175 protein-coding genes and 1 tRNA gene are annotated in these 197,053 nt (G+C 46.8%); 65 read left to right on the forward strand and 111 right to left on the reverse strand.

All coding sequences use genetic code 11. From position 1 onward, the window contains the following. The first annotated feature begins 188 nt into the window (after nucleotides 1–188). Entirely contained in the window at nucleotides 189–527 is a 339-nt protein-coding gene (locus F8C67_RS07390; RefSeq protein ID WP_151667195.1) for a GIY-YIG nuclease family protein, read from the forward strand. A 156-nt stretch (nucleotides 528–683) separates the two neighbouring features. On the opposite strand, the gene F8C67_RS07395 is transcribed toward F8C67_RS07390, so the two are convergent. The 6 genes from F8C67_RS07395 to F8C67_RS07420 all read right to left on the reverse strand — a co-directional run bounded on the left by F8C67_RS07395 (nucleotide 684) and on the right by F8C67_RS07420 (nucleotide 4,978). After that, nucleotides 684–1,037, reverse strand: a complete 354-nt coding sequence (locus F8C67_RS07395) for a hypothetical protein (RefSeq protein ID WP_151667196.1) — start codon at nucleotides 1,035–1,037, stop codon at nucleotides 684–686. 123 nt (nucleotides 1,038–1,160) lie between these two features. Further along, on the reverse strand, nucleotides 1,161–1,784 hold the full coding sequence (locus F8C67_RS07400) for a hypothetical protein (protein WP_151667197.1): 624 nt from the start codon (nucleotides 1,782–1,784) through the stop codon (nucleotides 1,161–1,163). Between the two features lie 386 nt (nucleotides 1,785–2,170). After that, the gene (locus F8C67_RS07405; protein ID WP_151667198.1) at nucleotides 2,171–2,956 is read right to left on the reverse strand and encodes a toxin-antitoxin system YwqK family antitoxin; all 786 of its coding nucleotides are present in this window, start codon (nucleotides 2,954–2,956) and stop codon (nucleotides 2,171–2,173) included. Between the two features lie 10 nt (nucleotides 2,957–2,966). Then, nucleotides 2,967–3,503 carry a hypothetical protein gene (locus tag F8C67_RS07410; RefSeq protein ID WP_151667199.1) on the reverse strand — a complete coding sequence of 179 codons (537 nt, stop codon included), beginning with the start codon at nucleotides 3,501–3,503 and terminating at the stop codon, nucleotides 2,967–2,969. Nucleotides 3,504–3,691: 188 nt separating this feature from the next. After that, complete coding sequence (locus tag F8C67_RS07415; RefSeq protein ID WP_151667200.1) at nucleotides 3,692–4,237, reverse strand: RHS repeat domain-containing protein; 546 nt, start codon at nucleotides 4,235–4,237, stop codon at nucleotides 3,692–3,694. Nucleotides 4,238–4,687: 450 nt separating this feature from the next. Then, nucleotides 4,688–4,978 carry a hypothetical protein gene (locus F8C67_RS07420; protein ID WP_151667201.1) on the reverse strand — a complete coding sequence of 97 codons (291 nt, stop codon included), beginning with the start codon at nucleotides 4,976–4,978 and terminating at the stop codon, nucleotides 4,688–4,690. 253 nt (nucleotides 4,979–5,231) lie between these two features. On the opposite strand from F8C67_RS07420, the gene F8C67_RS07425 reads away from it, so the two are divergent. After that, nucleotides 5,232–7,178, forward strand: coding sequence for a T9SS type A sorting domain-containing protein (locus tag F8C67_RS07425; protein ID WP_170266394.1), 1,947 nt, complete (start codon nucleotides 5,232–5,234; stop codon nucleotides 7,176–7,178). A gap of 9 nt (nucleotides 7,179–7,187) precedes the next feature. Next, entirely contained in the window at nucleotides 7,188–7,577 is a 390-nt protein-coding gene (locus tag F8C67_RS07430; RefSeq protein ID WP_151667203.1) for an acyl-CoA thioesterase, read from the forward strand. A gap of 121 nt (nucleotides 7,578–7,698) precedes the next feature. On the opposite strand, the gene F8C67_RS07435 is transcribed toward F8C67_RS07430, so the two are convergent. From F8C67_RS07435 to F8C67_RS07445, 3 genes are read right to left on the reverse strand one after another with little or no spacing between them, the layout of a single operon-like run. Beyond that, nucleotides 7,699–8,148, reverse strand: coding sequence for a cold-shock protein (locus F8C67_RS07435; RefSeq protein WP_151667204.1), 450 nt, complete (start codon nucleotides 8,146–8,148; stop codon nucleotides 7,699–7,701). 21 nt (nucleotides 8,149–8,169) lie between these two features. Next, nucleotides 8,170–9,360, reverse strand: coding sequence for a DEAD/DEAH box helicase (locus F8C67_RS07440; protein ID WP_151667205.1), 1,191 nt, complete (start codon nucleotides 9,358–9,360; stop codon nucleotides 8,170–8,172). Further along, the gene (locus F8C67_RS07445; protein WP_151667206.1) at nucleotides 9,353–9,637 is read right to left on the reverse strand and encodes a hypothetical protein; all 285 of its coding nucleotides are present in this window, start codon (nucleotides 9,635–9,637) and stop codon (nucleotides 9,353–9,355) included. Before F8C67_RS07445 ends, F8C67_RS07440 begins: the two co-directional genes overlap by 8 nt. Nucleotides 9,638–10,410: 773 nt before the next feature. On the opposite strand from F8C67_RS07445, the gene F8C67_RS07450 reads away from it, so the two are divergent. Together F8C67_RS07450 and F8C67_RS07455 are read left to right on the forward strand one after the other, a co-directional pair. Beyond that, nucleotides 10,411–11,460: an endo-1,4-beta-xylanase gene (locus F8C67_RS07450; RefSeq protein ID WP_151667207.1), complete on the forward strand. Its 1,050-nt coding sequence runs from the start codon at nucleotides 10,411–10,413 to the stop codon at nucleotides 11,458–11,460. A 1-nt stretch (nucleotide 11,461) separates the two neighbouring features. After that, nucleotides 11,462–11,902: a hypothetical protein gene (locus tag F8C67_RS07455; protein ID WP_151667208.1), complete on the forward strand. Its 441-nt coding sequence runs from the start codon at nucleotides 11,462–11,464 to the stop codon at nucleotides 11,900–11,902. Nucleotides 11,903–11,904: 2 nt separating this feature from the next. Here F8C67_RS07455 and F8C67_RS07460 read toward each other — a convergent pair whose 3' ends face one another. Next, a complete protein-coding gene (locus tag F8C67_RS07460; protein WP_151667209.1) occupies nucleotides 11,905–12,603 on the reverse strand; it encodes a carbon-nitrogen hydrolase family protein in 699 nt (232 codons plus the stop codon). Nucleotides 12,604–12,707: 104 nt separating this feature from the next. On the opposite strand from F8C67_RS07460, the gene F8C67_RS07465 reads away from it, so the two are divergent. Further along, nucleotides 12,708–13,556: a class I SAM-dependent methyltransferase gene (locus tag F8C67_RS07465; protein ID WP_151667210.1), complete on the forward strand. Its 849-nt coding sequence runs from the start codon at nucleotides 12,708–12,710 to the stop codon at nucleotides 13,554–13,556. A gap of 41 nt (nucleotides 13,557–13,597) precedes the next feature. On the opposite strand, the gene F8C67_RS07470 is transcribed toward F8C67_RS07465, so the two are convergent. From F8C67_RS07470 to F8C67_RS07480, 3 genes are all read right to left on the reverse strand, one after another. Beyond that, complete coding sequence (locus tag F8C67_RS07470; RefSeq protein ID WP_151667211.1) at nucleotides 13,598–14,530, reverse strand: hypothetical protein; 933 nt, start codon at nucleotides 14,528–14,530, stop codon at nucleotides 13,598–13,600. Between the two features lie 15 nt (nucleotides 14,531–14,545). Further along, complete coding sequence (locus F8C67_RS07475) at nucleotides 14,546–15,676, reverse strand: DUF6588 family protein (protein ID WP_151667212.1); 1,131 nt, start codon at nucleotides 15,674–15,676, stop codon at nucleotides 14,546–14,548. Between the two features lie 216 nt (nucleotides 15,677–15,892). Continuing rightward, nucleotides 15,893–17,983: a M48 family metallopeptidase gene (locus tag F8C67_RS07480; RefSeq protein ID WP_151667213.1), complete on the reverse strand. Its 2,091-nt coding sequence runs from the start codon at nucleotides 17,981–17,983 to the stop codon at nucleotides 15,893–15,895. 156 nt (nucleotides 17,984–18,139) lie between these two features. On the opposite strand from F8C67_RS07480, the gene F8C67_RS07485 reads away from it, so the two are divergent. The 5 genes from F8C67_RS07485 (at nucleotide 18,140) to F8C67_RS07505 (ending at nucleotide 24,165) form a co-directional block, all read left to right on the forward strand. Further along, nucleotides 18,140–20,170, forward strand: a complete 2,031-nt coding sequence (locus F8C67_RS07485) for a S41 family peptidase (RefSeq protein ID WP_151667214.1) — start codon at nucleotides 18,140–18,142, stop codon at nucleotides 20,168–20,170. Nucleotides 20,171–20,172: 2 nt separating this feature from the next. After that, nucleotides 20,173–21,201 carry an LIC11966 family surface protein gene (locus F8C67_RS07490; protein ID WP_151667215.1) on the forward strand — a complete coding sequence of 343 codons (1,029 nt, stop codon included), beginning with the start codon at nucleotides 20,173–20,175 and terminating at the stop codon, nucleotides 21,199–21,201. Then, nucleotides 21,191–22,174 (forward strand): energy transducer TonB, encoded by a 984-nt coding sequence (locus tag F8C67_RS07495; RefSeq protein ID WP_151667216.1) that lies wholly within the window; start codon nucleotides 21,191–21,193, stop codon nucleotides 22,172–22,174. The genes F8C67_RS07490 and F8C67_RS07495 overlap by 11 nt, the downstream gene beginning before the upstream one ends. 70 nt (nucleotides 22,175–22,244) lie before the next feature. Next, nucleotides 22,245–23,093 (forward strand): energy transducer TonB, encoded by an 849-nt coding sequence (locus F8C67_RS07500; protein ID WP_170266395.1) that lies wholly within the window; start codon nucleotides 22,245–22,247, stop codon nucleotides 23,091–23,093. A 97-nt stretch (nucleotides 23,094–23,190) separates the two neighbouring features. Next, nucleotides 23,191–24,165, forward strand: a complete 975-nt coding sequence (locus tag F8C67_RS07505; protein ID WP_151667218.1) for an energy transducer TonB — start codon at nucleotides 23,191–23,193, stop codon at nucleotides 24,163–24,165. A 2-nt stretch (nucleotides 24,166–24,167) separates the two neighbouring features. Here the strand turns inward: F8C67_RS07505 and F8C67_RS07510 are convergent, their stop codons facing one another. Together F8C67_RS07510 and F8C67_RS07515 are read right to left on the reverse strand one after the other, a co-directional pair. Then, nucleotides 24,168–24,656 (reverse strand): hypothetical protein, encoded by a 489-nt coding sequence (locus F8C67_RS07510; RefSeq protein WP_151667219.1) that lies wholly within the window; start codon nucleotides 24,654–24,656, stop codon nucleotides 24,168–24,170. Beyond that, on the reverse strand, nucleotides 24,649–25,521 hold the full coding sequence (locus F8C67_RS07515) for a hypothetical protein (protein WP_151667220.1): 873 nt from the start codon (nucleotides 25,519–25,521) through the stop codon (nucleotides 24,649–24,651). The genes F8C67_RS07510 and F8C67_RS07515 overlap by 8 nt, the downstream gene beginning before the upstream one ends. 145 nt (nucleotides 25,522–25,666) lie before the next feature. On the opposite strand from F8C67_RS07515, the gene F8C67_RS07520 reads away from it, so the two are divergent. Beyond that, nucleotides 25,667–26,674, forward strand: a complete 1,008-nt coding sequence (locus tag F8C67_RS07520) for a hypothetical protein (RefSeq protein WP_151667221.1) — start codon at nucleotides 25,667–25,669, stop codon at nucleotides 26,672–26,674. Between the two features lie 43 nt (nucleotides 26,675–26,717). Here F8C67_RS07520 and F8C67_RS07525 read toward each other — a convergent pair whose 3' ends face one another. Both F8C67_RS07525 and F8C67_RS07530 read right to left on the reverse strand, forming a co-directional pair. Continuing rightward, on the reverse strand, nucleotides 26,718–27,917 hold the full coding sequence (locus F8C67_RS07525) for a hypothetical protein (protein ID WP_151667222.1): 1,200 nt from the start codon (nucleotides 27,915–27,917) through the stop codon (nucleotides 26,718–26,720). A 79-nt stretch (nucleotides 27,918–27,996) separates the two neighbouring features. Continuing rightward, complete coding sequence (locus F8C67_RS07530) at nucleotides 27,997–30,258, reverse strand: T9SS type A sorting domain-containing protein (RefSeq protein WP_170266396.1); 2,262 nt, start codon at nucleotides 30,256–30,258, stop codon at nucleotides 27,997–27,999. A 553-nt stretch (nucleotides 30,259–30,811) separates the two neighbouring features. Between F8C67_RS07530 and F8C67_RS14300 the strand changes: the two genes are divergently transcribed. Together F8C67_RS14300 and F8C67_RS07535 are read left to right on the forward strand one after the other, a co-directional pair. Next, the gene (locus F8C67_RS14300) at nucleotides 30,812–30,970 is read left to right on the forward strand and encodes a hypothetical protein (RefSeq protein WP_170266397.1); all 159 of its coding nucleotides are present in this window, start codon (nucleotides 30,812–30,814) and stop codon (nucleotides 30,968–30,970) included. 81 nt (nucleotides 30,971–31,051) lie between these two features. After that, nucleotides 31,052–31,444 (forward strand): acyl-CoA thioesterase, encoded by a 393-nt coding sequence (locus tag F8C67_RS07535; protein WP_151667224.1) that lies wholly within the window; start codon nucleotides 31,052–31,054, stop codon nucleotides 31,442–31,444. Between the two features lie 693 nt (nucleotides 31,445–32,137). Here the strand turns inward: F8C67_RS07535 and F8C67_RS07540 are convergent. Further along, entirely contained in the window at nucleotides 32,138–32,635 is a 498-nt protein-coding gene (locus F8C67_RS07540; protein WP_223277532.1) for a DUF4399 domain-containing protein, read from the reverse strand. A 9-nt stretch (nucleotides 32,636–32,644) separates the two neighbouring features. Then, nucleotides 32,645–33,151 carry a biotin/lipoyl-containing protein gene (locus tag F8C67_RS07545; RefSeq protein WP_151667225.1) on the reverse strand — a complete coding sequence of 169 codons (507 nt, stop codon included), beginning with the start codon at nucleotides 33,149–33,151 and terminating at the stop codon, nucleotides 32,645–32,647. Nucleotides 33,152–33,192: 41 nt separating this feature from the next. Between F8C67_RS07545 and F8C67_RS07550 the strand changes: the two genes are divergently transcribed. Together F8C67_RS07550 and rseP are read left to right on the forward strand one after the other, a co-directional pair. Next, nucleotides 33,193–35,697, forward strand: coding sequence for a M1 family metallopeptidase (locus tag F8C67_RS07550; protein WP_151667226.1), 2,505 nt, complete (start codon nucleotides 33,193–33,195; stop codon nucleotides 35,695–35,697). Nucleotides 35,698–35,736: 39 nt separating this feature from the next. Beyond that, nucleotides 35,737–37,065, forward strand: coding sequence for an RIP metalloprotease RseP (gene rseP, locus F8C67_RS07555; RefSeq protein ID WP_151667227.1), 1,329 nt, complete (start codon nucleotides 35,737–35,739; stop codon nucleotides 37,063–37,065). 13 nt (nucleotides 37,066–37,078) lie between these two features. On the opposite strand, the gene F8C67_RS07560 is transcribed toward rseP, so the two are convergent. The 5 genes from F8C67_RS07560 to F8C67_RS07580 form a co-directional block, all read right to left on the reverse strand. After that, nucleotides 37,079–39,262: a response regulator gene (locus F8C67_RS07560; protein ID WP_151667228.1), complete on the reverse strand. Its 2,184-nt coding sequence runs from the start codon at nucleotides 39,260–39,262 to the stop codon at nucleotides 37,079–37,081. Between the two features lie 78 nt (nucleotides 39,263–39,340). Continuing rightward, nucleotides 39,341–39,811, reverse strand: coding sequence for a hypothetical protein (locus tag F8C67_RS07565; protein ID WP_151667229.1), 471 nt, complete (start codon nucleotides 39,809–39,811; stop codon nucleotides 39,341–39,343). 131 nt (nucleotides 39,812–39,942) lie between these two features. Further along, nucleotides 39,943–41,067: a hypothetical protein gene (locus tag F8C67_RS07570; RefSeq protein WP_151667230.1), complete on the reverse strand. Its 1,125-nt coding sequence runs from the start codon at nucleotides 41,065–41,067 to the stop codon at nucleotides 39,943–39,945. Beyond that, the gene (locus F8C67_RS07575) at nucleotides 41,064–42,443 is read right to left on the reverse strand and encodes an outer membrane beta-barrel protein (RefSeq protein WP_151667231.1); all 1,380 of its coding nucleotides are present in this window, start codon (nucleotides 42,441–42,443) and stop codon (nucleotides 41,064–41,066) included. Before F8C67_RS07575 ends, F8C67_RS07570 begins: the two co-directional genes overlap by 4 nt. Beyond that, on the reverse strand, nucleotides 42,440–43,003 hold the full coding sequence (locus tag F8C67_RS07580; RefSeq protein WP_151667232.1) for an RNA polymerase sigma factor: 564 nt from the start codon (nucleotides 43,001–43,003) through the stop codon (nucleotides 42,440–42,442). Before F8C67_RS07580 ends, F8C67_RS07575 begins: the two co-directional genes overlap by 4 nt. 296 nt (nucleotides 43,004–43,299) lie before the next feature. Between F8C67_RS07580 and F8C67_RS07585 the strand changes: the two genes are divergently transcribed. Further along, nucleotides 43,300–44,019, forward strand: coding sequence for a YwaF family protein (locus F8C67_RS07585; RefSeq protein ID WP_170266398.1), 720 nt, complete (start codon nucleotides 43,300–43,302; stop codon nucleotides 44,017–44,019). On the opposite strand, the gene F8C67_RS07590 is transcribed toward F8C67_RS07585, so the two are convergent. Beyond that, nucleotides 44,011–44,832: a ZIP family metal transporter gene (locus F8C67_RS07590; protein ID WP_151667234.1), complete on the reverse strand. Its 822-nt coding sequence runs from the start codon at nucleotides 44,830–44,832 to the stop codon at nucleotides 44,011–44,013. The genes F8C67_RS07585 and F8C67_RS07590 overlap by 9 nt on opposite strands. Nucleotide 44,833: 1 nt before the next feature. Continuing rightward, complete coding sequence (locus F8C67_RS07595; RefSeq protein ID WP_151667235.1) at nucleotides 44,834–45,502, reverse strand: metal-dependent transcriptional regulator; 669 nt, start codon at nucleotides 45,500–45,502, stop codon at nucleotides 44,834–44,836. Nucleotides 45,503–45,583: 81 nt separating this feature from the next. On the opposite strand from F8C67_RS07595, the gene F8C67_RS07600 reads away from it, so the two are divergent. Further along, on the forward strand, nucleotides 45,584–47,929 hold the full coding sequence (locus F8C67_RS07600; protein WP_151667236.1) for a TonB-dependent receptor plug domain-containing protein: 2,346 nt from the start codon (nucleotides 45,584–45,586) through the stop codon (nucleotides 47,927–47,929). Here the strand turns inward: F8C67_RS07600 and F8C67_RS07605 are convergent. Continuing rightward, a complete protein-coding gene (locus F8C67_RS07605) occupies nucleotides 47,926–59,889 on the reverse strand; it encodes a T9SS type B sorting domain-containing protein (protein ID WP_151667237.1) in 11,964 nt (3,987 codons plus the stop codon). The genes F8C67_RS07600 and F8C67_RS07605 overlap by 4 nt on opposite strands. Before the next feature lie 182 nt (nucleotides 59,890–60,071). On the opposite strand from F8C67_RS07605, the gene F8C67_RS07610 reads away from it, so the two are divergent. After that, the gene (locus tag F8C67_RS07610) at nucleotides 60,072–61,238 is read left to right on the forward strand and encodes a hypothetical protein (RefSeq protein ID WP_151667238.1); all 1,167 of its coding nucleotides are present in this window, start codon (nucleotides 60,072–60,074) and stop codon (nucleotides 61,236–61,238) included. Between the two features lie 3 nt (nucleotides 61,239–61,241). Here F8C67_RS07610 and F8C67_RS07615 read toward each other — a convergent pair whose 3' ends face one another. Genes F8C67_RS07615 through F8C67_RS07625 form a run of 3 tightly spaced genes read right to left on the reverse strand, consistent with a single transcriptional unit; the run spans nucleotide 61,242 to nucleotide 64,212 of the window. Further along, nucleotides 61,242–62,708: a glycosyltransferase family 2 protein gene (locus tag F8C67_RS07615; RefSeq protein WP_223277533.1), complete on the reverse strand. Its 1,467-nt coding sequence runs from the start codon at nucleotides 62,706–62,708 to the stop codon at nucleotides 61,242–61,244. Beyond that, nucleotides 62,695–63,810: a hypothetical protein gene (locus F8C67_RS07620; protein WP_151667239.1), complete on the reverse strand. Its 1,116-nt coding sequence runs from the start codon at nucleotides 63,808–63,810 to the stop codon at nucleotides 62,695–62,697. The genes F8C67_RS07615 and F8C67_RS07620 overlap by 14 nt, the downstream gene beginning before the upstream one ends. A 33-nt stretch (nucleotides 63,811–63,843) precedes the next feature. Continuing rightward, a complete protein-coding gene (locus tag F8C67_RS07625) occupies nucleotides 63,844–64,212 on the reverse strand; it encodes a response regulator transcription factor (protein ID WP_151667240.1) in 369 nt (122 codons plus the stop codon). Between the two features lie 255 nt (nucleotides 64,213–64,467). On the opposite strand from F8C67_RS07625, the gene F8C67_RS07630 reads away from it, so the two are divergent. The 5 genes from F8C67_RS07630 (at nucleotide 64,468) to F8C67_RS07650 (ending at nucleotide 80,192) form a co-directional block, all read left to right on the forward strand. Continuing rightward, nucleotides 64,468–66,768 carry a hypothetical protein gene (locus F8C67_RS07630; RefSeq protein ID WP_151667241.1) on the forward strand — a complete coding sequence of 767 codons (2,301 nt, stop codon included), beginning with the start codon at nucleotides 64,468–64,470 and terminating at the stop codon, nucleotides 66,766–66,768. Between the two features lie 112 nt (nucleotides 66,769–66,880). Beyond that, nucleotides 66,881–68,167, forward strand: a complete 1,287-nt coding sequence (locus F8C67_RS07635) for a hypothetical protein (RefSeq protein WP_151667242.1) — start codon at nucleotides 66,881–66,883, stop codon at nucleotides 68,165–68,167. Continuing rightward, entirely contained in the window at nucleotides 68,164–68,913 is a 750-nt protein-coding gene (locus F8C67_RS07640) for a hypothetical protein (protein ID WP_151667243.1), read from the forward strand. The genes F8C67_RS07635 and F8C67_RS07640 overlap by 4 nt, the downstream gene beginning before the upstream one ends. Before the next feature lie 25 nt (nucleotides 68,914–68,938). Next, a complete protein-coding gene (locus tag F8C67_RS07645; protein WP_151667244.1) occupies nucleotides 68,939–70,642 on the forward strand; it encodes an autotransporter outer membrane beta-barrel domain-containing protein in 1,704 nt (567 codons plus the stop codon). Between the two features lie 187 nt (nucleotides 70,643–70,829). Continuing rightward, nucleotides 70,830–80,192, forward strand: a complete 9,363-nt coding sequence (locus tag F8C67_RS07650; protein ID WP_170266399.1) for a beta strand repeat-containing protein — start codon at nucleotides 70,830–70,832, stop codon at nucleotides 80,190–80,192. 5 nt (nucleotides 80,193–80,197) lie between these two features. Here the strand turns inward: F8C67_RS07650 and F8C67_RS07655 are convergent, their stop codons facing one another. The 9 genes from F8C67_RS07655 to F8C67_RS07695 all read right to left on the reverse strand — a co-directional run bounded on the left by F8C67_RS07655 (nucleotide 80,198) and on the right by F8C67_RS07695 (nucleotide 87,033). Beyond that, nucleotides 80,198–80,566 (reverse strand): RNA-binding S4 domain-containing protein, encoded by a 369-nt coding sequence (locus tag F8C67_RS07655; protein WP_151667246.1) that lies wholly within the window; start codon nucleotides 80,564–80,566, stop codon nucleotides 80,198–80,200. Next, nucleotides 80,556–81,209: an alpha/beta hydrolase gene (locus F8C67_RS07660; RefSeq protein WP_170266400.1), complete on the reverse strand. Its 654-nt coding sequence runs from the start codon at nucleotides 81,207–81,209 to the stop codon at nucleotides 80,556–80,558. The genes F8C67_RS07655 and F8C67_RS07660 overlap by 11 nt, the downstream gene beginning before the upstream one ends. A 20-nt stretch (nucleotides 81,210–81,229) precedes the next feature. After that, nucleotides 81,230–82,003, reverse strand: a complete 774-nt coding sequence (locus F8C67_RS07665; RefSeq protein ID WP_407675835.1) for an enoyl-CoA hydratase/isomerase family protein — start codon at nucleotides 82,001–82,003, stop codon at nucleotides 81,230–81,232. A gap of 22 nt (nucleotides 82,004–82,025) precedes the next feature. After that, a complete protein-coding gene (locus tag F8C67_RS07670; RefSeq protein ID WP_151667249.1) occupies nucleotides 82,026–82,715 on the reverse strand; it encodes an SIMPL domain-containing protein in 690 nt (229 codons plus the stop codon). Then, the gene (locus F8C67_RS07675; RefSeq protein ID WP_170266401.1) at nucleotides 82,712–84,103 is read right to left on the reverse strand and encodes a sensor histidine kinase; all 1,392 of its coding nucleotides are present in this window, start codon (nucleotides 84,101–84,103) and stop codon (nucleotides 82,712–82,714) included. Before F8C67_RS07675 ends, F8C67_RS07670 begins: the two co-directional genes overlap by 4 nt. 89 nt (nucleotides 84,104–84,192) lie before the next feature. Next, nucleotides 84,193–84,825: a response regulator transcription factor gene (locus F8C67_RS07680; protein ID WP_170266402.1), complete on the reverse strand. Its 633-nt coding sequence runs from the start codon at nucleotides 84,823–84,825 to the stop codon at nucleotides 84,193–84,195. Then, the gene (locus tag F8C67_RS07685; RefSeq protein WP_151667252.1) at nucleotides 84,818–85,588 is read right to left on the reverse strand and encodes a sensor histidine kinase; all 771 of its coding nucleotides are present in this window, start codon (nucleotides 85,586–85,588) and stop codon (nucleotides 84,818–84,820) included. The genes F8C67_RS07680 and F8C67_RS07685 overlap by 8 nt, the downstream gene beginning before the upstream one ends. Continuing rightward, nucleotides 85,561–86,208, reverse strand: coding sequence for a hypothetical protein (locus tag F8C67_RS07690; RefSeq protein ID WP_151667253.1), 648 nt, complete (start codon nucleotides 86,206–86,208; stop codon nucleotides 85,561–85,563). Before F8C67_RS07690 ends, F8C67_RS07685 begins: the two co-directional genes overlap by 28 nt. Beyond that, entirely contained in the window at nucleotides 86,209–87,033 is an 825-nt protein-coding gene (locus tag F8C67_RS07695; protein WP_151667254.1) for a hypothetical protein, read from the reverse strand. It lies immediately after the preceding gene. A 178-nt stretch (nucleotides 87,034–87,211) separates the two neighbouring features. Here F8C67_RS07695 and F8C67_RS07700 point away from each other — a divergent pair, with 178 nt between their 5' ends. Continuing rightward, complete coding sequence (locus F8C67_RS07700) at nucleotides 87,212–87,586, forward strand: hypothetical protein (RefSeq protein WP_151667255.1); 375 nt, start codon at nucleotides 87,212–87,214, stop codon at nucleotides 87,584–87,586. Nucleotides 87,587–87,748: 162 nt separating this feature from the next. Here F8C67_RS07700 and atpG read toward each other — a convergent pair whose 3' ends face one another. From atpG to porW, 10 genes are all read right to left on the reverse strand, one after another. Beyond that, nucleotides 87,749–88,612 (reverse strand): ATP synthase F1 subunit gamma, encoded by an 864-nt coding sequence (atpG, locus tag F8C67_RS07705; protein ID WP_151667256.1) that lies wholly within the window; start codon nucleotides 88,610–88,612, stop codon nucleotides 87,749–87,751. A gap of 56 nt (nucleotides 88,613–88,668) precedes the next feature. Beyond that, nucleotides 88,669–90,249, reverse strand: coding sequence for a F0F1 ATP synthase subunit alpha (gene atpA / locus F8C67_RS07710; protein WP_151667257.1), 1,581 nt, complete (start codon nucleotides 90,247–90,249; stop codon nucleotides 88,669–88,671). Nucleotides 90,250–90,279: 30 nt separating this feature from the next. Next, nucleotides 90,280–90,837, reverse strand: coding sequence for an ATP synthase F1 subunit delta (gene atpH / locus F8C67_RS07715; RefSeq protein WP_151667258.1), 558 nt, complete (start codon nucleotides 90,835–90,837; stop codon nucleotides 90,280–90,282). Nucleotides 90,838–90,847: 10 nt separating this feature from the next. Next, on the reverse strand, nucleotides 90,848–91,342 hold the full coding sequence (locus F8C67_RS07720; protein ID WP_151667259.1) for a F0F1 ATP synthase subunit B: 495 nt from the start codon (nucleotides 91,340–91,342) through the stop codon (nucleotides 90,848–90,850). Nucleotides 91,343–91,448: 106 nt separating this feature from the next. After that, nucleotides 91,449–91,655 (reverse strand): ATP synthase F0 subunit C, encoded by a 207-nt coding sequence (atpE, locus tag F8C67_RS07725; protein ID WP_151667260.1) that lies wholly within the window; start codon nucleotides 91,653–91,655, stop codon nucleotides 91,449–91,451. A 38-nt stretch (nucleotides 91,656–91,693) separates the two neighbouring features. Beyond that, entirely contained in the window at nucleotides 91,694–92,908 is a 1,215-nt protein-coding gene (gene atpB, locus F8C67_RS07730) for a F0F1 ATP synthase subunit A (RefSeq protein ID WP_151667261.1), read from the reverse strand. Between the two features lie 283 nt (nucleotides 92,909–93,191). Continuing rightward, nucleotides 93,192–93,560, reverse strand: coding sequence for a hypothetical protein (locus F8C67_RS07735; RefSeq protein WP_151667262.1), 369 nt, complete (start codon nucleotides 93,558–93,560; stop codon nucleotides 93,192–93,194). Between the two features lie 16 nt (nucleotides 93,561–93,576). Further along, nucleotides 93,577–93,762, reverse strand: a complete 186-nt coding sequence (locus tag F8C67_RS07740) for an AtpZ/AtpI family protein (protein WP_223277534.1) — start codon at nucleotides 93,760–93,762, stop codon at nucleotides 93,577–93,579. A 7-nt stretch (nucleotides 93,763–93,769) separates the two neighbouring features. After that, a complete protein-coding gene (locus F8C67_RS07745; RefSeq protein WP_151667264.1) occupies nucleotides 93,770–94,186 on the reverse strand; it encodes a bactofilin family protein in 417 nt (138 codons plus the stop codon). Beyond that, nucleotides 94,183–96,786 carry a type IX secretion system periplasmic lipoprotein PorW/SprE gene (gene porW / locus F8C67_RS07750; RefSeq protein ID WP_151667265.1) on the reverse strand — a complete coding sequence of 868 codons (2,604 nt, stop codon included), beginning with the start codon at nucleotides 96,784–96,786 and terminating at the stop codon, nucleotides 94,183–94,185. Before porW ends, F8C67_RS07745 begins: the two co-directional genes overlap by 4 nt. Before the next feature lie 160 nt (nucleotides 96,787–96,946). Here porW and F8C67_RS07755 point away from each other — a divergent pair, with 160 nt between their 5' ends. Further along, nucleotides 96,947–97,801 (forward strand): M23 family metallopeptidase, encoded by an 855-nt coding sequence (locus tag F8C67_RS07755; RefSeq protein ID WP_151667266.1) that lies wholly within the window; start codon nucleotides 96,947–96,949, stop codon nucleotides 97,799–97,801. On the opposite strand, the gene rnhA is transcribed toward F8C67_RS07755, so the two are convergent. Both rnhA and purN read right to left on the reverse strand, forming a co-directional pair. Next, nucleotides 97,798–98,268, reverse strand: coding sequence for a ribonuclease HI (gene rnhA, locus F8C67_RS07760; protein ID WP_151667267.1), 471 nt, complete (start codon nucleotides 98,266–98,268; stop codon nucleotides 97,798–97,800). The two genes, F8C67_RS07755 and rnhA, sit on opposite strands and share 4 nt — an antisense overlap. Beyond that, complete coding sequence (purN, locus tag F8C67_RS07765; RefSeq protein ID WP_151667268.1) at nucleotides 98,268–98,831, reverse strand: phosphoribosylglycinamide formyltransferase; 564 nt, start codon at nucleotides 98,829–98,831, stop codon at nucleotides 98,268–98,270. Before purN ends, rnhA begins: the two co-directional genes overlap by 1 nt. Nucleotides 98,832–98,941: 110 nt before the next feature. On the opposite strand from purN, the gene F8C67_RS07770 reads away from it, so the two are divergent. From F8C67_RS07770 to F8C67_RS07795, 6 genes are read left to right on the forward strand one after another with little or no spacing between them, the layout of a single operon-like run. Continuing rightward, complete coding sequence (locus F8C67_RS07770) at nucleotides 98,942–99,178, forward strand: acyl carrier protein (protein ID WP_151667269.1); 237 nt, start codon at nucleotides 98,942–98,944, stop codon at nucleotides 99,176–99,178. A 10-nt stretch (nucleotides 99,179–99,188) separates the two neighbouring features. Next, nucleotides 99,189–100,442, forward strand: a complete 1,254-nt coding sequence (fabF, locus tag F8C67_RS07775; protein ID WP_151667270.1) for a beta-ketoacyl-ACP synthase II — start codon at nucleotides 99,189–99,191, stop codon at nucleotides 100,440–100,442. Nucleotides 100,443–100,448: 6 nt separating this feature from the next. Then, a complete protein-coding gene (gene rnc, locus F8C67_RS07780) occupies nucleotides 100,449–101,192 on the forward strand; it encodes a ribonuclease III (RefSeq protein ID WP_151667271.1) in 744 nt (247 codons plus the stop codon). Then, entirely contained in the window at nucleotides 101,189–101,677 is a 489-nt protein-coding gene (locus tag F8C67_RS07785) for an IPExxxVDY family protein (protein ID WP_151667272.1), read from the forward strand. The genes rnc and F8C67_RS07785 overlap by 4 nt, the downstream gene beginning before the upstream one ends. Further along, nucleotides 101,677–103,092: a pyruvate kinase gene (pyk, locus tag F8C67_RS07790; protein ID WP_151667273.1), complete on the forward strand. Its 1,416-nt coding sequence runs from the start codon at nucleotides 101,677–101,679 to the stop codon at nucleotides 103,090–103,092. The genes F8C67_RS07785 and pyk overlap by 1 nt, the downstream gene beginning before the upstream one ends. A gap of 5 nt (nucleotides 103,093–103,097) precedes the next feature. Continuing rightward, entirely contained in the window at nucleotides 103,098–103,337 is a 240-nt protein-coding gene (locus tag F8C67_RS07795) for a 4a-hydroxytetrahydrobiopterin dehydratase (protein WP_151667274.1), read from the forward strand. 162 nt (nucleotides 103,338–103,499) lie between these two features. On the opposite strand, the gene pheS is transcribed toward F8C67_RS07795, so the two are convergent. Further along, a complete protein-coding gene (pheS, locus tag F8C67_RS07800) occupies nucleotides 103,500–104,519 on the reverse strand; it encodes a phenylalanine--tRNA ligase subunit alpha (RefSeq protein ID WP_151667275.1) in 1,020 nt (339 codons plus the stop codon). Nucleotides 104,520–104,591: 72 nt separating this feature from the next. Between pheS and F8C67_RS07805 the strand changes: the two genes are divergently transcribed. Continuing rightward, nucleotides 104,592–104,960 (forward strand): hypothetical protein, encoded by a 369-nt coding sequence (locus F8C67_RS07805; protein WP_151667276.1) that lies wholly within the window; start codon nucleotides 104,592–104,594, stop codon nucleotides 104,958–104,960. A 12-nt stretch (nucleotides 104,961–104,972) separates the two neighbouring features. Continuing rightward, nucleotides 104,973–105,347 (forward strand): hypothetical protein, encoded by a 375-nt coding sequence (locus F8C67_RS07810; protein ID WP_151667277.1) that lies wholly within the window; start codon nucleotides 104,973–104,975, stop codon nucleotides 105,345–105,347. A gap of 4 nt (nucleotides 105,348–105,351) precedes the next feature. Here the strand turns inward: F8C67_RS07810 and F8C67_RS07815 are convergent, their stop codons facing one another. Beyond that, complete coding sequence (locus F8C67_RS07815; protein WP_151667364.1) at nucleotides 105,352–105,699, reverse strand: hypothetical protein; 348 nt, start codon at nucleotides 105,697–105,699, stop codon at nucleotides 105,352–105,354. A 36-nt stretch (nucleotides 105,700–105,735) separates the two neighbouring features. Here F8C67_RS07815 and F8C67_RS07820 point away from each other — a divergent pair, with 36 nt between their 5' ends. Next, complete coding sequence (locus F8C67_RS07820; protein WP_151667278.1) at nucleotides 105,736–106,266, forward strand: CvpA family protein; 531 nt, start codon at nucleotides 105,736–105,738, stop codon at nucleotides 106,264–106,266. On the opposite strand, the gene F8C67_RS07825 is transcribed toward F8C67_RS07820, so the two are convergent. Further along, a complete protein-coding gene (locus tag F8C67_RS07825; RefSeq protein ID WP_151667279.1) occupies nucleotides 106,237–107,427 on the reverse strand; it encodes a phosphoglycerate kinase in 1,191 nt (396 codons plus the stop codon). The genes F8C67_RS07820 and F8C67_RS07825 overlap by 30 nt on opposite strands. Nucleotides 107,428–107,505: 78 nt before the next feature. Between F8C67_RS07825 and F8C67_RS07830 the strand changes: the two genes are divergently transcribed. Continuing rightward, nucleotides 107,506–108,636, forward strand: a complete 1,131-nt coding sequence (locus F8C67_RS07830; RefSeq protein ID WP_151667280.1) for a DNA polymerase III subunit — start codon at nucleotides 107,506–107,508, stop codon at nucleotides 108,634–108,636. A 93-nt stretch (nucleotides 108,637–108,729) separates the two neighbouring features. Here F8C67_RS07830 and F8C67_RS07835 read toward each other — a convergent pair whose 3' ends face one another. The 4 genes from F8C67_RS07835 to F8C67_RS07850 are packed head-to-tail and all read right to left on the reverse strand — an operon-like array spanning nucleotide 108,730 to nucleotide 115,185. Next, nucleotides 108,730–109,623, reverse strand: coding sequence for a class I SAM-dependent methyltransferase (locus F8C67_RS07835; protein WP_223277535.1), 894 nt, complete (start codon nucleotides 109,621–109,623; stop codon nucleotides 108,730–108,732). A 19-nt stretch (nucleotides 109,624–109,642) separates the two neighbouring features. Beyond that, nucleotides 109,643–111,511: a tRNA uridine-5-carboxymethylaminomethyl(34) synthesis enzyme MnmG gene (gene mnmG, locus F8C67_RS07840; protein WP_151667366.1), complete on the reverse strand. Its 1,869-nt coding sequence runs from the start codon at nucleotides 111,509–111,511 to the stop codon at nucleotides 109,643–109,645. A 21-nt stretch (nucleotides 111,512–111,532) separates the two neighbouring features. Then, complete coding sequence (gene ybeY / locus F8C67_RS07845) at nucleotides 111,533–111,949, reverse strand: rRNA maturation RNase YbeY (RefSeq protein ID WP_151667281.1); 417 nt, start codon at nucleotides 111,947–111,949, stop codon at nucleotides 111,533–111,535. Continuing rightward, a complete protein-coding gene (locus F8C67_RS07850; RefSeq protein ID WP_151667282.1) occupies nucleotides 111,946–115,185 on the reverse strand; it encodes a DUF4175 family protein in 3,240 nt (1,079 codons plus the stop codon). The genes ybeY and F8C67_RS07850 overlap by 4 nt, the downstream gene beginning before the upstream one ends. A gap of 52 nt (nucleotides 115,186–115,237) precedes the next feature. Here F8C67_RS07850 and F8C67_RS07855 point away from each other — a divergent pair, with 52 nt between their 5' ends. The 3 genes from F8C67_RS07855 to F8C67_RS07865 are packed head-to-tail and all read left to right on the forward strand — an operon-like array spanning nucleotide 115,238 to nucleotide 118,710. Then, a complete protein-coding gene (locus tag F8C67_RS07855; protein WP_151667283.1) occupies nucleotides 115,238–117,247 on the forward strand; it encodes an ATP-binding protein in 2,010 nt (669 codons plus the stop codon). A 3-nt stretch (nucleotides 117,248–117,250) separates the two neighbouring features. After that, on the forward strand, nucleotides 117,251–117,874 hold the full coding sequence (locus tag F8C67_RS07860) for a response regulator transcription factor (RefSeq protein ID WP_151667284.1): 624 nt from the start codon (nucleotides 117,251–117,253) through the stop codon (nucleotides 117,872–117,874). Further along, the gene (locus tag F8C67_RS07865) at nucleotides 117,871–118,710 is read left to right on the forward strand and encodes a hypothetical protein (protein ID WP_151667285.1); all 840 of its coding nucleotides are present in this window, start codon (nucleotides 117,871–117,873) and stop codon (nucleotides 118,708–118,710) included. The genes F8C67_RS07860 and F8C67_RS07865 overlap by 4 nt, the downstream gene beginning before the upstream one ends. Here the strand turns inward: F8C67_RS07865 and rpiB are convergent. After that, the gene (gene rpiB / locus F8C67_RS07870; protein ID WP_151667286.1) at nucleotides 118,707–119,135 is read right to left on the reverse strand and encodes a ribose 5-phosphate isomerase B; all 429 of its coding nucleotides are present in this window, start codon (nucleotides 119,133–119,135) and stop codon (nucleotides 118,707–118,709) included. The two genes, F8C67_RS07865 and rpiB, sit on opposite strands and share 4 nt — an antisense overlap. 345 nt (nucleotides 119,136–119,480) lie before the next feature. Here rpiB and F8C67_RS07875 point away from each other — a divergent pair, with 345 nt between their 5' ends. Genes F8C67_RS07875 through F8C67_RS07885 form a run of 3 tightly spaced genes read left to right on the forward strand, consistent with a single transcriptional unit; the run spans nucleotide 119,481 to nucleotide 122,662 of the window. Beyond that, a complete protein-coding gene (locus F8C67_RS07875) occupies nucleotides 119,481–121,085 on the forward strand; it encodes a toxin-antitoxin system YwqK family antitoxin (protein ID WP_151667287.1) in 1,605 nt (534 codons plus the stop codon). Further along, on the forward strand, nucleotides 121,027–121,629 hold the full coding sequence (locus tag F8C67_RS07880; RefSeq protein ID WP_223277536.1) for an NUDIX domain-containing protein: 603 nt from the start codon (nucleotides 121,027–121,029) through the stop codon (nucleotides 121,627–121,629). Before F8C67_RS07875 ends, F8C67_RS07880 begins: the two co-directional genes overlap by 59 nt. Further along, nucleotides 121,619–122,662: an NAD-dependent epimerase/dehydratase family protein gene (locus F8C67_RS07885; protein ID WP_223277537.1), complete on the forward strand. Its 1,044-nt coding sequence runs from the start codon at nucleotides 121,619–121,621 to the stop codon at nucleotides 122,660–122,662. The genes F8C67_RS07880 and F8C67_RS07885 overlap by 11 nt, the downstream gene beginning before the upstream one ends. Here the strand turns inward: F8C67_RS07885 and F8C67_RS07890 are convergent. Then, nucleotides 122,659–123,642 carry a GSCFA domain-containing protein gene (locus tag F8C67_RS07890; RefSeq protein WP_170266404.1) on the reverse strand — a complete coding sequence of 328 codons (984 nt, stop codon included), beginning with the start codon at nucleotides 123,640–123,642 and terminating at the stop codon, nucleotides 122,659–122,661. The two genes, F8C67_RS07885 and F8C67_RS07890, sit on opposite strands and share 4 nt — an antisense overlap. A gap of 455 nt (nucleotides 123,643–124,097) precedes the next feature. Between F8C67_RS07890 and F8C67_RS07895 the strand changes: the two genes are divergently transcribed. After that, nucleotides 124,098–124,943, forward strand: coding sequence for a cation diffusion facilitator family transporter (locus F8C67_RS07895; RefSeq protein ID WP_151667290.1), 846 nt, complete (start codon nucleotides 124,098–124,100; stop codon nucleotides 124,941–124,943). Here the strand turns inward: F8C67_RS07895 and F8C67_RS07900 are convergent. The 4 genes from F8C67_RS07900 to amaB all read right to left on the reverse strand — a co-directional run bounded on the left by F8C67_RS07900 (nucleotide 124,940) and on the right by amaB (nucleotide 128,724). Next, nucleotides 124,940–125,518 (reverse strand): NAD(P)H-dependent oxidoreductase, encoded by a 579-nt coding sequence (locus F8C67_RS07900; protein WP_151667291.1) that lies wholly within the window; start codon nucleotides 125,516–125,518, stop codon nucleotides 124,940–124,942. The genes F8C67_RS07895 and F8C67_RS07900 overlap by 4 nt on opposite strands. Continuing rightward, on the reverse strand, nucleotides 125,518–125,847 hold the full coding sequence (locus F8C67_RS07905; RefSeq protein WP_151667292.1) for a hypothetical protein: 330 nt from the start codon (nucleotides 125,845–125,847) through the stop codon (nucleotides 125,518–125,520). Before F8C67_RS07905 ends, F8C67_RS07900 begins: the two co-directional genes overlap by 1 nt. A 56-nt stretch (nucleotides 125,848–125,903) precedes the next feature. Then, nucleotides 125,904–126,485 carry a Crp/Fnr family transcriptional regulator gene (locus F8C67_RS07910; RefSeq protein ID WP_151667293.1) on the reverse strand — a complete coding sequence of 194 codons (582 nt, stop codon included), beginning with the start codon at nucleotides 126,483–126,485 and terminating at the stop codon, nucleotides 125,904–125,906. A gap of 715 nt (nucleotides 126,486–127,200) precedes the next feature. Continuing rightward, nucleotides 127,201–128,724 carry an L-piperidine-6-carboxylate dehydrogenase gene (gene amaB, locus F8C67_RS07915; protein ID WP_223277538.1) on the reverse strand — a complete coding sequence of 508 codons (1,524 nt, stop codon included), beginning with the start codon at nucleotides 128,722–128,724 and terminating at the stop codon, nucleotides 127,201–127,203. A gap of 84 nt (nucleotides 128,725–128,808) precedes the next feature. On the opposite strand from amaB, the gene F8C67_RS07920 reads away from it, so the two are divergent. Next, nucleotides 128,809–129,189, forward strand: coding sequence for a hypothetical protein (locus F8C67_RS07920; protein WP_151667295.1), 381 nt, complete (start codon nucleotides 128,809–128,811; stop codon nucleotides 129,187–129,189). Here F8C67_RS07920 and F8C67_RS07925 read toward each other — a convergent pair. Both F8C67_RS07925 and F8C67_RS07930 read right to left on the reverse strand, forming a co-directional pair. Continuing rightward, entirely contained in the window at nucleotides 129,173–131,101 is a 1,929-nt protein-coding gene (locus tag F8C67_RS07925) for a DUF4139 domain-containing protein (RefSeq protein ID WP_151667296.1), read from the reverse strand. The two genes, F8C67_RS07920 and F8C67_RS07925, sit on opposite strands and share 17 nt — an antisense overlap. A 19-nt stretch (nucleotides 131,102–131,120) precedes the next feature. Continuing rightward, complete coding sequence (locus tag F8C67_RS07930; RefSeq protein WP_170266405.1) at nucleotides 131,121–133,127, reverse strand: mucoidy inhibitor MuiA family protein; 2,007 nt, start codon at nucleotides 133,125–133,127, stop codon at nucleotides 131,121–131,123. A 44-nt stretch (nucleotides 133,128–133,171) separates the two neighbouring features. On the opposite strand from F8C67_RS07930, the gene F8C67_RS07935 reads away from it, so the two are divergent. After that, the gene (locus F8C67_RS07935; RefSeq protein WP_151667298.1) at nucleotides 133,172–133,561 is read left to right on the forward strand and encodes a (deoxy)nucleoside triphosphate pyrophosphohydrolase; all 390 of its coding nucleotides are present in this window, start codon (nucleotides 133,172–133,174) and stop codon (nucleotides 133,559–133,561) included. On the opposite strand, the gene F8C67_RS07940 is transcribed toward F8C67_RS07935, so the two are convergent. From F8C67_RS07940 to gltX, 7 genes are all read right to left on the reverse strand, one after another. Beyond that, nucleotides 133,545–133,886, reverse strand: coding sequence for a TM2 domain-containing protein (locus F8C67_RS07940; RefSeq protein WP_151667299.1), 342 nt, complete (start codon nucleotides 133,884–133,886; stop codon nucleotides 133,545–133,547). The two genes, F8C67_RS07935 and F8C67_RS07940, sit on opposite strands and share 17 nt — an antisense overlap. Beyond that, nucleotides 133,867–134,160, reverse strand: coding sequence for a DUF2752 domain-containing protein (locus tag F8C67_RS14470; RefSeq protein WP_151667300.1), 294 nt, complete (start codon nucleotides 134,158–134,160; stop codon nucleotides 133,867–133,869). The genes F8C67_RS07940 and F8C67_RS14470 overlap by 20 nt, the downstream gene beginning before the upstream one ends. Before the next feature lie 33 nt (nucleotides 134,161–134,193). Then, nucleotides 134,194–134,799 (reverse strand): GNAT family N-acetyltransferase, encoded by a 606-nt coding sequence (locus F8C67_RS07950; RefSeq protein ID WP_151667301.1) that lies wholly within the window; start codon nucleotides 134,797–134,799, stop codon nucleotides 134,194–134,196. 67 nt (nucleotides 134,800–134,866) lie between these two features. Further along, nucleotides 134,867–135,568, reverse strand: coding sequence for a hypothetical protein (locus F8C67_RS07955; RefSeq protein WP_151667302.1), 702 nt, complete (start codon nucleotides 135,566–135,568; stop codon nucleotides 134,867–134,869). Nucleotides 135,569–136,070: 502 nt separating this feature from the next. After that, nucleotides 136,071–136,141 (reverse strand) — tRNA-Cys (locus F8C67_RS07960). 43 nt (nucleotides 136,142–136,184) lie between these two features. After that, the gene (gene folB / locus F8C67_RS07965) at nucleotides 136,185–136,547 is read right to left on the reverse strand and encodes a dihydroneopterin aldolase (protein WP_151667303.1); all 363 of its coding nucleotides are present in this window, start codon (nucleotides 136,545–136,547) and stop codon (nucleotides 136,185–136,187) included. 3 nt (nucleotides 136,548–136,550) lie between these two features. Next, on the reverse strand, nucleotides 136,551–138,077 hold the full coding sequence (gene gltX / locus F8C67_RS07970) for a glutamate--tRNA ligase (protein WP_151667304.1): 1,527 nt from the start codon (nucleotides 138,075–138,077) through the stop codon (nucleotides 136,551–136,553). Between the two features lie 269 nt (nucleotides 138,078–138,346). On the opposite strand from gltX, the gene F8C67_RS07975 reads away from it, so the two are divergent. Further along, nucleotides 138,347–138,718 (forward strand): GxxExxY protein, encoded by a 372-nt coding sequence (locus tag F8C67_RS07975; RefSeq protein ID WP_151667305.1) that lies wholly within the window; start codon nucleotides 138,347–138,349, stop codon nucleotides 138,716–138,718. A 67-nt stretch (nucleotides 138,719–138,785) separates the two neighbouring features. Here F8C67_RS07975 and F8C67_RS07980 read toward each other — a convergent pair whose 3' ends face one another. The 6 genes from F8C67_RS07980 to F8C67_RS08005 form a co-directional block, all read right to left on the reverse strand. Beyond that, complete coding sequence (locus F8C67_RS07980; RefSeq protein ID WP_151667306.1) at nucleotides 138,786–140,153, reverse strand: M28 family peptidase; 1,368 nt, start codon at nucleotides 140,151–140,153, stop codon at nucleotides 138,786–138,788. 8 nt (nucleotides 140,154–140,161) lie between these two features. Then, nucleotides 140,162–141,571, reverse strand: coding sequence for a DUF819 family protein (locus tag F8C67_RS07985; protein WP_151667307.1), 1,410 nt, complete (start codon nucleotides 141,569–141,571; stop codon nucleotides 140,162–140,164). Between the two features lie 60 nt (nucleotides 141,572–141,631). Continuing rightward, nucleotides 141,632–142,402: a sulfite exporter TauE/SafE family protein gene (locus F8C67_RS07990; RefSeq protein ID WP_151667308.1), complete on the reverse strand. Its 771-nt coding sequence runs from the start codon at nucleotides 142,400–142,402 to the stop codon at nucleotides 141,632–141,634. Between the two features lie 74 nt (nucleotides 142,403–142,476). Further along, a complete protein-coding gene (locus F8C67_RS07995; RefSeq protein ID WP_151667309.1) occupies nucleotides 142,477–142,740 on the reverse strand; it encodes an antitoxin Xre/MbcA/ParS toxin-binding domain-containing protein in 264 nt (87 codons plus the stop codon). 237 nt (nucleotides 142,741–142,977) lie between these two features. Beyond that, nucleotides 142,978–145,086, reverse strand: a complete 2,109-nt coding sequence (locus F8C67_RS08000; protein WP_151667310.1) for an endonuclease MutS2 — start codon at nucleotides 145,084–145,086, stop codon at nucleotides 142,978–142,980. 37 nt (nucleotides 145,087–145,123) lie between these two features. Continuing rightward, nucleotides 145,124–145,849 carry an acyl-[acyl-carrier-protein] thioesterase gene (locus tag F8C67_RS08005; protein ID WP_151667311.1) on the reverse strand — a complete coding sequence of 242 codons (726 nt, stop codon included), beginning with the start codon at nucleotides 145,847–145,849 and terminating at the stop codon, nucleotides 145,124–145,126. A gap of 49 nt (nucleotides 145,850–145,898) precedes the next feature. On the opposite strand from F8C67_RS08005, the gene F8C67_RS08010 reads away from it, so the two are divergent. Continuing rightward, complete coding sequence (locus F8C67_RS08010) at nucleotides 145,899–147,671, forward strand: ATP-binding protein (RefSeq protein WP_151667312.1); 1,773 nt, start codon at nucleotides 145,899–145,901, stop codon at nucleotides 147,669–147,671. A 36-nt stretch (nucleotides 147,672–147,707) separates the two neighbouring features. Here the strand turns inward: F8C67_RS08010 and lysS are convergent, their stop codons facing one another. Beyond that, a complete protein-coding gene (gene lysS / locus F8C67_RS08015) occupies nucleotides 147,708–149,429 on the reverse strand; it encodes a lysine--tRNA ligase (protein ID WP_151667313.1) in 1,722 nt (573 codons plus the stop codon). 489 nt (nucleotides 149,430–149,918) lie between these two features. On the opposite strand from lysS, the gene katG reads away from it, so the two are divergent. Then, a complete protein-coding gene (gene katG, locus F8C67_RS08020) occupies nucleotides 149,919–152,201 on the forward strand; it encodes a catalase/peroxidase HPI (RefSeq protein ID WP_151667314.1) in 2,283 nt (760 codons plus the stop codon). 50 nt (nucleotides 152,202–152,251) lie between these two features. On the opposite strand, the gene F8C67_RS08025 is transcribed toward katG, so the two are convergent. Further along, nucleotides 152,252–152,662 (reverse strand): DUF6265 family protein, encoded by a 411-nt coding sequence (locus F8C67_RS08025; protein ID WP_151667315.1) that lies wholly within the window; start codon nucleotides 152,660–152,662, stop codon nucleotides 152,252–152,254. A gap of 87 nt (nucleotides 152,663–152,749) precedes the next feature. Between F8C67_RS08025 and F8C67_RS08030 the strand changes: the two genes are divergently transcribed. Then, complete coding sequence (locus tag F8C67_RS08030) at nucleotides 152,750–153,232, forward strand: ribonuclease H-like YkuK family protein (RefSeq protein ID WP_151667316.1); 483 nt, start codon at nucleotides 152,750–152,752, stop codon at nucleotides 153,230–153,232. 3 nt (nucleotides 153,233–153,235) lie between these two features. Here F8C67_RS08030 and F8C67_RS08035 read toward each other — a convergent pair whose 3' ends face one another. From F8C67_RS08035 to F8C67_RS08045, 3 genes are read right to left on the reverse strand one after another with little or no spacing between them, the layout of a single operon-like run. Then, nucleotides 153,236–153,910: a DUF2461 domain-containing protein gene (locus tag F8C67_RS08035; RefSeq protein WP_151667317.1), complete on the reverse strand. Its 675-nt coding sequence runs from the start codon at nucleotides 153,908–153,910 to the stop codon at nucleotides 153,236–153,238. Nucleotides 153,911–153,969: 59 nt separating this feature from the next. Continuing rightward, entirely contained in the window at nucleotides 153,970–154,440 is a 471-nt protein-coding gene (locus F8C67_RS08040; RefSeq protein ID WP_170266406.1) for a hypothetical protein, read from the reverse strand. A gap of 60 nt (nucleotides 154,441–154,500) precedes the next feature. Beyond that, nucleotides 154,501–155,490: a hypothetical protein gene (locus F8C67_RS08045; RefSeq protein ID WP_151667319.1), complete on the reverse strand. Its 990-nt coding sequence runs from the start codon at nucleotides 155,488–155,490 to the stop codon at nucleotides 154,501–154,503. A 106-nt stretch (nucleotides 155,491–155,596) separates the two neighbouring features. On the opposite strand from F8C67_RS08045, the gene F8C67_RS08050 reads away from it, so the two are divergent. After that, nucleotides 155,597–157,681, forward strand: a complete 2,085-nt coding sequence (locus tag F8C67_RS08050; protein WP_151667320.1) for an alpha-ketoacid dehydrogenase subunit alpha/beta — start codon at nucleotides 155,597–155,599, stop codon at nucleotides 157,679–157,681. A 397-nt stretch (nucleotides 157,682–158,078) separates the two neighbouring features. Then, nucleotides 158,079–158,744: an NAD-dependent epimerase/dehydratase family protein gene (locus F8C67_RS08055; RefSeq protein ID WP_151667321.1), complete on the forward strand. Its 666-nt coding sequence runs from the start codon at nucleotides 158,079–158,081 to the stop codon at nucleotides 158,742–158,744. On the opposite strand, the gene F8C67_RS08060 is transcribed toward F8C67_RS08055, so the two are convergent. Further along, complete coding sequence (locus F8C67_RS08060; protein WP_151667322.1) at nucleotides 158,745–159,725, reverse strand: hypothetical protein; 981 nt, start codon at nucleotides 159,723–159,725, stop codon at nucleotides 158,745–158,747. Between the two features lie 551 nt (nucleotides 159,726–160,276). Between F8C67_RS08060 and F8C67_RS08065 the strand changes: the two genes are divergently transcribed. Continuing rightward, on the forward strand, nucleotides 160,277–160,663 hold the full coding sequence (locus F8C67_RS08065; RefSeq protein WP_151667323.1) for a hypothetical protein: 387 nt from the start codon (nucleotides 160,277–160,279) through the stop codon (nucleotides 160,661–160,663). A 6-nt stretch (nucleotides 160,664–160,669) separates the two neighbouring features. Here F8C67_RS08065 and F8C67_RS08070 read toward each other — a convergent pair whose 3' ends face one another. The 8 genes from F8C67_RS08070 to F8C67_RS08105 form a co-directional block, all read right to left on the reverse strand. Next, on the reverse strand, nucleotides 160,670–161,569 hold the full coding sequence (locus F8C67_RS08070; protein ID WP_151667324.1) for a DUF3078 domain-containing protein: 900 nt from the start codon (nucleotides 161,567–161,569) through the stop codon (nucleotides 160,670–160,672). 124 nt (nucleotides 161,570–161,693) lie between these two features. After that, nucleotides 161,694–162,467 (reverse strand): enoyl-CoA hydratase/isomerase family protein, encoded by a 774-nt coding sequence (locus F8C67_RS08075; protein WP_151667325.1) that lies wholly within the window; start codon nucleotides 162,465–162,467, stop codon nucleotides 161,694–161,696. 11 nt (nucleotides 162,468–162,478) lie between these two features. After that, a complete protein-coding gene (locus F8C67_RS08080) occupies nucleotides 162,479–162,805 on the reverse strand; it encodes an antibiotic biosynthesis monooxygenase family protein (protein ID WP_151667326.1) in 327 nt (108 codons plus the stop codon). 387 nt (nucleotides 162,806–163,192) lie between these two features. After that, nucleotides 163,193–163,642, reverse strand: coding sequence for an IS200/IS605 family transposase (tnpA, locus tag F8C67_RS08085; protein ID WP_151667327.1), 450 nt, complete (start codon nucleotides 163,640–163,642; stop codon nucleotides 163,193–163,195). A 508-nt stretch (nucleotides 163,643–164,150) separates the two neighbouring features. Further along, complete coding sequence (paaZ, locus tag F8C67_RS08090; protein ID WP_317132316.1) at nucleotides 164,151–166,205, reverse strand: phenylacetic acid degradation bifunctional protein PaaZ; 2,055 nt, start codon at nucleotides 166,203–166,205, stop codon at nucleotides 164,151–164,153. A gap of 67 nt (nucleotides 166,206–166,272) precedes the next feature. Next, nucleotides 166,273–166,896 (reverse strand): hypothetical protein, encoded by a 624-nt coding sequence (locus F8C67_RS08095; RefSeq protein ID WP_151667329.1) that lies wholly within the window; start codon nucleotides 166,894–166,896, stop codon nucleotides 166,273–166,275. A gap of 9 nt (nucleotides 166,897–166,905) precedes the next feature. Then, nucleotides 166,906–168,246, reverse strand: coding sequence for a hypothetical protein (locus tag F8C67_RS08100; protein WP_151667330.1), 1,341 nt, complete (start codon nucleotides 168,244–168,246; stop codon nucleotides 166,906–166,908). After that, nucleotides 168,243–168,701: a hypothetical protein gene (locus tag F8C67_RS08105; RefSeq protein ID WP_151667331.1), complete on the reverse strand. Its 459-nt coding sequence runs from the start codon at nucleotides 168,699–168,701 to the stop codon at nucleotides 168,243–168,245. The genes F8C67_RS08100 and F8C67_RS08105 overlap by 4 nt, the downstream gene beginning before the upstream one ends. Before the next feature lie 27 nt (nucleotides 168,702–168,728). Between F8C67_RS08105 and F8C67_RS08110 the strand changes: the two genes are divergently transcribed. Next, nucleotides 168,729–169,364 carry an alpha-ketoglutarate-dependent dioxygenase AlkB family protein gene (locus F8C67_RS08110; RefSeq protein WP_151667332.1) on the forward strand — a complete coding sequence of 212 codons (636 nt, stop codon included), beginning with the start codon at nucleotides 168,729–168,731 and terminating at the stop codon, nucleotides 169,362–169,364. Here F8C67_RS08110 and F8C67_RS08115 read toward each other — a convergent pair. Then, nucleotides 169,330–170,154, reverse strand: a complete 825-nt coding sequence (locus tag F8C67_RS08115; RefSeq protein WP_151667333.1) for a hypothetical protein — start codon at nucleotides 170,152–170,154, stop codon at nucleotides 169,330–169,332. The two genes, F8C67_RS08110 and F8C67_RS08115, sit on opposite strands and share 35 nt — an antisense overlap. 520 nt (nucleotides 170,155–170,674) lie before the next feature. Between F8C67_RS08115 and F8C67_RS08120 the strand changes: the two genes are divergently transcribed. The 6 genes from F8C67_RS08120 (at nucleotide 170,675) to F8C67_RS08145 (ending at nucleotide 174,777) form a co-directional block, all read left to right on the forward strand. Further along, nucleotides 170,675–171,184: a hypothetical protein gene (locus F8C67_RS08120; RefSeq protein WP_151667334.1), complete on the forward strand. Its 510-nt coding sequence runs from the start codon at nucleotides 170,675–170,677 to the stop codon at nucleotides 171,182–171,184. Continuing rightward, nucleotides 171,177–171,977 (forward strand): hypothetical protein, encoded by an 801-nt coding sequence (locus F8C67_RS08125; RefSeq protein WP_151667335.1) that lies wholly within the window; start codon nucleotides 171,177–171,179, stop codon nucleotides 171,975–171,977. Before F8C67_RS08120 ends, F8C67_RS08125 begins: the two co-directional genes overlap by 8 nt. Nucleotides 171,978–172,045: 68 nt before the next feature. Beyond that, complete coding sequence (locus F8C67_RS08130) at nucleotides 172,046–172,810, forward strand: hypothetical protein (RefSeq protein ID WP_151667336.1); 765 nt, start codon at nucleotides 172,046–172,048, stop codon at nucleotides 172,808–172,810. Between the two features lie 81 nt (nucleotides 172,811–172,891). Continuing rightward, nucleotides 172,892–173,656, forward strand: coding sequence for a hypothetical protein (locus F8C67_RS08135; RefSeq protein ID WP_151667337.1), 765 nt, complete (start codon nucleotides 172,892–172,894; stop codon nucleotides 173,654–173,656). A gap of 295 nt (nucleotides 173,657–173,951) precedes the next feature. Then, nucleotides 173,952–174,473, forward strand: a complete 522-nt coding sequence (locus F8C67_RS08140; protein ID WP_151667338.1) for a hypothetical protein — start codon at nucleotides 173,952–173,954, stop codon at nucleotides 174,471–174,473. Between the two features lie 58 nt (nucleotides 174,474–174,531). Further along, nucleotides 174,532–174,777 (forward strand): addiction module protein, encoded by a 246-nt coding sequence (locus F8C67_RS08145; RefSeq protein WP_170266407.1) that lies wholly within the window; start codon nucleotides 174,532–174,534, stop codon nucleotides 174,775–174,777. 274 nt (nucleotides 174,778–175,051) lie between these two features. Here the strand turns inward: F8C67_RS08145 and F8C67_RS08155 are convergent, their stop codons facing one another. From F8C67_RS08155 to F8C67_RS08220, 14 genes are all read right to left on the reverse strand, one after another. Further along, nucleotides 175,052–175,555, reverse strand: a complete 504-nt coding sequence (locus F8C67_RS08155; protein ID WP_151667341.1) for a hypothetical protein — start codon at nucleotides 175,553–175,555, stop codon at nucleotides 175,052–175,054. Nucleotides 175,556–175,620: 65 nt separating this feature from the next. Beyond that, a complete protein-coding gene (locus tag F8C67_RS08160; RefSeq protein WP_151667342.1) occupies nucleotides 175,621–176,307 on the reverse strand; it encodes a hypothetical protein in 687 nt (228 codons plus the stop codon). A gap of 24 nt (nucleotides 176,308–176,331) precedes the next feature. Beyond that, complete coding sequence (locus tag F8C67_RS08165; protein ID WP_151667343.1) at nucleotides 176,332–176,757, reverse strand: YciI family protein; 426 nt, start codon at nucleotides 176,755–176,757, stop codon at nucleotides 176,332–176,334. Beyond that, complete coding sequence (locus tag F8C67_RS08170; RefSeq protein WP_151667344.1) at nucleotides 176,757–178,874, reverse strand: prolyl oligopeptidase family serine peptidase; 2,118 nt, start codon at nucleotides 178,872–178,874, stop codon at nucleotides 176,757–176,759. The genes F8C67_RS08165 and F8C67_RS08170 overlap by 1 nt, the downstream gene beginning before the upstream one ends. Nucleotides 178,875–178,952: 78 nt before the next feature. Beyond that, a complete protein-coding gene (locus F8C67_RS08175; protein WP_151667345.1) occupies nucleotides 178,953–180,476 on the reverse strand; it encodes a T9SS type A sorting domain-containing protein in 1,524 nt (507 codons plus the stop codon). A 94-nt stretch (nucleotides 180,477–180,570) separates the two neighbouring features. Further along, nucleotides 180,571–181,158, reverse strand: coding sequence for an acyltransferase (locus F8C67_RS08180; protein WP_151667346.1), 588 nt, complete (start codon nucleotides 181,156–181,158; stop codon nucleotides 180,571–180,573). Next, nucleotides 181,159–181,758, reverse strand: coding sequence for a DUF1801 domain-containing protein (locus F8C67_RS08185; protein ID WP_151667347.1), 600 nt, complete (start codon nucleotides 181,756–181,758; stop codon nucleotides 181,159–181,161). A 3-nt stretch (nucleotides 181,759–181,761) separates the two neighbouring features. Further along, the gene (gene pcaF / locus F8C67_RS08190) at nucleotides 181,762–182,973 is read right to left on the reverse strand and encodes a 3-oxoadipyl-CoA thiolase (protein ID WP_151667348.1); all 1,212 of its coding nucleotides are present in this window, start codon (nucleotides 182,971–182,973) and stop codon (nucleotides 181,762–181,764) included. A gap of 21 nt (nucleotides 182,974–182,994) precedes the next feature. Continuing rightward, complete coding sequence (locus tag F8C67_RS08195) at nucleotides 182,995–183,930, reverse strand: sensor histidine kinase (RefSeq protein WP_151667349.1); 936 nt, start codon at nucleotides 183,928–183,930, stop codon at nucleotides 182,995–182,997. Continuing rightward, entirely contained in the window at nucleotides 183,897–184,334 is a 438-nt protein-coding gene (paaI, locus tag F8C67_RS08200) for a hydroxyphenylacetyl-CoA thioesterase PaaI (protein ID WP_151667350.1), read from the reverse strand. Before paaI ends, F8C67_RS08195 begins: the two co-directional genes overlap by 34 nt. After that, a complete protein-coding gene (locus tag F8C67_RS08205) occupies nucleotides 184,327–184,830 on the reverse strand; it encodes a hypothetical protein (RefSeq protein WP_151667351.1) in 504 nt (167 codons plus the stop codon). Before F8C67_RS08205 ends, paaI begins: the two co-directional genes overlap by 8 nt. Before the next feature lie 11 nt (nucleotides 184,831–184,841). After that, nucleotides 184,842–185,999 (reverse strand): 3-hydroxyacyl-CoA dehydrogenase NAD-binding domain-containing protein, encoded by a 1,158-nt coding sequence (locus F8C67_RS08210; RefSeq protein WP_189660810.1) that lies wholly within the window; start codon nucleotides 185,997–185,999, stop codon nucleotides 184,842–184,844. 5 nt (nucleotides 186,000–186,004) lie between these two features. After that, nucleotides 186,005–186,778: an enoyl-CoA hydratase-related protein gene (locus F8C67_RS08215; RefSeq protein ID WP_151667352.1), complete on the reverse strand. Its 774-nt coding sequence runs from the start codon at nucleotides 186,776–186,778 to the stop codon at nucleotides 186,005–186,007. A gap of 70 nt (nucleotides 186,779–186,848) precedes the next feature. Then, nucleotides 186,849–187,538: a hypothetical protein gene (locus F8C67_RS08220; protein ID WP_151667353.1), complete on the reverse strand. Its 690-nt coding sequence runs from the start codon at nucleotides 187,536–187,538 to the stop codon at nucleotides 186,849–186,851. 98 nt (nucleotides 187,539–187,636) lie between these two features. On the opposite strand from F8C67_RS08220, the gene paaD reads away from it, so the two are divergent. Together paaD and F8C67_RS08230 are read left to right on the forward strand one after the other, a co-directional pair. Next, the gene (paaD, locus tag F8C67_RS08225; protein ID WP_151667354.1) at nucleotides 187,637–188,122 is read left to right on the forward strand and encodes a 1,2-phenylacetyl-CoA epoxidase subunit PaaD; all 486 of its coding nucleotides are present in this window, start codon (nucleotides 187,637–187,639) and stop codon (nucleotides 188,120–188,122) included. A 159-nt stretch (nucleotides 188,123–188,281) separates the two neighbouring features. Beyond that, complete coding sequence (locus F8C67_RS08230; protein ID WP_151667355.1) at nucleotides 188,282–189,676, forward strand: hypothetical protein; 1,395 nt, start codon at nucleotides 188,282–188,284, stop codon at nucleotides 189,674–189,676. Here F8C67_RS08230 and paaC read toward each other — a convergent pair whose 3' ends face one another. The 3 genes from paaC to paaA are packed head-to-tail and all read right to left on the reverse strand — an operon-like array spanning nucleotide 189,677 to nucleotide 191,716. Next, the gene (gene paaC, locus F8C67_RS08235; RefSeq protein ID WP_151667356.1) at nucleotides 189,677–190,432 is read right to left on the reverse strand and encodes a 1,2-phenylacetyl-CoA epoxidase subunit PaaC; all 756 of its coding nucleotides are present in this window, start codon (nucleotides 190,430–190,432) and stop codon (nucleotides 189,677–189,679) included. It lies immediately after the preceding gene. 24 nt (nucleotides 190,433–190,456) lie between these two features. Next, a complete protein-coding gene (paaB, locus tag F8C67_RS08240; protein ID WP_151667357.1) occupies nucleotides 190,457–190,747 on the reverse strand; it encodes a 1,2-phenylacetyl-CoA epoxidase subunit PaaB in 291 nt (96 codons plus the stop codon). Nucleotides 190,748–190,762: 15 nt separating this feature from the next. Continuing rightward, the gene (gene paaA, locus F8C67_RS08245) at nucleotides 190,763–191,716 is read right to left on the reverse strand and encodes a 1,2-phenylacetyl-CoA epoxidase subunit PaaA (protein ID WP_151667358.1); all 954 of its coding nucleotides are present in this window, start codon (nucleotides 191,714–191,716) and stop codon (nucleotides 190,763–190,765) included. Between the two features lie 224 nt (nucleotides 191,717–191,940). On the opposite strand from paaA, the gene paaE reads away from it, so the two are divergent. The 4 genes from paaE to F8C67_RS14305 all read left to right on the forward strand — a co-directional run bounded on the left by paaE (nucleotide 191,941) and on the right by F8C67_RS14305 (nucleotide 196,451). Continuing rightward, a complete protein-coding gene (gene paaE / locus F8C67_RS08250) occupies nucleotides 191,941–193,083 on the forward strand; it encodes a 1,2-phenylacetyl-CoA epoxidase subunit PaaE (RefSeq protein ID WP_151667359.1) in 1,143 nt (380 codons plus the stop codon). 291 nt (nucleotides 193,084–193,374) lie between these two features. Next, nucleotides 193,375–195,942, forward strand: a complete 2,568-nt coding sequence (locus F8C67_RS08255) for a hypothetical protein (protein WP_151667360.1) — start codon at nucleotides 193,375–193,377, stop codon at nucleotides 195,940–195,942. A 22-nt stretch (nucleotides 195,943–195,964) separates the two neighbouring features. Continuing rightward, a complete protein-coding gene (locus tag F8C67_RS08260) occupies nucleotides 195,965–196,138 on the forward strand; it encodes a PID-CTERM protein-sorting domain-containing protein (protein WP_223277539.1) in 174 nt (57 codons plus the stop codon). A 136-nt stretch (nucleotides 196,139–196,274) separates the two neighbouring features. Then, nucleotides 196,275–196,451 carry a PID-CTERM protein-sorting domain-containing protein gene (locus tag F8C67_RS14305; RefSeq protein ID WP_170266408.1) on the forward strand — a complete coding sequence of 59 codons (177 nt, stop codon included), beginning with the start codon at nucleotides 196,275–196,277 and terminating at the stop codon, nucleotides 196,449–196,451. Nucleotides 196,452–197,053 lie beyond the last annotated feature (602 nt).

Raw genomic sequence — 197,053 nt, forward strand, 5'->3', positions numbered from 1 at the left:
TATACCCTTAGCTCAATTCCCCGCATAGGCGGGACAGGGGTTAGAGTCCCGCAAGTGCGGGATTAATCGGAAGATCACCCGACGCGAAGCTATCCAGAAGGAGGAGCAACAAAAGCTTGTCGAATGCCGGGCTTTTTGCATTTCACCTGGTGAGATTCCACCTTAAGCACTTTTCCCTTCATACATTCATGGAAAACCAAACCATGTATTACATCTACATTCTTTACTCTCAATCTTCCGACAAGTACTATGTTGGCTACACGCACAATTATCAGCAGCGGTTACACCAGCACAACAACTCTGAAAGGACGACCTACACGTCCAAACATCGACCATGGATTTTAGCGGTTGTTTTTGAGTGCTCAGAAGACCGGAATGAAGCCGTTCGGATTGAACGCTGGATAAAGCGACAGAAAAACAGATCGCTTATTGAGAAGATGATTCAAGGTGTAGAGTTGACAGGTGTTTTAGCTGGGTTAGTTAGAGTCAGCGTGCCTGTCCCAACTGCACAGAGGTGGTCCGTGTAAAACCGGGAAGAGTCCCGTACGCACGGGATTGGTTCGAGCCCTCGTTGAACTTGCAAAATCCCGATACGGAGCTATTGGGAACTACTAGAAAACACATGCATACCCAAGAAAGTGGGTTCCTACAGTTAGTTCGGATCTCATTACTCTCTCCCTTCACTATTCTCTCGCCCTGAAAGTCCAACTCAGATTCTCGCAGTTATGCTCAAAATACCACGCGAGCCATTTTCTTTTCTCTGACAAAAAGATATTCATGTTTGGATACTCGATCGAATAGTTCATTACTACACCTATATCAACATCCGTGTACACTGAAAGCGAATCTAGAGACTCCAAAAACTCAACACTGCTAATTTTTTGCCCTCTTGAATTTGCCACTCCTAAAGTGTAGGACTCTACATTATCAATATTATTGAAAAAATGAACCCTGAACTCCTCATTCTCAACACATCCCATTTCACTATCAGGCAGCAAAAAATTGCTGCTTATCAAGAGAAGTACTTCAATTATCATGTTTTGTCTTTCAAAATATTTTCACCGATTAGTTGTAATCTCTCCAGCTCGACTATAGCCATTTATTTATGCTGGAAGTAGAAGGATGGGCTTGAAGCCTTCAATTTTGGAGAAGCCGACCTATCAATCAACAGCAAATGTCCTACTCAACACCTTCCCATTATACTTCCAAGAGAGATACAGGCCATCAGAATTAAAATATGCCGTATCAATAGCTAATTTCATTGGCCTATGATTAATATCAAATTCGACATCTATCACATCCTCACTTCCATCTTTCAGATCTAATACGTCGGCTAGCTGATCAGCAGATTCACCTTGATATACTAAACGTTCTTGCTTTTTATCAAGTAACAGGGGAGAGTGATAGAATTGACCAGAATTGACGTTTCTATCGAATTTAACTACATAAGCATACGTACACGCCGAACCGCAGCTGCCCAAAACAATGAATGAATTTCCAATTAGTGTCCCTTCTAGTTTTTGGTGCATCAACAAGGGCAATGTATCAACACCTTCATTCACAAAACTTCCTGCTAATCCCCAAAGTAAAGTAGTCACGAGCTTAGAAGAATCCGATTTAGTCAAAACCAATGTATCATTTTGGTTATAGATAGTATCAAAATATTCACTTCCTCCAATTTGAGATTGTCCTCGCGGAGTGTCTCCATCCCTATTTTGAGTCCCACTACTGCTACATCCGATTACTTCAAAAAGCACTATCAATAATAAGATTGGGTATTTCATTTGCCTTCCAGTTCATCTGATAAACTGAAATCAGAAAAGTATCCAATATTCCATCCACCTTGAGCGGATAATATGATTGATGACATAAAGAATAAAACAAGACATGCTCTATTCATAACTCTAAGGTTCAAATATTAATGCATTCATTTCATGCCAAACTTGCCTTTCTTGATGACCTGTGTATTGATGTCCTTATCTCGCCTTTGAGCTTCTGTCCTCACACGCACCCTCTCCGTTTAAAGTTCTAAGCTAGAAGAATGACCTATCAATCACTAGTTGAGTCTGAATTGTACTGACGGGTTACATGGAAATGATCAAACTCTAACTTATTTTTAGAATCGTTGTGTCCGAGTTCTTTGAAGACGTACATGCTAAATCAATACGAACTATTCATCTTTCCAACTATGCTCTTCTGGGGGTCGAGTGGAATAGTCGACTGTTTTAAGTAAGTTAGAATCTTTGGTATAGTGGTACCAAATTCCAATTCGAGATTGTTCATTTCCACTGTCAAACTGACCCTTCACAGCTAATACGCCGTTCTTGTGATAGCGACGGTACTCTCCAGCGTAATTAAATACGTTTCTGACTTGATAGGCCTCCTTGAGAGTGCCATCAGAGTAATATGTATATACCCAATGAATACTATCTCCATAAACCGTGTCATTTCTTATGACAAGTCCATCCTTGGACCATTCTCGGAAAGAAACGATGCTCTCCTGGTCTATCATTCCAGTTATGTCTAACTGTTGATTAGTAACGATCTGGGATTCAGGCCATCCGTTTACATGAAGGTTATATGACCAAGAGCTGTCATTTCTCTGGATATCGTATCCTAAAATCCTCGCATCTTCAGTAATCTGAATAATCACACGCTCATCCAGCTCATTCACATACTCTATTCTCATCGGAATTTGCATGGAGCAATTCCATTGAAGCTCCCTTTTAAATCGTACAGGATTCCTCTGAAAAACAAGTTCTGAGTATTCATTCAACCCTGGATCATATAAATCCAGAACTATTGAATCTTCTTCGGTGAGACGATAGTAAGTCTTATCACTGCCCTTTAATGGTGTCCAATTTGATTCTCTAAATTGCTCGCAAACATTTGAACTCTGAGCACTGAGTACATTGATCATCAGCATAAACACCACGAGAATTGCACACTTATTCATAATAGATAAATTAGTTCTGACCTCTGTCTATAAACCTCCAACTTTCCTGTTGCTCAAATTTAAAAGGTTCATCAACATCATTAACAGGTGTAATATTCATTTCTGGCACTTCAATTGCCGGCACAAGTACTCGAATCCTATTTCTGAAAACGGTAATAATATCCAGAGTCCAGTTCCCATTGTTAAGAATTGTAGTCTGAAAAAATACACCAGCGATTGTCGCATTATTCCGAAAAGTTCTCATATTAAAATTGTCTGTAACACTCCCATCTTGGGCACTACTGTAAAGCCAAGTAATACTTTGAATTTGAATATTTCCCCTCGACCTAATAGTCGCTGTTTGATTGAAAGTTGAATTGGTGCCGCCGCGCACCGGGGTTGTCATTATATCGGAAGTGGGCCGCGTACTATTCACACGAGTTGGACCTAACCATGTTTGTTGTGAAGCCGATACTCGTGTAGCACTAGTCGTTGTTCCGGTTTCAACCTCGTCAATTTCAACATTTACAATTACGTCTTCTGTAATTCTCTTAATTCTAGTTCGCATATAGTGCCCGCCCCCAGGTTGCGTTGCATCCCGCTTAAACCAATAATAATATCCCTCTTCACCGCCAGGGCGATCCCACTATCGATAGTCATTATGCTCAATACGGTTCTTTTGACCCATAATTATCCTCCTTCCGTTAGGGTTGTCGAGCCTCTCATGATGATAGTTTCCAGTAGCCAGTGTGCTATTCACTCCATGTTCTGGAAAGTTATATTCATTGTCATCCCACCATATTTCTGGAGCCCCCCCCCTTCTGGACCAGATTCCCTGCTCAAATCACTCAACCCCGTAGGATCCACAAACATCACCGGATTGTTCCTCACGTAGTTATATGGCGTTAACCATTCACGTAGGTGGGAAAGTGGATCCGCTGACAACCACATACTCGCCTTCGGATCGTAGAAGCGCGCTCCCATGTACACGAGGCCTGTTTCCGGGTCGTGTTCTGCGGCCGTAAACTTGTACGGGTTACTATACCCATCGTTGTTTTGATGCTGAGCGACCACCATTTCACCAAACGGCAAGTAGAAGTAATGCTCGTATGGCATGCCTAAGAGGTCGGTCACGAACTCCGTACTGCCCAAGTGATCTGCATGATACCAAAAGATGTTCGGGAATAATTCACATCCCGCGCTAAGAGGTTCATTCTCATACTGTTCATCAATACAACGACAGAACTCTGAATTAAAGAAGGTTCTACCTGATGGCAAGCAAGCGTGTCGTTCCGTTGACACTTCATGCACGCATCTTGTGTGGAAAGGCTCCCTAAGACCGTCTGGAATCCCGATTTAACTCAGACTTCCTCTTCACTCCTAGATCTTGGCAACTTCAGAGTCCTACCTTAAATCAATAGTTATGACTAACAATTTACTGAGTTGTGTCCGGATTGTGATGATGGGTTACAAACTCACCCTCGGCCAACACTTGGTATAGACTATCCAGCTCCGTGCTCTGACCTAAAGCAGGAGAAGGGTTGAAACTGCACAGCAGCACAAGCGGGAACGCTAAGGTCCAGAATATCGCAGAGGACCTCATTGGCAAGAGTGATTAGTAGTAGACACAAGGTACATAATTGTACCCACCCAAAATTATGGCCTACAGCAACACAATGTGTTGATTGAGCGTGGACAAAGCGTGGACAAGCTCAAAAATAAATCACCCCGCGATAGGTCAGCTTTCAGGGTTTAAGCGGAAATTACAGGTGTCTTTACCGACATCTGCACCGAGCAACGTATGCCAAAATCAGCCTCTTCGCCATCGTACTCATCGAGCATGAGTTCTAGGGTGCGCAGCTCCGACTTCAATTCACGAATACGTGTTTCGAGGTGATGCGTTTTCTGTTCAGAACCCGTCTCGAGCGTGGAAATCTTTTCATTCAAGAATCGGATTTTTTCAGATACGAGGGCCATCAATAACTCGGAAGCGTCCTCAGAGCTGTAGGTACTGTCGATCAGTCGAAATTGATAATTCTTCATGGGTATGGGTTCTTAAGTGAAAAAACGACTGTTGATTTAGGATTGGAAATGGAGACATTCTCATTTTCAACACCTTAACAACACGACAAAGTAACGGGATGTGATTGATATAATTTTATTTATAGTTTTAATACAATGCATATAAATAGATATATGATTGATGCTATTGGGTGTGTTCAGTATGCTATCGCTCGGCAGGCATCAGTTGGGTGATAGTTCCTATCTTCACCGAATAAGTATTCAGTCTTTCACTATGCGAATATTCTCTCTCTTTATACTTGCCATCGCATCTTCTTTTTCATTGCGCGCACAAAACCCTGCTTGGCAAACTGAACGAATACAAGCGCCAAACCCTGTTTTCTCGGAAGGGTATGGTGTCTCGATGGCCACCGATGGCAAATACTTGGTTGTTGGATCGCCAATGACCACGTTCAATGGAGGTTCATCTAATTCCATACAACGCACTGGCTCTGTCTTTATTTACGAGAGAGTTGGCTCTAGCTGGGTATATACTGCAGAGTTATTTGCCACCCTCAAGGGGGTGCATGACAGATTTGGCTATTCGGTGGCGATTGACAACGGTATAATCGCGGTCGGCGCCTACTTACAAGATGAAAATGCAACAGGTGGAGCACGAGTGATTTCGTCCGGTTCAGTTCATATTTTCGTGCGTGATTCATCTGGTGCTTGGATTGAAACCCAGGTTGTTCAGCCCAACGCTCGTAACGTTTCTGACGAATTCGGTAGATCCGTTGATTTGAGCGATGGTCAACTCGTAGTAGGAGCCCTAACAAGCCTTGATCTGAACGGGCAAAACCTTCTCAACAATGCGGGTTCGGCATATATCTTCGAGCTTGATACTATTTCTGGCCTATTTGTGGAGAAGCAAATCTTGAACCCTTCAGTGCGCAAAGAAACGGCCTTGTTCGGTTGGAGCGTTAGCATTGAAAAAGGTCATATTATCGTTGGGGCACCAAATGAATCTATTCCTGCTTTAAATCTCCAGAATGTGGGAGCGGCATATTTGTTCTCTGAAAACCGCTTTGGCGAATATGTTGAGGTACTTCGTGTTACCGATGCAAATCCAAACAATGGAGAGTTTTTAGGTGAATCTGTAGCTATAACTGGCAGGTTCATGGCTATAGGTCATTCAAGAGAAACGCTCGATTCTTTGGGGCAGAACCCACTTGGCGGTGCAGGTGCCGTTCACGTTTATGAACGGGCACCAAACGGCACATGGAACTTTTTACAGAAACTTACTCCAGCAGACCGTCAAAATGGAGATACTTTTGGTAGGTCGGTTGCCATTTCAGATAATTTCATGGTTGTGGGAGCGATATATGAGGACCATGACACTTCTGGGCTAAATCACATAAACAACTCTGGTTCAACATACTTATATCGACGTAACAATTCTGGACGATGGTCTCTAATCCAGAAACTCACAGCTGGCGCAAATCGTCAGCAATCTTCCCTATTCGGACAATCGGTCGCAATCTATGACTCACTCATAACTAGCTCGACTCAGGAAGACCATTCTGGAGTTCAAGGTGCAGGAGCTGTTTATTCCTTTTCAAAATGCTCAAGCCTGACGTACGATTCGGTATCAGCTTGTGGGCCTTATACCTGGATTGATGGCGTCACCTATTTTGAGAGCAATCCGCAAGCCACGGTCATTGTCTCATCTTCCTCAGGATGTGATTCCGTAGTGAGGCTCGTTTTCCAACAGCTATCAGACACTGCCGTTCTTGTTACTGACCCCAGCTTAATGGCCCTCGACTCCTCGGCTTCATCTTACCAATGGTTGGCGTGCGATAGTGGGTTTGCAACAATCCCGGGCGCCAACCAAAGCGTATTTACTCCAGTCGCGAATGGTTCATATGCCCTAGCGATAACGACCAATGGCTGCACGGATACCTCAGAGTGTTTTGAAGTCCAAACGGTATCCATTCGCGAAGAACAGCCCAACACTTTCATATATCCAAATCCATCTAGCGGCAAAATAAATCTCGCTCCATCCCTCCAAATTGAGAGCGTAACCATAATTGACATGTCGGGCAGAGTGGTTATACCAGCTCATAAACCAAATGGATCAGTTCTCAATCTGAGTCATTTAGCTGAAGGAGTGTATTTCGTGATAATTCAGGAACAAAACGGAAACTACTTTGTAGAAAACGTGTCAATATCAAAGACCAATTGATTATCAAATATGTCAACACGAGAAGCCAAAATCGCCCAATCGGAAACCAGAATTTTTAAAGCCGTATTTCCGAATACGACCAACCATTACGACACGCTCTTTGGAGGGACTGCTATGCAGCTGATGGACGAGGTGGCCTTCATCACAGCCACGCGATTTAGCCGTCAGCGTATGGTTACAGTAAGCAGCGATCGAATAGATTTCACCAAGCCAATTCCGGCAGCAACGATCGTTGAGCTCGTGGGCAAAGTGACATACTTGGGCAATACAAGCTTGAAGGTGAGGGTGGACATCTTCGTGGAGCAGATGTACTCCGACGAACGAGAGAAGGCGGTGAGTGGTGAGTTCACATTTGTGGCCTTGGACGAGAATAAGAAGCCGGTGAGGATACTGGAGTGAGATATGGCAGGGGAGTTGTACCTAGACAGCTCCCACTACCTCACTCTCAAGTTTTATCAGTTTTTCAGCTGATTGGTGCAGAAACAGTTAGAAGTGTTTTCGCACTATAAAAGGTGTCGGCCTATCGCTTCACAGCAACATTTACGGCCGTTGGACCCTTAGGTCCCTTTTCGATTTCGAAAGTCACAAGGTTCCCCTCAATGATGGTTTCTGTGGTGTTGTTCACGTGAACGAAGATGCTTTCCTGACTCACTTTGTCCTTGATGAAACCATATCCTTTGCCATCGTTGAAGAATGTTACAACGCCTGAACGCTCCGTTGCCAATTCCTCTTCATCCATGCGGTCTTCCTTCTTTGGAGTTCCAATGATGATGTCCTCGGCCTTTGTTTTTTCCGCTGGTGGCGGTGGAGTGTCAGAGAAGTTTCCAAACTTATCTACGTACGTGAAGTTGTCGCCAGTGCTATCGCTATTCGCTTGTCTTTCTGCTTTGCGTTTAGCCTTAGCCTCCTTCTTTTGCAACTTCTTCTTCTCTCTTTCTTTCTTGTTATAGGTTTCCTGTGATCTTCCCATAAATTACTTTCAATGCTGGTTTTAATTAATAAAAGTATAAGCCTTACCATTTTTACCGGCTCTACCTGTTCTTCCGATTCTGTGAATGTAACTGTCGATACTAGCGGGCAGTTGGTAGTTGATGACGTGCGTTACATCAGACACGTCAAGCCCCCTTGCCGCTACATCGGTAGCTACCAAAATTTGTATCCCGCCTTTGCTAAATTTCTTCAGCGCGTTTTGGCGGTAGTTCTGTGACTTGTTTCCGTGAATCTCATCAGATGAAAATCCGGATTGAGTGAGTTTCTTGTTTACTCTGCTCACCCATCGTTTTGTTTCGGCAAAGACGAGCACCTTATCAAACCCTGGCTGGGCCAAGAGTTCTTTCAGCATACCAAACTTGTCTTGGCCCTCAGCCACCTTGATGATTTCTTGATCAATGTGCTTACCGGTGGTTTCGCCATTGCTCACCTTCACCTCAATTGGATTTCTAAGCAATTGATCAATTAAGCCCTTTTGCTTGTGGTCAACTGTAGCCGAAAACAACAAGGTCTGCTTTCTTTTCTGCATAGACACTGTAATGCGCTGCACATCTTTATTGAATCCCATGTCGAGCATGCGGTCAAACTCATCGAGAATCAAAATATCAAAGTCGCTAAATCGAAGTGCCTTGCGCTGACTCAAATCCAAAAGTCGGCCCGGCGTACCAATCACCACATGACTGCTTCTTCTGAGTGTTTGGAGATCGCGGTTGATATTCGTTCCGCCAATGAAGCACTGGCTGTAAAGTCTAAGTCCGGCAGTCAAGCTCTTAAACTCCTCATCAATTTGAACGGCTAGCTCTCTGGTTGGGGCTAAAACGAGGACTTGAAACTTCTCCTTTCCGGAGAGCAATCGGTTGATTAGTGGAATCAAAAAGGCGCCAGTCTTACCCGTGCCGGTTTGCGCCACTCCCATGAGGTCACGTCCTTTGAGCAACGGCTCAATGGTTTTATCTTGAATCTCGGTAGGCTTCTCAAATCCTTTCTTTGCGATAGCTCGCAATAGGCGTCCATCTAAAGGCATTTCCGCGAAGCTTCGGCCTGATTCGTATACCTTGGCCTCGGGTCGCTCTGTGGCCTTCTGTGTAAGCTGATTTACATTAATCGAGCTCTTCTTCCCCTTTGAGGGTCTCTGTTGTTTTGTATTTCTCGATCTGCTTTTAACGGCAGGTCGTTTAGTATTTCTAGTCATAATAGATTCTACGTTGAAGCGCCATAAAAAATGAAACAGGCGCAAGTGCTTCTGCAGACATCCGCTTTCTGCTGACCTCAGGAATCAAATTGAATTGAGTTCCGAATGTGAGAGGTGTAAATGGTTGTTGATTTGCAGCGCTCCATTCTGGGGCTGCTGGCAGATGTGATTCCTTGATGTTAAAGACAATATTCCAGCTAAATAAACTTCGATACTTAGCTAAATCTGTGCGAAGGGAATGATGCTTAACAATAATCCCGCTAAGGATGGAAGCCACAAAGGTAGGCTTATTTATTGGAAGGAGAATTAAAAACGCCTGATTTATAATAGCTTACCGATAACGGACTCGGTTTCAGAGGCGAAGATTTAGGCAATCCCACGTTCGAGATCTGGAGTCAACATGAGAATCTAGAGAATTGGGAATTGGAGGTTCCGACTGCAAGGAGGAATCCAGAGAGGCGAAGCAGATTCGGGACAGGGTTGGAGGGCAAGAGGGTTAGAGGGTTGGATGGTCGGACTAGTGGACTGATGTGCTGACTGCAAGGAGGAATCCCGAGAGGCGAAGCTGATTCGGGAGAGGCAGGGGCTCGGGTTGAGGTGATTGATTAGGAGTTTTGGTTGGGGGAGCTTGGTTGGGGGAGCTTGGCTAAGGGGGTCTTCGATTGGCGTGACTTCGATTGGCGTGGCTTCGCTATTGATGTCTTGGTTTGATTGTTTTGTTTTGGATGAGGCGCTCGCCCCCTGGGGACAGCGCCCGCTGCCCCACCATCAAGTTCCGATAATTCCACCACCCGAGTCGTGAGTTAAACGTTTACTTACGTTTTCAAACGGGTTCCCAAAATGAGCGTCTGAGATTTAAAAATTCCATGTCAATTTCACGAACTTGAGACCGGGGAGAGGGGTAACGCCCCTTAGGAGAGAGAGACGGCCCGTTTACCGCGAACCCCATCCATCCTACACCTCCTTCCAACGCCCTCCAACGCCTCCTCCACCGCCCCCTTCAATTTCAAGACAAAGAATAAGCTTAACTTCAATGCACAGCTACACTCGATGTCACTCAAAAAACTCATACTCCTTCCCGCTTCCCTTTTAGCGCTTGCATGCTCCAAAGGAAACGTCGAACCATGCGACCTCTCCAGTGGTCGGCTTTATCAAAAAGTGAATTTCCCCGTCGGCGTTGCTGTCGAACCTGAAGCACTCTACAACCTCCCTCCCTATTCCAACATCGTCCAGGGTCAATACAACAGCATCACTGCCGAAACCATCATGAAGCCCGAGCACCTGCACCCCTTTGAAGGAGTCTACTTCTGGGGAGAGGCCGATAGCCTCGCACGATATTGCGAAGCGAACAACAAACGCCTCCACGGGCACACCCTCATTTGGCATCAACAGCTTCCACAATGGATCATCAATTTTGAAGGTGATCGTGCCGCCTGGGATGCGCTCTTAAAAGACCATGTTCAAACCATTGTCACCCATTTTCGGGGTCAAGTATCGGGTTGGGACGTCGTAAATGAGGCGTTCAACGACGACGGAACCATGCGAAGCACCGTTTGGCATGAGCATCTCGGATCGTCCTACATCGAAAAGGCCTTTCGGTATGCCCGCGAAGCGGATCCCGATGCCAAACTCTTTTACAACGACTATTCCCTCGCCCTCAATCCGAAAAAGCGGCGTGCGGTAATGACGTTACTGACCGACCTTCGCGCTAAAGGCGTGCCCATCGATGGTATCGGCATGCAGGGTCATATTTTCATCGGCTTTCCGGAAGTGTCGGAATTCGTAAACACAATGAACGAAATCTGGAGGTCCGGATTCAGCGTCCACGTGTCCGAACTAGACGTTTCCATGAATCCCTTCGGACGCGAAATGCCTCAAGCATCTGAGACCGATTTAAATCGCCAGGCTAACGTGATTCTCCAGATCTTTCAAGCCTATCGACAAGTCCCATCGCAATTCCAATACGGTATTACCTTCTGGGGCGTAGGCGATGCCGATTCCTGGATTCGAAGCTACTTCGCCAGGGATGACTATCCGCTGATGTTCGACGATCAATACCGCGCGAAACCAGCCTATTGCAAACTCCTAGAACACTTGTAACATGAAGCACAAAGCTGTCCTATTCGCCGTGTCATTCCTTCTCGCTTCGCATTTCACTTTTGCGCAGGTGGCCGTAGCCTATTACCCTTTCCAATCGGAAATATCCATTAGTACAGACACCGAAAACACCGTGTGGGGAGACCTCAGAATTCAGGCGAATACCTTTTTTGCGCATATGAACTTGGAACCCTCCGTAATGGTAAACGTAAGTCGGCAAACCCATGTAAACTACTACCTGGGAGCTGGTGTTAACCTGAATTTTTTCAATCCATTGAGCGACCTTCCCCTCATCAACGGATATGCATTTGATGTTGGAGCTCGAATCAAGCCATTCACTTCCTATCCAGGCGTACAATTGATCTTTGAAATCGCCCCATACGTGAATTACGCGTTCGACAGTGGGCTGCTAAATGCGCGATTGGGGATTGGGTATCAATTCTGATACTAGAGTTCGTAAACCAATAGACCTTCCTCGTTTTCTCCCAAACTCGCCACAAGAGTCCCGTCTGCTGTCCAAACTCCAGATTGACCCGCGTTGACGAAATTATCTGCAGGTCCAACCGCATTGGCCATTAGCACAACCATGCCATACTTCACGGCAATTTCTGGGTAATGCAGATTGGCCTTCTTCACTCCTCCTGCGGGTTTAGCCACACTTGCCGTGTAAACATCTGGTGCATGCAATGCAACCTCATCCGCGTGCCTGTGCAATGTTGATTCGTAGCAAATAGCAGGCGCGAATTTGCGCTCACCTATCTTGAATACGGTTTGAGATTCACCTTTGACAAAAAAAGGAAGCTCATCGTCATGAAGGTAGCGTTTGGAATAAATCGTTGAAGGTTTTCGTTGATGGTAGACCACCATACTAATCTGAACGCCGCGACTCGTTTTCAGGGGGAGACCAACAGCAATGTTCATGTTGAATTGATCGCTGGCCTGCTGGAATACGTTGAGTTTCGAGTTTGGCAATGTAAATGCCAGCTCTCCGGCTAAAGACGGCTCGTATCCCGTAATTGATAACTCGGGAAAGACAATGAGTTTGCATCCACTTTCAGCAGCTTTGCCAATGTAATCCATGTGCTTGTTGATGTTCGCATCAACTGCTCCTGCTTCAGATTGAATTTGGGCTAAGGCAATTTTCATTGGGTTTAAGATAGTGAAGTTGAAGCCGGTTGAGCATGCGTGCGTAAGGCAATGATTTGACACTTTGCCCTATCTTCACGCAAACAAATCAACGCCCCCTTTGAATGTCGTTTTCCAACGAAGATGTCGCCGAATACTACAACGTTGCTCATACTCAATATGAATTGGGTTGGAAACTAAAGGAATCCCATTCGATGCACTATGGGTATTGGGACGAAACAACGCGAAGTTTTACTGAAGCGCTTCACAATACAACAGTCGTAATGGCTGAAAAAGGAGGCATTAAGGCGAGCCACAGAGTTCTAGACGCAGGTTGTGGCGTGGGCGGCCCCGCCATGCAAATTCACGAGATGACCAAAGCGAAGGTTACCGGAATTACCATAACAGAACGTCAGGTGCACATAGCCACAAAAGAGGCCAAGCGGCGGGGTGTTTCTGAGGAGGTCGATTTCCATGAAATGGACTTTTGTGCGACCTCTTTCGAGGATGAATCTTTCGATGTAGTGATTACATGTGAAAGCCTATGTTACACTCCCGACATGCCGACCTTCCTAAAAGAAATGAGGAGGATACTAAAGCCTGGAGGACGCGTAGTGATCTCTACCTACTTCTTGACCGACAACCCCTTAGCGCTGAACAACCCGATCATAGAAAAGTGGAAAGAAACATGGGCAATGACAACCATCGTGACGGATGGGTCATTCACGGCTGACGCTGAAGAATTGGGCTTTAAGATCATCAGCTTTGAAGATTACACGGACCAAATTATGCGAAGCGCGAAGCGCATGTACCGCGGCGGATTATTCTCTTATCCTCTGTTTGAATTGAACAACCTGCTCCACCCTAAGATGAAGCGTTTCTCGAAAATCAACCACCGAAGTGGCCTTTATCAATACCGCGGGTTGAAGAAAAACTTGTGGCGACACAAGCTTGTGGTGGTTGAGAAGAAATAAAAAATCCCGCCGAAGCGGGATTTAATTCTTTGCTAAGAATACTATTGCGGTTGAATCACAAAGTTCGCTGTTCTGCCATCATTTGTAACTGTGCCCGAAATTTCATTGAATGAAGAGTTAGTCACGATAAACTCTACGTTTGTGATACCATCAACATAACCTTCTGCATGTAAGATGATCTTGATCTCTCCTGGGTTTGAATGATTCTCGGGATTCTCTGCGGTTACCGAATATCTGAAGAAAAGTGCGCCGTAAGGACTAAACCTATTCTCGTCTTCTTGATCACAATACTTCTGACCAGGATTGTAAACCACTCTGCTATCCTTGGAGAACGTATATTTGTTGTCTGCAAAGCATTCCCAATCTGGATCAGCTGTCAAGTCTTGTCCCTGATCATCAGTCAAGCTAGTGATCAACCAAGCTTTGGCTTTAACAGAAAAGTCCTCTGAAGTGTAGCCAGGAAATTGATACGTTCCGCTGGCAAAGTCTCTCAAATCATCAAGAACAAGGTGCAAAAAGGTCGGTGGAGTGGTGCAGCCTGACACTGCTACGGAGTCATAATTTGTGGTTAGAAAGTATGTTTTCAATTCACTATCGTCCTGTTCTGGGCAACTGAGTTCTTCGTCGCTAGAAGACACATCTACTAGACCAGCTCCGGTCCTTGCATCAGACCACCCATTGAGCAATCTAACCTCTGTAGTACGTCCACCTCTCATATCAATACCAAGAGAGTCATTATCGCGGTTTGGCTGCAGCTCATGAACCTCCATTGGCGCATTCGCACCCTGAGAGTTACGGTAAAACTCATAGTCATTCGCGTATCGAGATGGATAAAGAAGGATGATTGCCTCTGGTGTACTCTTAACCCATGAGGTATACGAACCCGGACATCCCTCCTCATCACAGGAACAGTTCGTTACGAAAACGCCAAACAATGTAAATAGAGCCAAAACTCTTGTTAGTGTAATTTTCATGATTGACAGTGTATTTTAGAAATAGAAGTTGAAACCAGTTGTGATAAACTCATTTCCCGTATTGGCATACGAAAAATTGAATCTGAACCATCCCTTGCCAATGGTAGTAGAGGCTCCCCAGAACAGTTCTGTGTTCGTTCTTTCGAAGTCTGCAAAATCCTCAAGCGTAAGGTCCGTATCCGGATTAGTACCGCTTTTGTCACGTAACGTCGCTTCAATTGAGCCTACAGAATTCATGGAATAGGTGTTAGACAAATACCCACCAAAAGCAGTGATCTCAATCCATGAGAACGTCTTACTTACAAAGAGGCGCGAGCCATATGTACTCAAAGCATAATCTAGCCCCTCTAAGTCTGCATTGGCAATCACCTCGTAATCATCGCTGAAGTCTGTTGAGATTTCAGATTCAAGATCACCCACAAATGCTCCACGAACGCTTGCCGTAAGTTGGGAGTACGCTCCGTCCACGGAGATATGCCATCCACGACTGTGGAGATAAGGAATCCATGTGGTAATCTCGTGCTTCAACGATACCCCAAAGGCATAGTCGTTTGATACGGTCACCTCGTCCGTAACGGCACTAGCAACTAGTCCAAATCTTGGCATGATATACCCTCGGACTTCCGTTCCATATCCGACGCCATATCCCAAAGAAACCGCAGCGCTAGGAACCGCACCAGCAAATTGATTCAGCCCGGCTGGAGTCTCCAGAATGAACTCTACAGTCGAACCGTCTTCAGGATTTACCACCTCATCTCCCGTATTTGGATCAAGAAAGACGAATCGGATGGTCGCATCGCCTGAGTTAAAGAAGGTCGGAATTTCCGCTCCTTGAAAGCTCAGGTTATCATTGTTGAACAACGGGTGAGATGGATCATTCACCTTGTGCGTGGGCCAAACAGTGCTCAATCCCGCTAGCATACCTACACTAAATTCGCCGGTGTCCATGACCTCCGCGGTGGATTGCAGGTTGTAGAAGAAGGATTGGTTCAAGTTCTGGTTAACATCGTACGTGTATTCTTCAATAAACGAGTTGTAAAAACCAGGGAGCTCTTCAAGTTGATAGAAGATCTGTTGGAAATTTGAATGCTGCGCAGACAACGCCACGGAGCATAGCAATCCCACAGAGAGGAGTTGGGTTTTCATAGGTCTAGGTCTTTAGATACACGAATGTACATCAAGAATCCATGCTGTGCGCATTTTCCTACACGTTGGACACTCAAAATGTTGTGAACGGTAGGGAAAGTGTTGTGAATGACATAAGCCGACCCCGTTATCAAAGCATTATGTCCACTTCGGCGCTCAAGTGGCCCTCCTCTAAAACCGTGCTGAATCCAGAATTATCAACCCTAGTGAAGGCTGCTATACCGCTTCGACGCTTTGATTGGAACGCAAACGAATTTCATCCATGTAGTTCAGCAACTTTCGCTTCTTTACTTCATACAATTCGATTGAAACGGGCATGAAGTCATTTAGAATCATGTACAACCTTCTCAAGTTTTCCTCATTGTATGATCTGCCATTGAAAAACGACCATTTCTTCTCTACAAACTCATTGAAATCCTTCCAGATCTCTTCAGATATATTTGGCAATAACTCCTTCGCTTCTAACAACTTAGACACCTCTTTCTTAAACTTGAGCTCTACCGGACGGTATGCGCGAAATCCTGCCTCAATTTGATACGGCTCTAACTGCTGTGTGGAGAATTCTAGCGACTTAAACATCTTATTAGTGAGCTCCGAACTAACGTCTAGCTCATGGTTCATATTGACGACAGAATTCCACAATTCGCCAAAATGACCACTCTCCTTCATATGTTGAAGTTCCCAATTCGCGAATGACTTGTACATTCTGGATTCGTGCTCCGAAAGTTGCTCTTTGTTTCCACGAAGCTCATCGCTCAATTTTGAAGCTAACGCCGAAGCCTCCTTCCATTTGTACTTCCTGCCGTCGTACTCAAAAGTGCTGATTCCTGTTTTCGACTTATCAGATAGCTGAATAAGCAAATCTTTGTCCTGTTCCAAAAACATGGTTTCAAAGGCCAGCTTATGTATTTCTGGATTGAAAAGCTCTTTCCATTCTAAACTATCGGAAGTAGGAACTATTGTCTCGGCGTCTGGCAACCACCGAGGTTCTCGATATCCGAAATAAGCCTGAAACACCTCGGGGTATCTGGTGCTTTTAATATCACTTTGTATCCCATCTAAGTACTTTTCTGTCTCTACCTCGTCGACCTTCTCTGTCTTGTAGACATCTTCAAAAACCCTTTTTGTGAATCTCACTTCGAGCTCTTCGGGATCGCGTAGAATTACTCTTGCAATAGGAGATTCTAAGTCTTCAATGTCAGCGGCCGTTTTCTCGATATTTTCAACCCTGCTACTTAGGTCAGGATGAGTTGCCCACTGCTCACCAAATTTCAACTTAGTTCCATTGAAGACGTTCGACGCTGCGAGTGAAGGTTGCGGTAGATCTCCGACAATTTCAACATTGTTGTATTCTGCCAACAGACGCATTACGCCAAATTGAACATCGAATACATTTCGTGGGAGCTCTTTTGTTTTGTGGAAGAATTTCTGATGATGGCCAAAACACATCTGAAGTGCACTATCCGCCATAGATAATCGAACAAGTGGACGAATCATTGGCTTCGCGCCTACCAGCTTAGCTCCGATAGTATCGGCTTGAAACTCCATTTCTCGAGACAGTGCGTAGTTCCGCTTATTCATCAAATCATAAAGCGCAATTTGAGTCTTCTGTGTGAGTCCAACTATCCAAATAGCAAACATTGAAAAGAGACTACTGACAATGCTAAAGCTAGCCCAACTTGACACCGCATTTTTGAACCTTTCATTTGGCTGAAGCACTCCCACAACAATCATATTCAAGTTGTACACATAGCTACCAACTCGCATCGAGTTTTGCGAAAAGTGTCCAAACTCATGGGCTAAGATGCCCTTCAATTCATCTACAGTAACCGCTCTCAACAACGGCAGCCCAATGATGAGGTTACGCTTGGTAGGAACAAACATGCTCCAAAAGCTGGAGTTAAACATTACGGCAGCGTTCACCGCCGGTGTCAAGTATACCTTATTCGGTTTATCTGTTCCAACGGCTTCCGCCACCTCGTATATTAACTTGAACAGCTCTGGCTGTGTGTGCTCAGTAATCTCCTCTTTAATCGATTTATCCTCTTCTTTCTTTCTAAAAAATGCACCTACAAGAACACCAAGCACAATTAGGCCGACCGAGATAACCGAAACTCCAACAACCAACCCGATAATTGATGGAGCAGCCACGATAATCATTATCCCCGCATATGCCGCCCCGATTGCTAGCATCACCGCCGCCAATAATGTGAGCAAGTACACAAGTATGTAAATGGTGATACCAATGGCGGCTCTTTTCGCCTGTTTTTTAAAGTGAGGTGTTAGCTCGAGGGTAGCTGCAATCATGAGAGAGTACTGAAATAAAAACTGAATCGCTTAGCGCTTTGGTTTCAAATCTAACAATTCTTATTTCAGGTATTTCATTCTGACAACAGGGCCTTCACGCTTTGCCCTATTTCCTTTCTTTTAATACCTTTCCAACCGTAAAGAAATCTCGTCCTAATGCTACCTCGCTTCGCCTCTCTGAAGATTCTGTTTTTCAGTGCGCTATCCGTCCTTTCGACCCTTGGGTTTAGCCAGGCGTTGTCTACCTGTGATAAAGCGGATCTCATTCTTCAGATGGCCAGCGATTTTCACGTGAATCCTCGCCCCGTAGATTCCACACTTTCGAGATTGACCTTCAACTCCTTCATGGAGTCTATTAATAGTCGCGAAAGCTTTCTAACCGCAGAAGATGTTGCCCAACTCAACAAGTATAAGTTTACCGCCGCACTCAATGGAGACGAAGGGTGCAAACTGATTCAAGACGCTTCTACCATTTACGCTAACCGCCTTGCCGCACTCAAAAATCTTTTGGGAGAATTGGGGGAAGCTGAGCTAGACTTCACCACCGACGAATCGTTCAACTACCCCACTTCGGTAATGTCGGAAGAGGAGTGGACCTCCTACTGGAAGAAAACCTTTCAAATTCGCGTGCTTTTCACGGCCTTCGCTCAGCGCGATTCGGGCTCTACCGAAACGCCTTCTAAAGCTGAATTCGGCGCCTATCAAAAGAAGGTAAGTGAAAGCGTAATCTGCCGCATGGAAGACGATGTGAACCACTTCGAGAATATCGAATCGTACATCGCCAACAAGTACCTCAACGCGCTAAGTCAAGCTTTCGACCCACATACAAGTTTCTTCACGCAAGAGTCGATGAAAGAGTTCGAAATGAGTCTTTCTAGAGATGCAAAGTCCTACGGGCTCAACGTGTACCGAAATTCGAATGGCGACATCGAAGTGTACGACATCATTCCCGGAAGCCCTGCTTGGCGGAGCAACGAAATCAATATTGGAGACATCATCGTTAAGGTTGAATCTTCCAACGAGTCGTTCGACGATTTCTCCTGCCTCCCTATGTCGGAGGTCAACCGAATCATCGAAACCGGGAGCTCCGAAAGTGGGACATTCACCTTCCGCAAACCTAGCGGCGAGGAGATTGAAGTCTTCCTCCGCAAGGAAGTCGTGGAAGTGAAAGAAAACACCGTCCAAACTTTTATCCTAGACGGCGACGCTAAAATCGGGTACATCTACCTACCGTCATTCTACATGGGCGGAGCAGATTCCTATAGCCCAGAAGGCTGCGCGCGCGATGTAAGTCTATCCCTAATCCGACTCAAACGAGAAGGTATCGATGGACTCATTTTCGATTTGCGAAACAACGGTGGAGGCTCCATGTACGAGGCCCTGAGAATGGCCGGGATTTTTGTTGACTACGGTGCCTTGTCTATCGAATCGGCCGGCGAACCTCCGTATCAAACTCTCAAGGATATGGATCGAGGTATCATCTTCGACAAACCCATGGTGGTAATGGTGAATACGTTCAGCGCTTCCGCCTCCGAATTGTTTGCCGCCGCTCTTCAAGATCGAAATCGAGCCATCATCGTTGGAAGTCAAACCTACGGCAAGGCAACCATACAACAAGTGTTGCCCCTGCTCGATTACCGCAATGGCGACACTACCATTGTGCCCGATAATTTCATCAAGCTTACCCTTGGCGCCTTCTATCGCGTTACGGGAGAAAGTCACCAAGCGGTTGGAATTACACCTGACATTCTTCTCCCTGAATTCGACGACTATTCGGAGTACCGCGAAGATCATTATGCATCGGTGTTAGACTGCCCAACCATAAATAAGAAAACCTACTACTTCCCGTCAGACCCTCTTCCAATCGCAAGGCTGAAAGAGCTCAGCGAAGGCAGACTAAGGGCTAGTGCAGACTGGCAACAAGTGGGTAACCACGATGAGGAAGAAAACACTTCGGTTCCTTTGGGTTATGCACAATTTGTAGCGCTGTTCGAGGAAGTCGAGTCACTCGAAATACCATTCAAAGACCTTTCAGACAACCTCCCTTATTCCATCGATATCCCCGATTTTGTTTTGGAGATCAATCAGGAAGAAAATGAAAGAATAAAAGAGAACCTTTCGGAAGATCCGCACATTGCAGAGAGCTTCCTCATTCTAAACGATTACCTACAACTAATTTCTCAATAGCAATGAAAATTCGTTTCGCTCTGGCCGTGGTATTCATGGCGGCAAGTACGCTCCTAAGTGCACAACCAAACGAGGCTGTTCGGTACATGGAAAAAGTGGGCAACAGCATCGGTCACCTTAAAAATGAAACGTGGGGATACCTTCGTGCCGCAACTCAAGGTCGAAGTGCTCGCACACAAGAACGAAGACGTCAGGCGCTTATCAGAGAACTCGATGACGTGTACAAGGAAATCGAAGCCATAGGTCCGTTTAATGGCGACGACACTTACCAAAAAGAAGTGTTGAACTACCTCAGCCTCACATCCATTGTGATGAAGGAAGATTTCGCACAAATCATGGACCTTGAGGCCATAGCAGAACAGTCGTACGACGATATGGAGGCCTACATGATGGCCAACGAAATCGCGAATGCGAAGATGGACAGTGCCTTTCAAATCTACAAAGCGGGACACGAGGCCTTCGCACGTCAGAACAACATCAACCTCATCGAAGGCGAAGGTGATTCACGTGATCAAGCCATCGCCAAGGCGAGCGCAGCGCTATCTTACTACAACGAAATCTTCCTCATCTTCTTCCGTGCCAATGTGCAGGAAAATTATGCTCTAGAAGCGCTTAACCGAGATGATATCATCAGCCTAGAGCAGAACACTCAGGCTTTGGTGGCTGCGGCAGACAAGGGCCTTGCGGCGCTAGACACCATGCCGCGTTTCAACCGAGATCCTAAGTTGATTAACGCAGCACGCAGACTACTCGAGTTCTACAAGAAGGAAGGTGAAGAAACCTTCCCGGCCATGGTGGATTTCTACGTGAAGAAAGACCGTTTCGATCGCCTCAACGAATCCATTCAAGCCAAAGATCGCAGCGATCTAACTCAAGAGGAAATCGACGAATACAACGCGGCACTTGAGGATTTCAATGATATGGTTCCGGTGTTCAACGAGCTCAACGAAGAGTCAAATGAAGAGCGCGTGGAGCGCTACGAAGACTGGGAAGAAAGAGTAGAGGAATTCTTCGAAAATCATGCTGAATAATTTGCGAAGCTACATTCTCACCATCGCGCTAAGTGTATTGAGTTTGGTCGGCTATTCGACCAATCCAGAAGACTGTCTAACGTTATCCGACTACCTCGAAATTCAATTCCGAGGCACACCCGAAACACAGTTCGACAGGTCGGCTTTAGAGGCGAGCGTTGGATCAATCGGCAAGAGAAGGTTCAGGTCCTCATTTGCAGATACTATCATCTCGTATGTTCCGGTTTCTTGGACCATCACAACGGATGACAACGATCAGGATTTTGTAGTTCAAACTTCACCTACCCTGGGAATAATCGTAGAGATATCTTCGAAAGACAATCCTTGTATTCATGAGCTGATAAAAGACCTTGAGAGCAGGGATATTGAGCCGGTAGAAGGCGTGGCCGTCAGCTATCGCGAAACGGACGACGGTGGTGCCAAGCCGAATGTAATGAGCGAGATAGAGCTTTATGAAATCGAAGAGCAATACGTGGAAGTTTACCACAAGGAGGATGAAACTCAGCTTTTGATTTATTCCAAGTCTCGGTACAATGCCGTTTTTGGCGAGGAGAGAAATCGCACCTACCCTGAAATAGAAGAAGTGGTAAACTTTGCGGACACGTATGATTTCTACGGAGTGGAATCCTACCCGCGTTTCCCTGGATGTGATCAAAAAAGTCAAGACGAGAACTATTACTGCTTTGAGTACAACGTTCGAAAGGTAATTGGTGCCAATTTTGACTTCCCAGAAGATGCCGTACGCGAAAGTCGCGGTGGCGTGGTTTACATCCAATTCATCATTGAATACGACGGTTCGATATCGGAAATCACGGTCATTCGATCCTCTGGACATGATGATATAGACCAAGCGGGTATCGATGCGGCAAGACACTTGCCAAAAATGACACCTGCGAAAGTTAATGGTCAACCCGTGCGTATGTCTTACGTTGTTCCAATTAACGCACGAATTTCAAGTAATGATGAAGACTAAAAGCCTTATTGTTTTATCGGCACTATGCACTTTGATCGCGTCGTGCTCTGGCTCAAAAGGTGTGGCGTCGATGCCCCCAACAGAATACATTACGTTGTCTGAAGTGAAGACTATACTTGACCAAGGCACGCTTGAGAATGTGAATCCGAAGTGGGAGTTCTCGCTAATCTCGAATCAAATGCATGCTCCCCATATTCGTGGGCGTAGTGGATATGAAGACTCATCAAAACTTGGGAGCCTTTGGGCGTTGTACGTACCTGGACTTTACTACAATGTTGAGGTATTTAACAACCCAACTCACGGTAAAGTGGTAGATCTTTTTCTCACCAACCCACAAGGTGACAAGCTGATGAGCGAGATCAAAAACGCTACAGATAGCGTCTTCGAAGTGAGCGTAGCAGGTATGGATAGTGCCGAGGTTGTACCCGTCTATCAACTTGGAGAAGTGTGTGCCGTCATTAAAGATGGAAGGGCGTACTTCTACGATAAAACAGCCTACACACAATTCGTAGAACACGAAACCATTGCCATAGACCGCTTGAAAGAAGGTCCACCGATTGAGTATAGTTCTCGAGACAACTTCCGTTCACCTTCGTTACCAGAATGTCAATTTGAGTCCGATTCTCTAAACTATTTGTGCTTTGAAAGACAGATGAAGAACACTGTAGCTAGTAACTTCACCTTCCCCAATTTTGAGTACATATTTGGAGGCGGTGGAAAAGTCGTTGTGTCCTTTGTAATTTCCAAGAGTGGCGATATAACTGCCTTGCACATTAAAGAAACATCTGGAAGCGATATTATTGACGGTGAGGCCATTCGAGTTGTAAACGACTTGGACCTCAACATTGGTCCCGCAACCTTAGATGGCGAACCTGTGAATACGATTTATGATGTTCCAATAAGAGCCAAATTTCAGTAGCACTTTACGTCACATTAACGTCATACAGCAGTCATTCCTAGAACGCCCTCGCTCCATAACATGATTCTCCTGATCCTAGGGCACAAAATTTTAATTCATGCGTACTCTCTCTCTAGTACTTTTCACTTTTGGCATTCTCGCCTTCTCTAGCGCCAATGCCCAAAACGATTCTTGCATTTCGTTAAGCGACCTTATCAAGTTTGCTGAAACCGGTCATATCGAAGACGTATACCTCACCCGATACATCAACGAGGTTTCCGATGAAATGTGGAAAATCATCCCAGAAACACCATGGATGAAAGGCCAATTAGAGGTCCGCGGTTCGCTGTACCGCATCCACATGACCGACCGGTACAAAAACGTGCATATCTATACGCATGAAACCATCGGTCGCGTAATCCAAATGGACCTCAACTCCAGTTGCGCACCTCAGCTGCTTCAAGCCATTCAAGCTTCATCAGATTCAATAAAACACGAGGTGAAAACCCTCGAGCGACCTGAGCAAAGGAGCGATCGCATTGTGGAGACCGAAATCAAGTACTATCACTTTTGGATCGGCGAATTCTTGTTCGAGTATATCTACGATTCGCATATGCCCAAGTTGTACGTTTACAATGCGGAAGAATACGCCAAGCTTCGAAGTGCAGGCGAAGGTGAAGGATTCTTTCCGAGCGGATACTACAACTCGAGGTTAAAAGCAGCCACCGAAATTCAAGCTGAAAACTCAGACCGAGAATATGCCTATCCGTATTACGATGATTGCCGAGGCGATACAGAGGAGGAACGATTCCGCTGTTTCCAAAACAAAATCATGACTCAAATTGGGGAGGAGTTCGAGTTTCCTGTTAGGGCAAGACTTGAAGGACGTGGTGGACGTATATGGGTCAGTTTTGTCATCAATCTGGAAGGAGACATCACCGATTTTTCAATTGAAAGATCAAGCGGCCACGATGACATTGATGCAGAGGCCGTACGAGTAGTTTCTAAGCTCATGCGACTCAATCCAGGAATGTGGAATGGCAAACCATACATGATGCGGTATACCGTTCCAATTAACGCACGATTGAGGTAATCTCACTCCGTAACCTCCTTCAACATCACATCCCATACCCGCTCTTCTTCTTCACCGAACTTCTTTACTATTTGAGCAAGTACCAGGTAAAAGATGAATGGCGGATCACTGTTCACCGTGGAGATCTTTGCCAAGTAGCCATCCGCATCTTCTAGCTTGAAACGAATGGGTTCACCGTCGGTAGACTCGGCTTGAGAGGTTCTTTGGAGGATGTCTCCCGTGTCCACAGAATCTCCTTCTTCAACATAAAAAATGTTGTTCGTTCCGCGCTGTATGTACGATTGATTGCTCGACCTCCCCGAATTCGAGATGAACAACTTGCCCAGATCAAAAAGGCTTCGTGCCTTCTGACGACCCTGATTGATAAACGCCGTACTATCAGCTTCCGTCAGCTCGCTTCGATTGAACCGGCTCTCCATAGTGCTGTAGCTCTGTCCTGACGCCATAACGGTCGCAAGACTGAACAGCACGCACATCACTATCTTATTCATCCTCATCTGTATTTTGTGTAAACCGCAAGCGGTAAATTTTTTCGTCTTTGTACACGATATCCTGTATGTCCAAATTCCTCAACTGATTAATCGGCAACGTCAACCTGTAAATGAATTCCTCCCGGTTCAACAACTCAATGCCACTCAGCTCGGGGTGACTTTGAAAGATCTTCGCATCGGGGTGAATTGCCGATAACAACTGTGCTCTACGCTTCTCGAAGTCTTCCGTAATTGAACGTGAGAAGAAATTGAGCATTAAGGCATAATCATCTGGAAAGAGCGTGACGGTGAGCGTGTCTTTGTTCGACACAATTCCAACCTTCTTCTCCTTGTAATACGCCCCATCAACAACCACACTATCCGCCTCTATCCTACCTTTTGAATATTGAAGGCGCTTGCCCACAGTGCTGGTGAATGTCAAACTGTTCGCATCTACGGGCTCTTGCGTATACGCATCGATGAACGTGAGTACTGGAGTTGAATCACGATTTCCAAGCCACATGGAAACTCCAATTGCGGCTGCAATTACTCCGCCGAAAACGGCTAGCCATGGTCCAAAGCGAGATCTTTTCACCTCGGCTGGAGCTTCAAAAATGAAAGCATCCCAGTTCTTAAAGCCAGCATACTCGCTGAGTAAATTGAGAACGTCGATTCTCGGCAACTTGTCATTCGTGTTTTTGAGGTGAGTGTAGAACCACTTTTCACTCACACTACTCTTGCAACACGCTTCGAGGTCAACCCGAAAATCTTGAATATCGGCAACACTCCAATCCGCGAATTCCTTCCTTATGGAAAGTCTTTCCTCGGCTTTATTTCTAACGGCTTCCTTGAGCCGTTCAAAGTGCTGGATGTATTCCTCTGACATTCGCTGACAAATCTATTCGGAAGATAGAATATTCGATTGTAAAGCTCTTGTAAAGCAGTTGCAATCGATTGACAAGCCTGTTACAGCGCGTTTTTTCGTCATCTCGATTCCTTTGGCACCAGTAACATGTAAAAACCGAATCATCATGCGTACCAAAAGAATAATCGCAATAGCAATTGCAACACTCCCACTCTTCGCAGTGGCACAAGTAAGAGGAAATTACGACTATCGCAGTTCTTCAAATCAACAATTCAGACAAACAACTGTGCTCCCCACAACGAGCGGCATAGCAAGTCTACAACCGCTCGACATCCATCACTTCACTGTAAAGGGAATGATGAATTTAGAAGCCGATTCCTATCTCGCCATCTTCACCATCACACAGATGGGCACCACACAAGGTGAAACTGAAGCACTCGTTCGTGCAAAAACCGACAGTATCAAACAAGCACTGGTCGCCGAGGGGATAGATGTTGAAACCTACATCGACATGATCTCCTTCGTACCGCTTTACGAAGTTCAGGTGACCAAGAAAATCTTCTCCGAAGACACTTACAATGAAGTTCCAAAGGGCTTCGAACTCAAAAAGAACCTCCATTTCCGATACACTGATCCAGAAGTTCTCGAGCGCCTTGTGGCACTTTGCGCTGAGCAAGAAATCTATGATCTCGTTAGGGTGGATTACCACATCGAAGACATCGAGAAAAAGAAGGCCGAAATGATCGCAAAGGCAGAAACACTTTTGATGGCCGAAATGAACCGTCACAAGCGACTAATGGGCGTTGATTTCGCCGAGTTCAACGTACAAATGGCCGACGGATTCCGCAGTACGTATCCTATTGAGCGCTATCAAACGTATACGGCTTACTGCAGCAGCGCACTAAATGTTCGCGCCGAAAACGGAACGGTGGTTCAGCACGACAAAACCACATCAGAATTCTACATGCCCATTGCCAACAAGGGCTACGACTTCGTGATGAATGCATCCATTCTCGAGCCGGTCGTTCAACTCGAGTATGAGATTGTACTTCGATACACTCCTAAACCTGAAGAGCAGGTTGTTCAGCCTCAGGTGATGACTGAGACTGAAATCCAGCGAGAAGTGTTACTAATCACTGCTAACGGTGAAGTGATTGATTTGGAGTTGGATTGAGGTTGAAAGGTCGGGTCTTGCTAGGGGGTGAGGCCCGACTTTCTCATACTTTCGCCTTGGATGACATTCCGATGACCGCCAAGTAAATCAGCAAAGGCACCATGGGCACCATAAACCTCGAGGCGTTTATCGGTCCCGTTATACCAACCACATAGGCGACAATGACAAACGCCCAAATAACGTGCTCTTGCTTCCTGTGCCGCCATGCCCCAATCAAGGCTAACAGCGCTCTCACTCCATTGATGAGTGCAATGGGGATAAGCACCAGTATGGTCACAGGATTTAAGCTCCTCAGGTATCCCAACACACCGCCCTCGCGATGGGCGAAACCTTCCTCAATAGTAGTTGGGAGAAGAAACTGAAGATCGAACCTGCCTGGGTCGATTACACCGCGGATTGCGCCTACCGTATGAAACATCAGGTAACTAAACGGGGCTGATTTTACATCCGAATAGAAGGACTGGTTATAGACTTCGACCTTCTCCGCATAAGGCACATTCTCTGTCGCCTTCTTAATGGAATCATTCACCTCTGCAGCATACTCTGCCCCGAATCGATAAACATCAAATTGATACTTGTTGTAATGCAGGGCATTGATGTGCTGAATACTCGAAAACTCGAAGGCACCCGTACGGTGTTTGTTCCAGCTCATGTACCCAAGGCTGAGCGCGAAGGGAATCAGCATAAAGGCGAACCAACCTCGGTATGTGCGCATGAAAAAGGCTACGAGGCACAGTATGATTGGCAAGAACAAAAAGACCGGCTTAATGAAGGGCAGGAGCGTCAGAAGTAAGACCGCATTCCACATCTTCCGCTTCTGAATCGATTCAAACAAAAACCACAATGCGGTCATGGATAGCACTTCGGCCATGACTTTATCTGCATAGAGAAAGACGTTCAAACTGAAAAAAGTAAGAAGCAAAACGAGTCGCCATTGGCGCTTAGTGAGCTCCTTCAAGTTTAAGAAGCGCACGAGCCTCCAAAAGACGAGAATGACCAATAGATTTTGAAGAAGAACCGCTCCCCAAACTCCAGTGACCTTTAAGACAAACGGGTAAAGAGGGGGGCGCTTAGAAAGCGCAACTGGATCTTGAATCTGTTTCCAGAGATTGTCTGCCTTGAAAAGATATTCCTCGCTATCCACCAACATTACATCCCCAAAAAACAGTGTAACGGCGGCCGAGAGCACTAGTAGGGTTAACACCAGAGCGAGGTAAACTTGCTGACGAGAAAACCGATTCATCACCACAAAATACGGGAATAAAAAAACCACGCTGCCCTAGGTGGTAGGCAACGTGGCTTAAAGCAGAGTCTAACGATTGTTATCTGATAACAACGTTAACGTTACGCTGAGCATGTTCATTGCTCAAGCTCAAAATGTACATGCCTGTTTGAATGGCAGATACATCAATTCTGTTGGTTTCGGTAGTTCCGTGCGCAAGCACTCTACCATTCATGTCGATAATCTTGTATTCGAGTTCACCTTCAACCCCGTCAATCTGAATGAAGTCTTCAGCCGGCTGAGGATAAATGAGCACGCTTTCAAGTTCGTTTTCGTCGATTCCCACTTCAAAGGTTCCTTTAAAGATGAAAGGAACAATGTCGCCACTTGTGCTCATAGCCCCACGCGTAGTGGTAGTACTTGAAACAACAGAGAGGTTGTTAATTGAATATGGCATTGATTGCGCCTCGAGCAATGGAAGTTCAAGTGCTCCACTGTCGATCACTAGTGTAAGCTTAGGATTGGCAGAAGACTGAATCAAGTAAGCCACCTGTGGCAAATCAAAACTCACGGCTTCGTCGCCAGCTTGCACTCCATTTACGGTTTGAGTTAGTCCTGTTCCATCTGCCACGATGAGGCGAACTCCTCCAGTTTTGCCACTCATCGTAGCGCCTGGAATCACAATTTCTTCTACTGCAAGGGTAGCGTCATGTCCACCGATTGTGATATCCATAGAGTAGATCGACTGGTCGTCGAACACTGTGAAGTCATCGCCCGAAAGCGGGTTGTCGATAAGGTACACTCCGCTAGCAGAATCTGTTGCTACAACAATCGAGTCGGAGATGGTAAGGCATCCACCCTTTTGACCAACGATGTGGTACACCCCAGAATTTGAGATTGTAACGATGGTGGAATTGAATGAGAATGGCACGTAACCGTAAAGGAAAGCGTGGTTGTCAAAACTGCTCACGTTCGTCAACTCAATTTGATTTGGTTGAGGCTGACTTCCTAGAGGCTTGACTGGGGCATTCACTTCTACGGTATACTCGGCAACTAGGTTTCCATCAACGTGACATGTATAGGTTGTAGTTGCGCTAGGAGAAGCAATTGTGACAGCTGTGTTCGTGCTGGACAACCCCGTTGCAGGAGCCCAAGCGTATGTGCTGCCAGAAGTTGGTGCTTGTAGGGCAACTACGCCACCCGTGCAGATTCCGAAAGTGTCTACATCAATGCTCGATACATTAACTTCAAATTGAAGTGAGTTAACGCCATTGCGCGGGCAGTTATCATCCGTAATATACACGGCAAACTGATAGGTTCCAGCTGCACCTTGAGGCACAACCCATAGGAACTCAGTATTGTTTGTTAGAGTGCTTACCAACCCTGATTGAGGAGCAAGTGGACTGAGTAGTGCATTCCCTGGCAGTGAACCTCCGCCTCTTAATTCAGCTGTGATTTGCTGAGGAGTCATGTTCGGGTTCATGTCGCTATCTGTGGCCTGAATTCGGAAATAAATCGAATCGCCCGGTAGTCCATTTGTTGAGTAGAGGATTGAGTCTTGTGTTGACCATCCTGACGCATTTGTAAGTGCAATGTTAGGATTGCTGTTCGTGGAGCCCGGAGCTGTGCTGGTCACTATTCTGATATCCGCTTGAACTACCGAAGTAGTCTGTCCATTCGCATCAGTTCCTGTAACATCAAAACCTGCAATGTACGCTCCTTGGGTGGTGGTTCCTACATAGAAAGTATTACCGATGAGCACATCATTTGGACTTGTCGGGTTGGAAATGCTATACCCTGTGTTGAAGGTTACACCCGTGGCTGCATTTACAAGTGGTTCAGCCATGCTTAGGCTTGTTGACAATCCCTCTGGGTTAATTACGGGGAGGAAAAGTCTCTTTCCGTTTTCGTCGTAATGATTGTACAAATCAAAACGAGGGGAGCTCAAATTAGCTCCGGCCGCATGTAGAACAGATTCAATATAAAGATTGCCTGAACCGCTTACGTTATCTGTGATGGGGCGACAACACTCATCGTATGCAACTACCAGGTTTGAACCGGCGGTTACGTTCATAGTGATATTAGTCGCTTTGTAGATATACACCTCGTAGCCATCCATAGCACCGCAACCTGCTGGAAACTTGTTGAAAGTTTGCATTGCTGCAGAAACGGATGTACTGCCTACATCTATAGTAACATTGGCAGGCATAGAGATTCCAGAGGGGTCTCTGATAAGCTCTACATAAACATCATACTGATTGTTGCCTAGGGCGTCCCAGTAAATCTGGCCGCCTTTGATGTGTGTCCCGTAAGATGAAAGGGAAACAAGTGCAACTACTAGCGAGAGTAGCAATTTTTTCATGGTCATAGAGAATTTTGAGAAATGTAAAAGAACTGCACACGAGAGTTAAAACCTATACAGACTGAGTATACGCTTAACGGCAAAATGAGAGAGAGGGCCTTTTACCGATTTCCCGAAACAGAGAGTCCCGCTCATTGGCGGGACTCTGCTCCGATTAATCGGAAGGCTAAATACTCATTACTACTGAAACTATTACGTGGCGAATACGGGAGAGGGGGCCAAGCGAAAGAAAAAAGTTTGGCAACAGGTCGATCCGACAATGAGGGGCATCAACGCAAAAAGGGGGGCGAACTATCCATTCCGTCACCCTAAAAGTCTAGATCAAAAGCCCTTATAAAAACTTAGACACCCGGTTAGAATGATATTCGATCAATTGTACTCTAGCTCTGGAATGACATGGATTCTGGCATGAGTTCTTCCGGCATTAAGCTTCAAACTTATCAACACCTGTTAATAACTTTTTACCCTAAATACCCTGTTTTACAGCTAGTTAACAAAACCAAGCAGCACGGTTTACGTTAGGTGTGTAGTATTGTATCAAAATAAACGCACCATGATTGTAGCAGAAGAAACACAGCTGAATCATTTCATCACACGCCGCATGCTTCGCTATTGCAAAGAAGTAGGATTCAACTACTACGAGTCGGCACAAGCCATGCACCTATCGCCCGGCGAAAGAGAGCGGTATGAAACCGAGTGGCTCGAAAACTAGGGTCTATCTCAACATCGAACTGACTTATATCATTCGCACAGGGTTGGCGAGTGAAGTACCTTTGTATCAAAGCAAAGGAACATGAGATTTCACACCAGAAAATGGATCAAACCCGAAGACCTCAACCCGAACGGGACGCTCTTCGGTGGTAGCCTCCTCCGCTGGATCGACGAAGAGGCGGCTATCTATGCCCACATTCAACTCGACAATGTCCGCGTAGTCACGAAGTACATTTCCGAAATAAACTTCATATCCTCCGCCGTACAAGGCGATATTATCGAGCTTGGTATCATCGCAACCGACTTCGGCAAAACGTCAATCACCCTCGCTGTTGAGGTGCGAAACAAGCTCACACAAAAGACCATCCTCAAAATCGATAAAATGGTCTTCGTAAACCTAAACGAAGAGGGTGTGCCTACGCCGCATGGGAAGACGGAGATAGAGAGGGTGGTGGATAGGATTCAGGATAAATAAGTTCGCCTCCGGCGAAAAGTCAGCCATAGGCTGAAAGGTCGCTAATCGCGACAAGGCTCGCTCCGCTCGCAAGATAGCGTACGGAAATAAAGCCGATCTATAAATCTAAAGAGCCCAACAGGAATACTGCTGGGCTCTTTTAGTTATGCTACTGTCGGAAACCGACATTCTTTATTGCGAAGAAATCCTTACTACGAAGTAGTCTTGTTGCAAAGCAACCTTGCCACGCAGTGGCCTTGCTGCATCGTAGCCTTATTGCGAAGCAATCCTTACTACGAAGTAGTCTTGTTGCAAAGCAACCTTGCCACGCAGTGGCCTTGCTGCCCCGCAGCCTTATTGCGAAGCAATCCTTACTACGAAGTGGTCTTGTTGCTAAGCAACCTTAGCCACGCAGTGGCCTTGCTGCCCCGCAGCCTTATTGCGAAGCAATCCTTACTACGAAGTAGTCTTGTTGCAAAGCAACCTTGCCACGCAGTGGCCTTGCTGCCCCGCAGCCTTATTGCGAAGCAATCCTTACTACGAAGTAGTCTTGTTGCAAAGCAACCTTGCCACGCAATAGCCTTACTGCCCCGCAGCCTTATTGCGAAGCAATTCTTACTACGAAGTAGTCTTGTTGCAAAGCAACCTTGCCACGCAGTGGCCTTGCTGCCCCGCAGCCTTATTGCGAAGCAATTCTCATCGCCTCCGGCGATCCTACTCCACAATCACCTCCACCGTCGCACTCATCTCCTCACCATAGCTCTGGTGAAGACCGTTTGCGAACTGCATAGTAAGTGTGTATGCTCCTGGCTCTAGTTCGAGGTCGGTTTCCGTTTGGCCACCACCGTAGTGGATGTGCTGCTCGTCGGCCGGAACTACATCTCCCTTAGAAATGTGACCCTTGTTGATGATGATGTGATGGTGACCCGTACCCACAACTAGTTCTCCAGCTGGGTTGACAGTCATTCCCTCCACACCCATCTCTACGTGGAGTGGAGAAGAAACGGTAGATCCGTCTTCAATATTTACAAAGTATACACGCGCACCCTCTGGAACTGCCAAGTTCTCATCTTCTGGCATAGTGATCTCTTCCTCCTCCTGTGACATTTCTGTCTCCATTTCAGGAGCAGTAGTATCGTCCGACTTACTCTCAGAGTTGCAAGCGGTAAATACCAAAATGGATGATGCAAATAGAAGTTTCGTGATTTTCATAGTGCAGTGTTATTCGAATGAAATTAGAATTTGATTTTTCTCAACGGCTTGTCCCTTCTCGACCGAAATGCCCTTGATTTTTCCTGCTGTTGGCGACTTCAAAACGTTTTCCATTTTCATGGCCTCAAGAACCAACAATGGATCACCTTCCTCTATCTCGTCTCCAATCGAAACGCGAATATCAAGTACCAAACCCGGCATCGGCGCCTTAACCTCGCCAACTTTCTGTACCAAAGCGTCGCTCAATCCCATCTTGTCAAGAAGGATGTCAATGTCATCCTGCATCGAAAGGGTATGCGATATGCCGTTCACATTGATAACAGCCGTTTTGTCGGTTTTGTTGAATTCGTGAATCTCCACTTCGTAGGATCCATCGCCGTAGCGGACGTTAAATCGGTTCGAATCTTGACGAACCACATCGAGTGAATATTCCTGGTCATTGACCTTACCTTCTGACGGATTGTGAGCATTTGGCTCTACCGTATAGGTTTTATCGTTGGATTGAATCTTCAGCATGCCTCAAAATTACTTATTTTTCGCGGCTCTATACGCGTCTTATGAAGAACTTCATCTATACCGGAATCGCCCTTGGCCTTTCCATTTTCACAATAGCTCAAACTGAGACTCCACAAGAGTCCTCCGAGCCTGAATTTGCCACTCGCCCACTGTACCGCGAATCCGCGGCCAGAACTACCGATGTGGTTCATACCGAGTTAAAAGTGTCCTTCGATTGGGATCACGCCTACCTCAATGGCGAAGCAATACTTACCCTCAAGCCCTATTTCTTTGAGCTCGACACGTTCGTACTCGACGCTCAAGGCATGGATATTCACGAAGTGAAGTACGTTTCCGAAGGTCGAAACCAAGATCTCAAATACGAATACGACGGCTGGAAGCTGCGCATCGCTACGGGAAAAACGCTCACGCGAAACGACCAAATGAAGGTACTCATCAAGTACACCTCCAAGCCAGATGAGCTCACTGTAGAAGGCGGAAACGCAATCAGCGAAGCAAAGGGTCTGTACTTCATCAACCCACAAGACCACCCTCGCGGATGGATGCGCCAAGTGTGGACACAAGGCGAGCCCGAAAGTAACTCAGCTTGGTTCCCAACGGTGGACGAACCCAACGAGCGCATGACCCACGAGATTGCTATTACAGTTCCAAGCGCTTATCAAACCATCTCTAACGGTCGCCTTGATTTCAAAACCCGAAATTCCGACGGTACCCGCACAGATTTCTGGCTGATGGATCAACCCCACGCCCCTTACCTAGTGATGATGGCCGTAGGCGAGTTCAAAGCACAATCGGACGAGTGGAACGGCATTCCCGTTAATTATTGGGTGGAACCAGAGTATGAAGGCGTGGCCAGACAAGTGTATCCAAACACGGTCGAGATGCTCGAGTTCTTTTCCGAGCGCCTCGGAACACCTTACCCTTGGCAGAAGTACGATCAAGTTACCGTTCGCGAATACGTGAGTGGGGCCATGGAGAATACCACTGGGGTAATCTTCGGCGATTTCATGTACGGCGACAGCCTTTCTTGGGCCGACGGCACAGGTGAGGACGTTGTGAGTCACGAGATGTTCCACCACTGGTTTGGCGACCTCGTAACCTGCGAAAGCTGGGCAAACCTGCCTCTCAACGAATCTTTTGCAACCTACGGTGAAATCCTTTGGAAGGAATACAAGTATGGAGCCGACGAGGCCGAGTGGCACGCTTATGCCGACCTTCGCGCTTACTTGTCAGAATACAGCCGAGGGAAGAGTGTCGATATGATCCGATACGACTACAACTCAGTACTCGGAATGTTTGACCGCCACTCCTACTCAAAGGGTGGGAGAATTCTATTGATGCTTCGACACATTCTTGGCGACGACGCATTCTTCGAGGGGCTTCGTGTGTACTTGGAAGACAACGCTTATTCCGCGGTTGAGATTCACAACCTTCGACTCGCCATGGAGAAAGTGTCTGGTCAAGACCTCAACTGGTTCTTCAACCAATGGTTCTTGGCAAGCGGACATCCAATTTTGAAAGTAGAGCATGAATTCCGCCGCGAATCAGGTGAATATGTGGTGAAGGTTACCCAAACTCAAGACCTTAGCACTACTCCTCTTTACCGCCTACCAGTGCGAATCGATGTGTATTCTAGCATTGGAACAGACAGTTACAATGTGGTAGTAGATGCGGAATATCAAGAGTTCACTTTCGAGGTACTCTCCAAGCCATTCCTCGTTCATTTTGATGCCGATCAATACTTGTTGGCAGAGATTGAAGAGCAGAAGCCAACGGATTTCTTACTTCATCAACTCGCGCATGGTCCGCATATGATGGACCGCTACGAAGCGATAACAAAGATTGTGGGTGAAGACGCCAAGGGCGTGCGCAAGGGAATGATTCTGCGTATTGGAATGCAGGACGATTTTCACGCCATTCGCCGATATGCTTTGAATAAAGTAGAAGACCTTCCAGAAGGTGAGCTCGCCGGTATTAAGGAAACCGTTCAGTCAATGATGGACGACGAAGACCCATCGGTTCGTGCCGACGCATACGAGGTGTGGTACAACGTTTACGGTGAAGGCGATGCTGCATTTTACCGAGATCGAATGTTGAACGAAACCTCTTATGCCGCCAAGGCAGGAGCGTTTGGCGTGTGGAAACAACTCGATAGAGCTGCCGCTGAATCTTTCGCAGTTGAAAACGCCATACGTACGCGAGGAAGCCTTTCAAGTGCACTTATTCGAACCATCCTTGAAGATGAATCCGGAGTTGAGGCTTCGAAAGTGGCGAAGATGATTGAAAACGCAGGCGCCGAATGGCAGTCGACGATTCACATTTCACTTCCTAAATATTTATCGCGCTTGAACGAATCCGATCGCAAAAGCGTTTTGGAGCAGGTCGATGCCGTGGCACCGTATTTGGGTGAGGCAGCATCGTACTACAACTACGGAATTAGAGTAGCAAAATATCAACTAAAACAAGCATTGGACAACGGCGAAATGACTCAAGAAGAATACGATAGTCGTAATTCTGTCTTGGAATCACTTGAGACCATCGAATAGTCTCGTAGTTTTGTCGTCCATAGAAAGAAATACTCCCCTATGCTCATTCAATTAGCTCAGTTTCTCGCTGGACTTTCATTGTTGATTGTCCTTCACGAATTGGGACACTTCATACCGGCCAAGTTATTCAAGACGAGAGTAGAGAAATTCTACCTCTTCTTCGATTATAAATTCTCTCTCCTCAAGAAGAAAGTTGGTGGAACTACTTACGGAATCGGCTGGATTCCGCTCGGTGGGTACGTCAAGATTTCTGGAATGGTAGACGAGAGTATGGACACCGAAGGGTTGTCGAAAGACCCTGAACCGTGGGAATTTAGAGCCAAGCCAGGATGGCAACGCTTGATTATCCTCACGGGTGGTGTGATTGTAAACTTCATCCTAGCCATCGTGATTTACGCAGGCATGATGAATTACTACGGAGAGTCTTACCTTCCTACGGAGAACATCAAATACGGACTGGAAGTATCTGAAAGCTTAGAAAATGCGGGCTTCCAGAATGGAGACAGAATCCTATCTATTGGCGGGGAGAAGATGGAACGCTATTCAGACCTCAAGCTCTCGCTCTTGGTAGGTTTGGATGAAGAAATTCTAATCGACCGTAACGGCCAGGAGGTTTCACTCACCATGACGGACACGACGATTGGTGAAATCATCGAAAGTGGAGGGCATTCAGTAACCTATCGCGTTCCCTTTGTGGTTGATACCGTTCTTGCTGATGGTCCAGCTGCGGCTGCAGGCTTCATGAATAATGACAGCATTGTGGCTGTTAACAATGAGTCGATTGTATTCTTTGATCAATTCAAACAAGCACTTAAGGAAAGCACGAACGATACGGTGCAGGTTGGCTTGTATCGAAATGGTGAATACATGACGTTGGCGGTTGTGCCAGACAGTTCGAAGATGATTCAGCTTGGTCCGAATCGAAACCCCTACAAGTACTTCAACATGGTAGACACCACTTACTCGGGTTGGTCGGCAGTTGAAGCGGGTTGGAACAAAGCGACGCGTCAGCTTGGCTTCTACATTAAACAGTTCAAGATTATTTTCTCACCAAACACGGGTGCAGTTAAAGAGATCGGTGGCTTCCGTACGATGATGAATCAATATGAAGAAAACAACTGGAACTGGGAGCGTTTCTGGGGCGTTACAGCCTTTATCAGCATCATGCTGGGCTTCCTTAACATCTTGCCAATTCCGGCGCTAGATGGAGGTCACGTGTTGTTTACTTTGATTGAAATGGCCACTGGCAAGAAGCCGAGCATCAAGTTCTTGGAAATCGCTCAGACGATTGGTTTCTTCCTCTTGGTTGCGCTTCTGATATACGCCAACCTGAACGACTTCAACGTTTGGGACGTCTTTAGAGATTAAGTCCTAGAAAAGTTTAAGCCTTCGCAAGCCATCTTTCAAGGGTGGCTTGCAGTTCGGCTTTCCGAACCGGTTTGCTCAGGTAATCGTCCATTCCATTATCTAACGCGTGCTCTTTATCCCCCTTCATCGTATTGGCGGTGAGGGCGATAATTGGGGTTTTCACATTTCGCTTTCGGAGTTCTACCGTGGCTTCTATTCCGTCTAATACAGGCATTTGCATGTCCATAAAGATGAGATCGTACGAAGCGGCATCAACCTTCTCGAGGGCGTCCTGCCCATTGACAGCCACTTCTATTTTATACCCAAGGCTTTTGAAGAGCATCGTAGCAATCGCTTGATTCATGGTGTTGTCTTCAACCATAAGAATTCTGGCTGCAGAATACTCAACCTCTGGATTGCTGGAGGTTTCCAACTGAATCTGCTTCTCCTTTCTCTGCTCCAGTGCACGACGAATCGTGTTGCGTAGCAATCTATGTCTCACAGGTTTCATTAGGCAATCGAACGCTAGCGCCTGGGCTTCTATCTCCTTAGTGGAAACGGTGATGTCCGATGAAAGCAAGATCGTGTCATATTCAAATGAATACGTGCGTTGCTTGAGTGCCTTCAAGAAATCCATTCCATTGAATTTGGGCATTTGATAGTCGAGAAGAATCAAGCGAGGCCGCAAGTCTTCTATGACTTCAAGTGCGCTAAGGCCAGAATTTACCGTGGTCACATTCGCATTCCAACTGGAAAGAAGTGAGTTTAGGACGAATAGATTGGTCTTGTTATCATCTATCACCAGGCAATCTAAACCCTGGAGGTCAATCGACTTTTCGCGTTCGTATTGAGCGAGGGCTCCTTTGAATGGAATTTGAAAAGTGAAAATTGACCCGGGGTTATCAGGATCGGAAACATGAGGGTTTGGGCTCTGAGCTCGAATGGATCCACCCATCAGCTCCACTAACAAGCGCGAGATGGTTGTGCCGAGACCTGTTCCACCAAACTTTCTCGTTGTGCTTCCATCTTCTTGGGTGAAGCTTTCAAAGATCAGCTCGAGATTCTCAGGCGAAATTCCTATTCCAGAATCTTCAATCGAGAACTCTATGCAAATGCGACCCTCTTCATCGGTACGCTTGTGCTGAACGTTGATAAATACCTGACCCTTCTCCGTAAATTTCACGGCGTTCCCAATGAGATTGATAAGGATTTGGGACACCCTCAAAGAGTCGCCATGCAGACTCATTGGAAGGGAGTCGTCTACCAAATAAATCAACTCCAGATCTTTGTCGGCAGCAAGGAATCGCTGCTGCTCTACAACGTCTTCTATGAGGTCTAGCAATACAAAGTCATGCTCATTGATTTCGAGCTTGCCGGCCTCAATTTTGGATAGATCTAAGATGTCATTAATGAGCTCTAGCAGAATATTTCCGGACCCTGCGATGATCTTCACGAGATCCTTCTGTTGGGCATCAAGTGTGCTTACGTCCAGGAGTTCTGTGGCGCCAATAATTCCATTCATCGGGGTGCGAATCTCGTGACTCATGTTCGCCAAGAATTCAGACTTAGACCTTGTGGCTTCTTCGGCTTGAACGAGTGCTTCTGAGAGCTCTCTTTTTTGCGACTTTACCGTTTCGATATTCGTCTCCGTTTCTCTGGTGAAAACGAAGAACATGAAGAAGATGGTTCCGATAACCAGCAAATCGTTCACCAATTGAACGTAGGATAAATACTCCTCTGGTAGTGGAAATACCGCGTCGTGGGACTTGATCCAAAAATCAACCGCGATGTAAATGGGAATGGAAATAAGGGATAAGGTCCACTTCAAAACAGGCCGATGTTCCCCGCTGAAGAAGATGAGTGACATTCCAATTCCGGGGAAGATGTAATACTGAAAATGCGATTCTACTCCGAAGAGTACGGGAAGTGTGATTAAGACGAGGTAAGAGAAAAGCAGGTAGACTACCCTGGAAGAAGTTGTAAAGCCGAGACTATTCAGAATGAAGGGTAAGGGCAAAATGAGCCCAACAACAACCGCTATATAAGCTAGTATTCGAGTTTCTTCGAGAGAGAAAAACAGATAGACAAAGACGAGGGAAGCGACACCAATTCCAAGGACAGACAAGCTGTTGACAATCCTTGTGATTTGCGTGATATGTGCGGATGAACGGGGAGTTACCCCAGCATCGATGAGCTTGGAAAGCAATCGGGTTCTCAATGGTGTGGCCTAGAGGTGAATTCACGTCTAAGTTACGCAACCACTGTTTCCTACACATTCAATATTGTAGGAACATTCCTAATTTCTGCGGACGCGTCGCTCTGTGATCTCCGTGGTGAGGTCAATCGCAAGCCTCACGTTATGGAAGTAATCATACCCACCGATGGCTTCTCCGTCATACTCATACCCACCGAACGAGTAGGTGAGGTAAAATCGATAGTAGCGATACGTGATTGAACCGCTATACGTATAGCCGGTTTCTTTATCTAAATCGTCCATGATGAGCATACTTGCTCCTCCTCCGATGTACCAGCCGTGGTGATTGCCCCAGGAGGTGTAAACAGGGAATCCAAGGTCCATTCCCATGGAAAAGAACTCATCGCTGAAACCCAATTCGTAGTTCATCATGAGCGCATCCCATGTGTAATACCCGAATCCTATTCCGTAAGATTCAAAGGTTGGAGAATAAGCGCCAGATATGCCGTACTGGGCTGATGAAGTGTAGGAAAACAAGCCGAGAAGAGCAATCCAGAGGAACTTGAGTTTCATGAGATGGGTAGGTAGGTTGTTGACTATAAAGTTAGGCAACTCACCGGAAACCTGCTCGGAAAAAAGAAAACCACGCCTTGAAGGGGGCGTGGTTGACTCGTGTTTTAGTTGATGTGCGCTACGCTAGTCCGTCATGGGTCCTTCGTAGCAACGGCAATGACGAAGTCTGCATCTTCTATGCGCATTTCGTCTCCGCTCGCGTCCTTGAGGAGAAATGAGCCGGTCAATCTGACCTTCTTCGTTGGACGACCGTCTAGGTCGTTTTCGTAATCGTTGATTTCTTCAATTTCAACCACACCTGGTGTTTCGTGAAGGGTGGTAGAATATACTCTTCCAGATTCTGTAGTGTAGGCAACCTCTAGTGTGTGAAACTGCTCAATATCTTCGGTGAAGTTTGGTTCTACACTGTAATTGAAGTCGACCTGACAAGGATCTGGACCACCTGGAGTTAGTGTGAGTGTTCGGATCATTCCCGTACCCGCTCCGCTGTTGTGCTGGAAGCTAGCTTCTACTTGAACGTCTTCTACACCATTGATGTTGATGAACTTCTCTTGGCCTTTACCCACGCTATTTCCGCGGATCTTCCAGTTTACCTCATTGAGCTTCATGTACTCGTTGTTCGGAATGAATACACGGTAACGAGTGTCGGTCACCGATTCAATCATGAAATAGGTGATCTCATCTGGAAATCTTGTGTCAATTACACGTGTTGTATGCGCTTCACAAGCAGAGGCATAAACTGTAGTAAGTGTGGTGTACGGCTGCGTAGTTCTGCGCGTAGTGTCCCATTCAAATACTGGGTTAATGTCCGTTGTGTGTGCACCGAATTGGAAGCTCCAAATGAAGCTCGAGTAAATCTCGTTGGAGAAAGTCGGTAGTACGGAAATAAGTACTTCGTCTTGATCTTCCGTTCTTCCTACCGTGGCTTGCAGATTCATCTGGCCCACACGTAGTGTACTGTCCACAGCTGTGGCCGAACCCGTGTTATCACCTCTGAATCGCACTGTCCACCCTGAGCGATCCGCCCCGGTAGAATTCATCAACCTACCTTCATAATGAGGCACTCCAGACGATTGGTTGTAATCCGTGTACATGTAGTACCCGTCCACACCAGCGGCATAATTCTTTTCGTCACCATCTACCAAAGCGTTCGCATAGAACACAGGAACTTCATCCATAGGAGGTAAAGGTGCGTCCTTGCGGCAACCTACTGCAATGACGAATATTGATATACTGAGTAATCCTATCTTTTTCATAGTCCAAGCATATAACGCGTTCCTACGCGGAGTTGAACCTGTCTATTCATTCCCGAATTCGGTCCGTCGAATCCATCTAACAATCCTACTGTTCCGTAAGCTGTAATTCTCCAGCGTTCGGTGAGTCGGTAGGCGTATCCAAATCTGAGACCTGCATCCACTGGGGCACTTCCAGATTCGGTGGTAAGCGCATTGTATGTGGTTACGGTTGCGGGCTCGAGTCCGTTTTCAACTACTGAGGTTGTAGTTCCAACTTCCAAAACGCGTATGCCTGCATACCCTCCAAACTCAATTTCGTGATCGCCAAGTGCATAAACTGCGGTAATAGGCAATTCGATGTATCCAAGTCGGCTACTTGTGAATTCACGTGACACTGTTCTTCTGCCGAAGCTGTACGATGTGAAATCGTCCGCTTTACTTTGTCCGTAACTAGCTCTGTGGCTGTAGAATACACCTGAGCGAACCATCCAATTTTCGGCGAAAGCAAGTTCCACCGGAATACCTCCGTAGAACGAAGGAACGGTACTGTAGTTGCCATTGCTCATTGAACTCATGTTGAGTCCACCTTCAAGTCCGAACGACCAGCGCATTACGCGGTGACGCGGACGTTGAACGATTGGGCTTTGGTCGTCTTCGGCTGCCATGGCCACCTCTTCTCCGGCTTCATCAGCGGTTTCTGTCACATCAGAAGAAGTGTTTGCAGCAACAACCTCTTTGGTAGTAACTGCTTCTTCAGAATTGTCCTCGGACAGATCCGGTGTTGTTTCTGCTACGCCGAGGTTGCTTTCGTTTCCAAGAGTGGAAGCAACTTCTGTGTTTGATGTATTCTGCACAGTGGATACTTGAGCCACTTGGGATTGAGATACAGCGACACTTTGCGTTGTGGTCTGCGAAACTTCGGTTTGCGTGAAGCTTGAATTATTAGCCGTGTTATTCGAGGTGTTGTTCGCTGAAGCAACATTGGTGGAAGGAGCCACCAGATTCTCATCTGGCTGTGGTTCGTTATAGCCAGAGCGTGGTTGAGGCTCAACAATTTCTGAATCGTCGAAAGCAACAGCTGCAGGATCCGCTTGCGGGAGCTCTGCGTTGTCAGCTTCGTTTTCGATTGTAGGGATAGTCGTTTCCGATTGTGAAGGCCATGCAATGGCGTTTGGCGCGATGGTATCGGAAGGCGAATTCACAACGGAGAACGCTGTAAATCCGAGAATAGCGGCAACCGACGCGGCGGTAGACCATCCAATGATGGCTCTACGGCGGCGGCGCTTTTCGCCGGCTATGATAAGACGCTCCGCGCCTTCCCAAGCCGCAGGATTAAACTCAACGGTTCGTTCGTTGAATTTTTTCCGGAATAATATTTCTAATTCCTTCTCCGTCATAACATGATGCTCGCCACTTTACTGACGAATCCTTTCAACTTTTTTTTCAACGTTTTCCGAGCTGTGCTTAGGTGCCATTTTGAGGTTCCTTCGCTGATGCCCAGCATCTCACCGATTTCTTTGTGGTTGTATCCGTCAACTACATACAGGTTGAAAACCTTCTGACTAACGGGTGGCAACTCACGAATCATAATCTCCAACTCTTCTGCATCAAACTGTCGGTCTGCTTCATTGAAGTCCATCGACGATACGGGTACATGCCCCTCTAGTTGATCGAAGAAAGCGTGACGATCTCTGTTCTTCTTGCGAAATTCATCAATTACCGTGTTGATGGTAATTCTTCGGATCCACGCTTCGAATGGAGTATCGTCGCTGTATTTATCTAATCTGGTTAGAATCTTGTAGAAGGCGAGATTGAGAAGCTCTTCTGCATTCTCTTTGTTCTTTTCGTAACGAAGGCAAACTCCCATCAAGATTCCATAACAGTCGCGGTACAGCTCAAACTGGGCCGCTCTCTCGTGCTTTCTGCACCTTGCTATGAGATCCTTGTTAATTTGCATTTCATTCAAAAAAGAAAATCCGGAGATCCAATGTACGTAATCGACACAGATCTCCGGATCATCGAACAATCCACCTACTGAACAACTAACCTAATTTTTGTTCTTTTTGTAAGGTCACGGAGACGCTTTCTAATTGTATAGACGCACACTCCGTAAAAAGGGTTGGGGGACTCGAAAAAAATTTCATAATCCACTTTCCTTTCACTTATAACTACGAGTGAAACGGCAGTTTGGTGCGCTGGAATGGAAATAATTTTTTCTTGTCGTATTTTAGGAGGAAACCTAAACTAACCTTCTTGGACCACCACATCGTAGAAATAGGAACCGGTGATTGGTATCAAGGCTGGGGCATCTTACTCATCCTTTGCCTTTCGGTTTTGTACCTACTCCCCCGCCTTGGCCGAAAGGGAATGCGCAGCGCTGAAAAAGTCTGGGCCCTACTGCTTTTCCTGAGCTGGGGACTCGAGCAAGTGGTGCTCATTCGAACGGGCAATTGGGATGCCACTTGGGCCCTTCCACTTCAACTTTGTTCGTTAAGCGGGATGCTCACCATCTTCACACTGATCACACGCAATAAGTGGACGTATTTATTCGTGCTTTTTTGGGGCATCAGCGGAGGCCTTCATTCATTCCTAACTCCAGAAATGACGTTGGGCGGACAAGGGGTCCTTTTCTTCACCTACATTTTTTGGCATTCATCCATCATTGCAATGCCGCTTTACTTCTTCTTTCAACACAAATGGGGAATACCAAGAAATGCCTTCCTCATTGTTTGGGGATGGACGCACTTTGTGTGGTTGGCCGTGGGTATACTCGATTACACTATCGGTGCCAATTACATGTATGTGATGGAGCCGCCTTTAGTGGATAACCCCTTTGTACAAGGCGCATTCCCGTACCACCTCATAGGGTTTGAAATAGCGGGTATTCTGCACTTTGGATTAACACATCTCGTGTTCAGGAAGCTGCAAAAGATAAAGTCGATCGGCGAATCGCCTATCTGGTTATCAGCCTAGCGAAACATCCAATATCATCATCACCAAGAAGCCACCAATAAAGCCTAGGGTGGATATGTCGGTGTACTTGTCCCGCTGACTTTCTGGAACGACTTCCTCAATAACCACGAAGATCATCGCACCTGCAGCGAATGCCAGCGCGTATGGCAAAATAGGCTCCATATAGAATACAGCCAACGCGCCCACTACACCTGCAACAGGCTCTACAATGGCCGAAAGCTGACCGTACCAAAAGCTCTTGCGGTTGGACACCCCTTGACGTTTTAACGGCATCGAAACGGCAATGCCCTCTGGAAAGTTTTGCAAGCCAATACCAATGGCCAAAGCGATTGCAGCACCAATCTCCGCACCCGGAACGCCCGCAGCCGCAGCGCCAAAGGCAACACCTACGGCCAATCCTTCAGGAATATTGTGTAGCGTGATAGCCAACACGAGCAGCGTCGTTCTATGCCAGTTGGTCTGTGGCCCTTCGCTTTCTTCCTTTTTAAAATTGATATGCAAGTGAGGAACAAATCGGTCTAGCGCAAACAAGAATAGCGCCCCAACACCAAAACCTATAGCTGGTGCCAACCAAGGTGAATCTCCGCGGTCTTCACTCATTTCAATCGCCGGGGCTAGCAAGCTCCAAAAGCTGGCAGCAATCATAACGCCACCGGTGAATCCGAGCATGCCATCGAGCCACTTCCTGCTCGCCGTTTTAAAGAAGAACACCGTAGCCGCACCCAAGGCGGTTAGCACCCATGTAAACGTTGTGGCAAGTAAGGCTTGAATTACGCCCGACTGACTCAAAAACCAATCTTGTATTGCCTCCATATTAGTTGAGTTTTTCTGTAACAAGCAGCTGTGAAACTACACCTTGAGGGAGAAGTTGTTCATTCCCATCCTCTCGCTGTACCAACATGCTCTGATCAAAATCTATATGCTCCACCACGCGCAGATGCGTGCCGAGCTCTAACTTCATTCTGTTTAAAAACTGTAGAAATGCGACGGACGAGTCACTTACCCCGGTCACGATGATCTCATCACCCGGACCAAAGCTCTGGAGCAACCTGCGCTCACGTTCCGGAAAGGATCCGTCTCTAGATGGTATTGGGTCGCCATGAGGGTCGAACTTTGGGTTGCCCAAAAAGGAATCCAACCGATCGGTCAACTCAGTCGATCGTATGTGCTCCAACTGCTCCGCCAAATCGTGAACCTCATCCCAATTGAATCCAAGCTTGTCTACCAAGAACGATTCCCACAAACGGTGTTTGCGGATCACTCTTACGGCTACTTCGCGACCTTCATCACTCAGCTTCACACCCTGGTACTTGATATAATCCACCAATCCCTTCTCCGAAAGTCGGCGAATCATATCCGTTACGCTCGAAGCTTTCGTCTCCAAGCGCTCGGCAATCTTATTCGTGCTCACTCCCTTTCCCGACTTCGTCGAAAGGCTCCATATGGCCTTTAGGTAGTTCTCTTCTGTGTAGGTTGTCTCCATGTTTCGAGCGACAAAGATATATAATTATTGATGTCGAAATATATTTTTAGACTAATCTAAAAATTGAACTATCTTTGCGGCATGAGAAACGTTGGACTACTGCTGTTCATTCTATTATTCAGCTCGTTAGCGCACGCACAAGTCGCCACTAAGGTTACCGTTGTGCTCGACAATCAACCCCTTCCGGGTGTCGAACTCACGTGCGGAGAAGCAAAGGCCGCCACCAATGTAGAGGGCGAAGCCACGCTCATGCTTCAACAAGCCGACACCCTCCATGTAAAAGCGTTTGGCATTCACCCTGTTTCCATTTACTTGAAACCCGGCGACGATATCACCATCGAAGCCGAAGCGCAAAACACGCGTCAATTTCTTGACCAGGTGGTCGTAACTACAACACGCAAACACCTCGATCGAAGAGAATCACCCATCGCTGTACAAGTGATGAACCGAGAGCTTTTACAGGCAACTCAGAGTATCAGTGTAGCTGAGGGACTCAACTTTCGTCCAGGTTTACGCATGGAATACAATTGCCAAAACTGTGGATTCTCACAGGTGAGATTAAACGGTTTGGATGGGCCATACACACAGGTTCTGATTGATGGTCGACCTATATTCTCTGCACTTTCTGGAGTATACGGTTTGGAGCAACTCCCCTCCTCGATGATTGAGCGCGTAGAGGTTGTGCGTGGAGGCGGCTCGAGCATGTATGGAGCGAATGCGATTGCCGGGACAATCAACCTGATCACTCGCGAACCTTTGGCTGACGAATGGGAAGTGAAAGCCCAAACCACCTTGAATGGCGGCGTTGCCCCAGATTATATTGTTCAAGGTCACTCGTCTTGGGTTACAGAAAAGTCAGGCGTACAGGTTTGGACATCCCTGCGCAGTCGAGAGCCGTTCAATGCCAACCCCGATGATTTGTACGACCGTAACGGCGATGGCATAGCTGAAACTAAAGACGACTTCTCCGAAATCACGAAACTGCGTTCTGCTTCTGTAGGAGGTCGTTATTGGTACCGCCCCAACTCACGTGAGCGCTACCAAATCGAAGGTCGGGGTCTTTATGAATTTCGCCGTGGCGGCAACCGATTCGACTACGAACCCCACGAGGCGGATATTGCGGAGCAACTCATTCACCGTGTTGGTGGATTTAACGGTCAATATGAATGGATTAGCAGCGATGGTTTGAGTTACTTGACGGTATATGGGGCGGCCAACTTCACCCAACGCGATAGCTACTACGGAGCGGGCGGAAATAGTCCGGATCCTGCGGAACGTGAACGCGCGCTACTCTACTATGGAGATACGCGAGATCAAATCGTCAATGCCGGAGCCTTTTATGGGTGGGGCTTAAACGAGCACCATACGCTTCTGGCGGGAATCGATTATCAATACAACCACGTAAACGATATCATGCCGGGGTACAACCGAAATATAGATCAAGCGGTATCCACACCGGCGGTTTATGCCCAGTGGCAATGGAAAATCAACGATAAATGGACATCCCAAGTAGGTGCCCGATATGACCGTCCTACCATTCAAAGCGTGAATGCGTTCGCAGGTGAGCCGGCATACGTAGGCACCGACTCGTACGATGCAATTAACCCGCGCTTCAGTCTACTGTATAAGGTGTCTTCTCACATGCGTGTACGTGGTAGTGTGGCAACAGGCTTCCGTGCACCTCAGGCGTTTGACGAAGACCTGCACATTTCTACTTTGGGTGGGGCGGCTAGAATCGTTCAACTCGACCCCAATCTCGATGTGGAAAGGTCCATCAGTTACAACTTGGGTGTGGAATGGGATTACCACCTCAACAGATGGGAAGGAAGAATCAGTATTGATGGATTCTACACGGACTTGATGAATCCGTTCGTGAATCAACCATTCACGGGAGCTATAGTAGACAATGGGGATACCATAGCCATTTTGGACACCAAGGTGAATGATCCAAATGGCGCTACGGTAGCTGGGGCAAATATTGAAACCGAATGGGCTCAAACCAACTGGACACTTCAACTAGGCTGGACACTCCAAATGGCGACATATGCCGAAGCGAGAGAGTGGTATGAGGGGTGGGCGTCCAATCGCATCCTAAGAGCACCTCAGAACTATGGATATGCTATTGTGGCTTATATACCCAATGAGCGATGGAGAGTGGACATGTCCACCACCGTAACTGGGTCAATGGTCACTCCAAACGAACGATTGGGCATACTGGTTGAGACCCCTTGGTTCGTCGATGGAAATTTATCGGTGCAGCGCACGTGGGAAATAAAAAACGCCCACCTCACATTGGAGGCAGGCGTGTATAATGTTCTCGATATGTATCAATCCGACGTCGAGATTGGCTGGGAAAGAGATGCTAGCTACTTCTACGGGCCTATTCGCCCTCGAAGCTATTACCTCAGCCTTACTTACGGGCTCTAGTGGATGACCACTACGTGTCCTCGTTTCTCGACGTTATCCGACACAAATTCCCATACGTAGACGTCCTCTTTACAAAGCGATCCATCGTCTCTGCGTCCGTTCCAGAATTCATTAAACGGATCGTGCGAGCTGAACACTAGGTTCCCCCAGCGGTCAAAGATTTGGAACCTTGAAGGGCCGATACATTCGCTACCGAAGATGGCGTACTTCTCGTTGATTCTATCTTCATTCGGTGTAAACGCATTTGGAATGTGGAGGTAATCACCTTCCTGATCGACACCCATGTAGATGTAGAATGTGCTATCGCAACCCAAGGCATCTGAAATGGTCACTTCGTGTGAGCCCGGAGTGATGTCACTCGCAATACCCGTAAATGGTTCACCGTCGAAATAGTAGTAGTACGGCGGTGTTCCACCCTGACTGTTGAGCTCTACATATCCATCGGCAGAGTTCGGACAAGTTGCAAACTCCACGTAGATGTCTGTTTCTATCGGATCATTTTCTACAACCTCGATGGTATCTTGAATAATACATCCGTTGCCATCAACCACCGTGTAAGGATAAACTCCTACTGGCAGACTGGTAATATGCTGACCAGATTGGCCGTGGTTCCAGCTCACGCTGTACGGTGGAGTTCCACCAAATGGTGTTACGTCGATTTCACCCGAGTTCGTTCCGCCGCAGTTCACCATCACCACGTTTGCGTTTACGCCGAGGTCTTCATTCGGACCAATAATGTCCACACTATCCGTCTTATAACAACCGTTGGCATCGTAGATTTCTACGCCATATCGGCCTACGGGTAGATTGAAGATCGTATCGGCGGTTGACCCGTCGAACCACACAACGGTGTACGGTGCGGCACCACCCGAAATCTGTACTCTGGCAACACCATCGGCTTCACCATAACAACGCACTGGGTTCAACATTCCTGCTGCTGCGTTGAGTCCGGCATTTGGCTCTAGCACCGTTGCGTCAAAAGTTCCCACACAACCGTTGGCGTCTGTTACGGTAAGCGTATAAAGTCCAGCAAATAGTCCTTGAATGGTGTCTGACGCAGAGCCGTTGCTCCATGAAAGTTGATAAGGCGGTGTTCCACCTGTTACTTGCGAACTGATGATCCCTGCCGCGTCGCCTTTACACATCACATGTTGAAGGACGTTGAGGTTCGCAGAAATATCAGACTGTGGTTGAGAGATAATCACACTTGTGCTATCTACACACCCATTGGCGTCGGTTACGAGTGCAACGTATGATCCGGCACTCAAGTTAGCAATGGTGTCATTAGAAGAGCCATTCGACCAAGAGATGCTGTATGGAGCCGTACCGCCCGAAATGGCGACGAAAGCTTGACCATCATTTCCATCGTAACACGATACATTCTGAATGAATCCTACGCTTGCGCTCAATGACGATGCAGGCTCCGTGATGTCGAATACAACCGTATCTGAACATCCATTCGCATCTGTTACGGTAGCAATGTATTGTCCTGCAACAAGATTGTTAATCGAGTTACCAGTTGCGCCACTATTCCAAGAAACATTGTAAGGTCCAACTCCACCTGAAACCGAAATGCTGGCAAAGCCATCCATCCCACCGTTACACATCACGTTGCCACGACCCGTTTTCGCAATATTGATCGGTGTAGGCTCCGCAATACTTACCGATAGCGTTGCTGTACACCCGCTTGCGTCAGTTACGGTTAAAGTGTATGTACCCGCTGTTAGGTTCGCGAGGTTCTGCGTTGTAGCTCCGTTGCTCCAGCTATACGAATATGGTGTTGTGCCACCTGAAACAGTTGTCTGAACCGCCCCATCGTTTCCTCCATTACAAGATACGTCTACCGTGCTCGCTGCGGCCACGGTCATTCCCGATGAAGGCTGAGTAATCACAACCTGCGATTGGTCAGTACAACCGTTGGCATCGGTTACCGTAACTGTGTAAGTGCCGGCAACTACGTTGTTGATCACAGAGGTGCTTGCCCCGTTGCTCCAACTGTATGTGTATGGTCCTGTGCCGCCTGACGCAGAAACACTGGCCGATCCTGTAGCAGTGCCAAAGCAATTGACATGGCTAAGTACACCTGCGCTTGCACTCAGTGGCGTTGCAGGCTGTGTAATGTTGACAGACGTGCTTGCGATACAACCGTTGGCATCCGTAACGGTAACTGTATAGCTACCTGCGGTTACATTGCTCATGTTGGCCGTTGTTGCTCCATTGCTCCAGCTATACGTATAAGGTGACGTTCCGCCTGTAACATTTGCTGTTGCCGAACCATCGGTTCCTCCAAAGCAGTTCACATTAGAGTTTACTGTTGCTGAAACAGACAAGCCACTAGCCGGTTGTGTAATCACAACGGTTTGAGAGGTCATACATCCGTTTGCATCAACAATGGTAACCGAGTACGATCCAGCAGGAAGGTTTGAAATAGTATCCGTTGTTTGTCCGGTAACCCAGGTAACTGTGTACGGGGCCGTGCCTCCAGAGTATGTGACATATGCTTCACCCGTTGCGCCGCCAAAACAGTCAACGTGACTGAGAATAGTCACCGCGCTGCTCAAGGCTACCGCCGGTTCTGTGATGGTGACTGACGCATTTGCTGTACAGCCATTGGCATCCGTAACCGTTACGGTGTACGTACCCCCAGCCACATTGTTGATGGTAGCGGTTGAAGCGCCATTGCTCCAGCTATAGGTATACGGACCTGTGCCACCAGATGCGCCTGCAGAGGCGGTGCCGTTGGCCGCTCCATTACAAGTTACATTGCTTGAGCTCAAGATTGCCACGGCGACTGCAGTGGCCGGCTCGGTGATAACAACGTTCGTGTTTGTAGAACATCCGTTAATATCTGTTACAGTAACCGTGTAAGTACCCGCTGCAACATTGTTCAAGCTGGCGCCTGTAGTTCCGTTGCTCCAGCTATAGGTATACGGAGCAGTGCCGCCGCTTGCGCTTGCTGTGGCAGACCCATTTGACCCACCAAAGCAGCTTACATGATTGTTGATTGAAGCCGATATTCCGATTGCACTAGCCGGCTGAGTAATGGTAACCGACTCCGTAGTTGAACATCCGTTTGCATCTGTAATTGTTGCGGTATAAGTACCTGCAACTACATTTGAAAGGGTATCATTTCCTGAACCGTTGCTCCAACTCACCGAGTATGGCGCCGTACCTCCGGTAACTGATACATAGGCTTCACCATTGTTTCCGCCAAAGCAGTTCACATTTGAAATCACGGAACTCGTGCTTGTCAATGCCGAAGCTGGCTGAGTAATGACAACCGTAGTAGTAGCCGTACATCCATTCGCATCTGTAACTGTTGCCGTGTAAGAGCCAGCGGCAAGGTTAGCAATGATGGCTGTAGTTGCCCCATTACTCCAAGAAATGGAATACGGAGCTGTGCCGCCGGTAATGTCAATTTCAGCTGAACCAGTTGTATTGCCAAAGCAATCTACATCAGCACTGTTCAAAAGGGTAACCGCAAGTGCGGCTGATGGCTGCGTGATTGTCACACTGGCCGTATCTGTACATCCGTTGGCATCCGTTATCGTTACGGAATACGTTCCAACAATCAAACCAGAAATGTTCGCAGAAGTAGCTCCATTGCTCCAACTGTACGCATACGGAGCAACGCCCCCAGTCGCGCTTGCCTGAGCCGAACCGGTTGAGTTTCCAAAGCAGTCTACGTTGGATACAACAACAGCACTTGCGCTGATAGCACTAGATGGCTCTGTGATTGTCACCGATTCATTTGTAGTACATCCATTCGCATCCGTAATGGTGACGGTGTACGTGCCCGCAGTCAAGTTGCCAATAGTATCGGTTGTGGCACCGTTCGACCAGCTCACAGCATATGGAGCTGTGCCGCCAGTATAAGTAATGAATGCCCGGCCATCGTTTCCTCCGAAGCAGCTTACATTGCTTAGCACGACGCTTGTACTTGAAAGCGCAGCTGCCGGTTGTGTAATGGTAATCGAGAGGGTATCTGTACAACCGTTTGCATCGGTCACAGTAACACTGTACGTTCCTGCTGTGATGTTAGCATTCAATGCTGTGTTAACCCCATTGCTCCAGGCAATGGTATATGGAGCCGTGCCACCTACAATCGTAATTTCTGCCGATCCAGTTGCGTTGCCAAAGCAATCCACATTCTGGCTACTCAATAAGCTCACCGCAAGAGCAGATGCTGGTTGAGTGATGATTACACTAGAAGTATCTGTACATCCATTTGCATCCGTTACCGTCACAGTGTAGGTTCCAGCAATCAAGCCAGTAGCGCTAGCCGCAGTTGCTCCATTACTCCAGCTGTAGGTGTATGGTGCTGTTCCGCCCGTAGCACTCGCTTGGGCCGATCCAGTTGCTGAACCGAAGCAATCCACATTTGATTGCACAACAGCACTTGCACTTAATGCCGATGCTGGTTCGGTTATCACTACTGTATCCTGTCGCGTACAACCGTTCGCATCCGTGATGGTTACGGTGTACATTCCAGCCGTTAGGCCGCTAATGGTATCTGTAGCCGCACCGTTGCTCCAATTCACCACATAAGGAGAAGTGCCTCCAGAGTATGCAACGGAAGCCTGACCGTCGTTTCCACCAAAGCAATTCACATCGCTGATTACAGATGCGAGAACTCCAACGGAACTCGAAGGCTGTGTAATGACTATGCTTGAAGTATCCGAACATCCATTTGCATCTGTTACAGTGACGGTGTACGTTCCCGCAGCAAGGCCTGTAGCTATTGCCGTGGATTGGCCATCACTCCATGCGTATGTGTATGGAGCCGTTCCACCGGTTGCGCTCGCCGTACCAGATCCCGTATTGGTTCCAAAACAAAGAACATTAGAAGTGACCGTTGCCGAAGCGCTCAATGCGCTTGCAGGCTGGGTGATAGTTACTCCAACTGTTACTTGGCATCCGTTACTATCGGTAACCATTACCGTATAACTCCCCGCAGCAAGACCAGTAGCTGTATCACCAGACGCGCCGTTACTCCATGCATAGGTGTAAGGTGCATCACCGCCGGTAGCGGTTGCGACCGCAACGCCATCAGTGCCTCCAAAACAATTGACAGCACTAAACTCAACAGCGGTAAGACTTAACACAGAAGAGGGTTGAGTGATTACCACAGAAAGGCTATCCTGACAACCATTGTCATCGGTTACCGTCACCGTGTATGTTCCCGCCGGAAGACCAGAAGCCAAGGCAACAGATGTTCCGTGATCCCAATCGAAGCTATACGGCGGAGTACCACCTGTAGCACTGGCAAGTGCAGATCCGTCAGACCCTCCCAAACAACGAACGTTGTTGAGCACATCAATTGAAACGGTCACTGAAGAATCAGGCTGTGTCATTGTCACGTGAGCCGTGTCTGTACAACCATTCGCATCGGTTACAGTAACGATATAAAGTCCGGTATCAAGGCCAGTGGCAGTGATCCCCGCCTGGCCGTTGCTCCAAGAATAGCTATATGGTGGTGTACCTCCAGTAGCTGTTGCTGTAGCGTATCCATCAGATCCGCCGAAACAGTTCACTGGGAAGAGCACACTTGCCGAAGCATCTACAGAACTTGATGGTTCAGTAATGGTCACTTGGGCAGTATCCATACAACCTTGGGCATCAGTTACAATGACGGAGTGAGTTCCGGCAGCCAGATTATTTGCTGTGGCTGTAGTTTGACCATCAGACCACAAATAGGTGTACGGTGAAGTGCCGCCTTGCGCAAATACATTTGCACTACCATCAGCACCACCTAGGCAGCTCACATTGTTAATCACTGTCGGTGTGAGAATGATATCCTGAGGTGGCGATTGAATATTCACGTTCGTAGTAGCCTCGCAACCAAGTGCGTCGGTTACCACAACAGTATGATTTCCAGCAGCAAGACCAGTTGCTGTATCTGTGGTTTGGCCATCACTCCATTGGTAGGTAAATGGAGCAACACCATTGGTTACCGTTACATAGGCGGCCCCGTCAGCACCACCGTAACAACTCGTTGTAGCATACGCGGTAGCTGCGGCCATGATATCTGTGGCAGGCTCAGTAATAACGACAGAAACAAGATCCTGACAACCCATTGAGTCTGTAACAAGCACAGCGTAATTTCCAGCTACTAGCCCGGTTGCTGTATCGCCTGTTTGACCATCACTCCACGCATAGGTATATGGCGCTGTACCACCCGTAGCATTGGCCCAAGCAATACCATCAGAACCACCAAAACAAGTAACGTTTGCTACGACCGTTCCTCCCGCCGTAACCGGCGCAGTAGGTTGGGTAATAAAGACTCTAGCGGTATCTGTACAACCGTTCGCGTCGGTTGCTGTAACCACGTACCATTGAGAACTCAAGGTCGTCGTATTCGCGCCGGTCACACCGTTACTCCACGTGAATGTATAAGGTGGAGTTCCACCCGTTGCCGATGCCGAAGCAGTTCCATCATTTCCTCCGAAACAAGAAACAGGAGCGGTCATACTTGCGGATGCATTAACTGCACTTGCAGGTTGTGTGATCGTAACTGTGGCACTATCTACGCATCCATTGGCATCTGTCACAACAACGGTGTGTGATCCTGCCCAAAGTCCTGTTGCCGTTCTGGTGGTTTGTCCATTACCCCACAAATAGGTGTAAGGGGAAGTGCCACCTGTAGCGGAAGCTCGAGCTGAAGCGCTTGAGTCGCCCAAGCACAACACTTGCGACAGAACAGTCGCCGATGCAGAAACAGCCGTCGCCGGTTCTGTTATGGTAATAGTAGCCGTAGTAACACAAGCATTCGCATCGGTTACTGTAACCGTGTGTGTTCCAGCGGCAAGTGCTATCGCGGTATCGTTCAACTCGCCATTCGACCAGCTATAAGTGTACGGCGGTGTGCCGCCAGAGCCCGTCGCATATGCGGAACCATCAGATCCCCCAAGGCAAGAAACACTTGAGATCCCAGCTGTTGTAGCCGAAACTTGAGTAGGTTGAGTCAGCGTCACATCCGCTGTGGTCTGACATCCCAAGCTATCGGTGATTGTAACGGTATATGTTCCAACGGCTAAACCGGTAATAGTGTCGTTCGATGAACCCGTGCTCCAACTGTAGGTATACGGAGCCCATCCGCCAGATGCGGTGGCGTAAGCCGTCCCATCCGAACTTCCGAAACACGTAATAGTCAGCGCATCAATAGCCGTTGCAGAAAGCGGAGTTGCCGGTTCTGTTACGGTTACATCGATAGAATCCTGACATCCATTGGCGTCGGTTATAACTACAGTATATGTTCCTGCAGCCAAGCCTGTTGCAGAGTCTCCAGTTTGACCATTACTCCATGCAAACGTGTACGGCGAAGTACCACCGTTTCCATTTACCGCTGCCCAGCCATCGGCATCGCCAACGCAGGAAACGGCCCAAACCTGAGAAATACTCACGCTAACAGCAGAAGCCGGTTCGGTTATCACAACCGTAACAGTGTCGGTACAACCAAGGCTGTCCGTTACAGTAACGAGGTGCGAACCTGCACTCAAGCCCGTTGCAGTAGAGGAGGTCTGACCATTTGCCCAGAGGTATGTATACGGTGCAGTTCCTCCAGAGCCAATAGCTGTAGCCTGACCATCGGAACCTCCAAAACATGAAACTGGATTGTCCATCGTAGCGCTCACGTCTACCGCAGTAGCAGGCTGTGTGATTGTAACTGAATCTAGAACAGAGCAACCGTTAGCATCAGTTACTGTAACTGTATGATTTCCGGCCGACAAGCCTGTTGCAGTTGCCGTAGTTTGGCCATTAGCCCATAGGTATGTAAATGGAGGAGTTCCTCCAGATCCTGCAGCTGTTGCAGAACCATCTGCGCCACCAAAGCAGCTAACATTTGCCACAACAGTTGTTGATGTTGCGATAGAATCTGGCTCACCAACGACTACCGAGCTTGAGCTTGTACAGCCGTTTGAATCGACCACAAATACCGTGTAAGTTCCAGCGGAAACCCCTGTAAGGGTGTCGCCAGTATATCCTGTGCTCCACGAAATGGTATACGGGGCAGTCCCCCCAGTGGCGGTTCCATAGAGAATTCCATCGGCTCCATTATAACAAGAGATGGTTCCAATAACCGCAGCCGTCACATCTAGGTCAGCTGCTGGAGGTGGAACATCCAACGTGTCCATCAAAATACAGCCATTCGAATCTGTAATCGTAACAGCGATCAATCCTCCACCTAGACCAGAGATTGTGTCATTCGTAGTACCGTCTCCCCACACAAACGAGTACGGAGGAGTGCCACCAGACACTGTGATGTATCCTGATCCATTAGACACGCCACACGTAGGCGCAGTAATCAAGGTAGATGTTGAAGAAAGTGCACTTGCCGGCTGCGCTATGGTCACAAAAGCTGAATCTTGACAACCATTGGCATCGGTCATTATAACATGATAGTTTCCAGGAATTAAGCCTGAAGCAGTCTGCCCAGTCTGACCGTCGCTCCACAAGTATGTATACGGAGAAACCCCTCCTGATCCGTTCGCAGTAGCAGTACCATCAGCTCCACCAAAACAGTTGACGTCCGTTTTTGTGATAATGGCCGCAAGCGGCATAGAAGGCGTAGTGATTTCGATGGAATCCGTTTGAACACAACCGCGGTTGTCTGTTACGGTTACCCAATAAGTACCAGGGGATAACATGTTAATAGATGAAGTCGTTGCCCCTGTATTCCACAAATACGAGTATGGCGCTTCTCCCCCAGAAGGAGCAGAACTAGCAGATCCATCAGAAAGACCGAAACATGTAATCATGCTTCCGGTGACATTCAACAAAAGTGAATCTGGCTCTGTAACCACTACTGTATTTGTATCGGTACAGCCCATACTGTCAGTTACCGTAACTATGTAGCTACCAGCGGAAATGCCGGTGATAGTATCACCCGTCATTCCATTGCTCCACGCATAAGTGTATGGTGGAACACCACCAGAAGCAGAAGCGTACGCGGTTCCATCGCTGGCGCCGTTACACGTGATTGTTGTTCCATCTGCCGCACCTACAAGTAGTTCGAAAGCTGGCTCGAAAATGTTCACCAGCGATGTATCTGTACATCCGTTGGCATCGGTCACGGTGAGAATGTAATTACCACCAGCAAGACCCGTGATATTCGGACCCGTCATGCCGTTGCTCCAAGAATAGGTGTACGGCGGCGTGCCGCCTGAAGCTGTTGCATTCGCTGATCCATTCACATCACCTCGACAAGTAACACCAACGGTGCTTGAGGTTCCAGCAATCAAAGCTGAAGCAGGCTGTGTGATTGTTAAGCTCACCGAATCCTGGCAACCATTAGCGTCGGTTACCACAACTGTGTGTGTACCAGCCGATAGGTTGGTTGGATTAGCAGTAGCTTGACCAGACGTCCATGCATACGTATAAGGAGTCGTCCCCCCTGTTACGGTGATGGTTGCTTCGCCCGTGCTGTCTCCAAAGCAAAGCACATTGGCATCAACAACACCAGAAACATTAAGGGCGGTTGGCTCGGTCAATGTGAATACTGCAGTATCCTGACAACCATTGGCGTCAGTGATTGTGGCAGTGTAGGTTCCAGCGGTTAACCCAGAAATGGTGTCTGTTGAAGCGCCGTTAGACCAAGAGATTGTATAAGGAGATGTGCCTCCAGTGATACCAACATATCCAGATCCATTTGAATCGCCAAAGCAGAGGATGGTTTGAAGAATACTAGCCGTAGCCACCAACTCTGCGCTCGGCTCCGCAATTGTTACGGTTGCAGAATCCTGACAACCGTTGGCGTCGGTTACCACCACGGTATATGTTCCTCCACTTACACCCGTGATTGCGGTATCAATTACCCCATTGCTCCATTCATAGTCATATGGAGGAGTTCCGCCGGTAGCGTTTGCAGTTGCACTTCCATCAGCATCGCCAAAGCAAAGCACATCTGTGGAATCCGTAATGGCAACTGTCAACGAAGCGGTTGGTTGCGTAATGTTGATGGTTGCACTATCTGAACAGCCACGGCTATCCGTAACTACAACAGAATACGAACCGGCAGGTCCAGTGATTGAGCTTGTTGTATCACCTGTATTCCACACATAAGAATATGGAAGTGTTCCGCCTGAAACAGCAACAGAAGCTACCCCATCATTTCCACCGAAGCACGAAACGGGCGCATCCATAGCTATGCTGAGGGTAAGTGCACTGTCTGGTTGAGTCATCACAAGCGCAAGTGTATCCGTACAACCAACACTGTCGGTTACGATAACCGTATGGCTTCCAGCGGTCAAGCCAGTTGCAGTATCGTTGGTTTCACCATTGCTCCACAAGTAAGTGTAGGGTGATCTTCCTCCGGTTGCTACCACAACGCCCACACCGTCTGCCCCACCAAAGCAGGAAATAGGTGCTTCAAGAATAGTGAGTCCCCCAACAGGCTGAGCCGGTTGAGTTAAGGTTGTTGTCAACGAATCGGTACACCCGTTCGCGTCTGTAACAACTACGGAATACGTACCAGCTACAAGGTTGTTACGGAGACTATCTGTATTACCGTCATCCCATAACACCGAGTATGGCGGCGTTCCACCCGTTATCAAAATGTCTAGTGATCCAATACTGTCGCCAAAGCACAAAATTTCATTCTGATTCTGAATCGCAACAGCTATTGGTGAACTCGGTTGAGTCAAGTTTACGACTATAGAGTCTGTACACCCGTTGGCGTCTGTAACATAATAGGTATACGTTCCCGCGCCAATGTTTGAGAGTGTGTCTTGCAATGCGCCGTTTGACCACGACGTAGTATAAGGTGGAGTTCCTCCGGTGACGAACCCACCGAGTGTCCCGTTTAAGTCACCAAAACATTGAATACTGTCTATTATATCGACGTTGGCGACTAAGGAGTCGGGTTCGGTGACCGTTACTTGAACGGTATCCGTACAACCGCCGCCGCTGGTTACGTAAATTTCATACGTCCCAGCGCCAAGGTTGTAAACCGTGTCGCTTGTTGCACCGGTAGACCATAAGTAGGTGACGGGTGGCGAACCTCCCCAAACGTCAACCCACGCCCAGCCGTCGGTATCGCCGTGACAAGAAACCTGAGCGCCTTGTTGAGCGATTGCCCAACCACACCCACCAAAGGTGAACGAAGGAGTGCTGTCGGTAATAGCAATGAAGATGCTGTCTCCATCGCTGAATAGGTTATCATTGACACCACCGATATCCGAAGCAGAACCACCTAGCGCCGAGTTAGGCGAGGTGGCCGTTGCAAAAATCATTCGAATGGAATCTGTAGGACTCACCCCTAAACTGTCGTAGGGAATGTAGAAGTCTATAAATATTGGGTCAGAAAGAGGACAGTTCGTGTACCCGGCATGACTTCGTTGAGAGTGCGACGCGCCTGGGTAAGAAGAAAGTGTTGTTCCGGTTGTAGTACCATCAACATCCATGATAGAAACCAAGCCCCCGGCATTTGTGCCATAAATAACTTCAAGTTCAAAACCTGGGTTTCCTGCAACTGCATTTGGGTCGGCCCCTGCGCCTGTAAAACCCATTTTGTTATCGGTATCAATAAGGAAACTGAATCCGTAGGCCCCTGTAACATTCCGAGCAATTCGAATCCGATACATCAAAAATTCATCGCCGTTGCCTGGCATTGCATCTGGATCTCCGAGATACCAATATCCGGCACTCATAGGATAACCAGGGTTGTCTACAATTTCAGACTTACCGCAATCGTTACCCCCTTGCAAATCTGCAGGAGGCTCTGCGGTGAGGTGAAACATCGGAATCATTGGGTACTCAAAATCGAACGATTCATCGATAACCACAGAGGTATCAATGGCACCACCCGAAGCGGAAATCCACCCGTCTGAATTCGGATCAAGTATGGTACCGGAAGATGGGTCGTAAATCCAACCAATCTGTCCAAAGGCCATTACATGAACCAATGTCAGAGCTAGAAGCCATACGCGCCGTTTGCAGGGAAGCGAGTAAAGGCTTTTCATGACGATATGATTTTAGGTCTCATCTGGTCGTCGTCAGCACTACTAAGAATGTAGTTTGAACGAACTTTTCAAATCTACATGCCTCGGTCTCATTGTGTTGTATTCCGTTTCCGACATTCTATTCTGACTGTTTGAGGATAAAGCGCTCCAGTTAACTAACTTGCAGATATCATCTACGAGGTATGGCTGGAACTGGATCTTCAAACCGCACGAAATATCACATCCGAAAAGGTGTACTATTCGCCATTTTACTTCTACCACTTTGGAGCTATTTGTATTGGTTGGCCTCTCCCAACACCACGCTCAAAGTGGTCATGCTCGATAAAACAGCTCAGGATTTTAGCAACATAGAACACCGTGCCTTCACGTGGGTATTAAACCACGAACGGTACACGAAGCCTGACGGCTCACAATACTCTAAAAGACTCGATTATCTTGGCTACTTCCCTAAGCCGACAAATCTATTGGATTCTAAGGACTTACACGGCTTCTCTCAAGCTCAGATAGACAGCATTTCAGACTATGTAGACGTAGGCTATTTCATCGATACCTATGGGTCTTATTATCAAGACTGGCGCGACCGAATGAGAGACATACCTCGCACAGGCTTGATATACGGTGGGTTTGAGGGCGAAGATGCTTCTTTAATGGAGTCGCTCATGGACAAGAAGAAACTTGTGCTTGCAGAGTTTAGCATCTTCGGATCACCCACCCCTAAGCCTGTTAGAGAAAGAACAGAAAACTTGCTAGGCGTGTATTTTTCGGGCTGGGTAGGGCGCTATTGGCAACAACTTGACACGATTGTGAGTGACGAGGTGCCTCGTTGGATACCTAGACTGTACCAAGAACAATATGGTGTTGAATACGACTTTAGTGGTCCAGGCATTGGCTTTTTTCATGAATCAGGTCGCCTGCTATTGCTTTCAGAAGACGAGTTGAACCACATCGTTCCGATAATGGAAACGAATCCCGACGTGGCCGAAAAGTATGGCCTCGACGAATACCTGAGGTATCCATTCTGGTTTGAAATATGCACCATGAACTCGTCGGTAGAGTCCATCGCCCACTTCAGAATACATCCTAATGAAAGAGGAAAGGAGTTGATGGATAGTCTCGATTTACCCGTGACCTTCCCTGCGGTTTTAGTGCATCCAGATTGGAAAACCATATACATGGCTGGAGACTTCACCGACAACCCTGTGGGTATTACGAGTAGCGTATTTGCTGGCGTTCAGCACGTCAAGCCATTTATGTACGACAATCAAAATCCAGAAGATCGAAAGAAGTTCTTCTGGGAATGGTATCGACCATTCATCACCGGAATTCTAGCCGAAAACTTTCAGGAATAGGGGCTAGCTTTTCTTTGCATCTGGATTCGCAGGTTGTTGGAACCCGACGCGCTTCATTGCTCCCCACTGTTTCTTTCCTTCGAAGAAATAATCCCAATTTCCTCGTACAGCCGACCACATCACAAAAGGATGGAAGACAAAAGGCTCAATGAAGGCCATCAAGATGAGCTTGCGGAAATCCTTGTTGCGCTTGTACCTGAAGAAAGTAAGGTCTTCCATGAAAAGCGTGTACATCGATATGGTGATGGAGAATAAGTAAACCATGGCTGACAGCAGCACGAAGAACTCAATGTTAATCATCCCCAAAATCACATAAATGAAAAGGAACACAATGCCTATAAACTCAACAACCGGCGCAAACCACTCGAAGAAAACCCAATACGGGAAACTCAGCAAGCCAATTTTACCATAACTCGGGTTGAGAAACAGCTTTTTATGGAGAAGCACCGTTTCAATGGTGCCTCGAGTCCATCGATTGCGTTGGCGATGAAGCACCTTCCAACTTTCCGGAACTTCTGTCCAACACAGTGGATCCGGAATAAACTCAACCTTGTACTTGATACCATGTTCGCGAGCATACCGGCGCATCCGTACGACTAACTCCATGTCCTCCCCTACTGTGGCGGCGTAATATCCTCCAGATTTCATCACTAGCTCGCGATCAAATACGCCAAGAGCTCCCGAAATAAGTAGAAGGCCATCTAGATACCCCCAGGCCATTCTTCCTAAAAGAAAAGCACGGAGGTACTCCAAGGTCTGAAAGCGACCAATCATCGTTTTGGGAAGGCGAACCTCTTTGATGGAGCCCCCTTCGACCACACAGTTGTTCGCTATTCGAATGACTCCACCCGTGGCGATAATTCGCGTATCCGTTTCCTCCAAGAAAGGCTTCATCAACTTTTGGAGACAATCCCGTTCGAGGATACAATCCACATCGATGTTCATCACGTAGGGAGACTGGGCAACATTCAACCCGGCATTCAGGGCATCTGCCTTACCACCGTTCTCCTTGTCCACAACCAGTAACTTCTTGAATGCGGGATTCTTAGACCGGTATACCTGACGTATTCGTTTACACTCTAGGCTTCCCGTAGGCTGAAAAGGAATGGGTTCGAGATCGTAGTTGTCGATACACTGTTGTAGTGTTGAATCTTTACTTCCATCATTGACCACAACAACTTGAAATCTAGGGTATTTCAAGGATAAAAGTGATCGAATATTCTCTACAATTGTGGCTTCTTCATTGTAGGCTGGGGCAAGGACAGAAACGGGAGGCGCAACGGAGCTTTTTAAGAGTAAGTCGTATTTGGCGTACTTATTCCGCTGAATGTAAATGCGCGCTTGGAGATTGGAAAATACTGCCAGGAAGGTATAGGACAACATGACCAAGATGGTGAAGACGAAGATTCCTCCATATAGAATGAAGAAAACCCAGTCGGCGAAATTCAAATCAGTATCAAGCTGCTCCATACAAGACTTGGTCAATTATAACGTGTCGGTCTTCCGGCACCGTAGCTTTCAATTCAACCATATACCCCTCACCCGCCGTGGCCTCGAGTGCTTTTGCGGCTGCAAGGCTCACATCGAAATCGCCAAAAACAAGTTGTGAAATGAGAAAACTTCTGTGCTTTCCTTCGATATCCAAATCGGCAATTGCCTCAATAATTTCAATCTGAACTGATTTAGATTCCACTTCAAAACGGTGCAGAAGGTTGGAAATCATCTGGGAATCTCCAAGTTCGCTGACTGCTTGAACACACAGTCGACGAATCTCGGTATTCTTATGTCCTATGAGATCTGGCACGTTGAGGATAATTTCAAACCAGCTCATCTTTATGGCTATTCTCAGGGTTAGCTCTGTGAGTGATTCATTCGGCGACCCCATCCAGTCGAGAATATTTGGCTTAACTGGGTCGCCAAGTTTCGCGCATTGCTCCATCAACCTCAATTGCTGCCACTTGGAAATGGGGCTAGTCAATTCGCCTATAGATGAAAGTGCGCGCCGGCCACCTAGAACTATGGCCGCAAACTGAGCTTCGTCACGAACTAGTCGCTTGTCGTGATCGATATATTGAACCACTTCAAAAAGGTACCGGCGAATTCTAAATTCAGAGAGCGCGCTCAATGCTTTTACCTTTTGATGCCAGGGTCCATTCTTGAGTAATTCGAGCGTCATTCTTGGAAGATCTAGGTCTTTATAAATCTTCTCAATTCTCTCGGCACTTTCCCCTTCTAGTTGTTGATGTAACTCAATAAGATAATCTGAAACTTTCGCATAGCTGTGAAAGTCGTACATGCTCACATTGAGCTCATTGCGCAAGTAAGCCAGCTGGGCATTCCATTCCTTGTCTCCTTCCTCCACCTCATAAATGAGCGCCAAAATAATAGGCTCAATTTCAGCGAGTAGGGCTTTGGCTTTTCTATCCGCTTTCGACTTCCTCTTTCTGAGTCTCAAAACGATGAAAAACAAAACCGCACTGAGGACCAGGAGGCCGAAGGAAAACGTAAAAACGATTTGAAAACGAACGTCCTTTGCTGCGAACTGATTCCACAATTCCGAAAAGGTGTTCATGCGCCGGGGGTTAGGTTAGTGCCCCGAAAGATATTAAGATTTCAATAGCTTCTTAACTCGAAGGACCAACTCTTTCGGATTGAAAGGTTTCGTCATAAAATCATCTGCACCAAGATCAAAGGCATCCACCACGGTGTCCTCCGTCTTCAGCCCTGTAAGCAACAAGACTTTCATGGAGGCGTCTTTCTCCTTGACAATTTTAAGAAGCTCAATACCGCTGAGCCCAGGCATCATTACATCACTGATAATCAAGTCGTAAGTCTGTTCGCCTTGCAACTTCTCAATAGCCTCTTCTCCGCTTGTAGCGGTTACAACTACTAGGCCTTCTTTCTGCAATTTAAATTCGACTGCCTTGAGCAAAATTGGCTCATCGTCTACCAGTAAAATCTTGGCCGAACTCATTCCGTGATTTCTCTTTTGGTCGTGGTCAAAAACGAAGGTACTGCTTTGACAGAAAACCCCCTCATTTTGGCCAATCTTTACTTCACACCCCTATGGGGTGTATCCTCACAGCCCAAATCAATGCCAACCATAGGGGGTATAGTGTCATTCATCGAGAAAAGGCTACCATTCATCGAAAACGCCCATGAACATTGGGTTTCAGCGAGGTTTTAGAGCGAAATTTGTCTCCAGAGAGACCTGAAATTAATTCACGCTATGAGACTTAAGAATTTTTACCTCGCGCTAACGATGCTCACGACCGCTTTCGCTTTCGGTCAGAACAACGACATCGTGGTAACTATCCAAAACCAAAACCAGGATAGCACCAATTTCACATTTGACATTTATGCTAGCACCACTTCTGGTACAACTTACCTAGGTGATGCCGACATCGTAATGTCTACCGCAGCAGCTAAGTGGAGCTCACTTGCCGTTGCTCATTCGAATGTTGATCCTAAGATTGGAAACTTCTCGTCTTCAATTATTAGTGGCGACATCGTCATTAACATCGGTGGCAATCTTAGCGCTACAGGTGTTTCAGACTTTCCGGACCTCACCACCACTCCAAAGAGAATTGCTTCAATTACACTTACCGATGTAAGCGACTTCTCAGCTACCGCTGATTTGGCGTTTGTAACATCTGGTAGCCCAAAGACTTTGATTTACGAAGTATACCAGTCTGGTAGCCGTCTTCGTCAACGTAAAATCAACGCACCAACTCTTCAAGCTCCAGCCGCTGGTGTTGCACCAGCTTCTGCTGTAACCAACTTTGTGGCTGACCTTTCTACGGTTGGTCAGGCTGGTTTGACTTGGGACGCAGCAACCGACAGTGTATTGATTATCGCACGTGAAGGTTCTGCAGTTGCAACTGGCCCAATCAACACCGTTGGTTTCAACGCAAACAATGCATTTGGTGACGGAGACCAAATCAATGTGACTTCGAGCCGCGAGTATGTAGTAGGTAAGTATGACGGATCTGCAACATCAGCTACAATTACTGGTCTCGCATCAGGAACAACCTACCACTTCGCTATCTATAAGTTCTCTGGCGGAAACGGTAGAACAGAAGCTTACAGCGCTGCTGCTACAGCTACAGGTGTTGGACTTAACGCCGAGCCTACTATCGCAGCTTCTGGCATCGACTTCAATAACATTACTCCAACTGCATTCGACATCTCTTGGACTCAAGGTGATGGTGACAGCGTACTCGTTGTACTACGTGTAGTTGACTCTGCACAAGTTCTTCCAACAGACGGACAAGGATATACAGCTAGCACAGACTTCTCTAATCCTTCTGACAGCACAGGTAACGGAAACTACGTTCTCGTGTACGCAGCAAACACTGGTTCACTTTCAGTAAGCGGTCTAACTGCCGGACTAGAGTACGCGGTTGAGATCTACGAATTCAACGGATCAGGTTCTTCTGCAAACTACTTAACTAGCAGCTTTGCTTCTGCTACTCAGTACAGCCAATTCGGCGAGCCTTCTACAGCCTTCGCTGGTGTAACTGTAAATGCAGTTACAGCTAACGGAATCCAAGTGACTTGGACTGACCCTTCAGAGGCGGACAACCAATGGATTGTTGTAGCTCGCTTGAGCACAGATGCAGCAACTGCTCCTGGAGCGGGTGACGACTACGCGGCTGACACAGCGTTCGGTTCTGGTGAAGCTATCGGTAACGGATTCGTAGTCTACAATGGCGACGGATCTGAAGGTTCTGTAACTATTGGCAACCTCGACCAGAATGAAACTTACGCGTTCGACGTTTACGCATACACAGGTTCTACAGCTTCAGACAGCGCAGTACTTAACTACTCTGACGCGGTTGACGGAAACGGTTCTGCCGTGACTTGGATGGAAGCTTCGGTAATCGTTCTTCTTGAAGGTCCATATGACGGAACGGATATGGGATCTGTAAACATCACAGTACCATCAAGCCAGCCATACAACCAAGCACCTTGGAACTACGCTGGAACAGAGACAAACGGTTCACTTCCTGCGAACGTAGTTGACTGGGTTCTTCTAGAGCTTCGCACATCTGCTAGCGGTTCTGAGAACGCTTCAACAGTTGCCTTCACTCAAGCAGCACTTCTTCTTGACGACGGTACTATCGTAGCGGCTGACGGTTCTTCAACTCCAATCTTCGAATTGAGCTCAGAAGACGACTACTACATCGCAGTACGCCACCGTAATCACTTGGCGGTTAGCTCAGACACTGTTCTTAGCGACGGTGGTAAGAGCGCCTTCACGTACAACTTCAGCACTGCTGGAGCTAACGGAACAGAGGGTATGTACGACTACAACGGCGATGGTTCACTTTACGTGATGTACGCTGGATGGGTTGACCCAACTACCGATGCAACAATTAACGCTGGTGACTACAGCGCGGTTTACACAGATCGCAACAACACTAGCGCTACTTACGACTTCACTGATGCTAACATGGACGGTCTAGTTGATTCTGCCGACCGAGCAGCAGTGTTCAACAACAGAGATTACGCGGAGCAACTTCCGTAAGTGAAATATGAACCAGGGTCTCGGGACAACCAACCTGAGACCCCGGTTTTTCTTCGAGAGACCTAAGACCTACAACCTGTACTACCCACTAATTGAAAAGTTAATAGCGATAATGAAATTTCGTCTATACATACTTCTTCTCCTTACTTCCCTCGCCGGCTGGGCTCAGTCGACGGACAGGGTAGACGTGGGTGTGCAGAATTATCAAGAGCATCCAAGCGGGTCTGTTTCTTTTGACCTTACGCTCGAATGTACTCTAGGAGACACTGTGTTCATCGGATTCTCTGATATCGTGTTCAGTGCGGATTGGACTCAGTTCGCAAATCCTACGTACACAGTAACTTCACTTGGAAACGCAACGAGCCGTTCTGGCAACACGAACCTTTCTACAGGTTGGATTCGCCGCGGTATCCAAAACAACGAAGATGTTCTGATCTACACTTTAGATCCGAAGTTCATCGAGTATCAGTATCAGTTCAACGACAACGTAATCGCGTTGAAGAAGAACGTAGTTGTGCCTTTGGTTCACATTGAAATCGCAGGATACACCGGTGTAGCTGATCCAACACTAGCTTTTGTGGAAACTGGTGAGTCGAATGAGAACATCACAAACATGTACGGTTTCTCAACACGCACACCGAAGTTCGAAACTGAAGCCGTAGACCTACGATTCAGCGATTTCCCTTCATTGGGGTCACCACGTTTGGATCTTACCATCATGTTGGAAGGCCCATATAATTCTTCAACAGGTGAAATGAGCACCGACTTGAATAGCCAGGGCTTACTTCCACTGAACAACCCATACTCTGGAGCGCCTTGGAACTACACTGGCGGAGATAGTGTAACCTCTATCCCTAACGCTGATGTAGTGGACTGGGTACTCGTAGAAATTCGTGAATCAAATGCAGCAAACAATGCGAACTCTTCTTCTGTGATTGGAACGCGTGCAGCATTTGTTTTGAAAGATGGAAGCGTCGTTGATATGGACGGATCTTCTTATCTTGAATTCGACAACGTAGAGTTTGACCCAAGTAAGCGTCAATTTGCGGTAGTTTACCACAGAAACCACTTGGCCATCATGTGTGCAGACTCCCTCGATTATGTAGACACCAATCCTTCTGAACCAAGATGGGAGTGTGACATGACCGATGGCCTACATGAAATCTTCGGTGGAAACAATGGTGCGAAGCTTAGTGGAGGGACTGTAGCTATGATGATGGCTGGTGATGGTTCAAGTGATGGAAATATCCAGAACACAGATAAATTAACGACTTGGTTGCCTTTCAACGGAACTAGTGGTTACCTTTATGCTGACTTCAATTTGAATGGCCAAGTTCAAAATGATGACTCTGAATTACTTTGGTACGACAACAACGGTAAATCATCGCAAGTACCATGAGACCTGTAAACATTAAAATACTAGCGATAATCTTCGCAATAGGCATAGGTTTAAATCTGAATGCCCAAGAACAACTTGATTTTCAAATTTCAAGTTCAACAGTGACGTCGGGATCCCCAGACACTTTAGAAGTAACTGTTCAAATACGAGCTTCTGTAGGCTCATCTTGCCTTCGTACATCACAACTTTATTTCAATTACAACTCTGATGCGTTCGGCACAAACGTAATTGACAATGAGAAAATCAGAATTGAGAAAGGGTCACTCATCGAAGATGTATCGTTCATGAGTAATCCTATTGAAATATACTCTATAGACACTGCCGATAATACTACGTCAAGATTAGCGGTCACCATTACATCAACTCAACAATCAACGAATTGTGGAGATGACCTCTTTTTTAGTGGTTCTGGAGTGAATGCTCACGCCACAGTAACCTCTACTTGGTCAGATTTGATTATCCTACATATCCCAATTTCTAACGCAGCGGAATTACCGAAAATCGATTGGCAGTCTAGTTTAAGTAGTGGCCAGCAATTCTTTCAAACTACTTCTGCGAGTCCCGAGCAAAGTTCATTACCTGACTCTTTTTTCTTGGATGCTAAAGTATACCCTCTTCAAGACTACGACATCATCTGGAACGGATCATCTTGGACTGGTGGATCGGGTGGTAGCGGAGAGCCAAACTCTGCCGATGCGGCACTTAACCTTCTTGTTGAAACTGGAACCCTCCCCTATTTCGGGTAATGCCTCAGTCCAAAACTTGATTATTTTGAACGAAGGCGTTCTTGATCTCGGTGGTAATACACTTACGATTACTGGTGATATCATTGGCTCGGTGAGTGGCTTCTTACGTAATGGAACTGTTCAATTCGCCGGAAGTTCCGCTCAAACCATTACCGGAACAACGAGTTGGGATGATATTCAAATTAACAACGCCAATGGCGTTACGATTGAAAACGATACACAAAGCGTTTACGGTGTAGTAACTCTGACCGACGGAGCGCTTTCAACTAATGATGCACTTAAACTGAGAGCAACCGACACGAGCTATGCTCAAATCGAGCCAGGTAGTGGTTCCCTTTCTGGCAATGTGACGTACGAGATGTATATATCTCAAGCGGGATGGCATAACATTGCATCACCTATCGCGAGTATGACCCTCGCCGATTTGGAAGACGATATCATCATCAACTATGATGGAAATGCCGCTGGTGTTTCAGCTTACTATTGGAATGCTGGTAGCGGAGATTTCGTTGCAGCTACCGCCAACACAGACAATTTTACTGGTGGATGGAATGTGTTTATCAACAACAACTTCATTGCGTCAGGAAAAGGTGTTAACAATGACGGTAACCTTCCAGTAATTCTTGATCTTACAGGGGTTCCCAACGATGGTTCTCAAAACATAACTCTAGATTACGCTGCTATTCCTGCGTGGAGCGGATTCTCTACATCTCAAGGCGGAGCTGCTACAGATACGGCTGGATGGAATTTGATAGCCAATCCATATCCTTCAAACCTAGATTGGAACCAAGTCAACAAAGACATTCCAGGCACTATTAATGGATACTATTACATATGGGACCCAGGAGCGGGAAGTTATGTTTACCACAATGGTTCAACAGGGTCAGGAGGAAGAACAGCTACTATTGCTCCAATGCAGGCAGTTTGGGTCAAACTTGATGAGTCTGATGCTACATCCTCAACAGCCTTCGATTTTGCAAACGCTGATCGTACGGTAAGCAATCCTGCTGCGCATCTTAAAATATTTGAGCAAATTGAATTGGGTCTGTCCGAAGCCTCGGAGCTTTCTGATGTGACTTATGCTGTTCGTGATCAAGGCGGCTACTCTTTGGACTATGACTCCAGAGGAGATGCGATTAAGCAGTTGAACCCAGGAAAGGCCAACATTTATTTCTTCACTAATGACAGCCTGCCTGTTGCAATTAACACAATCGACCAAAGCTACAGCGGAGACTCCCTTATGATTGGAGTTCAAGGTGAGAACGGCGTTGTATATGAAGTTGATTTGCGTCAAAACAGCTTCCCTCAGGACTTTAAAGTAGAGTTGTTCGATAGAAAGACAGGAACGATTACTGACCTGAAATCATCGAGCTATACATTCACGAATGACACCGCATTCTCTGAACACCGCTTCAACCTTTACGCCGTTTCTAAGACCGTTGGTATCGAAGAGCCGGGAGATGGTGGTGCTGGAGGTCAAACCGCATTTGGTGTGGTTACCCGTGGTGAATCGATAATCGTAGATCTTTCTTCCTCTCAATTGCCGCCTGAAGTCGACATTGATGTCGTAGATATTTCAGGCAGAATTATTTACGAAAAATCAGGTATTGATTCCAATGGCGAATTCGAATTTAGTTTCGACACCGGACTTAATCAGGCTTACATCTACGTCGTTAGAGTAAAGAACCCTGAGACTGGTGAGATGTGGACTGAGAAGATTTTCTACTAGCCGCAACCTACCGGCATAGGTCTAACTTTCTCATTCTCTGCGAACTATAGCGGACTCGCTCAAGGTATAGAGAGTTTTGACCAAGCCGTATTCAATCATAAGGACGACCATTCGTCTGGCATTTGCCGTTGTTGCTTTGCTCCCATTGAGTGCGGAAGCGCAATTCGCCAATGGATATGAATACCGAATGCCCATCACAATCGACGAGTCCGTCGTCCCAGATGGCTCGGCGCTGTCAGACTTCACATTTCTCCTGGACGTAACATCCACGAACCTTACCGCAGCCAGCGGAAAGGTGACGAATGCATCTGGTTTTGACATTCTAATCACCGACGAAAGTGGGTCAGCTCTCGATTTTGAATTGATTTCATACACCTCGGGAACAGGTCAATACCAGGCGTGGGTTGAGATACCTACATTCGAGGATGCGGTCAACACCACCCTCTACATCTACTACGGAAACAGCTCTGTATCAGCTGATCAATCGTCTTCTGGAACTTGGTCGAACGGTTATGTGATTGTAGACCACATGGAAGCCAGTGGTGCCGCAAACGCAGTGGGTAACGGTATCAGCCCGTCCTCCGATAATACCTCAAGCGCCACGGGTCAAATAGGTGGTGCGCGCAGTTTCGACGGTGCCGGAGACATCGTCGTGTATCCGGACAACAATGCATTAGACCTCACCAACGACTTTACCATTACTGCGTGGGTCAATTCCACCAATGGGGCAAGCCAGCCAGATCTTATCACTAAGGGTGGATACCAAAGTGCATACTCGACCTGGATCAATTCGGATGATCTAGTCCTGCACACAGATGCCGATGACCTGCAATCTGCTACGAATAGTTTCGCTGGTAGTACATGGGAGTACTGTGCGTTTGTGTGGAATTCAGCTTCAGGGCGATTTATTTACCTAGACGGAACTCAAATAGCCACCGACGGCACAACGACAAACGCCACAACGACCACAAGCACCCTCACGTTTTCCACACTCGACTACGACTATGCGGGTCTCCTTGATGAAGTGCGAATTATTGATGCTGTTCGATCTGCAGAATGGATTCAAACCGAGTACAACAACCAAAATAACCCAACCAATTTCGCCAGCCTCGGTACTGAAGAGTGCGGAGGACTAACTTATTATACCTACCAAAGCGGAAACTTTACCACCGCAAATGTGTGGACTACTGACCCTTCCGGAACAACATTGCAAAATGCGGCGGTTCCTGACGAGTGTGACAATGTGGTAATCCTTTCTGGCCGCACAGTGACAAGTACAGCGAATAATATCGAAGTGGTCTCCCTAACCATCAATGGGGGTGCCACCTTCGATATCGGCACATCAACAGGTCATGATCTCGGGAACGTCTCCGGCACAGGCACCTTGATTTCACGAACGACTTCATTCCCTTCCGGTGACTTCACGTCGTTCGGTTCTGCTTCAGGTGGTACGCTCCAGCTCATTGACGCAGGCACCGGCAACTTCCCCATTGGAAGTGGAACTTGGAATGAAGTAGACCTCATTTCAACAAATGCCACCGTCGATATTATTTCACTGGCGTCCGACGTAACCATCCTCGGCGACCTGGATATCAGCCAAACCTCTGGTTCTGTAGAATTCAGGTTCGGAAACAACACAACTGATAGAACCTTGGTGGTTGAAGGTGATGTAAACGTAGGTTCTGGAACCAGCATGACCGTAGGAAGCTTTGATGCCTTCCACGAATTCGAACTTCAGGGAAGTCTAACCGCCGATGGGGACATTGACTTCTCGAATAGCGCTCAATACAGCACGGCTAGTTCTGGTGCAGTCAACCTGACGTTCACTGGCTTGTCAGATGAGGTCCTCACTGGCTCAGGGTCACAATTGGACTTGTATCGATTAATCGTTTACAAAGGAACCGACATAACCTATGAGGTAGCCGTTGACCATTCCGCGTTGGCAATGTATGGCCCAACAAATCAAGCCAATGGTTCTACGAGCTCACCTTTTTCTGTAGAAAATCCAGAAATCAACAAAGCTATTTGGGTTCGAGCAGGAACTCTTAGGCTTCAATCTGGTGTTTCTATTCCCGCGCTCACTGAAGGTGGAAACGACTATTTCATCCCTCTCGCTGGTCAACTTTGGATTGACGGCGCCGATGTCGCCAGCACATCACTAACCGGCAGCTCGGGTAATACAGGTCTTACGGTAATTGGAACGTTTAAGATTTCCGGTGGAACCTGGAGTGGTAATAAAAGTGCTGGTATTGTATATCGTGGGACAAGCACCGTGATTATCGAAGGAGGAGTAGTAAACATAAGTCAGTACAGACCCTCAGGAACGGTCATTGGTTCAGCAAATACAAGCTCTTATACACAGTCAGGTGGAGTATTCATTTGTAGAGGCGAAAATGGACAAGCCGGTGAGGTTGGAGTTGGTAATGGAATTTTTGATCTGAACTTCAGCACATCTGGCTACAATCAATCGGGCGGCACCATTGAAATTAGAGACGTAGCTTCTTCCGGCACAGGTGGAGGTGTTCTCATTGGGGTCGACGCAGCAAACGCTAGTGCAACTGGAGGTAGAATTGTTGTGAATCTACCTGGTGGGACAAGCGGATACGTGAGCTCCACAGTTCCGCTTACATCGCTCTACACAGAAAGAGAGTCTGGAACAGGCGATGCTACCGTATTCGTGGACGGCAATACCATAATTACAGATTCTCTTGTTGTCGGAACAAACAGTGTTTTTGATGGTCAAGCCAATGATATTACCATTCGCGGTAACGTAGAAGTAATCGGAACCCTAACCCCTGGAACAGGCACGTGGAAAGCCGACGATACAGGGTCCAGAACTTGGACCTTGGGTGGAACTATCAATGATTTCCAAAATCTCGATGTTGAGCTTACCGGTTCTGATTCACTTGTAATTTCAGGCCCTTCTGACATTACTGTGAGCAACGAATTGTCGGTGACTTCGGGTATTCTCAATAATGGAACTACGCGTATTGATGTAAACGGCTCTTTTAACAACAGCGGCATTGTACGTGGATCTGAAGCCGTACGCTTTAATTCGGGTACATCGTTCACTTGGGGAGGATCTGGATCCGGCATCGTCAAGCAAATTGAAATTGGTGGAACAACTAGCTCTTCATCAACCGTTACGCTATCATCAAATCAAATAGTAAGTGAATCATTAACCTTTATCACTGGTGACATAAACACCAGTAGAACGGTTGATCTCGCTTCCTTTAACCTCAGCCTTCCCAATAGCAGCGCCATCGTAGGTGCGGGTACAAACGGCACCGGCTACAGCGGTTTTTCCACAGGGGAGCTAGCCTCTAATGGCGGTTTGTCTATTGACGTCAACGCAACTTCTACAACGTTCCCAATGGTGGCGAACGCTGCATACGCGCCGGCTACACTCACATTAAGTAGCGCGCCGAGCTCTTATGGAACGGTAACTGTTATTCCGGTTGACGCTGAACACCCAAATGTGACGCAAACCAGCCAGAGTCTGACGTACTATTTCAAGGTGACCTCAGGAATAGCTCTTGGCTCCAGCACGGGTACTTGGGAGTTCACATACAACCAATCCGATGTTGTAGGAACCGAAGGAGACTATGCCACTGGAAAGTTCACGGGGCTTTCTTGGTTGAAAGATGGAACCGGGTCAATCAATACGTCAAACAATACCATCGACTTCGGAGGAAGTACTTACAACTCTGACATTGCTGGCGATTACACGGCCGGGAACACCAACTCTGCGGATCCATTTGGCGCCGTAGATATTTACTACTCCCGTCAAAACGGTGCCTGGAGCGCAACATCTTCTTGGTCTTTAACTGGACACAATGTGGATAACCAACCTTCGCAACAGCCACAGTCGAACTCCATTGTAGTAATTGGAGACAACGACAGTATTTGGACGACGGCTAATAACGAAGAGTCAGGTTCCCTTACTATTGAAGAAGGTTCCTCACTGGACATTCAAGCCAACACAGGGCATGATTTCGGAATTGTTACCGGTACGGGATCTTTACGCATAAGGCAAGTCAATCTCCCAAGTGGCGACCTATCAGGTTTCCTTGGAGCATCCGGCGGTACTGTTGTAATTTATGTGAGTGGGTCTGACCAAACCTTTACCGGCCACAATATCTCTTGTAGGAGGATGAAATGGGTGCTTCAGACAGGACACCGCGTTACCCTAAGGGATGCAACATTTGACGTACTAGAAGACCTAACTTGCATCAGTCTAGGAAACAATACAGAGGACTACCGCATAGAGCAAGTTCAACTCGACGTTGGAGGAAATATCAATGTCATTAGTGGCGATTTTAGATTCAGAAACTCCCGCGGAGTTACGAATATGACCGTTGGCGAGGACTTCTATGTTGGATCCAACGCTCGAATTCAAATCAACCAAAACACGGATAGAGTCCATACCCTAGAAATTGGAGACTCGCTGGTTATTGACGGTGGTTTTGATACCTACCTAAATGCCAGTAGGTATGTTGACATGACCTTCAACGGCACTGGAGTCTCGGCAATTACGGGTTCTGGCACAACTCAAATTCTGAATATTCAAGTTGACAAAGGTTCGGATACCACGTCACAATTGTGGTTCTCACATACAGGAACATTTAATATCGAAGCATCTAGCTGGTTGGCCTTATCCAATGGACTCTTCGTTTACGATAGAAACGATACACGTACAGTAAGTTCAGCCACAAGCACGTTTACCATTCCTGCAACAGCTGGTATTCGAATGGCCGCATCAGGTGGCACCTTAAACATTATTGATGCCGATGATGACGCTGCCGATTTAATACTATCCGGATATATCGGCTGCTCCGACGGAACACTGAATATTGGTTCGAATGCGGATGATGCAGGTAACGACATATCGTTCACCACAAGCGGAAACCCAGTACTAGACGTCAACGGTGGAACCTTCAACGTGAATGGTCAGGTTCGTCGCGATTTAGCAACATCCCTTGGCGCTGTCCAAGTTTCAGTAACCGATGGAGGAACACTGACAATCCGAGGCAAAAATGCCTCCGACACCAGAGGGAAGCTCGAAATATTAAATTCTGGCTCACTTACAATGGATGCTTCCTCGGAAATTGTATTTGAAAGAGGTGGCGCGGGTTCGACAATTGCCGACCTGTATATCGAGTCTGGTTTGACCACATTGAGTGGAGGTACGATTACCTTTAATACGGCTTCAGGCGTTTCGACCGCCGAAGAGACTTTTACCATAAACTCGGCTGATGCTTTATATAATCTGCAAGCAACAGGTTCGGCCGGCGATATTGCTACCCTACAACTAAAATCAAGAGGATTAACCCTGTCAGGAGACCTTACAACAAGTAATGCAAACTCTGCATTCGACGCGAATGAATTCGACGTGTCTATGGCCGGAAACTTAACGCTTAACGGTAGTGGAGATTGGACAGGCTCAACGCTTACGGTCACCTCATCAACAGATTTCACGGGCGATGCCACCACCACAAACGCCTTCGAGAACGTCGTTATCTCTGGATCTGCTTCATTGAATTTCCTATCAGGCAGCGATGCAACAGCCTCTGGCACGCTCAACATCAACTCCCTTGGTTCTATTGATTTAGGAACGAGCTTCTTCCAAGTAGAAGGAAACGCTACTGTCAACGGCGACGTAACCTCAGATGCCGCCTCAGCATCCAATGGTCTTGTCCTCGCAGGCTCCTCTGCTCAAAACCTTTTTGGTTCTGGAACCATTGACAATTTGATTATCAACAACGCAGCTGGAGTAAATACGCTAAGCGACATCAGCGTCAATCGCCAGCTTGAACTCACTTCTGGCGTGCTGTTCCTAGCGGCAAATGCGCTTACGCTGAGTGAGGATGTGGCTATGACAGGATCCTTCTCTGCATCCAACATGATCGCTACCAACGGGGTGCTTACCGACGAAGGCGTGTACTACTCTATTTCGGCAGGCGCAAAGTCATTCCTACTTCCAATCGGCTCTAACGGCAAGTACACCCCGGCTTCCTACGATTTTACAAGCCTCAGTGCATCTGGCCAACTTCAGGTCGTTCCGGTAGACATCTTGCACCCATCAACCACGGATACGGCGGAAACTCAGCTCGACTACTATTGGTTTGTTCAGACCAGTGGCTTGGGGAGCTACACGGTTTCACATCAGTATCAATATGACAATTTAGATGTGAATGGAATCGAGTCATCGTGGGTTGCAGGCTATTTCGATTTGGTGAACTGGACGCCTTCAGGTGGAATTGCAAACGCCATTGACCCTACGAATGACAGCATTACAATCTGGAGTGTAGATTATCTCGACGGAGAATTCACAGCAGGTGAAGCCGACGAGTTTGGAGAAGCACCTATCTTCTATTCCAGAACTGGAAGCGGTGTTTACGATTGGGATGATCCAAACAGTTGGTCGAACGATTCCCACCTCGGCGTAGCCGCAGCCACGGCTCCAACCGGTGCTGCAAAAATTGTGATTGCCTCAGGCGATTCTATTACGACAAACGGCGACCTCAGAATTTGCCAAAGTGTGCAAAACAACGGTGTACTTAACGTCGGCACAACCATTGGCCACAACTTTGGAAGATTCAACGGATCGGGCAAGCTAATACTCGATGTTGCACCGTCCAACGTGTATATTTCCCCAGCGGGAATCTTCGTTGGCTTTGCATCTGACACGGGAGGAACTTGGGTGTACACCGGCAGCGTGAATGCAGATATCCTCAACGGTCTCAATTCATACAAGAATCTTCAGTTTGAAGGAACCTCTACAAAAGACCTCGGTTCACAAAACCTTACCATTTATGGTGACTTGAATATCTATGGAGGTAATGTAACCAACACCTCAAATATCGACTTAGAGATTCGAGGAAATTGGACAAACACTTCTGGTGCTGCCGCTTATACATCAGGAAGTGAAACCATCACGTTCACCGGAACAGCTACTAGCGAGGTTTCGGGAAGCACGAGCTTCAACAATGTTGTTGTCAACAAGACAAGTGGTGCTGATTCGCTCGAAATCACCAATGGAACGACCACCATTTCAGGCAGCTTTAGCCAAACCAGCGGTGCACTTTCTTTAAATGGAGGCAATATTGATCTTGGTGGGAACATCACCAACGGTACCTGGTATGGAACAGATGTATCAAGCGTTACTATTAGCGGAACCGGCTCGATTTCCTCCCCTGTTACTTTTGGTATGGGAGGTCAAAGTTTGAATAATTTCACCATCACAAGGGCTCAAGCCATCAGCCTAAATTCAGACTTAGACGTAGCGGGAACGCTCACATTGGGAACGGAAGACTTGAGCTTGACCAGTAGCACACTTACCATTAACAATGCGATTGCGGGCACACCGACATCCCTACAAACGACCAACGCTACTACTTTGGAAGTTCACGGAACTGGCTCTGGAATTCAAATTCCAACTTCTGTTTCCGCATTGAAAATTCTTGAACTTGACAACCCGAATGGCCTTTCTCTATCTTCTGCCTTGAATGTTAATGATTCTATTCGTGCATTGAACGGCGCGCTTAACGCGGCAGGTAATGATTTATCTATTGGCGCTAACGGCTGGGTTGTTCGTGGAGATGGTTCCTACACCGAATCCGTAAACTATGCTGGAAACGGAAATATCCTTTGGATTAACTCTACCTCGATTACCTCAGGTGGGGAAGTTCCGACTTCTAGAAACACGGTTCAAACGGCGAGCGTCAACGGCTCTGCTTCTGTAGCTCTGGGCTCGGATCTTGTTGTAAACTCGTCGCTCGTTCTCAATCAAAACCTCAGCCTAGGGTCGGATTCACTTTCGCTCTACGGAACCATTACTGGAAGTGGAGAACTAGCATCGTCTGGAAGCGGCAGTCTTGCTCTGCACGGTTCGGGAGCGATTTCGTTACCAGCCTTCACAACTGGACAACAAAGTCTCGCGTCTTTGGTCGTTCAAAGAACCGGCACCCACACGCTGCAATCCAATCTAGAAGTAATTGCGGATCTAGATTTGCTCCGCGGACACATAGAAGTGGATGCAAACAACTTGTCTTTGGGCAGTGCAATAGCGATTTCGAACGCATCTAACGCATCTTTCTTGTCAACGGGCTCCACTGGTTCCGTAGTGATTCAAACGCCTTCTACTGGCGCGTATACAGCGCCGTTGGGTGACCTCACTACGGATTTGGAGTACTCTCCAATTGAAATTCGACTCACGGGAGGAAATCTAGTGAGCACTTCAACCCTTGCCACACAATGTGTGGACGCTATCGCCACCGAATGCCCAGGAGCTACAGACTATCTCACCAGATATTGGAACGTGGTTTCAACGGATGTGACAGATGCAGAAGGCTCAGTGCGCATGTGGTACACGGATGATGATATTGTAGGGACAGAGGCCAACATTCTCGGAAAGCGTTTCGATGGAACGAACTGTGTAAACGGCGACTCTGCCATTCTCGACAGTAACATCGTTTCTGTTTTCATTGATGGTTTTGGGGAATTTAGTGGCCGAGAAATTGATATCGCTACAGAACCAACAACCGCCGCAACAAGTTTCAGCGTCACCAACGTCTCTACACTCAACTTCGATGTAGATTGGACAAATGGCGACGGTCAAGAAAGACTTGTGATTGCTCGAGAAGGTGCACCTGTATCATTCGAGCCAGAAGACAATGTGTTCTACACTTTCAATACTGAATTTGGAGCCTCCACGCCGCTTAACGGAACCGAATATGCAGTGTACAAAGGAAGCGGAGCTGACTTTACGGTTACAGGTCTTTCACCGAACCGCACCTATTACTTTGAAATCTTTGAGTTCAACAAGCTAGACACCTTGTCTGAAAACTATCTGGTTTCTTCGAGTCTCACCGGGGATCAAAACACGGCTATCGAAATGGACTTGACCGTCTTTCTCGAAGGCCCCCTTGATTCTGTTTCTGGAGAAATGTCTACTACCCTCCAAAGCTCGGCACTGATTCCAACTTCTCAACCTTTTGGCTCATTCTATGCTGGCTCTGAATCCGTTGGTAGTGTTCCTGCCGATGTCACCGATTGGGTCTACGTACAAATTTTTGATGCCGAAAGCCCATCTGATGCCATTGCCATCAACTCGGTTCACGAAGGCGCTTACTTCTTGAAAAAAACAGGAGGGGTTGTCGGATTGGATGGCACCAGCAGTCCAGAAATTCTGCCAACCGAGAGCGGTCATTTACGCGTGCTCATTCGCACTAGAAATCACCTCAACCTCATTTCGGCCGATACATTGAGTCCATCTTCAAACATACACACTCTTGACACACGCATTAATGGGGGCGTTAGTACATCGCCAACCAATGTGATAGCCGGATGGCATACCATTCCAGCGGGAGTAATTGAAAACACTACACCAAATAGCATAGATATGGCCGACGCTGTGGAGGTTTGGATGCAACGCAATGCATTAAACGTCTACCAAATAGGCGATGTGACGATGGATGGAGAAGTGAATGCAGACGACCGTTCGAAGGTGTTTGAGAACATTGGGAAGGACTTCTCAGTACCCGAGTAGAACTACTACGATTCACCTCTCAGCCTATCCAAATCTCTTCGCTCCCTTTTCGTCGGACGTCCCGTACCGCGATCCCGCTGTAAACTTCGCGCCATGCGCAAAAACTCTTGCTTGTCAATCTCGTCCGCGGGTGTTGTTTCTTCCAACAAATCCGGAACAAGCTTTGCGCCTACTCTAGACTTAGGTATATCAAGCACCTTAAAACTTCGCGAGTATCCATGATACTTCACCGTGAACTCATCTCCGGGCTTCAATTCACGAGATGCCTTGACTGGTTCGTCGTCAATCAACACACGTTCATTCTTTACCTCATTTGAGGCAAGGGAACGCGTCTTAAACAGACGCACACACCACAGGTATTTGTCAATTCTCATGATCTATAATCTCCTTCAAAAGAGCAGGTTCAATACTGTGCCCTCCACTATATCTGTGGAGCTTTGGTACAATGTCGAATTCCGCAAGCTGACCTAGAACCTCCTGAATTTTGTGCTCTGGAGCAAATTCATCGGTATCGCCAAAGGCTGTATCAAATCTCAGGTTTGTAAAGGCCTCCTTTTTCAACGCATAATCTATATCGGGAGGAAAGGATCCCGCCCAACAAATGAGATGGTCGATAGACTTACCCGCCCGGTGATCTACCCAGCGGCAAGCGGCTGATACTCCTTGTGAAAAGCCAACAAGCGTAACATGCTCTACGTTCGGGTTCTTCTCGAGTTCGCGAGCTAATACCGCATCTAGATGTGCGGCTTGATCGGCAATATCGTCGAGCCGAGCCTCCTTGGTCATCCACGAAGCTCCTACTCTTCCACTTGTACCGTCAAGATAGAATCGGTGCAAGCCTTCTGGAGCGACAATTCTGCGCTCTGCGTTTTCAAGGTCCGTAAACTTCCTCAAGAAAAATGCAGGAAGCTGACCATACCCGTGAAGGGCAATGATCAGCTTCTTAATATGTGGCCCAGCTTTTCCGAGTGAGAATACTCTGGACGTTTTTTCTACTGTAAACTTCTCCTCCTGCAAACCTTGGGAGTGTGAAATGATTACTTGAACTCTGGCTTTCTCTTTTCCAAGAACGCCGTTGTTCCCTCTTTGAATTCATCCGTTCCGAAGGCCTCGCCAAAGGCGGTGATTTCGGCTTCGAACCCATCAACTCCTTCTGCAAAACCTGCATTTACAGCCGAGATAGCTGCAGCAATGGCAACTCCACTGTTTCTAGCTATTTTTCCGGCGATCTCCGAACACTTCGTCATCAGTTCGTCGGCAGATGTCACATGGTTCACAAGCCCCCATTTGAGGCCGTCATTTGCGTCAATCATTCCAGCCGTGGTAATCATCTCCATTGCCTTGCCTTTGCCAACGAGCTGCGCTAGACGCTGTGTGCCTCCGTAACCAGGAATTACGCCCAACGTAACCTCCGGCAATCCCATGCTAGCATTGTCGGATGCCACACGCATGTGACAACTCATGGCCAATTCTAAACCTCCACCAAGAGCAAAGCCGTTTACAGCGGCAATTACTGGCTTGCGGAGGTTTTCAATAAGGTTAAAAAGAGATTCGTGACCGCGACGAGCGAGGTCCTTACCCTCCTCAACGGAATAATTCGCAAACTCCTTAATATCGGCACCAGCAACAAACGACTTTTCGCCTGATCCGGTCAATATAATTGCGCGCACAGAGTCGTCGCCTTCAAGCGATTTCATAGTCTCGCTAAGTGTTGCAATGGTTTCCCCGTTTAAGGCATTAAGCTGCTTTGGACGGTTGATGGTAACGGTTGCAATTTTTCCCTCTTTGGATACGAGCACTAATTCCTCCATGATATATCGTGTTAGATTGTTCTTATTCTGCGGGCGCTAAGATCGCAAAACGAACTTGGACCTCCATCTGAATGGTTTGTTTTCCTGGCGCTACAGTTGGTCCACTGGAATTGCCTGCAGCTTCATACCGCACGTTTGCCAGCATTCCGCCAATGGCATAACCACCATCTGGCTCTATGTACATTTCAGCTGTACCGAGCCCGACACCCAATGCGGCTGCAATTTCTTCCGCCTTTCTTTTCGCCACCATAATAGCTTCGATGCGCATTTCATTCTTTACCTCTTGCGCCTTCGAGTAAACGAACTGAACCCCGCCGATGTTCTCTACGCCGAGGTCAATCAATTTTGACATAACCTCTGGGTATTTGTCGAAGTCTTTCAACGTAACTTTTAAGAATTGAGAAGCTCGAAACCCAAGGCGAATCTGTTCACCATTTCGGTATTCATTCTTTTCACTCACTTGAATGTGTTGCGTTTCAACCTCACAGATATCTTCCAATCCTTCTAGGTAAGCCAGAATAGCTTCCGCCTTTTTCTCGGTGCCCTCAAAGGCCGTTTTCACATCATTCTCTAAAGTGGTAATCCCAAAAGAGATGAGCATTTCGTCTGGTTCAACCTCTCGGCTAACTGTTCCTGTTACTGTAATTCCCTCTGCTTGTGCGAAGGTCAGCGCACTCATAAGCGCGAGACCAAAAGTTGCTAATGCTTTCATTCTGTTTCTTTTATTGATTTAGGTAATCGAACGTGGAAAGTGGTGCCTTCGTCTACTACAGATGTAAAGGTTATTTCACCTTTGAAGCCATTGACGATGTTCTTCACCATCGCCAAGCCCAAACCCATTCCCGTAGTTTTTGTGGTAAAGCTTGGCTCGAAAACTTTCTCCCTTCTAGACTCGGGAATCCCCACACCATTGTCCTTCACGAAGATTTCAATCCGGTCTGAATCAAGCTCGATGTATCCAACTGTTATTTGAGGCTTTCGATTCTCGGGCATGGCCTGCTCGGCATTCAAAATCAGGTTGTTGAGCACGCGTGTGAGTTGATCTTTATCGCCTTCAATGGTGATTTCCTCTTCTGGCAGGTTGAGTACCACTACTTCGTGCGCTGCGTTGATGCGCTCTAGGAAGGCCTTCACATCAATCTTCTCCTTCTTCATCTCTGGCATACTTGCAAAGCGCGAGAATGCCGTGGCAATATTGCTTAGCGCATCGATTTGGGCAATCATGCTTTCAGTGAACTCCTGAAGCCTTTGTGGATCGCTCACCTCTAGCTTGCGCTCTAGCATTTGCACGGAAAGACGCATAGGGGTAAGCGGGTTCTTGATTTCGTGAGCCACCTGCTTGGCCATTTCCTTCCAGGCGGTTTCACGTTCGCTTTGTGCAAGCTTGATGGCGTAATCTTCAAGCTCTTTCATCATCTTGTTGTACTCGTCTACCAGCGCGCCAATTTCGTCGTTACTCCTCCATTGTATGGGCTCGTTGTTCCTGCCCAGTTTCACCTCTCGCATCTTCTTCGTAATCGCAATTAGCGAATGAGTGATGTAGTTGGATAAGAAGTAGGCGAGCAATACAGCCGCCAGGAAGAGTATGATGTACAGTCCGATAAGGGTCTCAAGAAACTCTAAGTCTTGCTCCGGAATATTATTGGGCTCGAAATAAGGTAGATTGAGAATGGCGAGAGGTTCGCCAGAAGTGGTGTAGAGAATACTATAAATCAACAGTACATCCGTCGTGTCAGACGATGGAAGGATGAAGCGTCGCTCGCCCTCTACGATTCTCGAAAGTATCTCACGTGGGACGCTCTCAGGAAGAATCTCCACATCGAAGAGCTGCGAATTATTGGTGATGAGAAGCTTTCCCTCGGGGCTAAAGAAGTTGATGTCGAGATTGTGCACATCCGACAATTCACAAATCTTATCGGAGAACAGTGAAGAAAGACTATCGGTATGCTGCTTTTCCGGATGGCTCGCCAAGAAGTACTGAATATTGCTTTCAATGGCGTACTCCTTGCGCTTGAGTCGCTCCTGGTGGTATTCCTCGTTCTCCTCTTCAAAATGATAAAGAGAAATGAGTCCCGTGAGCACGAAACTCACGAAGATCATGAAGGTGAGAGAGATGAATATTCGGGCCCGCAGTGTGGGTTTAAAAAATGTCATGCGTAAAGATGGGCAAAAATCGTGCTAGGGCAATATTACCAAATCCCCTTCCGCTCCATCGCATACTTGACCAGCCCTACCGTATTCTTTACACCCGTTTTTTCAAGCAGCTGTTTTCTGTACGTTTCTACAGTACGTGGACTTAAAAACAACTCCTCCGCGATTTCAGGCGTGGTCTTCTCCTCGCAAATGAGCTTGAGAACCTGTTTCTCTCTTTCGCTGAATTCCGGTGGGCTGCTTTCATCTGGATTCATTCGATGGAGTAAGGCTTTAGAAGCTTCGAGGGTTAGGTACCTCCCCTCTTTGGCGACTTGAACTATGGCCTTCACCATTTCGTCGGAGGAGGAATCCTTGAGCAAATACGCTCCCGCTCCGTGCGATAGAAAATGAAGAAGATGCTCTTCGTGTGCATACATGGTGAGCATGATCACGCCTATCTCTGGGAAGTTCTTTCGCATTTCCGCCAGCGTTTCAGCACCATCTAGCTCGGGCATCTCTACATCCAAGAGCACAATGTCGGGCTTGTCTATCGGCAAGCGCTCTAACAGGACCTTTCCGTTGGGGGCCTCGCACACGACATCCATGTTATCCTGCCCTTCCAACATCATTCGTATTCCGTTTCGAAACAACTGATGATCGTCTGCTATGGCTACCTTAATCTTATCCATGAAGCGTTGCATTGGCGGTTACTGGGGCTGAGACTTGGGCGCTAAATCCCTGATTCGGACCTGTTCGATAGCTGAAGTTCCCACCAATTACTTGAGCTCTACTTGCCATGTTCAAAAGTCCGACGTTCTTCTTTACATTCTGAGGGTCGAATCCCTTTCCATTGTCGTGGAAAGCGAGTTGCGCTTCTCCCTCATCTTCTGTGAAAGTAAAACTGATTTGAGACGCTTCGCTGTGCTTGAGTGAATTATTGAGAAGCTCTTGAGCAATCCTGTAAAGGACCAACTCTGTTTTCGATTCGAAACGTTCCGTTGGCGAAAGCCAATCCAATTCCACGTTTAATGTTCCCTGGTTGGCATGGTTCACCAATTCTTGTAGGGCGGATTTCAGTCCAAAATCTGCAAGAGTTGGCGGCATGAGGTCGTTTACAATTCTACGGAGACTTTGAAGGCTCGAACTCAACACTTCATTCACAGAATCTCCTCCTTCGAGAGTATTCAGTTGAAGCTTTGCAGTGCTAATGCTCGCTCCGAGGTCGTCATGGAGGTCGGCCGCAATCCGTTTCTGCGTAATCTCGATGGCCTCGTGTGCAGAAGAAAGCAAGTCCTTTTGATGCTCAATTTCAATGTCGCGAAGCTGCGACTTATGTTTCCACAATCTGCGCTGATAATTGACCACAAACACAATCACCAGCGCAACGAGAACGAGCACTATTAAAGATGAAGTGAGGAACAGGTTCAGTATTTCGCGGTCGGTGTCCGACATAATAAGGCCACGGTTAGGAGGGAATAAAATATCACATTTAACCCAGTATGAATGTACCAAACGGCTGAAAACAGTTCCATGGACTGTTCAGCTAAGTAATCGGTGTACGCGAAAATGAGCATGTTGGCGCTGAAGTAAATGAGCATGGCTGAGCTAATCCAAAAGTTCGCGGATTTAAAGAGATTGATAAACTCTTCAGACTTCATTACGGAAAGGAAATACAACACGCTCAGCCCAATAAGCACCCCTGATTCTACCGGCCTCAGAACACTCGGGAATTCAAAAATCGATTCCCAGTCCAGTAGTTTCAACAGAAGTGCTGCTACGAACGCACCGCTCAATGTCAGCTGCCTTGCTGGGGTGAGAACATTGGGAAGAATTGCGGAGAACAAGTAGGTCACCAAAAAGAACTCCATGCCAATGTACACATGGTACAAGGGCATGTTGTTCTTAACTCCTGAAATGAACAGTAGTGCCGAAACCAGTTCGATTATGCAGTTGGCCCAAATCACAATGCTCAGTCGGATCTTAACACTATTCCCGTACCGTTCAAACCGGAATACCGAGATGGTAGAGGGAACTAGGGCTATAAGAAGTCCTATCCACGTTACGAGATACACCTACTCTGCTGTATAGAAACTCACAGGAGGACAGAATTTAGGGCACGGGCTAGAGAAATCCATATGCGAATTATCCGCATACGTCCCTTGGTCATTCAGGCTTGTTACCACGAGATTGAAGGTAATCCATCCTTCTGCTCCATCGTTCACTTCGGGGTGTTCATACATCGTATCATCCGGCATCACGGTGTGCATCCCTAGATAGATGCCGAGTGTGCTTCCTCCATCTGTAAAGGCAGTGTTAAACGCATCGCGTGTGAACGTGTAGGCTTCCACATTTAGCATGGAAGGCATCTTGGTTTGAACGGATGTGAGGTAGGTTTGCCACGTGTTGTAGTACGCTGCTGCCGCATCTGGAGATATAAGGCCGCTGCCTTGCAAAGGCTGAATCATCAAGATTCCATTTTCATTAAAAGCGGTGTCGTTGCACGTTGAGCTCGCCACATTCGTGAACATCAAGAACGGCGTATAGATCCCTGTTTCATTGTCCTGCGAAGCACCGAAGTACACCCGAACCGCATTGCAATCGGTACAGCGACTTGTGAATTCGCTCATCAGGGTAGAATCGACCGAATACATGGTCACACTTTGGTTGAGCTTAATGCCATTGGCATCCGTGTATCCATGAGTGGAAGCAAAATTGGAGTATTCTGTCATCCATTCTTCGAATACATCACGACTCACCTTTTGGTCGGTGATATTGCATGAAGCGTTTGTGGTTTCATGCTTCGGAGTATCTACTACGTCGGTGTTTTCCGAGTTATTTGAGGAATTGCACGAAAGAGTGACTGCCGCGCATACGGCTAGCAAGAGGGGAAGTTTCATAAGGTGGTTGTTTGATTTACAGCAAGGTACACTTTTCTCCAAGGACTTCCTTCCGTAAAACTACGGAGGGTCTTTCCGTAGAAATACGGAGTGCGTTTGGGGGAAACGACTGAGCTAAAGGGTTGGCGGTGTGCGGACTTTTGTCCTGTAAGCATTTGTAACCCTTAAATCACAGATCATGACAACTGCCATCCAAACACTTCCAACCGCATCAGAAATTGTTAAGCAACTTACCGTAGAGTCAAAGACAGCCTTCCAATCTTTCGTGTACTTATATGCAGCGCGCTGCGCGAACATTGAAAAGGCAAAAGTTTCAGAATGGTTGCAAAATCACGGCGCTTTCAACGAGAGCATCATGGCTAAGGATGTTCCTTGCAACGACATTACCTGTTTGAACTTCATTGTGGAGAACTTAGAGCGTCATTTCCAGACCCAGGAGGAACGCGAAGTATTCTATCAAGAACTAATCGATTTTCTTCATTCTGCCTGCACTTCTTGCTCATTGCGTAAGATGTTCCTCTCTAGCTTCAGAAAACTCTTTAGAGCCGCTTAATTGCGCGGATTAGCCTACCCGCTCATCGACAATTAAGGGTTATCAGTCTCGCGGAGTATCGAGACACGGCCCGGGGCGAGGTGAGCGGGTAGTATCTAAAAAGAAAAACCCCGACGTCTTTCGACATCGGGGCATTCTTGAACATGTGTTCGAAACTTGCTATCAACCATTCAGCGCTTCTGCACCACCAACAATCTCGAGGATTTCGTTGGTAATGGCAGCCTGACGGGCTTTGTTGTAGTCCAGCGTGAGCTGATTCTTCAAGTCGTTTGCGTTGTCTGTTGCCTTGTGCATTGCCGTCATGCGTGCACCGTGCTCAGACGCATTACTATCGAGTAGCGCTTTGAATACCTGAATCTTCAAGGAAGTAGGAATCAAGTCGCTCAAGATTTCTTCTTTAGAAGGCTCGTAGATATAGTCGCCACCAGCTGCTCCCTCTTCAGAAACAGTAGGAACTACAGGCAAGAACTGTTCGCGGGTTGCGATTTGAATTGCTGCGTTTCTAAAGTGGTTGTAAACGATCTCTACGCGATCCCAAGTACCGTTGAGGAATCCTTCCATCGCTTCTTCTGCGATTTCAGCAGCACCTTCGAAGTGAAGGTCGCCCCAGATTGCGTTGTTCTCAGAGTGAATCATTGGGGTTTTGCGGAAGGCGTCGTATGCCTTCTTACCCACGGCCTTGATGTGAATGTTCACGTTCTGGCCTTCGTACTCACTAATGATGGTCTTCGCCTTCTTAACGATGCTCGAGTTGAACGCACCACACAAACCTCTGTTTGAGTTCACGAGGATCAAAAGAACGTTCTTCACTTCGCGCTCTTCCGCGTAAACGTTTTCTGAAGCTTCGAGTGTTGCGCTTACATTGGATAGAATGTCTTTCAACTTGTTGGCGTAAGGGCGCATCTGGGTGATGCCATCCTGGGCCTTTTTCAGCTTCGCTGCAGAAACCATCTTCATGGCAGAAGTGATTTGCATCGTAGAGCCGATGGAGACAATTCTATTACGTAATTCTTTCAGGTTCGCCATGGAACGAGTATTAAGTCCTCCTGACGCAGCGTTTGCTGGTCAGGAGGAATCACATATTATCCTTCGTAGTTTGGAAGCACTTCGCGAGCACCCGCTTCAATAGCCTTGCTCTCTGCGTCTGTCCACTTGCCTGCTGCAATAGCCTGCAATGCGTCACCGTGCTTGCTCTCCATGTACTCGAGGAATGCAACCTCGAATTCACGTACTCTGTCAACCGGAACTTTGTTGATCATACCTTTCGTACCGAGGTAGATGATAGCTACCTGCTTCTCTACTGAAAGTGGAGAGTTAACCGATTGCTTGAGGATTTCAACGTTACGGCGACCCTTGTTGATCACGGCCATGGTAGCCGCATCGAGGTCAGAACCGAACTTTGCGAATGCCTCTAGCTCGCGGAACTGAGCTTGGTCAAGCTTCAAAGTACCCGATACTTTCTTCATTGGCTTAATCTGAGCTGAACCACCTACACGTGATACAGAGATACCTACGTTAATCGCTGGACGAACGCCAGAGTTAAAGAGGTCAGACTCCAAGAAGATCTGTCCGTCAGTAATCGAAATCACGTTAGTTGGAATGTACGCAGAAACGTCACCCGCCTGTGTTTCGATGATTGGAAGTGCAGTCAATGAACCGCCACCTTTTACTTTGCCTTTCAAAGACTCAGGAAGGTCGTTCATTTGAGATGCGATAGTGTCATCAGCAATCACCTTTGCAGCGCGCTCGAGGAGACGGCTGTGAAGGTAGAATACGTCACCTGGGTATGCCTCACGTCCTGGAGGACGACGAAGAAGTAGAGATACCTCACGGTAAGCAACCGCCTGCTTCGAAAGGTCATCATAGATGATCAAAGCTGGGCGACCTGTATCGCGGAAGTACTCACCAATCGCAGCACCTGCAAATGGAGCGTAGAACTGCATTGGAGCAGGATCAGATGCGTTAGAAGCAACGATAGTAGTGTAGGCCATCGCACCCTTCTCTTCGAGGGTCTTAGCGATACCTGCAACGGTAGAACCTTTCTGACCTACAGCAACGTAGATACAGTAAACTGGCTCACCTTTATCGTAGAATTCCTTTTGGTTAAGGATGGTGTCAATGGCAACGGTAGTCTTACCAGTCTGGCGGTCACCAATGATAAGCTCACGCTGACCACGACCGATTGGAATCATCGCGTCGATTGACTTAATACCTGTTTGAAGTGGTTCGTTTACCGGCTGACGGTAAATTACACCTGGAGCTTTACGCTCGAGTGGCATTTGGAAAGTTTCACCTTCCAATGGGCCTTTACCGTCGATTGGGTTACCTAGGGTATCCACAACGCGACCGAGCATTCCTTCACCTACGTTGATAGAGGCGATTTTGCCGGTACGCTTAACGGTTGAACCTTCTTTGATGCCTTCAGCAGCACCGAGGAGTACGATACCTACGTTATCTTCCTCGAGGTTGAGGACGATACCTTGAAGACCATTTTCGAACTCAACGAGTTCACCTGCTTGGGCGTTTTGTAGACCAAACGCACGGGCGATACCGTCACCAACTTGAAGGATGGTGCCAACCTCTTGCATTTCGGTTTCGGAACTGAATCCGGAGAGTTGCTTGCGCAGGATTGCTGAAATTTCAGCGGGCTTTACTTCTGCCATGATTGACTTGCTTAAAGGGTTCTGCGCGGATCAGTAATCCGCCACGTACAGATTGTCTTTGTATTGTTGTTTCAATTCGTGAAGCTGTCCAGCCACACTTGTATCAATTTGCTTGTCGCCAACGCGAAGAACGAAACCACCGATGATTTCGGCGTTTACTTTCTCTTCAAGCTCTACCTCGTTACCGGTCATTTCCTTCACCAATAGTGTGAACTTGTTGCGAAGTTCAGCGCTAAGCGGAGTTGAAGATGTCACAGTAGCGTGGGTGATTCCCTTCACTTTGAGGTATCCGGTGTGGAAGCTATCGATCACCTCAGCGGTGATGCCTTCACGACCATGATCCACCAAAAGTGCGAGGAACATATTCGTTGTATTTGATAACGAGCTTTCGAAGATGGCCTTCAAGACCTGTACCTTTTGGTGAGGCTTGATAACCGGGCTCGCTAGCAAGTTGCGGAACTCACGGCTCTCGCGGATAGATGCCTTCACGTCATTCAAGTCCTGCTGGACGCGATCGAGCTCATTGCGCTCAACAGCGAGGTCCAATAGGGCCTTGGCATAACGATGGGCTGCTCTAGCGTTACTCATCAGTTGCCGATTAGTTCAATTTAACGTCGTCTACCAAGCGCTCAACCATTTCGGTTTGTGCACTGGCGTCTTTCAATTCAGCGCGAAGAACCTTTTCAGCCATCTCGATTGAAAGGCTAGCTACTTGATTCTTCAACTCTGTGATGGCAGCCATTTTCTCATGCGCGATCTGCTCTTTCGCAGCGGCGATGATTTTGTCTGCTTCACTAGAAGCTGCTTCTTTCGCTTCAGCGATAGTCTTCTCTTTCATGGTACGAGCCTCCTTCAAGATGTTGTCGCGCTCTTCGCGAGCACGCTTGAGAAGGTTCTCGTTGTCTGCCTGAAGATTCTTCATCTCGTCGCGAGCGCGTTCTGCACTCTTAAGCGCATCTTCAATAGCAGATTCACGTGTTTTAACGGCTCCCAAGATTGGCTTCCACGCGAACTTCGCGAGCAAGAAAATCAAGAGGAAGAAAACCAATGAGGTCCAGAAAATCAGACCAAGGCCAGGAGTTACTAAGTCCATCTAAATTGCGTATTAAAACGTTTGTCGTTGTCTAAAAACCAAGGTCCGCAGCCAACCGCTGCGTGACCTTGATTATTTGATTGCGCTTGTTGAGCTAAGGAATTCCTTACAGACCCAACAAACCTACTACGATACCGAATAGACCAGCACCCTCGATAAGAGCGGCTGCGATAATCATAGCAGTTTGAATCTTACCAGAAGCTTCAGGCTGACGTGCAATTGCGTCCATTGCCTGGCCACCGATACGACCGATACCAAGACCTACACCGATAACTGCGAGTCCGGCTCCGATTGCTGCAATACTACCTCCCATAATTGAAATGGATTATAAATGATTAAACAACGAAATTCTTAATGATGCTCTTCCACAGCCGCCCCAATGAAGAGCGCAGTTAGAAGTGCAAAAATGTATGCCTGTAGTGCGGCTACCAACAACTCCAATGTGCTAATGAACAACGTCAATGGAACTGAAAGCGCTGATACCGCTACTGAATTCAAAATGAAGATCAAGCCAATCAAACTCAATACGAGAATGTGACCCGCCGTGATGTTCGCGAAAAGACGAAGCATCAATGCGAATGGCTTAGTGAATACACCAACGAATTCCACGATAGCCAAAATCGGACGAACCGCATACGGTACTCCTGGCATCCAGAAAATGTGCATCCAATAGTCCTTCTTACCGTTGAAGTTCACAACGAAGAAAGTGAAGAGGGCCAATACCATAGTAACTGCGATGTTACCAGTAAGGTTAGCCGACCCAGGGAAGAATGGAATCAAACCAAGAAGGTTAGAGAACCAAATAAAGAAGAACAATGTGAGAAGGAACGGAACGAAGCGCTCGTAGTGCTTCTCGCCAATGTTGTCCTTAGCAATGTCGTCACGTACAAACACAACCAATGGCTCCATGAATGAAGCGAGTCCCTTTGGAGCTACCGCACCGTTCTTCTTGTAGAATCGTGCTGTGGATCCAAAAACAACAAGCAATAGGAATGCAACCAATAGAAGGGTGAATACGTTCTTCGTGATTGAAAGGTCAAGCGGCATAGCATTCGTCGGGTGACCATCATGCTCCTCGTAATACGCTCCATGTGCGTTCGCCTCTTCGCTCGCGTGGTAAATCTTACCGTGAACGTTGATGAAACGCTGACCACCAACTTCGGCTACGTGTGAACCTGTTTCGTCGTGGTGGAATGCGCTAGACATGAACATCACTAACCCGTCTTCTGTATAGAGAATAACCGGAAGTGGAATGCTCACTGCGTGAACGTGACCGTGCTCGTCTTCCGTGTCCCATAGGTGGAAAGAGTGGCTGTCCGCGATGTGGTGCATGATCATCTCATTGATGTCAAATGCCTCCTCTTCGCCATGCGCTGCTTCCTCGCCGTGGGCATCACCCTCAGCGTGAGCGGCATGTGCGTCATGCGCATGCTCATCAGCTACATGTTGAACCGTGTCTTCGTGAGAAGTCGTCGCGTGTTCGTGTTCCGAACCATTCGCAAAGGCTGTGCTTCCGTATCCTAGGAAAGACAGCGTAAGTGTCAGTAATACAGACTTTTGTTGCATGTGTCTAGTGCTCTATAAGGCCGCTCAAAAATCGGTGCAAATGTAGAGATAAATCCTATAAACCAAAGGTTATAAACAATGATTTTTCGATTGTTGATAAGTCTTTTTGAGGCGGGGGTGCAAAGGGAATACCTGAATAGGGGATTCTCAAGGAGATACCGCGCGTAACAACCCTATCTGAAGGGTCGATAAGCGCATCCTTTAAAATTCGTAATCTGTAAAGCCAGATGTCTTTCTCGCCGCAGATTGAAGCTCCCGCTTGCAGCAAGGGTGTGGTCGTAGTCTACTTGCTTCTCAGCAACTTAAACACCCAGTACAATTCAATCGCGAAGTACAAGAAATACGGTACCATGAAATGAATCGCATACAAGCGAGCGTCATCTCCAGCATTGAGAATGAATGGAATCAAGAAGACAAGAGAGATCAGCATCTTCATCGGGCTGCCCGCGATAAAGGCCAAACCCATCTTGCGCTCGTCATATCCTTTCACAAAATTCAACATGGCGAAAAGTCCGGCCGTAAGCACAAAGAGCAGGGCATAAAGCCAAAGGAAAGTGAAGCCGATCTTTTCTTCGTTGTAAATGATCCATGCGTGCGCTGCCCCTAAGAGCAAGCTGAACACAGCGGTAGATATGATTGCTTTCTTTAACACGGTGTGGAGGGGTTGATCACTCGTCTTGATTCAGCTTCGTAACCTCCTTGTAAACGAGGTATAAGCCGGCAAACACGCCAAACAGACTAAGTGAAATGGTAAGTATTGGTTTCAGGTCCCAAAGTTCGTCGAGCTTCACCCCACCGTATACACACACGGCAATGGTCACACCCATCTGAATCCCCATGCTGCTAAAACGCATGTAGGGATTAAGCGGTCTCTTTGGATTCTTTTGATTCTTCTCCTGAGTCATTCTTGCGCTCCATCTTGCGAACTACGGCGCCCATGTTGCACGTTCCCGATAGCTCTGCTCCAGGTTCAACGGAAAGCTTACCTGTTACAACATCTCCTTGCACAACAGCTGTGGCTGTCATGGTGAGGAGTTCTTTTACCTCAGCTTTACCCTTCAATAGGCCGGAAACTGTGGCGTTAGAACAAACCACTTCTCCTTCTACCTTTCCTTTCTCTCCAATAACAAGTTTGCCTGTAACCTGAATGTTTCCTTTCACCACTCCATCGATACGGATGTCGCCATTCGACTTTACATCGCCCTCGATTTCAGTACCGATAAGGATACGGTTACTCGCTTGTGCTTGCTCTGGATTCTTCTTTGCTGATGTGATCATCTTCCTGTGATTTGCTCGTAAAACGTCAAATATTCATCTACATCCTTCACTCTATAGAAGGTTTGATAATTCGCGTCACTGATTGCAAATATCCGCATAATCTCCGAGGAATAAAGCGGAGTGAAGCTAGGGTGCTTTAATAACCTATCCGTATACGTGAGTGCATCTTCTTGCTGGATGAAGCCACTAATCACAATGAGCTGACGGTCCCTATCCAAGAATATATTCTGAACCTGGAGGTTTTGGAAACGATTAAAATTCTTGTTGTAATCGCTAATCTCGTTGCGCATTTGGGTCATTCCGCCCGTGCCATTTGGAACTATGAGCAGTACTCTATGTGGTGTTTTTGGATCTATGGAATATGGCCCTTGTACCGCTTCTGTTTGGGCGGTTGACGAATTGTCGATATACATCAACAGTTCATTCGCTCGCTCGGCTTCTACCGTTCCGGAATAGGTTTCAGACACGTGCTTGAGCTGCGATTCGTAAGCCTCAGGCCCATCCGTCTTCGCCATGCTCAATGCCAATAGCAAATCAAACTTAGGCGCCAGCGGTGTGGCCAGGTAGGTGCTCAACCCTTCCTGAGCGGTTCGCTTCGCAGCAGAATAGTTTCCACCCAAGTAATGGTTGTACGAGGTCTTGTAGGCTGCGTTGGCCGCCTTCAACTCCGCATTCTCTTCCGGACTTTGTCCATTCAATTGTGCCGCGAATGTGCTAGACGGGTGTTGATTTTGTAGCCTTTGTGCGTATTCCTGGGCTTTTGCTTCCTCCCCTTTGTTTTTGAAAATGAGGTACAAGGCGTATAGCGCACGTGCATTGTGCTTGCCTTCAGGATACCTGCGCAAAAGGGTTTCGTAGGTCTTTATCGCCTCTTGCTCATCCTTGATTTCATCCTTGTAGATGCCGGCCATTCTCAAGAGTGCATCTTGGTTCTCCTCATGCATAGCAGCAATGGTGGCTTCATCCTTAGGAATCTGAGCCAAGTAGGCTTCTACATTGTATCGCTCCTCTCCAACAGGCCCCGTTTCTCCGCGCCCGCCGTCGTTTTCTTCTCCTTCTTCAGACTCTTCTTCGCCACTGTTGTTGGTCACTGCGGCAATATTGGCGGAAGCCGACCGTCGCCAGTTGTCCTTCAGCTCTCGTCTGCCCCAATACTGTTGGAAGTCTCGAACACCCGAAGTTCTCGTCGTTTGATTGTAAAAATACCAGCCCCCGCCAGAGATGCCTGCCGTTGGGCCACTCCCTTGAGCGTTTAATTCAGCCGCCAAGGCTTGATTTAGTGCACGGTTTCTCTCCTGCTCCGCTTTGCGTTCTTCTTCCTCTTTAAGGCGAGCGATGTAGTCTTCAAAAAGTGAACGTTGTTGCGATGGGCTCATGCCTGCCAATCGAATTAAGCTGTCGTTCAGCTCAACGATGCGAATCTCTTTTACCAAGTTGCCTAGGCTCTCGCGAAAGCGCTCAACTTTCTCGTATCGTTTGTTGGACGGCGACATGGATTGATATGCCGAGTCGTAATAGGCTTGTGCCTTTACGTAAGACTTGAAGGTAAAATTGATATCCGCAAGCTCGGCGTACGACAGCCCTTTCTGGTCTTGGTTCACGATACTTGCGCGGATTGACAGCTTCAAGCTCTCCTCCGCCAATAAGAAGTCCTCCGACTCCAAAGCGAGGAGCGCCTTTACGTAATAGATTCGGTCGCGGTATTCTTCATTCTTTGAATCCTCGGCCAAATCGTCGAGATCCTCATACACCTCAAATACATTGCCCTGGTAAATGTCGAAGTTGAGCGCGCTCGACAACACGGCGTTCAAGTAGAACTCGTAATTGTCGGGATGGGCGCTCGCCACCTCACCAAAAGCTTCACTGGCTTCGTGGCGCAGTTCAAGCTTTTCGTAAACCTGACCGAGAATGTACTGCCAGCGAACGCGGTATTTCTTTTCTGGTCGGGCATCAATCGCCTCTTGCAGAAGTGTTGCGGCAGCCGTCCAATTTTTCTTTGAAATCTCCAGCTCGGCCATTGAGGCGGAAACATGAGGAATATACCGGTCGCGCAAATCGCGGTTATTCTGAACCATCTCGAAGTTGTTGCGCGCGGCAAACTCACTTCCAATTCGCGTATTTGTTCTCCCCGCCCAGATGTAGGCTTCCAGAGCTTGGTCCGATTTCTCGTAACGCTGGATTACGTAGTTGAAGCCTTCTAGTGCCTTGAAATAATCTTGCTTAAAGAAGTAGGCCTTCGCCAACAAGAGGTAAGCATCAATCACATAGGGGTTCTTTTGCTCGCCCCCGATACTCATACTGTGCTCTTTTACCACTTTAACGGACTTCTCAATCGCGCGGTCCATTTGCGGAACAACTGCTTGTGCTTGTTCTGGGGAACCGAAAGGGTAAACTGCCAACATCTCGTCGTAGTTGTCAATATGACCGTTTTCGAGTGTTGTGAATCCTTGTAAAAAAGCCTGTTCACCGTTAAACAGCGGGTTGTACTTCGCGGTCATTCGATGGTAGGTCCGACTGAAGAAGTTATCCTTGGTACGGCTGCACGAAGTGCTTACCCCGACGAGAACGACGAGGGAGAGAGATAACTTCAGTATGCGCATACCATTTCCTTTCACGGTGTGATGAACAACAAAAGCGCAAAATTATTTTAATTATTCCGAGGGATTTGTGCATTTCTCCTACTATTTCCCTTCAAGGCCTCGCTCGTGGTCCAATTTGGTTTTAGATATTTGCCTTTCCATCCCGCAAGGAAAGACCTGAATGAGTAAGGAAGAAAAGCGCAAAGCGCGGATTGAAAAATACCGAAACAAGTATCGTTTAGTGATTCTGAACGACGACACGTTCGAGGAAAAAGTTTCCTTGAAGTTGAGTCGTTTGAACGTGATACTCGTCTCTTCGGTTACCGCTGTCCTACTTATCATCCTCACGATTCTCCTCATTGCTTTTACTCCTTTGAGAGAATACATTCCTGGCTACGCCTCTACCGAAGTAAAGCTTCAAATTCACAAACAGCGGGTTCAAATTGATTCATTGACACAAGTCGTTGGTGTTTACGACCAGTATTACAACAACTTCATCCGAATTGCGAATGGTGATACCCTTGCAGGAACGGAACTGCCAGACACCAACGTGGCGGCTCACCCTTCGGAATTGGAAGCGGACATATCGCCGGCTGACTCGTCACTCAGAGAGTTAGTGGATGAAGAAGACCGATTCAACCTACGTGCTGGCGACGCTGATATCGCCACATTTACGTTCTACGCTCCGGTGAAAGGTTTGATCAGTGGAGAATTCGATCCGCAATCAGATCACCTGGCGGTTGATGTGGTCGCGCCGAAGAACACGGCCATCAAAGCGTGCTTGGACGGAGTCGTTGTGATTTCGGACTGGACGGTAGAAACGGGTCATGTAATCATTGTTCAACACAGCGATAACCTGATATCCGTTTACAAGCACAATTCTGCCTTGCTAAAAGCGCAGGGAGATGTGGTTCAAAGTGGTGAAGCCATTGCCATTATCGGAAACTCGGGAGAGCAAAGTACTGGTCCGCACTTGCACTTCGAGTTGTGGCACAATGGAATTCCGGTGAATCCAGTCAATTACATTTCCTTCTAGAAAAGGCCTTTCTCTTGGGCCTCAAACCCTTGATCGATGGCTGTCGGCGAGGCAAGTGCGGCATCCGTAGCCAGCTTGTCGCACCGTTCGTTCCATTTGTGGTTGTTGTGTCCTTTTACCCATTGAAACCTGACGTTCTGCTGGCGTAAAAGTGGCAGCATTCTTCTCCATAGGTCAGGATTCTTCACTTTCGCAAAACCTTTACGTTCCCAATTTTGCAACCAGCCTTTGGTGACAGCATCTACGACATACTTGGAGTCGGAGACTACTTGAACATCCAGGCCCGTTTTTTTGAGTGCTTCAAGCCCGACGATTACGGCGAGGAGCTCCATTCGGTTGTTGGTCGTTCTTCGGTAGCCCTTCGATATCTCCTTCATTTTATTTCCGGAGATAAGCACTACGCCAAATCCGCCTGGGCCTGGGTTGCCTCGCGAGGAACCGTCGGTATAAATGTATACTGGGAGCATTAAGAAAGGAGCTTTTCGATCACTTCTGGGTAGTGCTTGTGTTCGAGCACCTGCACTTTTTTCTGAACCTCTTCGGGTGAATCAGAAGGGCTCACTTGCACACTAGCCTGGAAGATTGGAGCACCTTCATCGTAGTGTTCGGTCACATAATGAATGGTGATTCCCGATTCTGAATCTCCGGATTCAACGACTGCCTTGTGCACATTCATACCGTACATGCCTTTGCCTCCGTGTTTGGGAAGTAGGGCGGGGTGAATATTGATGATTCTGTTTGGAAAAGCTTTCACCCAAGACTCGGGAATGAGTTTTAGGTATCCGGCGAGAACGATCAGATCTGGGTTTAGATCTACGAGCATTCCGAGGACAGAGCCGTTTTTTACGGCGGATGGACTGAACTGAACGGTGGGGAGTCCGAGACGTTTTCCGCGTTCGAGGACCCCGGCGAGGGGATTATTTGTGAAGAATGCAGAAACTTCTACATCTTTTGAATTTTTAAAATAATCTACAATCTGTTCGGCGTTAGAGCCTGAACCAGAGGCGAAAATGACTATCTTACGTGACATAATTACTGAGTAAAATGCGCCGCAAAGATAGCTTTGCCCTTCGGCTTATTGGCTGAATTGGGATTTTATCCTTTCTTTGCAGGCTGAATAAATCCTAAACTCTCACAACCATGTCAGACATTGCAGCAAGAGTGAAAGCAATCATCGTAGACAAGTTGGGCGTCGACGAGAACGAAGTAACAACTGAAGCGTCTTTCACTAATGATTTGGGTGCAGATTCACTCGATACCGTGGAATTGATCATGGAATTCGAAAAAGAATTTGACATTCAAATCCCTGATGACCAGGCGGAAAACATTGCCACGGTAGGACAAGCTGTCGCTTACATCGAAGAAGCAAAATCGTAAATCACTTCCTATGGAGCTGAAACGAGTTGTAGTCACTGGAATTGGTGCATTGACACCAATCGGGAACACCGCAGGTGAATTTTGGAAAAACTTGGTAGCTGGCACTCCTGGTGCTGCACCGATTACTCTTTTTGACCCTGAAAAGTTTAAGACTCGTTTTGCTTGTGAAGTGAAGAACTTCGTGGCAACGGACTTCATCGATCGCAAAGAAGCGCGAAAGATGGACCGTTTTTCTCATTTTGGGCTGGTGGTCGCTGATGAAGCGATCGCCGACGCCCGACTTGAGGATGGGAGTATCGATCACGACCGCGTAGGTGTGATTTGGGGTTCTGGAATTGGTGGATTAGACACTTTCCTCCAGGAGTCTAAAAGCTACGCAGCCGGCGATGGCACCCCTCGCTTTAATCCGTTCTTCATTCCGAAAATGATTGCCGATATCACCGGTGGTCATATTTCGATGAAGTACAATTTCCGCGGCCCGAACTTCACGACTGTATCTGCTTGTGCATCGGCCACCAATGCGTTGATTGACGCCTACACATACATTCGCCTAGGAAAGGCGGATGTGATTGTAGCCGGTGGTTCAGAAGCTGCCGTTACCGAAGCTGGTATCGGTGGATTCAACGCCATGCACGCACTTTCAACCAGAAACGACGATCCTCAAACCGCGTCACGTCCATTCGACAAAGACCGCGACGGATTCGTCATGGGTGAAGGTGGAGCAGCTATTGTTCTCGAAGAATACGAGCACGCGGTTAAACGCGGAGCCACGATTTATGCTGAATTCGCTGGTGGCGGCCTATCTGCCGATGCACACCATCTTACCGCTCCACATCCAGAAGGTCTAGGAGCAAAGAATGTGATGCGTTACGCACTCGATGATGCCAACATGAAGGCAGATGAACTCGACTATGTAAACGTTCACGGAACCTCTACTCCTCTTGGAGATATTGCGGAAACACTCGCAATCAAAGAAGTTTTCGGTGAGCATGCTTACAAGTTGAACATCAGCTCAACAAAGTCCATGACGGGCCACCTTCTCGGTGCCGCAGGGGCCGTTGAAGCCATCGCAAGCATCCTCGCCGTGCGCGACGGAATTGTTCCTCCTACGATCAACCACTTTACGGACGATCCTGGGCTGGACAATGACCTCAACTTCACTTTTGAAAAGGCTCAAAAACGTGAGGTTCGAGCAGCGCTGAGCAACACATTTGGTTTTGGTGGACACAATGCGTCAGTGATCTTCAAGAAATTTGAAGGCTAAACGCGCATGAGCGGTTTTCTAAATCGCCTTCTTCCCAAATCAAGGAAAGCTCGTCCGAAAAAGGACGAATTCTACCATCGTATTGCACAACTTACTGGAGTAGAACCGAAAGATATTTCGTTGTACAAGTTGGCCATGCGCCATAGTTCCGCTTCAAAGCGGTCCGACGGCTCCACTTGGTCCAACAACGAACGTCTGGAGTTTCTTGGTGACGCTATCCTGGGAGCCGTGGTTGCAAAGTGGCTTTACGAGCTCTATCCAGCCGAGAATGAAGGCTTTCTAACGAGTATGCGAGCTAAAGTTGTGAGTCGAAAGAACCTCAACAAACTCGCGAGCCAACTCAATTTGGCCCCGCTTGTTGTGAGTCGATTGGACGCAAAAAAGCCGGCAAGATCTCTTTTGGGGGATGTGCTCGAAGCCCTGATAGGAGCGGTATATCTCGACAAAGGCATGGAGGCAGCTGAGCGGTTTATCGAAACGAAAATCATTCTCGATAAATCCGAATTCGACAACCTCAAAGACCAAGTCGTAAGCCACAAAAGCGCATTCATTGAACACGCCCAAGCGCAAAGAATTCATCATGAATTCAAACTAGAGGAACGTTGGGGTAAAAACCATAGCCTTAACTTTAGGGTTGGATTATATCTCGAGGGAAAGAAGATATCAGAGGGCGTCGGCACGAGTAAAAAACGAGCCGAAGAAAGCGCCGCCAAGGAGGCCTGTCAAGAACTGCAGATTATAAAGAAATGAAACCCGGAAAGGTGTTCACATTAGAGGATGAAGATTTCGAGAGCAACGCTCCTTCCCTCTATTGGACAATTTCCGCTTCTATTTCCGATCATAAGCTCGCTTACCGCATCAATCAGACGCTACAGTTCAACCTTGGTCGGGCAAAACACGATCACGTTTCTACAAGCAAGGGTATCCACTTTGTGCATACCACCTATTCTTGGCAAGACTTCAACCTGGATATCGACTGGTTTCTACTCGCGAACAAAGGCGTACACTTACAGGTTGAGAACACGCTGTTCCCTCAAACCTTGCAGACAACCATACTGCCGGCTAGTAAGAAGATTGATTATATTCTGATGGTTCAAGACGAGCTGTCGAAAGATGAAATAAAGGCTATTTCAGCCGCTTTAAAGAGCATTCCAGGTGTTCTTCGGGCGACAGAGTATATGCCAGCTGAAAACGAGCGAAAATCGCTCGAAATAGAACTTGAAAACACCTATTGATGAACAGAGCCAAAATTGTTGCTACACTCGGTCCAGCCTCGGCTAAGAAGGACACCATGCTCGCCATGGTCCACGCCGGTGTCAACGTGTTCCGAATCAATTTCTCCCACGGAGATCACGCAACTCATCGCAAAACGATTCAACTGATTCGTGAGCTCAATGAAGAATACGATTTAAACATCGCTACACTTGCCGATTTACAAGGCCCTAAACTGCGCATTGGCGAAGTTGAAGAAGGAGCCATTGTAAACGTGGGCGACACTGTAACCTTTACGACGAAAGAAACGAAGGGAACAGCCCAAAAAGTGTTCATGACCTACGAGCAATTCCCTCAGGATGTGCAAGTTGGTGAGCGAATTCTACTTGACGACGGCAAGTTGTTGATGACTGTTAGCAAAACTAACGGCGTTGACGAAGTTCAGGCGCAGGTAGTGCAAGGTGGTCCGCTTAAAAGTAAAAAAGGGGTAAACCTTCCAAACACGAAGATTTCCCTTCCGTGCCTTACAGAAAAAGACCTTGCCGACCTCAAGGTGGCTCTAGATGAGAACGTTGAGTGGATAGGGTTAAGCTTTGTGCGTAACGCAGAAGACGTAACCGAACTCAAAAGGCTCATCCAAAAATCTGGAAAGACTGCTTTTGTAATCAGTAAGATTGAAAAGCCAGAAGCAGTGATGGACATCGACCGCATTCTAGAGGAAACGGACGGCGTAATGGTGGCTCGTGGTGATCTAGGTGTCGAAGTTCCTATGCAATCTGTGCCGTTGATTCAAAAAATGATTGTTGAAAAGGCACTCATGCACAGTAAGCCCGTGATTATCGCCACTCAAATGATGGAGTCGATGATCGAAAACATGTCTCCAACGAGAGCCGAGGTGAACGATGTGGCGAACTCGGTACTTGACGGAGCCGATGCAGTGATGCTTAGTGGTGAAACTTCCGTGGGTAAACACCCTGTGGCGGTAGTTGAGGCGATGAGTCGCATTATTTCGCATGTTGAAGAAACAGCGGAAATTACTGCACCTGAGCATCCTCCGGTTGAGAGAAACGGCCGCTTCATTACGGATAGCATTTGTTACCACGCTTCCAAAGTCGCTGACAGCGTGAGCGCTAGCTCGATCATGACCATGACTTTCAGTGGGTATACTGCCTTCAAGATCAGTTCCCACCGCCCTAAATCAAATGTTTTTGTGTTTACGGCTAACCGCTCGATTCTCAATACTTTAAGTCTCATCTGGGGTGTGCACGGATTCTTCTACGACAAAATGGAGAGTACGGACAACACCTTCCATGAGATTAAAGAGCTCATTCGTCAGAAGAAATTGATGAAAAAGGGTGAATTAATGGTGAAAATTGCCTCCATGCCAATTGAGGAACACGGATTCACCAACATGTTGAAGATTGCAGAAATGGACTAAATGCCATGTCGCACTTCCTTAAAGTAAAAGATCAACTAGTGGCCGAATTTGAGTTCAATGAATTCAATTCGGCCATTCGTTTTGTCAACCAGATCGCCGAGTTGGCAGAGCGTGAGCATCACCACCCAGACATAGACATTCGCTACACCAAAGTGACGGTAAAATTATCGACGCATGACGCTGGTAATGTGGCGACCGAAAAGGACTATTCTCTAGCGGAAAAAATTGAAACGCTCTTTTCGTGATTTCTGCTGAGGCCTGTTTTCCGATATTTGTTTCAGCTTGATTTTCTGCGAATTAGTTTAAATTCTGTCAGAAGCGTTTTCTGCTGAGTGTTGTTTTCACGCAAACAAAAAAGAGCCGCAATCTGCGACTCTCTCGTGTGTTTTTGACCTTCTGGTTTTCTCCTAAATCACTCCCTTGAACTGGTTCAGGAAACGCATGTCATTTTCGAAAAGCATGCGGATATCTGGGATGCCAAATCGTTGCAACGTGATTCGCTCGATACCTAATCCGAAGGCATATCCAGAATACACTTTAGGGTCGATATTCGATGCCTCGAGTACGGCAGGATCAACCATTCCGCAACCCATAACTTCGAGCCAACCGGTTCCCTTTGTCATTCGATAGTCGGTTTCAGTTTCCAATCCCCACCAAATATCCATTTCGGCGCTTGGCTCTGTAAAAGGGAAATAACTTGGACGAAGTCGAATTTTCGTTTCCGCTCCGAAAAACTCTCTAGCGAAGTAGAGCAATGTTTGCTTCAAGTCAGCGAATGAAACATTCTTGTCGATGTAAAGACCTTCGATTTGATGGAAGATACAGTGTGATCGGGCTGAAATTGCCTCGTTTCTGAATACTCTACCTGGCGCGATGATTCGAATTGGCGGCTCGTTTCCTTCCATTTCTCTTACTTGAACGGAAGACGTGTGCGTTCTCAAAGCCCAATCTGGGTCAGTGTGCACGAAAAACGTATCCTGCATGTCACGAGCCGGATGCTCCTCAGGGAAGTTCAAGGCAGAGAAGTTGTGCCAATCGTCTTCAATTTCAGGTCCTTCGCTTACGCTGAACCCGATTCGCTTGAATATGTCTACAATCTCGTTGCGTACGGTTGTAACTGGGTGCTGTGATCCTGTAAATACGTGGTCACCCGTTTTTGTTAAATCGTTTTCTGAATGTAGAGGCTTGGACTGCTCTAGCTCTGACTTAAAACGCAATACAGCTTGCTCTGCAGCGTTTTTAAGTTGATTTACGACCCTACCGTATTCTTTCTTTTCTTCGTTTGGAACAGACTTGAAAGCGGCGAAAAGATCATTTAGAACACCCTTTTTACCTAAATACTTGAGTCTGAAGGCCTCTAATTCATCCGCGTTTGACGGCTGAAAGTCGGCGACAACTCTAAGATGTTCGGCGATTGCTTTATTCATGATTGTGGTATAGGGTGTGCTTGTTATATTTGTGGTGCGTCGAAGTGCGCAATATTACTGAATTTCACACTGATGAGAAAGCTTCTACTAGGACTCTTTGTTGCCTCTACCCTCCTGTTTATCACGGGATGTAACGAAGCAACACCCATCGAAGACGGCCGTGCAACGTTGTATGTTTACAGCGAAGATGGTCGTGCCATACAAAACGCTCTCGTCGTTTTTCGTTCGCCTGTTGACGTTCCAAATGGACTTGAAGTTTATAAATACACGGAGATTGATGGTAGCGCCTTCGTAAAATGGTCATACGATGTATTTGCAGACGTGGAGGTATCAAAAGCTGGTCTTCGCAGCTGTACCGCCATCCAAATTGAACCAGGTAAGACTACTGAAAAGGATTTAATCCTATTGCCAACAGATCATCCAGCCAACGGCTGTCCATAACTGACGCAACACATGCAAAAGCTTATTTATTCAGCGCTAACCGCACTAGCATTCGTAGGGATTATGTCGTGTACAGCCGACGACCCCACTTACCCGTTCCGCGTAAAGGTTGTGGGTGAAGACGGCACGCCTATTCAAAATGCTACTGTTGTTGCACGCGTACCGCTTCCAAACACCAACATTCGATACGAGGGTGTTACCGGCGTTGCTGGCACACGTTCTTTTGAGCACGACGGTGGCGAAGTTGTTCTGCAGGTTCAAGTGACAAAAGGAGAAAATCCTATCGTTGGGGCAGGCTGTGGCTTCATCAAGCTCGAGCCAGATCAAATGGTGACAACGACTATTGTAATGACGAACTACGACCCAGACGATCCGGGTTGTCAATAAGCAACTATTCGAGGAATCCCGATTCTTCGAAATAGTGAATAATAGCCTCCTTCATTAAGCGCGACTGATGTCCAGGCTTTAAATGAGGGAGGTTTTCTATTTTCCGATAGTGCGGCCAGCCGTCCTCATCAAATGCTTCGAACTCATAATAACCATACGGTTCTAAGAGTTTGCAAATAGCGATGTGCATGATGTTGACTTTCTCGTCCTTCTTAAATTTGCGATAACCTTGCCCAAGTTCCTGAACACCAATAAGAAAGATGATTCCATCAATGTCAATGTCCTCCCCTTGAGAGAACTTTTCAGAAATTGTGGAGACAGTTTTCTCCCATTTTTCACTCATTCCATCCATCGTGGAGTACTTTCGCAATTAGACGGCTAAAATACCATGAACACAACGGATATCGTACTACTTATTCCCGTTCTCTTCGGATTTATTCGCGGACTTTGGTCTGGATTGATCCAAGAGGTAGCTGGAATTGTGGGGGTTATTGTGGGTGTGATACTTGGCTACATGTTCAATGAACAAGTTGTTTCGTTCCTTCAATCCGAGTTTGAAATGAGCAACGAAGCGGCGAACATCACAGGGTTTGCGATTCTTTTCTTGGGAGGATTCCTCGCAGTATTGCTGCTTGCTAAGATGCTTACCAAAGGCGTTTCGATGGCAGCTCTAGGAGGAGTGAACCGAGTACTAGGTGGTGTCTTTGCCGCATTTAAGTATGCGGTTTTTACGGCTATTTTACTGAGTGTGTTCGACCGTGTAAACGACTCGATTCAAATAGTAGAAAAAGAAAAACTCGCCGAAAGTATCGTGTATCGTACTTACGGCGAGTTTAGTTCTATTCTATGGGATTACGTTCCTGAAGAGGAAGACGATTTTGATTTCGAATCAATCCAAAATCGCCTGGATCCCCGGTAGTGTTTTTCCCTCGAGGTATTCCAACATCGCGCCTCCACCGGTGCTCACATAGCTCACCTTATCGGCAAGACCAAATTGTTTCACTGCTGCTACAGAATCTCCCCCGCCCACTAGCGAGAATGAGCCGTTTGAAGTAGCTGAGGCGATTGCGTTTCCTACTTGTTTCGTGCCTGCACTAAAGGCTTCAAACTCAAAAACACCCAATGGGCCGTTCCAGAGTATTGTCTTACTTGCCGCAATTACTTTCGAATAGTTCGCGATCGTTTCTGGGCCTGCATCCAACCCCATCCAGCCGTCGGCAATGGAATCGGCTGCCGTTATTTCGGTATTCGCATCTGCAGAAAATGCGTCTGCATTTACAGAATCTACGGGTAAATGAAACTCTACATTGTTTTCTGACGCCTTTGAGAGGAGTTCATTGGCAAGGTCGAGCTTATCCTCTTCCACGAGCGAATTCCCAACCTTACCACCTTGTGCTTTGAGGAAGGTATAAGCCATTCCTCCACCAATAATGAGGTGATCTACGCGCTTCATGAGATTTGTAATGATATCTATCTTGCTACTCACCTTAGCACCCCCTACAATGGCTGTAACGGGCTTATCGTCGCTTTTAAGGACCTTATCCACATTGACGATCTCGTTGGCCATTACGTAGCCAAAAGCCTTCTTGTCGGCAAAGAATTGTGCAATTACGGCTGTGCTAGCATGGGCGCGGTGTGCGGTTCCAAATGCATCGTTGATGTAGAAATCACCGTGAACGGATAGCTTCTTCGCAAAATCAACGTCTCCAGCCTCTTCTCCTGCATGGAATCTCAAGTTCTCAAGTAACAAAACTTCTCCTGGCTGTAATTTGCTGGATAAGTCCTCCGCTTCACCTCCAACACAATCAACCGCAAATTTTACATCTACACCAATGGCTTTCGACAAATCCGCTACGATGTGCGAAAGAGAGAAGTCTGGATTAACCTGACCTTTCGGGCGCCCGAGGTGAGACATCAAAACAACAGATCCACCGTCGTTCAAAATCTTCTTGATGGTAGGAATAGTCGCCTGTATGCGCGTATCGTCCGTGATTTCGAATGAATCGTTCAGAGGCACATTAAAGTCTACACGTATGAGTGTCTTTACTCCTTTAAATGAGAAATCGTCGATCGTTTTCATGCTGGAAAATTGAATTCATAGCAAAAGTAAGTTCTTCCTTTCAACCTACCTCATTCTCAAGATTTTTACCTTCGCCTCATGCTGTTTTCATCTATACCCGGACAATCAAAGTTGGCTGAAAAGCTGAAGTCCAATATTCGCAATAAGAAGGTCCCTCATGCACAACTCTTCGTTGGAGCGGAGGGCAGTTGTGCTTTAGCTATGGCAATCGCTTATGCTCAATACGCGCTTTGCAAGAATCCGGGAGAAGAAGCCTGTGGCGTTTGTCCGGCTTGTAAACAGGCAGAAAACATGCAGCATCCGGATATTCACTTTGCCTTTCCCGTAGCAAAGACAAAAGACTCTTCGGACAAACCGGTGAGTGAGGAGTTTTTGGCACAGTGGCGTTCGCTATTGGAGGTAAACCCATTTCCTCTGTACATCGAGTGGCTTTCGCATATTGGAGTGGAGAACAAACAGGCTCAACTGTCTGTATATCAGGCAAATAAGATTAGTTCAGCCCTTCAATTGAAGAGTTATTCTGGAGGTCTAAAGGTGTTAATCCTCTGGATGCCGGAGAAGTTGAATACGGCAGCGGCGAACAAGCTGCTGAAACTCATTGAGGAGCCGGAGGGACAAACCGCGATTCTGATGGTGACCCATCATGAAGAGAATGTCCTTGGAACCATTCGCTCTCGTTGTCAGGCTGTAAATGTACCACCTGTAGAACGCGATGAGCTTATTCAATTCATTGATAATCAATCAAATAGCAACACTCCATCGGCTGTAGTAGCAAGTTTGTCGCAGGGAGAACCAGGACAAGCGCTTCACATTTTGAAGGATCCACAGTGGATTCAGGAGGATGTGGAGAGGTTTACGCAGTGGGTGCGGGTTAGTTTCCAAAGAAAGGTTGCAGGGATGCTGGAATGGTCAGAATCAGCAGCTGGACTTGGACGTGAACGCCTAAAGAGCTTTTTGCATTTTGCCCTTGACGGATTTGAGCAGGCGTTAACATTCAACTACGGTGCACATCAAACAAATCCATTTGAAGTCAGCGGTTCTGATTTCAAGTTTGACAAGTTTGCGCCCTTTGTACATGCTCAAAATATCATCTCGATACAAGAGGACATCAACCGAGCCATCTATGAGATTGAGCGAAATCTCAATCCAAAAATCGTGTTATTGGACCTCACTTTTCAGGTTGCGAAGTCGTTGAATGTAAAGCCTTGAAAATCAGTAGTTTAAAAAAACAGCGTATAATTCAATATCTCCTTCCGGGAGGGGTGTTGGTCCAGAGAGCGGTGAAAACGGCTTAAAACGGCTCTAAACCGCCTTTTTCAACACATAAACCAGGCTGCTCATGTTCTTTGAGCTTCTTCCCGCTAAATTGGAGCGTAATCCGGTCAGAAACGCTTGAATTGGACGCATGGATCCATTCTTGTATTTCTCGCTCAGGAGAGACACATAGAAGGAGTCGAAAGACATATTCTTAATCTCTACGATCTCGAAACCATTCTTTGCGGCAAGGTTATTCATGCTCGATTTAGAAAAATGCCAGAGGTGAATGGGCACATCCCATGCGGCCCATTGCGGCCCATAATGTTTGGCGTCCAAACTTTCGTGGTTGGGAACTGCGATCAACAAGGCGCCATTCTCCTTCAAAATCGTATGAAACTTTTGAAGGTGTTCATTTAAGTTTGGAAGATGTTCTAATACATGCCACATAGAAATCGCATCAAACTGCGCTGGGCTATCAGACACTTCATCAAACGAACTTAAGGGCTCTATGCCGTGTTCAGTTTTGGCATTTGCACGTGCCACTTCGCTCACTTCAACGCCTGTTATATTCCAGCCGTTCGTTTTACACTCGTTCAAAAAGTGTCCGGTTCCGCAACCCATATCGAGAAGATCGCCTTTACTCGCGTGTTGCTCTACCCATTTCCTTTTATCGCGCACAGCTTTATTTCGTACAATTTGATACGCTCTACTGAACAACGACTTCTTGGTGTTGCTGTGTGAGATATAATCTTCGCTCTCGTAGTATCGGCCCAACTGATCATCTGCCGGGCGGGGAGATGTTGCTAGGAATCCACAACTATCACATTTCACAATCGTGAAGTCCTCTTGACTCACCATATGATCATTAACGACGCTGTGTTTTGAAAACGAAGTGCCCTCACAAACGGGGCACTTTTGAATAGAAACTGTATGTTCCACGTGAAACGAAATTGTGTTTTTACCTCCCCATGTGTACCAACAAAACGCTGATATCAGCAGGGGAAACTCCACTAATGCGTGAAGCTTGCGATACTGTTGCAGGGCGAATATCGGATAATTTTGTGCGCGCCTCCATACTCAGACTAGTAATATCCTTGTAGGCGAAATTACTTGGAATTCTGATGTTCTCAAGTCGACGCATCTTGTCTACGTTATCTTGTTCCTTCTGAATATAGCCGCTGTATTTGTAATCGATTTCAACTTGCTCCACCACTTCTGGATCAAGCGAGTCAACATCAACCACCGCTTTAACCACATCCAAATTCAACAAGTGTGTCAGTTGTATTTCAGGTCGACTAATGAAAGAATCGACTTTATTCTTTTGTTTGGCCGGAGCTGAATTCAATGATTCGAGAAGCGGGTTGATGTCCGACGTCTCAATGCTGATATCATTCAGTTGCTTTTTCAGCATTGCTATCCCCTCCTCTTTTTCAACTACACGTTGTAGTCTAGCATCGGAAGCTAGCCCCCAAGCGTGACCTAATCTTGTGAGACGCAAATCGGCATTGTCTTGTCGAAGCAAGAGTCTGAACTCCGCTCTACTGGTAAACATCCGGTACGGCTCCTCTGTGCCTTTCGTGATAAGGTCATCTATCAACACGCCGATATAAGCTTGAGAGCGATCGAGTATAACTTCCCCTTCCCCATGGACCTTCCGGTGAGCATTTATACCCGCCATGAGGCCTTGAGAAGCCGCTTCTTCATAACCTGTTGTTCCGTTGATTTGACCCGCGAAATACAGGCCATCAACTAACTTGGTCTCTAACGTATGCTTGAGTTGGGTAGGTGGGAAATAATCATATTCGATGGCATACCCAGGACGAAAGAATCGCACATTCTCAAAACCTGGAACCTTACGCAACGCCTCCACCTGCACCTCTTCAGGTAGAGAAGTGCTGAAGCCGTTGATATAATACTCTACCGAATTCCAATTCTCCGGTTCTACGAACAGCTGATGGCGGTCCTTATCGGCAAAGCGGTCTATCTTGTCCTCAATACTCGGACAATAACGCGGACCCTTCGACTGAATAGCACCGTTGAACATGGGGCTTCTATCAAAACCCGATCTCAGAGTTTCATGTACTTCTGGACTTGTATAGGCAATCCAGCAGCTTCTCTGCTCTGTGATTTTGTGTTCATTCAAGTATGAAAAATTACCTGGAGCTTCATCTCCTTCTTGCTCTTCAAACTTGGAGAAGTCCAACGACCTGCCATCTACACGAGGAGGTGTTCCCGTCTTCATTCTACCACTATCAAAACCTAAAGAAACAAGTTGTTCGGTAATACCTTTAGCTGCACGTTCACCAGCTCTACCCCCACCGAAATTCTTCTCTCCAATATGAATGAGTCCATTGAGAAAAGTCCCATTAGTTAGAACAACAGACTTCGCACGGATAGAGATGCCCATACCCGTAATGACGCCTACAAGCTTATCCCCTTCCATCCACAATCCTGTGACCATGTCCTGGAAGAAATCTAAGGTAGGAATACGCTCAAGTGCAAGCCGCCATTCTTCGGCAAATCGCCAACGGTCTGACTGCACTCTTGGACTCCACATCGCGGGACCCTTACTTCTATTTAGCATTCGAAACTGAATGGCCGTCTTGTCAGCAATCACACCACTCAGTCCTCCTAATGCATCAATCTCACGTACTATCTGTCCCTTGGCAACACCACCCATAGCGGGGTTGCAAGACATCTGTCCGATGGTCTGCAGGTTCATTGTCACCAACAACACACGACTACCCATATTAGCTGCAGCTGCGGCCGCCTCATTTCCGGCGTGACCACCACCCACAACTATAACATCATATTCATCTCTCGTCATCATAGTGTTCCACGTGAAACTTTAAGGGCGCAAAAGTAAATATTTATCTTCTAACTTCCTCATTATCAACTTCTCCGAATCTGTAGAATCATTATAGCCGCACAAATGCAACAAACCATGTATCAGGACACGGTCTCTCTCATCTAACACGCTCTTGTCCAGTTGTTTAGCGTTGTCGAATATGCGATCATAACTCACAATGATATCGGCCAATACTCTATCATTCACAACCTCGCCGAAGGTGATGATGTCTGTATAGTAATCATGATCTAGGAGACGTTTGTTTTCCGTTCGCATTACTTCATCCGAAACAAAGCGGTATGCTACACGCCTCACGCGCAAACCCTCTTCCTTCAAGGATACGGTGAGCCATTCGGGAACATAGTCTAACGACTCCTCCCAAACACTAGGAACATCATGAAAATGGAATTTACTCATCGTCCGCGAAGGTACGAAGAGCTTCTGGCTCGATAGTACGGAGTGAGTAACGGAGCTTCAAACCTAAGCTCTTCTTTGCGCGATTGATTCTTACGGATGAACTCTTCCATATACTCATCGCGTAACTCTTGGTATCTATCTCCTGTAGTGGAACGACGCTGTTCGTCTTGTTCTTGCTGACGCTCCGCCTCTTCTAACTCCAGCATTTTAACCTCGATCTCTTTCTGCCTTTCCCAGAATTCTGAATCAAAATTCCTTCGAGCCAAGTCTCTTTCATTCTCCTTTAAAAGCTCATCTAAATCTCCATTGTTCCCCGTGGAACCACTTTGCTTTAGCATGTCACGAATCTCAGATTGGCGACGCATCATGTCAACGATTTCCTGACTCATCCGGCCATTCTCTCCTTGTCCACCTTCACCAGAATTTTGCTGTCTCGACTCTTGTCCTTCTCCCTCGCCACTGCCCTTCTGCTGACCCATTTCCTTCATGGCTTCATTCAGCTCTTGCTGTCTGCGACGCATGTTAGAAGAACTAGGTTGTCCTTGTCCGGGTCTCTCGCATGTCTGGTCACTTTGCATCATGCCAGCCATTTGTTGTTGCATTTGATCCATAGCACCATCAAGCATAACGGCAAGCTCATTCAAGCTTAACATAGATTCTCGCATATCTGCTCCGGCCATTTGCATTTGGCGCTCACTCATCTTCTCGTTGGCCTGTTCCATCTCTGACTTAGCCATCACCAACCATTCTGTCACCACAGCATCCAGCTGTGGAATTCGCGTAATCAACGCCGACAAACTATCATCTACTACTTGATATCCCTTTCGTAAATCCTGTTGTCTTTTCATCCAATCAACCACAACCGCATCACTTGCATTGTCCTCATTTGATTCTTGTAAAAGCACTTCTTGATCCTCTGACAGATGAATCAAATTGGTAAGTATTCTACGTAGATTTTCAAGGTTCTCTACATGCATTTCCATTTGCATACTCATGATAGACTTGGACATCTGCTCCATCATCTCTTGCATGCTTTGGGAAGACTGCTGCTGCTTATCATTCGCTTTTTGAGGTTCACCTTGCTCTAACTGTTCCGAACTTTCTTGCATGGATTCCTCTGTCTCCTCACCTTTTTCCTTAGGAGATTCGAAGCCATTTGGTCGCTTTAATTCCTGATCCTCCTTTTCTAAATCTTCGAGGTCTTGCATCAACTGTTCGAACTCTTCATTCAACTGTTCTTGCTCCTCTTGTGTATCGTCCTCCCTATTCGCAAGTTCTTCCTGTCGTTGCTGAAGATCCTCTAAATCTTCAAGTGCTTGATTGAGGTTCTGTTCAAAGTTCAATCGTTTCATCAACTCTTCGATACGTTCAGCATCCAACTCCATTCTTTCATTCTGCTGCTCAACTCTACGCATCCAATCGCGCAACTTGTCGTCATTCATTTCTTCACCTTCCCGCTCCATTTCTCTTAGAAGTTCGTCGAGCTTATCGGTGTTCATAGAATCGAGGAGACGTTGAAGTTCTTCTCGTTTTTGAGCTAGCTCGGAATCCTCTGGATTCTGAAGCATTCGCTCTTCATTCTGTTGTTCGAAGGAGCGTTTCATCTCCTCCCATTGATTCATCAACTCCTGCTGTTGATTCTGCATTTGCTGACGCATCTGATTGCGTTTCCATTCACTGGTTCCTTCAATCATTCTCTGTTGTAAGTCTTCCCTCTGTTCTCTAGCCCGCTCTTGATTCTCCCTAAATTTCTCTAAGTTTTCAACTCGTTCGCGATCTCTATTCTGCATCTCCTCTCTTCGCTCGCTTTCCGTTGGAAGGCCGATGTCATACGGACCAAGGACCGTCTTCTTTCCCCCTCGAATGGCATCATTGTCAATGACCTCAATGCTGAATCTAGACCATTGCTTATCTACCACAATGGCCTTGCTAAAGTTGGATGGCCGACCTTCCACCACAACGGTCGAAGCTTCCGATCCTTCTGTTTCAAACTTTAATTGGACACGAGCAACACCATAATCATCCGATGCATTTCCTCTTACGAAGAGCATTCCAGTAACTGAATCTACATTCCAAGATGCTGTTGCTGTAGGACGTTTATCTGAAAGCACATTCAAGGCATATTGTCCACTTCTAAACGTGGTACCAACTTCATTCTCGCCGAGTACTCGATACTTTGAATCGCGATAAATCTTCTGGTTGTAAATGAAGTCATCGCCAGTCTTACTAGAACTTTGGATTGTATCATCGAACTGGAGCATGACAGCATCGGCATATGCCCAATTCATTTTCCATATCACATTGGATCCTTCCGGGATGAGGGCATCGCCTGAACCTGTAAGTTCGAAAGGTGAAATACGCGTATAGCTTGGGGGAATAACAGAAATATCAAAACTCAACAAAGACGGAACATCAAGAACCACGATTTCCCTGACGTCACTTATAAAATCCATCGCTTCGAATTGGATCTTTTCCGAATTCGTAACTCGGTTAATGGTCCATAGGAAGTTGCCGTTTTCGAGTTTGCGCATTGGCAACCTTTCATTGTCGATGTAAACATGTGCTGCTGATGGAATCTTCTCCCCTTTAAAGCTCAGCTCTATATCAAGTTTACTTCCTCGTTCTACCGTCCATTGAGATTTCGATACAAATTCAAAAGGTGCTTTTGGTGTATACGCTGTTGAGTAATTGAAGAACCGTGAGCTTCCCTCTTGAAGCGATTGTGCGTCAAAGGCTGCATAAGTGAAAATAAGCACCGTGGGAATTCCGGCAATCCAGGCGGCCTTTACAAGTTGTGCTCTATTGATTGATTGAAATAGATTCTCTCCACTAAGCTGAGCGGTGCGTTGAACCACAAGATTCTGCAGATACTCCGACGGAATTGACTTATCTCCTTCTAATTCAAGAATATTGATAATCTTATCCTCTACACCAGGACTAGCCTTTCCCATTCTGACGGCTATCTGTCTGTCGCTTAACGCTTTAAATCCAATCAATAAGGATAGTGAAGGACGGACTACCACACTCCAAAAGAAATAGAGCAGTACTCCTAGCCAGATGAAGAATAAAACGGTCTTGATGGTGCTATTCAGATAGAGAAAGTATTCGCCCACAGCTAGAATACTTGAGCTAATCAATAGCACGGCAATGAAGAGTAAAACTCCCCTATACACCTCTAGTCTATGATACTTCTTTCTGTAAAGCTCAATCTGCTCTCGTAAGCTAATTCCCACCATCTTTGTGCTTTAATCTCGTATATTTCCGAGCAATACCAAGTTACATTCATTTGTGCAGACTCGCGCAACACATTTTACGAGCCTGTTATTTATCGCTTTATGGCTGACTTTCAGTTATTCTGCGATAGGTCAGACCATCAGTTCAAACTATCTCGAGGAGAATAAATTTCTAGATTCTCTCATTTCAGCCGGAGATTATGAAGCGGCAATTGAACATACGCTGACTACACCACCTGATAACTTCCAGTGCAAAATACTCTATGTCTTACAGCGCAATCGCGCCTATTTGCGTCAACATGATTCGCATGACGAAGTTCAGCGCGAGTGCTTAGAAGCTCACAAGTTACTTCAAGCTAAAGACGACAGCCTTTACAAATACATGGATGCACGGATATTGGAACTGCTCGGGCATTTTCATTATCAACGTTCCAACTTGTTTATTGGTTTGACCTACCTAGATTCTGCCGCGATTGTATATCAAGATATCGGTGCACATGATAGATCTATTTACAATCTGAACATGATTGGAACGATCTATTATCTAAACGATGAAAAGGCAAAATCCATACGATACTACAAGCAGGCACTTCATCTGTTTGAAAAATTTCCAACAGATTCGAGCTACTACTTCGAAGTGCTTAACGACTTGGGCAATTTATACTTGAGTCTCGAGCAACTGGATAAAGCCGAAGCGTACTACAGAAGTATCTATGAGAATTCGAGCATAAGCAGATACCCTAAGATCTTAGCAAACACATTTGCAAACCTTGGCAATGTCTCCCAACGAAAGGAGATGAACACTGAAGCCATCTTCTATTATCGAAAGGCTCAGGAACAGTTTGAAGCAAATGGAGACAGTTCAAAGCTCGGCCTTATCTATCACAATATGGGTGCGCTCATGGAAGATAGTTCTGCCAATCGAGCGATGGAATTCTACCTTCAATCGCTTGAAATTAAGAGAGAGGAGGAGGATACAGAAGGAATTATAAATACACTGTTCTCCATCGCTCGACTTGAATACATCAATGGCAACTACGCGAATGCTGAAAAGAATGCATTTGAAGCGTTGGAGCTGACCAAAGCCACAACTCAACTTGCGCAAAAAGCAGATCTCTATAAACTGATTGGCCTCTTAGAATCGAAAAAAAGAAATTGGCAATCCGCCTACGATTACAATCTGAAATACCAGGAAATATCGGACAGCATTCGGCTCATTGCTGACCAGGAGAATATTTACCGGTTAGAACAGATTTACGATTTAGAAAGGCAACAGGAAATCATCGACAACTTCGAAGAATCCAGTGAAGCAAACAAGGCCCGCCTTCGGAAGAGTAAGGTGATAAATTACGCATTGGGAGGCGCTTCCGTCCTACTTATCATCGTACTTGTATTGTTGATGCAAAACTTTCAACAAATTCAAAAAACGAAGAATACGCTATACAAGAAGAACTTGGAAGTAACAGCAGCCGAAGCGTTGGTGAACGGACAAGAACAGGAGCGACAAAGACTTGCGCATCAGCTTCATGACAAAGTGGGAAACCACATTACGGTTTTGAAGAATCACATCATTGCGAAGGGAACGAATGATGATGAGCTTTTGCGCATTGTTCAAGAAATGTCGGCTGAAGTGCGAAACATATCCCAAGATTTGATGCCTCCGGTTTTGGAGCGATTTGGTCTTGCAGATGCATTAGAGGAATTGTGTTCTCGGTATAGAGATCAGACTGAAGCAACAATCGATTTGAATATTGATCAATCGGAAATGATTCCAATGAACAATGACGATCAGATCAATCTCTACAGGCTTGTTCAGGAAATCATCCAGGTATCGCTATTTCAATATCGAGCGAATTACTTGTTGATTGAAATGCGTTGGAATGAAGATGGCATTTGGGTTGCTATAGAAGATAATGGTACGCGAAGAGTTCGTACTGGAGATGATGAACTTGTCATTCATCCATGGAAGGGAATTGAACACAGAGTACAATTCCTAAAAGGAGAGTTTAAAAGAAGTAGCCACAACCAAGGCAACGAATACAAAGTATACATACCACGACCTTAAGTTATGAGACCTGGCATTATTCTATTAGATGATCATCCGCTCATCCTGCGAAGCATGAAAGCTATTGTAGAGATGGATGGTGCGTTTGAAATTCTGGCCACTTGTTCTTCTTCTGAAGAGCTATTTAAGACGATAGAAACAAAGTCTCCCGAGATTATCGTGCTCGATATCAGTTTACCTGACGTAGATGGCTTTGACATTTTCGCCAAGCTGCGCACTTTTCATCCCCATATTAAAACCATCATTTATACGATGCATCGTGTTCGCAGGTATATGGAACACTTTCATCAAAATGGAGCGGATGGATATGTCCTTAAATCAGGTGAGTTAGGTGAGCTCGTGGATGCACTCAAACTCGTGCACAAGGGCGAGCGCTACTTTCCAGAAAGCGTCACCGGAATGAAGGTTAAGGATGATGATTATGAGGATAATCAGATTCAATTGACGGATACTGAAAGAATTACACTGAAGGCGTTAAATGCTAACCGATCGAACAAGGAAATTGCGGAACGCTTAGATATCAGCATCAATGAAGTGATTGACATTCGAAAGAGTTTGCTTTTTAAGTCGAATGCAGTGAGCACTCGTGAACTACTGGAATACGCAAAGAACAAAAAGTGGATATGAGAATTCTGGCGTTTCTATCCATTCTACTTTTCGCCGCTTGTGGTGTGAAATACACGGAATCCACCTTCCTCTCAGAAGAAGAACAAATGGGTTATGAATGCGTAATTCTCACACCTAAAAAACCTGTTGGAACCTTTTTATATCTATCAGATAGCAGCGAATTTCAGTCCTATCCAACGGCTCTACAAAAGGAGATGATCAAGGATGGATATCGCGTGGTAATCCCTACACGTTGGGGAAACAACGGACGCTCACGAGCGAAGTTTGATACGTACAACAACAGACTCAACGGCGTTACAAACAGTTTGACTCAAATAGCTAGTGAGATTGATACGCTTGGAAACCTCATCGTATTCGCGGATGGATTTTACGCTCCTATCGCAATACGTACAGCGAGAGACTACCGTGCAAGTCAGCTTTGGATGGTCGAACCCCTTTCTAATCCTCTGTATTCCATTGTTATTTCTCAGGTGAATAGCTCGGCAGACACATCAAGTATTAGTGAGCTTTGGGGATTGAGCAGTGACGTTGAATTTCAAGAACTTTCGGCTTCGATGGATCTTGATAATCGTGTACCCGAGCGGTTTTTTGGTCCACACTACTCCGCATTCATTCGAAGTTATTGGACCTTAGATGTTGTGAATACCGCGATGTACAATGTGGATAGCAGTACTCGAATTATGACGGCTTTTCATTCCGACTATACGTTTCATTCCTCCGAGAATGAGACCTACTGGGTAGAAAATGAAAAAGCGGAAGTTTTGCAACTCCCGCTCGAAGTCGATACGGTTCCGTATCGTTTATCTGTAGTTGAAAGTGTATTCCTAGAGAATTAGCAAGGAATCTTACCTACGCGTCTATCGTGACGACCACCTTCAAACTTCTCATTTAAAAACGTATCCACACACTCTAAGGCTAGATTTTGATCGATGAATCTGGCAGGTAGTGCGAGGACATTAGCATCGTTATGTTGACGTGCAAGAGCTGCTAGTTCGGTATTCCAGCATAGCGCAGAACGAATTCCTGCATGCTTATTAACCGTCATATTAATTCCATTTCCACTTCCGCAGATCACAATACCGAAATCGGCTTTACCTTCTTCAACATCGTTTGCTACGGGGTGACCAAAATCAGGATAATCAACACTGTCGTCATTATCTGTACCGTGATTTGTAACGGTATGACCTTCAGCCTCTAGCTTTTTGATGATGGCATTCTTGTAATCCGTTCCGGCGTGATCGTTACCAATGGAAATGTTCATGATTCAAAATTTTTACAAAGGTCTGAAAATCCTACCAGTTGAAAACCGATGTCGTTATCAACATACGCTGTGTATATGTGTTAGTAACTGTGGAAAAGAGAACGAAAACTTTTCCTTGACTTTTCAAAGAAAAAACGTCAAATGGTGAACTCGATTCACAAATGCAAGAGTTGGGAACGTGTAGTTTTGAGGAATTCATCAACCATCTCTTTGAGGTTATTCACCGTAATTAAGAGTGAAAGATTTCAAAGTTCCCCTTAACTTCACGTTATTCACAAATGTGGATACAGAATTATAGTTGACTGATAATCAAACCAAGAATACAGAACTACACGTTCATAAGCTGTGAATAAACTCAGATCACTTACAAATACAAGCCTTGATTCCGAAAGTTATACCGGGAATCAACAGCCTATTATCATTAGTATATTCTCTTTTATAAAAGCATATATATTAATACTACTATGGGTTGTTAACATTCCAGCTTACGGACAAGAGACCGACAGTTCAGAGTTTGTTCAATACACGTATCCAAACGGACAAGTATCCAGCGAAGGATATTTAGAAGATGGTCAGCCCGAAGGTTATTGGAAAGCATATTATCCTTCTGGTATTCTCAAATCCGAAGGCAACAGAGTAAATCACTTTTTGGATGGGCCTTGGAAATTTTACAATGAGGAAGGTCAGCTCGAAACAGTGATCCGCTATACAGATGGACAAAAGAACGGCATTCGAGAAACCTGGCGCGATTCGGTTTTAGTGGCTGAAGAGCCCTATGTGAACAACAAGCAGCAAGGGCTTTCAAAGTATTTCTATCCGGATGGAAAAATAAAAAAGTGGATACCCTTTGAAAGAGGTCGTGAACAGGGCCGCGGATTTGAATTTGATGAAGACGGAAAGGTCATAGCCTTACTCACCTACAAATCCGGAGTACTCACACAAAATCAAGAAATCAACAGAACGAACCGCTTAGGCCTTAAAAGGGGTGTATGGATGGAATTCCACAGGAATATGAACATACGCGTTGAGGGGACCTATAAAGACGATTTAAAGCACGGTTTCTGGAAGTACTACCAACCCAACGGCAATTTAATTCGGGTTGAGCGATGGATCATGGGTGTTCTTCAGGAGGAAGATCAAGAAACAGCAAAGGTTGAAATACGCAGAGAGATTCATGAATCTACCGGTGCACTTAAATCGAAAGGTGCTTATCAGAACGGTTTAAAAGAGGGCGTTCACCAACAATTTGATGAAGATGGAAATCCCATCGGTGCTCAGCTTTACCATGAAGATATTCTACTCGCTGAAGGAATGTATGACGAGCGTGGGCGAAAGCAGGGCGAATGGAAATTCTATTATCCTGATGGCACGCTAAAAGCCATTGGCGATTATGTAGATGATTATAAGAACAATCAATGGAAATACTACTTCCAAGACAGCACGCTTGAACAAGTAGGCCGATATATTTTGGATGCTCCAGATGGCGAATGGAACTGGTATTTCAATGGTGGAGAATTGAGAAAACGTCAGATGTTCGTTGATGGACTTGCCAGCGGAGAATTCATAGAGTACAATGATTCTAATGAAGTCATTGCAGAAGGTCAGTTTATCGATGGACTCCGCACAGGTATTTGGAAATACTATGTACACAACGTGTTAGAAACGGGTGAGTTTGTTCAGGATGCTCGAGAAGGTAGGTGGACGATCACATGGACGGACATTGATCAACTTCGAGAAGAAGGCAGTTGGTCAAATGGACTCAAAGAAGGAACACACGTAATGTATTACCCGAATGGGAATATTAGAAGAAGGGGTCGTTTTGTAGGTGGACAAAAGGATGGAACGTGGGAGTACTTTGCGGAAAACGGAGCTCGAATCGTTACCGTGACCTATGAAATGGGAGAAGAAGTTGAATACAACGGACGAGACCTTGGCGATGGAAGAAGATAATGCCCAATGGAAGCGACTTTCACGTCATGAGGCATATGACAACCCTTGGATAACTGTACATCACGATGAAGTGGTCAATCCTAACGGAGGTCATGGAATTTATGGGAATGTTCATTTCAAGAACTTAGCTATTGGAATAATTCCGGTAGATGAAAATGGATGGACCTGGCTTGTAGGTCAGCATCGTTACCCCTTAGATTATTACAGTTGGGAAATTCCCGAAGGAGGAGGATTATTAGAAAGGGATCCCCTTGATTCAGCAAAAAGAGAACTACGTGAGGAAGTTGGGTTGAATGCTGAACACTGGAAGAAAATCATCGAATTTGAAACGAGTAACAGCGTGACTGACGAGCGCGCCATCATATACGTCGCAGAAGGGCTTTCTAATGTTGGTCAGGATTTAGACGAGACTGAGAAACTAGACATAATGCACCTTCCGTTGGAAGATGCGATTGGCATGGTCGATAACGGTGAGATTACAGACAGTTTATCTGTGGTTGGGTTGATGTGGATGGCAAGAAAATATGGGAAACATGGAGAATAAGCTGACGGTTGCTGTTACGGGAGCGAGTGGATATATAGCCTCTTGGGTGGTAAAGAAACTGCTAGATCACGGTCATGTTGTACATGGTACTGTTAGAGATACCGAGAATGAGGATAAGGTTGGCCACTTGAAGAAACAGGGGGTTTCACATGATGGCAGATTGAGACTATTCAAAGCCGATTTACTTGAAGGAGGTTTCGAAGAGGCTTTTGAAGGATGCGATGTGGTTGTGCACATGGCTTCTCCTTTTCTGATCGGAAAAGTATCGGATCCAGAAAATCAATTGCTGCGTCCAGCGCTGGAAGGAACAGAGCGTGTTTTGAATGCGGTGAATGCCTCGGCATCCGTTAAGCATGTTGTGCTTACCAGCAGTGTTGTATCTATTTTCAATGATGCAATTGAAGCGGCGGAATTGCCGGATAACACCTTTACTGCTGAGCATTGGAATCAAACATCTTCACTTGATTATCAGCCCTACAATTACTCGAAGATGATGGCTGAAAAGAAGGCTTGGGAACTTTGTGAAAATCAGGATAGGTGGAAGATGACCGTAGTGAATCCGGCCTTTGTATTAGGACCGTCGTTATCAAAGCGAAGTGATGGTGCAAGCATCGATTTTATGAGTCAGATGTTGCGAGGCGATTTCAAAATGGGCGCTCCCCTTCTCTACTATGGCATTGTGGATGTTCGCGATGTGGCTGAAACTCATGTTCACGCCATTGAGCGAGAGCACCCTTCTGGAAGGTACATCAGCGTCAATGAAGTTCAGTCGTTGTTGGAGATGGCTAACACAATTCAGAGCGTTACGGAGAATGTTGAATACCCACTTCCAACGAAAAAATTACCGACGTTCCTCCTCTATATTTTCGGGCCGCTTCGCGGCTTTTCTTGGAACTTCATCAAGAAAAACGTGGGACACAAAATTCAGTTTGACAACGCTCCAGCTCGAAATAAATTGGGCGTGAGATTCCGATCCATAGAAGAGACGTATCGCGATATGGTCTTGCAAATGGACCGTGACAACATCATTTAGGACATTCGAATAAGCTCATTCCACCTGAGTTTTTCTTCTCTCCAATCGGCATCAGGCCAGCGTTGAATCCAAGCTTCAAACTTTTTCTCTAAACTCTTAAGGTGCCCGTCGAAAGCTGGTCCACTTGTTTGACGCGGGCGATGGTATAGAGCCTTTCTAAAGCCATCAAACGACTCTAGCGTGTTGGTTGTGTTGGAATCAAAGAAAGTCCCTTGAAAGTGCTCCCACACGTATTCAATAGCTTGTTGCGACGGATGGGTGAGGCTATGATCGTAGAAACGATAATCACGGAGATCATCTAGAATGAGTTCATAGCTTGGATAGTAGTGAACGAACTCGAACTCATCATTCAGAAGATGAGCTACTTCGAGCAGTCTGGCTTTGCTTCTGTTGTTTTCCATCAGTCCAGATCGCAAGTGACGTACGGGACTAACCGTAATAAGGAAAACATGATTGGGATGTGATTCCTGCCAATTGGAAATTGTGGCAGAGAGTGCTTTGTGCATTTCGTCTATGGAAAGCAGACGGAAATCAAATTCACGTTCTGGAATTTGGTGACAGTTGTTGACGACTTTCCCTTCTTTAAACCAAGCCCAAGCTGTTCCTAAACTCAGGATGGTCCACCGGTACTTTCCCACTTTATTTTGTGCTGATTCCAACCGATTGGAAATAAGGTCGATTGCTCCTTTGGAGGTTGGGGAAGCAAAGGAACCGTGGTGATCGAAGCTTATCCAAGAATCACGGTACTTCTCTAGATCGACTACATCGTACACTCGCTTTCGATGGATGGCGGTCAGTTGATCTGCTATGCTCAGCGGATTATAGGTAGTTCCGAAGGGATTTACCTGTACTGGAAACTTGTAATCGCGAAGCTTTTCGAGAATATGATTGGCAAAACACGACCCAATGGACAGAATGGGATGGTCGTGTTTTATGGACACAGAAAAGGGAGAGGGGGATAGTTCGGTTCGAAATTTCACGAAGTAAAGATAGAGAATGGGAGGGTGAAAGAGTAGACACTTCAGGCGAGATACGATAGACGACGGACGACGGGCAACAGATATGAGGGTTTGGACATGAGGTTGGTGCTGGAGTGTGTGGATTTGGTGCTACAGTTTGGGGTTTTGTGGAAGGTTTGGGGTGTGGGGCCCCTTCCCCACCCCTTGAGGTGAAGTTCCGAATTTGAGGTTTAAGATGGCGCGTTTTCAAAAGGACAAATGGTAGACAAGGAGTAGACATTTGGTGGACTAGCCAATTTCGTAGACACTATCCGTACGTAAACGTTTATAATCCGACTGTTCATAACTGAAATCGTAGCTTGAGAACGGGGCGGGGTATTCGGCTCCCCTAGTCATTGGCGTGAGTCCCTAATGCATCTTTTCACTTCAACGCAATGGCAGACTACCACGAAACACCTTAGTGCTATATTTGATACATGTCCCAACGATCTACCAAACTATTGAGACTTGCCTTTTGGCTCAATATCAGCTTTGCTGTGTTTGAACTCATTGGTGGATATATAAGTGGATCACTTGCCATTTTATCCGATGCACTTCACGATTTTGGAGATTCCCTCTCCCTCGGCCTAGCGTGGTACTTTCAGCACTTATCTCAACGTAGAAGCGACGATAAATTCAGTTTTGGGTACGCGCGTTTTTCGACTCTCGGAGCACTAGTAAACAGTCTAATTCTGATTCTTGGAAGTGCGTTCTTGCTCTATCTTTCCATCTCTACTTTCTGTGAACGCGAGGCTCCTTTAACAGGCTGGATGATGATTATTGCCGTTATTGGAGTTGTAATCAACACTGTCGCGTTTAAGACACTTCATTCGGGAGACTCCCTCAATGAAAAAACAGCAGCCCTTCACCTACTCGAGGATGTTGTGGGATGGATCGCAGTGCTTATCGGTGCAATTGTCATGTACTTCACGGGGTGGGCTTGGATTGACTCGCTTCTATCCGTAGCCATCGCCGTTTGGATTGGTACTACCGCGGTCCGACAGCTGCTCAAATCTACAGGCGTATTTATGCAGTCTGTACCTCCAGGCATTGATTTAGACGAGGTTTGTAGGGCGCTCGAAGCGGATCCAAGAGTGCGGGAAGTTCACAATGTGCGTATTTGGTCGCTCGACGGTAGCGATCACGTTGTGAGCATGCATGTTGTTTTAGATAGCGATATGCGTATTTCTGAAGTTGAAGCGGTTCGACGTGAGCTCAAATCCCAGCTGCAAGAAAGAGGCTTGATGGAAGTAACCTTGCAATTTGAAGCGCCTAGGGTTTAAGCGTTTTTCTTACCCAGTTGGCGAACCTTTTCCAACCACTTAGCACGGTAGCTATCCTTCGATAGTCTAAGCGGCCCGATTGTCGTTACCTTCACTTTTCTAACTCCAGTATAGTGCAGGGTTAATCGCTTCATTGCGTTGTGACTCGGACTTTTATACATCAAGCGATAGAACCAACCAGGCTGGTCCAAAGTGCTGATAATTCGTGCCGTTTTACCCTTCAAGAGCTTTTTGGAGAATAAAGAGCCTTCAATTTTTTGAAAAGCAAAACCAGGAAGAAGAACACGGTCTAAAAAGCCTTTCATGATTGCCGGATATGAACCCCACCAAACAGGATAAACCCATACGAGATGGTCAGCCCACTTTAGCATTTTCTGTGCATCGAGTAGATCAGGCTCAAGCTCGGTTCGCTTTCTATATCCAAAGCTCAAATTTGGATTGAACTTTAGGTCGCGAATATTGAGCATTTTTACATTGGACTTTGCACTTAGCGCGCCTTCTCGATAAGCCTCGGAAAGGGCGAAATTGTAGCTTTCGGAATCTGGATGTCCGTTGATAATAAGAACGTTTTTCATCAGAAATAGAATTTGAATTTTTGCTCGAATAGAGTTCCAGAGAGATTTTCTTTTTTGAAAAATTGATAAAGAATGAACCCTCCGGGAACCGCGAGAAACAGGAAGCAAATGAGAAAGACGAGCACACCGCACGTCATGGAAAGTACCTCTGCGCCTGAATCGCCAAGTAGATCCGTAATATTAGTCTGAACGTATGCTTGTGTTTGAGAGGCGTACTCTATAAAGCGAATGGAGGTTTCATAAATGAGCCAAGCGGGGTAAAACCACTTTCGGAATGCACTCCAGTACGGCCCAAGAAAAGAAGGGGAAGGTGTCGATCTGCCTGACATTGCTTTTACTTTTCGACAAAGTTCCAGCGGCCAAAGGCAGCGTCATTTGATTTATATCAAATTCGGTTTTTAGGATTTCGAATACGGCTAAGCGTTTCAAGTGTAATTCCCAGATAAGATGCAATGTGTGTAAGCGGCATTCGATTCGTGATGTTCGGATACATCTGAAGCAATTGCTCGTAACGTTCGTCTGCCTTATTGAACTGAATAGCGTTGAGCCTTGTACATAAACCGAGAAGAGTTTGGGTAACTATTCGGCTTATCAAACGCTCGAAATCGTGATGCGCAGACCCCAATTCATCCATGAGCTCTTTCGAGAACTCTAATGCGGTAGAGTCTTCGATGAATTCGCAATAATGCGGACTTGGACCATCACCGAAAAAGCTGAAAATGGGAGCCATGATTTCATTCTCGAACGAGAACCAATCAGAAATGTCCTTTCCATCCTTCAGGTAGTAAGCCCTACCGCTACCCTTCACAATGAGGAAGGCACGTTTGGAGTATTGACCTTCTCTTACGACAACCTCACCTTTAGAAAATGTTTTTAAGCTCGAACGCGCAAGGAGTTCCGCTTGGCACTCTTCGGAGAGGGGTGAGATGTTATCGGAAAGGGCACGAATGGAATCTTGAGGAGACATGTGACGAAGATAGTGGGATTGCTTGGTTCCTCAGCATATGGATTCTGGCAATAGACCGAAAGTGATGCCGGATATTTATGTAGAAGTCGGCGTTGAGGTCGATTAGAAGTTTACGAGAGAAAGTCTCGGAAGGGATACATATTGTTCTTAGAGGACATGTGTTTGGGAGCAATGTGGTGGGAGTATGACGCTTTGGACTGGGAGGGTCTATTTTGACGGGGGCCCCTACCCCCACCCCTCGTGGAGAAGTTCCGAATTATCTTATTTAGTTCGTCCAATCTCATTGGGACTATCGGTGGACAAAAGGGTGACAATTAGTGGACAGGCTTCGATTGTTCATTACTATCCGATTGTAAACGTTTGTCATCCGAATAACACCGTGTGGATTCGTAGCTTGAGAACGGGGCGGGGCTATCAGTCCCCCCACCTAATCATCCAACGCCAATTCACACTATTCGCACCCCCACCCACTCTATCTCCACAACAGTGTCATCAATGTGATGAGTCGCTAGAACCAGATAGGTCAAACCTTCCCTCAGACTCAACAAGCCGACCTGATTCTTCGCGAGATGAGCATGACCTTCACCGCTACGTAGAATGAAAAAAGGTTGACCAAAAGCCATTGCCTTTGGTCAACCTTGAACTCCTTCCGCCACATGGCGGACCCTTTTAAAGCCGCTAGGCTTTGATCCTTTTTCCGAGGAACGAGGAAATCTTAAATGTCAAACTTAATGCCCTGCGCCAACGGCAAATCCGTGGAGTAGTTCAATGTGTTTGTCTGACGTCGCATGTATGCTTTCCAAGCATCAGATCCTGATTCGCGACCTCCGCCGGTTTCTTTTTCACCACCGAATGCACCACCAATTTCAGCACCAGATGTACCGATATTCACGTTGGCAATTCCGCAGTCAGAACCTGCAGCCGAAAGGAATTGATGCGCTTCACGCATGCTGTTTGTCATAATTGCTGATGACAATCCTTGAGGGACTCCATTCTGAAGAGCAATAGCTTCTTCGAAGGTCTTATACTTCATCAAGTATAGGATTGGTGCAAACGTTTCGTGCTGTACAATCTCAAAATGATTCTCAGCTTCGGCGATTGCAGGCTTCACGTAGCATCCGCTCTCGTAGCCTTCGCCTTCTAAAACACCACCTTCTACGATGAGTTTTCCACCCTCTTCCACAACTTTTTCAAGTGCGTGTTGGTAAGCCTTAACCGCGTCTTGGTCAATTAAAGGACCCACGTGGTTCTTCTCATCAAGCGGGTTGCCAATGCTCAATTGGTCGTAAGCTTTAACAATTGCGTCTTTTACCTTGTCGTAAATCGATTCGTGAATGATAACGCGACGCGTTGAAGTACATCTCTGTCCGGCTGTTCCCACAGCACCGAATACGGTACCGATGGTTGTCATACGAAGGTCTGCATCCGGAGTTACAATAATGGAGTTGTTTCCACCAAGCTCAAGGATAGACTTTCCGAGACGTTTCGCCACTTCAGTTCCAACGATCTTACCCATGCGGATAGAACCTGTTGCAGATACCAATGGAACGTTCTTGTCTTGAGTCATCCACTCGCCCACTTTATAGTCGCCGGTGATGATACATGAAATTCCCTCTGGTAGGTTGTTTGCTTCAGCCACTTTGTTGAAGAGGTTCTGACAAGCAATAGCGGTGAGTGGAGTCTTTTCACTCGCTTTCCAGATGGTAACGTCACCACAAACCCAAGCAAGGGCAGTATTCCAAGACCAAACAGCTACTGGGAAGTTGAATGCGGAAATAATTCCGACAATACCCAATGGATGCCATTGCTCTTGCATGTGGTGAGCTGGACGCTCAGACTTGATGGTAAGACCATAAAGCTGGCGAGAAAGACCGACTGCAAAATCGCAGATATCGATCATCTCCTGAACTTCACCCAAACCTTCTTGGTAGCTTTTACCCATTTCGTAAGAAACGAGCTTCCCAAGTGGCTCTTTGTATTCGCGGAGGATTTCGCCATACTGACGAACAATTTCGCCGCGCTGTGGAGCAGGCATTACTCTCCATGTTTGGAAAGCTTCTTTCGCTGTAGCGATTACCTTCTCATACTCTTCGCGAGTTGTAGTAGAAACGGAACCGATGGTTTTGCCATCTACCGGAGACCATGATGTAATGGAGTCTCCTGATCCGAAGAAGTTTTTACCTGTTGATGTGCCTTTGTTCTCAGCTTGTAGTCCAAGCTTGTTGAGTACGTCTTGCATGTGTAGTATATTCGAATTCGTCATTGGATTGCCACAAATTTAACACTTTAGGCGGCGGATAGCCTAGGATTTAACAAAAGGATATTGCGATACGAAATTGAATCACTCAACCTCCTTTCGAAAAATGAAAAAGGAGAAACCTATACGCTAGACGAAAGACCGACCTCTAGCTTTCTTTTTGCCAACAGAAAGAAGGGTGTGATGTTCGGTAATCACTGGCATAAGGGAGTGTCCTCGACAAAGAACCCCGAGGTTCTCCTGTTCATCTCAGGCCGTATGACCATGTGGGTTTCAGATGTGGATGGAGGAAATAAAGAAGAGGTAGACCTTCGAGCTCCATTGAAGCTGAAAATCTACCCCCATGTACTGCATTTGTTTAAAGCAGAGACCGATTGTGTGTTCTTGGAGTTTAACTCTCTAGACGAACACGTGGCCGATACCTACTACCCTACTCAGGAAGGTTGAGCGCATTTCGAAGTTCCTTCGGATAGGTTACTTCAAAGCTGTATTGGATGGTCCATTCTTCCCCGGGTTGAAGTGTCTTGCTCCAGGTTATAACCCCTGTTTTAGGGTTCACCTCTGCACCATCAGCCATCTGCTCAGAGACTTCTACGTCTTCATCATTGCTGATTGGGAACTGCTCAAGCACCTCAATGTCAACCGCCACAGTCTTGGTGTTTCGAATCACGATTTCATACGCAAAAGACTCATCTACCTTGCTGCTAAAAGTATGTTGAGAAGAGTTGGCATTCAATCGATTCCGCTCAAAAACCACACCTTGATCTACACCTAATGCAAGCGCTAACGTGTCATTCGTTGTGCTTGGGTTGATGTACCCAGAACCGTTGAAAGTACCCTCAAAGAAGAAGTTTGTTGTTCCCTCGAGCAGATCGAGATTCTCCCAATCTTCGATTCGTGCGATGGCAAAAACGTCTTCGGATAGTGCTGGGTAGGAACGATCTAGGTATTCTGCATTTGCTTCCATCGTTTGGATCCACACATCTTGTCCGCGGCCATTGCTTGGGAGGTTGAATGGCTGATCGATTGTGTACATCGTTGAAACTGCTTGGTACTTGCGCTCGAAGTTGCGAACTCTGACACCATCAACAAAAACCAAATTAGCGTCATCTCTTGTTCCTCGGACTATGATCTTTCCATCGTCATAGCCTGCTGCATCGCCATATTGTGCAGGTGTTCCCCCTGTTACGACAACAATATTGCTCAATGTGCTAGCGCCATTTCTGTTGAGCGATAGTTTGCTCAACTGCGGTTCATTAGAAACTGCTATTGAAGTATTCAGGGTGTTGTACCCCTGGTATTCGCATTGAACTGTATAAGCTCCAAGCGCTAGGTCTTCTTTCATCACCTCACCCAATTCATTCGAAACCAATATGTGGGTTTCATTGAATGCGCTGAGTGTGACGGTAGCGTACGGAATTGGCCTTCCAGTTTCACCCTCCAGAACGAAACCATGGAAGCTACCGGTGCTAGTTATGTGTGCATTTTGTCGAAACTCTGGGGCACTCGGCACGTAGTAATTGTTGTAGTTGAGTTCCCATACATTCATCTGGGGTTCAAATGCTCCAAGTGATGGATTTCCGGTAGAGAGGGAGAGGTTTACACCATCCCAGTTTTCGCCGGTGTTTTGAACAATGGTTCCCATAAACTCGAACGATAGTGGGCTCGAAAAGTCGCTCGCTCGCACGTTGTAATAAGGTGTCCATTTCGCTTTTGGAGAGAAATATGAAATCCGGAAAGAGCCAGTCATAGTTTGTTCAACACGAATTTCAACTTCGATTACTGACTTCGGTTTTCCTAGGTTGTCTTCCAGTTCAGCGAGCTGGGCTCGAAGTTTTTGACTTTCTTCTTGAAGCCCTTTCACTTTTTCAATTGAGGCACGGAGGGCTTCGCGAATTTCGCGACGTCGACTTCGCAAATACGTATCCGCTGATTGAATCTCTTGAGCCGTCATATCACCGCGAACCTTAGTATTCGCGCCAATGAACTGCAGATCTTCGTTCAAAGAAACCTGAATATCCTGTTCAGCGATGATGCGATCTTCTACACGGTCTATTTTCATTCCGAGATCCGTAAGGTCTTCTATACCCAACTCTTCAGGGGTTAGATATCGATAATTCACCTTGAGTAAGCGGACGTTATCTGGGGCCTTAACTTGAATTGCATTCGCGATAAGGTCGTTGGGAATATCGGTGAAATAGAGCGTCTTCGTATTGGCGGTCAGATTTACCTCGGCCGAACGTTCAACGATGGCCCCGTATCGGTACACCGTTACATCTTCTAATTCTGAATCTACACGGGTTTGCCCAACGCTTACTAGGGAGCAAACCAAAAATATGATGAAGCTTAACTTTTTCATTTTCAATTGATTTTGCTGCCTATCGAGGCAAGTTTACACCGTTGTTTTCTTTCGGATAGGAGACTAGGAACCGGTAGGAGACCTCGTGCGATTCATTCGGAGGCAACTCTTTTTCCCAGGTGATAAATCCGGTATTTCGCTCAACGCGAGCACCCTCAGCGAGCTTCTCACTTACACGTACATCGTCAATGGTACTGATTGGAAACTGCTCTTCTATCTCTAAAGAAATAGGCACCTGCTTCGTGTTGCGTACGCTTATTTCATAATGGAAGGTTTCCTCTACTTTTCTAGAAAGGAAAACTTTAGCAGTACGCGCGTTTATACGATTTCGTGTGAAAGTCACTCCGGGATCAACCCCTAACGGGATTTCCAAGGTGTCTTCCGTATTGTTTGGATTGATGCGGCCGTTGCCGTTATAGTTCCCGTCTACAAAGAAGTTAGCGCTGGCCTCTTGTAGATTCAAAGCCTCCCAATCAGTAATTTTAGCGATGAGATATGCTCGAGTTGAGAGGGCAGGACGGATACGAACTACGAGCTCTGAGCTAGCGTTGGTTGTTTCAATCCAAACATCTTCAGGTAAACCGGTGCTTGGAATAGAAAAGGGTTCGTCTACCATGTATAGACTGCCCAACTGCTGGCTGATGCGTTGGAAGTTCCGGGTAGTAACTATTTCTACTTCAGCGAGATTATTACTATTTCCCCGGTTAAATTCCTCGTACTCCTCACGACTATACACAACGTCCGAGCTGTACGAGTTAGGACTCATTGTGGTGGTCATACCGACCTCTCGACTCGACATCATAGCTATTTCATCCCGCTCCACCGCTATCGATCTCGAAGCTGGTACGGGCTTATCAAACTGTACCGTCACCATTTGCCCCGCCGCAGATTTACTCAAACGTATTCTTTGGAGGTTGGGCTGACCCATCAGGGCTACACTCGAGTTCAAATCCCTATACCCTTCATAGAAGCAACGAAGCTGATAGGTGCTGAGGTCTAACCTAGGAAGTTGAACTTGACCAAGAGTGTCAGAAGTAGCAATGATGCGTTCATTACCTCGAATCAGTTCTACTCGCGCATGGGGCAGAGGGTTGCCTGTTTCGAGATCTGTAATTAGCGCGTGAAAGGTTTGAGTTCTTGGGACCGCAACGCTTGGTCGAGAAACCGTTCTGTGAGGAACCAGGTAGTCGTTGCGGCTTAACCTCCATGTCGGGATACTCGGCTCATTCACTCCAAGCGATGGATTACCGGTTGATAGCTCGAGTGAAACATCGTCCCAATCTTCGCCCGTATTCTGGACGATTGTTCCCATCAATTCAAAATCAATTGAACTGCTCTGCTCGTCGGTTCGCACGTTGTAATAAGGTGACCATGAGGCGAGCGGGGAATAATATGTAATTTCTATAGCACCGTTCTTGGTTTGGGTCGAAGTGAGCGTCACCTCAATAACAGAGGCGGGTTTAGACATTCCTGCTTCGATAGATGCAAGGTCAGATTTGAGTTTCTGTGCCTCTTCTTGAAGTTCCTCTACTCGCTGAAGAGATTCGCGGATAGCCGTTCTAATTTCACGTCGGCGTCGGCTGAAGTACGCATCTGTAGAGCGGAGGTCTGCAACGGATGAGCCTTCATTTAGAACGGAGTTCTCACCGATGAATGAGAGGTCTTCTCTGAGAGAAGTTTGAATATCCTTCTCAGCTTCAATTTTATCCGTTACTTCGCGAATTTGATCGCCAATTGAAGTGAGATCTTCGAAGCCCATCTCGGTAGGAGAGAGGTATCGATACTCCATTTTCAGTAAGCGCACACCTGTGGGTGTTTTAACCTGAATGGCCTCAGATTGAAGGCCATTTGGAATGTCTGTTAAAAGAATGGTAGACTCACCCTTTTGAAAAGTTGTGGATGCGGTCCGATGAATGGAGGCCCCGGCTTTATATACCGTAACTTGGTCAATCTCCGAGGAGACTCTGGCTTGACCGAAGGTCGCAACCGAGAGCCCGATGAGGAGGAGCGAATACAAGGTTTTCATATACAAGGATTTATACTTACGTAACGCAATAAAGATTCCAAACGATGGGAATTGAGGTGGTTTGCGCATTTATTTTACAGAAAGATAAAGTTTGGATGGGGAGAAGGCCTCCTCACAAACATATGGGCGGACGACTAGAATTTCCTGGCGGCAAGGTTGATGCTGGGGAAACTCAAGTTGAGGCATTGAAGAGAGAGCTTTTGGAAGAACTTCGTGTGGAGGCTACTGTCCTCTCCGAAGCGGCACGTATCACGTTTCAATATCCTGAGAAGATCATACATCTTACCGCCTATTTCGTTGAAATCAGCGGGGATATTCAGTGTGTTGAACACACAGAAGGCGTGTGGATTGAGTTGGATGGAAGTCCACAGTCCGACTGGGCTCCTGCCGATGTCGAACTATGGAATCAGTTTCGAGCTACACGTATTCGATGATTTCGTAAGCAACGGCCTGGTTGTATTCGAGGGCCATTTCTTTATAATTCACGATATCGATAATTGAGCCGATTAAGCAAAGGCCTGCGGTGAATAGGTAAAGCACGGCCATCAACACTTTATTTAGATACAGGCGTTGGATTCCCGGAATGACAAAGAGGCCGATTACGGCAAAAATCAGCACGTTTTGCGGGTCTCTACGGCGAGTTCTATAAATTCTGGCAAACTGAGAGAGTTGTTCTTGGTCGCACGTTTCAAGAAGTCGCTCTAGAAAATAGAGCTCTTCACCGGTGGCCTCCGGTATTTCAAGTAAAATTCGATTCATGAGTATGGAAGGTTGGATTGTTCCTGTACAAGGTAATTACACGTGAGAGAATAATGAGCAACGCGGGTATTGCAAACGGGTGAGAAGTGAAAGATGAGGTGAACTCGCCATGCATGGCATGATGAATTCCACGTCCAATTCCGCACCCGGGGCAATACTGGAAGCCAAGACTATGGAGGAGACAAAGGGAGCCTTCTTCACCCAACGGCATGAAAAACAGTCCGATGAGTGCTAAGCTCCAGATCCAAAACTCCTTTTTCTTCGGCAATTCCATACCGAAAGATAAGAAATGTGTGTGCACACAGGGTTAATTGTCGAGGTCGGACAAGAATAAATCGGACGAGCCCAGCTTATGGAACCCTGCGAATCGAAGCCCTCTCAGGAGTCTCGATTCAGGAAACGGCTCATCTCTTTCCCAGGTGTCGGGAAGTAGTGGGTGAGCGAGGCCTTGAGGTTTTGGGGCTCCCTGCGAATAGGCTATCAGCAATCCACAACTCGATCTAAAATGGCGCTTCACTTGTTCCACAAGTACACGTCCCCATCCGTCCCCTCGATATTGCGGTTGAACGCGAATCTGTCTCAAGAACGCGATGTTCGGCTTAAAATGAAGGATGGGATAAAGCTCGGTGGATTCATCTGAGTAGTATCCGTCCGGAAGCAGAGTACGGTGGATGAATTGCCAATCTTCATCAACTTCGAAAACAGATTTTCGCTGCTTTTCGGAGAGGTGAACGAACTCATCAACGTGTGCGACTTCTACGATGGCGCTTCCGATGAGTACAGGGTTTCTGGCTTGAAGGTCGTCGCGCAACATTCTGACTCGATGTCGGCGAATGAAATGTGCTCCAGGTCGATTCGGGTCGCAGGCATACAGCGACCGGATATCGAGCACAATGTTGTTAATCTCTTGCATAGCGTAATAGGTTTGGTACTAGCTAATTTCGGAAAAAGAAATGAGCTTGACTATTACGCCTGCTTTATTACATGTTCATTCTTAGATGGATACCGGAATTCAGGAAGGCGACGTACTGCTCACCATTGATTGAATTTCCCGGATCGAAAGCGGCGTAAAGTGTTTCCTTGGCAGAGGAGAAATCCGCAAAGAGACCTACAGACCAGTAATTGGATAACTTATAGTCTACATCGAATCCGACGAGGTATGAGAACGACACGTCTGACTGAAAGTACAGTGCATCGGAGAAGATGAGGTCGTTGTTTGAATCGTACGCCTGAATGTTGATGGGGTTCATATTTGCCACAAGCATTCCGATGCCTGTTTTGAAAGTAGCGGAGAACGATTCGGAAAGCTCGGCTCGATAGGACGGTCCGATCATCACACGAACGGGGCGAAAGCCACCACCTTGGAGGTATGCCGTAGCATTTCCTTGCAGCGCTTCGTTGAATCCATTGTTTAACGCATCAATATCGATGGGGTTGTTTTGGTAAGAATAGTAAATACCAATTCTGATTTCATCGATAAGCGCAGGCACTTGCATTTGAGCTTCAAACTGAAATCCGAAGCCGGGTTGAGCGAAGCCACCTTCACGAATATCGCTTCGACCAAATTCACCCATTGGAGTGGAATAGATTCCACCGAAAGAGAGTGTTGACTGGGCAAAAGAGGTGGAGCTGAAGAAAATGAGACCACACAAAATGGAGAGGAAATGGATTGGCTTTTTCATGAGTTGAAGATAGGGAAAAGCTCAATTGGTTCGCAAGCGAGAGGGTCGCCAGGCTTCGCGCAGGTAAAAGGCTTTGCGTCGGTTGGCGGAAGAGGGGAAGGGGGGAAGGGGGCCAACAGCCCCGCCCCGACTTCAAGTTACGAAGCAGAGGATGGCTAGTCGTGTGGTAAACGCTTAAAAAAGGGAAATTATTCACAGGACTCAGATGTCCACCAATTGTCCGTTTGATGTCTACGATTTGTCGCCCTGAAAAGTGGATGGTTCTTGTGGGAAAGTCGGAACTTCACAACAAGGGGTGGGGTAGGGCCCCCACGTGAATCCACCTTTCCTTTTGTCAAGCTGATCCATGGTTAGGGGGCTTATCCTTCAAAGCGCCCCACTGTTCCGCTACGCTCCACAGCACGGACTTTTTTACTTGCCCCCATCACTCAAATATGAATTGGCTCAGCGGGCAAATAAAAAAGCCCTACTTCGCACTATGTGCTCAGCGGGGCTTTCTTTGAGGTCCCGAGCGGATTCGAACCGCTGTAGATGGTTTTGCAGACCACTGCCTAGCCACTCGGCCACGGGACCAATTTGATGGAGGGCAAAAATAGATAAAACTTTTACTTCTGCCCTATGAATTGCGCTTTCGATGCATTGTAACGCTTACACGCTCCACATCACCATTTATCGGAGGTGCTAACTTGCTCACACTCACCTGAACTTCTTCAACTCGAGATTCCTCAGAAAGGATACGCTGACAAATTCTTTCGGTAACCACCTCAAGTAGCTTGGCGCGAATCGCCATCTCCTCCTTTACAATGCGGTTGAGCATCACATAATCTACTGTATCGCTCAATCTGTCTGTCTGAGCAGGCGCAGATAAATCCGCCCAAATGCTGAGGTTCACCTCGTAATCTGTGCCGATACGAGACTCCTCATCCATGCAACCATGGTAGGCGTAAAGCTTAATGCCGTTGACATCTATTCTATCCATCGCTTATGCGAGATCTTCGATGGTTTTGTTCATTCGGCGAAGCGTTTCGTCTTTCCCGAGCAATTCCATCATTTCAAATGCAGAAGGACCAGTCATTGTACCCACAACAGCAATACGCAAAACAGGTCCGGCCTGGCCAAAGCCCAAGCCTTTTTCAGCCAAATAGGCTTTGAAATTGTTTTCGAGGGCTTCTGCGGTGAATTCCTCTTCCTCGAAACGAGCAGCCAAGTCGCGAACAATTGCTGCAGACTCTTCACCTTTCCACTTTTTGCTTACCGACTTTTCGTCGTAACCGCGAGGTTCATGGAACAAGAAATGACCTTCTTCGTAAATGTCCTCTACAAATACCGCACGCTCTTTCACGAGGTCGATAATGCGGATGAAGGTGTCGTGGGCCGGAACGGCAACTCCCTTTTCTTCAAGTATGGGCTGCAGCAACGTTGCCAGCTCTTCGTTGGAGAGCTTGCGCAAGTATTGCTGGTTGTACCACTTCGCTTTTTCGAAGTCGAACTTGGCTCCACTCTTGCTCACTTTGGGGATGCTGAACTCTTTTACGAGCTCATCCAAGACAAACATTTCACGGTTATCGCCAGGACTCCAGCCCAAGAACGCCAACATGTTGATAAAGGCTTCTGGGAAGAAGCCTTGCTCTCGATAGCCAGAGGCAGTATCACCCGTTTCTTTGTTTTCCCAACGAAGAGGGAATACCGGGAACCCTAAGCGATCGCCATCACGCTTACTCAACTTGCCATTGCCGTCAGGGCGAAGTAAAAGTGGAAGGTGAGCGAATTGTGGAGCTTCCCAACCGAAATACTGGTACATGATAATGTGCAGTGGAGCCGAAGGCAACCACTCTTCTCCACGAATGACGTGAGAGATTTCCATGGTGTGGTCATCCACAATGTTCGCGAGGTGGTAGGTGGGCATGCCGTCGGCCTTCAACAAGATTTTATCATCCATGTTGGCCGTGTTCACACTTACCCAACCGCGAATCATATCTTCAAACTTCACCTCTTCGTTGCGAGGGAGTTTGATACGGATGGTATAAGGTTCGCCAGATTCAAGGCGCTTTTGAACCTCCTCCGCCGGTAGCGTGAGGGAGTTCTTCATACTGTTTCGCGTGATGTAGTTATACTGGAAGTTTGCATTGCCCGCTTCCTTCGCTCTTTCACGAACAGCTTCAAGCTCCTCAGAGGTGTCAAACGCGTAATATGCGAGATCCTTCTCGATAAGCTCCTCAGCATACTTGCGATACATAGGCTTGCGCTCGCTCTGACGATAGGGTTCGTGTGGACCGCCCACAGAAACACCTTCGTCCGGCGAAATTCCACACCACTTAAGTGCCTCCACAATGTAGTCCTCGGCACCCGCAACGAAACGCGTCTGATCCGTGTCCTCCAAACGAAGGATGAACTTACCGCCTAACTGTTTCGCAAAGAGGTAATTATATAATGCAGTTCGAACTCCACCCATGTGCAACGGACCGGTTGGACTAGGGGCAAAACGTACACGAACATTAGAGTCGCTCATGGCATAATTCTTTTGAGGCGGCAAAGTTATGGATTCTGGTGGTCTTTTGTGTAGGGAGGGGGGAAACCTCACACGGGGAAATCTCACACAGAGAAATCTCACGCAGAAAAGTCTCACACAGAGAAACAGAGGACACAGAGAGATTAGTGGTGTGTATAGTTTGAGAGAATACTTGAGTTAAGTGCCATAGCCGGAAGTTTTTTGAAGAATGATGGTTGAGATTCGGTCATGTGTGTTTCAATCAAGCTAACCTTGCACAAAACACACCAATGGAAATAAATCAAATATCCTGTGAGGTATTGGACGCAGCTATCGAAGTTCACAACTATTTGGGTCCTGGACTGATAGAATCTGTTTACGAACAGGTTCTATTTGTAGAATTAAAATCAAGGGGGTTGTCCATAAAGCGACAAGTAGAAGTGCCGATTTTCTACAAGGGAATTCCAGTTGATAAGCGCCTATACATTGACCTCTTTGTAGAAGACAAAGTAGTAGTAGAGTTGAAATCAGTTCAAGAACTAAAACCGGTTCATTCAATGCAGGTGCTCACCTATATGAAGCTCACATCTTCCAAACTTGGCTTACTTATAAACTTCAATGAGGATAGGGTGTCTAAAGGATTCAAAAGAATAATCCTGTAAATCGCACATCCCTAGAAACTCAGCTCTCTGTGTCCTCTGTTTCTCTGTGTGAGGCAGCAATCACGCATCAGGGCCGTGCCTCGTACTTATCCAGCAAGTAAAGCATCGCCGCCATCGAAGCACTTCCAAGCTCCAAAGCCCGTGCATTAATCACCTCAAAAGTGTCTGTTGGTGCATGGTGATAATCGAAATACCGTTGACCATCCGCACGATAGCCAAGAAGAATGGCGTCGTCGTTTCGAAGTTGACCCACATCTGCGCCTGACCAGCCCACAGAATATTCACGTAACCCATATGGCTCAAGGAACCACTTGAAAGATTCAACCACCGAAACGCCGGATGGAAGGGATTGAATACTGAATCCTCTCGGAACGTCACCACCGCCATCGCTTTCAATTCCAATGACATGCTTGTGTCCAAGTAGTTGAGCCTGACGGGCATATTCGCGGGCGCCATCGAGTCCAAACTCTTCGTTCATGAAAAGCACAACTCTATGCGTACGCTTCGGTTGGTAGCCTGATTTCATCATAAGATACAGGGCTTCCATACTTTGCACAGAACCCGCTCCATCGTCTTGTGCTCCTTCCGCCAAATCCCACGAGTCTAGATGTCCACCAACTACAGCATATTCGTCGGGGTATTCACTACCCACAAACTCTGCAATTACATTATAAGATGTGGTTGAATCATGCCATTCACAGGTCATTTTCATGTAAAGCTCTAATTCCGGATTCTCAGCGAGCAACGCTTGAAGATCGTCGGCGCTCTGATAGCCCAATGCCGCTGCTGGAATTTTGTTTGGAGCATCTCTGTACGACATGCTCCCAGTGTGAGGGGCATCGTCTTTCTTAGTGGTAACCGAGCGGATAACAACTGCCACAGCACCGTACTCGCTCGCCTTTGCGGCGCCGATATGTCGCTTTGCTACCGCTTCGCCATAAGCTGCACCAGTGCTTATGTAAGTCTGACGCATTGGCGCGCTGAAGAAGACGATTTTTCCTTCGATTTGATCCCGGCCAAAGCTTTCTAAATCATCCACATCCGGAATCTCGATTACCTTGGCAATCAAGCCGCCTTCTGGAGTTGCAACACTCCCACCGAGAGCGCAAGAAGTGAACTCTAAATCAGTATCCGAAAGTTGCACAGAACACTCGCCTCTTTCCCAATGAGGTACTTTTACCTCTTGAAGAAAAACTCTATCAAATCCCAAGGTGTCGAGGGTTTCCTGTGCCCACTCGACCGCTTTATCTGCTCCTTCTGTTCCGGCTAAACGCGGACCAATTTCCTTGCACAATTCTTCAAGCCACCCATAGGCATGTCGCTCTTCGAGGGCCATGTCATAAAATGAGCGAATTGCTGCCTCATCAGCAGTCGTGTCCATTTGCGCAAAAGCAATTGAAGGCAGAGCAAGGAGGGCAAGAAGTGCTTTTTTCATCATCAAAATTACATTGCTATGATTCGCATAAGGTTACCGCAAATGATGGCTCCATAAGTGCCCAGAGCATATCCTAGAACCGCGAGCAAAACCCCAACAGGAGCTAGAGATGGGTGGAAAGCCGCAGCAACAACAGGCGCAGAGGCCGCACCACCCACATTTGCTTTCGAGCCAACCGCTAAGAAGAAGAATGGCGATTTGCTGAGTTTCGCGATTAGGAAGAGGAGCGCCACGTGGAAGGCCATCCAGATTAAGCCCACCAAGAACAGCCCTGGATTATCGAAGATTTCGAGGATGTTCATTTTCATACCAATGGTTGCCACGAGTACATAAATGAAAACGCTTCCAATCTTCGATGCGCCGGCGCCTTCCAAGTTTCTTGCCTTGGTAAAGCTCAACGCTAACCCTACCGTGGTAGCGATCACGATGAGCCAGAAGAAGCCACTGGATAAACTAAAATCACTCGCCCATTCAAAGGTTTCATCCATCCATGGAGCGATGGTATCCGCAGCTAAGTGAGATAAACCAACAGCACCAAACGCGAGCCCGAGAATGATAATGAGATCATTAAAAGTTGGAATCTTAGCGATTGAAAGTGAGAATTCGTGCATTTTGTCTTTGAGCGCTTCAACTCTGCTCGCGTCGGCCTTGAGCCATTTGTCGATAGACGCTGCACGACCCACACCGAGGAGGAGGAACATCATCCAGATCTCGGCAACGATTACGTCGACCGTAATCATAGCTCCGTAAAGCTTGGAAGAAATCAGACCCGTTTCTCCCGTTGCGGCATCAGTACCAAATACTTCGTACATGGCCGCCTGGTTTGCACCTCCACCAATCCAAGAACCAGCGATGGTGGTCATGCCGCGCCAAACATTTCCCTCAACAATATCGGGGTTGATTGCATCAACAATGAGAAGGGCTATAGGGCCACCAATGACAATACCAATTGTGGCCGTAAAGAACATGATGAGTGCCTTTGGCCCTAGGCGGAAAACCTCTTTCAGACTTATACTCAATGTGAGCAACACCAAACTTGCTGGAAGCAAATAGCGCGAAGCCATGAAGTATAGCTGTGACTTTCCTATGAATGGCTTTACGAGCGCTTCGGTGCCTTCATTTTCGGCAACAAATTCTTTGAGCTGACCAATTTTGGTGATTCCAGATACATTGAAACCGTTAGCTGTAAGCGCCGCCAGTGCCACATCGAAATCGATCCACCCTGGACTAACAAGGCCGGCGGTATTGAGTAACGAAGGGAGGAAGTAGCACAGCAAGAGTGCTGGGATGTACTTGAAAAACGATTTGAATTGTGGAAGCTGGGTCGCTTTAAATATGAGGGCTAGAATGCCGATGAGCATCCCAAATACCACCGCATCATTCGTGATTAACGGCGTTTTCGAAACAACTACGTCCATAGAGTTGAAGTGTTAGGCTCGGCAAGATAAGAAACCTAAACACGTGTAAAAATGGCGTTGCTAGAGCTTGATGAGCATCGTGACGGCGATGATGACAATCATGACCGCGAAGGCCTTTTTCAATTGTGCTTGTGGTAGTTTACTCGCTACCCGTGACCCCAAATAAAGTCCAAACGCGCTTGCTGCCGTGAATAAAGCGATCAGCTTCCATTGTATTTCGACCAGACCAGTGAGCATATCGGTTCCAAAGCCCACCCCTGAGTTTACGGCGATAATGGCCAGAGACGTTCCAACTGCAACCGGCATGGATAGTCCTAATCCAAGAACGAGGACAGGAACAATGATGAATCCGCCACCCGCACCCACGAGGCCAGTTAGTATTCCGGTCAATACACCTTGTAAAACCAACACGGGCGCCGGACGATGTCCATTGTTTGCAGACTTACGGCCTTTCCACATGGCGCGCGAAGCTGCGAGCATCAATATGGCGAACAAGGCAGTAATCACTTGGTCTCGATTCAACCCAAATACATCATTGGGGATGTGTGGAAGAATAACACTTCGGGCAACGGCGACCGCGAGTAGCATTGGCAACCCAAAAGACAATACGACCTTCCATCGCACATTTGACTTGCGCTCAGCCCTGACGGTTCCGTAGAATGCTGTTGCGCCCACGATAAAAAGCGAGTAGGATGTGGCCTCGGTTGCAGGAATATGGAAGAGATACATCAAAATAGGCATGGCGAGAATGCTGCCGCCGCTGCCCAGGCCTCCAAGTACGAATCCTGTGAAAACTGCCGCCAAATAAGCTAGGATGATTGTCCATTCCATGGCGCAAAGGTGAGAAACGCAGGAGGGGGGAAGTGTGACTAATATCTCATTTCATGAAATGAAGTTGATACTCGTCACGCGAAGATACCATGTTCGATGCGACCGATAAGGTCAATAACTAGTTCCTTGCCATAAGAACAAGACAATATATCAAGTGGTCTTTTGCCATTCAAATCAACGGACGGCGATTTCACCCACACATAGAACTTCGCTTTTGTTCCAAAAACTTCTATTCCGTAAAATGAAACTTCCGCTAGTTCCATTATTCTTTCGGATTCTACAGGGTTGGTTTTTCCAACCGCATCACTCTCGATATGCCGTAGAGACTTCGCCGAAATGTTGAGAAATGAAGCCTACTCTTCCGAAGAAAAAGGTAGAATAGATTTGAGTTTGATGAAAGATTGAGCACTTATGCCTTTTTCGATCATGCAGATTAGCCTAAACCGGTCGGAGGAGAAAGATTCATAAGTCATGGGAGATTCTACAATTCCTATGGAGTTGCAAATCTCAGCTAGTAAAGGGTTTGGTTTTTCCAGTATAGCGAGAGGATTGTCTAATAAAAATAAACAATCGCCCTACATCTTCCTATTCGCCAAAATGAATTTGTCCCGCTCCGTAGTAGTGGTAATGCCGTTGTCGTACGCGATGACGTATTTGTCCTTCTTGATTTCGACTATCTGACCCGACTGACGAGCATTGATGAGCTTGACCTTATCGCCAACTTTGACTTCCTCGGAAGTCAGTCTTTTAAGTCGAGCTTTCTTTTGTTTCTGAGCCTTAGATAGGCGCTTTTTCTCCACCTTCTGGACCTCCCCACTGCGGTCGCTCAACATTTGTTGGAAGCGATCCATAACGGCTTTGCGCATTTGACGATTCGTCGCTTTGTTCCAGCTCTTAACCAGCCCCTCAAAACGTTTGCCCCACATGAGCTGTTCGTTTTGATCTGCATTGGTCTGACTTTGCTTCTGAATCTTGTCTTCGAGCTTTTTGATTTGGGCACCTTGACGCGCCTTCATGTTTTCGAGCTCTTCTAATCGGCGACTGGTTTCTTCGCGTTCTTGTCCAAGCGCATGACGTTCCTTCTGAAGTTCAACAAGCAGCTCATCGAGTGCACGGGTTCCTTCTTTCAAGCGCTTTCTCGCCGAGGTGATGAGACCTTTGGGAATTCCCGCACGTTCGGCCACTTCAAAAGTGTATGAACTTCCCGGTTGTCCTACTTGAAGGAGGTATTCAGGCTCAAGTGTATTACCATTGAAAAGCATAGACCCATTTACTACACCCGGTAAAGAAGCAGCCAAAGACTTGATGCTGTTGTAGTGGGTTGTCGCAATGCCATAAGCCTTTTTACGGTTAAGAGACTTGAGGAAAACTTGCGCAAGTACGGCACCAAGGTCTGGATCGGAGCCCGACCCAAATTCATCTATCAAAAAGAGCGTTTCTGTGTCGGAGGTCTTGAGGAACTCCTTCATCTTCTCGAGTTTCGAACTGTAGGTGCTCAGCTCGTTTTCAATGCTCTGACTATCACCAATATCAGCAAGGATTTTGTTGATGATTGGAAAAGACGACGAAGGGTGAACCGGAAGCAATAGTCCACTCTGAAGCATGAGTTGGAAGAGCCCGACCGTTTTCAAAGTAATCGACTTTCCTCCAGCGTTTGGACCAGAAATCACCACGATTCTTTGATCTGGGTCAAGATTGATGTCGAGGGGCACGACAGACCTGTTCTTCGTCTTGTGGAAATGACGTAGGACGGGATTGATACCCTTCGTGATTTCCCAAACGCCTTCGTTGTTAATGCTTGGAAGGCAGGCGTCTTCGGCAAGTGCATAACGCGCTTTAGCATGGATGAAGTCGATTTCAGCCATGATGCGCGAGAATGCCTTCAACTCATCTTGATGGAGAGCGAGGAGTTGGGTTAACTCTCGTAGAATTCTTCGGATTTCGCGTTTCTCGTCATCCACCAACATTGCAACTTCGTTGTTGATTTCGACGCATTCGCCTGGTTCGATGAAAACGAGACTGTGTTTATTCGAGGCCCCGTGCAATAAGCCATTAACTCGGCCCTTAAAACCGGCCTGAATTCCCATGGTTCTTCTGTCGTCGTGCACCCCTTCCCGCACATCGCCCAGTAAGCCAAGGCTTTCATACTTTCTGACCGCTTTGTAAAACAGTCGGTCTGCCGAGGTTCGCTTTCTGGAAAGCTGTGTGCGAATCTTCGACAAGTCTGACGAAGCGTTTGACTTCACAACACCATTTCGTTCTAGAACCTTGTCTATGGCCGCAGGGATCTCCAGGTTTGGCGGAAAGTTTCGAAACCGAAGTGCTACCGTGGGCAGGTATTCAAGATGTGTTTCGCAGAACTTTTGAAGTCGGTTATAAGATTCTACGAGCAGTTTTACATCGAGAAACTGTTCTGGCTCAAGAACGGCGTTTTTGATTCTCAGCATCGACAAGGCTGAGGTAAGGTCTGCCGCAGCGAGCGCTGGCACCGAGCGTTCTGATTGGTAGATGGAGAGGATTTCGTTTACCTCTGTGAGCGCCTCTTCGATCTCGCGTTGATCCGAAGATGGAAGCAGGTGCTCGAGTTTATCTCGGCCAACATTGGTCACGGCGTATTTTGAAACTGCCGACCTCACGTCGGTAAATTCCAAATGTTCGATGATATCGCTCGGGTAAATGATCACAGCTCAAAGGTAAACAGACTCAGCAAGGCCGTGTTCATCAATCGAGTTGAAATTCAACAACAAAAGCGGGTTTATCATCTTCACGAATACCGATGCACACGCAACGGCCACCTTCAAGGGATGTTTTTAGCGTGAGATTCTGACCTTCACGAACTTCCTTTAAGTAGTTGACCGTCCAGCCGGTGGTGTGTTTACGGTGGTCGCCAGCTAACTCCGACCAAGCCCAATCGAGGTAGCGCGCGTTGTTCACATGCCCAATTTCATCTAAGTCGGTGTATATAGGAGAGATTTTGCGTTCGCAATGGAAGGAAGTCGGGATTGATATTCGCTTAGCGGGCACTTCAATGGCGTGAATACCACGGCGCTCCATAAACAAATCGGAGAGGCCGCTAACAGAAGTTGGCCTACCTGTTTGAGCATCGAGCAAGGCCCATGAACTCGTGGCGCGAAGGACTTCTGATTCACCAATGCGCGCAACGTAATCTCTGAGTGCAAAAATGCCGTGCGTTCCTTTTGGCCATGTTTGTACAGATAGGCTTTCGGCATGTTTCGGCCGAGCAACTAAATCGACTTGAATAGAGGAAAGAACCCAGTATTTTTGCTTTTCGTGAAGCGTTTCAACACCCCAACCAAGTTCGTGTGCATGAGCTCTCGCCGCCTCTTGAAGGGCATTCGCGAGTGCCGAAGGTTTAGCGCGCTTGTCTGCTCCGATATCCACACTTGAGAGCGAATATGTTGAAATGTGAACGCTTTCTTCTTTCATTTTAGAAATGCATTAGTCGTTTGGGCAAATATCGTATCTTCCCTATTCAATGAAACTGATAGACTGGGTAGTTGGGGCAAATGATAAGTACACTGTCAATCAGCGAATACTGAATGCAGTAATCTTCTTTACAGCATTCTTCGTTTTGTATTCGTTTATTGGCGGGATGGTACTTGGGCAACCTTGGACGATTCAAGGGCCAATACTTTTCATTATTGCTGTCTTCGTTTTAATCTATTACTTCGCTAAAAAGCGCAAGTACCCGAAGTTAATTCGGCCGGTTTACATCACCTTCGGTCTCCTCAGTATTTGTCTTTATTATTTCTTTTTGAACGGAATCAAAGGAGAAATTCCATTGTATTTCGTGATGGGATCGGTGCTCTCCATTACCGTAGTAAAGCGCAGGTATTACGTATTTGTCACAGGCGTATGGATTGTTTCCTTCTTGATTTGTTATCAGCTTGAGAGATCTTTCGAGGGCATAGTCACAACGGATGCGGCAAACGCCGTGCGTGGAACTGAACACGTCATTGCCACCACGGGAATCATTGCTTTGGTTGCCGCCATGCTTGTTCTCTTCAAGAATCTTTTTGAAAATGAGCGACGCCATTTACGTGAAGTGAATTCTGAGCTGGAGACATTGGCGAAGGAGCTCAACCTTGCTAAAGTGGAGGCTGAGAGAGCCAACAAGGCGAAGTCGGAATTCCTCAGCACCATGTCTCACGAGATTCGCACTCCGCTGAATGCAGTGATTGGAATGAGTTACATTCTATTGCAAGAGAAGCCGAGGCCGGATCAAATGGACAACATGAAGATCCTCAAGTTCTCCGCTGAGAATCTCTTGTCGTTAATCAATGACGTTCTCGATTACAATAAAATCGAAGCTGGAAAGCTTGTGTTGGAAGACGCGCCGTTTAACATGAGCGATTTGCTCGACAGTGTGATGTCGGGCTTCCACATGAAAGCGGAGGAGAAGGGCATCGAACTCGTTTTAGAGAAACCGGAGGCCAGTCATTCGCACAACGTCAAAGGGGATTCTACCAGATTGACACAAGTCCTTAACAACCTTGTAAGCAACGCTGTGAAGTTTACTGAAAAGGGTCACGTGCGCCTTTTGGTAGACTATGAAATGGTCAATGATGATGAGGTTTCAGCTCGCTTTACGGTGCAGGATTCAGGAATAGGAATTCCGGAAGACCTGAAGGATAAAATCTTTGACAGCTTCATGCAGGCGCACCCGGGCATTGCTAGAAAGTACGGTGGCACCGGACTAGGACTTGCTATTTCTCGAGAACTAGTTAGGCTGATGGGAGGAGATTTGGTCTTGAACAGCGTGGTTGGCCAGGGTTCAATTTTCACTTTTGAATTACCTCTGCCGATACACGGAAAACGACTTGAAGCGCTTGACCTCGATTCGGAAGACGGAGACTCGCCACTTACAGGAGTTGATATTCTCGTAGCTGAAGATAATGCCGTGAACGCCCTAGTTGCTCGAAAATTCTTGTCGGGTTGGGGCGCAAGTGTGGAGATAGCCAAGAATGGCAAAGAGGCTGTCCAGCGTTGGGAAGAAGGTGACTTCGACCTCATTTTAATGGACCTTCGAATGCCAGAAATGGACGGCATTGAAGCGACCAGAGAAATTCGTGGGAAGCAGTCCTTGAAGTCGGATGTGCCAATTCTAGCGCTTACTGCATCGGCCATGTTGGAGGAGCAGAATGAGATCTTCAAAGTTGGAATGAACGAATACATAAGCAAGCCGTTCAACCCAGGAGAGCTACTCGCTAAAATCAAAAAGGCTTCCATGAAAAAAGGCGTGAATTAAATCCACGCCTTGTCTTTTGTCTAATGTCAGAACAACTTATTCGAACCAGCCAGCTACCTGCTCTTGAGTGAGTGTGCTAATGTCTAGCTTGTTCTTTTTGCGCAACCCGCTAAGCTGTTGGTGTACCGCTCCTGGTTTCTTTTCGCGCATGTCTGCAACCGTACCGAATAAAGTGGCCACGTGCTCCGCCCATTCTTCTGGTACTCCGATTTCAATGAACTCATCCGTCTTTGGACCAGCATCGAATGTTTCGGGACGCATTTGAGGGAAGAACAGCACTTCTTGAATGGAAGATTGATTCGTCAACATCATGGTAAGGCGATCGATGCCGATACCCAAACCAGAAGTTGGAGGCATACCGTATTCTAGTGCACGAAGGAAATCTTGGTCGATAAACATCGCCTCGTCGTCGCCCTTCTTGCTGAGCTTCAATTGATCTTCAAATCGCTCGCGCTGATCCACTGGATCGTTGAGCTCTGAGTATGCGTTCGCTACTTCTTTACCGTTCACCATGAGCTCGAAACGCTCTGTAAGACGAGGGTCTTCGCGGTGTTTCTTGCAGAGCGGTGACATCTCTACAGGATAGTCTGTAATGAATGTAGGTTGGATGTAGTGCTTCTCGCAGCACTCCCCAAAAATTTCGTCGATGAGTTTTCCTTTACCCATGGTATCGTCTACCTCCAAACCGAGGCTTCGAGCGATGGTGCGAATTTCATCTTCGTTTTTATCGATGAGCTGATGTCCGGTGTGATCTTCAATAGCCTTGAGGATTGGCACACGGGCGAAAGGCGCTTTGAAGTTTATCTTTTGGTCGCCTACCATCACTTCTGTTTCGCCTGAGTTCACCTCCTCAACCACCTCTTGGAGCATGGTTTCAACGAAGTTCATCATCCAATTGTAATCCTTGTAGGCCACATAGATTTCCATCACCGTAAACTCCGGGTTGTGTGTACGGTCCATTCCTTCGTTGCGGAAGTCTTTCGCAAACTCGTACACGCCATCAAACCCACCCACGATAAGACGCTTGAGGTAGAGCTCGTTGGCAATGCGCAGATAGAGAGGTATGTCTAGCGCGTTGTGGTGCGTTACAAATGGACGCGCAGCTGCTCCGCCTGGAATAGGCTGAAGAATAGGCGTTTCTACTTCAAAGTACCCCGCGCGATCGAAGATGCGACGCATGGTGTTGATGATCTTCGTGCGCTTGACAAAAATGTCGCGAACAGAAGGATTTACGACTAAATCAACATAACGCTGACGGTAACGAAGTTCTGGATCGGTAAATGCATCGTGCGTGTTTCCGTCCGAATCCGTTTTAACCACAGGCAGTGGGCGGAGAGACTTGCTGAGTACGGTGAGTTCTTTCACGAGAATAGAAGGCTCGCCGGTTTGTGTACGGAACATGGTTCCTTTGATACCTACGAAGTCGCCAATGTCAAGAAGCTTCTTGAACACGTCGTTGTACATCGTTTTGTCTTCACCAGGGCAAAGCTCATCGCGATTCACGTAGATCTGTACACGACCATCGGAGTCTTGGAGAACGGCAAATGAAGCCTTTCCCATGACGCGCTTGGTCATTAGTCGACCGGCCACACAAACCTCACCCACAGAATTTTCATCGGCCTCGAAATCGGCTAGAATCTGTTTGGATTTATGCGTAACTGGATATTCCGCAGCAGGATAGGGTTCGATACCCATCGTGCGGAGTTTGCTCATCGCCTCGCGGCGGAAACGTTCCTGTTCGCTTAAAATACGCGCCATGATTTCAGTGATTTAGGCTTGAAAATTTCGCGCAAATGTACGGATTGCTTTCCTGACGTCAAGCAAAAGGATCGTGAGAGGTTAGCCAACCTCACATGAAAGGGTCTCCGCTATCCGCGGAGAAAGGATCTATCTCCTGACGTCAATAGAAAGGCCACGGTTGACAAGGCAAGAGTATTTATACCTCAGCTGCTTTAATGCTGAAAGCGGTCCTGTACGAAGCGCAAAAGGCAAAAACGCGATAAATTAGGACTGTTGGCTCAACGTAAAGACTAGCCTCTTACGCGAAGCGTCTTGCAGCACAGCTACTCTTCCGCCGCAGGCGGTCTTGCGCGTAGCGCTTTGAAGATTCTCTCGAATCAACCAATAGACTTCCTCTATCACCCCTTCAACAACATCTTTCATGTTTCCAAGAACTTAGCGCTGCGAGAAGGGGTTAAACCTTTGATTTATTGAGCTGAACATATAACTCTAATCTATTCTCAAGTCATGAAAAAGTATTTACTATCCGCTGTTGCGGCAGCATTTTTAATTGGATGCAGTGGCGAGAGCGAACAAAAAACAGAAACTATGGAAGGTGGTTGCCCCCTAGGTTTTGGCGGCGGTGAGTCTACCGGCGCAACCATTACGGGTGAAGGTCCAACGAATAAAGACTGGTGGCCAAATCAGCTCGATTTGAGCGTGCTGCGCCAGAACTCGGAGAAGTCTGACCCTATGGGCGAAGACTTTAGCTATGCAAGCGCTTTCAATGAACTGGACTACTTCGCGGTGAAGGAGGACATCAAAAAAGTGATGCACGATTCACAGGATTGGTGGCCGGCAGACTTTGGTCATTATGGGCCGTTTTTCATCCGTATGGCATGGCACAGTGCGGGCACTTACAGAACAGGTGATGGACGTGGAGGATCTCGAGAAGGTCAGCAGCGTTTTGCTCCGCTAAACAGTTGGCCAGATAATGCTAACCTCGACAAAGCACGCAGACTTCTTTGGCCAATCAAGCAGAAGTACGGACGTAAGATTTCTTGGGCCGATTTAATGGTACTCGCAGGAAACGTAGCCCTTGAGGACATGGGCTTCGAAACCATTGGTTTCGCTGGCGGACGTGAAGATGTTTGGGAACCAGCAAGTAATGTATACTGGGGTGCGGAAAGCGAGTGGTTGTCTGACCAAGAGCGCTACGCCGAGGGCCGCAAACTAGAAGAACCACTTGCAGCTGTGCAAATGGGACTCATCTATGTGAATCCTGAAGGTCCAGGTGGAAACCCAGACCCAGTTGCAGCAGCCGACGATATTCGTGAAACGTTCGGTCGAATGGGAATGAATTCAGAGGAGACGGTTGCACTTATTGCGGGTGGACACACTTTTGGAAAGACGCATGGTGCAGCAAACGGAAGCCACTTGGGGGCAAATCCAGAAGCTGCTCCTATCGAAGCACAAGGCTTTGGATGGGAAAGCGATTATGGCTCTGGAAAGGGTGGTGACGCTATTACTTCCGGCTTAGAAGTTACTTGGACTTCCACTCCAGCCACATGGAGTCACGGCTTCTTTATTAGTCTTTTTGAAAACGAATGGGAGCTTACAGAAAGCCCCGGCGGTGCCCACCAATGGGTAGCAAAAGGTGACAACCCTGTAATGATGGTACCAGATGCTCATGAGGAAGGCAAGTTCCAAAAGCCAACGATGCTTACTACTGACCTTTCATTGAGAATGGACCCGGAGTTTGAGGCTATTTCTAGAAGATTCTACGAGAACCCCGAAGAGTTTGAAAAAGCTTTTGCCCGCGCTTGGTTCAAGCTAACGCACCGCGATATGGGGCCAAGCTCAACGTACATGGGTCCAGAGATTCCAGAGGAGAACTTTGTATGGCAAGACCCAATTCCAGTGCTAGATCACAAGGTGATTGGAAGTCGTGAAATCGCTTCGTTAAAGTCAGAAATTTTGAACTCTGTACTTACCGTAAACGAGATGGTAACCACTGCTTGGGCATCGGCTGCAACATATCGCCAGAGCGACCGCCGAGGTGGTGCGAACGGAGCGCGTATCCGCTTGGAGCCTCAGGTTAGTTGGGAATCAAACAACCCAGAGCAATTGAAGAAGGTGCTAGCTGTTTACGAAGGGATTCAGAACAAGTTCAACGGAGCGAATGCCAACATGAAAGTTTCCATGGCAGACTTGATCGTGCTTGGTGGTGCGGTAGGTGTTGAAAAGGCAGCTGCAGACGCGGGGTATGACATTGACGTTCCATTTACACCTGGACGCATGGATGCGACACAGGAAATGACGGATGTTGAATCGTTCGACTTACTTGAGCCAATGGCGGATGGCTTCCGCAACTATCAACAGGCGGAGTATACCTTGACTACAGAGCAGCTATTGGTTGACAAGGCCCAGTTGCTTGGACTCACACCACCGGAAATGACCGTTCTCCTTGGAGGTATGCGTGCAATGGGCGCGAATTACGATGGTTCGAATGTGGGCATACTCACTGAAACTCCGGGACAGCTAAACAATGCATTCTTCGTGAACTTGCTTGACATGCGCACGAAGTGGAGTGCTGCGGATGATTCTCGTATGCTGTTTGAGGCAAAAGATCGTTCGACAGGAGAGGTAGTTTGGACAGGTACTCGTGCGGACTTGATCTTTGGATCAAACTCTGAGCTTCGCGCCATTGCGGAGGTGTATGCAAGTAGTGATGCGAACGAAAAGTTCGTGAACGACTTCGTGAACGCTTGGGTGAAGGTGATGATGAATGACCGTTTCGACCTGGATTAAGGTCGACCCACTATATATTTTGAAAGCCGGCAGAATTTCTGTCGGCTTTTTTATTTCCTGGTGTACCGCCACACGAATTCTTCCTCATCACCGCCCACGTGAACTTCGATCTGGTCGCTAGAGAGGAAAACGTACTCAATTCTCTTTGGAAAGTCGTGCTCTGGGTTTTCAAACACGAAATCCGAGGTTTCGGTGAACCGCACGGGCTCTTCGTTTTCGGCAACATCTGCTATGTAAACACGACTTCCGTTTTCGTTGATGATGAGGAGTTCTTCGAAGACGAGCGTGTCGCCATGGCCGCGAATTGCCATGCCTTTCCCAATTAGCGAATCGCCTATGCTGGTCCAGCATTCCATGGTTTTGTCATCATCTCTTAACCAACAGCCATCAAGCGATTTATTCGAATTTGATGAGCAAGCAGTAAGAGTGATTGCGAGGATCGGAAGGAGATAGGTTTTCATGGCAATGTTGGTTACTTGTTGATAACATGAGAGTTACACGGCACGGTTACCTTGTAACACAAAGTCGAGATTGCTAATTTACACTACATGTCTGCAACAGCTTCAAAACTTTCGGTACATGAGGGAATAACATTCCGGACCACCCAGGGGATGGTTGTAAGTGATATCCGCCAGTATGTGCGCGCATGGCTGCGAGAGCATCCCAAAGGCAAGGTATATATCGGCAGTGATTCTCAGGTTCGCGGAAATGTAGTTAAGTACAGCACTGTTATCTGTTTGTGGAATGTTGGATGTGGAGTTTGGGAGATCTACAGCACCGTTAAAATTCCACGTCCGAATGATCGCTTCTCACGACTTTGGAATGAAGTACAACGCTCCGTAGAGGTAGCTGAACTACTTCGCGACGTAGCGCCAGTTGAGGTTCACATGGACTTTAACTCAGACCCTTCTTTTCCCAGCTATCAATTATATGATGCGGGAATGGGATTGGTCAAATCAATGGGATTCGAAGCTGCAGGGAAACCCCACTCTTGGGCGGCGACATGCGGTGCAAACCGAAGGTGTCAGTAGCGACTACATTCCAAGTCCTTCTCTCAAAAAATGCATGAGATCCTTCGAGGCCTCGTAATGGTCCATTACGGTGATGAATAGCCCATCTGTTGGGATGATTTCAGGGGGAACATCATGATGATAGTAGAACTGCTTTTGAAAGAGGATAGGTTCTTTTTCTGCAGCTTCGGCAACGGCCTTGTCCACGCGTTTTTGAGCTTGACCCACAATTCCTTCTGGAAAGTGCTTTCTAAAGTTTGAATCGCTATTGAGCTTTTGAAAGGCAGATAAGTTTGCGGCCATATGCTCTCTAAGCTGCTTCACTTGAACGGGTTTCAACATATATGCGCCGCCATAAATTCCGAGTTTCTCGGGTGAGAGCTCGATATAGAGTGCTGGGTAATCCGGACTTTTTCTTCCCTTCGCAGAAATCAGCGCTGAAACGTTTGTTTTATAAGGCGCCTTGTCTTTTGAAAAGCGGATGTCGCGATTGATTCTGAAGATAGCATCCTTTGGTTCGATTAACAGGTTTGGTTCGTGAGATGCACGAAGTTGACCAATGATGTCGCCAACAAAAATCTTGAACGGCTCTTTGACTTCTTTTTCGTAGCGCTTGCGGTTTTCGTCGAACCAGTCTTTGTGGTTATTCGCAGCGAGTTCTTTAAAGAATTCAAGAAAGTCGGGGGAGAAGTAATTCATCAGGAGGTGTTTTAGTCTGATGAAAGATACTTCGTTTCAAATGTGAAAACAAGGAGGCGCTACGACTGAAGTAGGCTTCCGATTCCGTTGAACTGCATTACGCTGCTTTTAGAGAATCTTCCAGGAATATGCAGTTTGCGAAACTTCTCTTTGCCGTTTTCATCTTTAAAAAAGACAATGAGGACGTACTTCCCGTATCTGGAAAAGCTGTCCTTGTACTCAACTCTGCTAATCGATTCCCGCGGGATGATTCGTTCGTTTGAGCGTTTCAAATCTTCTAGGAACTGGATGCCAAAAATGACAGTAGTGAGCAGACCGACATAGAGATCTTTGCCAAAACCACTGTAAAAGGATTCAACAATAAAGAGGATTCCGACAATGAGCATGACCCCTCGCAAGACCTGGTAAATCCAGAAATTATTGCGTGGTGTAACCTCCGAGGGAACTTGTCCATCGGGCGAAATGACTAGTTTATCTGGGTACACATAGCACGTCCCCCAGGTGGTCTTAAAGGAATCTTTGCAAGGCAAGTGTAAGCGCTTTGATGGGGCTAAAATACTATCCTATTCAACAATTGCAAACGCAATTAATCAAGAAGAAATTGCCGCTTTGAATTCGTCGGGTTTATCGAGGTAAAGCGCAATTGCGGTGGTTGAAACTCGCGTGCCATACAGCCGAATCATTTCAACGGGCTCGGCAAAATGAAGAATGACGTTGTGAGACTCTAGTGCGCCTAACAGTCCCAGCTTAACCACGCTTCCGTCTTCCGGCAAATCGCTAGATGTAGTTTCGATTCTCTCAATATTCTGGATGTCAACTTCGGCAGAGGCCACGATTCCATAATTCAGTTTCACAGAATTGTTGTGAAGACGTATTGGCCTTGCGCTCAATGAACGTGCATAAGCGAGGAATTGAATGGCCGTGTATAGACTTATACCGGTAAGAATCCATGCCGTAAGTGGACTCCATCTCTCGAGAAGGATGTGGAGTACTGCTGTTTCAACAAGAATGATAAAGACAAGTGCTCCGTAGAGTGCTGTTACCCCGCTCTCCCTGTGGTAAGTGAATGAACCCTCAATCGGCTTCGCTTTTTTGAACCTGAATGCATAGTAGAAAACCGCGATTTCCAAGGCAAAAGGTCGAACCACTGGCCGAGGAAGAATATCGGAAACGGCCATTAGGAGGGAATCGAAGAAATCGGATGTGGTGTCGGCATTTGCCTTTAGCGCCTTCCTGATTTGAACGACTTTCCAAAGGATAAATCCAACCACTCCCAATTCGACAAAAGGAAGCACGAAGCTTTCGAAATAGTGCAGGTAGGTTTGATCTTCTGGACGAAGAAGAACAAAGCCCAAGATGAGGCTTAAAACCGTGATTGGCACCACCGTGATGTTTGGGATTTCTCGTTTCCGAATCAATAAAAACCACGACAGTGGCACGAGAACGAGTAGGTCGATGGAAATGGCCAAATCCATCCTTGGATTGTTCATCCAAGTAGATTGAACTCCAATCAATAATACCCCGCTTAGTAGAAAGAATGGAAGGAGCAGGGACGCCTTCCGGAGTTGTGTGGCGCTCATAACACAAAGGTACGCATTTGTCTGTTTTTGAACAGCTTGAAGGGCTAAAAATGCATGTACTTTTCTGCGCTCTCTGTTTCGTACCTTTGCCCTTCAAATCGCATGTATGGGCACGAAAGTGAAAGAGAATTCGACCAAGATTTCGAACGAGACATTACTCAAGGCATTCGAGTTGATGTCCACCGCCAAAGCAATGGCGGAGCTTTATGAAGAGAACAAGGAAGTTACGAGTAAGTACGTGCATGCCACCTCTCGTGGACATGAAGCAGTGCAGCTCGCTCTTGGTCTCCAACTCAAGAAGCAAGATTGGGTTGCCCCATACTACCGTGATGATAGCATCCTTCTCGGCATTGGTATGCGTCCGTATGACTTGATGCTCCAGCTTCTCGCAAAGCGCGACGACCCATTTAGTGGTGGTAGAACGTACTATTCTCACCCGTCGTTGAACGATGACGACAAGCCAAAAATCCCACATCAGAGTTCTGCCACAGGCATGCAAGCTATTCCAACTACAGGGGTTGCCATGGGTGTTCAGTACAAAGAGAACCGCGGTATTGGCGAAGATTGGGGAGATGAAAAGCCAGTCGTAGTTTGCTCAATTGGCGACGCCGCGATGACCGAAGGCGAGATTTCAGAAGCCCTTCAGATGGCCGCTCTCAAGCAGTTTCCAATTCTGTATTTCGTACAAGACAATGGATGGGATATTTCAGCTAATGCAGAAGAAACACGTGCCCAAAATGCAGCCGAGTATGCAGCAGGCTTCCACGGAATTGAAGTTCGCTCTATTGACGGCGCCAACTTTTTCGAATGTTATGAAACCATCGAAGAGGTTATAGACACGATTCGCAAGGAGCGCAGACCATTCCTTATCCACGCCAACGTTCCACTTTTAGGTCACCACACCTCGGGTGTCCGCAAAGAATGGTACCGCGACGACCTAGAGGAGCACGCTACCCGAGATCCATACCCTCGTTTCCGCCAGCAGTTGCTTGAACATGGAATTGAAGAAGCGGAACTTGACAAGATCGAAAAGTCGGCCATCGACTTAGTGGCCAAAGATTACGAAGAGGCGCTTAAGGCAGAAGACCCTACACCTGAGGACCTCTATACGTTCGATTACGCTCCAACTCCAATCACAGAGGAGAAGGGAGAACGCGAGCCTGCAGGTAAGGAGAAGACCGTAATGGTCGACGCGGCATTGTTTGCCATCCAAGAGATTATGCGCGAGCATCCAGAGGCCTTGCTTTATGGTCAGGACGTAGGCGGTCGACTCGGAGGAGTTTTCCGCGAAGCGGCGACCCTAGCGCAAAAGTTTGGCGATGATCGTGTATTCAATACTCCAATCCAGGAAGCATTTATCATCGGTTCTACCGTTGGAATGGCTGCAACAGGATTAAAGCCATTCGTTGAGGTTCAGTTCGCCGATTATATTTGGCCAGGCTTGAATCAGCTCTTCACGGAGTTGAGTCGAAGCTACTATTTGTCAAACGGTAAATGGCCGGCCAGCGCGGTGCTTCGCGTTCCTATTGGCGCATACGGGTCAGGTGGTCCATACCACAGCTCTTCGGTAGAATCTGTACTCACCAATATCAGAGGAATCAAAATCGCCTACCCAAGCACCGGAGCCGATTTGAAAGGATTGATGAAAGCTGCTTTCCATGACCCTAACCCAGTGGTTATGCTTGAGCACAAAGGCTTGTATTGGAGTAAAATCAAAGGAACTGAGGGAGCGAAAACTGTGGAGCCTTCAGAAGATTATGTTATCCCATTTGGAAAAGGCCGGATTGCGCTCGAAGCAGATTCAGCAAAAATCGAATCAGGTGATAGCCTTTGTATTGTTACCTACGGAATGGGTGTGTATTGGTCGAACACTGCTGCCAAGCAGTTCAAAGGTCAGGTTGAGATCGTCGATCTGCGTACCCTCGTTCCACTTGACGAAGAACTAGTTTACGAGAGAGTGCGTGCGCACGGCAAGTGCCTTGTTGTAACTGAAGAGCCAGAGAAGAACACGTTTGCACAGGCGATAGCAGGAATGATTCAAAAGAACTGTTTCCAGCAATTGGATGCCCCAGTGGATGTGATTGGCTCGGCAAATATGCCAGCGATTCCGTTGAATAGCACATTGGAAAGCGAGATGATTCCGAATGCGGATAAGGTGGCGAAGAGAATTGCTGAGGTTTTGGAGTATTAGGGTGTTGAGACTTGGGGGTGGCTTAGGTAAATCGGCTACTTTCGGGAAATAGTTGTATCGATGGAGCGTGGCCACGAAGATGAGGGGGCCTCCAACCTCCTCCCCAGGACGAAGTTACGCAGCCATTTTTCAATTCTCCGAATCTCAGATATCTAATTCATCACTCCCGTTTTTATCCGTTTGTAAACGTTTACATTCCGACTCAGGTTTCCGTAAAACACGAACTTGAGACCAGGGGCGGGGTTGGCCCCCCTAAAAGAATTTGCCACTACCTGCTCAATATCCAAAGTCGATTTAAAGGCCGGTCCATTCATCAATTTGTGCTCATCTCATCCGATTTTGTGCTCACCATGACTTCCAATCCGCTGTACGTTTGTAGTGTCAAAAGCGTACCACTATGAAAGTTGTTATCACGGGAGCTACAGGAATGATTGGAAAGGGTGTTCTACTTGAATGCCTCGACAACCCTAGTATTACGGAGGTTCTCACTATTGGACGGTCAAGTCTCGACGTCTCTCATGACAAGCTCCGCGAAATGCGGCTGCAGGATCTTAGAAACCTGTCTGAACACAATGACTCTGTAAGAGGGTATGACGCCTGCTTCTTTTGCATGGGAGTTTCATTCGTAGGCATGACAGAAGAGGCTTATACTGAAGTTACCTACGACATGGCTGTGGAGTTCGGACAAGCCTTTAAGTCGGTAAATCCCAAGGCTACCTTCGTTTTTGTTTCGGGAGCAGGCACAGACGCAAGTGAGAGTGGCCGACAAATGTGGGCAAGAGTAAAAGGCAAGGCCGAGAATGCTTTGTTAGGAATGGGCTTTCCGAAGGCATATATGTTTCGTCCAGGGATGATTATTCCAGAGCGTGGGATTACATCTAGAACCAGACTGTACCGCAATATGTACATTCTCTTCAGACCGTTTTTTCCGCTGTTTAGAAGAATGAATTCTGTTGTGTCGACCGGAATGATCGGAAAGGCTATGATTGCACTCGTCGATGGTAACAGGCCCTCTGGAATCATCAACCCAAAAGACATGCGTGAATTGGCGGGAACCTCGTAATTAGCGATTGCTGAACTTTCCTCGCCGAAGAGTATAGGTTTCTCCATCAATCTCGATCGTATCGCCATTGCGCATGCGGGATAGATCGAAAATATCTTGATCGATGGTATGGACAGAACCCCTGGTTTCTCTGGCGAGGTCCAGGTACTGCGTATTAACGCCCAGCTGCGTACCGCATAATATGACACGAACAGGGCGACGGATTCGATTCATCAACCCATAATCGCGCATAGGTGAGAGGTTATCGGCGATGAGGACGACCTCTCCGCAATGTCGACAAGATTGGATGCCTTTGAGCAATGCTTCAATATCATTTTCCATGACATCTCCTCCAGCGCCACCTGTCATACATGCTTGAACCGTTTCCAGAAGCTCCGTCATATTATCGGGCGATATCGTGTAGATTCCTCCCGTACGATTCGGACGCTTTCTACTGTTATGCATGTCGTCACCGTCGTTAAAGAAGACGAAGTTGAGGATGCGATTAGTTTCAAGATTTAACTTGAACCACATTAAGAGTTGGGCGGTATATGGCGACATACTTCCGGTAAGGTCACAATGCACGTTCATCCTTACCCAATCCGGATTGCGGTCGAAAATTGCCTGAAGAAGCGTGTCCTCAGGCTCCTTAGCGCGATAGTTTAACATGTTTACACTATCGAGCTGTTCGCGGATTTCTGCAAACGTCGAATACCGACTCATATCCGTATAGTAGAGGATAAACCCGTGAAACTGCTCTTTTGCGATATCTCGTTCCCTAGGCTCTACTTGCTCATAAACCTGCCATCGGATGCGTTCGTCGAAAAACAGATAATCGGCAACATCATGAAGCTTGCGCAGTCTTCGTCGGTTGAGATCGCCCTGATCAAATTGCGGACTTGTTTTGTACTTGGTGTAGATGTACGTGATGCCGATCACGTAGTGCTTGCGAAGCTCGTCGCGCAGTGCCTGTTCCTGAAGGTTGTCCATGGCAAAATCCATCGGGACCTGAATAATCTTCACCCCTGTGAGATCCTCGGGGTCAAATGTAGGGACCTCCTGAGCGTTCCGCAGTATGCGATTGAACTCCCGATCAAGGCGTCTGCCTTGGTTTTGGCCAAACGCAAATAGAGGAAGCGCACAGATGAGAAGAAATGAAAACAGGCGATTTACGGGCATTTGCATGGCGTGAATGTAACGTACAAAGTTGAGAAATGTTACGAATACGGCAGTGTCGGATGATTCGGGCGTGAGGGGACCTGAGTTATATAGGTTGATTGGAGCAAGCGGGGATCTGTTGACTCTGTGGAGTTGGAGGTGGGTTGCCCGGGGACGCTACCCGCGTCCCCACTCTTAAGTTAATCTCAATTTCTGACATGAGTCGGATGATAAACGTTTACAAATGGGTAGTTTTTCACATTGACAATCGACTTTGAGATTCGTCGATTTTGTGAAGTGAGTCGTAACTTGAGAACGGGGCGGGGCTGACCAGCCCTACAGAATCCTTAAACCCTTGAGGTATCCAAAATGACGAAACACGCAGTGGCAATCACATGACCAAGCTGTTCCATGAAACCGCGAAAAGACCGCGAAAAGAGTTTATCCGCCCGGCACTATACCTCCTTTTTGCCTCTCTGATAGTTCTGGTTCCCGGCGATATGGTGCATATCCCGTTTCCTCTTATCCTGATTGGGCTTCGTCCGCTGCAACTTGCCGGACTTACTGCCTTAGGTCTCTTGATCGCATCAGCTGCAAGACGCGGATATTATTCAAAAGCTCTATTTACAATAGGCGCAGTCAGCTTGCTTCTAGTGCAAGGGGTTGTCTATTACAGGGTACAAATGCTGGATATGGATTCTGCCATCTATGTGGCTACTTCCGCAATTTTCCTGACGGTATGGATGTATGTATTCGTACAGGTGTTCAGGTCAAAAACATGATCGGACTTAATCCTCCTTATACTTCCCAAAAGCATAGCTAATTCCCAATCCTAACACGCTTTTGAACTGCGTGCCCGGACTTGTAAAATCGCCCGAAACAGGGTCTGGGTTTTGAACCAGGATGTCATCATCGTAAATCAAGTGCAAGTGCCAGCTTACAGTGATGTTTTCCCATGCCTGAAGAAGGAATATGGTCTCCCAGTTTACGTCGATGTTTTGTGGGTTCTCAACATAATTTGAGAAGAGATTCAAGTTTGAAGTAACGTCAAGTGTTGGGGTAATCGCCTTCGTATAAGAAGCGTTCAAAGAAGCACCAACTTCATTTCTAAGCGTACTACCAGCGTCTACACCAAAAGCTCCTTTAGCAGAAAGTGAATCGTCGAGCACGTAGGTTTGCTTGAGTGTAACCGGAGAAACGTAAAGCGTAAAATCCTCTTGCTTGTAGGTGAAACCTAGACCAGCCGTGAGGTAACCAGGCGCCATGAACGTCGAAATTGGCTTTGTCGCCTCGCGGTTCTCAAAACCATCCACAAACTGAGTTCTGAAGTTCAAAAAGGCAGATGTTCTCCACGTTTTCTTTTCGTTGATATTGCGATCCAAACGCGTGGTATACTCCAAGTTGTCACCTGTCTTCAAGGCGCTGCTGCCCTGGTAGTTCACCGCGTAAGTTGCGCTGAAGGTGTTCGCCCAAGTCCAATCTTCATTTTCAAAATCAGCCGCCTGGCGAATCAATGCACTTAGGTTCAAACTGTTCTCACCACCCGCATTCCAGTTGGTTAGGGAGGTCTGACTCATAGAGAAAGAGTACAATCCAGCATAAGTCCAGTTAGAGGATTTAGTGGAATCTGCATCTTGAGCCGTGACAACAAAAGGAAGAATCAATAAAGAAAGTAGAAGCTTCTTCATGCTTTAGGGGTTTGATTTTGATGGGCGAAAGATACGAATGAATTGAGAACCAAGGCGACGCAAAAAAGGCTCCCAAGACATCTAGTGGCAAAGGAGCCTCTTATGGGTGTATAAAGAAGGGTGGTTACTTCTTGCTTTTGAACTTATTGATGGCGTTTCGCGTGAAGTCACTCAACACAAGTCTGCCTGAAATTGCAGCGCGCTCCGCGAGCAGTTGATCCCAGTCTTCAGTGCCGCGCCAGAAGGTCTTCTTCAACTCTGCCATAGCTTCTGGGTTTGAAGACGAGAGTTTTGCAACGAGTTCTTCGATAGCGGCGTCCATAGCATCTACATTGTCGTAGATGTCGGTATACAAGCCACGCATGTGTGCCCATTCAGCCGTACGCCATTCTGTTGCATCGATTGCCAGTTCGTTCATTCCGCTTACGCCGATTTTGCGCTCTACAGCCGGACCAACAACGAAGGGTCCGATTCCAATTGCCAGCTCACTCAGCTTCACTGCTGCGAATTTTGTCGCGAAGCAATAATCTACGGATGACGCGAGTCCGACACCGCCACCTACAGCTTTGCCCTGAACACGTCCTATGATGAACTTTGGACATTTTCTCATGGCGTTAATTACGTTGGCGAAGCCTGAGAAGAAGATTTTACCGGTATCGAGATTGTCAATGCTGATGAGCTCGTCGAAACTTGCACCCGCGCAGAATGCGCGATCTCCGGCTGAACGTAGAACTATAACGAGAACCTCGTCATCCTTGCCCAATTGGGTAATTGTTTCTGCTAATGTTGATAGAACTTTACCTGGTAAGCTGTTGCTCAATGGGTGATGAAACTCAACATGAGCAACACCGCCTTCTCTGTGTACATCAACTCCACCTTGGTCTACTGCGTCTGTCATTATTCTCGCTTTTATTTTCTTCTGAAATCGTCGAAATGTTCAATCTTACAAATCACGGTGCGATAAGCATCGTACCATCGAGCGTGACCTTCGGCTTTTGCGGCCTTATGAAGCTTGTTGTGTTTCCATTCTTCGATGGCTTTCACATTCCTCCAATAGCTGATAAAGATGCCGTCTTTGCCGGTCCTTGCTACATCAAACCCTATGAACCCTTCAATTGTTGAAACCTCCTTCATTGTGGCGTCATCCATTTCGGGATATCCTTCCGGTGCGGGATCCACCTCACGCTCCGAAATAAAGAGTACGGCGTATGCGGGTTTTTCGGGTAGGTTGTTCACAGGTTCAATAATTAGTGAGATGCTAAGGTAGGGGGAGCGCGTGAAGGTTCAAAGGGGAATCTGAATCGAATCGCGCGTGAAGGTCGCGGAGAGGTGTTTGAACCACCCCGCTGGGGTTAGGGCGCCGTGTGCAATTAAACCCCTCGGGTTGCATCCGCTGCGCGGATTTACCCGAGGCTATTGGAATGACCACCTCCGGTGGAAGTGGTTGCGTTCGCGAATTCGCCACGATTTCATTAATGGCCCAGGAAGGGCCTGTTCTCCATTAGCCCGGGGGTTCAAACCCCGGGTGTGGAGTGACAATTTGTGGCAGTGGCCCCAGCGGGGCCTGTTATATATAGCAGGGTAGTTTTAATCCAATGCTATTAATTCGAGGATAGCTCTACCTCAATCCCCAAATACATACCTATCCTCATATTCTACCTGATAGTCCACCAACCATTTGAGGTATTCCTCCTCGAAATTATGAGTCTCGTGATGTTTGACTTGGTTCTCGATGTAATTTTTAACGCGAGCTACGTGGGATGCAGAAATTGAGAAAGCACCATATCCTTGCTGCCACTGTAAGATGTGGCCGTATTTTTCATTTATTCTCTTTGATGTTCTCCCTTTAGCCTTACCAATGACTTCACTTATCAATACGGGGGATTTGATTCTCAGTAGCATGTGAACGTGATTCGGCATTGCAAAAATTGAAACGGTTCCCACCCCGAGTTCTTTTGCAACACTAATTAAGAGGCTCTCGACCTCCAATTTTATGGATGGGGTTATTTGATGGTTGCGATACTTGGTTGACCACACAGCATGTATGTACACTGAGGTGAATGAATTGCCCATTGGATTATGATTTGGTAATCACAATTTGACAATTCGGAATGGAAACATGCCGAATCTCACCGTGGAAATTGCAAAAACCCCGCCGGGGTTGATGTTCGGGTTGGGATCGTCCCCCTCGGGTTGCATCCGCTGCGCGGATTTACCCAAGGCTATTGGAATGACCACCTCCGGTGGAAGTGGTTGCGTTCGCGAATTCGCCACGATTTCATTAACGGCCCTGGAAGGGCCTGTTCTCCATTAGCCCGGGGTTTCAAACCCCGGGTGTGGAGTGACAATTTGTGGCAGTGGCCCCAGCGGGGCCTGTTATATATAGCAGGGTAGTTTTAACCCAATGCGGAATTGTACACCGTTAATTGAATTCGCTACGATTTCATGAATGGCCCTAGAAGGGCCTATTCTCCATTAGCCCGGGCTTTCAAACCCCGGGCGTGGAGTGACAATTGCGGTAGTGGCCCCAGCGGGGCCTATTTTTATTTACGCGGTGGCATTAAGCCCGCGCTAAACTCAATCACATCGACTGATCAATTTTCTTCACCATAGTCAAAATAGTGGCTATCGCAACAGTCTCCTCCTCATCGTCGTAGACCTCAACATTGAATTTCACAATGCCCTTGGCAACGTCGTCTTCCGACCGCTTTTCCTGATCTATTTTTTCTTTCACCGTGAACTTCACACCAATGGTAGTTCCCGGGTACACCGGTTTTGTGAAACGCGCTTCGTCGATTCCGTAATTTAGTAGAACCGGACCTTTTTTCGCCTCCACGAATAGGCCAGCAGCCTTGCTTAGAATGAAGTATCCATGCGCCACTCGGCCTTCGAAAATGGTTCCCTCCAACGAGGTTTCGTCCATGTGCGCGTAGAAGTTATCACCGCTTACATTCGCGAAGTTTACAATATCAGTTACAGTAACCGTATGCTTAGCCGTGTAGACCGTCTCACCAACTGATAGCTCTTCGAAGTGCTTGCGGAAGACGTGCTTGTCAGCCTCTGGACGAGAAGCTCCAGGTTGATAGGTCTGCGTAATTTCTGTGATCGTGTCCGGGTGTCCCTGAATAGCCGTGCGTTGCAAGTAGTGCAGAATTCCGCGCTTTCCACCCATCTCTTCGCCGCCTCCAGCTCTACCCGGACCTCCATGGGTGAGGAGTGGCATCGGAGAACCGTGTCCCGTAGATTCCTTAGCACACTTTTCATTTAGTACGAGAATACGTCCATGCATATGCGCGGCGTTTACCGTGAAGTCACGTGCCTCCTTGTCGTCTCCTGTAACAATGGAAGAAACAAGTGATCCCTTACCTAAATTCGCAATTTCAACCGCTTCATCAAGGTCCTTGTACGGCATCAATGTAGATACTGGACCAAAGGCCTCGATATTGTGTGCCTCGAGTACTTCGAATGGCTTATCGTTACGGAAGAGGATTGGCGACATGAAGGCTCCTTTCTCAGCATCAGCTCCTATGAGATTCAGCTCTTTATCCTTTCCACCGTATACCGTTTCCATAGCGGCCGACATTTTCTCAACCGCCGCCATTACACGTTCAACTTGAAGCTTGGTTGCAAGCGCTCCCATCCGTACTCCTTCTTGACGAGGGTCGCCGATAGTCGTTTTATCTAGGCGCTGAGCAATTCCAATCTGTACATCTTCCATGTATTTTTCTGGCACGATGATACGTCGAACCGCGGTACATTTCTGACCCGCCTTAACCGTAATCTCTTTGGAAACTTCTTTGATGTAGAGGTCGAATTCCGGAGTGCCAGGTGCCGCAGCCTCTCCTAAAACGGAGGCGTTGAGTGAATCAGCTTCTAGGTTGAACGTAACGCCTCTTTCCAGAATCTGCGGACTAGCTTGAAGCTTTTTTCCGGTTGCCGCCGAACCCGTGAAGGTGACGGTATCGCCTAGCTCTACATGATCGAGAATTCCTCGTCCCAGGCCAGTAATGAGCTGTAAGCTTCCTTCTGGAAGAATCTTAGAGGCAATGATTTCACGAACGACAACCTCAGTGAGGTAAGAGGTATATTCTGATGGCTTCACTACCGCAGGAACACCGGCCATTAGGTTTACGGCAATCTTCTCCAACATGCCCCAAACAGGGAAGTTGAAAGCGTTGATGTGTACTGCAACACCGCGTTTTGGAACCATAATATGGTGACCAATAAAGGTTCCATTTCGACTTAGCCCTGCGGCTTCTCCATCAACGTAATAAGGTAGGTCCGGAAACTGTCGGCGCAATGAGGCATTGGCAAAGAGGTTACCAATTCCTCCTTCAATATCAATCCATGAATCAATTTTGGTAGCACCTGTTTTATAGCTCACTTCATAGAACTTGTCCTTGATTTTCATCAAGTGCAACGCGAGCGCCTTGAGCATTCTGCCACGCTCCTGGAAGGTCATTTTTCTCAGTGCTGGTCCGCCTTTTTCGCGTCCATATTCAAGCACTTGTTTGTAGTCGATTCCAGCAGAAGAAACAATGCCGATTTCGTCTCCAGTAATTGCATCGGTAGCCAATAATTCCTGGCCTTCACCGCTTACCCATTCACCGGCAACGTAGTTCTGTATAGTCATGATTGAGCCTTTTCTTTTTGAGGGGAGTAAAGGTAAGGATTATGAATCATGAGCAATGCCTCTTCATTGCTCACCACAAATGATATCCAAACCCAAATAAGTAGTATTCATTGAAGTAACCATATGGTTGAGGCAATATACCTCGACCCGCCTGTATCGATAGCCGATACGACTCCGCCTTATAGACAAATCCCAAATAGGGAATGACATCTATCCCGTTCGATCTTCCTTCTTCACGTATAGGGCTATCTGCAGGGCCGTTAATAATCTCAACTAGAGTAAGTTGTACGTCCAACCCTCCCATGATATGACCACCATATCCTTTGAGGATTCTCACGTTAAAGTCGACAGGAATATTCAAGTTGTGCATGGTTCGGCTATCCATTGAATCGCCGCGTCTTCCAAGCATCGAGTATCGCACTCCAACTGCCCAATTGAAGGCGTCATCATACTTAGAGAAATTCTCTTCGTAAACGACCCCAACATTGAACCCATGCCTCGTTCCGCCAATCCTCCAGTCATCATCTGAGAATTGAAAAGCTGGTTGATATCCGCCAAAGACGTAGAGCTGGGTAATGTGTACGGGTACTCTTTCTTGTTGATTTTGAAACGCAAAGTCCTTCTCTTGGCCAAAAAGGGGCATGGACACGACTGCGCTTAGTCCCGAAATGAATAAGATATGTAACCGGGTCAATTTCAACGCTTAGTTCGTGTTTGGCCAGAGTATCCCATAATTTAAGCCGAACCCAAATGTGTCGAGCCCAAAAGGAACCGTTTCATTTGAGATGTAGGATTCGGTGGAATAGTAGAGGTAGAGCAAGATTCCGTTATGGATGGCTTCGAGTCGAATGGTCATGCTTTGAGTTTGCGGACCATCATCATTTCCGAACGCGAGGAAATTAATAGGACTATCAACTCGGCTATCTACCCAAATAAAGGACCCTCGTGCAATCAAGCCCTCATCTTCATCTTTTGTAAAATATATTGAAGACCGGAAGCCGCCATGGAATTGCAAATCTCCGCCTAAATCGCGGTTGTACATCTGTCCCGTATTTAAGTCTTCTCCCGAAGCGGTACCGGATAATTGAAGGCCTCGGAACACGTAATCGATCTCGATTACATCAAAGAAAGTGAAACCCAAATGCGGTGTGATCTCATAGCGCTCGTAGTTATCCCCCATAAAATCGACTTGTCCAAGGAAACCATAAGAAAGTCTAATTGACCTGTCATCGGTTAAGAAGGAAGTATGCTCAATATTCATGTTGAGACCAACTCCTCCAAATGAAGGAGAGTTTTCGAGACCAGGTGTGCGCTCTACGTCATAGAGGTTGCCAGAAACGCCGAGTGTGAAGAAACCGTTGATTTCCTCATCGAATTGAGGTCTAGAAGTATATGAACGAGGACGTTGACTCTGGCTTTGTTGATCTCTTATAATGTATTCGCGTATATGTCCAGTTGCTGGGGAGTTTTCAGAGTTTCCATAATCATAACTCAAACCTCCTGAAAACACCTCTCCAGAATATCCATCACCAGATTCACGAATGCACTGGTTAAAAGAGTTACTAGATGACTTCAACTCATCCACAAATTGGTAGCTTTCTCCCGTTTGGTCGCCAAAGACGAAGAAATTCAGATGGAGTGGCCCCGAAATCCTACAAACTTCTCGTCCATTTGAATTTTTGAAGGACATGCCATCGATTTTGAATACCAGATTATCAACAAAATCGTCTGGACGGAATACGTATCTCTCGCGTTCGCCATCCCTTTCTCTATAAACACCTTGCCGGTCTAGAATACTCTGAACTTGAGACTTGGTATAGCGTTGACCACCTACTTCCATATAAAGGAATCGGAAGGACTTTAAGATATACGACGGATAAAGCGTGTAGCCCGAAGATTCGGTGTTGTGTTCGAATGAAATCTCATAATGACCGCCATATTCGTCTGTAAATGAGAATGAAATGAGGTCGCCTTTACCGTAACTCTGCGCCTGAGATAAAAGCGTCGAAAGGATTAATGTGAGGGTAAGTAATAGCTTTTTCATGGATAAGGAACTCTGTATACACGACAATAGCGGTCGTTGTTAACAAACTCACGATCTACACGTACCGGACCTCCTGGCGCCTCGAGGTCGAATACATCAAAATCACTACCGTATTCGAGTAAGATTTCTTCCCCTATTCCATCCTCACATCTAGTGGCGCCCGTTTGCCATGGCGCAACACTTGGGATTTCAAGATTGAACTCATCACCAGAGTCTAAATCAACAAACAAAATATCTCGCGTAGGTCCGTAGATAGCTAAGATGGAGTCTCTGAATCTTAAAGAATCCTGAATCGACATTGGATTCCCAGAATTGAACCGATTGAAACTACTGAATGAGATAAGCGTTTGCCTATCGTCAGGAATGCGGTAACGCGGGTTTTCTTCCAGCTCAATTCCTTCAATACAAGAGAGCAATAACAAGGGAAGAGCCGCTAGGAGCAGAACTCTTTTCATGAAAGTAGGTTTTCACCATGAAGATACATGGATAAATTTATAAGGGCGAAATCTCAACATCTAAAAACAGCAGGCATTAATCCATTTGAAATCATACCCGACGATTTATCAGATCAACTTGAACTGCACTTTGATGTGCTTGACAATGGGCATGAACTGTACCAAAATCTAAGGACGAACATTGAATGGAACCAGCGAGAGATCCGAATGTTTGGAAAAACGCATTTAGAACCGAGGTTGGTAGCTTGGTATGGAGACCGAGCGGCACGGTACGTCTACTCTGGAATTGAAAACGTGCCCTTGAGTTGGACGCCTGATTTGATCAGGATTAAAAGTCATGTTGAGAAAGTTGCAGGTACACAATTCAACAGTGTGCTGCTGAACTTGTACCGTGACGGTAATGATTCGATGGGGTATCACTCGGACGATGAACCAGAACTTGGAAGAGAACCTGTAATTGCTTCCTTGAGCTTGGGGTCTGATCGGAAGTTCAACATGAAGAATAAAGAATCGGGCAGGCTCATCTCGATGAACTTACCGAATAATTCGCTCCTTATCATGAAAGGCAAGTTTCAAGAGGAGTGGAGGCATGCCGTTCCGAAGACGAAGAAAATTGCGGGCGAAAGAATCAATCTGACATTTCGGAAGATTCATCATCAATAGCGTGATCCACTAACCGGAACTCCCTTTTGTCAACAATTTCAATAAATCCATTGGCGATTCTTTCGAGCCCCTCATCATCGATTGCAGGGTATCTCATATCAAAGAAAGGGTCATCTTGAGATGAGTACGTCATCTCGTTTCCTCGGTAAATTTTTAGGTATGCGTCGTGGTAGAGATACCCGCGGAAATAATAAATATCCTCTCTTACTTTTCTAATTTGAATCTCCCAGCTTCTACTGTAGATGGTCAATTTCGCCTCTGTAACCGGGCTATGCGAAAGGTTAACGAGACTGAGTGCTCCCTCAAAGCAAGTATTACAACCCCGCACTTCGGTATACAACATCACGAGTGTTTCATTGTCTCTTTGGAGTACATCAACAGCTTGGGTGTACCCGCTCAGTCCTAGGTCAACCAATTGTGATTGTCCGTCGGACTCTATCCAAGCGTAGACGTACACTTGTTGGAATGACCCGCCGGTCTTGGCATCCCATTGCAAGATGGAAGCGTTTGTTCCTTCGATGGGTAGGATGTCAATCATGTCAATATTGGTGATTGAATCGAGCGGAATATTGAGGGCGGCAAGTTTTTCTAGACTTGAAATCATGACCCATTGGAACTCGCCAATGATATCCGCAGGGTACGCACCGTCGATTGGATCATCGAATGGATATGTTCCTTGAATGGTGTCGCTGGCTAATTTGAGGCTATCGAGGTGAATGCGCCAATCTTGAGCGCGAGTATGGGGTGAGAGAGTGCAGAGGAAAAGTAGAGTGATGAGTCGGAGGTGCATTGTGCGGTGAGGGTTGGAGGTGGGTGGAAGGTTGATGATGGGTGGGGTGGTTTATTGATGTCCTTCAGTGGGTTGAAAGGTGGGGTTTTGCCCGGGGCCACTTCCCGCGACCCCACTCTCAAGTTCTGAAAAAAGTTGGACAAGATTCGTGCCTTAAACGGAAGTAAACGTTTAATACGGATAATGACGAAAAGCAACGTGAGATTCGGAGTTTTAGTGAAGTAGTGGCTAACTTGAAACTGGGGAGGGGCAAGCCATTCCCCATGAGGTATTACGTTAGCTATTAGTCCACCTTGAGGCCCCACGAATGCAATCATCCACTTCAAGGAGGCCCATTTCGAAGATAACGGAACGTTTCGAAAAAAACACCGACCTAACCACTTGATCCTCAGCGCTCTGTTTACAAATGCTCATTATACTGACAAATTTGGCCTTTGAAACTGACAAGTGTTTATAAAGAGGTCGTTAGGTTTGCAGTCGCACCCTACCACTAGGTTTCACTGTAAACCTATTTAAACCAATGAAGACTATTTCTTCAATGGGGTATGTTATGCTGCCCCTACTTTGTTTGACCGTTGCATGTAAAGATCCTTTACCGGCATCAAGTCAAAAGCAAGCGCTTACTCTAGAGCTTGGACAGTACATGAACCTTTCATTTTGCGATGAGCTGAGTGAGGGGGAGGAACGTGATGTGCGTGTGTATGTGCATCGGGATGAGTATGAAGGGAATCGAATAATAGCCTATAACGTCGCCGCCGGCCGCTATTATTTGTCCAACGACATGACTAAGCTTGAGAATGTTCAGTTGGTGGACCCAGATCGATTCGGCGTACCTCTAGTGATTCCTGAACACGGCACATACGCTTTGAGGGTTACTGCCCAAGGTCGTGATTGTTACACCTGCTGCAATGGTCCTTCTTGCCCATCGGGAGAAGGAGAACCATCATTCGAAGCTGTTGCCATTGAATTCGATCGAGACGACAATCCATCTACCAAAAATGTTTCCTTAAAATATAAAGCTTGTGAATAGTTTGTCAACAACCTTGAAGAAGAGCTGTATTAGAATCGTATTCAATTTTATTTCAGCTGGAATTGTGCTTGCCTCTTTAACGAGTTGCGATAAGGACCAACTTGAGAATAGCGCTGGAGGAAGCGAGTTCCCAATCTTGTTTTCATCTGAATCGTATGAAGATGTAAAGCACAAGATTAATATCGGCAGGTCCCAATTATCAAATTCGTACAGTACCATATATCTCAGCGGAGGGTTCAGGGATCCTTTTGGTTTGTTCACAACAGCAGGTCATTTAACCGTAGGTCAATGGAATTGCCCTGTACAAGAGAACCTGTTTTACAAGACTGTACTAGACACCGATCCAGACCATTCCAGCGTGGCGAATGACATGAATGGTAAAAACGTGAATATCGACTATGAAATCTATGGTGTTAATCAAATAAGCACCATTTATTCACCTGCTTATATCGATGTTTATTTCAATCAAGATGTGTGGCACTTTGATAAAACGCAGGATCTCGTCATGACGTGGGACGTCGACCAAAACTCGCCTTTCGATAAGATCTACGTGGCATTTGTGAGTCGCGGTGTGGACGGTGTACCAGATGAATACACTAGAGGGCTAGTAATCGATGAAATTACTGACGATGATGGAGAGTATGTGTTCCCATCTAGTACGTTCTCTTCATGGCCCGATGATCTTTGGATTGACGTGATTGTCATGCGAGGAAACCAGAAGTTCATAGAAGAAACGGGAACGTTGATAACCGTGCTAAACTATAACTACACTTCGGGTAGGATTAGAAATTAGATGAAGGAAAGTCTAGGAAATGATACATCATTTCCTAGACTTATTCCCTAGCAAAGCTCAAAGAAGAAATGAGGAAAAAACCGCTGTTCATTCTTGGTCTCATAATTTTCGTTCAGGTCTTAATTGGTTGTGAGGACGATGTTTTTAATGAAGATTACCAAGAAAGTGAATTCCCTATGCTCTGGCCTTCCGAGTCCCTTGACGTGAAGCACACCATTAACATTGGCCGGGCGCAAGAGAGCAATTCGCGAAGAGCAATCTACCTCAGCGGAGGATTTAAGGATCCATTTGGTTTATCAACGACCACAGGGCATTTGAGTATTGGTCAATGGAATTGCCCAGTTCGAGAGAACCTCTTTTATAAGACGGTTTTAAGTTCTGACCCAGACCATGCAAGTGTGGTAAACGATGTTAATGGTCACAATGTGCTCATTGATTACGAAGTATACGGTGTCAATCAACAAAGCACCATTTATTCACCTGCTTATATCGATGTTTATTTCAATCAAGATGTTGACGCTTTAGATAAAACCCAGGATCTGGTTATGACATGGGACGTCGATCAAAACTCGCCCTTCGATAAGATTTACGTGGCATTTGTGAGTCGTGGTGTTGATGGCATGCCTGATGAGTACACTCGAACGCTAGTGATTGATGAAATTACTGACGATGACGGTGAGTACGTCTTTCCGTCAAGAACGTTTTCTTCATGGCCGGATGGTCTTTGGATTGATGTGATTGTCATGCGGGGGAACCAGAAGTTCATAGAAGAGACGGGAACGTTGATAACCGTTTTGAACTACAACTATACCCTTGGTGAGATTCAGAGCTAGTATGTAAATAAGGAGATGTCCGGGGAGGATGAAGTTCTTCTCCGGCCTTTTCTCTTAAGTAGAACACGTCTACATATCAAAATGAAAAACAGGATAACCCTAACCTTCTTCACGGCATTAATTTTCACGTTATCAAGCTGTAACAACAACCAACTCGAGGAAGAATTTCACGGAAAGGACTTCCCAATGCTTCTGTCTTCTCAATCGTATGAAAACGTGAAGCACACAATCAATATCGGGAAAGCCCAAGAGGGTAACGAGCTTCATATGATCAATTTGAATGGTGAGTTCAAAAGTCCATTTGGACTACTCACTACCTCTGGATATTTGAATTTCGGACAATGGACGTGCCCAGTTCAGGAGGACTATTTCTATCGCAAGATTTTTGATAATCAGCCCGAGTTTGCGGCAATTGCGGCGGACCTCGATGGGAAGGATGTACTCATAGAATATGAGGTGTATGGTGAAAGCCAAAAAACGAAGATTTATTCGCCCGAGAATATCGATATCGGTTTCAGTCAGGATATTCGATACATCGACAAAACTGAAGATTTGGTTATCACTTGGGACGTCGACCCCAATACGCCCTTCGAAAAGTGCTACGTGGCATTCGTGAGTCGCGGTGTGGACGGTATTCCTGATGAGTATACCCGCACGTTGGTGATAGATGAAATTACCGACGATGACGGTGAGTACATTTTTCCTTCAAGCACGTTTTCGTCTTGGCCAGATGATTTATGGATTGACGTGATTGTCATGCGTGGAAATCAGAAATTCATCGAAGAATCTGGAACGTTGATTACCGTCTTGAACTACAACTATACTGCGGGTAGGATTAGGGATTAGGAATGGATGCACCAGGGGAGTTTCTATTGAGGCTCCTCTGGTGTTCATCGCTATCTTCCGAACTCCATCAGCGTGCCGCCCTACTTACCATAGAGTCCAAAATGTCCCTGAATACTTTCGGTGCTGAATCGATCAGAAGTATAGTGGAAAGGGGTGCCAGTGAGCAAGGCGCCCATGGATTCAATTAAACTATTCGAACAACCGGCTTCTTTTGACAAGCTTCTTATCAAAGAATTCAACGATAATTCATAATTAGTCAAGAAGTTGTCAGTATTCTTATCCAGCAAATGACCCAATGAAAAACACCCTCTTCAATATTTCACTCGCGTTGGTTTCCACCTTTACGCTAATGTCACCTAAGAGTGTGTCGCCGGCCGATTATAGATGCGTTGTTAACATCAATAATCAACCCATAACAATGCCGTACCCCATCATCATTTCTATCGTCGAAGATGGGCAAAAAGTGAGGTATTACGGTGAGTACAGGGCAGGCTCAATTTCGATGGACTCTTCTTTTTCACATCACATTTCTTCTTCCAATTCGGACAGCTGTGAACTAGTCATACGTGATGACTCTTATTCATATCGAGAAGAAGAATCTTTGTGCGAAGGAATGCCGGGGAGCTATAGATTTATGGTGGATAGGGAGTTGTTTCAGTCCAGTTATTTTACCATTGAAATCAAATCAGGCTGCTTGAATGTCCACGAGCTAGTAGATTATGAAAAAAGAGGACCAGAAATCAATCATTGGTTTACTCTGAGAATTTCTAGACCTGACAAGGTGGAACGCATTCAAAGCATTGAAAATGAGTGGTGAGAGATTTCTATTCTGAGATGCGAACCTTAGAATCTTGATTGCTTAACTTTGAAAGAAAGTGAAACACTTCATGACCATTTCAGAGAGACTTGATAGAATTTTCCTGCTGCTCAAAGAAGCAGATGCAGGTATGCTAGAGAAGGTCGAAGCTCTCTTAGAGCGAGGCAATTCTTCAAACATTTCAAAGGCTCAAAAACGCGAACTCGATAAGCAAGAGAAGTTATACAAAACCGGCGCCGGTAAAACTTACTCATGGGAAGAGATCAAGCAAGAATTGATCGACAAACATGGGCTACAAGATTGAATTTAGAGAGAAAGCACGAGCAGGTATAATTGATGGATATCGTTGGTATGAATCTAAACAAGCTGGACTAGGGGCCCGCTTTGTGTCCGAGGTAGAAAATGCTGTCTATAGAGTTTCTCAATACCCTTTGCATTTTCAGAAACGTTACAAGAACTATCGAGAAATCTGCCTTGATAGTTTTCCATTTGTAGTCGTCTACGAGCTCAAACTAGAACTGATAATCTTTTCTGCAGTTTTCCCAACCAAGTCTGACCCCTCAAAGAAGTACTAATCCTCACCCCCTCAACCTCTCCTTCCCATACTTCACTTCTCCATAGTTAGAGAGTATAGCTACGGCCTTGTCTAGCTTTTCTTCCAATGCAATGTGCTTTCGACGAATGTCTCGATATTTGAAGAAGGAGAGTGTTTGTGTGCCCGTTGAAATACCGCCGAAGATGAAGTAAACTCGCTTTCCAGAAGCCAATTCAAATTTGTCCATTATAGCCTCGCCGTAAAAGATGATAGCCAATAATAGGCCCACAATTACTGCTACGTTGCCCACATTCAACGCGAAATAATATTTCCTCTGCGAGTGCGCCCTACGTTCCTCCCTCACCAACTTCTTCATCTTTAGGTGGATGTCATCCTTCTCAAAGAAGTTACACTCCCCCTTTACCCGGCCACTTGGAAGGATTTTGCAATAAGCACCTCTGCCCGTTTCAAAGCGCTGATGCGCACAGTATTCACAGTGGTAAATGTCTTGTGTGTTGACCTGTGGGATGTCCAGAATACGATTCATGAGAGCAAAAAAAACCGGGCTAAACACTGTCGTCTAGCCCGGTTAAAATAAGATTTATTCGATACCTAGTCTTCCAATTTTACCTTGAAAGCGGTTTCCATTTCCATATCGGCAGAGTTAAACGGACGATAGCGCAACACCACACCTTTTCTATTGCTGCTCATCAACACATCTTCATTATTCAACTCGTCTACCTTGCCATTGAATTTCACTTCCGTGATGAAAGCCATATCCTGGAACATCATCATCATCATTTGCATGCTTGAATCAGCATCCTCACCCATAGCCTCAGCCATTTTCGCCTGTAAGTCGCTATAGCCGTTGAATGCAAACTCTCTTCGAGACTTTCGCACAAACAAGTCAGGCATACCGTCGTAAAGTGTATCCTCAATCATCAGGTTCGCCCCAGCGTTGAGCGCTTCCATATCTTCAAAGTCGAATGCAACATGTAATTCTGTTCCATCTTCACTTTCATAGGAACGAACGTTGTCCAAGCCATCAATAGCCATCAATTCGTCCAACTTCGCTGTAAATGGCACTCCTTCTGCGGTGTCCAACATAGCCTTCATGCTGAACTTCTCTCCTTCAGCTTCCGCTTTAGCCGCAAGCATAGCACCCATTTCTCCAAAACTGAAAGAGAAGTCATAACTCCCACTTCCATTCGAATTCATGTTTACCGTTTGCTTTATCTCAAAACAACCCGTTAAAGCCACGGCTAAAACGGCAATCGACATTAACTTAAATACTCTCATTTTAGGTCAAATTTAGTTTGATATCTAAGGAAGCTTCGTTCCTCGTGCTCCCCACCAAGGGTGAATTTCTGCTACTAATCTACCAGCCTTAATCGCTGGATCTTCACTTACCAATTCTTCAACTTCTTCCACCGTAGGAACGTTGAAAATCAGGATTCCACGCCATTCAGAGTCGTCGCCAAACGGACCTGCAATCGCGAGCTTTCCACTTTCCGCAAGCTTGTTCAAGTGCGCCATATGGCCTGCCTGGATTTCCTGCAATTGCTCTGCGGTAAAATCATCTTTGTTCGGTCCAGCTTTCAACATCACAAATACATACTGACGCATGTGAAAGGTGGTGTCGCCTTCCTGATAGGAAAAGCTCTGGAACCCATCTTCATCTACCTCCGCCTGACCATAGCCCACGGCCGAAACTGAGATGAATGCAAGTATGGCAAGTAGCTTTTTCATTATTGATCTAGACTTGTGATTCCCATATTCCAGAATGCAAAGGCCCAAACATCCGCCTGCTCCTGAATGATCATGCTGGTTGGTTTTCCTGCACCGTGACCCGCATTCACGCTAATGCGAATCAACGTTGGATTTTCACATTGCTGCATTTCCTGAAGCCTTGCTGCAAACTTGAAGGAGTGTGCCGGAACAACGCGATCGTCATGATCTCCCGTAGTTACCATTGTGGCCGGATAACACGCCTTGTCAATATTGTGATACGGCGAATAGCCGAGCAAATACTTGAACATTTCTTCGCTATCCTCTGATGTTCCGTAGTCGTACGCCCAACCTGCACCTGCGGTGAAGGTGTGGTAACGAAGCATGTCTAGAACACCAACGGCTGGAAGTGCAACCTGGCACAGGTCTGGACGTTGCGTCATGACCGCACCAACAAGTAGTCCACCATTTGATCCGCCACGTATGGCGAGTTTCTCTTTAGAAGTATAACCCTCTGCCATGAGGAATTCAGCCGCAGCGATGAAGTCGTCGAACACGTTCTGCTTTTGCATTTGCGTCCCAGCCGTGTGCCATTCTTCGCCATATTCACCCCCACCTCGAAGGTTTGCCACAGCCCAAATTCCACCGTTCTCAAGCCATGGAATTCTTGCCGTGCTAAAGCTTGGAGTAAGACTAATGTTGAAGCCTCCGTAGCCATAAAGCATCGTTGGATTCGACCCGTCCATTTTCAAACCTTTCTTGTAGGTGATGATCATCGGCACTCGCGTTCCATCTTTAGATTGATAGAACACCTGCTCCGAAGTGTATTCGTCCGGATTGAAGGCTACCGCACTACGCTTGTAAAGCTCGCTTTCACCTGTTTCAATATCGTATTTGAATGTTGTACTTGGGTTGATGTAGTTTGAGAACGAATAGTAGAGGTGATCGGCATCCCACTTAGCTCCAAAGCCTCCGGCATCGCCAGGTCCAGGGAGTTCGATGGTGCGAATAGATTCTCCGTTCAACGTAAACTGCTCCACGTGCGAGAGGGCATCCTTCAAATAGTTTCCAAAGATGTATCCACCACCGGTTGAGTAAGATCCTACTTCTTCTCTCTCCGGAATAACGTCTACCCAATTCTCAGGAGAAGGGTCGTCCATACTCACACTTACCAACCTGCGGTTCGGAGCATCGCGGTTTGTGGAGATATAAAGTGTTCCGTTGTGCACGTGAACAAGATCTTGCTCAAACTTTAGGTCATCCGTTACCTGAACGATGTCAGCCTCAGGGTTGGTGAGGTCGAGAAGGAAGAGGTTGTTGCCGCTTGTTGACTTCGCTGCCGAAATCGCAAGAACCGTTTGGTCTTCACTCACACCGCCACCGATATAACGGTAGCCAGCTTCTTCACCACCAAAGATGAGCTCATCCTCTTCTTGAGGGGTCCCCAACTTGTGGAAGAAAAGTTTGTGGTATTGTGTCATCCCCGATAAGGCACTTCCTTCTTCAGGCTTGTCGTAGCTGCTGTAGTAGAACCCTTCCGTTCCTCTCCAAGAAAGACCACTGAACTTCACATCCATCAAGGTGTCTTCCAATTGTCGACCTGTTTCCGCTTCGAGGATGATAACCTTTCTCCAGTCGGAACCCGCTTCTGAAATCTGGTAAGCCACCAGGCTCCCGTCTTTTGTGAAGCTCATTCCTGCCAAGGAAGTGGTACCGTCTTCGCTAAAGCTGTTTGGATCGAGGAAAACCTCTGTCGGACCGTCTTCACCTTTCTTTCTGTACAAAACAGAATGATTTTGAAGCCCGTCGTTTTTATACCAATAGATGTACTCTCCGCGCTCGAAGGGGGCAGAGAATTTTTCATAGTTCCAAAGTTCGGTAATGCGATCTACCAAGGCTTGGCGGTAGGGAATAGAATCGAGGAATGCGAAGCTGACTTCATTTTGGCGGGCCACCCAATCGGCGGTTTCCTCGCTCATATCGTCTTCCAACCAGCGGTATGGATCTTCTACTTGTGTTCCAAAGTATTCATCGACCACGTCGCCTTTTCGCGTATCTGGGTACATGGAATTCTTTTCGTTTTGAGTGCAAGCCACAACGGCTAATGCAGAAATAGGGATAAGGAATTTGCCTTTCATCGGAATTGAGATGTTAGGTTCAAGTGCAGAACCCAAATATAAGGTTCAGAGTTGAGGATGTAGAGAAAATAAAACGAGTTACAGCAGGCGCAAGCGGAACGACTGTACATGTCCGGCTTTTTCAAGCTGCAAAATGTAGATGCCCGGCTGAATTGATCTAAGGTCATATCGACCTTCACGGTTGCTATTGGTTGCTAACAGCTTCCTTCCGTCTAAGCTCAACAACGACACACTGTAATTGTCGAGTGAACTACTCGTAATCTGAACAATACCATTTGAAGGATTTGGAAATACCGATACACTCTCGTCACTCCACTCCTGGCGTCCAATTTTGCAATCGTAAACATTCAAGATATGTACGGACGTATCGCCACACCCATGCGTTCCAGGAGCGATGTACTGCAGCTTGATGATATCTCCGGCATTCAACATGCGAAGGTGTATATCTGTAGCAGTGTCATTCGTGGCTAAGTTCATCCAGTATCCAGTTTGACTAACCTGAGAGCCGGCTAACAAAGACTGAAGCGACAACGTTGAGTCTTGAATGCAAATTGAATCACGCGAATCAGCTCCAGCAATTCCTGGAGTTCCTACAGTGACATGGGCGCTACGCGGAACACCAACGCAAAGCACTTGCACCGACATGTCAAACAGGTAGTAATATCTGTTAGGGTGACCATTATTCGTGCTGTCAATCCGCATCAAACCAGGTAAAACATAAGGATAGTCTTGTTGCGATGAGCTTCTGAAAAGCCGCCCTCCACCAGGTTTTATATCCAATCCGATAAAGTAATCTCCAGGTCCAAGAGGTAAGTTTAAACCAAATCGTTGTGTGCCGGGGTTGTCAAAATGGAGCTCCTCTGTTTGCGCGATGATTCTTGTTCGTTGTGAGTTCCATATTTGAACGGTGAAGCTTGTAGCCCCATCGGCCATGAGCGTTGCGCTGTCAATAATCAAGGTGTCCATCACCTGAATCATCTGACCACTTGAGAAATTAGCAAAGTGCCCAGTTTGAGTAGCTAAGCTTGGTCCAACGCTCTGAGAACCTCCGTTTTCGATGCTCGGCATCATCCAATATGTCCGGTCGTAGTGCAAAGTGTCGGTCTCATATGAACTCCCATACCAAATTGGATCGCCTGCATACCACCAAACGCACGTTTTATTCTGCGGCGCTTGTAGCAAAGCCTTTCCTGAGCCACAAATGATTTCACTTGTGTGGGTGACGTTGGAAACCTGAGGGCACGCCGGCAGTGCTTTCAAACTTATTGGTCCAACCCAAGCGCTCCCAGCCGATCCGCATTGAGATTGCACGTAAGCCTCCATCGGGCCAACGCTAGGATCTAGATTGAGAATCGCCCAGTCATCCGAAGTAGTAAGTTGATAGGGCATGGCCGTTGCCGGAGAACCAACCGGACCCCAAGCGACGGTCCATGAAGTGGCCTGACCAAGTTCATCCCACACCAACCCAGCTTGATTCACCATACAGCTCACCTGCTCAAAATTGGCCGGCGAAATGCACGCATTGCTCTGTCCCATTACGAAGCCGGGTAGAGTAAAAATCAATGCGCAAAGCAGTTTGGTTAGTCGCTGCGTTGCGAACATGAGGGGATGAATTGTTAGTTGTTCATCCCGAAAATAAGAAATCTAGATTACCTGTACAGGTTGTTGAGAAAGTAAAGTGGTGAAATTGACCATTTTACTTCTTTCGAGGCATATAAGAAGTAGGGTGTTTTGGACGATCAGCCTCTACTTCGCGAAGGGGCTCCACTGCCTCCAAATGCTCGTGAAGTTCGCCCGGAAGTTGTTGATAGAGCTTCGTTCCTTCCGTTTTCCAATCAATCATTTCGTCGCTTACCTCTTTCACAATTTTTACTGGATTGCCCACGGCAACACTGCGACGAGGAATTCTCGTTTTCTGTGGGACAAAACACAAGGCCCCTATGATGCACTCGTCTTCGATGACCACTTCGTCCATCAAAACAGCATTCATTCCAACGAGGCAGTTCTTGCCAACTTCAGCCCCATGCACAATTGCACCGTGACCTATGTGTGCGCCTTCGTGAAGTGTAACCGTCACTCCAGGGAACATGTGCACCGTACAGTTCTCCTGTACATTACAGCCGTCCTTTATTACAATTCTTCCCCAATCACCACGAAGTACACACCCCGGACCGATGTAGACATCTTTACCGATAATCACATCGCCTGTAACATTGGCCTGTGGGTGAACAAACGCCGATTCATGTACTACGGGAGTGAATTCTTTGAAGCGGTAAATGGCCATCTACTTTCGGTATTTGTGATTGAGGTCAAGGTTTGCTTCTAGAAGCTCCATAACCTTAGCGACTCTGCGAACCTTGGTTTCTTCCTTCGCAGCAGAGTCTATGTGCTGAATGAACTCATTTCTTTTGCCGAATGACATCGCTTCGAAGTTTTCTTTTGCTCTCGGACTGTTAGACAACGCATTGGCAAATACCTCCGGAATTGCATCTTGCTTTGTCTGTTTTTTAGGCTTGGTTTTCTTTCCTGCAAGACTGTTTTCAATAGCCTCTTCGATGTACGCCTTGATGAGGTCTCGGTCTAACTCATCACCTTCAACAAATCGCCACTGACGCAGCGCGTCGGTGCTTTCATTTGCGGACATCAAAACCTGGCTTGGGTCTTTTAAGAATACACCTTGATAGAACCAAAGCGCCACATGGTTTTTGAATGCAGCAATAGACGCCACATTACCGTTGTTCATGTACGTTGGAGCACCCCATTTCACTCCTTCTTCCAAATCACAACTGACGAGAATCGAGCGGAGCTCTTTCAAGGTCGAACCTTTCCATCCGTCGCCCTTTTTCTCAATGTATGCGGTCACTTTTTCTTCTGCCGAAGCCATGGCTTACAGTTGAGTGTTCTCTATGATTGTAGCGTACCCTTGCCCAACACCAATGCACATGGACACTAGGGCATATTTCTTTTTCTTTTGAATGAGTTCAATAGCAGCTGTTTGAAGAATCCGTGAGCCACTCATTCCAAGCGGATGGCCAATGGCAATCGCGCCTCCATTCGGATTTACGCGAGGATCATCATCCGCAATGCCTAGCTCTCGGGTGCAAGCAAGCACTTGAGCAGCAAAAGCTTCATTCAGCTCAATGATGTCCATGTCATCTATCGTTAGTCCTGCTTTTTTCAATGCTTTTTGGCTTGCGTACACAGGTCCAATTCCCATAATTCTCGGCTCAACCCCAGATACGCCACTAGAAACGATGCGTGCCATAGGTGTGAGGTTGTGACTTTTCAACCCATCTGCGCTAGCAATGAGCAAGGCGCCAGCACCATCGTTGAGGCCTGAACTGTTACCGGCCGTTACGGTTCCACCTTGGCGAAACGCTGGGCGAAGGCCCGCAAGAACCTCTGTAGTGGTCGTGCTTTTGATAAACTCGTCGTCCGTGAATGCAAGCGGATCTCTCTTGCGCTGAGGGATGCTCACAGTTGTAATCTCTTGGGCAAGTCTACCTGAGCGTTGCGCTGCGGCAGCTTTTTGCTGAGATCGATAAGCGAACAGGTCTTGATCTTCTCTTGAGATGTTGAATTTTTCGGCCAGGTTTTCAGCGGTTTCACCCATTGCTTCCGTGCCGTACATCTCCTTCATTTTTGGATTGATGAACCTCCACCCAAAGCTTGAGTCATACATCTTGCTATCCGTGCCAAATGCACGAGAAGATTTGCTCATTACGTATGGCCCTCTGGTCATGTTTTCAACTCCGCCGCTAATAAATAGGTCGCCGTCGCCATGGGCTACCGCTCGCGAAGCATGAATAGCTGCACTCATTCCCGAAGCACAAAGACGGTTTACCGTTTCACCCGGAACACTCCATGGCAAATCTGCCAGAAGCAACGCCATACGTGCAACGTTTCTGTTGTCTTCTCCGGCTTGGTTTGCACAACCGAGAATGACATCATCTATAGCAGCAGGGTCGATATTGGGATTGCGATTGACAAGCTCTTTGATAACAATGGCAGCCAAATCATCTGTGCGAACAGCGCTTAGGGTGCCACCGAACTTACCAATTGGGGTGCGGATTCCGTCGACTATGAAAGCCTCTTTCATGGGGAGTGATCTTTTCTGGGGTTAAACGCGACCCAAAGTTATGGAGAATTGAGCACCTTTCGTGTCTAGGTTCTTTGCGCTCAATTTTCCACCGCCAATCTCCATGAATTCTTTTGTTAGGAATAGCCCGACACCCATGCTCTCGGTTGTTTTTGAAAGTGTCTTTGTTTGACTAGCGTCTAGCAACTCGTCCAAGCTTTTCGCGGGTATGCCCGGACCTTCATCAATTACATGCAGTTTAAGAGTAGTGGAGTTTACCTCAGAGACAATTCGTACTGGAGCAGATTCCGGCGAGTGCTTCACGGCATTGTTCACCAGGTTGGTAAGGGCAATTATCACGACGTTCGGATCGGTCTCGAGTACGAGTTCATCGTCCCAGTTTATCTGTAAACCATTGCTTCTATGTATGGCGAATTGATCTCCGTATCGTTGAACCTCAGTGCGAATTTCTCCGAGTTTGAATCGTTTGATTTCTAGGGAGGATTCATGCATTCTCAGCTTCACCCAATACGTCAATCGGTCTAAGGTGTCCTTTGTAAACTGAAGCTGGGGTTCAAGTTGCTCCATAATGGCGAACAACTCTTCCTTGGTCATATCTTCTTTCATCAAATCCATCAAATTGATGAGCATACCAAGGGGGCTGCGAACATCATGGCTTATGATTCCAAGAAGTTTGGAGCGCATTTCATTTTCCTCTTCGAGGAGGGCCTTGGTCTTTTCAACCCTCTTCCAAAGCTTGATGATGTAGTGGCTCGTAGGCCACGCCACAACTAGAGGAATTGCAAAGGAAATGACGAAGCCGTACCATCCGGTTGGATAGTCGGAAAGCATCCAAAAGTAGAAAATGAGATAAATGAGCTCCGAGGCAAGGATACTCACAGCCGTGATTGCGAAAGGGGTGAAATACCACTTTCCGACCGCTGTCAGCGCTTGGGGTTTGTTAGATTCTCGGGCCATTCTTCTTCACGGTAAAAGACCGTTCCTTTGAATAAAGCTACGGTTTTACCTTTTTGGTTGGTGACGATCACCTCATAAATTCCAGTTCGCTTGGACTTATTCTTCTCAACCGCCTCGGCTGTGAGCACGTCGCCAATAGCCACTGGACGTGTATGCGAGATTGAGGTTTCAATGCTCACTGCCTGCGCTCCATATCCATTGGAGGCAAAGGCTAGAGCGCTGTCTGACAGACTGTAGGTAATCCCACCATGGGCAATTTTAAAGCCATTGGTCATTTCCTCGCGCACAGTCATTTGCAGCTTGGAGTTTCCAGGTGAAACGTGAAGCACTTCAATGCCCAACCACTGACTAAAGTCGTCGTTGGCCATCATGTAGTCCACTATTTCCCTCGATCTATCAGGCATCCGTGTCTTTGGGTTTTGCGTTTGGATCTACCGCGTGCTCCTCTAGCGCAGAGATAATCACATCAACCATCAGGCTGATGTTTGCTTGGGTCTCATCCAAAATTGGCATCTTTTCACCCAACTCTTCCTGAACCCACTTGCGAACCCTCTGAAATACGATAGGGCTGTTGGCCACGTCGCGCATCCCTGCGATGTCAAGTTCATCCTCGTCCTCGAGTTTCTCGTAGGCTTCAACTTTGTCTTCAATAATCTTGTCGAGGCCCGCCGGAGTAATCAAATCAATATTGATCCCAGCTTTTTGAAAGGCAATCGCCAAAATCACCGTAATGCGTAGGAGCTGCTCGTGCACTTCTTCGGTGAAATCATCTGATATATTGATGAGAAATGCCATAAGGTGAGGCTGTTCGTCCATGGCCTGACCCAACATTTCCTGCCATTGGTTTTCACCAATCAGGTTCATTTCTCTTATGGCGCTTTCTAATGCGTCGTTGTGCATCTATCCAATCTTTAAAAGAATGTCTTTCCACTTTTAGCCATGCGCTTCAGCAATACACATGGGCGATATCTATCGTCGCCGTATTCAGCGAACAAACCTTCTAGCCGTTCAAGAACCGTTTCAATTCCAATTTCATCTGCCCAAGCCAAAAGACCTTTAGGGTAATTCACACCCTTTGTCATGGCTAGGTCAATGTCTTTTGGAGTGCCAATTCCCATGAGCACAGCATCGGCCGCTTCATTAATAAGCATGGCAACGATTCGGTCAACTATTTGGCGTCCGAGTGTTTCATCCTTATTTGGGTCCGGCATTTCAGCACCTTCTGTATAATTGAACCATCCTCGGCCTGTTTTGCGCCCAAGCATGCGCCCCTCTAAAAGTCGTTTTTGACTGATAGATGGTTTGAAACGTGGATCATAGAAAAATTCTTTCCAAACGGTTTCGGTAACCACGTAGTTAACGTCGTGACCAATAAGATCCGTGAGCTCGAAGGGTCCCATTCGGAACCCACCGATGGTCTTTAGGGCATGGTCTATCGTTTCTGGCGAGGCAACACCCTCTTCATACATTTTAATTGCTTCGCTGTAGAAAGGTCGCGCAACACGGTTCACAATAAACCCAGGCGTGTCCTTGGCGAGAACCGTCACCTTCTTCCATGAATCTACAAGAGCTCTAGAGCTTTCTGTAACCTGGTTTGAAGTGAGCATGGATGGTACAATCTCAACCAAAGGCATCAGAGGAGCAGGGTTGAAGAAGTGTATGCCAACCACCCTCTCTGGATGCTTTGCAACGGCAGCAATAGATGCGATGCTGAGGGAAGATGTATTGGAGGCCAAAATGGTCTCTTTCGAAACAATGCCTTCGAGCACCTCAAAAACGCTCTGCTTGGCCGACAGCTTTTCGATGATGGCCTCGATGACCAACCCCGTGTTTTTCATGGGTTGAAGGCTATCCACGTAATGCACTCTGCCAAAAGTTGCGTCTTTGTCCTCTTGAGTAATTCGACCTTTTTCTACGAGGCGGTTGAGTATAGCTTCTAATTTAGATTTGGCCTTCTCAAGTGCGTGATTTTGGGTATCGTATACATAAACGGTATGTCCACTTTGCGCCGCTACTTGAGCGATGCCATTTCCCATGGCTCCTGCGCCAACTACTCCTACTTCGATCATAGGGATTAGTGTCCTTTAAATTCTGGTTTGCGCTTTTCGAGAAAGGCTTGAGTACCTTCCTGATAGTCGTGAGTTCTCCCGGCTTGCGACTGTAGCTCGTCTTCTAAATCGAGCTGCTGTGTCAAGTTGTTAGAGAGACTCTGGTTCAGTGCACGCTTAGTTAACCCAAGGCCTTTTGTAGGCATTTGAGCGAGCATGTGTGCTGTTTTCTCTATGGTTGATGCAAAATCTTCTTCGGCAACAGCCTTGTAAATCATTCCCATTTGCTCTGCATCCTTGGCTGAGACTTTTTCACCGGTCATCATGAGTGCAGACGCTCGCTGCCAACCAATGAGACGTGGTAAAAAGAACGTACCTCCGCTATCTGGGATTAGGCCAATTTTGGAGAAGGCCTGAATAAATGAGGCCGATTCGCTTGCTATAACAATATCGCAGGCGAGTGCAATGTTTGCTCCGGCCCCTGCCGCAACACCGTTCACTGCCGCGATGATGGGCTTTTCAATTCTACGAATGCGTTGAATAATCGGATTGTAGTGCTCACTCACAATAGCTGTAAGCTCTGGACCGTGCGGATCGGTCGCTTCGGCAAGATCCTGTCCGGCACAAAAAGCTTTTCCTTCACCAATAAGCACGATGCATCGAATAGAATCATCCGACGATGCATTGTCCAATTTGCCCTGGAGGTCGAGCGCCATATCTCGAACAAAGCTGTTGAACTTCTCAGGTCGATTCATGCGAAGCGTACAGACCCCGTTCGCGATTTCTTCAATAATGTACATGGGTAGAGGATTTGCGCCGAAGGTACGGAAGTTCAGGAAAAAAGAAGGGCGCCGAAGCGCCCGTAAAGTGTTATTCTTGATATCTGAGGTATCGATCTATAAGGTGCAATGGCATTCGATAGATCTCAGGTTTTGGAACGATAAAGGAGTCATCCAAATCACATTTTTCTGTGTTGACGATCAAGCCGTAGGCGTAGAACCCATTCACTACTTGGTCGCCATCCATTTCGTCATACAGGTCTTCAACCGTCTCGTATCCCGTCTCTATAAAGAAGGCCTCGTGTGTCCCATGCGGTGCCTCATAGTGGGTTTTCTTTCCCGTTTCATGATGGGTCTCTTCACCTATAACCTTACCGCGGTTTACCTGAACCATCCAGGCATCCCCGATAGCGGCGCCATTTAATCGACGGTAGCGGCCGGTTACACCTTCTACATCGTGACCGTGATAAAACCAGTTTAGATTTTTAGCGTAGAGCTTATCATTGGCATAAAGGAGCTCGATGTACGTTTGATTGCTTTCATCAACTAGCACAATGCTTTCTATAATGACCGACTTACTGGAGTCTGTGTTATATACCGTATCCCAAACACGAACTCGCCCACCTGCAAGGTGAAACGTTTTCAGAGGCTCAAATTGAAGATAGGCATCCAATTTACCGGAGCCCCATTTTAAATCGAGAAGGGTTCGCGTATAGTCCTCACCTTGCCCAAATGAGGCAATGCTGAAGATTAGTCCAAGAATGGTCAGTGTTTTTTTCATGCTTGTCAGTTGTAGTTAGCTGCTTTCTAATTTCGGAATATTCTTCTAATAACCACTGCTTTTGAACAATTTACCCTTCATATTGGTAATTTTGTAAGATGGCAACAGTAGAAGAAATCAAAGTTTGGTTGGAGGATGTTATCGATCCGGAAATCCCTGTACTCACGGTTATGGATATGGGCGTGGTTCGTGATGTTCGAATCACTTCTGATTCCATCGAAGTGGACATTACCCCAACCTATACGGGTTGCCCAGCGATGGATGAGATTTCTGAGAACATCGTCAAGCGATTGAATTCTGAAGGGTTCTCCAAGGTTCATGTCAAGGAAGTGCTTACTCCACCGTGGACGACCGATTGGCTTACCGAAAAGGGAAAGAAAAAGCTAGAAGATTACGGAATTGCCCCACCTACCGATGAATCGGCCGACAAGCGTGCGCTGTTCAATAAGCAGCCGGTTGTGCGCTGCCCGCAGTGCAAATCAGAAAACACAATCCGGGTTTCTCAATTCGGCTCTACCGCCTGTAAGGCCCTGTATCAGTGCAACGACTGTAAAGAGCCGTTTGATTATTTCAAGTGTCTCTAAACAAAAAAAGTCCCGCGCATGGCGGGACTGATTGCTTAGGTTTGTTGGGAATCTCTCTCTCTTAGACTCCTGAGGCAATATCCTAAAACTTTCGACTTAACGTAAAGTTCTTTTAGAAAATCGCGATTCAATGCGAGTTTTCCGCTATTTTCACGCATTGTGAAAGTACCACTCCATATCCTGATTTTCACCGTGTTAAGCCTGAGCGCGGTTGCCCAACAGTGGCCAGAGGTATATTGGCTAGATTCGCCTTCGGAAAGGGTCTATTCCATTTATCCCGACTCAACTTTGCGTGCTTGGAATGGCGAATATTGGGAGACAACCGGTTCTATTGAATTCATCAATATTGACACATCCGATTTTGTCGGCGTAGAGCGCCTCGTGGCCATTCGAGGAAGTAAGCCATTACATTTCACAGCAACAGGTACGCAGCAAGTCTACATTTACGACGACAAGACAAACACCTTTTACCGCGATGATGCTACGTATCACCGTGGATATAACTTTCAATCGATCAAGTGGTGGAGGAACGACACGCTGTTTTCCCTAGGCGGATACGGCTTTTGGCACACCCATGGAATTCTTTCCTACTATTCGAACACGAGCAAAGAATGGCACGTGATTCCCACCAAGGGGGGTCCACTGCACATCACGGACGATATCTACCATTTCTCTGATGATGGTACACGGCTTTATTTCACCTACAGCAGTGTCATTCACGGATCTGATACAGAAAGACAAACTGAAGTTTGGTCTCTCAACCTCAAAACAAAGAAGTGGACTGAGCTAGGTGTACTTAATGAACAGGTCCTTGCCATTTTGAAGTCAGACCGGCAAGCCATTCCCGTGCCGTTTGGCATCTTACTAAATGGAGAGCAAAAGCATTTAATCGATCTTCAGCACAACCGCATCGATTTAATAGAATCGTCGGTTATCGACCTGAGGTTTCGATCTAAAAACACGCTCAAGAATGGGAACGGCACACTCATCGGTGAAGATTATTTGCTCGACTATCATGTGCCAAGGTCTAGTAATATTGGGAAAAGCATTGGTTTTCGATACGAGTTTGCCAAAATCGATTCAGCCCGAAGAAATCCAGAAAAAGTCTATCTCACCGGTTGGCCGTTGTGGATATGGGGCGTAATCATAGCAGGTTCGTGCCTTTTGATTTTCATTTTGATTCGTGTCTACCTAAAACTCCGCCAGCCATTCCTAAAAGGGTCTACGGTACAAGCCGAAGAAGGCTTCTTCCAATCGCTAGACAAGCAAGAAGTAACTCTTTTGCGAGCGCTTCTCCGATCTGAAATGAGGGGAGAAGGATTGCAGTCTGGACCGATTACCGAGATTATGGGCTGGGAGGAAAAGTCGTGGGATAACCAGCGCAAATGGCGAAACAACCTCATCAAGGAATTGAACCGTAGAGCTCAAGAACACCTGAACATCGAGCAGCTCATATACCGCGAAAAAAACCCGCACGACAAACGCGAGCGGGTTTATAAATTGAATCCAGATGGGTTCCGTCTCCTCAGAGACTCACTTCATTTCACTTCCTAATTACCAGGTAGCGTCTGGATAGCTTTTCGGTAAGTATTGCATTTCTGCAAGGATGTAGCCCAAGTGCTCCGAATGAACGCCCTTTTTGCCCCCTCTTTGGTGACCTGTGCCTTCTGGCATTTCTAGTGTGGCAATCTTCAAGATTTCACTCACTTTTGTCAACCACAGTTCCTTGATTTCGTTGAGGTCGGGAGCAATTCCTGCTTCCATCATCGCAACGTCGAGCTTGTCGGCCTCCAACATCTCACCACTCCACATCCAAACATCATCAATGCTCTGTTGAATTTTATCGTGGCTCTCTTGGGTTCCGTCACCGAGGCGAATGATCCACTCTGCACTCCACTGTGCGTGATACGCAATTTCCTTCATCGCCTTAATGGCAATTGATGCAATGCGTTCGTCTTTCGATTTCATCAATCGCTCAAAGAGGAAGTAGTTGTAGGTGTCGAAGATGAATTGTCTCGCCAGCGTGTCGCCCCAATGTCCGTTTGGCTGCTCAACTAGGAGCAAGTTGCGGAATTCATGAGCATCTCGATGGTAGGCAAGTGTGTCTTCATCGGCACCATCACCTTTGAGTTCGGCAGCGTACTGTAAAAACTGACGAGCCTGACCAATTTGGTCGAGGGCAATATTCGTGAGTGCGATATCTTGTTCCAACACTGGGCCGTGTCCACACCACTCAGACAAACGTTGTCCGAGAATCAATGCAGTATCGCCCAAGCGAAGGGTATAGTCGTAGAGATTAGCGTTCTCCATGGGGAATAGGCTTTTGGGCCTGTTTTACATGTGTCCGACTTCGTCGGGAATTTCGTAGAAAGTAGGATGGCGATACACCTTATCGTCGGAAGGTGCGAAGAGCGGTTCCTTTTCGTCTGGGCTCGAAGCAGTGATTGCCTCGCTTTCAACAACCCAAATGCTTACACCTTCGCTGCGGCGCGTGTAAACGTCGCGTGCGTTTTTAAGTGCCATTTCAGCATCGGGCGCATGCAAGCTTCCTGCATGCTTATGACTTAGTCCGTTCTTGCTACGAACGAACACTTCCCAGATTTTCCAGTTGCTCTTATCGCTCATTCTGATATAGTTCAATTAGGCAGCGTTGCCCTCTTTTCTTCTTTGTGCTTCTTTTTCGGCATACGCATTGGCAGCTTCGCGAACCCATTCGCCAGCTTCGTGTGCATTGCGACGATCATCCAGGCGTTGCTTGTTGCAAGGGCCATTGCCTTTGATTACCTGATAGAATTCGTCCCAGTTGATTTCACCGAAATCGTAATGACCAGTTTCTTCATTCCACTTCAAGTCTGGATCAGGAATGGTAAGCCCTAGGAACTCTGCTTGAGGAACGGTCTTATCAATAAACTCCTGACGAAGCTCGTCGTTCGACTTACGCTTGATTTTCCACTTCATGCTTTGAGCAGAGTTTGGAGAATCTTCGTCGCGTGGACCGAACATCATGATTGAAGGCCACCACCAGCGGTTGAGTGCGTCTTGAGCCATGGCGATTTGCTCCGGTGTACCCTTTGCGAGGCGCATCATGATTTCGTAGCCCTGACGTTGGTGGAAACTCTCTTCTTTACAAATACGAACCATGGCGCGCGAATACGGACCATAGCTTGTGCGGCATAGCATCACCTGGTTGGCAATTGCGGCGCCGTCTACCAACCATCCAATAGCGCCCATGTCGGCCCACGAAATAGTTGGATAATTAAAGATGGAAGAGTACTTCGCCTTTCCAGTGTGAAGGTCATCAATCATATCCTTGCGGTCGGCTCCGAGCGTCTCGGCAGCGCTGTACAGATAAAGACCGTGTCCGGCCTCGTCTTGCACCTTAGCAAGTAGAATGAGTTTAGATCTGAGCGATGGAGCGCGGGTAATCCAGTTTGATTCTGGAAGCATTCCAACTACCTCGGAGTGTGCGTGTTGAGAAATCTGACGGATAAGCGTCTTGCGGTATCTCTCCGGCATCCAATCCTTCGGCTCAATTTTGTTCTCAGCGTCAACATACGCCTGAAATCTTTCTTCTAATGAATGCGACTCTCCCATAGGACAAGCGAATTTAGGGTTTCAAATGTACGAAGTTCATTGTAAATCATACCCTTTCTAAACAGTGATGAGGGCTGCTTTGTTTGCAAAAAGGACGTTCTTCATTCCATCGACGGCCTTCAACGCCAAGAACATATGAATCGATTGGACGTTCTTCACAATCAAAATACTACTTTTGTCGGCATTCAAAGTATAGTCTGTCGACCGACAAACCCATATAGAACATGCTTAAGTTCTTCAGCAAAAAGAAAGAGACAAAGGAGTCGTTGCTCGACTCAAGCGCAGAGCGTCATACCCCACATTTCCACAAATTGTCTGTTAGCGATGTGCGTCGCGAAACCGAAGATTGTGTTTCTGTGGCTTTTGACCTCCCGAGTGACCTTCAAGATAAATACCGCTTCAAGCCAGGTCAGTATTTGACCTTGAGAACAGAAATCGACGGAAACGATGTTCGTCGTTCGTACTCAATCTGCTCTTGTCCGCAAGACGGCGAGCTCCGCGTGGCAATCAAACGCGTTGATGGCGGTGTCTTCTCCACCTATGCCAACAAGACTCTAAAAGTGGGCGACGAGCTGGATGTCATGACTCCAATTGGAAACTTTACATCGGAATTCGTGGCCGGACAGACGAACCAATACGTTGCTATTGCCGCAGGCTCAGGGATTACTCCGATTATGAGTTTGATAAAGACTGCACTTCAAACAGAGGAGAACAGCAAGTTTATCTTGATTTACGGAAACCGCAACAGTGCTTCGGTAATCTTTAAGGATGAAATTGAAGACTTGAAAGACAAGTACATGAACCGCCTTGAAGTGCACCATGTACTCAGTCGCGAAGATCAAGGGTCCGACCTCATGAAAGGTCGTATCGATGCTGAAAAGGTTGAGGCCTTTGCGGAGAAGTTCTTCGATTTGGATAAGACGGCAGGATACTTCTTGTGCGGTCCGGAAGAAATTATTCGCGCTTCAGAGAAAGCCCTCTCAAACCTCGGCGTGAACAAAGACCTCATTCACTTTGAACTGTTTACGCCTGCGGCGGACAGCGCGAAGAAGGTTGAAACAAACGATACGGTAGAAAAGAAGAATGTCCACAGCAATGTAACCGTGATTCTCGACGGAGATGAGACGCACATGGAAATGGATTCGAAAGGAAAGACCATTCTGGATAGTGCTTTGGACGCTGGCGCGGACGTGCCATTTGCTTGCAAGGGCGCGGTGTGCTGTACTTGTAGAGCGAAGGTTCTAGAAGGTTCAGCCGAAATGGAAATGAATTACGCATTGACAGACGAGGAAGTTGAGGAAGGATACATTCTCACTTGCCAAAGTCATCCAACGGCAGAAAAGGTTGTGGTTTCGTTTGACGAATAACGTGCATCTGCCTAATAATTAGCTAAGGAGGCCTTCGAGAGAGGGCCTCTTTTTTTGTGGGCCGATTCTTACAGCTAGAGCGGGTTAGAGCGGGTTTTCAACAAACTATTAACAATGGCCATATCTGTTTATCGAAAACAGATTCCCATTTATCTGACAAATCCATCCATTCATCGAACGACAACAAGGTACGGCTAGAGGTCGGGATACTTTTATGGTGTTAAAGTAGACCTAGACACCTAAAAATCCAATGAAGCGTCAAGCACGTAAGTTGGAGAAAGACCTAAAGTTATGCGCAAGAGACTGTTGGCCTTCATGATGCTCATTTCAACATTGAGCTTCGCAAAAGTTAATCCTGGGGAGATTGTTATTCTAGGATTTGAAGGCAGTAATGCTGTAGATGAAATTTGGTTTGCTGCCTTGGCTCCAATCGATGCCGGCGAAGTGATTTACTTCACCGACCAAACAATCTCAGGAACTGCTCCATTTACCCTAGGGAACGATTCAAAAGATTCCTGGATGTCATTCACCATCGGCGCCAATGGCCTCGATGTTGGAGATACCTGGGTTATTGGAAACATGGGTACGGCGACACCAACACTTACGGCTGCTCGTTCGAACGTTACGACATCCGACATCACCAATATTACTACTACTCAGAAGTTCACTTTGAGCTTTGGACAAGGTGGAGATGATTTGATTCTATACCAAGGCTCTTCCACTGTGGCTACTCGTTTCATTTATGGAATTGGTGCAGATCCAGTAGGTGGTAGTGGTGTTTCTCAGTTTGAGCCTAATCAAGTTGCAAACCAAACCAAGGTGGCTAATTGGGGCTTGACTTTTGGATTGACAGCGAACTTTTTCGATAATGGGTCTTCAAACTATAAACTCTTGGGAGTTGATCCAGCGACTGTCGATTTCAACGGAACCATTGACGATATCCTTGGTGGTCTAGGAGATCCAGCTAGCTATGTGTTTGACGTGGGCTACACGTTGAACTCTTCATCAACTTCCGGCGACCTATCACTTGGAACAATTAGTCCGCAACCGTCTAATCGCTTCTACAGGGCATTTGACGGACAATGGTATACAGATGCGGCATTTAACACGCTTGCCATTGATCCCAACAGAACACATACCGTGGTTGTTGTGACTACAAGCTATAGTCTCGCTTCAGGGGACACCCTAGACGTTGCAGGAATTGTTGTGGGTGATGGTTCAACACCAACCGTTGTTACAGCGGGTGCAGGCTCTGTTGTTCAGACAGTTTACGGTCTGCAAGTAACCAATGCGGGCGAGTTTGTGATGTCTGGAACAGCTTCAGTTTATTTAGGAAGCGACGTAGATGTAGATGCGGGCGGTACAGCTACACTTCAACCAGGAGCACACATAGATTTCGAGGGAGACTTGATTGTTGATGGTACGATGACCTTGAATGCGGATGCCACTGGATTCTCTTCATTGGGACTTCATGGAACCACAACCCAATCTATCACAGGTACAGGAACGATTAACGCTGAACTTTACTTCGCAAACTCAGGATGGCACCATTTGTCTGCTCCTGGTAGCATTACATTCTCAAATGTGAGCTTTACCAACGGTATGAACTTGAGCTTTAGCGGGGCGACAAGAAACGTTTACAGATGGAATCCATCGCCGTCTTCTACAGACCCAGGATGGTACCCAACGCAGTCTGCCAGCAACTTTGGCGATAGCGCGTATGCCATCTACTTCTATCCGGATAATGTTCCTACCACAATCAACTTGGCTTACGTAGCTGATGATTTAGATGCGGATGTATCTGCCGGGACACACCAACACACAGCTAAATATAAAGCAGCGGGTAGTCAGCCGGTAAACTCTACGGATGGTTGGCTGAGTGCAGACGCCTCTGCCGGAGCAAACGGTGGTTGGAACCTGATGAAAAACCCTTTCTGGGGTCACCTCAACTGGGCTTCGGTGGATGATAACCTTCCTTCTGATGTAAGTGGAGCGGTATACTTCTGGAATCCAGGAAGTGGATCTTATGACACATGGACTGACGGTACCGGAAACTCAAACAATGACATTATTCCTTTGTTGGCTTACTTCGCGAAGGCAGATATCCCTGCAAACGGTCAGGCTATTAATCGCTCACAGTCTCACGTATTCGACGGCGACCAGAATTACTTCGGTAAGGTTTCGAATGCAAAGGCGCAGATGATTTTGAATGCGACTAGCCAGGGCAAAACTTCAACGGTGTATATGCTCTTTGAAGACAATGCAACCGCAGCTTTCGACCATAAGTATGACGCATACTTCAGAGGTGTAAATCCTGATCAAGTGAAGTTCAACGTGGTGAGCTCGGATAGTGTTGGATTGAAAATCGACCAACGTCCTTTCCCAATTGGATTGGGTGAAGCCTATTTGTCTTACCACTTTGAAACAGATGGGGCTCCAGGTTCAATCAACCTAGATCCTTCATTCTTGCCTCGTGGTATTTATGTGTACCTCGAAGATTTGCATGAAGGTGTCACGGTAGACCTATTAGCTGGTGATTACATGTTCACACAAGATGCAGATGCGCCAATTCAGCGCTTCAAGCTTCACATCAACAATACAGCGGTTTCCTTGAATGAGCTCAACGCTAAACCAGAAGAGCTTACTGCCTTCAGAAACTTTGATCGTGTAAACCTTACTGCCAACACACTTGCTGATGGCGCTTACACAGTAGAGGTGATTGACATGATGGGCAGCATACTATACAACAACGAGGTGGAGTTTGCTGGCGGAAACGCACAGTTCGACTTTACCGGTAACGGCCCATTTGTTATCCGCGTTTGGAATGGCGAAGAGGCACTCGTAGTTAAATCATTCTAAATCGATAACCATGGAAAACAATATGAGAAGATTGTTGCTTTTATCTGTCTTTTTCTTGATGTCGATTTTAGCGGCAGCACAGCCAGGAAACCCTTCAACACCTGCACCGATTGACGGAGGCATTAGCCTCTTGATTGCCGCGGGAGCAGGGCTCGGAGCCAAGAAAGTATACGACAAACGCAAGAATGCAGCGTAGGTCCTAATCAAGTCCTCAGCTAGGGCGAATCCATTTATCGAGGAAGGAGGTCGATTCGTCGAAATCCATCCTCGATTTTTTATTTCACCCCCTACATTTGAGTTCTGATTGAGAGATCAAAACAAAGAGACCTGTCATGAGTTTTCGCAACACATTAGTCATTGTATTCTTCTTAGCTGGGTTTGCAGTTATGGCACAGCCGGGCAACCCGTCTACCCCCGCTCCAATCGATGGCGGAATCAGCTTGCTAATCGCAGCTGGCGCTAGCTTGGGAGCAAAGAAGATTTACGACAAGAGAAAGAATTTACAGTAGGATATCCCACTGCGCAAGAATCACTCCCTGCTCGGGGATGTGCAAAGGATGGTTGAACCTCCAGGTCTCGGTTCGCCATCCTTTTTTTGTGCGCTTAAGTCTGGGGGTGTCTCACACAGAGAACCAGAGGACACAGAGATATTTTTGGGATTGACGTGGCTGGATGTGCTGGACGTGGAACAGAATCGGGATTTTATACTGATGCCATTCCCTGGAGGGGATTATTCTATTAGCCTCGCGGCTTTAGCCCGAGGTTACGTGATGTATGGACTCATACAGAGTCACAGAGGAAACAGAGATATTTTTGGGATTGACGTGGCGGGATGTGCTGGACGTGGAACAGAATCGGGATTTTATACTGATGCTATTCCCCGGAGGGGATTATTCTATTAGCCTCGCGGCTTTAGCCCGAGGTTACGTGATGTATGGACTCATACAGAGTCACAGAGGAAACAGAGATATTTTTGGAATTGACGTGGCGGGACGTGCTGGACGTGGAACAGAATCGGGATTTTATGCTGATGCCATTCCCTGGAGGGGATTATTCTATTAGCCTCGCGGCTTTAGCCCGAGGTTACGTGATGTATGGACTCATACAGAGT

This window comes from Phaeocystidibacter luteus (genome assembly GCF_008933115.1).
Classification (GTDB): Bacteria; Bacteroidota; Bacteroidia; order Flavobacteriales; family Schleiferiaceae; genus Phaeocystidibacter; species Phaeocystidibacter luteus.

What these genes read in the sequence shown, in the direction of transcription:
- F8C67_RS07740 (WP_223277534.1), bottom strand. Translation starts at nt 93,762, where the DNA reads ATGCGTTTTAGCAGCATGGGGATTCAGATGGGTGTGACCATTGCCGTG.
- F8C67_RS07795 (WP_151667274.1), top strand. Translation starts at nt 103,098, where the DNA reads ATGTCGCACTTCCTTAAAGTAAAAGATCAACTAGTGGCCGAATTTGAG.
- F8C67_RS08030 (WP_151667316.1), top strand. Translation starts at nt 152,750, where the DNA reads ATGTCTGCAACAGCTTCAAAACTTTCGGTACATGAGGGAATAACATTC.
- F8C67_RS08220 (WP_151667353.1), bottom strand. Translation starts at nt 187,538, where the DNA reads ATGAAAAAAACACTGACCATTCTTGGACTAATCTTCAGCATTGCCTCA.
- F8C67_RS07630 (WP_151667241.1), top strand. Translation starts at nt 64,468, where the DNA reads ATGAGACTTAAGAATTTTTACCTCGCGCTAACGATGCTCACGACCGCT.
- F8C67_RS07570 (WP_151667230.1), bottom strand. Translation starts at nt 41,067, where the DNA reads ATGAAAAAGATAGGATTACTCAGTATATCAATATTCGTCATTGCAGTA.
- F8C67_RS08165 (WP_151667343.1), bottom strand. Translation starts at nt 176,757, where the DNA reads ATGAAAAAGCTACTTGCCATACTTGCATTCATCTCAGTTTCGGCCGTG.
- katG (WP_151667314.1), top strand. Translation starts at nt 149,919, where the DNA reads ATGAAAAAGTATTTACTATCCGCTGTTGCGGCAGCATTTTTAATTGGA.
- F8C67_RS08205 (WP_151667351.1), bottom strand. Translation starts at nt 184,830, where the DNA reads ATGCACAACGACGCATTAGAAAGCGCCATAAGAGAAATGAACCTGATT.
- atpG (WP_151667256.1), bottom strand. Translation starts at nt 88,612, where the DNA reads ATGGCGAACCTGAAAGAATTACGTAATAGAATTGTCTCCATCGGCTCT.
- lysS (WP_151667313.1), bottom strand. Translation starts at nt 149,429, where the DNA reads ATGGCGCGTATTTTAAGCGAACAGGAACGTTTCCGCCGCGAGGCGATG.
- F8C67_RS07745 (WP_151667264.1), bottom strand. Translation starts at nt 94,186, where the DNA reads ATGATCACATCAGCAAAGAAGAATCCAGAGCAAGCACAAGCGAGTAAC.
- F8C67_RS07430 (WP_151667203.1), top strand. Translation starts at nt 7,188, where the DNA reads ATGTCAACACGAGAAGCCAAAATCGCCCAATCGGAAACCAGAATTTTT.
- F8C67_RS08100 (WP_151667330.1), bottom strand. Translation starts at nt 168,246, where the DNA reads ATGAAAAAGCTATTACTTACCCTCACATTAATCCTTTCGACGCTTTTA.
- tnpA (WP_151667327.1), bottom strand. Translation starts at nt 163,642, where the DNA reads ATGGGCAATTCATTCACCTCAGTGTACATACATGCTGTGTGGTCAACC.
- F8C67_RS08155 (WP_151667341.1), bottom strand. Translation starts at nt 175,555, where the DNA reads ATGAATCGTATTCTGGACATCCCACAGGTCAACACACAAGACATTTAC.
- F8C67_RS08140 (WP_151667338.1), top strand. Translation starts at nt 173,952, where the DNA reads ATGAAAAACACCCTCTTCAATATTTCACTCGCGTTGGTTTCCACCTTT.
- F8C67_RS07590 (WP_151667234.1), bottom strand. Translation starts at nt 44,832, where the DNA reads ATGGAGGCAATACAAGATTGGTTTTTGAGTCAGTCGGGCGTAATTCAA.
- F8C67_RS07395 (WP_151667196.1), bottom strand. Translation starts at nt 1,037, where the DNA reads ATGATAATTGAAGTACTTCTCTTGATAAGCAGCAATTTTTTGCTGCCT.
- F8C67_RS07530 (WP_170266396.1), bottom strand. Translation starts at nt 30,258, where the DNA reads ATGAAAAAATTGCTACTCTCGCTAGTAGTTGCACTTGTTTCCCTTTCA.
- F8C67_RS07565 (WP_151667229.1), bottom strand. Translation starts at nt 39,811, where the DNA reads ATGAAACTCAAGTTCCTCTGGATTGCTCTTCTCGGCTTGTTTTCCTAC.
- F8C67_RS07885 (WP_223277537.1), top strand. Translation starts at nt 121,619, where the DNA reads ATGGAGAATAAGCTGACGGTTGCTGTTACGGGAGCGAGTGGATATATA.
- F8C67_RS07700 (WP_151667255.1), top strand. Translation starts at nt 87,212, where the DNA reads ATGACAACTGCCATCCAAACACTTCCAACCGCATCAGAAATTGTTAAG.
- F8C67_RS07475 (WP_151667212.1), bottom strand. Translation starts at nt 15,676, where the DNA reads ATGAAAACCCAACTCCTCTCTGTGGGATTGCTATGCTCCGTGGCGTTG.
- atpA (WP_151667257.1), bottom strand. Translation starts at nt 90,249, where the DNA reads ATGGCAGAAGTAAAGCCCGCTGAAATTTCAGCAATCCTGCGCAAGCAA.
- F8C67_RS08135 (WP_151667337.1), top strand. Translation starts at nt 172,892, where the DNA reads ATGAAAAACAGGATAACCCTAACCTTCTTCACGGCATTAATTTTCACG.
- F8C67_RS07685 (WP_151667252.1), bottom strand. Translation starts at nt 85,588, where the DNA reads ATGTCGGACACCGACCGCGAAATACTGAACCTGTTCCTCACTTCATCT.
- F8C67_RS08180 (WP_151667346.1), bottom strand. Translation starts at nt 181,158, where the DNA reads ATGGCCATTTACCGCTTCAAAGAATTCACTCCCGTAGTACATGAATCG.
- F8C67_RS08010 (WP_151667312.1), top strand. Translation starts at nt 145,899, where the DNA reads ATGAAACTGATAGACTGGGTAGTTGGGGCAAATGATAAGTACACTGTC.
- F8C67_RS08115 (WP_151667333.1), bottom strand. Translation starts at nt 170,154, where the DNA reads ATGCACCTCCGACTCATCACTCTACTTTTCCTCTGCACTCTCTCACCC.
- F8C67_RS07955 (WP_151667302.1), bottom strand. Translation starts at nt 135,568, where the DNA reads ATGAAAAAGCCAATCCATTTCCTCTCCATTTTGTGTGGTCTCATTTTC.
- fabF (WP_151667270.1), top strand. Translation starts at nt 99,189, where the DNA reads ATGGAGCTGAAACGAGTTGTAGTCACTGGAATTGGTGCATTGACACCA.
- F8C67_RS08005 (WP_151667311.1), bottom strand. Translation starts at nt 145,849, where the DNA reads ATGAAAGAAGAAAGCGTTCACATTTCAACATATTCGCTCTCAAGTGTG.
- F8C67_RS07650 (WP_170266399.1), top strand. Translation starts at nt 70,830, where the DNA reads ATGCCCATCACAATCGACGAGTCCGTCGTCCCAGATGGCTCGGCGCTG.
- F8C67_RS08025 (WP_151667315.1), bottom strand. Translation starts at nt 152,662, where the DNA reads ATGAAAACCTATCTCCTTCCGATCCTCGCAATCACTCTTACTGCTTGC.
- F8C67_RS08130 (WP_151667336.1), top strand. Translation starts at nt 172,046, where the DNA reads ATGAGGAAAAAACCGCTGTTCATTCTTGGTCTCATAATTTTCGTTCAG.
- F8C67_RS08105 (WP_151667331.1), bottom strand. Translation starts at nt 168,701, where the DNA reads ATGAAAAGAGTTCTGCTCCTAGCGGCTCTTCCCTTGTTATTGCTCTCT.
- F8C67_RS07500 (WP_170266395.1), top strand. Translation starts at nt 22,245, where the DNA reads ATGCCCCCAACAGAATACATTACGTTGTCTGAAGTGAAGACTATACTT.
- F8C67_RS07825 (WP_151667279.1), bottom strand. Translation starts at nt 107,427, where the DNA reads ATGAAAACGATCGACGATTTCTCATTTAAAGGAGTAAAGACACTCATA.
- F8C67_RS07925 (WP_151667296.1), bottom strand. Translation starts at nt 131,101, where the DNA reads ATGAAAAAGTTAAGCTTCATCATATTTTTGGTTTGCTCCCTAGTAAGC.
- F8C67_RS08170 (WP_151667344.1), bottom strand. Translation starts at nt 178,874, where the DNA reads ATGAAAGGCAAATTCCTTATCCCTATTTCTGCATTAGCCGTTGTGGCT.
- F8C67_RS07940 (WP_151667299.1), bottom strand. Translation starts at nt 133,886, where the DNA reads ATGAATCGAATTTTACTTGAAATACCGGAGGCCACCGGTGAAGAGCTC.
- F8C67_RS07600 (WP_151667236.1), top strand. Translation starts at nt 45,584, where the DNA reads ATGAGAAACGTTGGACTACTGCTGTTCATTCTATTATTCAGCTCGTTA.
- gltX (WP_151667304.1), bottom strand. Translation starts at nt 138,077, where the DNA reads ATGAGCGACTCTAATGTTCGTGTACGTTTTGCCCCTAGTCCAACCGGT.
- purN (WP_151667268.1), bottom strand. Translation starts at nt 98,831, where the DNA reads ATGTCACGTAAGATAGTCATTTTCGCCTCTGGTTCAGGCTCTAACGCC.
- F8C67_RS07405 (WP_151667198.1), bottom strand. Translation starts at nt 2,956, where the DNA reads ATGAATAAGTGTGCAATTCTCGTGGTGTTTATGCTGATGATCAATGTA.
- F8C67_RS08160 (WP_151667342.1), bottom strand. Translation starts at nt 176,307, where the DNA reads ATGAGAGTATTTAAGTTAATGTCGATTGCCGTTTTAGCCGTGGCTTTA.
- F8C67_RS07450 (WP_151667207.1), top strand. Translation starts at nt 10,411, where the DNA reads ATGTCACTCAAAAAACTCATACTCCTTCCCGCTTCCCTTTTAGCGCTT.
- F8C67_RS07655 (WP_151667246.1), bottom strand. Translation starts at nt 80,566, where the DNA reads ATGAGAATTGACAAATACCTGTGGTGTGTGCGTCTGTTTAAGACGCGT.
- F8C67_RS08070 (WP_151667324.1), bottom strand. Translation starts at nt 161,569, where the DNA reads ATGAAGAAGCTTCTACTTTCTTTATTGATTCTTCCTTTTGTTGTCACG.
- F8C67_RS07935 (WP_151667298.1), top strand. Translation starts at nt 133,172, where the DNA reads ATGGGAATTGAGGTGGTTTGCGCATTTATTTTACAGAAAGATAAAGTT.
- pheS (WP_151667275.1), bottom strand. Translation starts at nt 104,519, where the DNA reads ATGAATAAAGCAATCGCCGAACATCTTAGAGTTGTCGCCGACTTTCAG.
- F8C67_RS07470 (WP_151667211.1), bottom strand. Translation starts at nt 14,530, where the DNA reads ATGAAAATTACACTAACAAGAGTTTTGGCTCTATTTACATTGTTTGGC.
- paaC (WP_151667356.1), bottom strand. Translation starts at nt 190,432, where the DNA reads ATGGAGAACGCTAATCTCTACGACTATACCCTTCGCTTGGGCGATACT.
- F8C67_RS07420 (WP_151667201.1), bottom strand. Translation starts at nt 4,978, where the DNA reads ATGAAGAATTATCAATTTCGACTGATCGACAGTACCTACAGCTCTGAG.
- F8C67_RS07390 (WP_151667195.1), top strand. Translation starts at nt 189, where the DNA reads ATGGAAAACCAAACCATGTATTACATCTACATTCTTTACTCTCAATCT.
- F8C67_RS08185 (WP_151667347.1), bottom strand. Translation starts at nt 181,758, where the DNA reads ATGGCTTCGGCAGAAGAAAAAGTGACCGCATACATTGAGAAAAAGGGC.
- rpiB (WP_151667286.1), bottom strand. Translation starts at nt 119,135, where the DNA reads ATGAACATTTCCATTGGTAACGATCACGCCGGAACGGATTACAAGAAT.
- F8C67_RS07675 (WP_170266401.1), bottom strand. Translation starts at nt 84,103, where the DNA reads ATGATCTTCGTGAGTTTCGTGCTCACGGGACTCATTTCTCTTTATCAT.
- F8C67_RS07900 (WP_151667291.1), bottom strand. Translation starts at nt 125,518, where the DNA reads ATGAAAAACGTTCTTATTATCAACGGACATCCAGATTCCGAAAGCTAC.
- F8C67_RS07720 (WP_151667259.1), bottom strand. Translation starts at nt 91,342, where the DNA reads ATGGACTTAGTAACTCCTGGCCTTGGTCTGATTTTCTGGACCTCATTG.
- F8C67_RS07435 (WP_151667204.1), bottom strand. Translation starts at nt 8,148, where the DNA reads ATGGGAAGATCACAGGAAACCTATAACAAGAAAGAAAGAGAGAAGAAG.
- F8C67_RS08060 (WP_151667322.1), bottom strand. Translation starts at nt 159,725, where the DNA reads ATGGATTTTGCCATGGACAACCTTCAGGAACAGGCACTGCGCGACGAG.
- F8C67_RS08255 (WP_151667360.1), top strand. Translation starts at nt 193,375, where the DNA reads ATGCGCAAGAGACTGTTGGCCTTCATGATGCTCATTTCAACATTGAGC.
- F8C67_RS07615 (WP_223277533.1), bottom strand. Translation starts at nt 62,708, where the DNA reads ATGGAGCAGCTTGATACTGATTTGAATTTCGCCGACTGGGTTTTCTTC.
- F8C67_RS08050 (WP_151667320.1), top strand. Translation starts at nt 155,597, where the DNA reads ATGGGCACGAAAGTGAAAGAGAATTCGACCAAGATTTCGAACGAGACA.
- F8C67_RS08065 (WP_151667323.1), top strand. Translation starts at nt 160,277, where the DNA reads ATGACCAAGCTGTTCCATGAAACCGCGAAAAGACCGCGAAAAGAGTTT.
- rnc (WP_151667271.1), top strand. Translation starts at nt 100,449, where the DNA reads ATGAGCGGTTTTCTAAATCGCCTTCTTCCCAAATCAAGGAAAGCTCGT.
- F8C67_RS07605 (WP_151667237.1), bottom strand. Translation starts at nt 59,889, where the DNA reads ATGAAAAGCCTTTACTCGCTTCCCTGCAAACGGCGCGTATGGCTTCTA.
- mnmG (WP_151667366.1), bottom strand. Translation starts at nt 111,511, where the DNA reads ATGACGAGAGATGAATATGATGTTATAGTTGTGGGTGGTGGTCACGCC.
- F8C67_RS07670 (WP_151667249.1), bottom strand. Translation starts at nt 82,715, where the DNA reads ATGAAAGCATTAGCAACTTTTGGTCTCGCGCTTATGAGTGCGCTGACC.
- F8C67_RS07440 (WP_151667205.1), bottom strand. Translation starts at nt 9,360, where the DNA reads ATGACTAGAAATACTAAACGACCTGCCGTTAAAAGCAGATCGAGAAAT.
- F8C67_RS07880 (WP_223277536.1), top strand. Translation starts at nt 121,027, where the DNA reads ATGAAATGGGAGAAGAAGTTGAATACAACGGACGAGACCTTGGCGATG.
- F8C67_RS07610 (WP_151667238.1), top strand. Translation starts at nt 60,072, where the DNA reads ATGGCTGGAACTGGATCTTCAAACCGCACGAAATATCACATCCGAAAA.
- F8C67_RS07545 (WP_151667225.1), bottom strand. Translation starts at nt 33,151, where the DNA reads ATGCTGAAGATTCAATCCAACGATAAAACCTATACGGTAGAGCCAAAT.
- F8C67_RS08175 (WP_151667345.1), bottom strand. Translation starts at nt 180,476, where the DNA reads ATGTTCGCAACGCAGCGACTAACCAAACTGCTTTGCGCATTGATTTTT.
- paaB (WP_151667357.1), bottom strand. Translation starts at nt 190,747, where the DNA reads ATGAGCGATAAGAGCAACTGGAAAATCTGGGAAGTGTTCGTTCGTAGC.
- F8C67_RS14300 (WP_170266397.1), top strand. Translation starts at nt 30,812, where the DNA reads ATGATTGTAGCAGAAGAAACACAGCTGAATCATTTCATCACACGCCGC.
- F8C67_RS14470 (WP_151667300.1), bottom strand. Translation starts at nt 134,160, where the DNA reads ATGGAATTGCCGAAGAAAAAGGAGTTTTGGATCTGGAGCTTAGCACTC.
- atpH (WP_151667258.1), bottom strand. Translation starts at nt 90,837, where the DNA reads ATGAGTAACGCTAGAGCAGCCCATCGTTATGCCAAGGCCCTATTGGAC.
- F8C67_RS07520 (WP_151667221.1), top strand. Translation starts at nt 25,667, where the DNA reads ATGCGTACCAAAAGAATAATCGCAATAGCAATTGCAACACTCCCACTC.
- F8C67_RS07975 (WP_151667305.1), top strand. Translation starts at nt 138,347, where the DNA reads ATGGAAATAAATCAAATATCCTGTGAGGTATTGGACGCAGCTATCGAA.
- paaE (WP_151667359.1), top strand. Translation starts at nt 191,941, where the DNA reads ATGCTTAAGTTCTTCAGCAAAAAGAAAGAGACAAAGGAGTCGTTGCTC.
- F8C67_RS07400 (WP_151667197.1), bottom strand. Translation starts at nt 1,784, where the DNA reads ATGAAATACCCAATCTTATTATTGATAGTGCTTTTTGAAGTAATCGGA.
- F8C67_RS07980 (WP_151667306.1), bottom strand. Translation starts at nt 140,153, where the DNA reads ATGAAAAAAGCACTTCTTGCCCTCCTTGCTCTGCCTTCAATTGCTTTT.
- F8C67_RS07805 (WP_151667276.1), top strand. Translation starts at nt 104,592, where the DNA reads ATGAGAAAGCTTCTACTAGGACTCTTTGTTGCCTCTACCCTCCTGTTT.
- atpB (WP_151667261.1), bottom strand. Translation starts at nt 92,908, where the DNA reads ATGCAACAAAAGTCTGTATTACTGACACTTACGCTGTCTTTCCTAGGA.
- paaI (WP_151667350.1), bottom strand. Translation starts at nt 184,334, where the DNA reads ATGCCTGATAGATCGAGGGAAATAGTGGACTACATGATGGCCAACGAC.
- F8C67_RS07680 (WP_170266402.1), bottom strand. Translation starts at nt 84,825, where the DNA reads ATGGATAAGATTAAGGTAGCCATAGCAGACGATCATCAGTTGTTTCGA.
- F8C67_RS07540 (WP_223277532.1), bottom strand. Translation starts at nt 32,635, where the DNA reads ATGAAAATCACGAAACTTCTATTTGCATCATCCATTTTGGTATTTACC.
- F8C67_RS08215 (WP_151667352.1), bottom strand. Translation starts at nt 186,778, where the DNA reads ATGTACATTATTGAAGAAATCGCGAACGGGGTCTGTACGCTTCGCATG.
- F8C67_RS07550 (WP_151667226.1), top strand. Translation starts at nt 33,193, where the DNA reads ATGAAGAACTTCATCTATACCGGAATCGCCCTTGGCCTTTCCATTTTC.
- pcaF (WP_151667348.1), bottom strand. Translation starts at nt 182,973, where the DNA reads ATGAAAGAGGCTTTCATAGTCGACGGAATCCGCACCCCAATTGGTAAG.
- F8C67_RS07850 (WP_151667282.1), bottom strand. Translation starts at nt 115,185, where the DNA reads ATGGTGGGAATTAGCTTACGAGAGCAGATTGAGCTTTACAGAAAGAAG.
- F8C67_RS07815 (WP_151667364.1), bottom strand. Translation starts at nt 105,699, where the DNA reads ATGGATGGAATGAGTGAAAAATGGGAGAAAACTGTCTCCACAATTTCT.
- F8C67_RS08120 (WP_151667334.1), top strand. Translation starts at nt 170,675, where the DNA reads ATGAAGACTATTTCTTCAATGGGGTATGTTATGCTGCCCCTACTTTGT.
- F8C67_RS07515 (WP_151667220.1), bottom strand. Translation starts at nt 25,521, where the DNA reads ATGTCAGAGGAATACATCCAGCACTTTGAACGGCTCAAGGAAGCCGTT.
- F8C67_RS07625 (WP_151667240.1), bottom strand. Translation starts at nt 64,212, where the DNA reads ATGAGTTCGGCCAAGATTTTACTGGTAGACGATGAGCCAATTTTGCTC.
- F8C67_RS07485 (WP_151667214.1), top strand. Translation starts at nt 18,140, where the DNA reads ATGCTACCTCGCTTCGCCTCTCTGAAGATTCTGTTTTTCAGTGCGCTA.
- amaB (WP_223277538.1), bottom strand. Translation starts at nt 128,724, where the DNA reads ATGCAAGACGTACTCAACAAGCTTGGACTACAAGCTGAGAACAAAGGC.
- ybeY (WP_151667281.1), bottom strand. Translation starts at nt 111,949, where the DNA reads ATGAGTAAATTCCATTTTCATGATGTTCCTAGTGTTTGGGAGGAGTCG.
- F8C67_RS08260 (WP_223277539.1), top strand. Translation starts at nt 195,965, where the DNA reads ATGAGAAGATTGTTGCTTTTATCTGTCTTTTTCTTGATGTCGATTTTA.
- F8C67_RS07425 (WP_170266394.1), top strand. Translation starts at nt 5,232, where the DNA reads ATGCGAATATTCTCTCTCTTTATACTTGCCATCGCATCTTCTTTTTCA.
- paaD (WP_151667354.1), top strand. Translation starts at nt 187,637, where the DNA reads ATGGCAACAGTAGAAGAAATCAAAGTTTGGTTGGAGGATGTTATCGAT.
- F8C67_RS07930 (WP_170266405.1), bottom strand. Translation starts at nt 133,127, where the DNA reads ATGAAAACCTTGTATTCGCTCCTCCTCATCGGGCTCTCGGTTGCGACC.
- F8C67_RS07865 (WP_151667285.1), top strand. Translation starts at nt 117,871, where the DNA reads ATGAGAATTCTGGCGTTTCTATCCATTCTACTTTTCGCCGCTTGTGGT.
- F8C67_RS07505 (WP_151667218.1), top strand. Translation starts at nt 23,191, where the DNA reads ATGCGTACTCTCTCTCTAGTACTTTTCACTTTTGGCATTCTCGCCTTC.
- F8C67_RS07640 (WP_151667243.1), top strand. Translation starts at nt 68,164, where the DNA reads ATGAGACCTGTAAACATTAAAATACTAGCGATAATCTTCGCAATAGGC.
- F8C67_RS07525 (WP_151667222.1), bottom strand. Translation starts at nt 27,917, where the DNA reads ATGAATCGGTTTTCTCGTCAGCAAGTTTACCTCGCTCTGGTGTTAACC.
- F8C67_RS07460 (WP_151667209.1), bottom strand. Translation starts at nt 12,603, where the DNA reads ATGAAAATTGCCTTAGCCCAAATTCAATCTGAAGCAGGAGCAGTTGAT.
- F8C67_RS07575 (WP_151667231.1), bottom strand. Translation starts at nt 42,443, where the DNA reads ATGACGGAGAAGGAATTAGAAATATTATTCCGGAAAAAATTCAACGAA.
- F8C67_RS07830 (WP_151667280.1), top strand. Translation starts at nt 107,506, where the DNA reads ATGCTGTTTTCATCTATACCCGGACAATCAAAGTTGGCTGAAAAGCTG.
- F8C67_RS07510 (WP_151667219.1), bottom strand. Translation starts at nt 24,656, where the DNA reads ATGAATAAGATAGTGATGTGCGTGCTGTTCAGTCTTGCGACCGTTATG.
- F8C67_RS07620 (WP_151667239.1), bottom strand. Translation starts at nt 63,810, where the DNA reads ATGAACACCTTTTCGGAATTGTGGAATCAGTTCGCAGCAAAGGACGTT.
- F8C67_RS14305 (WP_170266408.1), top strand. Translation starts at nt 196,275, where the DNA reads ATGAGTTTTCGCAACACATTAGTCATTGTATTCTTCTTAGCTGGGTTT.
- folB (WP_151667303.1), bottom strand. Translation starts at nt 136,547, where the DNA reads ATGGATAGAATAGATGTCAACGGCATTAAGCTTTACGCCTACCATGGT.
- F8C67_RS07820 (WP_151667278.1), top strand. Translation starts at nt 105,736, where the DNA reads ATGAACACAACGGATATCGTACTACTTATTCCCGTTCTCTTCGGATTT.
- F8C67_RS08045 (WP_151667319.1), bottom strand. Translation starts at nt 155,490, where the DNA reads ATGAGCGCCACACAACTCCGGAAGGCGTCCCTGCTCCTTCCATTCTTT.
- F8C67_RS07990 (WP_151667308.1), bottom strand. Translation starts at nt 142,402, where the DNA reads ATGGAATGGACAATCATCCTAGCTTATTTGGCGGCAGTTTTCACAGGA.
- F8C67_RS07770 (WP_151667269.1), top strand. Translation starts at nt 98,942, where the DNA reads ATGTCAGACATTGCAGCAAGAGTGAAAGCAATCATCGTAGACAAGTTG.
- F8C67_RS07785 (WP_151667272.1), top strand. Translation starts at nt 101,189, where the DNA reads ATGAAACCCGGAAAGGTGTTCACATTAGAGGATGAAGATTTCGAGAGC.
- F8C67_RS08110 (WP_151667332.1), top strand. Translation starts at nt 168,729, where the DNA reads ATGGATAAATTTATAAGGGCGAAATCTCAACATCTAAAAACAGCAGGC.
- F8C67_RS07595 (WP_151667235.1), bottom strand. Translation starts at nt 45,502, where the DNA reads ATGGAGACAACCTACACAGAAGAGAACTACCTAAAGGCCATATGGAGC.
- F8C67_RS08195 (WP_151667349.1), bottom strand. Translation starts at nt 183,930, where the DNA reads ATGGCCCGAGAATCTAACAAACCCCAAGCGCTGACAGCGGTCGGAAAG.
- F8C67_RS07465 (WP_151667210.1), top strand. Translation starts at nt 12,708, where the DNA reads ATGTCGTTTTCCAACGAAGATGTCGCCGAATACTACAACGTTGCTCAT.
- F8C67_RS07755 (WP_151667266.1), top strand. Translation starts at nt 96,947, where the DNA reads ATGAGTAAGGAAGAAAAGCGCAAAGCGCGGATTGAAAAATACCGAAAC.
- F8C67_RS07480 (WP_151667213.1), bottom strand. Translation starts at nt 17,983, where the DNA reads ATGATTGCAGCTACCCTCGAGCTAACACCTCACTTTAAAAAACAGGCG.
- paaA (WP_151667358.1), bottom strand. Translation starts at nt 191,716, where the DNA reads ATGGGAGAGTCGCATTCATTAGAAGAAAGATTTCAGGCGTATGTTGAC.
- F8C67_RS07495 (WP_151667216.1), top strand. Translation starts at nt 21,191, where the DNA reads ATGCTGAATAATTTGCGAAGCTACATTCTCACCATCGCGCTAAGTGTA.
- F8C67_RS08210 (WP_189660810.1), bottom strand. Translation starts at nt 185,999, where the DNA reads ATGATCGAAGTAGGAGTAGTTGGCGCAGGAGCCATGGGAAATGGCATC.
- pyk (WP_151667273.1), top strand. Translation starts at nt 101,677, where the DNA reads ATGAACAGAGCCAAAATTGTTGCTACACTCGGTCCAGCCTCGGCTAAG.
- F8C67_RS07490 (WP_151667215.1), top strand. Translation starts at nt 20,173, where the DNA reads ATGAAAATTCGTTTCGCTCTGGCCGTGGTATTCATGGCGGCAAGTACG.
- F8C67_RS07895 (WP_151667290.1), top strand. Translation starts at nt 124,098, where the DNA reads ATGTCCCAACGATCTACCAAACTATTGAGACTTGCCTTTTGGCTCAAT.
- F8C67_RS07860 (WP_151667284.1), top strand. Translation starts at nt 117,251, where the DNA reads ATGAGACCTGGCATTATTCTATTAGATGATCATCCGCTCATCCTGCGA.
- F8C67_RS08035 (WP_151667317.1), bottom strand. Translation starts at nt 153,910, where the DNA reads ATGAATTACTTCTCCCCCGACTTTCTTGAATTCTTTAAAGAACTCGCT.
- F8C67_RS07410 (WP_151667199.1), bottom strand. Translation starts at nt 3,503, where the DNA reads ATGCGAACTAGAATTAAGAGAATTACAGAAGACGTAATTGTAAATGTT.
- F8C67_RS07665 (WP_407675835.1), bottom strand. Translation starts at nt 82,003, where the DNA reads ATGGAGGAATTAGTGCTCGTATCCAAAGAGGGAAAAATTGCAACCGTT.
- F8C67_RS08075 (WP_151667325.1), bottom strand. Translation starts at nt 162,467, where the DNA reads ATGACAGACGCAGTAGACCAAGGTGGAGTTGATGTACACAGAGAAGGC.
- F8C67_RS07950 (WP_151667301.1), bottom strand. Translation starts at nt 134,799, where the DNA reads ATGCAAGAGATTAACAACATTGTGCTCGATATCCGGTCGCTGTATGCC.
- rnhA (WP_151667267.1), bottom strand. Translation starts at nt 98,268, where the DNA reads ATGCTCCCAGTATACATTTATACCGACGGTTCCTCGCGAGGCAACCCA.
- atpE (WP_151667260.1), bottom strand. Translation starts at nt 91,655, where the DNA reads ATGGGAGGTAGTATTGCAGCAATCGGAGCCGGACTCGCAGTTATCGGT.
- F8C67_RS07635 (WP_151667242.1), top strand. Translation starts at nt 66,881, where the DNA reads ATGAAATTTCGTCTATACATACTTCTTCTCCTTACTTCCCTCGCCGGC.
- F8C67_RS07695 (WP_151667254.1), bottom strand. Translation starts at nt 87,033, where the DNA reads ATGAAACTTCCCCTCTTGCTAGCCGTATGCGCGGCAGTCACTCTTTCG.
- F8C67_RS07455 (WP_151667208.1), top strand. Translation starts at nt 11,462, where the DNA reads ATGAAGCACAAAGCTGTCCTATTCGCCGTGTCATTCCTTCTCGCTTCG.
- F8C67_RS07985 (WP_151667307.1), bottom strand. Translation starts at nt 141,571, where the DNA reads ATGGACGTAGTTGTTTCGAAAACGCCGTTAATCACGAATGATGCGGTG.
- porW (WP_151667265.1), bottom strand. Translation starts at nt 96,786, where the DNA reads ATGCGCATACTGAAGTTATCTCTCTCCCTCGTCGTTCTCGTCGGGGTA.
- F8C67_RS07580 (WP_151667232.1), bottom strand. Translation starts at nt 43,003, where the DNA reads ATGCAAATTAACAAGGATCTCATAGCAAGGTGCAGAAAGCACGAGAGA.
- rseP (WP_151667227.1), top strand. Translation starts at nt 35,737, where the DNA reads ATGCTCATTCAATTAGCTCAGTTTCTCGCTGGACTTTCATTGTTGATT.
- F8C67_RS08055 (WP_151667321.1), top strand. Translation starts at nt 158,079, where the DNA reads ATGAAAGTTGTTATCACGGGAGCTACAGGAATGATTGGAAAGGGTGTT.
- F8C67_RS07535 (WP_151667224.1), top strand. Translation starts at nt 31,052, where the DNA reads ATGAGATTTCACACCAGAAAATGGATCAAACCCGAAGACCTCAACCCG.
- F8C67_RS07810 (WP_151667277.1), top strand. Translation starts at nt 104,973, where the DNA reads ATGCAAAAGCTTATTTATTCAGCGCTAACCGCACTAGCATTCGTAGGG.
- F8C67_RS07910 (WP_151667293.1), bottom strand. Translation starts at nt 126,485, where the DNA reads ATGTCTCCTCAAGATTCCATTCGTGCCCTTTCCGATAACATCTCACCC.
- F8C67_RS07905 (WP_151667292.1), bottom strand. Translation starts at nt 125,847, where the DNA reads ATGTCAGGCAGATCGACACCTTCCCCTTCTTTTCTTGGGCCGTACTGG.